The organism is Bacillus sp. PK6-16 (assembly GCF_056530295.1).
Map to the genome: position 1 here is coordinate 2,153,838 of NZ_CP096511.1, position 230,686 is coordinate 2,384,523.

The following is a 230,686-nucleotide window of genomic DNA, read 5'->3' on the forward strand; positions in this document are numbered from 1 at the left end:
TGGGTTACTTATTTATGGTACGGAGCATATTGCAGAGAGGAACGAGGTTTGGGAGGTAGATGAGTATGCGAGGGGGTATGTCTCAATTGGTGATGACGGTGGTGGTAATGTATTTTTAATGGCTCAACATGCAGAGGAAAAAGAGGTGGTAGTAATTGATTCTGGGGACATGAATCCAAGCCATGTTACTGTAATTACCGCTGATTTTAAAAAATGGGTGAATAGTGGTTGTGTAAGTGAAATAGAACAGAAAACAATACATAAGTCATCTGATATTTGTAATATAGTGTTAGTGAAAACTCCTAATGAAGGTTTGAAAGATTTAATAAGAATAAAGAGCGTATTAGGGCTTGAGATTTCCGCAATTGATTTGCTAAAGGGTTCAAAAAATTTTCCTTATATATTAGTAGAGAGATTTCCATACGGGAAGGCGAAAAAACTCATTGAAAAATTAGCAATTGATAGTACTATACTGAGTATAGAAACGACTGGAAAAAACAGTTAATGTTAGAGGGGAACTTTCATACGAATAGAGAAATCTATATGGATCCAAGGGAGTAAATAGGGAGAGTTAAAAATGATTATAAATGATGCAGTTTTTGGTGAGATTGAGTATACATATGGATGGGTTAAGGACATTACCGTTGAATTTTGTGGAAAAGAAGTTGAAATAGCATTGATAGTGAAAGGTGAAAAAGACGGTAAGTTTGATAAAGAACAATATACTGCTTATAATTCATTATTGCAAAATTGGGAACAACTGCAGCGAGGTTTTTTACAAGCGATTTTAGACTATTACAAGCAAGAGTGTCAACAATTAGGGTATGATATTGGATTTAATGAAAATTACCCGTATATCGAAACAATTGACCAATTACTTAGGAGGATCACTTTAGTTGGAATTGTAGTCCCATATGGAGATATTCATGAAGAGCGAGATATTGGGATAACTTTCGATTGTACGTGGGATACAGAGAATGGATTAGGAATACGTTTACTAAATGAAAAAGTAACTGAAGTGGGGTATCAAGACGTTGCTATTTAACTTTTAATCTAAGGAGCGAAAAAGTAGTATGAAAGAATTTGAGGAAAGGTTTAGTGAATTGCAAGTCGATATGATATCTATATGTATGGAATATGTTGAAAATAGAGCTGATAAAGTATATGTGTACGCTTCATGTGAAGAAGATATGATTTCTAGTAGTTTCTTTTATTTCATTAACAATAAGTATGTAGAGTGTCACAAGGTGAATGATGCATTGGAAAATGGGGAAAAAAGATATGATGTATCTCCAGAACGAATGTTTCAGGTTCTACAAATTATAAGTGAAGATATTGAAGGAATTGAAATGTTATGCAAAGAATACGAAAAAGATATGCCAACTGAGATGAAATTAATATACGATACTAAGAGTGGTAAGTTTAAAGCTGAATATGAGTATGATTTAATCCATACAAATGATGATATAAAAACGGCGGATGATTTTGCTAATGAGTGGTTTGAGGAAGTGAAAAATAATAACCTTTAAAAGGGGGACAGTAATAGTTATATCTTAGTTAAATAGATAATGAGTGGGAGTAGAAAATGGAGAAATCAGTATTAGAAAAAATAGAATTAATTAAGGATATTTTAAATAATGATCCATTTTGTTTGCTTATTGGTGAAATTATAGAGGTAGAAAAAAAGATTGATGAAAGATTAGAAGAAGGCCCTTTGAAAGATTATAATTTTATTATAAAAAAATATGAAATGTTGAACGGTGGAGTAATTACTATATATGGTCATCTAAAACGCGAAAGTATTCAATTTTATACGGAGGACATGCCAGGTGGCACTGATAAGTGGATTTGTATAGGGAAAATTGAAAGATATCCATTGTTTATTAATAAGATTAATGGAGAAGTTTCTTGTTTGTATGGAGATTTAATTAATCAAAATTTTATTATTGAGTCATATGGTGATTTTAATAATTTCTTACAACATTATTATGTAGGAAAAAGATATTGTGAATTAGGTAATAAGTTTGTTCAATTTGGAGGAATTAGTGAAACCGTAGAAAGTAAAGAGGATGATTGGTACCAGTTATTAGAAAGTAATAACTTATTATAATAGATTAATTAAACGTATTATGAACATAATGATGTGAAGATATGTGATAAATTATAATAACGATGTTGTAAAAAGGAGGAGAAGTTAATAGATTTTAATGGGGGAATTTCCGTTCTATATAAAATGCGTTTTCTAGAGAATGAAGGGGATAATATTGAAGTTTTTGAGAGTATTCTTAATGAATTAGCAAATAAAGGGACAAATGATATAATTCCTGATCTTTGTATAATTTTGAGGATCATATTGCTGAGCCATCAGCGGGTGACTACCTTGTTGAAACGATTTTTTATATTGCTGAACATTCCGGAGTAGAGGAAGGACTATGCAAATTAGCTATTATTATTCCTAAAATGTTATCTCATGCAGAATTCTAGGTGGAAAGAATTCATCGGACACTTTTACATTCAAAAGATTTAGTCGTATCGTATATGAATATTTTAGAAAATATAAATAGTTCAACAAAGCAAATAATTAAAGGAATTCTTCTCGAGATAAGAGAGGACAATCCAGATTTATATTTAGAAAAAGTAAATTTAATCTTAGAGAAATTGTGATAAGGGGATACTATGGAAAAGAACACATATTTAGTAGCATTTGACTTTAATCGAGAGAATACTTGTAAATAAAATAGAATTCAGCCTTTTTTCTAGTATAAGGGGGGATAGTTTGTGGGAAAAGATGAAATTGCAAACTTATTAGACAGTATGTTAGATAAAGAATTAGAGGATTTAGATTCCCCTTCAGATAATGATTGGAGGGAACTGGAGAAAAAATTTGGATGTCAATTTCCTAAAGAATTTAAATGCTTTATTGAACTAATGTCTGAATATGTATTTCCAGGGGATATTTTAAATGTTTCTCGTGGTAAGACGAACGGAAATGATACTATTGAATTTATTTATGATTATGAAATGAAAGAAGGTTTTTGGAAAAAAGAACTAATCCCTTTTTATAGTATAGGTAATGGGGATTACTTTTGCCTTCATTCAAAAGAGGGGCAGAGAACGGGAGTTTACTTTTATTTTCATGAAGAACATGGTGTAACTAAGGAAGCGGATAATTTTGAAGAATGGTTAAATCAATTACCAACCTATTTGAATTAATAGCAAAAGATAGATTTGTAAAGAGGTTATTTAATAAATTTATATAAAATAACTCTAAAGTTTGCGTGTAGGAATATGAAAATTTAGCTGAATTTGAATCTGCAAATAGCCTGGATATACTTCGTTAAAATATCAATCTAGATAAATAAAATGGTTAAAACTAGCTAGGGGAGCTTCGGAAAATATTTAACGGAGATGCCTAAAGCTTTACCAAAAATGGTTGAGAGTGCAAAAGAGTGGGCAATGCTACTAAACATAAGAATTTTAAATAATGATTTATATAGAAGTGAGTATGCTAAAGTACTTGTAGGAATGAATCATGATATACAACTAACGATAATTAATTTACTTAATGAAATTATTGCTGATAACCCTAAAAGATTTGAGAGGACTGCCAATGAGGTTCTTAGTCAATTACAAGGAGTTCATAAAAATAAATGAGAATTGTAGAATTTATTGTATTATAGATAAAACTGAGAACACCCTAGCGAAGAGCTAGGGTGTTTGTGTTATATAGTTTCATCATATGCTCCTGAATTAGGAGTAGGAGTAATCAATGAATCTTTTGTAGCGTTTCCTATAATAGAATGTAGATGTTTAACATTTAAATATAGGAAGAAAAACAATTAAGCTTTTATTTTATTTAAAATGGATACTCTATTAGTAGTGAATAATAAATAATTTTGTTTTACTGTCTTAATTAAAATACGATCAGTTGTACCATATGCTGTTCCAATTCGGATTGCGCTTTGTTCTTCAACACCAGCATATGTATTATCTTCCATTACCTCAGTGATTTCACATAATGGAATATGAATTTTAGAGAATTGCCATGAAATAATTAGTTCTTCTTTTGTTTTTTTAACATGAATACCTAACATGTTACCAGAACCTTTCTATAATAAAATTTTACTCTTGCTATTTTATTATACGAATTTATAGATAATATTTCTATTTTTTTACAGTTGGTATATAATTTCATTCTCATTATAACAAATTCTACAATAGAAAACAGAACGTATATTTGGTATAATCGAAATATACTATATGAAACGATGTACATGAGTTTGAGATTTATGAAAAAAGGTAAGTAATACATACGCTATAGGATTCAGTTCATGTTATACAAATCAATCGTTAGAAAGGAAAAGAAGTATGAATCAAATTTCATTCGAAGATTTATTTGAAGAAGAAAACAAACCAGAAAAGGTGGAGGTAGCTGAGACCCCTGTGCCTTTATCGCCCTTACAAAAGGATATTTTAGAATTAATTAATTCTGAAGAAATAAGTGCACTTGAGTTATGCGAACAATTAATACGAGCTGGTAAAATATCAGATGAGAGATTCACAACGAATAAGCCTAAAGCATATGGGCAAGTATGCTTACTATTAGAAGGTTTTGTTAAAGAAGGAAAGCTTATTTTTGTCAAAAGTGATGAGAAAAGAGATAGAGTATATAAATTGAATGAAGAAGATTCTAACGAATAAGATTCTAACGAATAAAATGTGTAAAGTATAGTAATGAAATAAGGAAGTCCTCATATTTGTGTTGAAAGATTATTTTCACATAAGCGTGGGGATTTTTTTTGAGGGAGGATGTATGAAAGATTGGGAGTATAATGAATTATTTCATGCAATTCGGGAGGCGTATGAAGAGTTATTAGATGAAGAGAGAGGGTATCGATATGCTATAGCAAAACTAGCGGATGAATTTGATAATTTAGGAAAGATTGAAGGTGTTATAGTTGATACTGCCATAGGAGAAATTGCAGTCGATCATCATATAGTTTTTGTTGGGCGTATTGAAGGTATAACAAAGAGGCTAAGTATGTTTAACCCTCAAGAGGCAGAAGGAGAATTGACAGTAGAGGAAATAAAAGATTTATTGGGAAGAATAAATAATGTAATAGAAGGATTGAAAAATGTAAAGGTTGCTTATAAATCTTCGATTGAATAGTTCATGTTTCTGCAAATCTAGGAGACATAGTTAGACAAGAGAAAAGAAATATAGGAGGTGATGTTGTGGAGGAGAAAAATATAAATAAAAAATAAGAAATGCTATTAAGCTTGGTGACATTAATGAAGTAAAACGTCTAATAGGTGATAATCCAAAATTTTATATTCGATGACACCATTTGGTACGTGGTTACATGTTGCAGCAAAGAAAGGACATATTGAAATTGTTCAGCATTTGATTAATAAAGGGAGAGATATGAATGCTAGAAATATTTGAAGCACCATATGGAACAGTCCTTTTTTGGGTATATGAAGATAATGTACATGTTGGTTTTTACGATTTAGTGAAAGACTGTATGACAGATATAAATAAGATTTTAAATGTAATTTATTAAGGTCTCTTATAACTGTTTTAGATGTGTAGTAATTAATTGAGGAAATTCAGAGGGATGGTGCGAGATGAATAAAGTAGAATGGAGATCACCAGATAAGCCTTTATTGCGAGAAAATGTAAAGAATGTGGAAAAAGAGTTGGGCATTCATTTTCCTTTAGATTATATAGAATGTGTAATGAAGAATAACGGAGCACATGTTAGCCCAGAAGTATTTGAAGTTGAGGGGAAGAGAAAAGTTTTTGGTACATTACTAACTTATGATATGGATGATGATGAAAATATTATTGAGGTATTCAATGACTACAATGGCACATTACCTAGTGCATTGGTGCCATTCGCATTTGATCCAGCAGGAAATTTAATCTGCTTTGATTATAAAAATCATAAAGAAGATCCCATTGTCGTCTTTTGGGAACATGAGGGGGCATGGGAAAAGGAAATATTGATGGAAAGTGAAGGGGTTACGGCTGAGGAAGCAGAGGAAGTAGCGAGAGAAAATGTATTTTTTGTAGCTAATAATTTTACGGAGCTTTTAAATAAGTTACATGATTAATAGTGGGAAAGGGATTTAAACTTATTTGGCTGTGATAAAGCAAATAAAAGGAGTAGTAAAATGAAACTGAATTATTTTACAATCGCAATGTATCCGACTGTAGCATTTAACGAGGAAGAGATATTGAATCGTCTTCTAGATGTATTTGAGTCAAACGAAAAATCCGCTCCTACTCATTGGGGAAACTGTGAAACGGTGCAGGTAGAATATAATCGCCAGGAAATCATAGGAAAAGTAATTTCGGAGCGTAGAGTGTCTGAAGTTCAACTCTATCATGATAAAATGACGGGTTATATTCACTTAAGAATATAACCCTATTTATTAGAACCAGTAGTATATAAGGAAATTATCCCACGGGTTATTTGCAAATATTAGACGAGGAATATTTGACGCTGTAAAAGAAAAAATATTTACTCTTATATCATTATTGATGTTGTCCTCAATTTTCCTCATGTAGCACTTGAAAATCAGTAACAAGTGAAACGATTTTTCCTGCTTCATCGATTCCCCAATAGGAAGGGTAAAATCCATCTCCATAACCTGAACGGAATATAATGATATTACTTCCTGTTTCCTTACACACCACGCAATTTCCCCAATCTTCATCATGTTCTGTTAGTATGTCATCTATAAGATCATCATACAAACTAGTAAATTCTTCTCCTAGTTCTTGTTGTAACCTGTCTTCTATTTCTTCTAACTTACCAATTGCTTCAACATCTGCAAAGCACCCTAAGCCTGTATCAACTGGGTAACCAAAAATATAACCGTCTTCCAGTTCACTTACATTTTGTCCTGGTTTTGTTGCCATCTTCCATCCTACCGCTTTTGACTCCGACAATTTCAATTCAGCACCAGCAATGACTCCATCTTCCTTATGCCACCAAGCAACAATTGGATATGTACCTGGCTGAATTGTTTGTTCGAAGTGATTTTCATTAAAAATAAGAGGATCACAAGCGACAATTTTACCTGAAGTAACTTTCAACTGTTCTAGTGCTTCGGAACGCAGAGCCTCACTATCCGGTTTAGATAATTCACGTAATAACTTTGACATAATGTTTCTCTCCCTTTCCTTTTAAAATATTTGTTGGTGCTGCCTCCCATATATTTTTATATGAGTTACATTTGTGTTCTGTGGTATTTCTAGCGCCTTTGTATGTTTCTATAACTTCAATATTATCGCTATGAACTTCTAAAAACTCTGCGGCATATCGTACCCGCGTTTTTCTAATAGTTCCGCAACATATTCTTCATGCGTTTTACGTTTTCGGATATATTGCCCCGTACAAGTGTAGATGGAACAAACATTTATTCATTGAAAAATATAACAAATGAATTTGACTTTAAAATTAGAACCAGTTTTGAGGATGTAAATAATAATCCACCCGTTGATTATATTATTTTAAGGGTAAAAATGCATTAATTAAAAATTCAATAAAAGAAGATCGAACTAGATAGTCTTTCTAGATTAATCTTCTTATTTTATATTCTCAAGGGATATTCCACTTCACTGCGACTCATTGCAATATGTCTACTTCTGTGACACATTACACAATTGGACAGAGATAATGAAGTAATATGAAAAATAAAATAAAGATTTAAATTTAATCCTATATATTTTTTATAAATTCTAAAAGTAAATCCCTTATTTTTGGTATGATTGACAGAGACTATTTAATTTCTTATGAATATTCTTGAAAAGGAAGTCATGCTGTATGAAATCAATAAATGTAAATGGGAATATATATTATATTGAATCTGTTCCTTTTGAAGATAAGAGTGAGCAGGATGAAGAAGGATACTACGAATATTTTTACAAAGGAGTCAATTTATCGTTTCACTCGGACAAAGAAATAATTAAAGCCCGAATTTATGACGACGAAGAAATAATATATTTCTTAAAAAATCCATTTCTTGCTTTTGGTAAAGATTTTGAAGCTATAAAAGTATATATAATTAAAGAATATGATGTAAATAAATTTAAAATTCCAGGTGAAAAAAAGCCTATATAGAATTATAGCTATAATTCTATATAGGCGTTACCATGACCAATTATAATAAAACAGGAAAACTCACAAAGTACTTATGCCTGTGGGCTATGAAAGGAATGTATTCGAAATTGAGTAAATCAAGTGAAATAAGTAGATTTGAAAATAGATTCTCAGAAAATGTGATTGAAATAGCAGCTGTCACAGGGGCATTAGGAATCGGTGCATCAAAAGGCGGTGACAACATTTTGTGGACTGCGTCAATTGATTTGATTGCGTGGAAAGACTTACATAACAATGAAACGATTAGAAAAGAAGACATACGACTGACATGGTTGGTTGATGATGCAATTAGTTATTTCGGATAAACGTGATGTGATTTGTTAGGAGGTGAAGTTGAATGAGAAATGACTTAACATGGCCAGTACCGGATGAGCCAGTTTCAGCAGAATATATAAACATTGTGGGAAAAGAGATAGGGTGTATATTTCCAAGTGACTATGTAGAATGTGCTACAAATAATAATGGTTCAGCTGTATTACCTTATAAATTTGAAATAGATACGATAACAAAGGTATTTGGAACTTTACTTTCTTATGATGTAGATAGTAGTGAATATATCGTTAAAGTATATAACCAGTATATTTCTACTCTGCCAAATGAATTGATTCCATTCGCATTTGACCCAGCAGGAAATTTAATCTGCTTTGATTATAAAAATCATAAAGAAGATCCAATTGTCGTCTTTTGGGAACATGAGGGGGCATGGGAAAAGGAAACATTGATGGAAAGTGAAGGGATTACGGCTGAGGAAGCAGAGGAAAGAGCAAGAGAAAATGTATACCATATTGCTAATAATTTTACGGAGTTTTTAAATAAGTTACATGATTAATAATATTATTCATATGAAATGGTTCGTATAAATGTAAGCAGCAATAAAAGGAGAGAGAATTATGGACTTAGAGCATTTAAAAAAAGATATTTGGTATGGAAAAGTTTCTAATCATACAATTGAAACTCTTAAGTCTAACTTAAGGGATAGTGCAACAGAGACAGAATCCTTTATTTTAATTAACGAATTGTTAAAGTTAGGTGATTTCTCCGTAAAGGGGTTACTAATTGAACTTATGAATAGTACTCGAAATGAGCTTGTTTTGCATTTATGCACTAGACTATTTTGTTCAGTAGCTACTCATGATGATTTATTAGAAACGAATAATTTGAAATTCCTTTCAAGTGCTTCAGAGGATGGAGTTCATAATTTTGTAGTAAGTGCTAGTGAAACTCTTTCATATCATGTAGTACAATATCTTTTAGCGTTACTAGAAGAGTGGGAAGATACCTTTGTTGAAAAAGCTATAAGAAATGAACTTTCATGGATGCTTGGAATTGAGGACGAGTATTATGAAGTATCGTTAGAAGAATTTAATGAAGCTTATTCTAGTTTTATCGAAAATAACGATACGCAAGAATACTATTATCGTAATAGACTATCTTTTCCTGGAGATTTGGCAAAGGAGTTAGTTTCGGAAGTTATGAGTTCTTTAAGAGATAGAACTACTTATAATGTTGTTACTATACCTTCCGTTTTATCAATTTGGTGTGGAATCAAATGTCCTATTCAATACGATACGATAATAAAAAATGAAAAAAATAGAGAGTTGATGTCATATATCGATGTTTTAACAAAGAAAGAATGGAAGATTGGTAAAAAGTATTTTTATGGATATGTAGTCGTATAAGAAAACGATATATGTGATGAATATAAAACCATTCTATCGCACTCTGTTAAGGAGTGATTTTTACTATAACGGAAAGATTTGATGGATGGTATGTTTTATGGAGGAAAATAAAAAAACAACTAGTAGCTCAGCTAAATGTAAACAGACATAAACACATCAAGAAGGTGAAAAAAATGATACTACCAGAGGATTTTCGAGAGAAATGGGATGTTAATAAAGATGGCCCACTCATTACATTTCCTGAAAAAGAATTAATAAACAAAAACTTTTCAGCTGAAGTGAAACGATTTTTGTCTATAGGAGGCTTGCCAGAAACACCGCCACCATATTTAGAATTTACTTCATCTCAGTCTTTCGTAAGGTCTATTATAAATGTATTTCATATGCCAGAAGAGTTTCGAAAATATTGGTATTTAGGAACAACAAGTTCTGGAGATCCAATTTGTATAATTGAAAAACAAGAAAAAATAGTATTTCTAAATAATAGTGATGCGTATAAAGAAGTGTTTATGAATTCTTCTATACAACAATTTGCAGCATGTTTATTAGTATATTCAAAAATGATTGATAAGGCAGTAGAGATAAATGGTGAGGATGCATTTATCGATAATAATATACCAGAGTGTACAATAAGTTGGTTGAAGGAAGAATTGAAAAAAATTGATGATAAGTGTATGGAAAAGGGTTCTTTTTGGTGTATGGAAATTGAGAGCTTATATGAATAATTGGAAGTGAAAATGAAAATGTATGGTGCATTGAAGAGGAGTATGGTGATAGTGAAGAATGCTATGAGTACATATTTTAAATTAAGAAAAGAATATTTTGATAGAGGTTTGAATTTCTTATTTAAAACACCGTATAACGAAAAAGTCAATTTCGTTATCTATCATGGGGAAATAGAGGAAGAAGAAATTTCATGGAAACCGGTTGAGAAATATATTAAAACTAATTTAACAATACTTGAGGAGCGGTTCGGAATTAAGTTTCATGATTCAGTTCATCACTATTTTAATTCATATTGGTTTACTGATTTGGATGGGTTTATCGGTGACCATTATATTAGTTTAGAGGCTGTATTGCCAAATATAGAGTTGGACTCTTTCAAAGAGAAGTTAGAAAGGTATGAAAAAAATCATCGTAAGCTAGATAAGATTCCTATAGGAGTAGAAGGAAATGGTTTACTAGTTGTTTTAAATAATGTAAGTGGCAAAGTCGAATTGGAGGATTTCGAACGTGGGTTGTTTATGGAGATTTCGAACAGTTTAAATGAGTTGATTTCTAGTTTGAGATTACAAAAATAGTAAAGTAAAGAATGTTTATATGAATTATAGACCGGCTAGATGGGGTGGGAAAGTGGAATATAGTGGAATGGCTTCAGTTTGGTTTGGAATTTCTAAATCACTCCAAAATCTTGAGGAGTATGTCGATATAGATTACACGATAGATGGTGATTCAGTTCATTCAAAGTTTGGGACGAGCTTTGAATTCGGTTATTATGATGAAGATAATATTGAAATTTGTTTTTATGAGAATAATAAAAGGGAAATTGAACATATTTTAAATGATTTTTCTTATAGTGAACGAATTATTCCTAAAATAAAAAAGCTAGTAAATGGAGATAGTTTAGCGAACGATATTAACTTTGCTATTGTTCTTTATGATTTTAAATATAATGAAGTGAAAAGAGAGGATATGTTTGATGGTTTAGAGGTTACATTTATTGGTTCTATGCCGTACAGGTAGTTTGCAGGGAGCTGCAAATTCATTTCATAAACACATGGATAAACCTTGTAAAGGAGGGATACAAATGCATGCTTTGCCAAATCGTTTAGAAGAAGTCTTGGAAGAAGATATATATAAACGGGAAGATAAAGGTCAGGTGAATGAAGTAATAAATAGGTTAGGTGTAGAAGTGTCTAATACATTTAGAGAGTTTTATTATCGATTTGCAGGACCTTTTTGGGACGAGCACGTTCCTTATGAATTACTTGATATTATAGATGAAGAGAATAATATTGAATATTACACAATTATTGCTCGAAAGGAACATGGATTTCCTAATAAGTATTTAGTTTTAACGGAAATGACAGCAAATGCTGCATTGGTCCTTGATAGTGTAACTGATAAAGTTTACTCAGTAAATTTTGAAGGTGGAGATGAATTACTTTTAAATGGAGAATTAAAGGAGAGTTGGCCAACGTTTTATATGTTTTTGAAAGAATATTTCAAATGTTAAGTGTTGATGGGAGTTAACAATAAGCAGGAACACCTTAGTAATAAGTGCGAGAGGAGTGACGGATAAATGACAATGAACGATTCAGTTTTTGGAGAGATTGAATATAATTATGCTTGGGGTAAGCGTATGCTTATAACTTTTATAGGCAATGTAACTGAGATTGATTTGATGATAGATGGTGAAGAAGATGAGATGTTTGATGAAGGGCAGTATGTAGCGTATCAATCATTAATAAAAAATTGGGAAGAGGTACAAACAAGTTTACTACAGTCTATATTAGACTATTACAAACAAAGGAGATGTGAATTGGGATATGATATTGGAGTGCAAGAAAATTATCCATTAGTTGAAACAACTGATCAAATACTAGAGATGATCGGTTTAGAGGGTATTGTTGTTCCGTATGCAGATATTACGGAAGGGCGAGAGGTTGGAATTACATTTAATTGTACGTGGGATATAGAAAATGGTGTAGGAGTTCGATTATTAAATGAAAAGGTAATGGAAGTAGGTTATCAGGATATTATTTTTTAATATAAGTTAAAAGTAAATGAGGGGATATATAACCTGAATGAAAAAGGTATCAATCTTTATCAGATTGACACCCTAATACGAATCTTTTTTAACACCTTACATACTTACGCTTAAAACCAAGTCTTCCTCTATCAAGTTCTTTCTGAATACTTTCAGAAGCATTTAACAAACTGCTTTTTTTATTATCACGTTTGACTTCAACTATACCAACTTCTTTTGCAATCTCGACTGCTTTTTCGTGTAGTGGTACATATGAAATTGCCACGGTGTTTAGGAAATTATTCATAGCGGATTTTGTTCGTTCTGGAGAATGATGAATTGTATCTTTCACCATTTCAAGCATATCGGAAATTTTACTTTCGGAAAACTCATTGTCTTTGCGGTTTCCTAAAAGCCAACAGTAGCAACTCCAGCCTGCAGACATTTTAAGCTCGTCCCCACTTGCAATCCATTTATCAGCAACATCTTGTGCGATATTTGACTCTGATAAAGTTACTGCCACCACATAATCGGATAGCATATAAAAATATGCCCCGTCTATCCAGCGATCAAAATCAGACTCACTCATAGCTTTTGGATCGGCAATAATACCTGCAAAGTACATAGCATCGTAGTTACCTGTGGCATAAAGCTCTTCAGCTAATTCTTGGTTTACTTTTATTTTTTTAGCGATTGGTTTCATAGCGCCTGTAGCTACGCCAAAAACTGGCTCATGGGCGCCGTTAGATATGTATATTTTTTTCGTTCGTTCCTTACCTAGAGCCTCAAGTTCTTGCATAACTGTTTTAAAATCCATAGCTGTGCACTTCCTTCCTTCATGTAAGAGCCTTTTTAAGTCTTTCATATTTCTTATTTTAATACTAATTGTATTTAAGAGGTATGTCTACTTTCTAAAGGCATCGAAACTTGGTTTGATTTTTAGATGAACTACATTACACTTTAGTGTAAATAAAGAGCTAATTAAAAGAATGGTATAATATAGAAAAAGTAAGTGATGAAAATCAAATAGGGGGTATTCAATTGGAAATAAAATTGAATCGATTATATAGAGAGATAGCGGAAACGGTTCATGCCATGATTCCAGAAGAATGGGAGAAATTTTATTTTTATGCACAAATATCAGAAGCTGGAGGGGGAACTTACTTTTTCTATAACAACTTCAGAAATAAACAAAATTATAAGTATAGTGTAGAAATTCCTTTTAAATACGAAGTTGATGAAGAGGAGTTTGAAAGGAAAGAAGATTTTTTATATAAATTGAGTAAGGAATTAAGAAATGTTTTCAAAGATAATCAGCAAGAGCTTTGGTACTCTTTTACAATGTCTCTGGAACATAGTGGGGAATTTAACATGCATTTCGATTATACAAATTGGTTCGATACAGAATATAGTTTTAGTGATCAGATGATTATTTGGAAACATAAATACTTAGGTGAAGTACCAATTGATGAAAATGATAAAGAGCTAATTCATAAGTATGACAATGAATTTCCGAATAATCCTATTTGACTGAAAGGAAAGAAGAAATGGTTTTTATAAAAATCATGAATTTTAAAGCGTAAGTTGAATGAGAATATATATTCATAATGGAGGACGCTATTAATGGAAGTACATGGAATGGTTTCAATATGGTTAGGTAATATGCAAACGCAAGATCAGTTGGATACATATATAGATGTTACGTATGATGAAGAAGGAGACGCTATACCAGCAAGTTTTTTTGTTGATTTTAATATTGATATGATTGATGTAGATGAGGATTTTATTGAAAAGGAAGTGTTAGAAGAAGCGAGTGATGACATTTCTATGTTATTAACGGGATGTTCATATGATGATAAAATACTTTCTCGAATTAAGGAAGTAGTTAAATTAAATAAATCCTATAATTCTATCGTTTTAATTTATAATTTTCAATATGACAATTCAGTAAGTAATTGTGAAGGTTTTAATTTTGTAACTGCTACAAGTTATCTATAGTTAGAAGTAAAGTACAGTAGAATAAAAATGATTTGTATAGTTTTTCCAATGAATATTTGGTATGATGGTGAATGGGAAAAATATACAAGTTGTTAGTTTTTCAAAAAAGGGGGATTGAATTGAAAAGAACACCTGAATTTGTATTAGGTTTAATTGGTGGCATTTTGGGAATTATTATTTCCATAATATTAATAGTTGTAGCGTTTAATATTATGGAAGGTGTTGATTACGAACTTTTAGCTTATTACTCTATTATTTTAACGGTTCAAATAGGATTGTTCATTTTATCGTGTTTAGTAAACAAGGTTAATAATAAAGTTTATGGAGTTTGTATGATTGTGATTCCTATAGTTATGTTGTTTATGTCATTATTCTTTTTACTTATTCCGACAATTTTACAAATTATATCTGGTTCATTTGCATTTAGGACATTAAAGTTAGAATCGAATGTAAGCTAAATATAATTATCAACGTCTGAATATTCGGTTTTTTAAACATTTTCGTTTGCAGTTCAAATTAACATAAAGTACAAAGTTGTACGCTTTAGGAGGAGAAATAGATGATTATTTGGTCTGGTTGGGGTTTTTTCGTCGCAATTATTGTAATTATTAATACTCTTTTGGGTAAGGCTATCTTTGGATCTATAACGGGGGACGCTACATATTTTCAAGACCATAGTTGGCCAATGGCGGTAATGTTTATTATATCAGGGGTTATGTCTTGGTATTTAGGTAAATATATTAATAAGCCAGATGGGAAAGTTTATATAGATGCCGAAACTGGTGAAAAAGTTATGTTTAATAAAAAGCACTCATTATTTTTTATAAAAATGGAATATTGGGGACCGATTCTAGGAGTTATTGCGATTGTAACTTTAATTACAAGATAAAAAAAGAGGATGGGTATAGCAAGAGTAATCTATTCAAGTAGAAGGGGAAATCAGTCATGAATGCAAAGAAACTACTAGGGGTAGCAGTTCCGGTCATGTTGTTATTTGGTTGTGGAGTTTCTGAGAAAACGAACACTTCTAAACAGGAGAAAACGGAAGAGTCTAAAGTAAAAGAATCGAAGTCTAATAGTAAGAAAGAAAAAGTTTCAAAGGAAGACTATCCTAATAAAGTGTATAAATTAGGGGTAGAGTTTGATAAGTTGTTTGCGGAGCATAACAATATTACAAGAGAGGTTTTTGACGGTAAGAAAAAGAAATCAGATATAGTAGATAGTGTGAAAGAATTAAATAAAGTGTTAGATAAATTTGAGTCGATAGATCCCCCTACAGAGTATGTAAATCAACAAAAGGATTTTGAAAAAGCAATTGGTTATTTTAGAGAGTCTTTTTCTTTAATAAATGAAGTATTCACCCGAAAAGAAAAAAGAGAAAAAGGCGATAAGACTGATAAAGAGTTAATGGAGAAATCCGAAAAGTTAGTGAAAGAAGGAGATATTTACTGGCTTAAGGCATTCAAAGATCTTGAAGGGGATATTAAAATCGGTGACGGTACAGTATCTGTGAAAGATTTGAAAGAGTTAGATAAGAAAGCTGGAATTAATACGGATAACGTTATGAAGAATGTGAAAGATGGTACGGAATTAATCGGTAATTGGGGATTCAAAGGAACAGACGGTTTCATTATGTCACTTATTCTAAAAGGTGATAAGACATTTGAAACGTATGGTAAAGGTGAGTATCCAAATAAAAAGAATTATATTGAAGGCACTTGGGAATATGATAAGGAAGCTTTTACAATCTATTTACATCTCAATAAACGTTTAGTAGACGGTGTAGAAGATACAATTCAAAAAAAGAAAATAGCATATAAAGTTCAAGATTATGATGGGGAAAACTTGCAATTATTTAATGAGACGTCATTTCATACAATTAGGTATGTGAAGCAAAGTTAAAGTTATGGAGGACTAGGTTTAAATGGCCTGGTCCTTCATTAAAGAGTGGGTATGTAAATAATATGTTATCTTTCGTTCTGTTTAATTAGTATCATGTTATTCTTTAATAGAGTAATAAATGGAGTTTTGCATTAAATATATGAGGTTGGTTACAAATGATAAAAAAATTTACTAGATTCGTATTAATAGTGGTTATCCCAATCAGTCTTATTACAGGTTGTGGGGCTGCTGAAAAAACTGAAGCACAAAAGCCGAAAGCGGTACAAACGGAGAAAAAGGACTATATGGATTACTCATATGGTAGCAAAGGTATATTAGTAAGTGGCAAAGCGAAAGAACGGCAACAATACGAGATTGGATATATGGATGATAATAAATTAATTGGGATTGATGAAAATATTGAAGACTGCATTATTTTAGATAATAAAGATGAAGCAGGTCTCATTTGGAAACAAATAGAGCGAGGATCTATTATTGAAGTGCAATACGGTAAGGATCGCAATGATATCGTAGGCGTGCAATTCGTAGGAGATCGTGAGTCATATGAAATTAGTGATAAGTTTGATCGGAATACGATAAATGAGATTGTTGAAAACGTTAAAGGGAATTTGTAATAGATGTATTTCGATAGTATAGGATCTCTTATTATGAAATTGTATGCCAGTTATTTGTCTAAGTCTAAATTGATTATTTTGACGGTATTTGTAATTAGTTGTAAAATAATGTTTGTTGATGAATTTTATAAAAAGTATGTTAGATGAAATTCATCTGTAGGGATGACATATAAATATTTACTTAATGGGTATAAAATATGGTAATTTAAATATATAAATAAAAAGAAAACATATTAGGAGTACATAGTAGATTCATATTTTTAAAAATTAATGTGACAATAAAGGGAGGTTGAGATACATACACGGTGGGAGTGTGTATGTATTTATTATAATAATGAATAAGACAATCAAACAACAAGTAATCGCACTATCAACAAGTCTAGTGATTTTAGGGAGCGTACCTTTATCAGCATCAGCAGAAGAGATCAACAAATCTCAAACTGATCAACTTAATATTGCCCAAGGAGAACACGGAACGAGCGGATTAAATTATTCTAATTTCAAGTTGGAAGTTCCTGATCATGTACAAATTAACGAAGCAGAAGTATCTGGAAATGAAAAAATGCTTTTAGAAGAATATAAGCATAAACATAATGAAACAGAAGAATTAAACAAAATGCAAGATGCTAAGAAGGGACAAGTAGCAGAAAAGGAAGCTATTTCAAACATTGAAAAGGCATTTGAATCTGTAGATGGTCGAAATGATGGATCTGATCGTCAAATGAAACCTGTTGCAAAGCCAAGAGGTATTCAATATAGTGCACAGAGTACGAAGAAATATGGAACACTTGCAGGAGTTCCATTTGTGGAGTGGATTGTTCCAGCAGGAAATCCTGATATTCGTCCTGCAAATCCGATGAAAGCACGTTACATTACAATCCATGAGACCGCAAATACAGCTGCTGGTGCTAATGCTGAAAATCATGCGAAATATTTATACAAGCAAGCAACTGAAGGCACTTTCCGAACAGCTTCATGGCATTTTACTGTAGATGATAAACAAATTTATCAACACTTACCAACAAACGAAAATGGTTGGCATGCAGGAGATGGAGATGGTTCAGGAAACAGGGAGTCTATCGGTATCGAGATTGCGGTTAACCAAGACGGTGATTACAATAAAGCGTTAGAAAATGCAAAACGACTTGCAGGTTATTTAATGAACAAAGAAGGAATTGGTGCAGATCATATTTACAAGCATCAACAATGGAGCGGGAAAAAATGTCCTGACATTTTAATTTCACGTGGTAATTGGGCTGGTTTCGTACAAGGAATTCAGTGGTATGCAAATATAAATGCGCAGATTGATACGCCTTTACAAGATAAAAATGACTCATTTAATCCAAATGAAAATAATCCAGCTGAACCTAGCATGGAACTAGTGGTAAATGGTAGTGGCATCAATGTACGTAGTGATGCGGGTATTGAACATCGTGTTGTACGTAAAGCTTCAAACGGAGATCGTTACAAAGTATTAGCCGTTAAAAATGGTTGGTATAAAGTAGGTAATGGAGAATGGATTTTCTATGACCCAAGTTGGATTAAAATTAACTACAATGTACCAAAGGAAGAAGTACAAAAGCCTAAGGAAGAAGTACAAAAACCAAAAGATGATATTACAGGTGGCTGGTTTGAAGGGCATATTCGTAAATTAAACAGTCTAGGTATTATGCAAGGCGAAGGCAATGGTGTATTTGCTCCATATCGAAATGTAACGAGAGCGGAGTTTGCGAAATTAATCTCGAATGCTCTTAAACTACCAGAGGGAAATAAGTCATTTGTAGATATTAATGAGGCACATCCATCACTTCATGACGGTATTAAACGTTGTGCAAGTGCAGGAATTATTAATGGTCGTGGTGAAGGGATTTTTGATCCTAACTCACCAATTACTCGTGAAGAAGTATCTATTATGATTGACAAAGCATTACGATATAAAGGAATTACAGGTGAGTTAGTAGCATTACCATTTACAGATAAGCATTTAATAACATACAAAGAATCGGTTCAACGATTATACAGTCTAAAGGTAGTTAATGGTATTGGAAATAATGAGTTTGATCCTCGAGGCACAGCAACTCGTGGTCAGGCGGCTGCCTTTATTGTGAAGATGTTAGATTCAATGCAAAAATAAAAGGAAACTTTAATCAGTGAGGGCCACTCGCATTGCAATCAAGCAGTTTATTCACCAAATTTTGAAATGAGAGTTTTACTGCCCGCAAATAGCAGAAGAAATTGTATGTAGAAGCTGACATTGGTAGAAGTAAAAAATAAGACGAATTTGAAAGGAGCTATCCAAAATAATAATTTGGAATAGCTCCTATTTAGTAGGAAGAACAATTGTATTTGATAGATTGTAATGTAGAATGCCCTTCCAAGCCCCTCATAAGCCCCTACCAAGTAATAAATCACTAAGAAAAAACAAAAACAAAAACAACTACAAGAACAAAACAAGCGCGAAAAAATGAAACCGGCGTTGTAGTAGTAAAAAAATTGTAATTCGAATGCCAAAACCATTCCCGCATGCCTATCTTTATAATGAAGGATTAAAATTTTCCTATTTACTAGCAAAGAGTGGAGGGAAACATATGGCAGTATACCGTAATGTGCAGGTGAACTTTTGGCAAGATGAATTCATATTAGATTTAACGCCAGAGGAGCGTTATTTTTACATATATTTGTTAACTGGTACGAAAACGAAGCAATGTGGTATTTACATATTAGCGAAGCGTGTGGCAGAGCTTGAAACAGGTTACAGTATGGAGACTGTTGAGAAGTTGCTAAACAGGTTTGTTGAGTATGGAAAGATTTTATATGATACGGAAACGAAAGAGGTATTCATAATAAATTGGTTACACTATAACCCTATTTCAAATACGAATGTGGAGAAGTGCGTATTACATGAGTTAAAGACTATAAAAAGTAATGAGTTCATACATATATTTTTACGTAAATGCCTTGAAGAAGAATACAAGATTCCATTATTATTGCAGCATTTTGGTATGCCAAAAGAAGAGGATAATAGTAGTTCACAAGTAGTTATTGAAGAGAAAGAAGAAGCGGAAGAGATAGAGGTGGAAACCATAGAAGAGGACGTTCCAAATAGTGAAGTTTATAAGTTTTATGAACAAAATATTAGTAGTTTATCCCCATATATTGTGAAGGAATTGAAGAATTGGATACAAAGACTTTCTGGAGAGGAAGTGTTAGAGGCACTTAAAATTGCGTTTGAAAATAATAAGAAAACGTTAGCTTATGTGAAGGGGATTTTGAGGAATTGGTGTAGCAAAAAGTTAAAGGATTTTAGTGGGGAGAAGTCTGTAATGGGAAGTTTAGAGAGAAGGAAATGTATGTTGAGTAGTGTATTTTAATTTACATTAATTTAATATAGAATGTACGTTCGTTTTTGTTGGTTTTATGCTATACTACCATTAAATAAGGGTATTTTTATAATAGATAAAAAGATGCGGGGGGTACAAAGTTTGACTACTAGTACATCTGAGTTGTTTCAATATATTAATATGACAGAAGAACAGAAACAATTATCACAACGATATTTACAGATAAAAGAAGAAGAGATTTTAAAAAATATTCAACTAACGACAATTCGTGATCAAAAAAGAAGTGATTTTGCGGAGAGATTTATAAACGATTTTAGGAAAGTGCATAAACAAGATCCGGATTTTTTTCGATTATTTTACCATATACTCGAGGAGCAATTATTAAATGTTCTTGTAGTCCGTTTTGCGCATGTCAGTTTTTCTAAAATGAAGATTTATTTAGAAAAAAGTGCACTTCCTTTGGACAAACTTGTAGCAATCGCATGTAAATATTTATCCAGTATTTCAAGTTATGTAAATGAAGCAGATGTTTTTCTTAGAGAGTTAACAAAAGAGAGTCCGAACTATATAGAGGGACAATTACATACTTTACCAACTAAGCAACAATTAACATTACTTCTCATAATGTTTGATGTAGATTATGAAAAGTTTCGTACATATAGTTTTTTATTGAATGAAAGGTTAGAAGAACATACAGAATTTATATTAAAACTGCTAGGGGAAAAGGAAAAGGTTGAAGCAGTTAAACGGTATTTAAAAGATGAAGATGATAGTGAAGTATTTATAGGTGGGAATTTACCGGAACATATTTGGCGGCTATTATTTTGTGTTCATAAATATTCGAATGTTGCGAGGCGATATATTGAAATATTGGCGAAGAAAAATGTTTGGGGTTTTATAAACTATGCAAAACGTTATATGTGTCACACTCTCGGTCAGTCTCAAAACTACAAAAAAACTGGTAGTGTAAATAGAGAAACATATGAAGAAATTCAAAGTTTTTGTACACAGTTTTGGATTTCTAAGGAAAGATTTTTTGCGCATCGTCTAAGGCAACATGATTTGAATAGTGAGGATTTTTGTAAGACGTATGAATATGAATTGCTATGCTTTATGTTGGAGGAAGATCCTGAATGTATTCAACATACTTTGCAATATGTAAGTAAAATGAATTATCTCATCATCGCACGAACGTTAGCTGAAAAAGGATATGAGCTAGATATAGGGAAAATGCGAGAAGAATTTTTTGTTGCTGCTTTGCAAATAAAATTGTCTACAGTGCGGGATACATATCGTGATTATTTACAAGGGAAATTGTCACTTGAGGATATGAAGCAAATACTTAAAAATCCGAAATATAGGAGTATGTATTGGGGTATGCCGGTGTTAGAGGTTGCGCTTCTTTGGGATATAGATGATGTAGCGAAGAGGGAAGCTGTACTTACACTACAGTTTGGAGATGATGATAGTGTTAATTTATACGAACTTCTTTACGAATGTTCTGTCAGAGGAGTAGAACCGAAACAAGTATTAGAAGATCTGCTTTCGTATGGGTTAAGTAAGGAAAAGCTTATCGCTTATGCAGTTGAAGAAGCTGCATGCTACAGTGAAGAGAGAAATAAGGCGAAGGAAGCGCTTGTTTGTGTAATTGTAAAAGAACAAGCGTACATCATTGAAAGATTTGATGAGTATTCTGCTGTGGCCAAAGCATATATTTTAGAAGAGTTAGCAAAGGATAACATGATTAAAATGCGTCCAATTTTAATTAAAAGCTTAGGAGATTCATCTAAAAAAATGCGTGAGTCTGTAGTTAAGCTGCTTTCAAAAGATGTGGAAGCTGCAGCAGATGTAGCAGTTGAACTTCATAATAAAAAGAAGATTGTTCGTGAAAATGTGATGAAAATACTAATAGAGTATAAGCTTGAAAAATATACGAAAATTGTACAGGAAGCTTTGCAAGAAAGTAAAAATGAATCTTTCGCAGGAAAATTCTCATTTTTATTCCAAACGGAGGAAGAAAAAATAGAAGAACTATGTGCACGTATTTTAACTGAACAAACAAGAAATTCACTTCTGCAATTGATTGGGGATGAGCCACAAATCCGTTTACGTGACTCTGATGAAACTGCTGATGCTGCAATTCCGTTAGCCTATTTACAACAGTATATTTCAGATGCTGTTATTGAGAAGAAAGAAACGGCAGAAGTAATTGGTAGAGCTTTAAATGAAGAGGACTTAAAAGAATGTGTGCAAACAATATATCAAATATGGATTTCTCAAGACGCAGATGTGAAGAAGCGTGGAATTCTTTCGTTATACGGAATGTATAGTGACGACAAAATGGTCGACATACTTATAAAGCAAATTGATGAATGGGTGCTTCAAATGAGAGGAAAGATAGCAGCGGATGCCGTTCGTGCTTTAGGTTTGTCTTCATCTAAGCTTGCACTTATGTCTATTCATGCAATAGCATTTAAATATAAACATAAGCAAGTACGTAATGCAGCAAAAGAAGCGCTAAGTCTTGCTGCGAAAACACGTGGTATAACAGAGGAAGAGCTGGAAGATCAATTGGTGCCGGACCTCGGCTTTACTATACAGGGTGAAAAGATAATTGATTTCGGGAATCGAAGTTTTACTGCCATTTTAACTACAGAGTCAAAAATTGAATTAGAGACAGAAGAAGGAAAACGTATGAAGTCACTTCCAAAGCCGAATGCAAAAGATGATGTAGAAAAGGCTGAAGAGGCTAAAAAAGAATTAGCCTCTTTAAAGAAGGAACTCCGAACTACTCTTTCCATGCAAAAACAACGATTAGAAGCGGCACTTTCGTTAAAGCGTTATTGGTCACATAATGCATGGAAATCTGTATTTATGGATAATCCAATTATGAAGCAATTTTCTATTTCACTCATTTGGGGTGAGTATAAGGAAGGGAAGTTGCTGAAGGCATTCCGTTATGCAGAAGGTGGCGTGTTCTGTACAATTGACGGGAAGAGTTATGAACTTTCATCTGGCACTGTTATTGGTTTCGTTCATCCGTTAGAATTGTCTGGGGCGGAGAAGGAATTATGGAAAGAGCAATTAGAAAGTGCGGGAATTGTTCAGCCGTTCCTACAAATTGAGCGTCCAGTGTTTGTAGTAGAAAAGAATGATGAGAGTGCTATTGAGAGATTTGGCGGTATTTTACTAAATGGTCGTTCGTTATTCGGTAAGATGACAAAGCTTGGATGGATCCGTGGGTCTGTTCAAGATGGCGGTGTGTATTATACATTTTACAAAGAAGATACTCGTACCGGATTAGGCGTGCAATTGTCATTTAGCGGAGCGCCCATTGGTTATGAAGATGAAGAAGATGTATGTGTATTTGACATTCAATTTTATAAAGCAGGTACAGTGAATCGTGGTTCATATGAATACGATGAGATTGATGATGAAAGACGCATTGTACCAAAAGAAGTAGATAAACGCTTCTTTAGTGAAATGTTATATGATGTCCAAGTAGCGACAGATTCAAATCTTGGGCATAATGAAAGTTGGCGTAGCGAACGATAAGAAAAACCCCCTTCATTGGTAGGAAAATGAAGGGGGTTTTTCAATGTCTTTAAAAGGTTCTTTCTCAAAAAGAAGCGAATAGTGTGAGAAAGGGGTGGTTATATGGAAGTCGTTATAAAGAAGAAACGAAAAAGGGGAAAAAGAATTTTTATTTGGGCTAGTAGTATCGTTCTTTTGTTAGTTATTTCCGCTGCGATTTTTTTGAACATATATACGCTGAAATCTATGCCAAAGATAGATGGAACGATAAAGCTAGAGGATTTACAACAAGCTGTTACGGTGAAGCGTGATAGTAAAGGTGTACCGCATATTAAATCGGAAAATGCACATGATTTATATTTTTCACAAGGATATGTGCAAGCGCAAGATCGTTTGTTTCAAATGGATTTAAGTAGAAGACAAGCGTCTGGTATGTTAAGTGAAGTTGTTGGGGAAGCAGCTGTTGATCGAGATAAATTGTTTCGAACACTCGGTTTACGGCGAGCTGCCGAAGCTTCAGTTAGTCAATATGATGGAGAAGCGAAATATGCCCTGCAGTCATTTGCTGATGGGGTGAACGCTTTTATACGTGAGGCGAAAGAGGAAAAGAAATTACCAGTTGAGTTTACTATATTAGGTTATGAACCTGCTGAGTGGTCAATTGTTGATACTTTAACGATCGGGAAGTATATGGCGTTTGACTTAGGAGGACATTGGCACGGACAGGCATTTCGATATTGGGCGCTGAAAAATCTTCCGAAAGAGCAAGCGAATGAGCTATTTCCTGCATATCCGAAAGATGCTCCTAGATTGCTAGCTGAACTGAAAAATACAAATGTGGACGTAGCACAAAGTTTTTCAAAAACGATAATTCCGCCGGAGTTTAACGGTAGTAATAACTGGGTTGTGAGCGGTGAGAAGAGTGCGTCAGGTAAGCCAATTTTAGCAGATGATCCTCATTTATCTCTTGCGACGCCTTCTATTTGGTATCAAACGAGACTTGAAATGAAAGGTTTAAATGTGAGTGGCGTTATTTTCGCTGGAGTACCAGGTGTTATATTAGGACACAATGACAAAATAGCGTGGGGTGTTACGAATACAGGGCCTGATGTGCAAGATTTATATATTGAGAAGAGAAATCCTAATAATGAAAATGAATTTCTGTATAACGATAAATGGGAAAAAGCTACCGTTGTAGACGAGTCTATTAAAGTAAAAGGCGGGAAGACAATTCCTTATAACGTTACGATTACGAGGCATGGACCAGTAATTTCAGAGTTTGCGTATAAGGGGAAGGAGAAAACGAAAACAGTATTCTCTTTAAAGTGGACAGCTTTAGAACCGTCAGCTGAGTTAAAAGCTGTATTAAATATGAACAAAGCAAAAGACTGGAATGAGTTTGAAATCGCTCTTCAAGATTTTCATACACCAACCCAAAACTTTGTGTTTGCATCAAACGACGGCACAATTGCTTATAAAGCGAATGGAAATATACCAGTGCGTAAAAAAGGTGATGGTAGCTTACCTGTTCCAGGATGGACAGATGAATATGAATGGGAAGGGTATATCCCGTTTGATCAACTTCCAAAAGTAATTAATCCAAAACAAGGGTTTATTTCAACTGCGAATAATAAAATTGTTGATGATGATTATCCGTATCATATTAGCAATACGTGGGCGCAGCCATATAGGCAAATGCGTATTCAAGAATTTTTGCAAGAGAAGGAAAAGTATACGGTGAAAGATTTAGAAGAGTTACAGATGGATCAAAAGAATTTATATGGGAAAGAGTTTACTCCTATATTTTTAAAAGAGTTAAATAAAGCATCTTTAAATGAGGTAGAGAAAGAAGGCGTAGACCAATTAACAAAGTGGAATTTTTACGATAGTAAAGATGAAGCGGCACCATTAATATTCCATTTGTTAATGAAAGAGATTTCAAATACGTTATTTTCAAAAGAAATACCGAAAGATGTAATGGAGTTATTTGAAGGGAAGTCACAAGTTGTTGATGAATTGATTCGAAAAGAAGTAGCGGGAGAAAATAGCGTTTGGTTTACGAAGTACGGAGGTTTCACAAAAGTTGTGCATACATCGTACGAGAATGTAATGAAGAAATTGCAGAAGGAATATGGACCCGATATTGGTGAGTGGAAGTGGGGCGATTACCATCAACTCGCTTTTACACATCCCATTTCGAAATCATCGAGTATGTTAGCATTACTCGCTTTTAATCGTGAGAAACCAGTTCCGATTGGTGGGAGCCAAGTTACCGTGCAAGCAGCGAGTTACGGCGAAAACGGCATTGTAAATCACGGGGCGTCTTGGAGATTCATTATTGATACGAAAGATATGTCAAACGGTTATCATATCGTAGGGCCAGGACAGTCGGGCCATTTTAGAAGCGATTGGTATCATGATCAAATAGATGATTGGGTAAATGGCACGTATCATACGACTACATTGAATACGGAGGGGATAGAGGGGAAGGTGCTAAATTTAGAACCGAAGTGATAGGGTGTTTTTGTTTGTGGAGGGAACTAGTAATACTCTTTTTGATAATGAAAGCTTATCATTTAGAACATAACCCAGTTCTTAAATAATTTTAACAGCCAGCCTACTATCATTTAATTTGATAGTAGGCTGTTTCCATCTTCGAAATACGCTGTAGCAACTTCTTCAGGATTACGATTATTTCCACATGCTGTAAGTGCTGTAACTAATAAAGTCATTACAACTATTAACATGATTATTCCAGTTTTGAGGGGAATTAGTTAACAAAGACTAGGTATTATTTGCAACAGAACTGTTCCTCTATCCCCCTTGTTTCATCATTTTTCTAGGCCAGCCAACTTGACAAATGTTTTTTTATCAAACTACAATGAAAATCATTATCAATAATATAGGGAGAATTCCTGTTTGAAGGTTTTCGGTGGGCTTGCATGTGAAAGAGCCTCTTGGTATGATGCGGGGTGTCAAATTACGAAATTGACCCCTAATTCATAATCAAGGAGGCTTCATATGGATTGTAATCAGAATGAAAAAATTAATCAAGTTACTGAAATGACTCTCGTGATTGGAATGGATATCGCAAAACGAACACACTACGCTAGTTTCATTGATGTCCGAGGACGTGCACTAAAGAAGGCATTTCCAGTTTTACAATCAAAGGAAGGCTTTGAAACTTTTTATCGAAGTGTTTTAGAAGCAATGGAAGAATACAAAAAAACAGATGTAATTGTGGGGATTGAGCCTACTGGACATTATTGGCTGAATCTTGCTTATTTCCTTACGGAGCGAGGGATTCCATTAGTCATGGTAAATCCGATGCATGTGAAGCGTTCCAAAGAGTTAGATGATAATTTACAGACGAAGCATGATGCAAAAGATGCTCTTGTGATTGCTCGTCTTGTGAAAGATGGTCGATTTAGTTATCCACGTATTTTAGCTGGTGTGGAGGCGGAACTTCGTGTAGGGACTACTTTGCGAAATCAGTTTGTAGAAGAACAAATTGCGATACGAAACAAGCTCATTCGCTGGTTAGATCGTTATTTTCCTGAGTTCTCAAAAGTATTTCCTACTTTCGGAAAAACGGCGATGGCAGCGCTAGAATGTACACCGTTACCTTGCGATGTTGTTGGAAAGACAGTAGAAGAGCTTTTACACGATTATCGACAAGTAGAAGGGATTACATCACCACAGAAGCATAAGGTGATGCGGTTAACTCAAATTGCGTTAGATTCGATTGGAGTAACAGAAGGATTAGAGATGGCCCGCGTAGAGATTGCCACATTAGTCCGTCGTTATCGTGAGATTGAGAATGAAATCAAAGAGCTCATGAGTCGCCTTACCAATTTAGCAAAAAACTCTGAGGAATATGAATGGCTATCTACTGTACCAGGTATGGGAGACGCAACGATTATCGAATTATTATCTGAAATTGGAAGTTTTTCATATTATCAGCACCCACGCCAATTAATCAAGCTTGCGGGGTTGACGTTGCGGGAACATTCTTCTGGTCAACATAGAGGACAAAAACGCATCTCTAAACGGGGAAGGAGGCACTTACGTGCACTTCTCTTCCGTGTTATGATGCCGATGGTCCGGTGTAATGAAGCGTTTCGCCAACTACATGTTTATTACACGACAAGGTCTAAAAACCCATTACGTAAAAAGCAATCTATCGTTGTATTGTGTGGGAAATTATTGAAAATATTACATGCACTTAGTACGAAACAAGTGGAATTTGATGCACAGCGGATGATGGCCGATATCCCAAGCCTCGAAGGGGCATTATAACGTTTACTTTCTTTTCATTCGATGACACGGAGTAGCTGACGTAGTTCCGTCCATTTGACCTTGAGTCCCTTAGGGAGTTTTGTTAGCCTCTGCCTTATGATTAGACCGAACGAAGGAATGTAGGCACATGATGCTCAGAGACATGGGAGGGTACGTCATCATAAGTTTGTAGAGCTCCACAGTGCATCACATACAGTTTATTCCCACCAGTTTTATCCAGTGGGAACAGCGTAGCGTATCTAAATTCTGTAAGTGTTTCACATATATATAAATTATTGTTAATCTAGCGTGTCGAAAAAAATTTTTGACACCCCAACAGCGGTTATAACCGTTGATATATAAGCATTTATAGAGGGAGGATACTTTGGTCAATAAATGAAAAACAATATAATTATAGGTTAATAACCAGATCTTGTTAAGTTGTATGTACTATTTTTAGTTTAGCGTTTCCCAGAATGTACACCAATTAATCTCGCGAATTACAAGAAAACTATTATTGAAATGAGGCGTGTATTGTGAAGTTAGACGTGAATGAGTTAGCAGAGTATCTTGCCAATACTCCTTTCCGAGTAGAAGGAGTATATCGTTATGCTAAAAATCCAGGTGTGCCTTTTGCTGAGTCTACAGATTCTTTCCCAGGATTTGTATTTCCAATTACAGGGAAGATGCAATTTCAATTTAATGGTACGCCGTATACTCTTTCCCCAGGAAAAGTTATACATGGGGGTGCAAAAATGACATTAGCCCATAAAATGCTTGGTGAAATAAACTGGGAATATATTCTTGTTTTATATCGGATAAGCAATTCAGAACGAGAAGACTCTGGCTTTACTCATCAGCATTTTGAATTATTAACAGGACAATCTCCTCGTCTTGTCGAATTACTTATGCGTCTTTGGGATGTATATAATCAGCGTGGAGGCATTTCGATGTTTCAGACCGAAATGCTGTTTCGCGAAGCGTTGAATGAAGCTTTATTAAGTGTTTTCAATAGAGAAAGCAATTATGAGTCGCATACTTTATTCGAACGAATATCTAGTTACGTTCGTAAATACTATTATAAAGATATTACAATTCATACACTTACAGAACAAAATAATGTTAATCGAAATCGTCTTTCTTACGTGTTTAGAAAGCATGCAGGTATGGGGGCAGCAGAATATTTATTGAACTATCGTATAAAGATGGCTCAAAAAATGTTATGTACAAGTGATGTGCCTGTACAACAAATTGCGCAGGCTGTTGGAATCGCAGACCCTTTTTATTTTAGTAGAGTTTTCAAGAAGCGAGTTGGCATTTCGCCTACTAAATATCGCGAGAAGTTCATCAATAATCCATACTAATGTCAACAGGGGTCCATTCTTATTTGAAAATCACTGTTCTATACTTATGGAGAGTTAAAGGAAACATTGGATTGAAAGTACTTTCATTGAAATCACTCCTTTGTACTATCTGAATGAAAAGTTCTGGCCGGAGCATTTTCTTTTTAAGCGTAATAACGACTTTTTTACTTATATTACTGTAATATAGTGGAATTTGAAAGTGAGGAGGGATTATTATCCATTACCAACCTATTAAACTAAATGACGAGTTATCTAAAATTAACGATTATTGGTATCCACAAGTGATTGGTGAAATGAATGACGATCAAATTCAGCTTTTTAAAGCTAATGGAGATTTTATATGGCATGAGCACTCTAATACGGATAAGCTATTTATTGTGCTTGAAGGGGAGATGTTCATCGATTTTCGTGATGGACAGGTGAAAATTTCTAAAGGCGAGATGTTTATTGTCCCGAGAGGCGTTGAGCATAAACCTTTCACTGAAAAGGAATCTCATATCATGTTGGTAGAGCCTAAAAGGGAAATGGATTGATAATTGTAAAAAGATAAAAAAGGAGCGGAAATCCGTTCCTTTTTTATTTATCTTACTATTTTTAGGAGCTTAGTATGAGTAAGATGTGAATAAAGGATGAATAGCATTTTTATCAATAAAAATTTATTGGATTTTTTGTGGAATATATATGAAACGTTGTATAAAATAATCAAGAAAGCCAAAAATTATAGGGGGAAAGTTGTGAAGAAAAATAAGAGTTTAATAAGTTTTTTAGGAGTGTTTATTATGTTGTTTTCTTTTTGTTTTCAAGGAAATGTACAGGCAGATGTAAATACTGTTCAATCTGGAAAAATCAAATCAGGAAACGTCACAGTATGGGAAGTTGGAAATGTAGCGAAAGTATTAGCGGATGTGGAGCGCTTAAATTTAAATACAGTAAATGTACCGATTCAAGTAGATATCCCAAATGTGACTTCTACTAACATGGTAATTAATCAAGCGCAAAAGCAACAAGCTATTATTTTAATTCAAGAATTATTAAAGCGTAATATTCAAGTTATAGTGGAACCGTTCCCGTATATTCAGCAGGGGAATGTTGGAGAGACAGAATGGGACCCAAGTAACATTAATGATTTCTTCTGGAATTGGAAGACGGTTATTCTGCAAGATATTTTTAATTCCATTACAAGTAAATACAATGTGTATGGACTAAAGATTGCTTCTAATTTCGTGAATATGGAGTATGCAGAAGGATACTGGAGCGATACAATTGATTTTGTTCGTAATCAGTATAAAGGAAATGTTTTGTATCAAATGAACTGGTGGTTAACAGCAAGCTGGGACCCTTCTTATGAAGCGAAGTTTAAAGAGAAAATCAATCGCCCGTATTTAAAAAAGGTGGATATTGTTAGCATAGACAGTTGGTTTGAAGTGTCAGGAAAAAGAAATCCAACATATGAAGAAGTGAAGCAAAGTTTATTTGCGACAACAGTATATAATCGTGGGCAAAATGTTGTTCAGCAATTGGAACAATTACATAATGCAACAGGAAAGCCAGTTTACTTCGGTGGATTTAACGTTCCAGCACGTGAACTTGGATTACAAAATCCATGGAATCCAGATGTTTCAAATGTGTTTTCGAAAGATGTACAATTAAATGGATGGCGTGCTTACCGAGATGTATTAGAACCGAAACCATATTTTAAAGGTTTTTCAATATGGTTTATTGGCTCTAATGATAGTACACATGCGTATCAAATACATAGTAAAGAAGCAGAGGCAGTTATTAGCGGGTGGTACCGAAAATAAATTTTATAAAATAGGTAAGTTTTAAAGTTTACTACATATATTTCTAGTGAAAGGCCTTTCACCATCTTATCACCTAGGGGGCAATCATAATGAAATTTTTGTCTTACCTTACAGTAATATTGGTGATTCTTGGCGGTTTGAATTGGTTATTGGTAGCGTTAGATTACAATGTAGTTGAGAAATGGTTTGGTTCTATGCCGGCGCTTGTGGACACTATTTATTGGCTCATTGGTCTTTCTGCTATTTATCAAATTTTTGATCGGTTCTTTACGAACGACTAGCTATTATTCTTTCATTATTAGAGTGTTAAGTACGATTATGTACTTAACACTTTTTTATATGTCCATAAAAAAGTCTGCACTTGCAAGCGATTCCATCGCGTCTTGCGCCCTAATAATAGAAAACAAATTGACCGTATATTATATTTTAGGTTATAATTCAGAAAGTTTAAAAATTAATAAAAATGAGAAATAGGGAGGTTATGAGGGTAATGGAGAGAGTCTATAATTTTTCAGCAGGACCATCAATACTCCCTTTGCCAGTTTTAGAGAAAGTGCAAAAGGAGCTTGTAAATTATAACGGGACAGGCATGTCAATTATGGAAATGAGTCATCGATCTTCTTATTTTCAAAGTATTATAGAGGAAGCGAGTAACTTACTTCGTGAATTAATGAGCATCCCTGATGAGTATGAAGTTTTATTTTTACAAGGCGGTGCGTCATTACAATTCTCTATGATACCGTTGAACTTAATGAATACGTATAAAAAAGCTGGATACGTACTAACTGGCTCATGGTCTAAAAAGGCATTGCAAGAAGCCGAAAAAGTTGGGGAAGTACAAGTGATTGCTTCTTCCGAGCAAGAGAAGTTTACTACGATTCCTAAACTGGACGGTTTATTAAGTGATGAAAAACTAGATTATGTACATATTACAACGAATAATACAATTGAGGGGACAAAATATGTGGACATTCCACATGTAGAAAAAGTGCCGCTCGTTGCGGATATGTCCTCAAATATTTTATCAGAGCGATATGATGTTTCGAAGTTTGGTCTTATATATGCGGGGGCGCAAAAGAATTTAGGACCTGCGGGCTTAACGATTGCTATTATAAAAAGAGATTTAATTGGGGGAGCAGATCGCTCTTGTCCGACAATGTTAAATTATGAAACTTACAGTAAAAATAACTCCTTATATAATACACCGCCGTCCTTTAGTATTTACGTAACGAAACTTGTACTAGAGTGGTTGAAAGAGCAAGGCGGAGTATCTGCGATTGAAGAACAAAATAGAATGAAATCTTCACTTCTTTATAATTTCTTAGATGAATCAAAATTGTTTACTTCACCAGTTGATCCTACGTATCGATCACTTATGAACATTCCGTTTACAACACCGTCAGAAGAGCTGAACAGTGAGTTTTTACAAAAAGCGAAAGAACGAGGACTTGTTACGTTAAAAGGGCATCGATCAGTCGGTGGTATGCGCGCTAGTATTTACAATGCGATGCCAGTACAAGGCGTACAGCAATTAGTAAATTATATGAAGGAATTTGAGCTTGAGAATAGATAGGGAGATGGGGATATGTTTCGTGTTCAAACGTTAAATCAAATTGCAGAAAAAGGTTTGCAAGTTTTTACTGAAGAACGTTATGAAGTAGGAGATAGAATCAATCATCCAGATGGAATTTTGCTTCGTAGCTACTCTTTACATCAAGAAGAGTTTTCAAAAGACTTAAAGGCGATTGCAAGAGCTGGCGCTGGTGTAAATAATATTCCTGTCGAGCGATGTACAGAAAAAGGAATTGTAGTATTTAACACGCCGGGGGCAAATGCAAACGCTGTAAAGGAACTCATTATTGCCAGTCTTATTATGTCTTCACGTAACATTATTAATGGTGTAAGTTGGACGAAAAACTTAGAGGGTGAAGAAGTACCACAGCTTGTTGAATCAGGAAAAAAACAATTTGTTGGATCAGAAATTGCAGGGAAACGTCTAGGTGTTATCGGACTTGGCGCAATCGGTGCTTTAGTTGCGAACGATGCGTTAGCGTTAGGGATGGATGTTATCGGATATGACCCTTACATTTCAGTTGAAACAGCTTGGCGTCTTTCTACACATGTGCAAAGAGCATTTAGCCTAGATGAAATTTTTGCAACATGTGATTATATTACACTGCATATTCCTCTTACGAATCAAACGAAGGGGATTATTGGGGAACACGCTGTAGAGAAGATGAAAAGAGGGATGCGTCTATTTAATTTCTCTAGAGGAGAACTTGTAGATGAAAAGGTTCTTCAAAAAGCATTAGAAGAAGATATTATTACACATTACGTAACGGACTTCCCGAATGAAAATGTAATAAAGATGAAAAATGTAACAGCGACGCCTCACCTTGGTGCATCTACGTCTGAATCAGAAGAAAATTGTGCAGTAATGGCAGCACGTCAATTACGTGAATATTTAGAGACAGGAAATATACGTAATTCAGTCAACTATCCAAATGTTGAGCTGCCGTATATCGGAAAGAAACGCATTACAATTATGCATCAAAACGTCCCGAATATGGTAGGGCAAATTACAGGATGCTTAGCGGAACATCATATTAATATTGCCGATATGATTAATCGTAGTAAACATTCTTGGGCATACACAATGATTGATATCGATAACGGAATTGATGATATAATAAAAGAGAATATTGTAGAAAATATAAGCAAAATTACAGGTGTTGTAGCCGTTCGAATGATTGTGTAAAGGAGAGAGGAATGTGGCAAAAATACGACCGTTTCGGGCCATTCGTCCAGTAGAGGAAAAAGCGGCACAAGTGGCAGCTTTACCGTATGACGTATTAAATAGTGAAGAGGCAAGGGAAGTTGTAAAAGGGAATCCATATTCTTTCTTGCATGTTGATAAAGCAGAAATTGATTTAGATCCTGAACTGTCACCGTATGATGATCGCGTGTATGAAAAAGCGGGAGACAATTTAAAGCAATTTATACGAGAAGAAGTGTTCATACAAGATGAAGAGCCAGCGCTATATATTTATGAACTGACGATGCAAGGAAGAACGCAGTCAGGCCTTGTCGTTTGTACATCTATTGATGAGTATGAAGATGATACAATTAAAAAACATGAAAGAACACGTCATGAAAAAGAGCTAGATCGTATTCGCCACGTAGATGTGTGTGACGCAAATACAGGTCCGATTTTTTTAACGTACCGTACAAAAGATGAAGTAAAGCATTTAATTAGAAGCTGGAAAGAAGAGCATGCGCCAATTTATACATTTACAGCAGAAGACGGTGTTAAGCATGTTGCGTGGAAGATTGCAGATGAAGATGTAATTACGACTTTAGTAAACGCATTTGAAGATATTCCTAATCTTTATATTGCAGATGGGCATCACCGTTCTGCATCAGCTGCAAAAGTAGGACTTATGCGAAGAGAACAATATCCAAATTACACAGGAGAAGAGGAATTTAATTTCTTCTTATCGGTTCTATTCCCTCATGATGAATTATCGATTTGGGACTATAACCGAGTTGTGAAAGATTTAAATGGCTTATCAGAGGAACAGTTTTTAAATCAAATTACGCAGTACTTTTATGTAGAAGAAGCACCTGTTTCTCCGTATAAACCAAATGAGCCCAAATCATTTGGTATGTATGTAAATGAGAAGTGGTATAAGCTCACAGTGAAAGAGGAAACGTTTGATGCGAATGATCTTGTTAGAGGTTTAGATGTATCTATCCTGCAAGATCATTTATTAAGCCAAGTGCTTGAAATACATGATCCGCGTTCTGATTCACGCATTGATTTTGTTGGCGGAATACGGGGGCTAGAAGAACTAGAACGCCTTGTGAACAGCGGCGAATACAAAGCAGCATTCGCATTATATCCGACATCTATGGAAGATTTATTAGCAATCGCAGATGCCGGAGAAGTCATGCCACCGAAATCAACGTGGTTTGAACCGAAACTGCGTAGTGGGTTGTTTGTCCATTCTTTAAAATAAATAGACTTCTTTAGTTAGAAAAACCGAAATGATTTTAGTTTCGGTTTTTCTTATTTTGGCTCAGTAAACGTTTAATGTTGATTTTAATGTTAAGATTGAAATATGTAACAACAGGTCGCTACAAAAAAATGGAGGAAATACGATGAAAATGCAGCTGCAAAAAAGTTTTTATGTTGAATTGAAAAATGCAATTCGTTGTCATTATAACGAACTTTTAACAAGATGCGGTGTTGACACAATATACGGGTACTCCATATTAACAGACGATTGTGTCAATAGCATTGGACCAGTGGCAAATAAAGAAAGACTAATCAAAGTTAATAAATCGGACCCTTTATACAATTATTATAGATACGGAGCTGTTGAGTGGAGCGAATGGGACGATTTTGGAATGTTTGATGAAGTGAACAAAATTATTAAGAAATATCATAATATCGTCGAAGATGACTTTAACATACGAGTACATACACTGTTGAAAGAAACGTTAAATGTGTTAATGGAACTTGAATCAGAAGGGTTGTTTGGAGATAGAGATGATAATCGATTTATTGTCATTTGTGTAACTGATTCATCGAACGAAATCATGATTGAATCAGCTCGATTGCTTAATACATTAAAGACATACGAAGAATATGCTTCAGAATTTGCATAAGAATGAACATAAGTAAAACTGCGCTCTATAAGAGGCGATTTTCATTTAATAGAAAGTCACCAATTAATAGTAACCATTCGTTGTGACGTAACCATTGAACAATTAGAACCTGATGAAAAAACGTCCAAAGATAATTAAAATGTTTATATGTATGAATCAACTTGGAAAAGAAGTAATGCAGGGGAGCTTTTCAGGCATTATTCTTTGATTGGTAGGAAAAGTAATGAATAAGTGGGCCCCCGCTGCCTCTCAGGCTTAGAGTTTTAATTTCCCTCATAACGAAAATTTGATGTATCGTTGAATACTGATAATAAGACGTTATGTAATATACTCTGTTCTTTTCTTAACTATTAGAAAATAGGTGATGGATAAACTCGTCAACAAAAAGGACATTCCTAGTATTACAAGAAATGTCCTTTCCACTAAATTATAAGGTATTTTGCTGAAATTCAAACTCTAAAATTAGTTTACTAGTTTGACCTGTAAACTGATAATTATAGGATCCTCTCAGGTTTTCTAAGTTACCGGTAGCTTTAATAATTGTTCCTGGGGAATCTAAATTTCCTTTATCAAATATTCCTTGCTCTATAGCTGTAAATGTCCCTTGTTGCCCCTTATAAATTCCTTCAAAGTGTAAAAAACCAGAAATTTTAGCAGTAGCCAAGTGACCATCATTTATATTTGAGTCCAAATAATATAATAAGTATTCAACAAAAGCTTTTCCTTGTAATTCCCCATCGATATCATATTCAACATGAGCAATATTAATAGGGAAATCTTTTTTATTATCATCGATTGGTTTTTCATCCCACTTACTTACTGTAAATGTTACCTCCATACACGTAAATCCCCCTTTATCATTAGATAAGTAATCTCCATATCATTTAAAAAGTACTAATTCACAGTCATATCTTATAGGAGTGTTTTTATTTATTTAAGCTCTGTCATATCGTTATCTTATCTCAGAATCACCTGCGCTTCCCCATGAAGGACTTACTGTCGCCACGATATCTTCTGCTTGTAACCTCTTTGGTTTTATTAACATGTTAACTCCGCTGCTACAGAATGTAATGGACTACGATTATACAAACTGTATTATTGAAAAACATGATGTATGACATTAGTTTCTTCATCATCAATTCGTTTACCTGCTGGGATTCAAGAATTCAGTCTTAGTGTTGAATATAGGAATAACCAATTTATATTTGAAAATTACAGTATGCAACATTGTATGAGAAAGACGGTTGATATTTTCTGCAATCTGTAACTGTAATGATTATAAGTTGGTCATATTCAATCCGAGAAATAAAATCATCATGAATGGAGAGGTTATAGCTTTTCCTGAACAAGAAAGCTATCGCCTTTAGGCATGGGAGGAAAGGGAGGTTTGATACGGATTGTCCCTAAAAATCGCAACGTTCGTGGTACTTTAAGTGTCCGAAGTATAGATAGATTCTTCGTTTTTTTTGATTTTTAGGGAATTATTCTTTAATTAGTAGATAGAGAGGTAAAATAAAAATACACCTAATTAATAGGTGTATTTTTTAGACTTGAAAACCACATATGTATTGGAGATTTCTCTTAGTTAGAATGTATCACAATAGAAATCATGTATATACATAATATTTGTTACATCGAATGGTTTCCTTGTAAGTATATGAAAATGGTAATCTAAATAGATTTTAATTTTGTTAACTTACCAACCTGTACTATGTTCAGAATTAGCAGGGGCGCCGCCAGTATTGCCATGAGATTCAACTTTCGGAGCAGGGAAATGTGTATGCCCTTCTTGTTTAGGAGCTCCACCAGTGTCGCCGATGTTTAAAGCAGGAGCGCCGCCAGTATCGTCACGGGAATCTAATTTTGGAGCAGGAGTATCACCAACATTTAAAGCAGGAGCGCCAGTATTACCATGCGCTTCTAACGTAGGAGCAAAGAAGTCAGCGTGACTCTCTTTTTTAAGAGCCATTCCTTCCCCATGAGTATTTGTATAAGAAGGAGCCCAAGTGTCGCCATGTGAATCTAATTTAGAGCTTAGATCAGCATGTGTCTCTAGTTTTGGAGCAGGAACATCGCCATGCTCTGCTTTTACAACGCCCCCATCCCCAATATTTACACCAAAAAGACCAAAGCTAAACACTGATAACCCTACAACAGCTGTACTAATTTTTCTTTTCAATCTATCTCTCTCCTTTTTATTGTTTTATTTCATTTTGTCTAAACGTGGTAGATAAAATGAAATGAATCGTAAAAAAATACAATTATATTACGATATACGAATAATTCTGTGTAATATTTTGTAAAACCTCCTTGAAATTTGAATTTTATGGAAATAAAATTCGACATGGTTCATTTTTCAACTAGTTGAATAGATTTTGATTGAGTTTTTATAAAGCTATTCATTAACCTTAGGACCGAAAGTAGATCTTAATTTCTTTATACCGTGGTCATAAGGTTATTTTAGCTTTGAATTAAATTAAAGCCCTCTTGCTTTATATTTAAAAAGTACAGTATGCATCATTGCATGAGAAAGAGGGTTGCTATTTTTTATATACTGTAACTATAATAGTTACAGGTTGGTCGTATCCAATCAAAAATAAAATCATCATGAATGGAGATGTTTCATAATGGGTATGAAAAAAATAATTTTAGCAGGTGCTTTAGGGATCGCAGCATTATCAGGAACAAATGTACCAGGATTAGAACTAACAAAAGCGAGTGCAGCTTCTATTGAATCGAATTTCTCGACGTTAGAAGGACGAGTAGTAGAAGTAGATAACGGTGTGATTGTTGTAAAATCTAAGCAATATGAGGAACCTGTTAGTGTGTATATTGATTCACTTTCAAACGTGAAAGTAGGAGATGAAGTAAAAGCTACTGGATCTATGATGCGTAATTTTACAGAATATATGGTTGCAACTGCAGTTGAAAATACAACAAACAAGTTAGGTATGCACATGAAAGAAGATGGCTCACCTAATTATGTAATTGGAGAAGTATCAAAAGTAGGAACGATGGAAGATGAGGGAGACAGTGCTACTAAATATGTTGTAGTTGAGTATCCATCGTTAAATGGGAAGAAAGATATTATTGATGTTTTCTTAACAAAGGGACAAGTATTTAATGTGGGTGAGAAAGTGAGAATTGATATGAAGTATGTAGGGTGGGGCGGAAGTTCTATTAACTGGAACACAGTTGACCATATTGAAAAAGTTCATGAAGCAAAGACGAACGTTGAAAATAATGATGATGTATGGATTTGGTCTTAATAAGGCGAGTATAAATCGTTATTTGCAATTTTCTCCAAACAATACATGTAAAAACTAAATGTATCATGCAGTACCCATCTAATTATCATTGTGTATGACAATTAGATGGGTACTTTTTTATTTGAAATTTGTGCAAGTCAATGTTCAGCATTTCTTTTTAAGAGTAAATTACGGGTGAAATCAAAACTTTATTTGCAGTACATAATAAATAATGTTGATTTTTTATCTTATATTAAAATAAAAACAAACCACTGTTCGATTTGAATATTCCACGATATAATAGTGAGAGTTTATGGCAGAATAAATATTTACATAAGAAGTGAGGTACTGTATGAAAAAAAGAACGACAGACATTATTTTTATTATTATCGGTGCATTTCTTTTTGCGTTAGGTGTCAATTTATTTGTTATTCCGAACGAGTTTGGTGAGGGCGGGGTAACAGGTATCACGATTATTACGTACTATTTATTTGAGTGGTCACCAGGTTTAGTTAACTTAATTTTAAATGCGATTTTGTTAATAGTCGGTTATAAATTTTTAAATAAGATTACAACGATTTATACGATTATCGCTGTAGTGACCAACTCGCTATTTCTTCATTTAACAGAAGGCTGGACGATTGCTTCTGATGAAATGCTCGTAAATGCCATTTTCGGTGGAATATTTATTGGGTGTGGTATTGGTCTAATCATTCGTGTTGGCGGAACAACTGCAGGTACTACGATTTTAGCAAGAATGACGCATAAGTATTTAGGCTGGAGTATTAGCTATGGTCTACTGTTCTTCGATTTAATCGTTGCGTTTTCATCTTATTTCATCATTGGTGCAGAAAAACTGATGCTGACAATTATTATGTTATATGTAGGAACGAAAGTAATGGAATTTGTAATTGAAGGTTTAAATCCGAAAAAGGCCATCACGATTATTTCTGATAAACCAGATGAAATTGCTGGGAAGGTGACGACTTTAATGGGTAGAGGGGTTACTGTGTATTCAGGTCATGGCTATTACACGAAAACTCCGAAGGAAATTCTTTATGTTGTTATTAATAAGCAAGAAGTAGTGAAGCTAAAGCGGATTGTTCAAACTACAGATCCAGCTGCGTTCATCGCTATACACGATGTTCGTGACGTGTTCGGAGAAGGATTTGTTGATATTTCGAAGGCTTAAAAATTGTTTTTGATTAAAATAAACTTAATACTAAAACGTGAGAATCTATTTTGAATCATCTGTTTTCAAAATAGATTCTTTTTCTTTTTCTTGCAAAAAATCCAATTGTTTCTTAATGTAGTGATGTAGAAGGATGAACGAGAGAGGGTTTAATGAAGATGATACATATTTTATTAGCTGATGACGATAAACATATTAGAGAGTTATTGCATTATCATTTACAAAAAGAGGGGTTTAAAGTTTTTGAGGCGGAAGATGGAAAGGTAGCGCAAGACGTATTAGAGAAGGAAAACATTCATCTTGCGATTGTAGACATTATGATGCCGTTTGTTGATGGTTATACGTTATGTGAAGAAATTCGGAAGTATCATGATATTCCTGTTATTTTATTAACTGCGAAAGACCAGTTAGTGGATAAAGAAAAAGGATTCATTTCTGGTACAGACGATTATATCGTAAAACCATTTGAGCCAGCTGAAGTCATTTTCCGTATGAAAGCTTTATTACGTCGTTATCAAATGCTGAGTGCAGATATTATTACGTTGCACGGAACGACAATTGATCGAAAAGGTGTAGAAGTAAAGTGTAACGGTCAAACAATTTTGCTTCCTTTAAAGGAATTTGAGCTATTATCACAACTTGCTAGTTATCCTGGAAGAACATTTTCAAGAGAAGAGTTAATTGAACTAGTATGGGGAATGGATTTTGAAGGGGATGAACGAACAGTTGATGTTCATGTGAAAAGGCTCCGAGATCGTTTCTCAAAACGAACGGATGATTTTCAAATTACGACAGTACGCGGACTCGGATATAAGTTGGAGCTGAAATAAAATGAAATCACTATATTCTAGATTTGTATTTATGACGGTCGGTATTATGCTACTTAGTAGTATTATCGGCTTTTTATTAACGAACGTATATTATCAAGTGAAGTTAAAACCGTATAATAGTGAAAAGATTTTAAAGTATGCGGAAGAAGTTAAGTCATTATATGAAAAGCAAAGTGAAGAAAATCAAGAGGCGTACTTACAATCTATTGCGAAGTTAGGGTATGAAATTTATATTGTAGATGATCAAAAGAATGGAAAGCGTATCGGCAATGCGTTTCGTAAGACGTCTATTAGCGATGCTACTGTTCATAAAGTATTGCAAGGGGAAACGTTTAATGGTGTTTCTACGTATCCAACGCGTCTCTTTATTACAGGTTTTTTCGATAATGAATTAATAAATAGTGTCGGTGTACCGGTAAAGCACGGTGATAAACAGTACGCTTTATTTATTCGTCCCGACATTCAGAACCAATTTGGCGAGATGCGAATTTTCTTAGCGGTATTACTTGGGTTTATCGTACTATTAAGCATTATCTTTATAGTGATTGCAGCAGGTTATATCGTTCGCCCAATCCGTAAATTTACGAAGGCTACGCAAAAAATTGCGAGTGGGGAATATGCAATTGAATTAGATGTAAAACGAAAAGATGAAATAGGAACGTTATCTACAAGCTTCCAAAAGATGACGAAGAGTATTAAAGAACTAGATGAAATGAGACAAGAATTTGTTTCGAACGTTTCACATGAATTCCAGTCGCCGCTTTCTTCCATACAAGGTTTTTCAAAAACGTTGCAAACAGAAAAGATGAGTGAGGAAGAAAGAAACCATTACTTACAAATTATTGAGGGGGAAAGTAAGCGAATGTCTAGTTTATGTAAACAGTTACTGACGCTCGCTTCATTAGATAAAGAAGAGAAAGTTTTACAAATAAAAGAATTCAATTTGCAGAAGCAAATTAAAGACGTCATTTTTATGCTCGAATGGAAATGGCGTGAGAAAGATATCGCTGTTGAGTTTGATGTGCCGGACATTACAATTAAAGGTGATGAAAACTTGCTTCATCAAGTGTGGAGTAATATTTTTACGAATAGTATTAAGTTTTCAAACGATGCTGGGACGATTGAGTTTTTCGTGGAAGAGTTAGAGTCTAGTGTCATTATCTCTATATCCGATAACGGAATCGGAATGGAAAAAGAAGAGATGGAACGTATTTTTGATCGTTTTTACAAAGTAGATACAGCAAGGGCAAGAAACGTAGAAGGTAGCGGTTTAGGATTGTCGATTGTGCAGAAGATTGTTGAACTGCATAACGGAACTGTTTCAGTTTATAGCACGAAAGGGGAAGGGACGACTGTTCGGGTGGAGCTTCCTAAATAGATAGAAGAGGCTGTTTGGGAACAGCCTCTTCTTTTTTGTCGCTAGTATACGTGTAAAATGAAAAAATATGAGTCATTTTAATTGCATAATCGGACGATTTTGTGGAGTGAGATTAGGAGGAAGTTTATTTAAAAATGTAGAATTTCTACAGAGTTATAAGAATTTTATTGAAACCTTAGCTATTTAGGGAGGAAATTATTTTGAAACGAATTGACTTGTTATTAAATAAACTAGATTCAACATTCGATAAAGAGAGTTGGTATGCACCGTTTAAACATGCTATAGAAGGACTTACAGCTGAACAGGCTATGTGGAAACCATCTAGTGAGGAAACGAATACCATTTGGGAGAACGTTAATCATCTCATTTATTACAAAGAGAGGCTTGCTGCCAACTTGGAAGGCCGTGAATGGACACATAACCTTGATGGAAATGAGACATTTTATCTTACTAAGCAATCTAATGATGATACGGAATGGAAGAAAGTCGTTGAACGTTCTGAAGATGCTCAACATAATTTAAGACAGGTATTAAGTGCAATTTCTGAAAGAGAGCTTGAACAAAATTCACTTGAAGGTAAATTACTGGACATCATGCTTCATGATGCTTATCATACAGGCCAAATTATTCAATTAAGGAAAATGCAGGGGGCATGGCCATCAAAGCGTTAACGGAACCTTTTAGTTGGTGCTATTGTTGAATAAATTTTAGATATTCAAACGACTTCATTGTTATATTTTTAGTGAAGTATTTTACATCCAAAATGAAATAATTATATTTTTAACCCCGTCCCCAATTTAGAACGGGGTTATGTTTGTTCTGTTATAAAGCCGCACCTTTCCCGCACTCTTCTTTAAACTGAAGCTCAAAAGTATCCGCTGTAATTTCATCAGCTTTTGGAAAAGCCCGTAATTTCGGATGAAGTAGCCATACGAGGGAAATGAATAAAATCCCGATGCTAGCAAGCGCGAAAATGAGTTGGCTACTATATACATTCGCAGTGTATCCGCCAATTAAAGAGCCGAGTGGCATAGCAATTGTGCCCATGCTTCGTGTGACTGAATTGATACGCCCAAGATATTGGTTTGGAATTACAATTTGACCAATAGTCGCAAATAATATGTTGGTCGCACCAATTGGTATCCAAGCTAAGCCGAATAAAAAAATGGATAACCATTGAAACGGTACAACTGTAGAGAGAAACCAAAAGAAAGCGCCAGTCGCAAAGCTAATAATGGAGACACGGCCAACATTATGTTTACCAACCCATGAACTGAATAGTGCTCCAATTAAACAACCGGCGGATATAGCGGCTAAAAAGAAACCATATAATTTTACACCGCCTAAAGAATCAGCGAAAGAAGGGAGTATTGCCATCGTCATACCGATTGAAAAATTAGCGACAACGGAACCGATTAAGAATACGCCCATTAAGGAACGGAAGACAATTGAAAAACCTTCTTTTAAATCAGAGAAATATTGTTTAGTTGAAAGTGATGTGCCCGTTTCGGTTTGCTTTGGTATTTTCAATGAAAAGAACAAAAGGGCAGTAATTGCGAATGTGAAAGAGTCAATTACATATAAAGTGATCGCGCCAAATAGTGCTACTAATATTCCAGAAAGCGTCGTACAAATTAAATCAATGCCTTGATATGCAAATGAGAAGAGTGAATTTCCTTTTAATAATTGTGTTTTATGCAGTAGAAGTGGTAAAGCTTTTGATTGTGCGGGATAGGCGAATTGTTCAATAAAGGCTACGATAGGCATGATGATGAGTAGTAGGTGGACTGTTAGTAGGTCGAAGTAGTGTGTAATAGGAATGATTAAAATAAGAATGCATTGCAGAACTTGTGTAATGACGAGGGTGTTTTTAATGGACCATCTATCAACGAATGGACCAGTAAGAAATTGTAATGCAGAAGGTAATAACGTAAGGGAACCAGCCAATCCAGAATAAAAAGGATTACCACTTAATTTGTATACGAGCCACATCGCGGCTACATAATACAAACTATCTCCTATGTTGGTGAAAATTCTTCCTAAAAATAATAAGAGGAAATTCCGGTTTTTTAATATGTCCACTTTATCTACTCCTTTATAATAAATTTATTCGGTAAAATAAATTTGACCGTTTATGTAAAAAAAATCGTATTACGATTTTTCTTCTTTTTTAATAAATTGCTGCATTGTTCTCTCAGCGATTTGAAGTGCAGTAGTAGAAATATAATAAGGTTTACTATTCGGATCTTTATCTGCACCTTTTGTAATTTCGTTTAATTCAGCCATTAATTCATAAAACTTTTTTACCCACACTTGAAATTGTTCTGGCGTAGCATCAAATTCCCAGCAGGATGAAACGTAATTCCACTTAGCTGGATCTTCACTTGCATTTCGTAATGTAAAAGCTTCTTCTGGTGCAGCGAGAATTTGGCTTTTCGTTCTTTCTATCATTTGTAAAAAGATTTGGCGACCTGATTCGCTTACTATCTCTAAATGAGGTAATAGATCTGTAGCAGGGGTGAAGCCTTTCGCGACAGATTGATAAAACTTTTGAATAATCCCATTCTTTTCCTCTGTATAAACGATCTCTATAAGACCATTCTTTTCTAATTCTTTTAAATGATAATGAATTTTCGCCCTTGAAATGCCGAATTTCTCAGATAGTAATTGTCCAGTATAAGGACGTTCGCATAGACGTATCATCATTTCGGCACGTAGTGGATCGCTTAATGCTTTTAGTTGGCTATAAGTAGTTAGTGTTAATACGGGCTTCAACATGATCAACTCCTTGAATTAAATTACTCGGTCAATATTATTTGACTGAATTGTATCAAGGATTCTATTTATTTTCAATACTTTCAGAAAATTCCTTTTTTTACTCTGTAATCTTCTGTTCATATTCCGTTCATATTTCTTTTTTATGATTAGTGCATAGAAAGAAAGAGGAAGGAGCGAGCGAAATGTTTTTAGCTCTGCGTGAATTAAAACAATCAAAATTACGATACGGATTAATCGGATTGATTATGGTGTTATTATCATTTTTAGTCCTTGTTATTTCAGGATTAGCAAATGGATTATCATATGATAATGCTTCATCGATTCAAAATATGGAGGCAAATAAGTTCGTTTTAGCAGATGATGCGGAAAATAAATTACTTCGTTCACAAATTAAGAAAGACGATGTAGATAACGTAGTAAATCAAGTAGGTGACAAAGAAGCCGTTCCGTTTCATGTGAAAGTTTCAACATATGAAAAGAAAGATAGTTCGAAAAAGGTTGATATCGCTATTTTCTCAAGTGAACGGGATTCATTTTTAGAACCGAACATTGTAAAAGGGGAGAAATTAGGTACAGCAAATAACGAAATGGTTGCTGACGAATCAATTAAAGAAAAAGGAATTGATATTGGAGATACAATTATTGATCCTGTTTCAAAGAAAGAATTTACAATCGTCGGATTTACGAAAGATCAAATGTTTAGCCATACACCAGTCGTTTATGTAAATGAAGACGTATGGGGATCTATTTCACAACCAAACCAAAAAGATTATAGTGCAATTGCACTTAACACAGATAAAGAAATTAAAAATGCTCACGTTATCGATAAAAAAGAAGTACTGCAAAGTATTCCAGGATTTAAAGAAGAGCAAGGAACATTAACGATGATCATTGCGTTCTTACTTGTGATCGCTGCGTTATTAATTGGTGTATTCTTCTATGTTATTACACTACAAAAAACACAGCAATTAGGTGTATTAAAAGCAATTGGTACAAAGAACTCATATTTAGCAAATAGTTTAGTCGTACAGGCGTTATTCTTATCAGTCGTTGCGATGGTAATTAGTATCGTTCTTGTACAAGGGTTAGAACAAATTTTACCAGCGGGTATGCCGTTCTTATTAACAACACCGATGATTGCACAATACGCAGCAATCTTTATCGTAATTAGTATTTTAGGAACACTTATTTCGTTATACCAAGTATTAAAAGTTGATGCATTAGAAGCAATTGGAGGCGGGATGTAATGACTTCATTATTGAAATTAGACAAAGTAAGTAAAGTGTACGGAGAAGGGAATACGGAAGTAACAGCCCTTCATCCGATGTCGCTTGATGTGAAAGCTGGAGAGTTTATCGGAATCGTCGGTCCTTCTGGATCAGGGAAAAGTACATTATTATCAATCGCGGGTGCACTATTATCACCGTCAAAAGGGGATATTTACATTCGTGAGCAAAATATTACGAAGCTATCAGAAAAGGAAATGACAGACATTCGTTTGAAAAAAATCGGCTTCATTTTCCAGTTTGCAAATCTTGTTCCATATTTAAATGTGAAAGAACAATTGCTTTATATTGCAAAGCTAAAAAAAGAAAGTAAACAAGAATCAGAAAAGCGTGCGGATCATTTATTAGCGGCATTTGGATTAGGAGAAAGAAAAAATCATTATCCAAATCAACTATCTGGTGGGGAAAAACAAAGGGTAGCAATTGCTCGTGCGTTCATGAACAACCCAGATTTAATATTAGCGGATGAGCCAACGGCAAGCTTAGACTCAAAACGCGCACGTGAAGTTGTTGAAATGATGAAACGTGAAGTGAAAGAGAGCCAAAAAGCAGCAATTATGATTACACATGATGAAAGAATGCTTGATGTATGTGATCGTATATTGACGCTTCGAGATGGACAGTTAATATAAAGAAAAAGGCCAACCGTATATGCGGTTGGCCTTTGTATCATTGTTTTTAATAAGTATAATGGCTTTATTTTGAGAATAACGTTTTAATTTTATTGCGTGTTATTAATAAAATCCCGCCTAATACAGATAGCATTCCTAGAGCCATATTGTTTGATTGCTCGCTACCAGCGTTAGGAAGTTCTTTAGCGTTATTGTTTTTAGTACTATTATCTGCTTGCGTTTGTTTAGACTGTGACACTTCATTAATCTTGTTATCAACATTTTGCTTCGTTGTATGTAACTCAGCTAATTTGTCGTCAATTTTTTTCTCAGTATGCTTAAAGTCGTTAATTTTAATATCTAAGTCTTGTTTTTTCTTTGTTAAATCGTCTGAAACAGTTTGTTTCGATTGTTTAATTTCGTTAATTTTATTTAGTAAATCTTCTCTAGCCTTTTGTAATTCAGCTAGTTTGTTTTTTACATCTTGTTTAGCTAGTTCTAAGTTAGCAGAAAGACTGTCTAAATTGCCTTTAATTTTCTTAAGTTCCTCTAACGTGTTACCAGTATTCGGCTTGTTTTCTTTTAGTTCAGCGAGTTTGTCTTCAGCAGTTTGTTTCGCTTTTTTTAACTCAGCTAATTTTTCATCTACTTGTTTTTTAACTTCCTTAAGTTCATTAACCTTTTGATCAATGTTCTCTTTATGTTGCTTCATTTCATTCACTTTTTCATCGACAGTTTGTTTATGTTCTTTAATCTCATTCACTTTGTTATCGATATTTTGCTTATGCTCTTTTACTTCAGCAACTTTATCTTCCACTTGTTTTTTATGCTCTTTAATTTCAGCGATTTTATCTTCGGCGATTTGTTTGTCTTGCTGAAGTTTTGCATCTAACTCTTGTTTATGTTGTTTAATCTCGTTAATTTTTTCATCAGCAACTTGTTTACGTTCATGTAGTTCATTCACCTTCGTATCAACATTTTCCTTAACCTTGTTAAGTTCATTCAATGTTTGATCCACGTTTTCTTTGTGTTGCTGCAATTTCGCATCTAACTCTTGTTTATGTTGCTTAATTTCAGCTAATCGATCTCCCGTACTTTGCTGAGGAGTAGCATCATTTACTTCCGCATGAGCAGGGTTCGCGCCAGCAATCATTGCTAAAGCTAGTGTAGACGCAGCGATTGTTTGTTTTGTTTTCATATTTTTGTACCTCTTTTCTTTCATATGCATGAACTGTTTTGTGTAAAAATGAGCATATAGAAGTAGATTATCTTATTATTATATACTATGTTAGGCGCTTAGAGGAAGGATTTGCATAATAATCTATGATTATGTAATTTTTATAATCTCTTATTTGGGGTAGGGGATAAACCTTTAGCTAGATGAACAATTTCTTCTATAGTAAAGCTTACATCTTTATTATTGCGAATAACAAACAAATAATCAGCCTCGTTTTCTACAGGATCTACCACATTATCGTGAAGTGATTCAGTTTGTTGTCGATCAAGTACTTCTTTGAAACTAGAATATCCACCTCTAAAAATATTCGTACTTCGCGTGCTTCGAGCCACTCTTTCATAAAGTACATCATCTGGAATGTCAAAATGAACTAATATGCGTACATATTCATTCTGTGGAAATAATTCGTTTAGTAAATAGAATCTTCCGTTTTTACTGCGATTGGAATTACAAATAATAAGGTGTAAATTTGTATGTTCTTTCGCATAATCAACAATGAATTTTGAAAGACTGTGCTTTAGTGTATTTGATCCTTCTGTCGGTTGTAATTTTTCATAATGCGTGTTAATAAATTCAGCTTGATTATCTTGATCCATAACGAAAGAGTGGGGTAACTCTTTTTCTAATGCTCTTGCAAATGTAGTTTTTCCACTGTGTGTTTTTCCAACTGTAATGATGACTAATCTTTTCATGACGCCCTCCATTTGTATTGTTATGAACTGGAATATTCGGTGTAGATCGAAATCTTCCTGCTAGAGATTACACAAATTATTGGAGCGTTAGTAGGCTGAAAACTTGACAAAAAAACTTATTTATGCTATAATTTACCAATGTAAAAATAAGGTGTATAATAGGGTTCTCCTGGCCAGGGGAACCCTATTTTTGTTGTGAAAATGAAGGAGAGTGTATGTGCGTGAAACAAGGTGAAGCAAGTGTAACGTCGTTAGTATCAGCTTTCAGCAGGGCATATCATAGTGAATTTGATAATCCGAAAATCTTTGATGATTATGTAGCTAAAGAGTTCATTTCGCCAAAAGAACGAATTAATATTGAAACGAATATGGTTCAAGGAATACATTTCTTCAATACAGACATTGCACAGCAGTTTCAAGATAATCCACAAGAAATATTAAAATGGATTACACAAGTGCAATTATCACCAACACCTTTAGCACGTGCTGCATATTGTGAAAGAGTATTACTACATGAAATTACATTAGGAGCGAAACAATACGTCATACTCGGTGCAGGCTTAGATACGTTCAGTTTTAGACACCGAGAATTGGAAAATAAAATAGAAATATTTGAAGTGGATCATCCTTCTACGCAGGTGTTTAAGAAGGAAAGAATAAAAGAAACAGAACTTGAAGTTCCAAAAAACCTTCATTTTGTTTCAATGGATTTTACGAAAGGATTTTCCTATGAACAGTTAAGCAATGAAGGATTTGAACATAAAAAGACTTTCTTTAGCCTTTTAGGTGTTACGTACTATTTAACGAAAGAGGAACTTGCTAGTTTATTAGAATGTTTATTCGAGATGGTTCCGGCAGGCAGTTCTATCGTTTTTGATTATCCCGATGAAAACTTGTTTACAGAAAAGGGACTGTCCAATCGAGTTGAAAATATGGTGAAAATGGCTGCGGTAGGCGGAGAACCGATGAAATCATGTTATTCTTATGCTGAAATGGAAGCACTGTTAGAGAAGGCGGGCTTACTCATTTATGAGCATTTATCACCAGAGGATATTGATGTATTATATTTTGAAGGACGAAACGATTATTTAGAAGCTTTTGAGACAGTGCATTATGTACATGCGGTGAAAAGGTAGGAAATTAGTAGGCATGGAGAGGAATCTCTGTGTCTTTTTTTATAAAAAAGGAAATGAGCTGTAGTGGTGGAAAATATAATTATAAATATATTATATATATAAATTAATGTCTTGTAGAAACTAAAGGAAAGGGGAAATAGAAGATGTTGAAATTACGAGGAAAATACAATGAAGCGAAAGTGTATACTTCGAATGTAGAAGAAACGGCAGCAGGTCAAATTATTGATCTTTGTAACCAAGAATTTGTAAAGGATAGCAAGATTCGTATTATGCCAGATACACATGCGGGCGCAGGTTGTACGATTGGGACAACAATGACGATTCAAGATAAAATTGTTCCTAATTTAGTCGGGGTTAACTAATCGGCTCAGACTTTAAACTACTCACTCAATTGACTGGAAACCCTAACGATAAAAGGCGAGGGCAATCAGCAGCCAGTGGTTATGGTGACATAATCGAATGGTTCAGAGACTTGTACCATGTTAGCAGACTAAGGTACAGAATTATTCCTCATCCATTTTGAATTGAAGAGGAATAATTAATACGGTGAGCCTACAGTAGAGACTGCATATCTCGATGACTGTAGAGAAGGTATAGTCCACTCTTTCAGGAAACTGAGAGGTAAGTACGATATTGGTTGTGGCATGGAAGTTGTGATGATTAATAAGAAAAAAGAGGAAATCAATTTCGATCACTTAGACGAAACGATACGTAAATTTGTCCCAAGTGGTTTTCGTATTCGAGATAAGGAACATCGATTTTCAAAAATGATTGATTTTGATAGTGTAAGAGCCCCGTTTACAGTGCAACGTGCTCAAAAAAGCATTGGTACACTTGGCGGGGGCAATCATTTTGTCGAACTGAATGAGGATGATAAAGGAAATGTATACATTGTCATTCATAGTGGTTCGCGTAATTTAGGGAAACAAGTAGCAGAGTATTATCAAAACTTTGCTTACGAGCAACTTATAAACGTTAAATCTATTAAAGAAGAAATGATTGAGCGTTTAACGAAAGAAGGTAGACAACAAGAAATACATGAAGCTTTACGTGGAATTAAGAAACCGGTGATTCGCAAAGAATTAGCTTATTTAGAAGGACAAGGATTTAAAGATTACATGAATGATATGAAAATTGCTCAAAAATATGCGGAGTTAAATCGTAAAGCAATGATTGATGAAATCGTCACTAAAATGGATTGGAAAGTAACAGATCAATTCACTACAATTCATAACTACATCGATATGGAAAATATGATTCTACGAAAAGGTGCTATTTCAGCCCAGAAAGATGAACGAGTAATCATTCCAATTAATATGAGAGACGGTTCAATCATTGCATTTGGTAAAGGGAATCCAGATTGGAACTTTTCTGGACCGCATGGGGCAGGACGTATTATGAGCCGTAAGAAGGCGAAAGAAGTACTTAACTTAGAGGATTTTCAAAATACAATGACAGAGGTTTGGACGACATCTGTTGCAGAAAGTACTTTAGATGAAGCACCAATGGTATATAAACCAATGGGTGAAATTATTGAGAATACAAAAGAAACAATTGATATTAAACATATTATTAAGCCACTTTACAATTTTAAGGCGAATTAAAAGAGGAGTAATGTTTATTAAAGAAAGAGAACTTGAAAAGATAGCATATTTTGTGGCGGTTATATAACAGAGATTAAAAAGACAACATATTAAACTAAGAGATTCATCATATTCATTTACATTTATGTAATGTAAATGGCTAGAAAGCTAGATTGGCGTGAATCGCTAATTGTGGAGTGCAAAAAACGACAAAATCTCTTAAAAAACACTTAACTTTTAACTCCATCTATCTTTACAATCCCTCCTTATAATGTGAATTGGACAAGCACCTAAGAGAAAGCAGAACATGTCAGTTTGTACATTCTATTATTAGGGGGAGAATTTGTATGAAAAAGACAGTTGCTTCGTTAGCAGTTATGGCGGCATTATTACCGACGTTTTCAGTGCATGCGGAAGGGAAAGAGCAAGCCCGAAAATCAGCTACAACTTTTAATGTTATTAGTGATATTCAAGGGGATTTAGGGGATTTTGATCATGTGCTAAAAGATATGAACAAAGTGACGCCACTTTCTAGAGCGCTTATTATGAATGGGGATATAACGCCGACTGGACAACAGTCACAATATGATGATGTAAAGCGTGTGTTAAATAAAAATAAGCATCCAGAAAATGTATGGTCTACTGTTGGGAATCATGAGTTTTATGCTGGTAAATGGACAGCGGATGGGAAACTCTCTCAAAGTACATGGCCAAATGGTGTAACTGAGGAAACTTTATTTAACCGCTATCTGAAATTTAGTGGACAAGAAAAGGTATATCATAAAAAAGAATTAGATGGTTATCCGCTTCTATTTTTAGGAACTGAAAAATATATGAAATACCATGATTCAAAAATGTGGGATGAAGTATATATGAGTGATGAGCAACTAGGTTGGTTAAAACAAAATTTAGAAGAGTACAGCCAAAAAGATAAAAATAAACCAATTTTCATTTTCTCTCATCACGTTTTACCCGATACTGTGTCTGGATCAAGACAATCACCATATTTACAAGACTATTTAAACGTTGATAAATTGTACGATATATTAAAAGACTATCCGCAGGTCGTTTTCTTTACGAGTCATACGCATTGGGATTTAAACTTACCGGACTGGGCTGGTAAAAAGAAAATTGCAGGCGGAGATAAAAAAGGATTTACTGTTGTAAATACGGGCGGGATTGAAACGGGCTGGATGTCGGCTGGACCAAATGGAGGAGAGAAGACTGCTCCTGATGGCTATTCATTTAAACAAGGGTTGCAAGTGAAAGCATATGGTAACGATGTAATTGTGACAGCTTACGATTACAAACGTGATAAGGATATAAAGAAGTTATTAATTAGTGATTCAAAAATTGCGCAGATGGCACCAAATGTAACGGCAGATGATAGTAAAAATATAATTGTCGGTGCAACTGAATATATGGAGTACACTATAGAAGGAACGAATGAGTGGCATACGTATAGTAAAGCAAATCCTCCGAAATTTGATGGAGATAAAGTCGTATACGTACGTCATAAAGGTGAAATGAATTTAGAGCCGGGATTAACGCAGTTACTTCGTTTTTCGGTAAATAAGTGATTGGAGGGAGTCTGCATTTGAATGTGTGGGCTCTTTTTTTGTTGATGAGAAAGGGGTTGCCTGTCTGTCGTTTTTTGTCGATAGATCGATATATTAAGAAAATCGTTGATATACTGCAAGTTACGATCGATATATTTGAAAAATCGTTGATATATTGTAAGTAATGAACGATATATTTAAAAAATCGTTGATATAAATTTCATGTACCGTAATTAAGTTAAAAGCATTAATACGGTTTTACTTATCAAAATGAAATTCTAATACATTTTTAACCGAGAAAGATGACTTCACCATTTTTACGTGTAATAATAGTAACGTTACATATATTGTGAAAGAAGTGCAAAAGGAGCGTTACAATGAATTTAGCTAAATTCCCGAGAAAAAAATATACAGAATCATATACACCAATTGAAAAGTTAAACAATTTTTCTGAATCACTTGGTGGTCCGACTATTTATTTTAAACGAGATGATTTACTCGGTTTAACAGCCGGTGGCAATAAGACGAGAAAGTTAGAATTTCTAGTTGCAGATGCACAGGAAAAGGGTGCAGATACATTAATTACAGCTGGTGGTATTCAGTCAAATCATTGCCGCCTGACACTTGCTGCTGCGGTAAAAGAAAAAATGAAATGTATTCTTGTATTAGAGGAAGGGCTTGAGCCAGAAGAGAAGAGAGACTTTAACGGAAACTATTTCTTATATCACTTATTAGGTGCTGAAAACGTCATTGTTGTACCGAACGGAGCAGACCTGATGGAAGAAATGCATAAAGTAGCAAAAGAAGTAAGTGAAAAAGGTAGTACACCATATGTAATTCCAGTTGGTGGATCAAACCCTACAGGCGCAATGGGATACGTTGCTTGTGCCCAAGAAATTATGGCGCAATCATTTGAGCAAGGAATTGATTTCAGTTCAGTTGTTTGTGTAAGTGGTAGCGGCGGTATGCATGCGGGTTTAATTACTGGTTTTTCTGGAACACAAAGCCATATTCCTGTAATCGGGATTAATGTAAGTAGAGGAAAAGCTGAGCAAGAAGAGAAAGTAGCAAAACTTGTAGATGAAACTTCAGTACATGTTGGTATTCCAAACTTTATCTCGCGCGACGCTGTTACGTGCTTTGATGAATATGTAGGACCAGGCTATGCGTTACCAACGCCGGAAATGGTAGAGGCAGTTCAGTTACTTGCGAAAACAGAAGGTATTTTACTTGATCCAGTGTATACAGGTAAGGCAGTAGCGGGATTAATCGACTTAATTAGAAAAGGTAAATTTAATAAGGAAGACAATATTTTATTCGTACATTCAGGTGGTTCACCAGCTTTATATGCGAATACTTCTTTATTTGCGTAAGTGTAAAAAGCATTGGGTATCCAATGCTTTTTTTGTTATATACTCGAATTATCGGGGAGTAGGAGGATGATATGAACTCAAATTTAAAAGGGATTATATATACGGTACTCGGCATTTCTATTCTATTGATCTTATTTGTAGGTTACGGAGTGTATTTGTATTTCACATCTTAAAAGAAAGATCATAATAGAAGTGAAGAACCATTTAGTAAGAAATATAGAGTGAGAAGTAAATCTAAATAAAACCAAAAAGGGATAAATAGGAAAATGTAGAATCTTTATATATAAGATGTTCTGAATTTTCAGATATAAGGTGGAGTGGAGGAAGAAAGATGATTCAATTTCCTATGGAAGATGCTGAACAATTTTTTAGATCCTATAGTATTGGTAGGTTTACAGTTAGTGAAGATGAAGGGAAATTAATTTTTAGTACAAACTTAAATGGTCATTCTAATTTATGGGCGATGGATTTACCCAATTTATCCCCTTATCCATTAACATATTGTAATCAATCAAGCAATTTTATTAAAATGGATTCTTTAAATCGATTTATTTTAGCTGGATTTGATAAAGATGGGGATGAAAATTATCATATTTATGCATTAAAGCCAGAGGGTGGTGGATTGCTTGAATTGATTCCAGCAGGAGAGACAGAAAAGGATTACTTTGTGCATTTAACAGAGGATGGGGAACGATTATACTATGTCACAAGTAAAGATAACCCAATGTTCTTAAACTCTCGTTGTTATAATATACGCACAAAAGAAGATACGCTGTTGTTAACTGGTGTGGAGACACCTACATATGTAGAGGCAGTAAGTCCGAATGAATCAAGTTACATTGTTTTAAAGTCATATAGTAATACGTATAATGTAGGATATGTAAAAAAGGGAGAAGAACTTATTTGTATAGTACCTTCCAGTGAGAAAGAACATACTATAGGGTCCATTTGTTATATTGATGAAAATACAGTAATTTTCGTTACAAATTATGAAGAAGAGTTTTCCTATGTAGCTTCTTTTGATTTAAATAAACAGGAATTCAAACCAATCTGTAAAATAGAGAAGGAAGATATATCCGATATAAAATGGCATGCTGAAACAAAAAATGGCTACATTGTTTCGTCGAAAGGTGTTACAGATAGGTTATATAAATTTGTATGGGATAAAAAAGAGTTAATTCTATTGAATTCTCCGGTAGATACGATAAGTCAAATTGAAATTACAAAATCGGAAAATTTATATTTGCTAGGTGAAAGTGCGACGAAAACAGCAAACATCTATTACAAGAAGAATAGAGATACAGAATGGGCAGCATTAACAAAAAACTATGTTATTGGTCTATCTGAATCTTCTTTTGTTGAACCGGATGTTATAACATATGCCTCTTTTGATGGGTTAAACATAGAAGCATTATTATTCCGGGCGAAAGGAGAAGTACAAAACGGATATACAATATTTTGGCCTCATGGTGGTCCACAAAGTGCTGAGACGAAAGGTTTCAGAGAATTATTTCAATATTTATTAAGGCAGGGATATAATATTTTTGCGCCAAACTTTAGAGGTAGTACAAGATATGGTTCAACGTTTACAAAAATGATTGAAGGTGATTGGGGAGAAGCACCACGTTTAGATTGTGTAGCAGGGATCGAATGGTTATTTGAACAGGGGATATCAACTCCTGATAAATTATTTGTTATGGGCGGTAGTTATGGAGGATATATGACCTTATTGCTTCACGGGCGTCATTCAGAGTATTTCCGTGCAGCCATTGACATTTTTGGACCTAGCAATTTATTTAGTTTTATCGAATCTATGCCTGAAAATTGGAAACCGCTCGCAGTTAATTTAATAGGTGATATTAATAATGATAAAGATAAGCTTATACAAGATTCACCAATTACTTACTTAAATCAAATGAATAAACCACTCCTTATCATCCAAGGGGCAAATGATCCACGAGTTGTAAAGGAAGAATCGGATCAAATTTTTCACGCGTTGCAAGAACAAGGAGTAGATGTAGAATACCTAGTATTAGACGATGAAGGGCATGGATTTTCAAAAAAAGAAAATGAAATATATGTATATCGTCGCATAACAGAATTTTTAGCAAAGCATAAGTAAAAGAAATGGCATTTTACGGGGGATGATCATATCGCTATCAGGCTAAAAATGCAGAGAAATGACAATGAAATTATTGAATAAATAAGAATGAAACAACTTAATCATTACGTAACAAAAACGCTATTATTTCCCTAGAATCATAGGAAAGGATAGCGTTTTTGTTGTGAACTTATTGATTTTGTATGAACTGGAATTGTTGTCTAAAGAGTTGCAACAGATTTTTTTATAAATTGAAAGACAAGGAGACGAACTTGGATGGAGTATTGGAAGCACACAATAAATATATTGAGGAGTACATGTTTGAAAACATTAAATCAATGGAGAATGAAATATTTTGTTGGAATGTCTGAGCTGCGGACCAATTCTATCACTTTAATTAACTAAAAGAAGAACTTCCCCATCCCGATTAGACTACTAATCATTCCTATTCCACCCATTGTGCCTTTTCCTGCTGTAAGTAAGTTTCCAAGCATTCCTAGCTGACCGCTACCTCCGTTATTTCCCCATCCCATTGGGGCCCACGGACTACCCCATCCTGGAGGGTTTCCAAAAACACCCGAGTTATTGGTATTGAAATGAAAAGACTTGGCTGGCGGCGATAGTAAAGCGGCAAGATGCCCTTGTGCGAACATCCCTGTATGATTGAATGGTTGGGCCCAGGGGAAGGAAGGTTTTTGAAAATTAAAACCTGCATGACCTGGTAGTGGAGTCCAATTAGTAGGGTGACCTTGTGGCATTATCCCTGCATAATTGATTGGCTGCTGCCCCCAAGAGAAGGGAGGGGGTTGGGGATTGAATCCCGTATAATTGGCTGATGAATCCCAACTAACTGGATAGACTCGGTAACTCCAATTCTCAGGAATCTTCAAATCATTCATTACCTCAGATTTAGTTATTTCGGGCTGTGAATACAAAGAAATTTGGTTAGTATATTGTTCCCCGTTTCCCTTTGAATTCAAATACCAATATTGGTGCATACGCTTATTCTCCTCACTTTAAAAATGTAATGTTAGACTTAGCCTATGTAATATTCCTTTTTATGGATGGTTACATAACTAGATCTACAAGCCTGTATTTAAAGGAATGGGTGTGTGGACTTGTTGATTTAAAGTTTCACTTTATTTTAGAAGGGTATTTTCAGTTGCTTCTTTTATATATTTCAGCCTAATTTAAATTCCGTTAATAAACGTTTTTATAAAGGTTTAATCAACAAAAAGATTTTAAAATGTTATGTTGGGCAAGTGGAATTGCTAAAAAGAGAATATCCATTCGAAGAGTTTGGCAAAATACTGCAAGGGTAATGTTTTCTTGTGCAAATATGTAAACGATTTAAACGAATCAATGAAATTTATAATGAAGGGGCAATTAAATATATGAGTGAAACATTACATAAAAGAAAACCACCATATGTAATGCTTGTAATTCTTTTTATTGGGGCATTTGTTTCATTTCTAAATAACTCGCTTTTAAATGTAGCCTTGCCATCAATAATGAAAGATTTAGACATTCAAGATTATTCAACGATCCAGTGGCTTTCTACAGGGTATATGCTTGTAAGTGGTATATTAATTCCGGCATCAGCATTTTTAATAACGCGTTTCTCGAATAGAAGCCTATTTATTACATCTATGTTGATTTTTATTCTTGGTACTGCCTTAGCGGCTGTAGCGCCGAATTTTGGTTTATTACTTACTGGTCGGATGGTTCAAGCGGCAGGCTCTTCAGTTATGGGGCCTTTGTTAATGAATATTATGCTAGTAAGCTTTCCAAGAGAAAAAAGGGGAACAGCAATGGGGATTTTTGGACTAGTTATGATTACAGCTCCAGCAATTGGACCGACACTATCAGGTTATATTGTAGAGTATTATGACTGGCGTTTGCTTTTTGAAATGATTTTACCGTTAGCAATCATTAGCTTACTGTTAGGGATTTGGAAATCTGAGAATGTCATGAAACAAAACAAAAATGCAAAACTTGATTATCTCTCATTACTATTATCTTCTGTCGGTTTTGGCGGTTTGTTATATGGATTCAGTTCTGCAAGCTCCGATGGCTGGACGAATAAAGTTGTCTTAACAGCCTTAATCATAGGCGCTATTGCCTTAATTGCTTTCATTATCCGTCAATTAAAAATGGATGAGCCGTTATTGGATTTACGTGTTTACAAGTACCCAATGTTTGCACTTGCGTCTGTAATTGCAATTGTCAACGCGGTGGCCATGTTTTCGGGTATGATTTTAACACCAGCTTATGTACAAAACGTCCGTGGTATTTCGCCGCTGAGCTCTGGGTTGATGATGCTTCCAGGTGCGGTAATAATGGGGATTATGTCACCAATTACAGGTAAACTATTTGATAAATATGGTCCTCGGATTCTTGGCATAGTAGGGCTTTCCATTACAGCTGTTTCAACTTATATGTTGGCAAGTCTGCAAATTGACTCTAGTCATACACATATTATTCTTATTTATACACTGCGGATGTTTGGGATGGCGATGGTGATGATGCCACTTATGACAAATGGTCTTAATCAATTGCCAACTCGCTTAAATCCGCACGGTACAGCTGTTAATAATACAGCTCAACAAGTGTCCGGTTCGATTGGTACTGCTATTCTTGTTACGATTATGAATTCTGTAACAAAAACAAAAGTTGAAAGTTTAATGTCTGATATAGATCCAACAACCTTCACAGAAACTACGAAGGCAATAGTAACTCAAAAGGCTTTATTATCTGGAATTCAGTATTCCTTCTATGTAGCGCTTGGCATGAATGTTGTTGCACTACTATTAGTTTTTTTCGTTAAACGTGTAGATACAAGTGCGGAAGCTGTCGAGAAGTTAAATCGGTAGAGAAGAATAAAACGCTAGATAAAGATTCCTATAAGTTTTTTTGCTGCTAAGGCGCCGGTATTTAAAGCTAGAAAAAACTAAAAGAAGCAGGGAAATAATTATATAGTAAAAGAGGACCTGATGTTCATATCAGGTCCTCTTTCATTAATAACAAGGTATACTTGCTTATCGTATTGGTTTAACTAAACTACTGATTTTTCGAATACTACAATCTTAAGCTCGTCACCTTCTTTATTTTGGAGTGTTTTAGAAGAAAATGAATTAAAATGATTGTTTTATAAACAAATACAAGAGATGAGATCCGTTTGCAATTTCTCATAAACATTATAATTTTAGATTATCTTTTAACACCAACATTAAAAGGGTCCAACTATATTTATTCGCTTCATTTTAATTTAGTATTTTTCTACAAGTTATAAATCTAATTGCCAAGCTTATACGTAATATCATAATCATGAATAGTTAGGGAAAAGATAAAATAAGGTAATCAATTACATATCTTTATTTCATGCTTTTTTGAAAGGGTGTTTTTAATGGAAAAAAAAGTATCTACTATTCCTCAGCCGAAAACATATGGACCGCTGGGTAATCTCCCATTAATCGATAAAGATAAACCGACCCTATCCTTTATCAAGATAGCGGAAGAGTATGGTCCCATTTTTCAAATTCAAACTTTAAGTGATACCATCATTGTCGTTTCTGGACATGAATTGGTAGCAGAAGTTTGTGACGAAACACGTTTCGATAAAAGTATAGAGGGTGCTTTAGCAAAAGTTCGTGCCTTTGCTGGAGACGGATTATTTACTAGCGAGACTCACGAGCCTAACTGGAAAAAAGCTCATAATATTTTGATGCCTACATTCAGCCAACGGGCAATGAAAGATTACCATGCCATGATGGTCGATATTGCTGTACAACTCGTTCAAAAATGGGCACGGCTTAATCCGAATGAAAACGTAGATGTTCCGGAGGATATGACTCGTCTTACGTTAGATACAATTGGTCTATGTGGTTTTAATTACCGATTCAATAGCTTTTATCGTGAGACCCCTCATCCTTTTATTACTAGCATGACCCGTGCTCTAGATGAGGCGATGCACCAATTACAGAGGCTGGATATAGAAGACAAACTCATGTGGAGAACGAAACGTCAATTTCAGCATGATATTCAATCTATGTTTTCTTTAGTAGATAATATTATTGCTGAACGTAAAAGTAGTGGAGATCAGGAAGAAAATGATTTACTTTCCCGTATGTTAAATGTGAAGGATCCGGAAACTGGTGAAAAATTAGATGATGAAAATATTCGTTTTCAAATTATTACCTTTTTAATAGCTGGACATGAGACAACAAGTGGATTGTTATCTTTTGCGATTTACTTTTTATTAAAGAATCCGGATAAGTTGAAAAAAGCCTATGAAGAAGTAGACCGTGTTTTGACAGATCCTACTCCAACATACGAACAAGTTATGAAACTGAAGTATATACGGATGATTTTAAATGAATCGCTACGTCTATGGCCTACCGCTCCAGCATTCAGTCTCTATGCAAAAGAAGATACAGTGATTGGTGGGAAATACCCAATTAAGAAAGGAGAAGATCGTATTTCTGTTCTTATTCCACAGCTACATAGGGATAAAGATGCATGGGGAGACAATGTGGAAGAATTCCAACCTGAACGATTTGAAGAGCTGGATAAGGTTCCTCATCATGCTTATAAGCCATTTGGAAATGGCCAGAGAGCATGTATCGGTATGCAATTTGCACTTCATGAAGCCACTCTTGTAATGGGAATGCTTCTTCAACATTTTGAATTAATCGATTATCAAAACTATCAGCTGGACGTAAAACAAACATTAACGCTAAAGCCCGGTGATTTTAAGATTAGGATTCTACCCCGAAAACAAACTATTAGCCATCCTACTGTTCTTGCACCTACAGAGGACAAGCTGAAAAACGATGAAATTAAGCAGCACGTCCAGAAGACACCTTCTATTATTGGGGCCGATAATCTTTCACTTCTTGTCCTGTATGGCTCGGATACAGGTGTAGCAGAAGGTATTGCAAGAGAATTAGCAGATACAGCTAGTTTAGAAGGAGTTCAAACGGAAGTGGTAGCTCTTAACGATCGAATTGGAAGTTTGCCAAAAGAAGGAGCGGTACTTATTGTGACTTCTTCTTATAATGGAAAACCGCCAAGTAATGCAGGGCAGTTTGTGCAATGGTTGGAGGAACTAAAACCAGATGAGCTAAAAGGGGTTCAATACGCAGTTTTTGGTTGTGGAGATCATAATTGGGCTAGTACCTACCAACGGATTCCAAGATACATTGATGAGCAGATGGCTCAAAAAGGAGCAACAAGATTTTCTAAACGCGGAGAAGCAGATGCAAGTGGTGATTTCGAGGAACAGCTCGAGCAATGGAAACAAAGCATGTGGTCTGATGCGATGAAGGCATTTGGATTGGAACTAAACAAAAATATGGAAAAAGAGCGCAGTACTTTGAGTCTGCAATTTGTTAGTCGTCTTGGAGGATCTCCTCTTGCACGAACATATGAAGCAGTGTATGCATCTATACTAGAAAATCGTGAACTCCAATCATCCAGCAGTGATAGAAGTACACGACATATCGAGGTATCCTTGCCAGAAGGTGCTACATATAAAGAAGGAGACCACCTTGGAGTGTTGCCAGTTAATAGCGAGAAAAATATCAACCGAATTTTAAAACGTTTTGGATTAAATGGGAAGGATCAAGTTATACTGAGTGCAAGTGGACGAAGTATAAATCACATACCTTTAGACAGTCCTGTTAGTTTATTGGACCTTCTTAGTTATAGTGTTGAAGTTCAAGAAGCAGCCACTCGAGCACAAATACGAGAAATGGTAACATTCACAGCATGTCCTCCTCATAAAAAAGAATTGGAAGCATTATTAGAAGAAGGAGTTTATCATGAACAAATATTAAAGAAACGGATTTCAATGTTGGACCTTCTTGAAAAGTATGAGGCTTGTGAAATCCGATTTGAACGCTTTTTAGAACTTCTCCCTGCGCTCAAACCGCGTTACTATTCTATTTCAAGCTCTCCACTCGTTGCACACAATCGTCTGAGCATTACGGTCGGTGTTGTTAATGCACCTGCATGGAGTGGGGAAGGGACATATGAAGGAGTCGCTTCTAATTACTTAGCTCAGCGTCATAATAAAGATGAGATTATTTGTTTCATTCGAACGCCACAATCAAACTTTGAATTACCTAAAGATCCAGAAACACCAATTATTATGGTTGGGCCAGGTACTGGAATTGCACCATTCCGTGGATTCTTGCAAGCGCGTCGTGTTCAAAAGCAAAAAGGTATGAACTTAGGACAAGCGCATCTATATTTTGGTTGTCGTCATCCTGAAAAAGATTATCTTTATCGTACAGAACTAGAAAATGATGAAAGAGATGGATTAATCTCTTTACACACAGCTTTTTCTCGTTTAGAGGGACATCCAAAAACATATGTACAGCATTTAATAAAACAAGATAGAATCAATTTAATTTCGTTATTAGATAATGGAGCTCATCTTTATATATGTGGTGATGGAAGTAAAATGGCTCCGGATGTAGAAGATACCCTTTGTCAAGCATATCAAGAAATTCATGAAGTCAGTGAACAAGAAGCAAGAAATTGGTTGGATCGTGTGCAAGATGAAGGGCGATATGGAAAAGATGTTTGGGCTGGTATATGAATGTTTCTTAATTAGATACATATTAACTAATGAACTTCTTTCGAATAAATTTCACTTTATTAGTATAGTGTATTTAGATGAATAGTGATTAACCAGATTATTTAGTATCTACTAAATAAAAAACAGGACCTGATATACATCTATCAGGTCCTGTTTCACATAGACATTATACATCGATATTTTCCACACATTATCAATGTTTGTAATGTAGTTAGCCTTTTGAGTCAGCTATAAAATCAGATATTATTTTTTCGATATCGAAAGGAGTAATCCCTTTATTCAAAGAGAAAATAGTTTCTGCTTCTTCGATGTCTTGAACGAGTTCACCTCTAGCTTCAATATGTAATCGGAACAAGTCATATAAATTCGGTTTAACTAAAGTAGTTAAAGCCTTTCCAACTAGTATCATACCTTTTTGATTAGCTTCGATGGTATTATCATAAGTTAGATCTCTTGTAAGAGACAAATCTGTCCAAATCAATTTTCGTTCCTTTAAGTCTAAAATAACTGGAATAGAGATTTGGGTGTCGGCAGTAATATCCACTTTATCTTGAACAGTAGAAGGTTCAAATATTTCACCTGAACCAGGATATTGACGAACCATCCAACCAGTAAAGCATTCTGGTAAATCTTTATATGGTTGGTCTGTGTAAGAAAGCAAAGTCATAACTACATAGCGTCCACCATATTTCAGCACAGACGGAATATCGAAATCAATGAATTCAGATGCCCCCTTTGGTGCAGAAGTAATATCTCCGCTATGGTAGGCTTTGAAATTTTTTGAACGTAAGTTCGTGAAGGATACATGTTCTTTGTATTGCCAATCTTCGTCGTACATTGCAGCAGACAAATCAATGTCAACACGTCCTGTATGTTGTCCATTCACATAGCCTTCTTTCCACCATAGGAAAAAACGAATCGTATCTCCTTCTGGCAAATCTACTTTACTTCCTCGAGATAATGTGCGAAGCGCTTTGCTGGCTGAACGTTGAGAGAAGGGAACTAAGTGATTTTTTAACTGTTCATCCAAAAATACTTTTCCGAGACTTGGAAGTTCTGCGAAGCGATTTTTTAAAGTATCTTCACACATTTTTACAATCATTAAACAAATATCCTCTGAGATAAATGGAAGTGTATTTTCAACACCTATAGCTTTTGCTACATTTCCCTTTGGAAAAAAGGTGCGAAATTCATTTTTATCATTTCGATGCTTAAAATGAGCCGTGAGTTGAAGTAATACAGGAGTAGAAACATTTCCTATTATACTTAGAAACTCTTCGAGAATATTGAAAACATCTGTTGATGTATCACTACATAAACGGATTAAATGATCCAAGCGTCTGGCAAATTCCCCCGGGCGAGTTTTTAAAAGATTTTTCGCTGTCATGATATCACGATTCAACAAAGCTGCTTCTATTTTTCCATTAAATGTTTCAACTTTAATGTTGTTGCGAAGAATCTCAAATGCTCGGTGGGTTTTTGGGAAACGAGTATGATATTCTGCTGGATGAAGAATTTCACCTAAACGAATCCAACGTTTTTTGTATCGAATCATATCTTCGGTAATGTTTCCGCATTGCTCTAACAATCCTAAAAGGAAGCGTCTTTCTACTCGGTTAAACTTCTTGAATCGAACGGAGGATGCTAAACTCACATCACCTTCAGATAAAGCAACTGCAAGGCGAAGAACATCAGTTGCTGTTTTAAAATACTTTGCAGCAGCATCGGCTGATATTTTTCTGTTTATTAATAAAACCCCAATTATAAAAGACATATTTTCCTTATGAGGAATTACATTAGGTAGAAAACATGAAACATCTTCAGTGTGTGTAATAGCCCATTCTACATCTGTCTTATCAGTTGAGGAAATAGAGCTGTTTGCACGAATCAATTGAGAAATCATTTGATTAAAATCTTCTTCACTTCCTAAGTCAATAACTTTCAAATCAACGCTATCTAAAAGAGGAAGTCGTTCTTCTACTTTTGATACAGGTAGGCACAACGTCACATAATGAATAACGGCATTGATGTATAAATCAGCGTCACTTAAATCCATCATTTGTTGCGGAAAGTTTGGATACATAGGAGTAAACTGAATATGTGCACCAACCATTTCTTTTAAATGTTTTACCAACTCTTTGTAAAACGATGTGAATGCATCAACCGAAAGTGTTTGCAACTCTTCTATTAAAGGCTCGGAAAAAGTAAATCCTAAACTTTCCAAGTTTTTTAAAACAGTGGCTAAATAAATGTTCGGTAGTTTATTTTCTTTTCTTTTTATAATTACTTTCAAACTTCTTCTTATGTAAATAGAATTTTTCATGAGAACGCCGATTATTCACTCCTTATAAAAGAGGGGAATAGTCCGACTGTCCTCCTTTCAGTGGTAGATTTTTATTTTTACATGCATAAACACACTAATTGTAGAGAAATGCACTGAGGGTATAAAGCTATTTTTTAGTGAAAAATTAGGGGTATAACATTTAGGTGTTAAGTGGTAATTTGTTAATTAAGAAAAGAAAACCTCTACATCAATGGTTGATAAACTAAAGTTTATTCAGGACCAAAGAAGAAAGAGGTTTTATAGTCTAATTATTTTCATAGGAAATTGACAACTCTAAAACAATTTGAAATTTCTACAAAGAAGGAAGAATTGTCATAGCCTATGTGTTTAGCAGGAAAGTAACATCCCTATTTCGCCAAAGAAGTTAGAAGGAAGGAACGTCATAGCCTGCTTTATTAGTATATTCTCTTGCGAAGAGCAATTCAAGTATACTGTCTGATTTTTTATATTTTTCTTAAAGGGGAATTGTCATGTTTATCCCGCATTGACGGGTAGCCCGATTGGTGAGGGGGATTAAAGTTTCACTTTATAAATAGGGAGATCATCACATGCCCTTTTTATAATACTATTAAGGGAGGATTTTTATTTTTGATATATTATACCATTTATTTAATGGTATAATATGGTATGTGTTCTATGGAATGGAGTTGAATGAGTATTATAAATACAAAAGGTGAAATTAAAAAAACAAAAAGAAAAGTATTACTAACTATACTTACTATGTTAGTAATTATAATTGGATTTGGATATTGGAAACTTTTTAGTTTGCAAGGCGTTCCAAAAGGGGAATTAATTCGAACAGTGGAATCTCCAGATGGAAAATATCTCATCAAGACTTATTTTCATAATGCAGGATCATTAAGTGCGGATGCTGTTAGGGGTGAATTAGTTAACCTTGATACAGATTCAGAGAAAAATATATATTGGAATTATCCAGATACCGATCCATATATTGAATGGGTAAATAAGAATATTGTTAGAATTGGAGATCAAACTTTAGATATTTCACAGAAAGAAACCTATGATTGGCGTGATGATGATAAGCACGTTAAAGAAATGCCTAAACAGTTTAGTAGATAAAACAAGAAAATTTAAATGTATTTAATCTTATTCGTTTAACTATAGATAGGATTATATGAGTGAAAAAGTCCATTTAGATCTTCTAAATGGACTTTTTTAGGTTTCTAGATACGACTACTGATAAAAATGGAACAAACTTGTTACTTAGGTTGTCTATTAATTATACGCATAAAACAGGAGTTCATGATAGTTCGCTCATTTTATCCCGCTATTTGCCCGTAAAAGTCCGACTGATGAGGGCTGATTAAAGTTTCACTTTATCCTTTACTGTATCTTGTAACTACATTTTGCCTTGCTGTAGAGAAACAAAAAACATTTTTCTTATTCAATAATTCCAATTTCTAGAGCCTTTTGAACAGCTTCTTCTTTGTTACGGACTCCTAGCTTTGTATAAGCTGTGGAAGCATAATTTCTGACCGTACCATTCGATAAATATAACCTTGATGCTATGGTAGTGTATCGAAGTCCCTTTGCTACTAGCTGCAATATTTCTATCTCCCTAGCTGTTAGCTCATAAGCGGTTGCTTTTGATTGTGGTGTCTCTTTTGGCGCATCAAACTTCTCAAATATTTTGTGAGACATTCCCTGATCAATCAGTGTCCCACCTTTGTGAATAAGTCGGATCGTATTAGCTAGCTCCAATGTTTCAATAGATTTGAGTAAAAAACCATCCGCACCGTTGCGAAGCGATTCCAACGCCTGTTCGGTATCCTGAAAAGTTGTAAAAATCAATATGCGGATATGTGGCCATTGTTGCTTAATCTTTTTGGTTGCTTCGACTCCATCCATGTGTTGCATATCTAAATCCATAAGTATAACATGAGGTTGAAGGCGCCCACACAAATCGATGGCTTCATTGCCATCCTCGGCCAAACCGACTACATTTAAATCTTCATATCTATCGAGTAGTGTCCTCAAACTTTCCCGAACAAACGGCTGGTCGTCTACAATTAACAAACGAATAAGTCCATCTTTTATTTCAGTTTGTCGCGGTATGGTACATGTAACAAGCATTCCTTCATCTGGCTTTGTATATACAGACAATTGACCTTGCAAATTCATTGCTCGTTCTTTCATCGTATTCATACCGAAGCCTTCTTGCCATTCTACATTTCCTTTTCCATTATCTTGAACTTCTAATCTCGTATATTGTTGTTCAAACTGCAATGAAACTATAATTTCAGTTCCCTGACCATGACGTACTGCATTCGTAAGGGACTCTTGTAAGCAACGAATGAACGCTATCTTCGTTTGCCGAGACAATTCATATTCCTCTCCGTATGTCCGAAAACTTACATTAACCAGAGCGTGCTCCTGAAATTCGGCTCCAAGATTTTGGAGAGATTGAATTAAGGAAGGCGATTGACACGGAGACTCCATTTGATGTAGGTAACCTCTCACGTCCTCGATGCTTTTACGTCCCATTTCAAGCAGAGAATCTAGCCTCTGTATACCCATTTCAGTAGCAAGTTCGGTGCGCAACGTTTCCATCCCCATAATAATAGAAGTATAAGCGTGACCAACTGTATCATGAAGCTCACTCGACAGTCTGTTTCGTTCTTCCGCCAGTGTAATGCGTTCAATCTGAGACATATATTGCTCAAGTACCGCGTTTTGTTTACGAATTGATTCATTTTGTTTATGATTGACGATTAATAAATGAAAAGCGAAGCCCATTACATATGCGAATCCATAATAGGTGACCATAATCCAATAGCTATTACTTGGCGCAACCGCATAGAAAATTCCAGTTGTTATAAAAACCGTTATTGGAGCTGTCCAATAATAGGACAAATGCTTACTATTCGCAGCAATTAGAAACACCGATATAAGAAATGTGTTGTAAGCTTCTGGAAATAATAAGGTTAAATATATACATAGTCCACCATATAGCAGTATTTCTGTGAACAAATAATATTTATAATTGAATAGTAAGGCTACCCATGGAACAGAGAAGGCAATAATTTCCCAAAGAATAATAATCCAAAGTGGTAATGTTAAACCATCCTGAAAATTTAATGTAGCTAGAATGATAGACACACTAGCAAGTAGGCGTACCCCTAACATAATCCAATCATACCAAAACCAATACTTAACCATATCTAACAAGTCCTTTACCCCCTAAATAGCCTACCATTTTACTTCCTATATAATAATTTAATCCTTCCTGCCTTATTATACTTTTTAATTTAAAACTACGATACTACTCACAGACTGCAAACTTCTATTGATTTAGTTGCCGAATCATACTACGTGTATAGCCCCCAATTTTCTTTGTCAAACCATCGACTATTCTAATACTTATGGCGGTAAATACTATACCCATAAACATTACAAAGAGTGACTTGGCAAAAGTATCTATTTGTATAAATATAATATTCATATCGATGTATCGATACAGTAGTGGTGCCAACAGGAACATAAGTGGCATTACATAAAAAATGATTGCACTAATGAGACTGAAAATGCCAATCACAAATTTCTGCATTAACCAATAGACAGCACACCAAGTGCGACGATCTGTAAGCGCTAATTTCACCTGAGCCCAGTTCGATGTATCCATTGTTATACTTCTATCGTAGGAGTCTGTTGAAATATCTGTATAAATTTTCGTCTGTATGCGCTCGAATTGGATAAAGGGTGTGGTAGTCTGTAGTACGCGCATAATTAATGGAATCCCAACAACAGTAAATGAAAGGGTTAAACTAAATAGCAGAGCTATTAGGTAAAAACAAAAATAAAACAATCCTGTGCCGAAAGTTAGCAATAAAAAATAACCATTATGGATGAATCTTGATTTCATAAAGTTCATCGCTCCTATCTGTGTAATAACCGAATCATACTGCTTTTTTTGTCATTCTCACTAGTGTAAAAGTGTCATATGACAGTTCTAAATGATGTTAAAAAGGGGAGAGCAGCTTACTTCTGGTTAAAAAAGATGCTTTTATCCCGCTATTTACTGGGCAGTAAGACTCCCACCTCAAAATTCAGCGTTAGGTGGGGGGGGGCGGGCTGCCGGTAAACGCACGATTGGTGAAGGCTAATAATCAGTGGGGGATGAACAAAAACCTGCTGATTAAAGTTTCACTTTATTACTCCTCCACAAAGCAATCCCGTTCTTACATCTGCAAGAACGGGATTGCTTTGTACTTTTATTTAATATGAGATGGACTTGTTTTTCGAATATGAAAAATAATATCAAATTGCTCAAGCAATGAAGTATCAAAATACACCGAACTGTTCGGGAGGATTTGTCCCCCTATACTTAGTAATGGTCTTTTTGCTTTAACCCATTTTTCTGCTTGTCCTTTAAGGTGACGGTTATCCAATAAAAACATTTTATATGGCACTTTTCCGAGAGTATAATTGAAACTTTTTACATCTTGTGGAATAGTGTCGGTTGTAATCTTACCTCCAGTGGAAGGATCATATTCGCTGTATAAGGTAAAATTCCCCTCCGTAGTTGTACTACCAATTGTGACATAATTATTGTCTAAACGTTCCTTCAAAAACTGCCCCGCAACATAAGGGTATAATTTCTCATCGATAATTCCTTTAGCTATATGAATATTGTGTGCCCATACCATCGTTTTACCACCAAATGTCTCTTGTGCCCACATTGCATGATCGGCCAAGTATTGTTCATGTAGTTTTATTATACTTGGATAGTCGTTAGGGAGTAGCATTGTGGTAAATTTCTCTATTGCACTTGCCGTTGCTTTCGCCCAGATGTACTCGGATGGAATTATTTCTGTGTTGGCTTGTTCATTCTCATCTTTTAGTAATCGGGCTACTCTCTCAGCGTTTGCTTTAAACTTCTCTTTCCTTTCAGGAGCAAGTTTCATATATTCCTGTATACTTCCAGTAAAAGAAGACAATTCTTTATAATTTTCTTCTACTTCTGCCAGCAAATCTGGTCGATGCAGCCTTACATAATCAATTACTTTATTAAAGCTACCTTGGTCCAACGCCTTTAAGTCGAGCCCAATAAATTGGATCTTTTTTTTATTGGATGGATCAGCATTATAATCTTTCATCCACTCAATCATGGCTATAATTTCATCAGTAGGATATAACAATTTTAAAAATTCCCTAGGGTTTCCTTTTCCTGTTTGGATATATTCATTTAGTTTTAAGCCGTTTCCCCAATCTTCTTCCATTGCAAAATTCGTAAAACCCATTTCAGTAACCAAATATTTCACAAGGCGAAACTTCATAGTAAAAATTTCAGAGCTTCCATGAGTATTCTCTCCTAATCCTACATATTGCGCGTTCCCAATCATTTTCTTAAGTGGTTTTAAATCTTCAAATGGTTTTGACGGCTCTATCGTTTTTAATGGGTTAGCCTGTGATTGTATTGATTTAACTATATTTTTTTGGACTGATTGACCTGAATTTTCGACTGCTACAGTTTGAGCGTTTCCTACTTCCGCGCATCCTGTGACTAATAAAGCTGTACTAACCATTGCAATCATTCTTTTCTTATTCATTTTTGCCCACCTCAATTGAATTATTTTTATAAACAAGATTGATTCATGTACTTGCACGAATCAATTGCCTTAATTTAATTGTTATTTATTCCATATCATATTTTCTAGTTACATATTGTCATAAGATTAATTGACACAAGTCATAGGTTAATCATTACACTTTTGTATTATCGGCTATGACAGTTTATAAATAATAATTAAATTGTTGAATCGCAAGTAAGACTAGATTATGAATTTGGGAGGGATTTTAAAGATGAATGATCTGTATGTCAAAATATTTTTATTCTAAGTTGTAGCTGTTGAAATGACAGGAAGTAAATTTGATAAACAAATGAATAAAGGGGAAGGGCGGATTACAATGTTATTACACGCAAAATCGTTCCACAATAAAGATAAAATCCATCGTGCTAAAATAGGACTTCAACTTTTTCTAAGTATCTTAACTATTACTTCTATTATCCTAAATGTACTAGTAATGATTACTAAAAGTATGCCGCTTATTGTGGTATATATGTTTACCCCGGCATTTTCTTCTATTTTGACTCGCATAATATTGAAAGAAGGGTTTAAAGATGTATCTTTTAGTCTCGGTAACTTAAAGATATGGAAGGGGATTGGTTTTGCTCTGCTAATACCTATGATTATTTGTGGAATTACTTATTCTATCGCCTGGTTGAGCGGAATTGCGAGGTTTCAGCCCCCGCAAGGTGGTATGCTAGAACCTATTTACAATATACTTGGATTTCAGTATCTACCGATACCATTAAGTTTCATTTTTATAGTAGTATTGAGCGGAGTTTTAGGTAGCTTGCTTAACTTAATTCCAGTTATGGGAGAAGAAATGGGTTGGCGAGGTTATATGCTTACAAGACTAATCGATGCAAAGTTTTCACGCCCAATCCTTATTAGCGGATTGATTTGGGCAACGTGGCATGTTCCAATTGTTATTGCTGGTCTATATGTAGAGGGAACATCGGCCCTACTTTCAGTACTTGGCATCTATTTTTGTATTGTGCCATTCAGTTATATTACAGCTTATTTACGACTTATCACAGGTAGCGTTTGGCCTTCGGTTATCATTCATACTACTTGGAATGCCATTATTCAAGGACCTTTCGCACGTGCAAGTACAGGAGATCAAACTGAGATTTGGATTGGAGAATCTGGTTTGATAACCGCTATTATTATCTTGGCTACTGCAATAATTATGTCTCGAATCGTAAATTTTACTAAATAGCATACGGATGTGTTTTAAATTCAATTAGTGTAATATGACGAAGCTGAAATAAGATGCTCCTAAAAATATTAGAAAAAATCTAGTTGAACGGACTCTTACTTAATCTTAGGCTGCTGGACATGTGGTGATATCCCATCGTCATCAAGCTAAGAAAATAAACTAGGTTGCCATAAAAAACATAATGTTTTCATTTAAAGGCTTGGAGATGAAATTTTATCATCTTCATCACGTTTGACCTTCAGGAAATAAAAAGTTAAACGATTATACAAATACTCTAACTGAAAAAACGATAGTCCTTCTATCAAAAATATAGAAGGACTATCGTTTATTTTTTTGACAAACTTAGGGGGTGATGTTCATAAAAATGGATAATATAATTCGTATTTTACGTAAAGAGAAAAAGTTTTCCAAAGAAGGTTTAGCTAATTTCCTTGGTGTAACGGTTGATTGAAATTTCACTTTATTACTTGTAAGTGACTGTTCAATGCATCGTACTATTAAAAAATCTAAATTTAATCATTAAATTGCGATAAAATGTGGTCGGAAATAATGAAATTTTAGGAAAAATAAGGTACACTAGTTTATGATTTTAGTTGAAAATCGTTTGACGTTAATGCATACGGGGGAAAGATTGATGAACAACAATACAACAAATGAATCAGTTGAAGAAATTGATCAAAAACGAGTAAGATCAAAAAAACGTTATACAAATTGGAAGTTTATCGCAGTGGGTATTGGTGTAATTGCACTTCTTATTGGGGGAATGAGTTATTATCAGGCAACTCACTTCAATTCGAATGTTACAATTAATGACACAAAAGTTGGTGGTCTGAGCGCTGATCAGGCAATACAGAAATTAAAGACATCTGGACTAGCAAACAAAGTCTATGTTGATCAACAACAAATTTTAGATGAAAAAGATACAAAAACGGAACTTACGGAAAAAGATTTGCCTCAAGTTAAGAAACTATTAAAAAAACAGTGGACATTTTTCTCTTCCTCAAAGGGAGAAAATTATTCATTGCTACCAGAGAAGGCAGATCAGTATCGTAGTGAAACGATGAAAAAGCTTGTAGAAGAAAAGCTCATCTCTATGAATGAGAAATTAAAAGCGCCTCAAGATGCTATGGCGAAGCTAGAACAAGGGAAAATTGTTATTTCGAAAAGTGTGGAAGGAAAACAGTATGATGTTACTAGTCTACTGAAAGATTATGATAAGCAAAAATATAAAAGCGAAATTCATCTGAAGTCTGCATACATAAAACCTATTAAAGAAGACGATCCGATTGTCAAAAAAGAGGAGAAAGCACTACAGAATCTTCTTGGGCAGTCTGTTGAGTATAAAGTGCAGGATGAAGTTTATCCTTTAAAAGCGAAAGATTTAATTCAAAATGCCTCTATGTCAAAGGATATGAAAGTTACAATTGATGCGAGTGACATTAAGAAGAAAATTACTGAAATTAATAATGCCAAATCAACATTAAATAAAGATTTCTCATTTAAAACTCATTCCGGTTCAGTCATATCAGTAAAAGGACAAGGCTACGGCTGGGCACTAGATGTTGAAAAAGAAACTAAACAAGTTCAACAAGCCTTTGAGAAAGGTGAAAAATCGCTTTCTGCTTCTAATATTCACGGAAATGGTTGGGAGAAGGAAGGTATCGGTTATAAAACAACATCGAATAATGGCATCGGAGACACGTATGCAGAAGTTTCAATTGCAGAGCAACAAATTTGGATTTACAAAGATGGAAAATTAGTTGTTACAACAAATGTAGTAACTGGTAAACATAGTACTGGTGAAGATACATCACCAGGTGTGTGGTACGTCCTATACAAACGAACACCATATACGCTAAGAGGAAGCGCAGTAGGGAAAGCTGATTATGCGGTTAAAGTAGATTACTGGGTTCCATTCACCAATAGCGGTCAAGGATTCCACGATGCCGGCTGGCGAAAAGACTGGGGAAATAATGCTTATTTAACAGGAGGATCAGGTGGATGTGTGAACCTTCTTCCTAATGTTGCAAAAACTGTATATGATAGTTTGAACACGTATGATCCAGTTATCGTGTACTAAAAAATAGCTACGTATCAAGAAATAAACAAAACAGGAAATCTTACCTGATGGTATATGAAAAAACACCTCTTGCATTCGCATACTAAGTGTGCAAATGTAATGGAGGTGTTTTTGTTTGAATACAAAAGTGTATTGTTAATAAGAAACAAAGTAGGAAGAGATTAAGAATAAGTATTCAAATAGTCAATAAAATTGACAATGAATATCATTTTCACTTAATATAGAATCGTTGCATTTAATTAGACATGAATTTTTTGTTAATATAATAGAGTTCTATTAAGTTGTCACATTTAAGAACTATCATTAAATCTTTTAAGAATTTAAACGTAGGAAAGGGTAATATAAAATGAACTGGAAAAAAGGCGGGTTATGGGTTATTATTTTTTTCGTTGTAAAAGGCACGATTTCTACACTTTTAATCGTTACAGGTGCTAAATATTTTGATTTATCATTTATGCAACTTATCTTATTAATTCTGACCTTATTAGTGATTTCTCTAATAAGTCGAAAATTGCTGTATAGACATAAACAAAATAAAAAGCAAAAAGAGCTAAATATATAATGAAGCCCCAGAGACCGTTGGATTTCTGGGGTTTTATTTCGATCGTTTTTTCCACATGTACATCAACTTAACGGAACAGATTGTCCAAAACGATAAAATCGATGATGTTTAAAATGCGTCAATTACTTTTATATAAGGGTTGAAGAGAGCTTTTGAATCAATCTTTATTCTGAAGCGACAGACGTGCATAAATTATGCTTGTTTTTCAATTGGTAGTTTAAATGTAAAAGTACTGCCTTCTCCTAATTTACTTTCAACCGTAATTTCTCCTCCATGTAGTTCGACAATCCATTTTACCATCGACAATCCTAAACCTGTGTTTCCGATGTTTGAAGATGTTCGTGCTGCGTCAACTCGATAGAAGCGGTCCCATATTTTAGTAATATGTTGCTCGCTGATGCCGATGCCATTATCGGAGACTTTACCTATTATGTTGGTTTCATCACGGAATAGTTGCATATGCACAGTTCCGCTCGCTTTACTATAAGCAATCGCATTCGTTAGTAAATTCATTAATAAACGCATCATCAATGTTTGATCTGCTTTAATAAATAGGTCTTCCTCTATATTAGTTGTTATTTCAACCGAAGCTTCTTGAACCATTAATGAAAGTTCTTCTACAACGATTTCCGTTAATTCACTCATATTGATACATTCAAATTGGAAAGTATTATGGTTTCCTTGGTCAGCTCTTGCTAATAATAAAAGTTGTGAGATTAGAGCTGACATTTTACGTGATTGCTTTAAAATTACTTCTAACGATTCTTCCATTTCTTTCGGGTTATTTCTCTGCGATAAAGCGTATTCGCATTGTGAAATAATAACAGATGTTGGTGTTCTTAATTCATGAGATGCGTCAGATGTAAATTGTTTTTCACTTTCGAATGATGTCTCCAATCGCTCAAACATTTTGTCAAAGGTTTGTGCTAAATGATACATTTCGTCTTTCGGTGAACCTTGTAAATGAATTCTCTTCGAAAGGTCTTTACCATCACCAATTTTACTGGCTGAATCACTCATTTGTTGCACAGGTCGAAACGCCCTTTGCGTAATAAAATATCCTCCGAATGCCGCAATAAGAATAAGTAATGGGAATGAGATGATTGTTACCACGATAAGCGTATTCATCGTTGAGGATAATTGGTTCATAGTCATTATTCCACGAACCCAGACTTGCTCATCGCCGCCTGCATTATGGAGAAAATCATATACTATCCATTCTTTATTGCCGTCTTTAATGGTTTGTATTTCATCGGATTTAAGGGATATCTTTTTATTAAAGCTTGTTGGACTATGTCCTACCAACAGCTCACCTTGTTTACTATAAATGCTTATATTTACTCCATCTTCTAAGGTTTCAAAATCATCGTCAATCTTTAACTGCCCATGCTTATATTCGATATCTTCCATGCTTTCTTTTACTGTGCTCTTCAATTGATCTTTCATATTAAAAAGTAAAACTTTATCTGAAGAAGTTAAAATAAAAGCTAACACGAGTGCCATAATAATTACAATTAGCCCCGTATACCACAGGGTCACTCTCATTTTTATTGATAGTCTTTTCATGGTTCTACTCGCAATACGTAACCAGTTCCGCGCACTGTATGAATTAACTTCGTTTCAAACTGGCTATCAATTTTTTTACGAAGATAGCGGACGTAAACATCAATAATATTCGAGCCGCCTTCATAGTCGTAATTCCACACATGTTGCTCAATTTTATCTCGTGTCAGCACAACTTCTTTATTACGAATCATATATTCTAAAATAGCAAATTCTTTACTGGAAAGAGTGATAACTTGGTCTCCTCGTGTTACTTTATGCATATTGCAATCTACCACTAGGTCAGCGATTTCAAACACATTAGATGTATTTCCTGTTTTTCTTCGCATTAACACTCGAATTCTTGCTAACAGTTCGTCAAAAGCAAACGGCTTTACTAAATAATCATCCGCACCTAAGTCGAGTCCTGTTACACGATCATCAATTGTATCTTTAGCTGTAAGAAGCAAGACCGGAGTTGTATTATTGTCCGCGCGTAATCTTTGTAATACTTGTAAACCATCTATTCCTGGAATCATAATGTCAAGTACAATCAAATCGTAGGTAGCCATGTTTATATAATCCAGGGCATCTTCTCCATTCCCACATGCATCGACACTATAATGCTCTGCATTTAATCGTTTTACCAATATATTTTGTAAGTCTTGTTCATCTTCGACAATAAGAACTCGCATTAACATTCTCCTTTTCTTCTTATTAATATGTATCACTATAATTCCAAAACATTAAAGAAAGATTAGAAACTAGTTAATTATATCATTTTATCCAGCATTAACGGGCAGTAAGACTCCTCCCTCAAAATTCGGCGAATGCGAGGGGGGGGAGTCGGGCTACTTGTAAAAGCCTTCACTTTATTTTTTTGTACATTAATCTTCCTTTAATGTTTGTTGAGTAATATAAAGGCAAGGATAAGGTGCACATGTAAAGGGAGGAAAACAGAATGGGAAAATGGATGCTGATTGGAGCAATGTCTTGTGTATTGTTAACAGCTTGTTCTACTCAAGCTGATAACAATACACAAGTACAACAATTGAAAGTGGAAAATGATAAATTACAAAAAGAAGTTGCTCAACTACAACAAGAACCAAGCAAAATAGGGCCTGCTACGAATGATACGAAGCAAACACAAGATTTCAAAAACGAAGTCACATCTATTGTAGAAAAGGCAAATAACACGAAACCAGTTGGAGCAAAAGAAGAAAACCTAAATACGTACTTAGCAGTAAAAAAAGAAATTGACCAACTGGATGACAGGATAGATCTATCTGATAATCAGCTAGAAGCAGATTATCACGCTGGAACGATAACTGTTGAACAATATCAAACGCAAGAAAGAGAACACGATATACTGGAAGATCAATTAGAACAAGCAGAAAATGCACTTGAAGCAAGATTTGGAATAGAGGATTAATCATTAAGGAGTGGATGGAAATGTTAAAACATAAAAAGAAAATAATGATAAGTGTAATTGCTATTTTAGTAAGTGGTATTGCTATTATTAGTGGATATTATGGCATGGGTTACAATTATGCAAAAAAGAATGAAAACTACACAGAGAAACAAGTTCGTGAAATTTCTTTAGCTCATACAAATGGAGAAATTATTAATGTGAAAAAAGAATTCGAATTAGAAGATGACAACTTAGCACAATCAAAATTTGAATATGAAGTGGAAATCAAGACACCTGATAATCTGTTAAATATTTTAAAAGTTAGTGCTAGGACAGGTACAATAGAAATCGATAATGAAGATTAAATAAATATCGCGTATTTGAAAAAACTCCGAACAAAATTTGTTAGGAGTTTTTTCATGTTTATACGTTACTATTTTGAAATGTGGAAAATCTTCATACTTCTACAATCTATATAAATGGCTCAAGCTTCACATCTTATGAATTCCTTGAAGCGCTAAACCTAAGCAAAATAATGAACTATCCTATAGAAGAAAGTTGAGGGAGCTAATCGCATATGTTTTATTGAAAGGATGTGATTGAATTATGGAACGGCCGAATTGGGGAATTGGAGGATTAGTATTCGTTGGCTGTATGTTTCTTGGTGGAGGAGTGGGATCTATGTTAGGTAATGCCCAAACTGGATGGCTAATAGGAATGGGCATTGGATTTCTTGGGATGGCTTTAACGAGACTGTTCAGAAAATAATGTAACTGAGATTCTTCTTCTGGTAAATAAGGAAATATGTAAGTAATTCATGGCATAAGAGTTCTATAAATTATAGTTAGAATCTTCTCTTTTGTATTTGTCTTTTCTAAATTTCTCCATACATAGATACGATTCTCAAGTCGGAGGATAGCACCTTAGGGTGTCTTTTTTATGCTTTTTAAAAATGTCTTACCATATAATAGCTGAGTTTTGCTTTCAGTCTCCGATGCCCATTAAACATAAAATGAAAATTCCGCACCATTTAAACTCTGATAACAATTCATACGATCAAGAATAATTGAGTTAATAGCTTTCGGTAGATTGTCATCATTTTTTTATAATACATTAGATTCATTACCGTTTCAGACCTATGTATTCATTCATAACCTAACAGTAAAAGGGGGGATGATTAAAGGTATGGCAGTTAATGAGGAATCAATTTGTCAACAGTTTGCAAGAATTATCGGTGGACAAGAAGGATTCGCCGGTGGGAAATGCGTGGCAACAATAAACAGGGATGAAATACGAGCAACAATCTTGGGAAAACGTTTTAGAGTAACAACTTCCTTTTCATTCGAATCACGAGACAATAAAACTGGACGGGCATTATGCCTAGGCCGAGTAGCACTCTTACAAAAAGAAGTCACTGAATTTGTGGCGACAATTATTAAACAAGGAATAATTGTTTCGTCTATACACAATGAGTGGTTATGTGATGATCCAAATTTGATTTACGTTAATATCGAAGACGTTGATGATCCACTAAATTTTGCAAGAAAAGTGAGAAGAGCATTGTGCAATTAACAAATTTTTTTAGTTAATGGATTGATTACGTTAAATAGAAGATTTCAGCGTGTTGAATGTTATAGTTGTAAAATAGATTTAAGTGGATGGGTTTATAAAATGAAAGAAGGCATTCCGTATTTGGAATGTCTTTTTTATGTTTTTGTTGCTCATGAGGGTGGTTAACTGATTATATGCTGTTTATCTTGCAATAGCAAGAACTGGACGAGGTATCTTTAAAGGTATTTGACTATTTGTAGATACCATATTTTATCAAATGTTATTAGCATATCATAAAACGACAGGGGAGAAATCGCCAGAGAAATACGTCAAATTAGTCATTCCTTCTATAATCTAAGGGGGCGATTTTGTTTTCGAAAAATAATAGGTAAATCATTTGACAATTAAAATAATCTACTTTATTATATGTGCTATAGCATATATATGATGAAACAAATACATTCATTGTGAATGATTGACTGGTATGCTATATCCTTTCATATCTTAATTTATAGAGGTGGTATATGAACTTACATGATTTAATAGGCTATCTTGTTCATCGTACTGATGTGAAAATGACCAATTATTTTACGAAGAAATTAAAGCCGTATGGAGTTACGCCAGAGCAGTGGGGGATTATTAGTGTTCTTTGTAGCCAAAGGAGCACTACTCAAAAAGAGTTGGCGGAAGCTATTGATAAAGATCAAACTACTGTTGTTAGAATGATACAGTCAATGGAGAGAAAAGGGATTGTAAAGAAGGCTTTGAATGACCAAGATAGGCGTTCACATAACCTTTTTTTAACTGAAAAAGGTGACGAGTTAAAGAAAACAATCTTGCCTGTAGTGAAAGACGCTCACCATTTCGTTACGAGTAATTTGAGCGAGGAAGAAATTAAAGTATTACAATCGTTATTAAACAAATTGTATGATACACACTATTAATATTTGTTCCTTATTGATGCTATGCTATTCATAAGGAACAAACTTTGTTTTAGGTATTATATATGCTACAGCATATAATTTCGTTTGGACGAATGGGAAGATAACTTTATTTTGTATCATATCTGATTCAGGTTCACTTTTTTGCCTAGTACCGGTCAAATTTCCGCATTATATATGCTATAGCATGTAATTTTCGGCCCTTTAATATGGAAAAGGGTAATGTAAATTGAAGTGACTTCCATACGGGTAATCTCAGGAAATAGGGTAAAGGTAGTGACTACTACCTGAATAATACTGAGTTTTTATCAAATAATAAGAAAGGTGTGATTACTATTTTAATTTTCATCAATATTGTAAAAGTAGTGTTGTTTCTGTTCTTTTTAATGACAGGAACGAAAATTATATCCGGGAAAATGGCAGATGAATTCAAACGATTTGGTTTACCTTCGTTTTTTAATTTCTTAACTGGAGCTTTTGAGATTGTAGGAGCGATTGGAATGTTGATAGGAATCTGGATTCCAGTAATAGCTTTATGGGCAGGATTGTTATTAGGCGGTACGATGCTTGCAGCTGCATTAACGCTAATTGTATTAGCGAGAGATCCCTTTAAGAAAGCGATACCTGCACTTGTTTTGTTTGTCCTTAGTTTAGGGATAAGTTTGTATCACATTTTTTAAAAATAACCGAAAACTATTAAACTTTCACTTTATGCGTTCAAGTTACTATCATTATGTGATTATTTTACAAATAGGGGGATTCTCAAATTAGTGCTTGAATAATAATAGCAATACGAATTTAGACATTACGATCATTCGGATCATAATCAGTAAAAGAATGGCAAGAATTTTATATTAAAAATAGGAGTGAGTGAAAATGGCATATTTATTACAAGTTGATTTTCCGTTTGAGGGTCCTTTTGGTGAAGAAATGGAAAAAGGATTTTGGGATTTAGCAAATAGTATTAACGAAGAAGAAGGATTCCACTGGAAAATATGGACTGAGAATGAAGAAACAAAAGAAGCTGGAGGCATTTATGTATTTGAAGAAAAACAAGATGCTGAAAAATACGCGGAAATGCACAAGAGTAGACTTGAAGCAGCTGGTGTAAAAGATATTAGAGTGAAAATTTTTAACATCAATGAAAAGTTAACGGAACTGAATCGTGGGTATATTAAATAATTTCGAAAGTCGGAGCAAGCGTAAAAGGAGGGGGATAATCCCCTTCTTTTTTTAATTCTTAAATTGATGGTGAGGGGGCTCGCATAAAAAATAAACCTAGTACTATCATGAGATATTTTTTATTTGAACGATCTACAAGACTTCCTGACCAAATATTAGTAAACAATGTTGATAAAGCCCTAATAATATATAAAACAGAGACAGCAATTGCCGATTCTGTTATGTTAAGAACGATTAGGTTTAGAGCAATAATGTAGATTTTCGTTTTACTTTTATCTCAGCAAGTATAACACCGCTTAGAATAAGTAATGCTCCGATATACCCTTTGAGTGACAATACTTCGTTCATGAACAGGTATGCAAATAGTGCAGAAAATACAGGTTCTAATGAAAAAATGAGTCCTGTATGTGTCGGTGTTGTGTATTTCTGTGCCATCGCCTGAATGATGTAGGCAAAAGCACTGCAGAATATACTTAATACCAGTACAGCGATCCAACTTTCTTTAGTGGATGGAAGTTGCGGTTCTTCGAAAATCAGGGCAGAGAGTACGCCAAACCCTCCTGCAAATCCTAACTGAAGAATTCCAAGCTGCAATGTATTGGCAACTTTAGCCGCCCTTCCGGTGACAATAATATGAAAAGCATAAAAGAGAGCAGCGAGTATACAGAGTAAATCTCCAGAATTAAGTGTTAATTGATTATTCAAAGTCAGTAAACCAATTCCAGTCATTGCAACAAGGGAACTAATGATTAGTCTGTAGCTCAGTCGATCCTTAAACAGAACGATAGATAATAAAGGGATAAAGATTACGGTCAAACTGGCTAGAAAACCAGCATTTGAAGCTGATGTCGTTTTTAAACCTAAGATGACTGAAGCAGATACAACGAAAAGTAAAAATCCTAGAATAAAGCCGTATTTTAAGGTGACAAAATGAATTGAACGAAATTGTTTAAAAAAAACAGCAGCACAAACCAAAAAAGCAATACCAAAGCGTAATGCAACAAGAGAAAATGAAGGGACAGTTTCCAATCCGATTTTCATAAAAAGGTAGGAAGTACCCCAGGTCATTGTAACAAGTAAGATCATAAGATTAGCCTTTATTGGTTTCATTTTTAGTTCTCCTTTAAAATTTTTATGTACTTAGTTTAAGTGTGATTCAAGTATTAGTAAAACGAATATATGTAATGTTATACTTGAACAAAATTCATACATGAGAAAGTAGGAGAATCGATGAGTCTGACTAAGTTAGAAATCTTTCTGAAGACGGTTGAAATGGGGAACTTATCAAGAGCGGCCGAAGCACTGAATGTGACTCAGTCAGGTGTCAGCCATGCGATTAGAAGTCTTGAATTGGAGTATGGATTTCAACTGTTATCCCGGAATAAAACAGGTGTTCGATTAACAGAAAATGGTGAGCGTGTTTTAACGCATGTTCGTGAAGTAGTAAATCATAATGAGCGATTGAAGCAAACTGTTGCAGAGATTAATGGGATAGTGGCAGGAACCTTGCGCATCGGAACCTTTACAAGCGTTTCTATTCACTGGTTGCCTGCAATCATTCATCGATTTCACTTGGAATATCCTCGAATTGAAATCAAATTAATGGAAGGTGATTATGGAATGATTGAAACGTGGATTCAACAAGGGGTGATTGACTTAGGTTTTATGTCACTACCGTCGTCTGGCCATCTAGAATCTATTCCACTAAGAAAAGATCGAATGCTATGTGTCCTTCCTAAAAATCACTCATTAAGTAAACAATCTATAATTCAGTACGATCAGCTCAAGAAAGAGCCTTTTATTATGCCTGCTTCTTCATGTGGTTACGATGTTAGGAAAGTATTACAAGCTGCTAGGGTTCATCTCGATATCCAATTTGAAACCGGTGATGATCATGCGATTGTCGCGATGGTGGAGAACGGGCTTGGAATCAGTGTCATGTCTGAACTTGCATTACAAGGACAATGCGAAAATGTTACGGTTGTGGAATTGGAAGACAAACCTAAACGATCGCTTGGGTTGTCACTTACTTCAATTAAACACGCATTACCAGCGACAAAACGTTTTATCGAACATACCCAAAAATGGCTGGATGGCGATTGAATATAGAGGCAAGCAAAAGAAAATTAACATTTTATGATATTTAGTCCATATAGGGGTAGCACCACATCACTATCAAGCTAAGAAAATACAACTACCCCCAGAACGAAATTTTGTGCTAACTTGTAACAAAAAAGCCCATTTTTTCGTTTTGAGGTATTTCAAAATATGAGTTGGATAGGCATGTACGGTGATCCCTACTTAATTATTAGAAAAATATTAGTTTTTAAATTGTATACATGCTGATCACGGTGATTTTTCGATGCACCCATCATAATGAATCTCTCCTTTTCTTCTTTTTATCGGTATTGGTAGGTAAAGAGGGGGCCAGGCACAAAAACAGGTTGTGGAGAAATTCTTCTTCACAACCTGAGATTAGGTTATATATCCAAATATGACCTGTTCTTTTAACTATTTAGTCTTTTATAATCTGTTATAGTCGATATAACTAGAGTCATAATAAATCCACTGACCTGTTCCAATTCTTAGCCAACCATTCTTTTCTTCATATACTGTAACTTTTTCGCCTTTACTTGTCTTTCTAACAATAGAATAGTTTGTACCTGATCCGCTTCGAACATTTACCCCAATACCATTAATTTGAGCCGTTCCAATTACCTTTTCAACACTACCATTTTCAATTACTTGTAGCATATTTAGAATGAATGTTGCTGTTTCACCACGAGTTGTTGTTCCTTTAGGGTCGTATTGATTGTCACCCTTACCTTTTACAATACCTAGACCATACAATCTTTGTACGTCTTCTTTATAGCTAATTTGGTCTTTGTCTGAGAATGGTAGGTTTACAACTGGTCCCCATATACCTTTATACTGTAAAGCCTTATTTACAATAATTGCTGATTCTTCTCTTGTAATAGGTGTGTTTGGGTCAAAATAACCATCACCTCTACCTAGAATAATACCTGCACTTGCAGCACGTTTAATACCATCTCGTAAAGTTGAGTTTGCATCGTTTAGGTCTTTAAATGAAGCATCTCCAGCTGGCAGGTTTAGAGATTTAGAGATTAATTGAGCAAATTCGGCTCTTGTTATCGCTCTATTAGGTGCGAAAACTCCGTTTCCTTCGCCTATCATAATACCCCTTCTATTTAACTCTCGTATAGCTTCTTCATACCAACCTCCAGTAATGTCATCTTTTGGTTGATAAAGATTATTATAATACCCACCAACACCATTTACGAATGCATCCCATTGTCCATTATTAATCATATTAGCAGGACAGATTTTACCACTCCATTTTTGGTGTTTTACAATGTTATTTAACGGTACACCAGTTTCTTTCATTAAATAAGCTACAAGTTTCTTAGCATTATCTACCGCTTTACTATAGTTACCGTCACTGTTAACTGCGATTTCAATTGCAATAGATTCTCTATTACCTGGACCATCACCGTCTCCTGCGTGCCATCCGTTCTCGTTTAATGGTAGGTGTTGATAAATCTCTTTATCGTCTACTGTAAAATGCCACGATGCAGCTCGGTCTGTGTTGCCTACTGCTTGGTTATATAGGTATTGGGCGTGGTTTCTAGCACCTGCTCCTACACTTGTATTATCAGTCTCATGAATTGTAATGTATTTTGGACTCATATAGTTTTGAGGACGAATATTATCGTTACCTGCTGGAACAATCCATTCAGTGAATGGAACACCATTTATTGTACTAGAGGTGCTAGGTGATATGGGAGACAGACTACGTTTTGTTCTGTTTGAATTGTTAGGAACAGTTAGTGTACCTGTTTCTTCATGAATACCTTCTGAACGTTGAAGACTATCTACTTTCTTATTGTCGACAGTACCTCCACCACGTCCGTCTACCTCTTCAAAACTAGCTTCAATACTTTTTAAAGCCTGTTCATCTGATGTTGTTTTACTTTGTTCCTGAACGTTTGTAGGTTGCTTATTGTTTACTAATTGTTGTTCCTCTGCAAACGATACTAATGGTGAAGATAATACCGTTAATCCTGCCGTGAATGCTACTACTTTTTTATTAAATTTAATGTTCATTTCTAATTTGGTATACCTCACTATTTTAATAGATATACCTTCCTCCTTGTACTTCTTTTAGTGTGAATGTTAGTTTAAATACTGGTAGTCTGAACCCTCAAAATAACAGATTGGTTTTACATTTCATATGTCAAACTGACATCTATAAGTCCTACTTGAAATGTTAGTACTTTAGAATTATAACACAGCACGGTTGCGATACTTCCAAGACTCTTGCAAGTGATCTCCTAATCTTAGATATACTGATAGTATGAATCTAAAAAAGGGCATGATTACATCGCTATCCAGCTAAGAATTTTCTAACACTCCAAACCGAGCTAACTTCTCATGGATAACTGTAGAATGAGCATTTTTATAGCTTTTTCGATTATTTTTTAGAAGATTTAGAGGTGGGAGTTGAAAATGGGTTTTATTTTAGTGTAAAATTACACTAAAATAAACATTTGTTACCTCGGAGGGAAGAAAGTGAATAAGGAGCTTATAATTGAACTCATTTCAACGAAAGCAAAGTTAATACGTACTGAAAAAGGGTATACACAAGATAAAATGGCTGAAGCTCTCGGCATTTCAAAAAAAACGCTTGTTCAAATTGAGAAAGGGAGAACAAATGCAGGTTGGACCAACACCGTTGCTATTTGTGCATTGTTTAGGGATAGTGAGGTTTTACAGTCTTCTCTTGGAGATGATCCATTAGTAGTAATCGAGACAATGGCCCACAATAGCACTAGCAAATTCAAAGAAAAAACATTGGGAGGAAAAGTGTGGTGGAAACAGATTCAAGAAAAAGGGAACTTTCGTTTACAACAAAATCTAATAAGTCAGCACTATCGTATTTTAGACAAATATGATTACCGTTGGTTTAATTCGTTCGATCTTGAAGAAGCTTTAGAACAACTTGATACACTAGCAACCGATTCAGACAATTAAATAACCCCTTAAAACTATAATGAGCGAAAATAAGTAGGAGGAAATTATATATGATCATCTTAAGTCTTCTTTGGATTCTCTATGTACCTTATCTTGTATTATGCGGTCTTGTCGGTGGGATCTATCTAATTATTACTGGTGTTAAATATCGCAAATTACTAGCCAGTGTAATGGGATTACTCAGCGTTTCTTTTGTCGTACTGCCTTATGTTTTTTGGGGTATGGGGGTTGATGGAGATAAATATCTTCCCATTCCAACCGAACTATATTGGATTCTATTTTCTTTAACTGGGCTAATAGCAGCATTCATTGGATTACGGTCAAAAATTAAAGGTATACGCTATATGGGATTTATTATTTTTACTAGTGGAATAGTAGGCGACCTTTTCTATTATTTAATGTCTGTACCTGATTCAATGTATATTAGATAGTTTTTTTCAAACTCAACGCATCTAATACTATATGGTGACTGAATCCAATTGGATAATACAACAAAGGTAGTGGATAAATCACTGTCTTTTTTACATAAACCATTTACCTATCAGATGGGTTGCACATAACCGTTGTATTTCATTAAGTACATAAAAGGTAGCATATAGATAGCTATCTGTAATTTCTACATTCTTCGACCAGTTTCCATCACGATACGTATTCTATTCTTTGTACAAACAATAGGTAGACTTTGCATTCTTGGATATGATTTGATCCATGGGGGTGAAAATATGCGAGAGAATCCGCTATGGATGCTATTTATTATCACTTCGGTCATGTAAGGGTATCTATCCATGAGCAGTAATGTGCAACATGAATATATGAAAAAGAATTCAAAAAAATCACTCTTTACAAGTTTTCTTATATTATTAGTGATTGTACTTGGTTTATCTTAACTTACATCGATTAGTCCAGAATCTAGTACAAGAGATGGGATATTACTAGGTATTATCGTGTTCATTTACGACTCATTCCTATTATATATGTCTATCAATTATGAATGAAACAATTTGCTGTTTTAGAAGAGGAATATTTCATAAGCATAATCTATACAAAGTAGGAACACCCCACTTGGACACTTAACTAAGTGGGGTGTTTTTTTTATGATTTTAACCAAGAAGATTCCTTCCTCAAGGAGCGTGAAGGGTCACAGCTCAGTGAGTAGGTGGGAGATGAGTTTCAGAAAATTCATTAAAGTATATATTCAGATAGAGAAAATAGTTGCACCTACTGTAGAACCAGGCTAGTCTCCGTTTTTAATTATATTTTGCAAAAGAACAAAAAATAGTAAATTAGAAAAATGACTTAATACTTGCTAAGATTGTAAGTACTCCTACAATAATAACAAATACATTGCTCATTTTACCTCTATATTTAGCTAATACCGGTACTTTACGGATCGCATACATTGGTAATAGACATAAGATAGCAGCAACTAATGGACCGCTTAGAGCGTCAATGAGCCCAAGAATACTTGGATTTGCATAAGCAACATACCAGCATGTTAATACGACAAAAGTAAGAATTACTGTCTTAACTGTTTTTTCTTCTATATCTTTTCCACGTGTTTTACCAAATTTGATAATCATATCACGCATTACTTCATATGATCCTATATAATGACCAAGGAAAGACTTTGTTATAGCCATAAAAGCAATAATAGGAGCTGCAATCGTAATTACTGGCGAATTAAGTTCATTAGCGAGATAGGATAGGATTGATAAGTTCTGCTCTTTTGCCACTTTTAAATCATCTGGAGTCAAACTCAGTGCGCTGCTCCAAACAAAGAACATAACAACAACGAACGTCATGATATAACAAACTTTTTGTATTTGAGCACATTTAGCATCAGTTGCTTCTATCCCATACGTAGATCTTTGTTTTATCACAAAAGACGAAATCATTGGAGAATGGTTAAATGAAAACACTATGATAGGTAGTATCATCCATATCGTTCCCAAATATCCTGTTCCGGTTGAAGCAGTAGAGACATCTGAAAAACTAAGCATTGATGTGTTCCACTGAGGAATTAGGGATATTGCGATAAATAGTAGAGAAGCTATGAAAGGGTATACTAGCAAGCTCATAATTTTTACAGTGATATCTTGACCAAAATTTAGTATAGCGATAAGACCCAGTACTAAGACAAGCGATAAAATGGCTCTTGAGGGCTCTTTCATATGTAATTGATGCACAATAAAACTACTTGCAGTATTTGTAAGTGCAACTGAATACATCAAGACAATTGTATAAATTGAGACGAAGTATACGATGTTAAAAATAATACTCGCCTTATTTCCGAAATACTCTCTTATTGTACCCGTAATTCCCTCATGGGCAGAATTGGAAGCATATATCATTTTAGCAAGCGCTCTATGTGAGTAATACATAACTGGATAGGCAAGTAATGTAATGAGTAATAATGATAATAAACCACCTGAACCTGCATTAATTGGTAAAAAGAGTACTCCTGCTCCAATTGCTGTCCCAAAAAGGCTCAATGCCCACGTAGTATCTTGCTTATGCCACTTTTTAGGATCCAAATATTTCTCGTTTGTAATCACAGTATTTTCAGATTGCAATTCTATTTTTTTAGCAGTATTCCCATTCATATAATAAATCCTCCTTGTATCCTATTCTTAAGTCTTAGGAATATAAGTCGTTCTGGAAAATGAATCTCCTACAAGTTCCTCAAATCGTGTATTCTTCTCTAATTGAATCTAAAATCCAATGTTTGTTAACGCTTTCAAAATCTGTTGATTGTAGATGGGTGTATTTAAGTGAATAAGGATTAAAAAATTGTAAGTATGTCCAGAATTCCTCTAAAACTATTGCTTTTAATTCGTAAGACATCTGTCTTCCATCCCTTTACATCGCTTCAATAACCTCGTCAACATTGTAGACATTGCTAAGGCATAGCTAATGCGATGTCTTTTGCTACTAAAGAATTTTTAATGAATTTTCTTTTTGATTACACACCTTTCTTTGAGTGATTTTTTCATCTTGTCCAATTTTAGAAAGTTGATATTTTCTAAGGTGCTAATAGGTTATCCCTAGACGTCCCTATTATAGCTTGTATATTTATAAGTTAAATATTTTTGTATTTTAAGAAAAAATGAACAAACAGAATTTTGAATAGGTAATAAATTCAACATTACATGTAGTATTTGTGTCTAATGTTTGAAACTGTATTAGTTAGAGGGAAATCAGCAGTAATACAGGGGTTCTTACATTTTCACATTGTTTATATTGGTAATCTCTTGTTGAGATACCTATATTTCTCTTTTTTGAAATATCTTATTTTTAGCGTGAAAGCTGTTGTAATAAATAATACATATAGATGATAGGAACTTATGTTAGGACATGTATAGGTGAGGTGTTGAATATTAAATAGTTAATTTGTATTTAAATTCATTTTTCGAAATAAATAAACTTTTATGTGAAGTCAAATTCCTATCAAATTAATACAACTAAATGTTATTAAAATAAAAAATAATCAATTATAAAAGTGATTTTGAACGTAAGGAATTTGTAAGGAAGAGGTAAGAAAAAAGAGATTTTCATTGTGTAAGATGAAAATGTAAAGAAGAGTGAGAGGAGAAAAAATACTATATATTTCTATAAAAAAACAAATCAATTAATAAGACTTGTTTGGAGGAAAAGAGACATTACAAAAGTTAACATACACCTCAAACAAAGGATAGACTATTTTTTAGGTCAGAAAGCCATGTGATTAGTTCCAAACAGCAAATAACCATTTATACAATATGAATAGGGGAGAGGAATATTTTGATGAAAAAGCATCGCCAAATTACATGTACAGGTTTAGCCCTTTTAATAACTGGAGGTTCCCTGTTTTATACAACTCCAACCTCAAGTGTAAAAGCGGAGTCCATTCAAAATGTATCTAGTTCGTTACAAACAAGCAACCAAAGAGATCGAAATTCCGTCAAAGAGGCCATGCAGGATACCTTGAAACTTGGATATCCAGGGATACTCGCTAAAACTTCCAAGGGTGGAAAAACATGGAGTTATGCGGCTGGTGTAGCGGATCTAAGTACCAAGAAACCAATGAAAACAGATTTTCGATTTCGAATTGGCAGCGTGACAAAGACGTTCACTGCAATAGTTGTACTTCAATTAGCAGGAGAAAACCGCTTGAATTTAGACGATTCTATTGAAAAATGGTTGCCTGGTGTCATTCAAGGAAATGGATATGATGATAAACAGATTACTATCCGCCAATTATTGAATCACACAAGTGGTATCGCTAATTACACAAGGTCAAAGGATTTTAATATGATGGATACAAAAAAATCTTATACTGCTGAAGGATTAGTAAAGATGGGAATATCCATGCCTCCAGATTTTGCCCCAGGAAAGAGCTGGTCGTATTCAAATACAGGATATGTATTACTAGGAATTCTTATTGAAAAAGTAACTGGGAACAGCTATGCGGAAGAGATTGAAAATCGAATTATTGAACCACTTGAATTAGCGAATACATTCTTACCTGGAAATTCAAGCGTCATTCCAGGAACCAAGCATGCCCGTGGATATATCCAATTAGACGGAGCAAGTGAGCCAAAAGATGTTACTTATTATAACCCAAGTATGGGGAGCTCGGCCGGAGATATGATTTCTACAGCTGATGATTTAAACAAATTCTTTTCTTATTTACTTGGGGGCAAGTTATTGAAAGAACAGCAACTAAAGCAAATGCTTACAACAGTACCTACAGGAGTAGATGAGCTTGGTGATTCCGGGCTTGGAATTTTCAAAATGAAGCTTTCAAACGGTGAATCGATATGGGGGCATGGAGGAACCATTCCTGGCTTTTTAACTTTTGCTGGAGGCACACTTGGAGGCAAGCATACATTGGCAGTCAATTTGAACAGCCTTAAAGCTGATACTCCTGATCCTTTTAAAAATATTTTACTTGCTGAATTTAGCAAGTAGTCTAAAAGTAAAAACGGGTAAAATTTATCATAGTTTCATAGTTACACAAATGAATGATGAAAACGATCAATTATTTAAGGAGGTAATTTCGTGATGAAAAATAAGCTAACTGGTGTGTTAGCCACTGCATTAGCGGTAACTATGATTCTACCAACAGGAGCGAAAGCACTTTCTGAAAGTAAGACTACTGTTGTGACTGGTGAAGAAGTAGTTAGTCAGGAACTGAAGAAGATTGCAGCAGAGAAGGCGGAGCTACTTACGAAGTCCCATGGGGCAGCTAGCGTGCAGTATGCACTAATTGATAATGGAAAACTTATTTTGTCGGGTCAGGCTGGCAAGAACGATATGGAAGGGGAAAAGCCGCTAACCAAAGATACTTTATACGGGATTGGTTCAGTTAGTAAAATGTATGCAACAGCGGCTGTAATGAAATTGGTCGATGAAGGAAAAGTCGATTTGGATGCTCCTGTTGTCCGCTATGTTCCTGATTTTAAGATGAAGGACGGTCGATACAAACGTATTACACCGCGTATGTTATTGAATCACTCCTCTGGATTGCAAGGTTCTACGTTAGGTAATGCATTTTTATTTAACGATAATGATACCTATGCCCATGATACCTTGTTACAGCAATTGTCAAATCAAAACTTGAAGGCGGACCCTGGTGCTTTCTCGGTATATTGTAACGATGGTTTTACGCTGGCCGAAATTTTGGTGGAAAGAGTTAGTAGTATGAGCTTTACTGAATTTCTACATCAAAACTTTACAGGGCCTTTAAAAATGAATCATACGAAAACGCCGCAGGACAAATGGAGGGATGAAAATCGGGCTGGACTATATTACCCGGCGTACCAAGGGCAACTTCCAATTGAATCGGTGAATGTTATTGGTACGGGAGGTATATCTTCCACGGCAGAAGATATGGTGCGATTCTCACAACTATTTATGGGACAGGGAAAAGGAATCCTCTCTGATAAGGTAGTTAAGGCAATGGAGCAAGAGGAATATAAAAAAGGAATGTGGCCGGGGGCTGGCGAGAATATTTTTAACTATGGTCTTGGCTGGGATAGTGTGAAACTATACCCATTCAGTGAATATGGGATCAAAGCTTTGGCTAAGGGCGGCGATACGGCATTGCAACATGCTATATTAGTCGTGCTTCCGGAACAGAAAATAGCAGCGGCTGTATTGACATCTGGTGGACGGAGCTCTACAAATCAGCTAATGGCAACTGAATTGCTGCTCGCTACGCTTAAAGAAAAAGGTACGATTAAGGAAATCAAGCCGAACAAATCCTTTGGTAAGCCGGTCAAAGTCAAAATGCCTCAAGGCGTAGCAAAGAAAGCTGGATTTTATGGTAATAGCGAAACTCATTTCAAGATTGAAATTACGAAGAACGGTGAGCTATTCTTACCATCTAATTCAGAAGAAAAATATGTATATACTGCTGATGGAAGCTTTATTAATGAGGGGGGTACTTCCAAGTTCAACTTCGTAACCGAGAAGAATGGAAGAACTTATTTGAAGGAGGGCGCATATAAATCTCATCCAGGTTTAGGGCAAAGTGTGATGACCCACTATTTAGCTGAGAAACTAGAAGATAACGTGCTTTCGAAGAAAACCGCTGCTGCATGGGCAAAGAGGGAAGGTGTCAAGTTTTATCGTGTAAACGAGAAATTTAGTTCTATTCAATATCTTGTTCAGTCGAAACATCTTAGTACTCAAATTACTCGCAAGGAAGGCCCAGCAGGCTATTGGGATGGCAGAAAAATTACAGGTCCGAACACCGCGGTGCATCAAATCCAAGTACCCGTGATGAATGGTCGTGATACGACGGAAACGCATTTCTATACAGAAGGCGGCAATGAATATATGGAGATGGCTGGATTGTTATACGTAAGTGAATCTAATGTAAAACCAATTGATGTAGACCGATCATCTAAAGTTACGTTGGATGCAAATGGGTATGCGAAATGGTTTACAATTCCACAAGCGGCAACAGACAAAAGGATGACCGTGACGCTGCCATCAAATGGTTCATTTGCGGTGTATGATGAGAAGGGAGTTTGCGTCAACTTCACCATTGTGAGTGGCAATAACAATGTGGAACTTCCCAAGAACGGAACAATCGTATTCGCTGGGGCACCGAAATCGGAATTTGCAATCTCGGTGAACTAGCTATAATTTAAGATGATCTTAAACAAAACCAGTACGGTACAGAAAAGATGTATTACTGGTTTTGTTTGTATTTATGCATTCTCAATGAAAAAACTTGAATAATATCACGCTCAAGCACTATAAAAACATCAAAACTAGAAAATTAGTATCTCTAGAAGATGTACAGTTTTTTGGGAGGTGAATAATTTTAACAGCGTAGAGAGATTAAATTTCTACTCTTTTTCTTCAATTAATAGAAATGTACATACACATTGTATTTTTATTCCATAACTTTTAAAATTTTGTTCACGATAGTTTGATATTGTAAAAAAAGAAAATATGTGGAATGACATCACTTTGTTTTTATACAGCTTTGTAATTAAACTATAGTATTGTATTTTTTCTTCAATATTGAAATTAGTAATAATAAAATGTATTATTGAAAAGCACAATTTATAATTCAAGTAATCAAGACTATACGCTCATAATAATTTGAACATTCAGAAATTATGATGTTGTCTAAAAACGAGGTGAGATTCATAGAAACAGTACATATTAAGTGGTATGGCATGTATAGTATAAATGACTTTTATAATAGGGAAGAAGCTTCTAAGAAGGGGATATTTGCAATCTCTAGAGTATATGCTAAGAATGTAACATTGCTCTATATAGGACAAACCAAAAGAAGCTTTATACAAAAGATAAGAGAACTTAATAAAGAGTGGACTTTTGATGAGAGCGAATTAAAGATTACATTAGGAATAATAGAATTTCCTAGTGGTGAAATTTACTCTGAAAAGAAGGTAAAAGAGATAAAATCTCTTTTGATTTTACGACATACCCCATTAGAAAACGAAACATCTTTATTATACTATAGAGGGAAATTTAACTTGAAAATTATAAATAAGGGAAGAAGAGGCTTAATTGTTAAAAAGCTTTCTACAGGAAATCTAATGTGGACGTAATTGGAATCACCTTTGAATAAAATTGAAGGTTTCTTAAGTGCAGAAGCTTATCAATTTTTAATGTATTAAACTATTTTGAATAACATATGTCAGATACTTGAAAAAACACAAATTATATTATGATATGAAATCCTGTATGGAAAGTGTAGTTTATTTCTATTGTTTAATAAAAATATTAAGAATTTTAGGGATAATACATAAAGAGTAGAGGAGAAAGTAAACACGGAGGTTTGAAGAATGGGACAAGTAAGCAGATTTCAAGAAAAACAACAGAATCGTCGTCAAAAGGCAATTTTTAATATTGCATTTACTTTGGTATTAGTGACAGTTGGTATAGTGACATACCAATTGTTTACCCCTTCTAATACATCAACGAAAGCAATTGCTCAAGAAAAGAAAGTAACAAAGATAGAAGAGAAGAAAACTGAAGATAAAGAAACAGCAAAGATAGAAGAAAAGAAAACTGAAGATAAAGAAACAGCAAAGATAGAAGAGAAGAAAACTGAAGATAAAGAAACAGCAAAGATAGAAGAGAAGAAAACCGAAGATAAAGAAACAGCAAAGATAGAAGAAAAGAAAACTGAAGATAAAGAAGCAGCACAGTTAGAAGGGAAACAAAAAGTAGAAAAATCGGTAAAAACGAACGGAAATGAAAATAAAGAGGAAGAAAAAACGGTATCTCAAGAAAAGGATCCTCAAACTAATCCTTCATGGAAGCCAATTGGTACAGAGCAAGGAGCGAAACCTGATATGAAATTTAAAGAAGGAACAGTAGATTGGAGTGAGATGAAAAAAGCAATCTCTTATGCTGTTGATGTTCCAGAGAGCCAATTGATTTTCGATTTTATTGGAAATAATGGTAATAATAAAGCCTACGGTAATGTACGAGATAAACAAAGTAATAAAAAATATAAGGTTAATATTGATTGGGTAGAGAATCAGGGGTGGAAACCAGCATCTGTACAAGTGATAAAATAAATAATAGAAATGTAATTATGTGCTTAAAAGTTTACTCTTGTAAAAACTCATAAAAGAGTTTGTTTCAATCAGGACTCTTTTGTTATGTTGACAGCATTAATTACTCAGACTCAATTGTGAGATCCTGATGCAGACAAAGTTTGAAGTTTATTAAAATCTACCTAATTTAGTGCTTCGAAAGGTTCAAAATTGCATTTTTAACGCACTAAATAATTAATGCTACCTTTTGAAATATGTTTGGTCTCATTTCATTAGAAACAATTCCGTCTATATAACTAAAAAATGTATTATAATATCTATTGAACATATGAATAGGATAACAATTATCTGCTGTTAGCAAGTTGCAGTATATCTAATGAAAAGATCACTTGTTTCTAAGACAAGTGATCTTTTTATATACATTTCCTTTGCTATTTTTGAAATTGAATAGATATTTCAATCTGTGTAATTACAATGGACTTGAATAAAATTAAAACTGCAACAAGGATAATACCGTCCATATTTGTAGTAAGAAATATATATAATATCTTAATGCAAGGTTGGCCTATACTCTATGAAGATATAAAAAGATTATAGGAAACATTGAGAAACGGGAATTATTTTTATTACAATATTTATGCATATTTAGGTCTAAATAGCTGGGTATTAGCTAAGAAACTTGAGATATTAGACTCCTATTAAGTTAAAAATGGCCTTAAGTGTACTTCCCATAAAGAAAATTATATAAATAAGCTGTCCATATGGGCAGCTTATTTACATAATTCTTGTTATTGGAAGTCGTTTTGAAATTCTATATGTTTACTTTTTTCTTGTTCTTACGAATAAACCACAACACCACAGTTAAAAATAATAAAAAGTTCAGTAAAAAGAGCGGTATTTTTTGAATAAAGAAAAATCCTTTCCAAAAATCTAACCTAGTACTATCAGGAGAATCTGTTGCCATCCCACCTATAAAAAAAGACAACGGAATAGTAAGTATATTGATCCCTAAACCGATCATTACGAATGATAGATTTTTACTCCAGATTTTTGGTAATACAGCCATAATAAATAAAACTAATGCAGTACCAATTATAAGAAACAGTACTCCAAAATAAAATGCAAAATATAAAATAATTCCCATAATCCCCCTCCAAGACTTTAATTGTACCATCAATAAGGGCAATTTTGGATGAATATGATATTCGTATATAGTTAACACAACGCCCCATTATCGGTAGCAAATAATTTCATAGAATCCTTGTATGTACAGGGGTTCTTGTTTTTTTTGTCTATGTATCTCTTATATAGGATTTTATAAATCATTGATGTAGCGGGGATATGAGGAATCCTCGCCTTTCTGTTTTTACATAAAATTTTGTATGAAAACAGTTGAGTTATAATGCTTTATGCTGAAAAATAAAAACTTTTCTTTGAATTTGAAAAAGAAGGTGTTACCTTGTCAAGTGTTGAAGAAAATTGAGATAGCAACTGTTGCTACAGCTAGTGTAGCGGATACAGAACACGAACTTCATCATATGAGAGTCATCCGAGATCGGTACTTGAGTTAATCGTCAGCTGAGGTCTTTGGAATTGAACTGACAGGTAACTTTAACAAAATAAGGAGTACAATTAAACAGCCTAAAATATGCAAGTTTTTATGCGAAACTGCTTGCGTATTTTGGCTATTTTTGCATTCGTAAAAGATACTGCTATAAGTAAACAGCATTTTTAAATTGCCAAATACCCCCATGAGATCAATGGTATAAGTACCCAAAAAAACGATAATAAAAACTGTATTCATCAGTTTCTACTCCTTATGTGGATCATAGAGTTATTATCCCGTTTATTGTGGGCTGACTAAAGTTTCACTTTATCTCTCCGTCTCAAAAAACTCAATCCACTCTCCATCAGGGCCAGCGAAGAATATGTAACGTGTTCCATCTGGTAATGTTTCGATTTCTTCTCCTAGTAAGAAGGTTACTGCGTGTTTCTTTAGTCTTTCGATTTCATCCTCTAATGAATTCACTTTAAAGCAAATGTGATGTACTTTTCCTTCTGCCGGAAGGGAAGAGTTGTAGCCTTCAATTAATTCGAGTATCGTTTCTTTCGATTCTTCCACACCTAAAAAAGCGAGTTTTAAGTCTGGGTTTGGGTGCCCCATGCGTTTAAGGAGCTGTAAGCCGACTACTTCTTCATAAAATGAGATAGATGCTTCTAAGTTTGCAACCATAAGTCCAACGTGTTCTATTCTTCTGACTGGCATGTAGATTCCTTCTTTCTGAAAATTATATACAATATATTATTGAAAATTAAGAAAATAAGCAAGATAAAAACCTTACAAATTTTAGCGTGTTATATGGTATAGTGAGAAAGTATGTTTGGGGAGAAGGAAGGAGATTATACGATGAATACACCTACTCAAACTCCTTCATTATCGGAAACGATGAAAGAGTGGCATTATGCATTAGCGTATGAAATTAAACATTGGAAAACGATAGGTGGTAGTAAAATTTCTATCATGAACAGTCGTTTTTTATATACAGATTATGAAAGTACAGTATACGTATTTCAGCTTATTTCGGAAGTAAGCTTACCTGAAGGTTCACCGATTCGAATTGAGTTCGATGGTGAGGAAGCGACAGGGGAAGTGTTATCTGTACATGGATTAGAAATAGAGCTGAAATTAAATGATTATATACAAGGTGAAATAAGAGAAGCGGTTTTATACAGTGAACCGTGGCAATTGTTAGAGCAACTGCAAGAGCGATTGAAAGAAGCACGTAAAGATAAGCTAAAACGTAATCGTATAAAGCGTCTTGTTGATGGGACGAGCAGTCCGAAACATATTGAGAAGATGAAAAATCCGAAAAATGAACTGGCATATCGCGCGTTTTACAATCCGACAACGTACGTATGGGGACCACCTGGAACAGGGAAGTCTTACAATTTATCACGTATTATTTCGGCTCATTATCAAAAAGAAAAATCGGTACTTGTGTTAGCTCATAGTAATGCGGCAGTAGACGTATTAATGAGTGAAGTAACGAAGCAAATTGAGAAGAAAAAGAAATGGACGCCTGGTGAAATTGTTCGTTACGGTTATAGTCAACATGAACATATACGAAATCATGAAACGTTACTTGCGTCGAAGTTAGTTGAAACGACGAACGGATCTTGGGGTGAGGAAAGACTCTATTTAGAAGAGACACGCCAAGAGCTTCGTGAAAAAATCTTATCGTATAAAGCAACATCTGCTGATAAGAAGCGTATGCAGGAGATTGAAAGTGATCTTCGAAAGCAAAAGGCTAAAATTAAAGAAGTAGAAAAAGAATATATTGAAAATGCGAAAGTAATCGGCGCAACTTTATCGAAATGTGCCATTGATTCACTTATTTATGAGCGTACATTTGATTTAGTTGTTGTAGATGAAGTAAGTATGGCATATGTTCCGCAAATTGCATTAGCTGCTTCACTTGGAAAACGTATCGTCGTTTGCGGTGACTTTTTACAGTTACCTCCAATTGCGATGGCAAATCATGAACTCGTTCGCAAATGGCTTGGGGAAGATATGTTTTACCATGCTGGGATTGTTGAGTCTGTTAATAAATCAGAAGCACATCCGAACCTATTTATGTTGCAGGAACAAAGACGTATGCATGCAGATATATCGAAGTTTACGAATTCGTTTATTTATAAAAATAGAGTATACGATCATCCGTCTGTTTCAGAGCGTAAAGAACTTGCGCAATTGCAGCCGTTCGCAAATGAAGCGAGTGTTTTATTTGATACGAGCCAAATGGGAGCTTTTTCGTTAAAAGATGCTGCTTCTGGTTCACGTTTTAACATTATGTCTGGTTTAGTAGCAATGCAAATTATGTTAATCGGATTGTTAGACGGTGTGCAATCCATTGGTGTTGTGACGCCTTACAGAGCGCAGTCACGCTTTTTATCGACGTGTATGAGAGAAATGTTGCAGAGAACGAAATATCAAAACATACCAGTTTTAGCGGCGACAGTTCATAAGTTCCAAGGTTCTGAAAGAGATATGATGATTTTTGATACGGTTGACAGTTATCCGCAAGAACGACCTGGCGTATTATTCTTTGATCACAAAAACCATCGCCTCGTCAATGTAGCAGTGACAAGGGCGAGAGGGAAGTTCATTCAATTATCAGATTGCCATTATATGCGTAAAAACCTTTCGAGAAAACAAGCGTTATCACAATTAACAGCTCATATAGAACGTCACGGAAATGTGTATGATCGCACGACATCAAGACAATTGTGGGAACGAAAAATATCGAAACGTTTACGCTGGTTTATGGAAATGAATCTTGAGGAAACGAAAGGGCTATTAAAAGATATTTTAGCAGCAAAACGAAAAATTATTATTTCACTTCCAAGTACAAAACAAGTGGATAAGCGAGTATGGCAAGCGTTAATGCGTACAAATGCGCAAATAACAGTGTATAGTGACGGACCAGTTCCACTGAAAAATGTAAAGTTACAAAGACAAAATAAAGCATTCCCGTTCCTAGTAATCGATGATGAAATCTTCTGGGCAGGCGCACCGCTTACATCTCAAATGATGTTTGAAGGTAGTACGGAATTTCCGTACGTATGTGCAAGACTGCAAGCACCTGAGACAATTGGTGTATTAAAAGGATTTTTAGATATTCGGTAAATTCGGATAGGAATTCCTTGACTTTTACTTGGAATGAACTTAGAATAAAAAATAATTTAATATAATTTTATGAAAATTCTTATCACGAGAGGTGGAGGGACTGGCCCTATGATACCTCGGCAGCGGATTCGTTATGAATACTGTGCCAATTCCAGCAAGGTAACTTGAAAGATAAGAAAGAAGCTCATTTTGACTGTATATACAGAAGCCTCTTTCTATCTTTTAGAAAGAGGCTTTTTTACGTGAAAATAAAAGGAGGAAGAAAAATGGGAGCGACAGGAGTAGCGTCACAAAGAAAAACAATTGAAGAGAGTATCGAAAGAAATAAGGAAAAGTACATAGAAACAAGTCATGATATTCATGCGAATCCGGAGATTGGAAACCAAGAGTTTTACGCATCAAGAACGTTAAGTTTATTACTAGGTAGTGCAGGGTTTCAGTTGCAGCACAATATAGCTGGACATAAAACGGGATTTATCGCGCGAAAAAGCTCTGGAAAACAAGGACCGGCAATTGCATTTTTAGCGGAGTACGACGCTTTACCAGGACTCGGTCATGCGTGTGGTCACAATTTAATCGGCACAATTAGTGTTGCAGCAGCAATCGCATTATCAGAAACACTTGAAGAAATTGGCGGAGAAGTTGTCGTGTTTGGTACGCCAGCAGAAGAAGGAGGGCCAAATGGTAGCGCGAAATCAAGTTATGTAAAGGCAGGTTTATTTAAAGACATTGATGCGGCGCTTATGATTCATCCGAGCGGAAAAACAGCGACAACGAGTCCTTCACTAGCAGTCGATCCACTTGATTTTCATTTTTACGGAAAAACAGCTCACGCTGCAGCTTCGCCAGAAGAAGGGATTAACGCATTAGATGCGATTATTCAGCTCTATAACGGTATTAATGCACTTCGCCAACAACTTCCGTCAGACGTGAGAATTCATGGCGTCATTACAGAAGGAGGAAAAGCACCTAACATTATTCCTGACTACGCTGCAGCAAGATTCTTCATCCGTGCAGCAACGCGAAAAAGATGTGCAGAAGTAACAGAAAAAGTAAAAAATATTGCTGAGGGAGCAGCGTTAGCAACAGGTGCAAAAGTAAAAATCCATCAATTCCAAAATGAAATCGATGAATTACTCGTAACAAAAACATATAACGATATTGTAGCGGAAGAACTAGAACTATTAGGTGAAGATGTAAATCGTAAAGAAAGAGTAGGAATCGGTTCAACCGACGCAGGAAACGTAAGTCAAGTCGTACCGACAATTCATCCGTACATTAAAATCGGACCAGATGATTTAATTGCACATACAAATGAATTTAGAGAAGCAGCACGTTCAGAACTTGGAGATAAAGCATTAATTACATCGGCAAAAGCATTAGCAAATACGGCGTATCGATTAATTACGGAAGAAGGGTTGTTAGAGAAGGTGAAGGAGGAGTTTAGAGAGGCGCAGAGGAATCAAGGGTAAGGGGATTAAGGTACTTTTTTCGAATAGCAATCTAAATAATAAGTAGAGATATAAAAAAGAACATTGAAAATCAATGTTCTTTTTTTATTACTAATCATTAATTTTGTTGGATTTTCTCATAAAGGAAAAGCTTTTACTGTTAGCGGAGGATAATACGTATCCTTTATTAGAATGACAATTTCTCCTCAAACTCACTCTTTAAAACAATTAAAGGAGATGACAAGCCAAATTGCATTAAAGAGTCTAAAAATGTAGCGAGAGAATCCATCGAATCGCTCATGACCTTCATCATATAATTAAATTCCCCACTAATTCGAAATAAATCTGTTACTTCAGGAGCTGCATTACAATACTGGATAAAATCAGAGCATTGGCTCGTTTTAAACATGATGAATGCTTGAATGTTTTTATTAATTTTTGCAGGCTCAAATTTCGTTCGATAAGCCGCTATAACTCCTTGATCTTCAAGCTTGTTAATACGTTCTTTTACAGCAGGCTGCGTCATGGATATAATTCGTCCTATTTCTGAAACAGAAATTCTCGCATTTTCATACAACAAGTTCATAATTTTATGATCGATTTCATCCAGTTTTACGGCGTTTTGCATTGTGTAGCCTCCTTATTTTTGTTTTATAAAGTAAATTACGAATTATAACTATAATATCATAAGCGAATGGACTAAATTACCTATAAATCTATATTTAAAATGATTGGTGTTTACATGAAAATATAAGTATAGGTTTTTATCAAACGGAAATTTAGGAAGGATGGAAAAAATGAAGAATCTTGATGGGAAAGTAGCGTTAGTAACAGGAGCGAGTCGAGGAATTGGTCGTGCGATTGCAATGAGATTGGCAAACGACGGTGCATTAGTTGCGATTCACTACGGTCGAAATAAGGCAGCTGCAGATGAAACGATTAGTGAGATTGAATCTAATGGAGGAAAAGCATTCTTAATTGAAGCTGAACTCAATTCAATTGATGGTGTCAAGAAGCTAGTAGAACAGTTAAAGCATGAATTACAAATAAAAGTTGGTACATCAGAGATTGATATTTTAGTAAACAATGCAGGGATAGGTACACAAGGAACGATTGAAAATACGACAGAAGAAGTTTTTGATGAAATTATGTCTGTAAATATGAAAGCACCATTCTTTTTAATCCAGCAAACATTACCGTTACTACGAGTAGAAGGGCGCGTTATTAACATTTCATCAGCGGAAGTAAGACTTGGTTTTACAGGGTCCATTGCATACGGTTTAAGTAAAGGTGCACTAAATACGATGACACTTCCTCTAGCTAAACATCTTGGAGAACGAGGTATAACAGTGAATACAATTATGCCTGGATATACGAAGACAGATATCAATGCGAAATTGCTAGATGATCCGGAAATACGAAATTTTGCTACGAATTCATCTGTGTTCGGGCGAATAGGGCAAGTTGAAGATATTGCAGATACAGTAGCATTCCTTGCTTCTTCTGATAGCCGCTGGGTAACAGGGCAGATTATAGATGTTTCTGGAGGGTTTTGTTTATAGGGGCACTACTTCATAACCAGTAATCTATAGAAAGGTAGGGATGATAAAGAAGTCTATTAAAACGTGATTTTTTCGCTAGGCAATTTGAATAAGGGGGCATTTCTTTTTCTTAAGTTAATGGACATGTATGGTGACCTCTATTAGTCGATAGTGAATGAACAATTTCGGGGGGCAGTTCAACTTTATTCAAAATAAGATTCTTTTGCAGTAAAATCAATGTTAGTGGAATTTTTTTTATCAAACTTTTTTAAAAATTAACATAAATACTTGCAATATTTAAATTAGTACTATATAGTTCTAATTATGACAAAGGTAAAATTAATGAATCAAAAACGTGTGATTGAAGTAGCTGCAACATTATTTTTAGAAAAAGGGTTTGCTTATACAAGTATGGATGAATTAGTACGTGTAAGCAAAGTTTCAAAGTCTAATGTGTATTATCATTTTTCTAATAAGGAACAATTATTAGAAGGAGTCGTTGATTATTGGATTGAAATGTATCAATCTGCAATTGATGACGTACTTTCTCAGAACCAATTTTTAGTTGAAGATCGTATCCAACTGTTTTTAAAGCAATTATCACAAGGAGTTCAGTCGAGAGAGTATAAGGGGAGCTGTCCATTTATTACTCTTTATATTCAAAGTCCTACACAGGCCACGCAAATAAAAGAAAAAATAGGTCTTTTTTTTACAGGATTACAAAAGAAAGTTTCTCTATTACTTAAACAAGGGGTAGAGAATGGAGAATTCAGAAATACGATTCATATTGATGAGGTTGCATCACTTTTTATTACAAATCTTGAAGGAGCGTTATTTATTTCAGAAACATTGAAGGATGCAACTGTAATTACGAAAACAGCAGATCATTTTTTAAAATTGCTTCGATAAAAGAAGCATTTTTTTTACATCGAATTAGTACTGAGTAGTACTAAAAGGGGGATTTTATATGAGAACAGTATTTTTAACTGGTGGAACAGGCTTTATTGGAAAGCAATTAGTAAAAGAATTAGCCAAAGAAGATGTTAAAATTCTTCTTTTAGTAAGGTCGAAAAGTAAAGCAATACGCCTTTTTCAAGAAAGAGGCATCTTAAAAAAGGAAGTTATGCACTTTATTGAAGGTGATTTGACGAAAATAGATTTAGGTCTAAGTGCTGAAGATAAGGAGAGGGTATTGAAAACGGATGTGATTATTCACGCAGGAGGCCCCATGGATATTCAAGCGACAAGTAAAGAGGCAGCTTCCGTATTTTTAAATGGCGCCAAACATATTAGTGAATTAGCTAAAAGCATTCATCAATTGAAGGGCTTGCAACAATTTATTCATGTTGTAGGTTATATGAGTCCCTTTGATGATAAAAATAGCAAGATTGCAATTGATGTGTTTCAAGAAGGAAACAATTATTTGAAAATAAAAAATCCATATGAGAGAACAAAATTTTTAGCAGATCTTTATATCCGTCAGCAGGCATCAGCAGTAGGTTATCCGCTTTCTGTAATTAATCCGCCAACTGTAGTCGGTAGTAGTAAAACAGGGAGTACAGAGCAGATAGCAGGATTAGGTTTGCTTGTGATGAGTATGCGAAGAGGGCTCATGCCAGTGATTCCTGGAGGTAAGGGATATAGGTTACCACTTATTTCAAACGATGAGCTTGCGAAGTTTATTGTGCAGGTTTTCAGATTGGAGCAACCGACTATTCAAACATATACACTTGTTGAAGACAAACAGCACGATCAAAACATTGCTGAATTATTAAGTATTATGTCGGAAAGTATGAATATGAGGGCACCAAAAATCTCTGTTCCAATGCCATTTATGAAAGCAATTATGAATAGTGGAGGAAGTAAAATAACAAAAATTCCTTCTGATGGACTGAATTTTATTACAAAACAAAAATTTTCAAATGTTTCAGCGAAAAAAATTATGGGAGGAGATTGGTTTAAGAAGACGAGTGTAATGAAATTTTTCCCTGCTGTAGTAGCTGATCTGGATTATCGAATGATGTATCAAAATGGCCAGCATAATCATATATTTAAACGAACATTATGTGATAACAATACCCTTTACCAATTACAAGGAGAGGGTAAACCATTTATTTTATTACATGGTTTATTGAGTGATGGAGAGGATTTATTTCCTTTAGCGCAAGAGCTTCATGAAAAAACTGGTCAACCTGTATGGATTTTGGATCTTCCAGGTTTGGGACGTTCTCCTTTTAAACGAGAGAAAAATCTTCTAGATATCTATTTGAATGTAGTGAAAAAGTTATTGGAGAAAGCTACTAATGGTGCGCATCTAATTGGCCATTCATTCTGTGCGTTTATTCTTCTGGAAGCATTGGCACAAGAGTACATAGATAAGAAGTATGCAATCACTTTACTTCAGCCACCTGTTGCTAAAAAAAATGCTAAATCGCTAAATGTTCCTCAATTTATGAACAAATGGACATTAAAACTGGCAACTACTAATTTGATAGAGCGTTATTTATTAAGTAATGGTTTGTTTGAAAGTATGGAGAGTATCCCTGAACATTATATTGAAAAAATAAGTAAAAGTTTTACTTCTCCTAGAATTTTAAATACAACGGTTCAGCTTAACAGTGTACTACTGAAAAACGATCAAGGTGATTTCAATGAAGTAACAAAGTATAATCTTCACATTATTTGGGGGGAGTATGACAGAGCCTATTCTGCTCCATCGCATCTTGGTAAGGTTGATTTTGTTCCATATGGCCATCATTTTCCCCTTAGCCATCCGAGTGAAACGGCAACATTAGTAATAAAAAATAGTAATACTAGCATATGAGATTGTGGGATAAATAAAAAGTGTGTAGTAAGATCGTTGTGTCTTTGAAATAAAATCGTACTGTTTGGGGTCCCGCGAACAAAACGCGAATTTTGCACGCTAAGCAAAAAAACAATAAGCTGTACACATGGACAGCTTATTTACATTATTCTCGTTATTGGAAGTTATTTTTAACTTTTCCTGATCCGAAAGAGTCAATCTTTGTTTTGTTCTTCTAATAGTTGAATAACCGTATCTAATTTTTGTTCAACTGAATCTTGCTTTTTGCGATTGTTAGTATGCCGAATTATACGTATAATTCCCCCGAACACTGCACCGATGATTACTAAAATAATAGCAACTCCCATGTAATAAATAGAGTTTTCTAAAGGCATTATTTAGAATCTCCTTTTTCCCTATTTTACCCTTTAAAAGGATTGATATATTGTTTGATTTTGGTTAATATAATACCCTGATTTTTATAAATTAATATATGTATTATCTTATAAAAAAACTCAGCAGGATTTATTCTGATGAGTTTTTTGTTTATATAATTTATCAATAATTATTCTTTTTTCTCCGGCTGATAGGAAAGAATAACGACACCTGAACTGGTCGTTCTTGTTTCGATCAGTTTTAAAGCCTTTGTATCGTTTCCGGTTTTAAAGAGATGCTTTCCGCTTCCCACGATAACAGGATTGACCATAAAATGATATTCATCAATGAGGTCGTGTTGCATCAATGTCTGTATAAGCTCACCACTACCATAAATTAAAAGGTTCTGACCGGGCTGTTCCTTCAGTTTCGATATTTCTTCTACAATATTCCCCTTGATAAGGTTTGCATTCCATTCGGTTTCTTCCAAAGTTGTTGAAGCAACAAATTTAGGCATGCTGTTCATCTTATCAGCAAAACCTTCTTCATCAGTCATAGAAGGCCAGGCAGCTGCAAAACCTTGATAGGTTACTCGCCCTAGTAGAAGAGCTTCACTTTCAAACAGTAAATCGGATTGAAACTTTGCTACTTCTTCATTGAAATATGGAGCAGTCCAAGCTGGTTCCTCCATGACACCATCTAGTGAGAGGTACATCGATACAATTATTTGTCCCATTTTGTTCTCCTTTAGTTTTAAATTGAGATTTTTACATATTGGTAACACAATTATTAATTCTTCAGTTAGAGAAATTCTCCTTTTTTAATAATTTCGACAAAATGTATTTATGTATGTTTCGGAATAACTCAATATATATTAATAACTTCGAAATATTATATAACAGATAATTTTTATGCATCATTGATTAGCATTGCTTATTGTGCTAACGAATCAGGATAGTGTGGCGACCGACTAAATAGTTGCTTATCTTCAATTATTAGAAGGGAAGTTCTATCATTTCGCGAATTAATTAGACATAGACGAGTGCTATAATTTTCTATATATACATAAAGAGGTGACTACGCATGAATCAAAGACCGTCAGAAGAAGAATACGCCGGGAGCTCCGGCGAATATATCCGTTTGGTGCCGGACGGTAACATCATCGACATTCTGCTCGCTCAGGAAAAGCGAATGACCGAGCTCCTGGCATCGTTGACCGAAAGCCAGGCCGCATATCGGTATGCGGAAGGAAAATGGACGCTGAAAGAAGTCGTGGGCCACATTGCAGACGCGGAACGCGTCATGACCTACCGCCTGCTCCGGTTTGCAAGAGGGGACCGGACGCCTCTGACCGGTTTCGATCAGGAATTGTTCATACCTCCTTTCGGAAGCTGGACAACCGCGCAATTGGCCGAAGACTACCGGGCCGTACGGCAATCAACGATCACATTGCTGCGCGGGCTACCGGCGGAGGCATGGCCCCGCAAGGGCACAGCCAACAACCTAAGCATTACGGCGCGCGCCCTCGCGTACGGCATCGCAGGACACGAAATTCATCATATGGGGGTCATCCGAAATCGGTATTTGAGTTAATCGCCGGCTGAGGCCATTGGAATGGAACTAACACCTCACATACAATCTTAGATACCGTTCTTATTGGGGCCCGTCCCACAACCATCAACTTAAGGATTTAAACTATTTTTGTAATTAAAAGCACGTTACTATTCTCTTATGTTAATGAGAATAGTAACGTGCTTTTTATGAATATGCACCAAAAACAAGAGTTATATCGATTTTTCTCATTTTGGGGTATTTGATTTTCTTAGATTGAGGGTGATGGGGCACTACTCTATAATGGTCAAATTAAAATTTAAAACAGTTATAGAGACTCCATTTCTCGGAAATATTGTAACTATTAAGTTGTAAAAAGAACCGTAGTTTTTCATTTTTGAAAAGGCAATGGTCCTTTTTAGTTGTAGCAAAGTTATGATGCGAGGAAGCTTTTTTGATTAATAAGTTGCATAATGAACTCACTAGCGTATATACTATAAATATCAAAAAAAGTTGATGAAGGGAAGTGAACTACAGTGATACAAGATTTTCAGTTATATGAGAAAAAATTCAAAGCGTTGGCGGATCAAAAGCGTTTAGAAATTATGTATGAACTTTGCCAGCGAGGGCAGACGTGTGTATGTGATTTAACAGAAGTTTTTGAAATGACGCAATCTAAGCTGTCCTATCATTTAAAGGTTTTATTAGACGCAGGTTTAATTGTAAAAGAAACCAAAGGTACGTGGAGTTATTATGATTTAAATGATGCGGAAGTAAATAATTTATTATCAGAAGAATTGTGCTGTATCTTTAGAAAAACAGGGAAAGGTAGCTGTTGTTAAAATTTTGCACTATTAATCAAAAAAACTTGATTAATGATATATAAAGAGGAGGAGTAAGGTATGAGGTATGTTCACGTCGGTATAAACGTTACGAATTTAGAGAAGTCTATTGAATTTTATGAAAAGGTATTTGGTGTATTACCAGTTAAAGTGAAATCAGATTATGCAAAATTTCTATTAGAGACGCCAGGACTTAATTTCACGCTGAACGTACGAGATGAAGTGAAGGGAAATCAGGTAAACCATTTTGGTTTTCAAGTGGATACAGCTAAAGAAATCACATTACATAAAGAAAGATTAGAAAAAGAAGGTTTCTTTGCGCGTGATGAGATGGACACGACTTGTTGCTATGCAGTACAAGATAAGTTTTGGGTAACGGATCCCGATGGTAATGAGTGGGAGTTCTTTTATACAAAAGCAGATAGTGATGTTCATAAAATAGAAGATCCATCTTGTTGTACGACTTCTACCGTAGTAGAAAAAAATTCTTGTTGTTAATAGGAGCTGGAAAATAAAATGAAACGTTTATCCTTTCTAGACCGATATTTAACACTATGGATCTTTCTAGCGATGGCTGTTGGGATTGGTTTAGGGTTTGTGTTTCCTAGTGTAGTAGACGGACTAAATACATTACAGGTTGGAACGACGTCTATTCCACTTGCTGTTGGTTTAATTGTAATGATGTATCCACCATTAGCGAAAGTTCGCTATGAGGAAATGGGCCGAGTATTTAAAGATGTAAAAGTGTTAGTTCTATCTTTAGTACAAAATTGGATTATTGGTCCGGTACTTATGTTTGTTTTAGCAATTATTTTTCTTCCTGATAAACCAGAATACATGGTTGGTCTCATTATGATTGGGTTAGCACGTTGTATTGCAATGGTCATTGTTTGGAACGATCTTGCCGATGGAGATAAAGAGTATGCGGCAGGTTTAGTTGCTTTTAATTCGGTATTCCAAATGCTCTTTTTCTCAGTTTATGCATACGTATTTGTAACTGTAATTCCAGAATGGTTAGGGATTGAAGTTGCTATTGTTGATATTACAATGATAGAAGTAGCAAAATCAGTATTTATCTATTTAGGAATTCCTTTTATAGCAGGTATGTTAACACGCTTTGTACTCGTTAAGTTAAAAGGAAGACAGTGGTATGAAAAGGTGTTTATACCGAAAATTAGTCCACTTACATTACTTGCATTGCTATTTACGATCATCATTATGTTCTCTTTAAAAGGGGAGATGATTGTTAGCGTGCCACTAGATGTAGTAAGAATAGCGATTCCGTTATTAATCTATTTTATTGTAATGTTTTTTGTTTCTTTCTTTATGGGAAGAAAAATTGGTGCAAACTATCCGGTAACAACAACGCTAGCATTTACAGCAGGTAGTAATAACTTTGAATTAGCGATTGCTGTAGCAGTTGGTGTGTTTGGTATTCATTCGGGCGCAGCATTCGCAGCTGTTATCGGACCGTTAGTGGAAGTGCCTGTAATGATTGCACTTGTAAACGTTGCTTTTTGGTTTAAACGTAAATATTTTAATGACCAACCAGTATAATTTAAAAACAAAGGCGGAAAACAACATGGAAAATAAAAAGACAATCTATTTCTTATGTACAGGAAATTCATGCAGAAGCCAAATGGCAGAAGCATGGGGCAAACAATATTTAGGAGATAAGTGGAATGTATATTCTGCAGGAATCGAAGCACACGGAGTGAATCCAAACGCAATTAAAGCAATGAACGAAGTAAATATCGACATAACAAATCAAACATCAGATATAATTGATGCAAACATTTTAAATAGTGCTGATTTAGTCGTTACGCTTTGTAGTCATGCGGATGCTGTATGCCCATCTACTCCGACGCATGTGAATCGTGTTCACTGGGGATTTGATGATCCAGCAGGAAAAGAGTGGTCTGAATTTCAACGTGTTCGAGATGAAATTGGAGAACGTATAAAGCGATTTTCTGAAACAGGGGAATAAATAAAGGAAAGAGTCAATCTTCTATTGTGTTGGAGATTGGCTCTTTTTTATTATGTATTTCATTTACTTATCGCATCGTTTTAAAACTACTCTTAGTAAAAATACAGAATATTACGTAAAAATGGTAAAGTTAGAATAGAACAGTTTAAAAAAGGGGTGTAACGTATGATCTGTGAACTAAGCAAGGATGATTTTTATACGTGTAATCGTTTAGTGAATGAACAAGGTCAATTAGAGGTACGTGCTGTAATTGCAGGAGTGAATCCTGGTCGTATATTTGTAGATAACGTGACTTCTCCTAATTCGGGACTCATTTGGTTAGGTAATAATGATGGCTTCTTCTTTATTGGAGATGCTGAAAATGAAGAGTTTAATAAAGAAGTGAATCGTTTTATTAATCATGTAATAGTACCTGAGGCGAGGAAAGTAGGATTAGATTGCTTTGAAGGAATCGGGAATCATTCGAAGTGGAATAAAACAATCGAAAGAATATTTCAGCATCGTAAATTAAAGAGTTGGAATCAAAGAGTGTATATGCTAGGAAAAGAGGATTATGAAAATCATCATGAGCCTAAATTTGAACAGAGATATACTGTATTGAAAATGAGTAAAGCTCTCTATGAAAATAATAATAATACATTTAAGAACATTGATTTTTTACAATCAAAAATTTTAGAGTTTTGGTCTTCACCGGATTCTTTTTTCAATGAGGGGATTGGCTATTGCATTGTTTATGATGATTTAATTGTGAGTGTTTGTTTTTCAGGGTTCGTCTTTGAAAATATACACTGTATAGATATTGAAACGATAGAAGGTCACCAAGGGAGAAAATTAGCTCAAAAGATAGCGCATAGTTTTGTGAAAGATTGTTTGGAGAATGATATTATTCCATATTGGGACTGTATGGAATTGAACAAGCCTTCTGTTGCAGTTGTAGAAAATGTAGGGTTTACAAATGTATTTAACTATGTGGGATATTATTTTTTATTTGAATAATCTAGGTATACTTTACAATTTACACTTTGAGATTGTCCAATCATTATATATATCTACAATTTAAAAAAGAAAGCATATGAGGTGTGCGAAAATGAAAATACAAATAGTATTGTTTGATGGTTTCGGAGAACTTGTCTCTTTCGCACCGTTTGAGGTACTGAAAAGAGCGATAGAAGAAGGGGCTCAATTTATAGTTGAATTCGTTTCGAGTGAACAAAAGCAGGAAGTTACTACCTCGTTTGGAGTTACAGTTAAACTACATGATTTTTTACGAATGGAGAATCGTCCAGATTTGTTAATTGTACCTGGTGGTGGCTGGAATCATAAAGCAGAGCATGGGGCACGAAAGCAAGCAGAGCTTGGAACTTTGACTAAAATGATTAGCGAGATGTACAATGCAGGAACAATCGTTGCTGGCGTGTGTACAGGGGGGATGCTGTTAGCAGCCTCTGGTATATTGAACGGTCGAAAGGCAACGATGCACTATTTGGCACAGGATGAAATGAGTGAATACGGGGCAGAGCTTCTTCATTACCGAATTGTAGATCAAGACGATGTTATCACTGCAAGAGGAGTCACTTCAGGAGTTGATTTAGGACTTTGGATCACGGAAAGATTCGCAAGTCCTAAAATTGCGGCTGCTGTTGAATACAGAATGGAATATGAGAGGCGAGGTGTTGTTTGGAAGTAATTTGACTTCTTTTTTATCCCGCATTAACGGACAGTAAGACTCCCACCACAAAATTCAGCGAATGGGAGGGAGGGCTGCCCGGAAAAAAACAATGGATATGTACTAATAATCAGTGGGGATGACAAAACTCCTACTGATTAAAGTTTCATTTTATAATTTTTCACCTTATTAAAAGTTGATTTGTTAGAAAGGATAATCATTTATTGCTATAATGAATGGATGCATGGCAGGAAATAGATAGAAAGATACTGCTAGTAATTTATACTTAAAATGTAGGGAGATTGAACAGAGTTATGGGGACAGAAAAAGAAATTAGTTCCGCTAAATTAATATGGAAGATGACGCGCCCGCATACGTTAACGGCGACGTTTTCTCCTGTAATTTTAGGAACAGTGGCATCACTTTATGTTGCCAAAATTGATTGGCTTTTATTTATTGCGATGATGCTTGCATGTTTAGCGCTGCAAATAGCAACGAACTTATTTAATGAGTACTATGATTTCAAACGTGGATTAGATACCGCTGAATCCGTTGGCATCGGTGGCGGAATTGTCCGTCATGGATTGAAGCCAAAAAATGTGTTAACAGTTGCGCTTTTATTATATGTCGTAGCAGCTTTTATTGGCATTTATATTTGTATGAATAGCAGCTGGTGGTTAGTCGTCATCGGTTTAATTGGAATGGCGGTTGGTTATTTATATACAGGCGGTCCATTACCAATTGCGTACACCCCGTTTGGAGAATTAGTTTCTGGATTGTTAATGGGAACATGTTTTGTACTCATTGCTTTCTTTATTCAAACGAATACTGTAACGATTGAAAGTGTATTGATTTCCATTCCAATTGGAATTTTAGTAGGTGCAATCAATATGTCGAATAACATCCGAGATATCGAAGAAGATATTAAAGGTGGAAGAAAGACATTAGTAATCCTCCTTGGGAGAGAAAAAGCTGTGGTCACACTAGCGGTAGCCTTTTTCATTGCGTATTTATGGATTGCCGTAATTGTATTAATGGGTTATATAAGCCCTTGGGCATTAGTTATGTTCCTAGGTTTGAGAAAGCCAATTTCTGCGATTCAAAGTTTCCAAAAAGGGGCAAAGGATCCTGGATATATGCGCATCGCAATGAAATCAACAGCGATGACAAATACGATTTTCGGCTTCTTGTTGTCAGCAGGATTATTAATTAGTTACTTGTTTTAAATGAAAAATATTGTTAAGTAACTTAACCCCAGTTTCTCAATTTTAATATAGAGAGATTGGGGTTTTTATTTTGACTAAGTTTAACGTTAAGAGTCGAAATGCAAATACCAATAAATTGCAACTTCATCATTTTCAATATCCAAACCTTTATAAACAAGAAAATCAAACCCACCAATTACAAATCCGCATTTTTCATAGAACTTACATGCTGCGACATTATTATTTTGCGTTTCAAGCATGATACCTGGCATATTGCCCTTTTTTGCCCACTGCTTTGCTTGATCAACTAATCTTTTACCAACTCCGAGTGTACGATATTTTTTATCTACCGTTATATCTTCTATGTAAGCATAGTGGTTCCAATTCTTTTTTAATACCATTAATCCAATGATTTGGTTATGTAACAGTGCTATGTAAATAACTTGATTAGGTTTATTTATATATTCATTGTAAGGCAGTTCTTCATTATCATCTTGATTTTGTAAATAACTTTTTTCATAACTCGGAACGTCTTCTACTGTATATTCTATGCGTCTATTTCCTTTGGAAAGAGAAAGAATTAACCGAGCATTCACTATAAAACTGTCATCAATCTCCGGGAGATTATCTAAATCATTTGTTTCTAACTCTCTAATTACAAGGTTCATCGGGGCACCTCCACATAATAATATTTCTTCTAGTTATTCATTTGGTTCAAATGAATTCCAATTACAAAATTATAATTGAATTTCAATAGTACGGCTATCTTTGTATTTTATCTTTATACCGGTATGCTATTATCTTGATATAAAAATATTGTTTAGAAAGAGTAGTATCTTTTATTTTGGATGTATATTCAGTTTTCAAATTTAACTGTAATAGAGAAACAAATATTTTTTTAAAGAGTGGATGCAATACGCTATTCTTTAACTAATTTCGACATTATCTGCATTTTATCTTCACCTTCCTCTATTAATCTATTTATTGTAAATATCAGCTGAAGTTAATGTTTAGCTGCATAAATAATGAAGATGAAAATGAGTAGGGAAAGGATCGAAACATAATGAAAGAATCACAAAATAAGAAAAAAATAAGTGTAGTAACGAAGGCAATACTATCTCTAGTAGTTGTTTTAGCAACGACCTTTTTCACTTTCTTTTTAATAGGGAAATGGAACTCTATCCCAGCAAAAGGAGTAGCTAATGAAAGTATTAGGCTAGCTAATACGCAACAACAAGAAAAGAAAGAGGACATATCACTGGAAAAACAGAAAAGACCTGATGGAAAACCAGTAGGAAAGGTTGTTTATTTAACATTTGATGACGGCCCTAGCGAATTAACTGGAAAATTTTTAGATGTACTAAAAGAGCAACATGTTGCTTCGACATTTTTTATGCAAGGTAGCAATTTACAGAATACCGCTTTTCAGGAAAATGTAAAACGAGCAGTAAAAGAAGGACATTATATTGGTGCACATAGTATGACACATAATAGTGATAAGCTATACAAAAAAGGACAATTTGTAACGGAGATGAAAGAAACGTTAGCTCTTATTCATAATATTACAGGTACAACTCCTAAACTAGTCCGTCCCCCATATGGATCTGCACCAGGATTAAAGGGGCAGGACATTCGTAACAAAATTGTAGAAGCAGGAATAAAAGTTTGGGATTGGACGATAGATTCAAATGATTGGAAATTAAAAGGTAACCCACAGCAAATTATAGAAAATGTAAAGCGTACAACAACAGAAGATGTGGAAGTAGTTCTAATGCATGAAAAACTACAGACATTACAAGCGCTTCCGGAAATTATTAAATTTTATAAGGAAAAAGGATATGAATTCGGGGTATACAATGAAGCGGATCATTTTCAACTAAACTTCCAGAAAGATCAACGTCTATAGTATAAACATAATTATTTTAAAAAGGTGTTTTCCATTACTAAATCAATAACTAAGCCAAAAGTCGATTTCTTATTTTATAAAGAAATCGGCTCTTTCGTTTATGTATTACGTTACAAGAGTTTTCTTATTTTCTCCGGAATGTCCTTTTTTGAAATCTATGCAACAGAGTCTTTATAGTAAGAGTATTTTGTCGGGGAATAATCAAAAAAACGTATATTACAATATAAAAAATTCATCTTAATACTAAAGGATACATGACAACGATTCCTATAAATTCTTCTCAATAATTGAAAATAAAATCAATCCAGATTATTATATTGTTATTGTAATTATAAATGTAATTACATTTTATTGAAGGAGGATACAAAGATGAAAAACTCAAAAGGCTCTATTGAATCAGAGATAAGCAAAGCAATTACTCACTGGGAAAAGGACTACCTAGGACGCGGGTCTATATCCGTTAAGACAGATATATTACGGGATATGATTATCGTAAATTTACAAGGTATTTTAACGCCAGCTGAATATACGGTTTGCGAAACAAAAGACGGTATGCTAACGATAAAGAAAAATCGTTCGGAGCTAGTTGAATCTGGAATTGAAGATTTGAAAGAGATTATACTAGAATTAACTGGAGAAAAAGTGAAAAGTTTTCATACGGATATAAGCTCCCGTACTGGTGAACGAGTAATGATTTTTAAATTGTTTCATAATCTTGAGGGAAAATTTTAAAAATTAAAACCATCGTAGGGTTAGTGGGAGATAATTAAGAAACCTAAAAGTTTTGCGCTTTATTTAAATTTATTAACATGATAATAATTAATAACTTGAAATTATTTACGTATACTGAATTTTAATTGGAATAACGCTCAAAAAAACTGATAAATAAATTGACAAACTGCTTAATATAGTTTATCTTATAATTGTTTTAAAAAATTAATAGATGCTTATTTTAACTGTTTGCTATAATTAAGGCTTTAGCATTTTTTTAATATGTAATATTGACTAAATGAAAAAGTTTCTTAATTGAAAGATAGCGCATAACATAAATTGATATATTGATTGCATAATCTAGGAGATCAGAGATATACTGTTATTTTTAATAGGAGTAATACATACATTACTATCCTCTATAAAATGGGAGCTCTTCAAAAAACTTTATTGAAGTTAGTTGAAGTGAAACCGACAATCTCCATAATTCAATGATGATATAAAATCATTGAATTATGGAAGTTGTCGGTTTTTTTTATGGGAAAAAACGATGTACTAAAAGAGTGAATGAAAATTGAAATTAAAAAAACTATCGTAATGAAAAGAAATTTTTATAGGCTATTTTCGCTTAGAAGGGAGTATTTAACATGTTAATTTCGCTGAGTTCATCAACACTGTTAACTTTATTTTTTATGGCGCTTAGTGCTTCTTGGCTAAGTGGATTATTATTTTTAAATGCAAGGATACCTTTACGTTTTGTTCATATCCATATTGGTATCGCTGCTTTACCTTCATTGGTTTCTTTACTCGCACTTGTTAATAACAATGGAGATAGAGTTGTGGGGCCTTGGCATCTAGATACTTTAGCTTGGTTAATGGCTTTCTTTGTTCTTACAATTGGTTTAATCATTCAGCGTTTCTCTGTACGTTATTTAATGGGAGATCGCTCATATCGAAAATACTTTGCACTTTTTACATGTACTACAGGTGTATCTTCGGTTGCATGGTTAAGTGATGATCTTCGCTTAATGCTCATTTGTTGGGGAGCAACGCTTATAGGATTGGTTCTACTTATAGGGCTAAATAAAGGGTGGAAAGTAGTTAGTGAAGCAACTAAAATCTCTGGCTACCTATTTACAATAAGTTGGATTGCCTTACTATCAGCTATCATTTGGCTGTTTCAAATAACTGGACAGTGGCAGTTAACATCAGTTTTAACGAATGAAAATGTAGTGCTACATGGAACATTGGAGAGAACAGGAATTAACTTATTAATTATATTAGCGGTGATGATTCCAGCAGCACAATGGCCTTTTCAAAGATGGTTAATTGAGTCTGCTGTTGCTCCAACTCCTGTTTCTGCTATTATGCATGCGGGTTTAGTAAATGCTGGCGGTATCATGTTAACTAGATTTTCACCTCTTTTTCATGATGATATTGCACAAATCATTTTACTAATTTTCTCTAGTATTTCTATCTTAATAGGTACAGGAATTAGTTTAGTCCAAGTTGATTATAAACGTCAGCTAGTAGGTTCAACTATTGCACAAATGGGATTTATGCTTATTCAATGTGCATTAGGCGCCTATTTAGCAGCTATTATTCATTTAATTTTACATGGTTTGTTTAAAGCTACACTATTTTTACAAGCTGGTTCTTCCGTGCAACGTTTTGGGGTAGTGAATCAGTCTAATGAAAAGATGTCCAATTTATGGATTATAGTTGGGCGTGTTTTAGGATTATTTATAGCAATTACTTTCTGGTTTATGACTTCTGGAGAGGGGTATCAACTAGTTAGTGCGTTAATCTTAGGCTGGTCACTATACTTTTCATGGAAACAGCTTGTTGTTTTTGGAGAGGGAAGAATGGGACGAATTGCTGGCGTAATTGTTTTGATTGGATTTTCTCTCATTTACTTTACCGTTCATAATTCTCTTTATAAATGGTTGCATACTGATATTTATCAAAGTGTTCAACCTTCAGCTCCAGCCGTTATCTTTGTTATATGTATTTTACTATTTAGTAGTGTTATTAGTACTTTCGTTACTCGTCATCAATCTTCTACTTTATTCGCTGTACTTTATCTTTGGTTAGTTCGAGTAGGTGAGGCGAGACGAAAGTCAGTAGAAAGTCACCCAAGCTATCTGAAACATTATGTATCAAAGGGAGGTAATTCGTGATGAGCATACCGTCAATATTAAAGAAAGATACAAACATTGATATGCAAGAAAATAATATAAATGATTTAGTTGCATCTGCTAGCCGAGTTATTGCGCCACTTTGGCCTATCTCTACGTTTGCAGCTCACCACCCTTGGATGGGACTTGAAAAGCAATCATTTGAACAAGTCGCAAATTGGTTAAAAGAAGCTCGTAATGTGGATATTTATCCTAGTGCCTCCATGATTCATTCGGCAAAAGCGAAAGGTGAGATTGAGGAATCATTTTTACAAATGAGTTTGTCTCGTTGGCTGGATTCACAATCTTTTCATATTCCGCGAGAGAAAGCAGAGCGATTTTGCCAAGCAGCTTTAAAGTTAGAAAAATTACCTTCTAGTCTATTATCATCGCCAGAAGTAAATAAATTGGCAGAAGAAATGAATTATATAAATACAGCAAGTATGCAAGCCTCTGTTATGCAGCCAATAAGTTCGCTTATAGAGAGTCAAAATAGTGAAAACCTATCTGATGTTCTTAATTATCATATCATTAAATGGTGTAAATTATATCTTGATGAATCCGGATCAAATTGGACGATGCCAAATCGAGAGAAAGGTTTTTATCGTGCATGGCAACACCTTATTACATTTGATCCAGCGCTCAGTAAAAATGAGCGTAAAATTTTAAAAGATTGGCCACAAGATGCCGAAGTAGCTTTAGCGAGAGCATTATTTGAACTAGGAATTTCTGAATCTAACATACAATCTTACCTTGAAGGGCACTTACTTTCTTTGCCTGGGTGGGCAGGAATGATACGATGGCGCTCACAACAATCAATTCAGGAACAGGAACTTCTCATAGAATATTTAGCAGTTCGAATTTCTATGGAGCTGGCTATTGTAAAACCCTATTTACCTTTAAAAAATCAAAAGGTTGAGAAAAAAGTTTCGATCGTCCCACTTATAGCTTCTTGGATTTATTGGGGGAATATTTCAACACGGGAATGGTTACAAATGCCTGCTGCTGAACAAAGTGAATTATTAGTATTCGCTTATCGTTTTGATGAAAATATTCGCAAGAAACTTTGGCTGGAAGCTTGGGAACAAACGCATGCAGAGCAATTAAGGGAGAAGATTGCTTCTACACAACGTGCAACCAATGATAAAAAGCGTGTATTAGCTCAATTAGCATTCTGTATTGATGTACGTTCAGAACCGTTTCGTCGCCACCTTGAAAAATTAGGTCCGTTTGAAACATTTGGAATAGCTGGTTTCTTTGGGTTACCAATTGCAACTAGTGAACTAGGTAGTAATAACAACCATCCTTCTTTGCCAGTTATACTCAAACCGAAACATCAAATAAAAGAGCTCACAAATGAAAATGAACTTAAATCTTATGAGCAACGTAAGAGGGTAGGCAGTTCGGTACGTTCTACTTTTAAAACGATGAAACAGAACGTAATGACAAGTATGGCGCTACCTGAGTTAAGTGGTCCTTTACTTGGTCTACAGATGGTGACAAGAAGCTTTGTCCCAAGAGGAGTTGGTGGTTTCATTCGTAAACTTCGTAAAACTATGTTACAAAAACCTGCTACAACATTCTCGCTTAATCATGTTCATGACACAAAGGGTGAGATACCTATCGGTTTTACAAAAGAAGAAAAAGTGAACTATGTGCGTCAAGCTTTAAAAATGGTGGGACTGACAGAAAAATTTGCTCCTTTGGTTGTAATGTGCGGACATAGTAGTCAAAGTACGAACAACCCTTATGCTGCAGCACTTGAGTGTGGTGCTTGTGGCGGAGCAGCAGGAGGATTCAATGCAAGAGTTTTTGCTACTTTATGTAATCTTCCAGAAGTGAGAGAGGCGTTGTTTGCTGAAGGTATTAAAATTCCTGAGGATACCATTTTTGCAGCAGCTGAACATAAAACAACAGTGGACGAATTGGAATGGATTTACGTCCCAGAACTTTCGGAAACTGCGCAAGAAGCATTTGATTGTATCGAATCGATTATGCCAAATGTGAGCCAACATGCAAATAGAGAGCGTTTAACGCAATTACCAAATTTTAAAACGAAAATAAAAAATGCGAGTAAAGAGGCACATCGATTTGCAGAAGATTGGAGTGAAATACGTCCAGAATGGGGATTAGCTCGTAATGCATCTTTTATTATCGGGCAACGAGAATTAACTCAGGATTGTGACTTAGAAGGTAGGGCTTTCCTTCATAATTATGATTGGAAACAGGATGAAAGTGGCGATATATTAGCTAACATTATTGCAGGACCAGGAACAGTAGCTCAGTGGATAAATCTACAATATTACGCTTCAACTGTAGCTCCTCATTATTATGGTAGTGGAAACAAAACAACCCAAACTGTAACCGCGGGTCTAGGTGTTATGCAGGGAAATGCAAGTGATTTGTTGCCAGGCTTACCTTGGCAATCCGTTATGCAGTCAGATAGTGAGACGTATCATTCACCACTTCGTTTACTAATTGTAATTCAAGCGCCTAGTCAATATATAGAACGTTTGCTAAATAATGATTTCACATTTCGAGAAAAAGTTCAAAATGGATGGGTTAGACTTGCAAGTGTTGATCCAAAGGGACGCTGGAAAAACTGGTAACAATCATGTAATGCATAATCAACTATTGTTACTAGCTTAAAAGTTTCATAAATACAATAATGAAGAAGGAGTGCTCCATATGAATTCAAAGAATAAAAAAGTTTTATTGTTAACAGACATTAAACATGAAATAGAGCCTATTATCCAACAAGTAACTAACATTCAACAAGAAAACATGTTGACTATACACAGCTACGATTCTGTAATTGTACATCCTTATGGAGATATAATGAGATCTATTATTATTGCTATTTATCAAGAAAATGTTGAAGAAATTTTTGTTGTAGGAATAGAGGATAAAGAAACTGATGTAGTTAATCTACAAATTCAACGTGATTCCATAAAAAATAACAGGGAACTAGACTATCTCTTTGAAAATTGCATGCCTGAATTTTCAAGTGGTAGCCTTGATGAATGGCTAAGTGGAAAAGAAAATGTTAGTGAAAATATTGAGAAGAGTATAGATATGATTTGTCATCATCCACTAGTACCGTCTGATGTTAAAGTTCATGGTTTCAAGATTGATAGAACAGGGGAAAAGAAACGGTTGTTAAAGTTTCTGTTAATAAAGTAGTGAAACAAATGCATTCTTATGTGTAAGTTATCGATAGATAAGCAACTGTTATTTGGTAGATACTATAATATGTTAAATATTTGGAGTTGTTTCCTTTAAAAAGAGTAAAAGAAATCTTCTATAAATGGAGATCTTTTGCTCTTTTTATAATAAAAATAAAAAATTATTTGACGTTTTTTCGAAAGAAATTTTTAAGACAAGGCTTTTAGGTTTATGAAAACCTTTATTCATGATAGCAAGATAATTTTGATAAGAAGTATATAGTAAGAATGATTTGGAGATACCGATGGGGATATAACTATTTTATTTAGGACGGTGCAATTAAAATGGATTTACAGAAAGGGAAATTATATTGGAACACGACTTTTTCTAATACACCTTCTTATCCTCGTTTGGACGAAGATATAAAATGTGACGTACTAATAATAGGAGCAGGAAGTTCGGGTGCTCAATCAGCATACTATTTGAGTGAATCAGATTTAAATATTGTTATCGTTGATAAAAGAAAGGTAGGACATGGAAGTAACCTTACAAATACAGCACTTATTCAATATTTAGGTGATAAGATGTTTTTTGAACTTGTAAATACATTTGGGGAAGAGTATGCAGTTAAGCATATGAAATTATGTGAACAAGCTATTAATGATATTGAATATGCTGATCAAAGCTTGCCTTATTGCTCTGACTTTAAACGACGGGACAGTTTATATTATGCAAGTTATGAAGAGGATATAAAGAAATTAGAAAAGGAATTGTATTATTTACATAAGCATGATTTTAAAGCGGCTTGGTTATCAGAAAAACAAATTGGACAGAGATATCCATTTAAAAAACGTGCAGCTATTTATACGTATAATGATGGTGAAATAAATCCTTATAAATTTACACATAGTTTATTAGAACAAGCCTCTAATAAAGGAGTTCACATTTATGAAGATACAGAGATTGTTGGCAAAAAGTTAGAGAAAGAATGTGCTATCTTTTATACAAAGGAAGGCAATTCTATTACTGCCAATAAAGTAATTGTGGCTGCAGGATATGAAGGATTGGAATTTAAAAAGGAAAAGAACGCTACACTGATTAGCTCATATGCAATTGTTACTAATCCTGTGGAAGATTTATCTTCTTGGTATAAACGCACTCTCATTTGGGAAACTGCGAGGCCATATATTTATATGAGAACTACTGTAGATAATAGGATTATTATAGGTGGATTAGATGAAGATACAAACATTGCTCAAGAAAGAGATTCAAAATTAATCCATAAAAAAGAGAAATTAGTGAATGAATTTAATAAGCTCTTTCCCAATATAACAGTTGAACCTGAATTTTATTTAAGTGCTTTTTATGGTGGTACTCATGATGGTTTACCTATAATTGGAATGTATGAAGAGTTTCCAAATTGTCACTTTATCTATGCGTATGGAGATAATGGATTAGTATATAGTATGGTACTTTCTAAAATTGTTCGAGATATAATTATTAACGGTTCAAGTCCAGATTTGCATTTATATTTACAAACTAGACCAAAACTAAATGAGTAAACTGCATGTATGCAAAATCAAGGTAGTAACGAGTTTATTTAGGGTTCCATTATAAAAAAACGTATTAGTTTAATGTGACCATTTGTTATGTTTATGAATGCTTAAATAAAGCATTCATAAACAATATTATTTATTAAATCCATTTATCTTACTAAGTTCTGTTATTTGTATAATCCATTCTTGTTTTAGGTAGGGTAGAGTTGCTTGGATATGATGATATTCCCATTCTTCCTCAATGATAGGGTAAAGATCAAATAAGTGTTTTTCTTCATCATTTGTTACACTTGCTTTAGGATTGTCAGTAAGTTTAAAATAAATGTCGCACCATCCGCTATAGTTTGTTAACATGAATAAAAAATTAGGACATGTGAATTCGATGAGGTATATTTCTTTCTCTAATTGAATATCTGATAGTAATTCTCTCGCAGTCTCATAAGTAGGCTTCTTTTGGTAACCATTGCATGAATGCCATGCCCAAATGGGTAAATCTATAATAAAGTCAATACCTTTCTGTTTCATGTGTCTTACAATGTATTTATATGCTGTGCAATCTTCTTTACTAACAAAAATAGGATCGGCTATAAGCTTACCTTCATTCAAAAGTGTATTTATGGCATTTTGGTTTTGAAAAGTCCATAGGATTGTTGAATCTATAGATGTATTTAAGTTTGATTGTTTATCAAATTGTTTTTTCATCTTTCTCTCCATTTTCTTTTTTATTTTATAAGAGTTTAAGATAAGTACAAAGTGCATTATATTTTTATCTTTATTAAGAGTTGGAAAAATCCATTAAAGAATAGAAGAGTTTGTTTGCAATTACAAAAAATGATTCTTATAATCATTTAAAAATAACAGAAGTATTTGTTCTAATAAAGAATGAATTGTGCTTTAAGAATTAGAAAGGATAGCCATGCAAAATAAAATTATTGTTATGTTTCAAAAAGATTTTCGTTTATATGATAACCCAGCGCTATTTGAGGCTGTTCAGTCTGGTGAGGTTCTTCCTGTATATATACAAGATGAAACTTTTTCAATAGGAAGTGCGGCAAAGTGGTGGTTGCACCATGCTGTAATAGATGTAAAGAAGCAACTTGAGGCATTGGGCTCTACTTTTATAATACGTAAAGGAAAGACACAAGAAGAAATACTTTCTCTCATAGAACAATTAAATATAACGGCTGTATATTGGAATATTTGTTATGATCCGGACAGATTACAATCTAATCAAAAAATGAAAATGATGTTAGAGGATAAAGGTATTATCTGTAAAGAATTTAATTCGCATTTATTATTAGAACCGTGGATTATTAAAAAGAAAGATAACACTGAATATAAGGTGTTTACGCCTTTTTACAATGTATTTCAAAAGCAGGTAATACCTAAACCTTTTAGCAGAGTGCAGAGTATAAAGTGGGGAAACTCTTTACCAGCAAGCTTATCTGTTTCAGAATTACAATTGTTGCCGACTATACCGTGGACATCTCATATGGAAGTAATATGGGATCCGACAGAAGAAGGGGCATATAAAACATTCAAGAAATTTTTCTCTAGTAAATTAGTCTCTTATAGTGAAGGAAGAGATTTTCCAGGTCAAAATGTCCATTCGATGTTGGCACCGTATCTTTCATTTGGTCAAATATCAGTAAAGCTAATGTTTCATTACTTAATAAATAAAAGTACCGAAAGACAATGTAGTCTTTTTGAAAAACAAGTTAATAGTTTTATACGTCAATTAATTTGGCGAGAGTTTTCTTATTATTTACTATACCATTATCCATTTACAGTATATAAACCTCTTAATAAGAGCTTTGAACATTTTCCGTGGAATAAGGAAGAGGAGTTATTAAGAGTATGGCAAAAGGGGAAAACGGGTTATCCGTTTATTGATGCGGGAATGCGAGAACTATGGCAAACAGGTTTTATGCATAACCGGGCAAGAATGGCTGTAGCCTCTTTTCTTGTAAAGCATTTGTTAATTCCGTGGCAAGAAGGAGCAAAATGGTTTATGGATACACTACTAGATGCTGATATTGCAAATAATACAATGGGATGGCAATGGGTTGCTGGAAGTGGAGCAGATGCATCACCGTACTTTCGTATTTTTAACCCCATCACACAAGGAGAAAAGTTTGATAAAAATGGAGAGTATATAAGAAGATGGGTACCAGAATTAAAAGATATCCCAAACAAATATATACATAAACCTTGGGAAGCACCTGAGCATATTTTACAAAAATCCAATATAAAACTTGGTGATACATATCCTTATCCGATTGTTGATCATAAGGCAGCACGAGAGAGAGCCCTTTGTGCATATAAAAGTATGAAAGAATTTGTATGAAATAGGTTAAACAATATGTATTTAGAATTTTAATATTAGAATTTTATCCATTACAAGGACATACTAATCATATAAAGTTTCTATAATCTTCTAGTAAAAAGGAGAATGTTTATGAAAAAATCTAGTATTATAGTATTTTTCCTAACATATGGTTTGTTTTATGTTTCTAGTGTTTTATTCCCTATTGATCGTACTTGGTATGATGCGTTAGAAAAGCCGTCTTGGACACCTCCTGGTATGACAATCGGAATGATATGGGCTGTATTATTTGGACTTATCGCATTATCAGTTGCAATTATTTACAACAACTATGGATTCAAGCCAAAAACATTTTGGTTTTTATTCCTTTTAAATTATATATTCAATCAAGCGTTCAGCTATTTTCAATTTAGCCAAAAGAATTTGTTTTTAGCAACAGTAGATTGTTTACTAGTCGCTATTACTACGTTACTTCTCATTATGTTTTCTTCCAATTTATCTAAAGTATCGGCATGGTTGCTAATACCATATTTTTTATGGTCTGCATTTGCTACATATTTATCTTGGACAATTTATAGTATAAATTAAAGACGTAAATGAAAACTTGAGCACAATAAAAATGCTCGAGTTTTTATGTTTATTAATGATAATCTGAAATATAGAATATATACATCTTAGGGAGGTCATCTTTTTGAAAAAATGGATAAAAATTGTTCTGTACTCTTTACTAGCTATTTTAATCGTCGGAAGTATTACTTTTTTAACTTGGTCTCAGTTTACTTATAAACCAACGAAAGAGGCTTTGTCTTTAGTAGATGATAAAAAAGATGAAGATTATATAGTTTTTGGAGAGAAAGATGCAAAAATAGGAGTTATTTTTTATCAAGGAGCTAAAGTAGAAGCCGAGGCTTATAGTTACTTAGGAGAAGCTCTTGCAAAAGATGGGCATTTTGTAGTAATGCCTAAGTTACCATTAAACTTAGCGATACTTGGAATAAATGAGGTAGATAGTGTAATTGAACAGTATCCTGAAGTTCAAAAATGGTATGTTGCGGGGCATTCAATGGGCGGAGCTATGATTTCTAGGTATGCCTTTCAACATGAAGAAAAGGTAGACGGGATTATTTTCTTAGGTTCGTATCCTGCAGATGACTTCTCTACTAAGTCGATTCCGATGTTATCAATTTACGGGGAAGTAGATGCTTTAGCAACTGTTGAAAAAATAGAGAACAATAAAAAGTTCATGTCAAAGAATACTACTATGCACATGATAAAAGGGGGAAACCATGCTCATTTTGGCATGTATGGTGAGCAAAAAGGTGATAATGCGAGTTTAATTACGGCAAAAGCACAACGAGATGAAACGGTAAAAGTAATTGAACAATGGTTATTGGAACAATGATAACGAATTTAATAAATCTACTGAAAGAATTTTCCCAACGGTAGATGGGAGAGAGAATAAAGAGCCAAATCGTATGAATTGGCTCTTTTATTTATTTGCTATCTCCAATTGTCCCCTTATTTTCTCCGGAATATCCTCTTTAGAAATAATATCGTAAGAATACACATATTTTCCTTTCACATGAATTTTCAAGTAAGTTTTTCTTATAAAATCATTAGGCGTGTTCGTTCCAACTTTATATTCTTTTTCATTGCTTAGTTCATCAACACCCTTTAGTGAGTACATAGCTCGGCCTTTATAATGATAATCTGGAATGCCATATCCCTTCGCAACGGCGTATACATTTTTTTCTTCAGCAATCGGATTAAATCTGTCTAAATCCCCGCGTAATATGAAAGGTAGTAAGTATATAGGAAGGCCTATTCCTAGTATGCAAAGTACAAATTTTTTCATGGTCGTTTCTCCTCTTGTTCATTTACAGGATTCAGTATAGAAAAAAATTCTTATGAATATAGAGGGAAATTTCTTAAGGTTTTCTTAATAAAGTTTAACCGTGTGAAAAAAACTAACTTGAGCATTAAGCTTACGGAATGAATAACCAAATAACTTGTTTTCTTTATTTTTTGATATTTCTTAAGAACCTATCAAGAAATAAGTGAGTTTTAGGATTTAGAATAAATGTATCTTACAGTAATAAGAGAATTATCTAAAAAAATTAGAGTGAGAACAATTAAAGAAAGCATCTAGTGGATTGCTTTTTTCTTTTGGAATAGAGAATCACATGGGTCAGTTACATGTAATACGGCACTGTGCTTCTATGTCACTGAAAAATCCAATGATAAAAAAAGAGGGGGAAGGCATTTTTTATTGAAGTTTGTTAATGATAGATTTTTAACTAGTTAGGGGGGGATCGTAAAATAGATTATTAATCTCTTTAATAATTTTTATTTTCCTTATAGTTGGCATATTGTATTAGAAATTTTTAATTTTGAAAGGAGAATCAATAATTATGGGTAAGAAAAGAAGAATAAGTAATAAGTTATTACTTGTCAGTGCAGTTTTTACAATAGCAATTCCCTCAGTCTCATATGCGGAGGAAGTAATTTCACCTGAAAATTTTACGAGTTCTTCAAGTTTGTATGAGGGACGGAATACGGAAGTATTGAAAACAAGCTTATATCCTTATACATATAACTATCCGTTTAACTACCAATTTAGTTCGAAATTAAAGGAAGCAAACACAACTATAAAAAAAGTAGACAATAGTGATGATGAAAATCCTATTATATCTACTACTCTTTCATTTATTCGCCATATGAATAGTGAAGATTATAAATCTGCATTTGATTTAACCTCAAGGTCATTACAGAAAATAATATCCGAAGAATGGCTGAAGAGCTATTGGGAGGGACTCCCAGTGCAATTACAAGCAGGTCCTTTTATAGAAATTGGAGAGGTTACACAAAAAGAGACAAATCCTGTTCATACAAATGTAGAGGTTCAATTAGTTTTTGAAAAAATGACTGTACCTTTACTAATTAAACTAGATCCATCTGGAAAAATAGACGATTTTCAACTCAGCATGTCGTTTAGTCCTGTTGCAGAGCGTCCATCATATAGTAAGCCTGAATCATTTGTTGATAAAGAAGTAGTAGTTGGAAGTGGTGCATTTCCATTACCAGGAACATTGTCGGTTCCAAAAGGAAAGGGTCCTTTTCCAGCGGTTATTCTTGTTCAAGGATCAGGAGCAACTGATCAGGATGAAACAGCTTTTGCGTTAAAACCATTTCGCGATTTAGCTGAAGGTCTTGCATCGAAGGGAATTGCTGTCCTTCGCTATAATAAAAGAACTTATGAACATGGGTTGAAAACACAATTCAGTCCCTTTTATACAGTTGATAAAGAGACAACAGATGATGCTCTTCTTGTAACTCAATTTCTTAAAAATGAGCCTCTAATAAATAAAAATCAAATTTATATTTTGGGTCATAGTCAAGGTGGAATGATGCTTCCGAAAATGATTGAAAAAGACCAAAATAAAAATATTGCTGGAGCAATTGTAATGGGAGGGCCAGCTCGTACGATCCAAGACGTTGTTTTAGATCAATTTGAGTACCTTTTCTCTATTGGAGCAATGAACCTGGATCAATATAAATTCTACAAATCGCAATTTGAATTATTAAATGATCCTAATTTCTCTGATCAGAATCCCCCAAAAGATTTTTACTTAGGATCAGCAGTATTTTGGGATTCTATACGGAAAATTAAAGCGGCAGAAATGTCAAAAGAACAAAAGACACCGCTTCTTATTATTCAAGGAGAAAGAGACTATCAAGTTCAATCAAAAATTGAAATTCCTCTTTGGAAAGAACAATTAAAAGAACGAGATAACGTAGATTATCGACTATATCCAAAGTTAAATCATTTCTTTACAGAGGGTGAAGGGGAAATAAGTAAGCCAAATGAATATTATAGTCCTGCTAATATCCCTGAGTATGTTATAAATGATATTGCTGCTTGGGTGCAAGGCAGATCGCAATTAAATTAGCAACCATATGTTTTAATAAAGACTTTCTTTCCGTAATCAAAATAGAAATATTTTGATTAGGTTATATGTTTTTTAAAAGCACTCTTTAAAAAGGAGTGCTTTTTTATTTTTCTATGATTTCTATAAAACAATGGGCTTACCTTCCAAACAAATCGTTATTTGGAGCGCTTTTATCAAAGCAAAGTTCTTGTGACATTTCTTTGATATTAAAAACATGAATAACCTATTGTGTAAAATTTTTTGAAAATTTAAGTTTAACATCTTTAAAATAGGTGTATTACATATTACATAACAACTAAATAAAAAAATAAAAAATCTAAAGGAGGAAAGATACGATGCATACGAATGAAAGAAAAACGGTAGTTTATGAATATCAAAATGAACAGGAAGTAGTTATGAAAGTAAAAGAGCTAGAATTGCAAGGGGTTCGCCACGATGACATTTATGTTTTAGCACATGAAAAACATATAACAAAAAGGATTGCGGATGATACAAACACAAATACGATTGGAGTAAAAGAACAAGGATTGGGAACAAGTATTATCAACTTTTTCTCCAAAAAAGGGGACGAACTTCGAAATCAAATGGAAGAAATGGGGTTGTCGAAGGAGGAAGCTAACTTATATGAAGAAAAACTAGATCAAGGGAAGATTTTACTTCTAGTAACAGCTGAAGTACCAATGGCGAATGATAGGCAGCCGCAAAACTATCATTCTCTGTAATAGATTGCAACATCTGATAAATAGGTAAGGGAATTATTTTAGGTTGTAGCATGGAAGAAAATAAAAATAGAAAAGGATGAGAAAAATGAAACATACAATATTTAAATATGCTGTGATTGGAATTACGACCGGAGTCATCGTCTCCCTATTAAAAAAAGAAAATCGGAAAGCTATACAAACAAAAGGAAAAAGCGTAAAAGAAAAACTACAAGAAGGAAACATAAAGGAAACATTGGAGAAGGTAACTGAGACAAGTAAACAATTTTCTGTAACTGCAGCTAATGTTGCAAAACAAACATTACCACAACTGCTTACAGCTACACCAGTTGTGATTTCTACCATTAAAGAATTAACAGAAAACGAAAATAACAAAAAGAAAACAGATGAAAAGGATTACGAAATAAATGAAAATAGTAAGAACTTAGACGGGGAAAAAACGAAAAATGAAAAGAAATATGTGAAAGAAGGGAAAGAAGAGAGTGCCTAGATGTAACTCTAAAAATAGAAAGTGAGGAAAAAAGTATGAAATCTCTGTATGCAATTGATGTAGGAATTGGCTTTACCAAAAGGGCATATCGCCAGGATGTAGATTCTGAGATGACGGTTAAGAGTGAAGCTTCCACACTAGCCCCTGTACCTAATCATGCTGAAAGTGAAGATTTAACAAAGGTAAGTTTTATAGACTTAGACTTTGCATACTACATGGGAAATGAAGCACATCAATCTGACGCTTCATTTCTTCCTCCATTTGACGAAGAAATAGAAAATTATTATGAAAGCGAACGATTTAAACAACAAATATTTGGTTGCATTGCAAAGGATTATAAAGAAAATGTCGTGTTACCTTTAGTTGTTACCGGGCTTCCCATCAGTTGTTTTGGTAGTCAGCATGAGCAATTACAACGTGCACTAAAAAAAGAAACTTCCGTGCAAATTGATGGGAAATTTATTCATATTACGGTGGAAAATGCTTTGATTCTTCAGCAACCGGTCGCTTTACATGCCTATTTCTTAAAAGAGGGAATCATTCAGGAACGAGATCGCATCTTAATTATTGATGGTGGATTTCGCACATTAGAAATGACAGATATGAAACAGAATCTCATTTTAAATCATTATGAGACGGAACTAGGATGTAGCAAGCCTTTGAAAAATATTAAGAATATCGTGCAGAATCATGAGGGTGAAAGTAATCAATTGCATATTAACGACATGCCAAACATATTAGAAAAAGGATATGAATGTCGAGAAGAAAATCATGAGACAAATCAGGTTCATACTTTGATTCAAAAAGAGTTGGATGCACACTTCCAAGACGTCATGCGTGTATTACAAGAACAATTTAAGTTAGAACAGTATAACACTATTATTTGGACAGGAGGAATAGTAGATCTCCACAAAAAACGAATTGAAAAAATGCAAAGTGAAATTTCTTCTTTCCGTATGGTAGACGCTTCGAAAGAGGCTGCACTCCATGGATACTATATTATTGGGAGTCAAGTATTTGACGACATCACCAATCAATCTGCATATGAATCCAAATTATAATAACGAATGAAATGGAGTTTGTTGAATAGACGTGCCAAATTATGTAGCTTCTTTTCCATATATAATAAATTCTTTATAAGAAAAGATAAAAAGTGCTTGTATAGAGGAAATGTTTAAAATTGAGAATGAAAATAACTAATATATAGGGGGTCTTTCTTTTAAAAGAATAAGGCCTCCTATGTCATTTATTTTGTAATTTAGATGATCTAAAAACTTTTCCTCCAAGACATGAATACCTACATACAAATGTCATATTACGGTTATGATTCGATTAAACATAAAACAATTTAGAAAGGAAGAATAATATGGAATGCATAAAAATGACGAAATGGAGTTGGTATCATGTGAAAACTAGTGAGCTTGAAAAACTTTCTTCTATAATCCCTCGTGATGTAACATCTTATTTCTCTCAATTTGTAAAGAAAATAAGTTCTCCTTGTGAAAATGGATTATATGTTTATACGTTATCACCAAGTCAAACTTGTGTATATGGTTCGTTTTTATATGATCAAGATAAAAAGGACGCCAAAATTCAAAAATTTCTTCATTATTTCGTAGCTCATGGAATACTTATAACAGTTCAGGAAAAAGAGGAAGAGGATTTCAAAAAATTAATACATAATTTCCCTATGGGTACAAAAAATTGTAATAGTTCCGCTGAAGGATTATGTGCTATCTTATCAATGTTTATATCTCATTATTTGCGAAAGGTTGACTACTTTGAAAACAATTTCAGAAATGTATTATGGGATTTTTATCATCATAATAACATAGCAGTTTTAGAAAGGATTTATCATATTCGTCATGAATTATTTATGAACACACACGTGTTTCGCTTAATACAAGAAGTGTTACAAGGCCTAAAAGAAGCTTGGTTAGAAAAACTAACAAACACCCTTTGTTATAAACAAACACACGTAAAATTAGAGCGTGGATTACAACTTGTTAAAGAGTACCAAGAAGAATTAGACACGATGATTCATTTACAAGAAGTTGTTTCTTCTCATCGTGGGAATGAAATTATGAAAGCTCTTACTGTATTAACTGCTGTGAGTACGCCTTTGACAGCCTTAGGAGCATTATGGGGTATGAATTTTAAATACATGCCTGAACTAGAATGGAAATATAGCTATTTAATCGCTCTCTTATTTATTATTTTCACAACAGCGGGTATGTATATGTATATGCGATTCAAAGGATGGACAGGTGACTTATTACGAGTAAAGAAAAAGAAATCTTTTTTTAAATCTAATTAATCCTGTTTATAAAAAATATGATAGATATATGGTTTGTAATATTTATTAATTGAGATAGCAACATATCCCCATCAAGTTAAAGTTTTGATGTCCTCGCAATGATAAAAATGGTGAATATTTATATGAAAGATTAGAGCTCTCCTTCCTGTAGGAGAGCTCTAATCTTTGTTTAAAAACTATATCATATACTCTGAAATTTGTCCGGATTCAATTTAGAATATGGCAAAAGAGAACTTGCGGATTAAAAACAAGCTCTCTTTAAAAGAAATAACGTAATTGAGATACTTATATAGTAACAATTGTTTTCTTCTAATTCCATATGTCATATGTTGAGAAATAAATTATAAATGGATTGATAAAGCTAAAATGAATGATTGACATAATATTTTGACGATAATATAATGAATCTCGAATTCAAGATAACTTGTAAAGGATTGGTAATTATGAGCGTGATTAACGATGAGAGCTTATCTTTAAAGTTATTTGTTATATTATCAAGGGCAGTACAGTCAATTACTAAGCGTATTGAAGAGGATATAAAAAGTTATGGACTTAATCCAACTGAATTTGCAGTGCTTGAGCTACTGTATAGTAAAGGCGATCAGCCTATACAAAAAATTGGAGACAAAATATTACTTGCAAGTAGTAGTATCACGTATGTAGTGGATAAGTTGGAAAAGAAGCGGTTCTTAATACGAAAACCATGTCCTAAAGACCGCCGTGTCACGTATGCGTCAATTACTTCAGAAGGTATTGAATTGATGGATATTATTTTTCCTCAGCATAAAGAGGCGATTCGGCAAATATTTGGTGGTTTGGACTATATTGAGAAAAAAATGATAATCGAAAAGTTGAAAAAATTAGGGTATTATGCACTCGAACTATAAATTTTTAGAAATATATCTCGAATTAGTAATGTCCTAATTAAATATAAATTAAATAAATAGGAGGAAAAATTAATAAATGGTAGTAAATTTATTATAATACAAAATGAATAAAACGTGTAATTTCAATTGGTATAGTATGAAATAAAGTTGTTATGTTAACGTATACATATCGTCCTTTAAATTATAAATCTTTCATAAAGCGGAGAGTGGGTATCAAGAATGGAATTACGTCATTTAGAGTATTTTATTCAAGTTTGTAATAATAATAGTTTCACTAAAGCTGCGGAAGTTCTAGGTATTTCACAGCCGACTTTAAGTCAACAAATACGAGTTTTAGAAGGTGAACTTGATACACCCTTGTTTCATCGAGTTGGAAGAGGTATCAAAATGACAGAAGCGGGTAAGCTGCTATTTGATAAAGGAAAATTTATCATGCAACAATTTGATGACGTTTATAATGAAATTTTTGAATTAAAGGGTGTAAAAAGAGGTGTGATTACTATAGGAGGTTTATTAGAGGATCTCACTTATTTAACACCTTATATTATGAAGTTTCAACAACATTATCCCAACATTGTAGTAAAGATTATAGAATCCGAAGTTGCTGTAAATCAAATCGTTGACAAAAATATTGATTTCGGGATTACACGTAGTGCTCAAATTCCAGACACATTAACAAACACCCTTTTGTATAGTGAAGAGCTCGTCCTTGTAATTCCAAAAAATCATCCTTTGAATGAAAAATCATTTGTTTCTTTTCGAGAATTAGTAGGGCTCAGTAGAGTAATGGTTTCATGTAGTTGTCGTGAATCTATTAAGATATATTGTGAGAGTTTAGGGTTATCTTTATCTGAAGCAAATATAGAAACAAAATCTTCTATTTCTCTATTGAGCCTTGTATACAATGGACATGGGGTTGCTATAATACCTCTTTCACTGGTTAACTTTGTTAATAATGATACTTTGAGCATAGTTCGTATTACTGATCCAACACCAAGTCAAGATATTAATCTTATTCACTTTGATGATAAATTTTTAAGTTTTGCAGCACGTATCTTTATGCAGAAGTTAAATGATTCTCAAAAAGTATCAGTGTAATAGAAATAATAATGATTTTAGTGTAACAATTGAAAAATTAAGATCTATATTAAAGTCAAAAGGCAGTGGATTTATATGTGTGGTGTAGTCGATCAAAAGGGGATACCATTGACTTTTAATTAAGGAAAAAAGGAAAGACTTTGCAAGGAGAGAAGGTTATCAAAAACAAGTTAAGTTAATCAATCAATTCTTTGGTCTTATCGCATAGTAACAGATTCCATAAGGGATATACACTGCTATTTTGAATCTACATATCCTTATTGTAGAAAGAAAACCACCGGCATTATACCGGTGGTTTTGATTTAGAAAGCAAAGCAAGTACAACCAATCCCCCATTTAGTTCCATCTTTTCCTATTACGGTATGAGTATGTTGATGGAGAGGGTTACTACAACTATGTAACTTGTTATCATGGGAATCGTGAGAAAGTATAGTGTTGGCTAGGTTAGCACCACCATACCCATAAACGCCCGTCGGTGACCAATCAGGTGATGCTGGCGGCAATTCAGGTGATAAGTTTTTAAATTCATTATTTCCATAAACAACCTGCCCACCCATAATGGTGAGCAATGATTCAAGGTCTTTGATTTCTTCTTCCGGCACAGTAAAGTAGTCAGCAGACAATACAGCAATATCAGCAAACTGACCGACTGCCAGGGTTCCTTTTTTACCTTCATCACCAGAGAACCACGCACTTCCTTTTGAATATAATTCCAGGGCTACTTTTCTATCAAGTCTATTTTTTTCATCGTATATGGAAAGCCCACCAATGGTTTTTCCAGCAACCATCCAGTAAAGAGCAACCCAAGGGTTATAGCTGGAAACCCTGGTTGCATCACTACCGGCGCCAACAGGTATACCAAGGTCTAACATACGATAAATCGGAGGAGTATGCTTTGCAGCTTCCTTTCCGTATAAGTCAACAAAGTATTCACCTTGAAAAGCCATGCGGTCTTGGATGGCAATACCGCCATATAAAGCCTTAACACGTTCCATACTACGATCTGAGATTGTTTCTGCATGATCAAACCACCAGCGTAGCCCATTAAAAGGAATTTCTCTGTTAACTTCCTCAAATACATTTAAGAAACGTGTGATTGACTCGTCATAAGTTGCATGTAAACGGAATGGCCAACGGTTTTCCACCAATAGAGAAATTACTTTCTTTAAGTCGGCTTCCATTACTGTAGCTAGTTCGGGCCGTGGCATTTGAAATTTTTCAAAATCAGCTGCAGAGAATACTAACATTTCTCCGGCACCATTCATTTTATACTTATCATTTCCTTGACCTGGAGAAACAATTTTTGTCCATGAAGCAAAGTCTTCATATTCATGATTAGGATTTTGCGTAAATAAATTATAAGCAATACGTAAAGTCAATTGTTCCTTCTCGGCTAAATGTTCAACAACTTTGTAGTCGTCAGGATAATTTTGGAAACCACCACCTGCATCAATGGCACTTGTAATACCTAATCTATTTAATTCACGCATAAAATGGCGAGTTGAGTTAATCTGGTCGTCAAGATTAAGTACTGGAGCTTTACCCAAACTTGAATAAAGAATAGAAGCGTTAGGGTTAGCAATTAAAAGGCCCGTTGGATTACCTCTTTTATCCCGCTGAATTAAACAGCCTGGAGGGTCTGGGGTATCTTTCGTGTATCCCAGTGCACGTAGCCCTGCACGATTTACAAGTGCTCTATCGTAAAGATGTAGCACAAAGACAGGCGTGTCTTCAGAAACAGCATTAATCTCTTCTAATGTTGGCATCCGTCTCTCTTTAAATTGAAATTCAGACCAACCTCCAACTACTCTTACCCACTGAGGAGCAGGTGTACGTCTTGCCTGTTCTTTAAGCATTTCTAGAGCAATAAAAAGTGATGGTACGCCTTCCCAACGTAATTCCATATTATAATGCAGACCACCACGAATAACGTGTATATGAGAGTCATTCAGGCCTGGAATAGCTCTCTTTCTTTTAAGGTCTATTTTTTTTGTTTTTTCCGTGGCACTATTAAGAAGCTCATCTCCACCTACTGCAGTGACTAAACCATCAGTTATGGCGATAGCAGATACCTCAGGCTGAGAAGGGTCAAGGGTAGTAATTTTTCCGTTGTATAAGACCATATCCGGTACATTCATATTCACACCTCGTCTACTTCCTATTATTTTGTAACCATGGATGAAATAATTTACCGAAAATCGGCATGACTACCCATGATAGCAAGGACACGATACATACAGAAACAAAAAAAGCTGACATAATAGGATTCATATGTTTTATAATAGGTCCTATCACTTTAGGAACTAACATGCTAAGAGGCCATACACCCAGAAGGGTAACGATAGACATTTTCCATTTTGGCGGTGGAACTGGCGTTTTCGGAGTAACAAACCAATAAGCCAAACTGCTTTCAGTTTTGTAAGTTGGATTAGCGGCTTGAAATTGCTCCGCCGTTTTTAACAAATCCCGGCGAACATCTGATTCTTGCCAAGCACGTAGATGCTCATACGTATCAAAGCGAAAAATAACAGTATACTCTCTGGATTCGTTACTTGGGACTATTAGATTTACACCTAAATGTCCTGGGAATTTAGTAGCCGCAGCCTCAATTTCATGTCTCCATGTTTCAAACTGTTTTTCTCTACCTTCTTGAATTTCCCATGTAACAATCGTTGTTACTGGATTGCCGGCATCCATCGTGTTCCCTGTATAAGTCTCTTCGACAGCTACTCCTTCTTGTTTCATATTTTCCTGCTTGGAAGCGCGCCATGCACCATAGTATATGCGTATTCTACACCTTGACCATAAGCACCAGTGTGTTCCTTTACAATCTCCATTACAGCATCATAAGTGTCTTTGTGTGCCCAGTCACGTTGGTATTCAAGTAAAACTTGAATTGCTGTTACTGGAATTGCACCAGCTTGTTCTACACGACGCATAGCAGCGTTATGTGCTGTCAAACTAGTACCACCTGAAGCATCATCAACTGCATATACCTCATAGCCAGCTTTAATTGCTTCAAGCACAGGGAATGCAAGGCAAACTTCAGTCCAAAGTGCTGCAAATATTAATTTCTTTCTACCGGTTGCTTTAACTGCCTCAACAAATTTCGGATCTTCCCAAGAGTTCATTGAACTACGTTCTATAATTTCATGGTTTGGGAATATATCAAGAATTTGTGGCCAAAAATAACCAGAAAAGCTGCGTGTTTCAACTGTAGTAAGAATAGTAGGTACGTTAAAAGTTTTTGCTGATTTAGCAAGTAGCATAACGTTATTAATCAATGTTTGTCTATCAATACTTGCAACTCCAAAAGTCATTTGAGGTTGAAAATCAATTAAAATTAAGGCACTGTTCTCCGGATTTAACAATTCTAAATTACTCATAATAAAACGCTCCTTTTTCAATTGTTTATTGAAAGTAATGTATCTTCTGTCAATTGAAGCTCTACTATACTTTTTAATTTAAATTTAGTGCTGATTTAATCAGCACTAAATTTATACTATCTACTTTAAAAAAGGTGATTTAAAGCTATTTACTTGAGATACATTTATCCCGCATTAACGGGCAGTAAGACCCCCACCTCAAAATTCAGCGGAAGCAAAGAAGTTAGGTGGGGGATCAACTGCCTGTAAAAGCCCGATTGGTTCAACTAATAATCAGTGGGGGATGAACAAAACCCCCACTGATTAAAGTTTCACTTTATGCATTTTGTTTACTAAGATCTCGCTGAGCTCCTCTATAGCTTCCAATTATATTTTGATAGCCTGGAAGATTGCTAGCAAGCAAATTGCCAAAACCTTCGACATCGTTGCGCCAATCGCGTTGTAATTCGCAAGCTACGCTAAACCAGTTCATAAGTTGCACGCCACTATGTGTCATACGTGTATTGGCAGCATCTGCAACTTGTTTACTGAAAGTTCCTGAAGCATCAGTAACAGCAAATACTTCATATCCAGCTTTTATAGCGGAAAGTGCCGGGAAAGCAACACAAACGTCCGTAACTACGCCTGCGATGATAAGTTGCTTTTTTCCAGTTTCTTCGATTGCTTTTACAAAATCATCATTATCCCATGCGTTAATTTGTCCAGGTCGAGCTATTTTTGGTGCATGAGGAAAGAGATCAACCAATTCTTGCATTAAAGGTCCATTAGGCCCGTTTTCAAAACTTGTTGTTAAAATAACTGGTAAATTAAAAAACTTAGCAGTATGAGCAAGAGCTAAAACATTGTTCTTGAATTCATCAACACCATAGTCACGTACTAGTCCGGACATAAGACCAGTTTGATGATCTACTAAAAGCACGACAGCATCATCTTTGTTAATACGAGAATAGAGATCAGTCATTATGTATTCCTCCTAAAAATTAAGTATTCGAAGAAAGTTTAAATAGTCGGATACTATCATAAGTTTCTTCGTTTATAACTAAGCTGACCAATAATATTGGTTATAGCAGCATTCACAGAACATGAAGTGCTATACAAATTTATAGTATTTGAAAACTGATTCGTTAATCAATTCTAAATTATCTATAATTCGTATAGGTCGTAACTATAGTTGTTTTCACTATAAAATAGATTGGTTTTACCTATACATCCTATAGATAGAACGATATTGATAGTCACCTATTTTTGTTATTACAATTGAATAGGAGTAATGTTCAGTAATTATTTTATGATGCAAAAGGTATTAGAGGGGGGATTGTTCCAAAAGGAGAAAATGAATGCATTGGAACAATAGAGTTTCATACTTAGAGTTCACAACATAAACGTGCATGAATAGGTTATGACATTCATCCAGATTATTGAATAAAAGGATGCATATTGGAATATTTTTAGGAGGTAGAAGCATGGCTAAAATTACTGTAGGAACCGAAAAGCAAGAACCAATTGAGATATATTATGAGGATCATGGCACAGGAAAACCAGTTGTACTCATTCATGGTTGGCCGTTAAGTGGTCGATCTTGGGAATACCAAGTTCCCGCTCTTGTTGAGGCTGGATACAGAGTTATAACATATGATCGTCGAGGATTTGGACAATCATCTCAGCCGTGGGAAGGGTATGAATATGATACCTTTACTTCTGATTTACATCAACTATTAGAACATTTAGAGCTTCAAAATGTCACACTTGTTGGTTTTTCTATGGGTGGAGGCGAAGTAGCCCGATATATTAGTACGTATGGAACAGATCGTATTGAAAAGGCTGTTTTTGCTGGGGCAGTACCTCCATATTTATACAAATCAGAGAATCATCCTGAAGGGGCATTAGATGATGCAACAATTGAAGCATTCAAAAGTGGTGTGATAAATGACCGCCTTGCATTTCTTGATGAATTTACTAAGGGATTTTTCGCGGCTGGTAATCGAACAGATTTAGTTAGTGAGCCATTCCGTTTATATAATTGGGATATTGCAGCCAGTGCATCACCTAAAGGAACACTTGATTGTATTACCGCCTTTAGTAAGACAGATTTTAGAAAAGACTTGGAGAAGTTTAATATACCTACTCTTATTATTCACGGTGATTCTGATGCAACTGTACCATATGAATATAGTGGGAAATTAACACATGAAGCAATTCCTAATTCTAAAGTGGCCTTAATAAAGGGTGGTCCACATGGGCTACATGCAACGCATGCTAAAGAATTTAATGAAGCACTCCTATTATTTTTAAATGACTGATTACAACTATATAATTGTTAATTGATAAATTATAAACAAGTAAAAAATAAAGCTTTATAAAAGATGCTCTTGGATAAATCCAGGAGCATCTTTTTAAATGGTGATATTGAGATGTTAGGTTGATAAATCTCCATTAATTTTGGATTGAATACTCTTCTTAACAGTTAAAATATATTGATTAGAGTTTTTTAGATTTCTTAGAAGTATTGTTATATTACTATCAAGATAATATTTTGAATAATCCTCAAAACAAAGAAATATACATTTTTCTGAGGAAGAAATATCTTGTCAGAAAACAATAAAATCTTATTAATTTTTATAATTGGTAGAATTTTTGTGGAAATAATTCTCTTAATATATTAAAATAACATCGTATTATGTCAGATTTTAATTAGGGGAGAGAAATTTTATGTTGAAAAAAATCATTCCAGTTGCTTTAGCATTAAGTACAGTTACTTTTACTAGTGTATTTGCTGCGCCTTCAATCCAAGCAAGTACAGAACAAAACCGCTACATAGATGTACAAATGCTCGGTATTAACGATTTTCATGGGCAACTAGACACTGTAAAAAAAATTAACAATAAAGATGCAGGGGGAATTGAGTACTTAGGGGCTTATTTACGTGATCGTGAAAAACAAAATCCGAATACATTAAAGGTACATGCTGGCGATGTTGTTGGAGCAAGTACTCCTGTTTCAGCATTATTACAAGACGAACCTACGATTGAATTTCTAAATGATTTGAAATTCGATGTTGGAACGATAGGAAATCATGAATTTGATGAAGGTGTTGAAGAAATGAACCGCCTTATTTATGGTGGATACCATGAGAAAACAGGTAATTTTAAAGGAGCAAAATTCCCATATGTTGCTGCAAATTTCTATAATAAATCCACCGGTCGTTTATTTTTACCACCATTCACTATAAAAAAGGTACAAGGAGTTCCTGTTGGATTTATCGGAGTCGTAACAACGGATGTTCCTAACCTTGTTATGCCTACTATGCTAAAGAATGTAGAAATTACAGATGAAGTTGAAGCTATTAACAAATCCGTAAAGCAATTAAAAAAACTAGGCGTTAAATCTATCGTTGTTCTTGCACATAACGGAGGTATAACAGATGGGAACGGCGTAACAAATGGTGATATTGTCCGATTAGCAAATGAGACTGATTCAGAAGTCGATGTTATTTTTGGTGGCCATAGCCACACCTATGTAAATGGAACTGTTAATAATAAACTTGTCGTACAAGCAAATTCATATGGTATGGCTTTTGCTGATGTTGATGTAAAGATTGATCGTAAAACACAAGATATTGTTGAGAAAAAAGCAGAAATTGTTACAACTTACCATGAAGGCATGGAGCCTGATAAAAAAATCAAGAAGAAGATGGAGAAATATCAAGCAAAAATCGCACCTCTTGTTAATGAAATTGTAGGTAAGTCTATTGCTCCACTAGATCGTAAACTCAATACGGCTGGTGAATCTACTCTCGGAAATTTAGTTGCTGATGCTCAGCGTGCAACAATGCAATCCCAAATTGCACTTATGAATCCTGGTGGTATTCGTAATGACTTAGATGCTGGTGATATTACATGGGGAGAGATATATGGTATTCAACCATTCGGAAATCAATTAATAAAAGTAAATTTAACAGGTCAAGACATTCGTGATATTTTAAATCAACAATGGCAAAAAGACATAACAAGAATGCTTCAAATTTCAGGGATCCAATACACTTGGGATGCGAACAAGCCTAATGGAGAAAAAGTAACAAGTATTCGCTTAACAAATGGAGAAGAAATTATTCCTTCTAAAACTTACAGCGTCGTTGCGAACGCATTTCTAGCTTCAGGTGGAGATGGATTTGTATCCTTTAAAAACGGTAAAGATGCTGAAACAGGACCAACTGATTTTGAAGCATTAGTAGATTATATAAAAAAATCAAAAGAACCAATTCAGTCTATTATTGATGGAAGAATTCAAAAGATAAATTAGTTTTTTATTAATCTCAAAAACAACTAGATTACCTGTGCGCTATACTCTTTAGTGTGCAGGTAATCTATTTTTTTGATTTGAAATAGTCTAACTGTGGCCAATGGGTATACCGTCTAGATGCAGAGTGCCGAAAAAATGAAGTGAACAAAAAATAACCCCTAAATTAACTCTATGATAAAGAGACTACAAACAATCAAAATTTGGAACTTCATATTAACCATATATTAACTACGTTAATAATACATACTGAAATTGAATACTTTAGATAACATCATCTATAACGAATATCTGTACATTATAATGTTATGCAATGAGGAATTTACAATACAATGAATTGAAGCTTATTTAGTTTTATATTCGTATAAGTGAATTAAGAATTTCTTAAGAACCTATTAAGAAATAAGTGAGTTTTAGGAACTAGAATAAATGTATCTTAACAGTAATAAGAAAATGAATGTTTTAAACGGAAATTGGCAGAGTATGTCAAAAAGCTATAAGTAAATATTTCAGGAGGTTTTTTATGAAAAAGAAAATAATTATTGCAATTGTTGCTTCTGCTATAACAATGACTCATTTTGTAGGAAATACTTATGCAGATTCGAAAACAGAGGTTTCTGTTACAGCTCCCTACAATACAAATCAAATAGCGAAATGGTTAGAAGCACATGCAAAGCCTTTAAAAACAACTAATCCAACTGCATCTCTTAATGATTTGAAACCACTTAAGAATATGGTAGGTTCAGCTTCAATTGTAGGTTTAGGTGAAGCTACGCATGGGGCTCATGAAGTTTTTACAATGAAACACCGCATTGTTAAGTATTTAGTATCTGAAAAGGGCTTTACCAATCTAGTTTTAGAAGAGGGATGGGACAGGGCCTTGGAACTTGATCGATATGTTCTTACTGGTAAGGGAAACCCAAGCCAACATCTAACACCTGTATTTAAGACGAAAGAAATGCTAGATTTACTTGATTGGATTCGGCAATATAATGCTAATCCAAAACATAAATCGAAAGTACGTGTCATCGGGATGGACATTCAATCAGTAAACGAAAATGTTTATAATAATATAATAGAATATATTAAAGCAAACAACTCAAAACTGTTGCCTAGAGTAGAAGAGAAGATAAAAGGGCTTATTTCTGTAACAAAGGATATGAATACTTTTGAAAGCCTTACGAAAGAAGAAAAAGAAAAGTATGTTTTAGATGCTAAACAAATTAGTGCTTTATTAGAGGAAAATAAAAGCTATTTAAATGGGAAATCTAAAGAGTTTGCATGGATAAAGCAAAATGCTCGTATTATTGAACAGTTTACTACAATGTTAGCGACACCTCCTGATAAACCAGCGGATTTTTATTTGAAACATGATATTGCAATGTATGAAAATGCGAAGTGGACTGAAGAACATTTAGGAAAAACCATTGTATGGGGACATAATGGACACGTTTCGAAAACAAATATGCTTTCTTTTATATACCCTAAAGTAGCAGGGCAGCATTTAGCAGAATATTACGGAAAACGGTACGTATCTATTGGAACGTCAGTTTATGAAGGACAATATAATGTCAAGAATAGCGATGGTGAATTTGGCCCCTATGGAACATTAAAATCGGATGATCCAAACAGTTATAACTACATTTTTGGACAGGTCAAAAAAGATCAATTTTTTATTGATTTACGTAAGGCGAATGGCGTGACAAAAACTTGGTTAAACGAACAACATCCAATTTTCGCTGGAATAACTACCGAAGGGCCTGATATGCCAAAAACTGTTGATATATCATTAGGTAAAGCATTTGATATACTTGTTCAAATTCAAAAAGTGAGTCCATCTCAAGTACATCAATAAATTTAGAATCATGTGCCTTAATGACAAATTTCATAGTGTTTCATATAACACAATGAAATTTGTTCTATATAGCAAGAAGAATAATCGCATTAGAAAAAATTAGCAGTTTAACCTGTTAAGAGTAAAACGAATCTTCAATATGTAAAGCGCAAAAACACTGAAGCGAAAAGCATCGGTGTTTTTTGCGCTTTCGGGCACAGATGCTACTTCAATCCTATTGTAGAAGTGATTTTGTATGTAAGGAATTTGTAAGGAATAGGTAAGAAAAAAGAGATTTTCATTGTGTAGGATAAAAATATAAGGAGGCATGAAGGGGGGGCAAGTACGGCCTACATATAAAACAAATAATCAGTAACAAGAGTGTTTTAAGGAAAAGAAGTAATTTCTATGGTTAATATGCATATGGAAAAAGAGTGATTTAGAGATTGTTAGGACACAATGGTGTTTGTGAAAATAATGATTAGTACGATAATTGCAAATTCAGTGTTGACTTTTATCATTGGGAGAGTTGATAGCTGTGTGGTTAGTATATGACATAGCTATTAACCATCAATACAATTTAAATAGAAGAGAGGAATTCTTTATGAAAACACGCAGTAAAATTACATGTGCAAGTCTAGCACTTTTAATAGCTGGAAGTTCCCTGTTATACATAACACCAACATTAATTGTAAAAGCAGAACCTACGCAAAATGTATCTAGTTCGTTACAAACAAGTACGCAAAGCGATCGTACTTCTGTTAAGAAAGCAATGCGAGATGAACTACAACTTGGATACCCGGGAATACTCGCTAAAATTTCTAAGGGGGGTAAAACTTGGAGTTATAGTGCTGGGGTAGCGGATTTGAAAACTAAGAAACCAATGAAAGCAGATTTTCGCTTTCGCATTGGCAGTGTGACGAAAACGTTCATTGCAACAGTTCTACTTCAATTATCTGGAGAGAACCGTTTGAATCTAGACGACTCCATTGAAAAATGGTTACCTGGTGTTATTCAAGGAAACGGATATGATGGTAACCAGATTACGATCCGGCAAATATTGAATCATACAAGTGGTATTGCTGACTATATAAATTCAAAAGACTTTGATATTACGGATATAAAAAAATCGTATACGGCTGAAGAATTTGTAAAGATGGGGATTTCACTTCCCCCAGACTTTGCCCCAGGAAAGGGTTGGTCTTATTCAAATACAGGATATGTAATACTAGGAATCCTTATTGAAAAAGTAACAGGAAACAGCTATGCGGAAGAGGTTGAAAATCGGATTATTGAACCGCTTGATTTGTCAAATACATTTCTACCTGGTAATTCAAGCGTGATTCCAGGCACCAAGCATGCCCGTGGCTATTTGCAACTAGACGGAGCGAGTGAGCTAAAAGATGTTACTTATATTAACCCAGGTAGCTCGGATGGAGATATGATTTCTACTGCTGACGACTTAAACAAATTCTTTTCTTGCTTACTAGGTGGCAAATTACTGAAGGAACAGCAGTTAAAACAAATGCTTACTACAGTTCCTACAAATAGAGAGGGAACCGGATATGGTCTTGGAATACTTGAAATTAAGCTTCCGAACGGTGTCTCGGTATGGGGACACAGGGGGGCCGTTCCAGGGTTTTCCACTTTTGCTGGTGGAACACTTGGAGGTAAACATACACTCGCTATCAATTCGAACAGTTTAAACATTAATAACCCGGAAGTTTTTAAAAACATTTTACTTGCTGAATTTAGCAAGTAGGAAAAACGGATAAATTTTGTCATTTGTAATTTCCATCGGAATGGATTACCGCTTGAAAGAGTATAGAGGGATTGAGTATCTAGAAACAATCAAGCCAATTATGAAGAATGGCTAAGTAAAAGGATTTGTTTGTACATTGGCCAATTAAGAGAGCAACAGATATAATGAGTGATTAGTATGTATCTAGTATTGCATTTGTATTGGTATCTTCACGGATTGTAAATTTGTATAAGGTGCGAAGTCTAATTTAAGACTTCGCACTTTTGCTGTTTAACAGCTTTTATTACGAAGCTATTAACAATAGAAAAAAGGAGAATGTAACTAGTTATGTGGATACTACTGTATGATTGGTGCAACAAATTGTGACTCTAACGTATTTGAAAGGCCTGATAAATTCAACGTTTATCGTCCTGACATTGATATTAAAAAGGCATTTAGTGGTACTGCAAGACATCTTGCTTTTGGATTAAGTATCTATAATTGTGTAGGAGCAGCATTTGCAAAATTAGAAATTGAAATAGATTCAACCATCAAAGATAATATTAGCAGGAAAAAATTGAGGGACATTAAGGATTTTGTGAAGAAGACTTCAAAAATGAAATAACATTGTAATAAGTTATATTTCTATTATTAATTGAAAGTTATTACCCTATAAATTCAGTCATTTATTATATAACTGAGTGCATAAAAAATGAACTGAAATCTAATAAACAACGTAAAAGCTAAAAGATTTTCGCTGTGAGAACATCTCAAAATATTAAATTGATGGTAACTTTGTTGTAGCTCTTTAAACATACCTATATTAAAACCCAAATATCTCAGCATTAAATTGAGATATTTGGGTTTTTCTAAAGGAATCAATTTTTTAAAAAATTTTTAGAAATTTAAACATAAAGTATTGTATACATGTAAGTATGATTAAAAATGAAAAGTTGTAAATGCTAAATTTAATTAAATACGCCTTACTCTCTTTAACATTGGCCTGAATGAATAGTTTATAGGAGATTACACTGGCTAAAGATGCGATAATTGTTCCAAGCCCTCCAATATTTACTCCTAGTAATAAAGCTTTCCAATCAGAAGTAAAGTTTGATAGAAGAATTGAAGTAGGAAAATTGCTAATCAATTGACTCAAAAATATGGAACTAAAGAAGACTGAAGTATCTCCTCTTAAATTAGCGCGAGCAAATGTCTCCAGTGCATCCGAATGTGAAATGTTTCCGATGAAAATAAAAAAACAGACAAAGGTTATTAGAAGAAAGTAATCGATCTTAAATAGTAAGTTTCTATCTAACGTAAATGCTGCCACCAATGTAACTATTAGCGCAATGTAATAATTAATGACACCAAAAATAGATGCAATGATAGTGATAAGTATTAAAATCCAGACGGTAGCTTTTTTTCGATTTTTCACGGTAATAACAGGTAGTTCTATTTTCAAATCTGTTTTTTGAAGTTTTTGAGTACATATAAATAACAAACTAATTCCAAGTACAGCTAAAAGCAGGATTGAACCTAAAAATGGGATGAGCTTAATTCCATAGTAAGAGTATAGGTATAAATTTTGTGGGTTTCCCATAGGCATCAAGCTACTACCGATGTTTGCCGCAATTGTTTGCAGGATGATTGTATCCATCATGTTCATTTGTGTTTTTTTACTAATGACAAGTGTTATTGGTACAAAAGTGAGAAGAGCGACATCATTTGTTACAAACATGGAGCAAATAAAGCATAACAAAATTAGAATAATAGATATTGACCTGCTGTTATTGCATTTATTTAAAATCGCAACAGCAAGTTTGTCTAATATCTTTAGCTGTTCCAAGGCCTTAATGGCCACCATTAGATTAAATAAGCTAATTAACACTTCAAAGTTAATATATTCGATCTTTGGCGAATGTATTAAGCAGCTTACAATTGCTAGTATCAGTGAAATGGTAAGCACTAAATCCTTTTTTAAAAATTCGAATTTCATAAGGAGTCTTTTTTTATTTTGAACGAATACTATTTCTTTCACAATACACCACCTGTAATCTATGTTAGTAAATATACGTTTTTTGGGATAACTCGATATTGCTAGAAAAGAGGATGTCATAAGGTCCTAAATAAGAGTTTTGTAATGTTTCATCCTTTCAACAAAATCCTTTTTTTCTTAGTGTCTTTCATGTTGTAAATATGTGCAATATAGACGAATCCAACTAGGGGGATTAATTGAGAAAACAAATGTTTTTTGTATGATACCATAAATAAATTAAATGCTTTATTTTTTTAATATTCTTATAATATTCTATTGATTCTTGATTTCAAATACTTTATATGAACTTCTAAAAGAGAAAAAGTATGCATGTTTTTATGAAGAAAATAGAGGCTTGTCAAAGGATAGGTAGAACAAAATCTGCGACGTTTGGATACTGTATAAAATTCACAAAATCTCACTGTTTTTTTAGATGAAAAATCTTAAAATATTTTTTTGTTTTTATAAAAATCTGTACTTTTTCGTAACATTCTGTACTTTTAATTATAAATTAAAGACAAGCTTCTCTTAGTTAAAGATTGAAAGCGCTTTATAGGTTTTTCGTGAAATTTTTACCTAGCCTATTTTTGAGATTAGTAGTAAGAAAGGAGATATTTCCATGTTCTTAAGAAAATTAACAAAAAACCAGTTAATCACTATTGATTATTATGATTTAAATATAAATCACCGGTAAACGAAACAAACATAATAGTACAACAACATTAGTGGATAAGAATATTAGTTTTGCAGAAGGGGATAGAGCATCGTGTGTATAAACGGAAAGTTTTTAGAAAATTCAGTTTTGAAGTTGCATGTTGCGATGTTTGTTTAAACAGGCCAATTCTATTCATATAGAAAATTTTTATTCTTGTTGTATTTGAATATGAATGAGGTATTTATGCCAAGGAATATAGGTGATTTTATATAGATTATGATAGATAAATTTTTGGTATGGAGTGATAATATGGAAAGATTTTTTGTAGAGTTAGTCGGATCAACAAATGATTTTTTATGGTCTAAATTGTTAATTATTATGCTTGTTATTTGCGGAATTTATTTTACATTTAAATTGAATTTTGTACAGTTTCGAATGTTAAAAGAGATGGTCCGTGTATTAATGGAGGGGAAAAGTGGTTCTAAAGATCAAATCTCTCCTTTTCAAGCGTTTTGTATTGGTATGGCAGCCCGCGTTGGAACAGGGAATATTACAGGAATTGCGATTGCAATTGCATTAGGTGGTCCTGGAGCTGTATTTTGGATGTGGATTATTTCTATTATTAGCTCGGCCTCCAGTTTTGTCGAAAGCACATTAGCACAGATATATAAAGTAAAAGATAAAACTGGTTTCCGCGGTGGTCCATCCTATTATATGGAAAAAGGGTTGAATAAACGTTGGATGGGAGTATTATTCTCTATTTTAATCACAATTACTTTTGGTCTTGTATTCAATTCAGTACAATCAAATACAGTTACAATTGCTTTTCAAAACTCATTTGGTACAGATCGTCTAACAGTTGGGATAATCATGGCCATTGCTTTCGCTGCGATTATTTTTGGTGGTGTACAACGTATTGCAAAAATGGCTGAATACAAGGTGGTATTTTTAGCGGTATTATACATTGGAGTTGCATTATTTGTTGTAGTTACCAACATATCAAAAATGCCGGAAGTTCTTTCTCTTATTGTTCAAAACGCATTTGGTTTTAAACAAATAGCAGGCGGTTCAATTGGTGCAGCACTTATGAATGGAGTTAAACGTGGTTTATTTTCAAATGAAGCTGGTATGGGAAGTGCACCAAACGTTGCCGCAACAGCAACAACAAGTCATCCGGTGAAACAAGGACTGATTCAAGCATTTGGTGTATTAACGGATACACTGATCATTTGTACTAGCACTGCCTTTATTATTTTGCTGTCTGATGCATATAAACAACCGGGGTTAAATGGTATTGCACTTACACAAGCAGCATTAAGTGAACACATAGGTCCTTGGGCATCGGGGTGTCTTGCTATCTTTGTTTTTTTATTTGGATTTGGTGCGTTAATTGGCAACTATTATTATGGTGAAACAAATATTCGCTTCTTACATACAAGTAAAGTGTGGTTAATGATATACAGAATAAGTGTGTTGGCTATGATTGTATTTGGTTCTGTTGCAAAGATTCAAATTGTATGGGATTTAGCGGACTTATTTATGGGCTTTATGGTTATTATTAATTTAATTGCTATTACCTTACTTTCAAAAGTAGCATTTGCGGCGTTACAAGATTATATAAACCAGAAAAAAGCTGGTAAAGATCCTATTTTTTATAAAGAAAACATTAAAGGGCTTGAAAATATTGAATGTTGGGATAGTTATGAGAAAACTTCAAAAAAGAAAAGTGTGTAATAAGAAGGATATTCAGACTGCAATATGTCTGAATATTTTTCTTGGTTCTAGTGCAAATATTATTGATTATAGTAAAGAAAAAATCATTCTATATAAAGTTAATAGTACGGGGGAATATGATTAAATGATAAAGGATTCTAGCGTTCAAGTTGAGGGTCAAGAAAAAGTTTGCTTAGATCAATGGGTAGCTCATTATCGAGCGTATGCAGCTAAGGGACGAAGCGCCAGTTATATTCCCGCTCTGGGGGAAATAAATGTATCGCAGTTAGGTATTTGTATAGTAAAGCCAGATGGAACAATGATAAAATCAGGAGATTGGGAGATCCCTTTCACATTACAAAGTATATCAAAAGTAATCGGTTTTATAGCCGCTTGTTTAAGTCGCGGTATTTCTTATGTATTAGAACGAGTTGACGTAGAGCCAACTGGAGATGCCTTTAATTCAATTATTCGTTTAGAGATACATAAACCAGGAAAACCTTTTAATCCTATGATTAATGCTGGAGCAATTACGATAGCTTCACTTTTGCCAGGGACATCGGTGCAAGAAAAATTAGAATCTCTATACGTATTAATTGAAAAAATGATAGAGAAGCGTCCCGCTATTAATGAAATAGTATTTCAATCAGAATGGGAAACGGCTCATCGTAATAGAGCATTAGCATACTATTTAAAGGAGAATGGTTTTCTAGAATCAGATGTGGAGGAGACACTAGAGGTTTACCTAAAACAATGTTCGATTGAAATAAATACAGAAGATATTGCCTTAATAGGGCTTATACTAGCACATGATGGATATCATCCTATTCGCAAAGAACAAGTGCTCCCTAAAGAAGTAGCTAGGTTAACAAAAGCTTTAATGCTAACTTGTGGAATGTACAATGCTTCTGGAAAATTTGCTGCTTTCATTGGATTACCAGCTAAGAGTGGGGTATCGGGCGGAATTATGACACTTGTTCCCTCAAAATCTAGGAAGGATTTATCGTTCCAAGATGGATGTGGTATTGGTATTTACGGACCAGCCATTGATGAATATGGGAATAGTTTACCAGGAATTATGTTGTTAGAACATATTGCAAAAGAATGGGATTTAAGTATATTTTAAAAAGGAGCACAGATATTTTGGTGTTAGAGCGAGTCCAAAAGTGTTCAGACCTTATATTGTGTCTGAACATTTTTGAGTTATAAAGTATCTTTCTAAAGTAGAAGGGTGTAATGAATACTCACAATCTAGAATGCTTTCGTTTATATCTTATTTATCAGTTTTTGAAAAAAATAGAGTAAGTATTGTATTAATGCAAATAGGTTTGTATACTGACTGTTAGGCGAAAGTGAGAAGTGATTATTTTGAATCTTAGTAATTTAGTAAAAAAAGACATCTATATTCTCGTTTTAATGATACTTACAGTACCCTTAGTAGGTGAAATAAAGTCATTTCCTTTAAATGAAACATTTAGAATGAGCTTTGGCGCACCAACATTTTTCTTTTTTTTGTTATTGTTTCGACGAATTCCAGCATTTTTACCGGGTTTTTTAACAGCGATAGTCGTGGTAGTATTTCGTATCTCAATGGATGTCATTATAAAGGGAAATATGGATTGGCTAGCCGCTTTTCATACTCACTATCCTAGTTTTTTCTTTTATTTTACTTATTCGTATCTCTTTCATTTAGCAAAAATCAAACGTTTTTATCATCAACCACTAATGATTGGTTTTATTGGTTGCATGATTGAAATACTGTCAGACTGTGTGGAATTAATGATTCAATATTTCGTATTAAAAACATCGATCACATCCGAGGCAATAAATGAGATCATTGTTATCGCATGTTCCCATAGTTTTATAGTTCTAAGCTTTTTCAATATGATGAAATTGTATGAAGCGCAATCAAGGGAGAGACATATAAAGAAACAAAATGAACATATGCTCATGCTTATCTCTAATTTATATGAAGATGCTGTTCATTTAAAGAAAACATTACAAGATGCTGAGAATATAACAAAAAAATCCTATGATTTATATAAAACCTTAGACTCTTTTGAGCACAAACAGATGGATTTTCAGTTTGAGGATTTAAGGCAACAGGCATTACAAATTGCTGGTGAGGTCCATGATGTTAAAAAGGATAACCAACGTATTTTTGCGGGACTTTCAAAATTAATTTCTGATGAAAGTTTTACAGATTATATGTCTGTGCATGAACTAGTAAATATCATTATACGGGCAAATACGAAATATGCACGGTTGCTAGAGAAAGACATCCAATTTGTGTATAAAATTGATGGTGTGCATCCTCATTATCATATTTACACAATCTTATCTATTATAAATAATATCGTTACAAACGCTGTAGAAGCTATCCAAGGTATGGGAACCATCACAATTGACATTAATAAAGACCACCATTTTGTTGAATTTCAAATAGGCGATAATGGTCCTGGTATTTCTTCAAAATATAAAGATTCAATTTTTGAGCCTGGGTTTACTTCTAAATATGATGATTTAGGCAACCCATCGACAGGTATCGGATTATCGTATGTTAAAGAAATGGTCGAACAACTTGAAGGTGATGTTACGCTTGAGGACAGAACCGAAGGAAAAGGATCAATTTTTATAATTAGATTAGGGATTGATCATATAATTTCGAAAGGGTGATTCTATGTATTTTTATATAGTAGATGATGAAAAAGCGGTTCGCTCAATGTTGGCTCAAATTATCGAGGATGAAGATCTTGGGGAGGTTATAGGAGAAGCTGAGGATGGTTTATCTTTAGAGCAACAAATGGTAATCCTTAAAAATATAGACATTTTATTTATCGATTTGTTAATGCCGAATCAAGATGGAATAAAAACAATTCGTCAAATAAAACCTTCGTTTAAAGGGAAAATCATCATGGTCTCTCAAGTAGAATCAAAAGAATTAATTGCTGAAGCTTATTCGCTTGGTGTTGAATACTATATTATTAAGCCAATTAACCGGATTGAAGTATTAACAGTTGTTCGGAAAGTCATTGAACGAATTCGTTTGGAAAAATCGATAAAAAACATTCAAGAATCGCTTAATATGGTACTAAAATTGGATAGTAATTTAAGTACGCAAGAAAAATACCGTAGTGAAAAACATTTAAATACTTTCAATCATTTTCAAAATTCCATTCATTTTCTTTTGTCTGAATTAGGAATAGCCAGTGAAAGTGGAAGTAAAGATTTAATGGATATGCTAGATTATTTATATAAATATGAACAAGATAACACGTTGGAACAAGGCTTTCCCTCACTAAAAGAGATTTTTATGAATTTGGCTCAAAAAAAACTTGGGGATTCAGCTGAAGATGCCGAATTAAAAAGGTTCATAGAAGCTTCCAAACAACGGATTCGGAGAGCAATTTATCAATCATTAAACCATTTAGCATCCCTTGGACTTACTGATTTTTTAAACCCGAAGTTCGAAAATTATGCTTCTAGATTTTTTGATTTTACTACCGTAAGGAGAAAGATGACAGAATTGAATAATGAACCAACATTACCTGCTCGTATTGATACGAAAAAATTTATTCAAGTTCTTTATTTTGAAGCAAAACGAATACACTTGGAGTTAAGATGATAAACTCTTGCTAAGTATTATTTTCAATTGATAGATTGATAATAATTTTTCTTTTTATTCTCCTTTATTTCATATTAGTTTTAAAATCAGAAAATTCCGTATCGATTCGGTAGAAGGGTATGAACTTAGAACAAAAGAATATGTATTTTTTATTTTTTTAAACATTAATATTCATTAAAAAAACGAGTATTTCCACAATAAAATATAAATACATAGTAAGTTGAGTTGAAAAAAGATGCTATCTTCTAGCATCTTTTTTTCTTTAAGAGGAAATATCATCGATCCTTATATTATTTGAAATTCAAATGCGGGCATATAAATAAGGGAAAAGGAGATAATATTTAACAAATTATAATTGGAAATGGTATTTTAGGTCAGAAATGCTTTTATACTAACTAGGTTATTGGTACGAAATAAGCATAATGTCTCGCTTTTCTGCTCTTTAATCTTATCGTTATTTTTTATTAAGTACATATCGTTTTTTAGAAATCTCAATCCTAGCAGAGTATATAAATTGGGTGATAAAAATGTGGAACATAATTACTTCTTATCTTCCGGATTGGAAAGTCTTTGTACAAGCTTTTATCTTGTTTTTAATTCCGTATACTATCTCAAGATTTTTTCATTGGGTTCGTATGTCAGAGAAAGAGTGGGAAGAATGAGTTGGTGGAAGTCAAGAGACAAACAAGTGAAAAAAAATAATATTCAAAGTAAAACGAAACAAGAGTATAAACCTTCTCAAAATACAATCGTTCATTTCACAAATGATTTTGCCTCTAACTTAGAACTTATAAAGCAACAAATCGGACATAATTCTGATGTTCGCTTTCGGAAGTTTAATATTGGGCGCACAGATATTCAGGCTGGGATCGTTTTTGTTGATGGTCTATCAGATAAAGAGATAATTGACAAACATATTATGAAATTACTAATGGATGATTTTTCTGATGAATATAAAAATGAATCTTCTTATGTGGAGGGGACTGTTTCAAAAGAATATATTAAAAATAAAGTTCTTACAATTAGTGAAGTAGCAGAAGTCCATTACATAAAAGATTTAATACCCAAAGTATTGATAGGTTCAACAGCTCTTTTAATTGATGGTTTAGCAGATGTGTTTATTCTTGGTACAACAAAAGCAAATAAACGAAACATTGAAGAACCAGTATCGGAGGCATTAGTCAGAGGGCCACGGGTCGGTTTTACTGAAGTATTAAGTGATAATACCTCACTTTTGCGACGACATTGTGCGGATGAGAGCTTATCATTAGTAAAGCTACCAGTAGGAGAACGTGCAAAGAAAGAGTTAGTCGTCGCATTTATTAAAGATCTTGCTAGTACAGAATTGGTGGATGAAATAAAAAACAGAATTCAGAAAATTGACATAGACAGTGTACTCGAATCTGGTTATATAGAGCAACTTATTGAAGATAATTATCTCAGTCCTTTTCCGCAGATTCAAAATACAGAACGACCTGATCGTGTTATTAGTGCTTTGATGGAAGGTCGAGTAGCTATTTTGTTAGATGGAACACCATTTGTTTTAATTGCTCCAGTTACATTTAGTATGCTGCTGCAATCACCAGAAGATTATTATGAAAGGTGGCTTCCTGGTACGCTTCTCCGCTTATTACGCTTCATGACAGCTTTTGTTTCATTATTTGCTCCAGCACTGTATATTTCTTTTATTTCATTTCATCCAGGATTAATTCCCACTAAGCTCGCTATTTCTATTATCGGATCGCGAGAAGGAGTTCCTTTTCCCGCTTTAATAGAAGCGTTAATTATGGAAGTAGCTATCGAAGTTTTGCGAGAAGCAGGTTTACGTCTGCCTAAACCGATTGGACCTGCAATGGGAATTGTGGGCGGTTTAATAATTGGTCAGGCTGCCGTAGAAGCAGGAATTGTTAGTCCAATAATGGTTATCGTTGTTGCGGTAACAGCTATTTCTTCTTTTACTATTCCGCAATATAGTGTGGGAATTACGTTACGCATTCTTCGTTTTATAGCTATGTTTTGTGCTGCGATATTTGGCTTGTATGGAGTTATTCTCTTCTTTCTTTTACTTTGCAGTCATTTAGTGAAACTGAAAAGTTTTGGCGTTCCTTATACCAGCCCTGCTGTTCCATATCGATTCAGTGACTGGAAAGATTTTATGGTTCGCATGCCATTAAAAATAATGAGACGTCGACCGAAAATAATGCATACCAAAAAAAATATCCGCAAAAGGTAGCTGATGACGAAAGGAAGTGGCCTTCAGTGATTACGAAACTTAAAGACCGAATAACAACTGCACAGGCAGTTGTTATTATTGTAAATTACATACTTGGGACAGGAATTCTCACTCTGCCCAGAGCATCTGTGGAAAAAGTGAAAACACCAGATGTATGGCTAAGTGTGATATTAGGTGGAATACTGGCAATGGTTTCAGGAGTAATTATGGTCAAATTAAGTCAGCAGTTTCCAGAAAAAACATTTTACCAATATAGTCAAGATATTGTAGGAAAATGGATAGGTAGATTACTTAGTTTTCTTATTATAGGGTATTTTCTTACAACTTCAGCATTTCAAATTCGTTCAATGGCAGAAGTAATAAGCTTTTTTTTGCTCGAAGGAACCCCCACATGGGCTATTGTTATGCCTTTTATGTGGATAGGTCTCTATTTGATTATGAGTGGTATTAATTCAATTGCACGGATGTTTGAAATAATATTTCCTATTACTGTTTTTATTTTTTTAATCATTTCCTTTATGAGCATCGGAATATTCGAGATAGATAATCTCCGTCCCGTATTAGGTTTGGGAATTAAACCGGTATTAGATGGGATAAAAACAACGTCTCTCGCATATACAGGTCCTGAAATTATGTTAATTCTTTTGGTATTTATGGAACAACGAAATAAAGCAGTAAAAGCTATTTTAGTTGGAATTTCTATTCCGTTAATCTTTTATGTAATAACTGTTGTAATGGTCATTGGTGCATTATCAATTGATGGAGTTGTAACAAGAACATGGCCGACAATTGACCTTATGCGCAGTTTTGAAATTTCTGGATTGATATTTGAACGTTTTGAATCTTTACTGCTTGTAATATGGATTATGCAAATATTTGCTACCTATACGATTAGTTATTATGCAGCTGCATTAGGATTAGCACAACTCTTTAAAAAGAGTATTCATCCTTTTATTTTTGCTTTAATTCCAATCATTTACATCATTGCTATGACTTCGAAAAATATAAATGACTTGCTTAAATTGGGGGATATGCTCGGTAATGCTGCTTTATTTTTATTTGGTTTACTACCACTGCTTCTTCTTATTATTACACGATTAAAAGGAGGAGTAGTGTGAAACATAAATTTAATTATATGCGGTTCTATTTGGCTTTGTTATGGACGCTTTTGCTTCTGTTTTTAACAGGATGTTGGAGCAGTAAAGAAGTAGAAGAGTTGAGCTTAACTGCAGGTATAGCACTAGATAAAGGGAAGGATTCAACAATTGAGAAAGAGGATGAGGAAGGAGGTTATCCTAAAAGAAATCTTATAACAGCTACTTATCAAATTGTTAGTTCGCAAGCACAAAGTAAAGGAAATGGACAACAAAAACGTTATATAAATGTTTCTGAGACCGGTGATTCCATTCATCAAATTGTTCGTGAGTTTTCATTGAAAAGAGAGAGCACAATGTTCAGCCCACATTTAAAAAACATTGTTATTAGTGATAGTCTTGTACGTACATACAGTTTAGAACAATTACTTGAACAGTATCTCCGTGACAATGAAGTTCGGCTTAGCTGTATGCTCTTAATTAGCAAGGGTCTAGCGAAGGAGGTACTGGAAACAAACAAAAAAGGAGAAATCCCAGCATTTCGTTTGTCTGGAATTGCAGATAATAGAAATAGAACAACAAGGATTTTACCTCCTGTATCGCTCGCTAAATTGGAAGGAAAGATGCGGTCAGGGTCCAGTTTTCTTTTGCAAAATGTAATCTCGATAAAAGGAGAAACAAAATTTGCAGGAGCTGCTGTAATCAAAGGAAAGACAAAAAAGTTGATGGGCTTTTTAAATGAACAGGAATTGGAAGGAGTAGTATGGATAAACGGAAAAAGGAATGGTGGTGTGGTAAAAACTTTTGATAAAGAATCAAAGAAACTCATTATATACGAAATAAAGTCAATAAAAAGCAAAATCATACCACATGTTAACGGAAATAATATTTCCTTTGATGTAAACATTGAATCAGAAGGGCGTTTGTCTGAAAATTGGATACAATCAGGAAAAGATTTTGAAAATGAATTTTTAAAAAGGGAAGAAAAAGCTATTGAAAAAGAAGTAAAGCACTTAGTACATCATGTTACAAAAAAAATACAAAAAGAATACCAAGTCGATATTGCGGGTTTTGGCAACCAATTAAGAATTAAACACCCGAGAACATGGGAGAAAGTCAAAAAAAATTGGGATCAAACATTTAGTAAGGTACCGATTAAATATCATATAAATGTAACTATACAAGATTATGGAGCGTCAAGTTTAAAACGGTGAGATACCTTAATTGAAATTATATTTGCATCAAAACAAAAAGTTACAAAAATTTTAATTTAAAAATTTTTGTAACTTTTTGTTTTTTTATGTCTTTCTTATTATAGATTAAAGAAATGATTTTATCCGGCTATTTGCCGGGCAGTAAGACCCCCACCTCAAAATTCAGCGAAAGCAAAGAAGTTATTAGAGGTATATGTAAGCTCTATATAGGAAGGAGAATTTTGAAATTCTATTGATAAACCAAGTAATTGTAATAGCCCTTATTTAGAATAATAATTTCAAAATCAATAAAATTTAGAGTAGAAGGAGCAAGAGCGAATTATTATGAATAAACAAATAGGATTCATCGGATGTGGAAACATGGGTATTGCTATGATAGGTGGGATGATAAAAAAAAATATAGTTTCTCCAGATCAAATAATTTGTTCAGATTTAAACGTCATTAATTTAAAAAATGCTAGTAATGAATATGGCATAACTATAACTACTAACAACAATGAAGTCGCTAACAGTGCTGACATTTTAATTTTATCAATCAAACCAGATTTATACTCATCGGTAATTAACCAAATAAAAGATCAAATAAAAAATGATGTAATCGTTGTAACTATTGCTGCAGGAAAAAGTATTAAGAGCACTGAGAATGAATTTGGTAGAAAGTTAAAAGTTGTTAGAGTAATGCCTAATACACCGGCACTTGTTGGAGAAGGAATGTCTGCGTTATGTTTTAATGAAATGGTTACAGAAAAAGATATAAAAGAGGTACTGAACATATTTAATATTTTCGGCCAGACGGAGGTCATAAATGAAAAGCTAATGGATGTTGTTACATCTATTAGTGGTTCTTCTCCAGCATATGTGTATATGTTTATAGAAGCCATGGCAGATGCTGCTGTACTTGGTGGTATGCCGAGAAAACAAGCTTATAAATTTGCGGCTCAGGCTGTATTAGGTTCTGCAAAAATGGTATTGGAAACAGGAATACATCCAGGTGAATTGAAGGATATGGTTTGTTCTCCAGGTGGAACGACGATAGAAGCTGTAGTAACGCTAGAAGAAAAAGGTTTAAGAACAGCTATCATTTCAGCTATGAAACGTTGTACGCAAAAATCTATGGAAATGTCTAGTTTAACTAGTAAGTGAGAAGCGAATTTATATAATATTTCAAATCTATTTAATGTAAAAGAAATATTATGAGGCTAGTTAATAACTAAGTAAATTTATATACAACACTAACGAGAAGAACAAACCTTATTTTAAAGGGGATACAGAAAATATGAGTAATTTACTAAAAAAGAAATCCGTTACACAATTGTTAGAGCATAATCAAAGCAAGACTTTAACGAAAACATTAGGGGCATTTGATTTAATTATGTTAGGGGTAGGCTCGATAGTTGGAACAGGTGTTCTTGTGTTAACTGGATTAGTAGCAGCAAGAAATGCTGGTCCAGCAGTTGTTTTTTCATTTATACTTGCAGCAATTATATGTGGATTTATAGCATTATGTTACGCGGAAATTGCTTCTACACTCCCGGCGTCTGGTAGTGTATATACGTACTCATATGCAACAATTGGTGAGTTTGTTGCTCATCTAGTAGGTTGGTCATTGCTGTTAATATATATCGTGGCAACAGCAGCTGTCGCTGCTGGATGGACAGGCTATTTCCACAATTTAATAAAGGGATTTGGATTAGAGATACCTAAAGCTCTAGTAACGATTCCTTCGCATGGTGGTATTGTGAATCTACCAGCAGTAATTATTACATTGATATTGGCATGGATGTTATCTCGTGGTACGAGGGAAAGTAAACGAATCAATAATATAATGGTATTGATTAAAATTGGAATGATTTTGTTGTTTATTACGGTTGGTATATTCTATGTAAAACCAATGAACTGGATACCAATTGCACCATACGGTTTAAGTGGAGTTTTTACGGGTGGAGCAGCTATTTTATTCGCTTTTACGGGTTTTGATATATTAGCAACTTCAGCAGAAGAAGTAAAAGATCCGAAACGTAATCTTCCGATCGGTATTATTGCATCATTAATCATATGTACAATTATTTATGTTATGGTATGCCTTGTTATGACAGGAATGGTTTCCTATAAAGAATTAAATGTTCCTGAGGCGATGGCTTATGTAATGGAAGTTGTAGGACAAGGAAAAGTCGCTGGTGCAATTGCTGCAGGTGCTGTAATTGGCCTTATGGCTGTTATTTTTTCCAATATGTATGCGGCAACACGAGTATTCTTTGCAATGAGTCGTGATGGATTGTTACCGAAATCATTTGCGAAAGTTAATAAGAAAACTGGAGCACCGACTTTTATAACTGGATTGGCAGGAATAGGGAGCTCTATAATAGCTGGGTTTATTGATTTGAAAGAATTAGTTAATTTAGTTAATATCGGTAGTTTGGTGACGTTTGCGTTAGTTTGTCTATCAGTTATTATCCTTCGTAAATCACACCCAAATTTAAAACGTGGATTTATGGTACCTTTTGTACCTGTATTACCATGCGTTGCAATTGTATGCTGTGTGTTTTTAATGCTAAATTTACCGTTAAGGACATGGGTGTACTTTAGTATTTGGATTACTATTGGGGTAGTAGTATATTTCCTTTATTCGATAAAACACAGTAATTTAAATGAGGAAACGATCTCGAAATTACATGATAAAATTGCGAGATAATAACGATCGAAAATTTTATTAATAATCATATTGATAGTTGAGTAACATAGAAACAGTTTTTTGACATTTAGCAAGAGATAAAATAAGAGATGCTAGGGCAGCTAAGTACTTTTTTAGAAACCTTGCTTGTTTTTTACGATTTAACACTGCTAAGGAGAGAGAAGTATGAGTGAATTGCATTTTATGAGTATAGAAGAATTGGATAATAAATTAAAAAAATCTGACAGTGGTATTTATTTCATTAAAGATTATAATGACAATATTATTTATGTAGGCAAGGCTTTTAGTATAAAAAGTAGAGTATTAGCTCATTTTAATAGTTATTCCAATATTGAGGAATATGTACATTTATTTAATAAAGTAGCGTATCTCATTGAAGATAGTTTGTTAAAACGCTCATTGTTACAAGTTACTTACATGATTAAATATAAACCAGTATTAAACAAAGAAGTACAAAAAGAATTCCCAGAGTTGTATACTCAATACATTAAGCAGACAAATAAAAAATCTATGTTGTTAGAAATTGATGAAGCTAAAGAAAAAAGGGATGAGTTAAAGAATAAATTAGTAAAATTAGTGGGTGGAAAAACTATGTTTTATGACATAATTTCTCTGTTAAATAATGGATATAACTATCATGTCCTCGCAAAAGTATTGAGCATAGAACTTCAAACTTTAATTATAATAAAAGAACACCGAAATAAATTCCCGATACCACATAATTATAAGAGGACAATAAAACATCAAGATATAATGTATGCTTTATCTGGAAAAAAGAATTTAAGTACTTAAAGGTTAAACACTTAACTTTAAAATAGTAAATTCGTTGCTTTTGTAGCTTTTATTGTTATATTGAAATGCAATGTACATTTGTGTTTCAAATTTAATTGGTGAAATAAGGGGAGGGAAAGGGTTCCTATAAAAATACTGGAATAAATTAGGTTATTCATGCGTAAATAGCATAATTAGGTACATGTTATTTATAAATATTCAAAGATACGAAAGTAATACAAATGAAATTCTTATTTCTGCTACTACAAGTACTATTGAGCAAATGAAGTATGAAAGTGCTTTTGAACTAGGGGTCACACTGGGACCTGATACATCACATCATCTGCAAATGGTTCGGATCGGTGGAGAGATTACAAAACGCTTAGTTTGAATGGCTGAAAAACAGTTAACAGGTCAATACAGACTACACTAAGAAAATAATCCGTATATATATGGATTGTTTTTCCTTTAATTTACAAAAAAATAAATTTCGAAATTGAAAAAACCTCTCAGATTCCTTTGTAATAAACTTTTTTATTTGTGTTAATGACATAGGTATCAAAAGATAATCAACCCGATACGAACGATGTATGAGCCTTTAAAAGAGTTTTGGTGTTATTTGCAATTTTAATTTCATAATACTTAAGCCGATATAATAAAATGTTTTATGTCTAAATTGATATAAAGTAATAATTATTAAATGATATTTCTTTTTTATAGAATAAGTAAAAACTGATATTGTAGTAATTACTGTTTTGAGGTCAATTTACTGTGCACCTTAATTAGTGAAGTTTTTTTGTTGATTAAAAACTATTGTATTTGGAAATTAATAATAAGTTTATCCCGCTATTTGCCGGGCAGTAAGACTCCACCTCAAAATTCAGCGGAAGCAAAGAAGTTAGGTGGGGGGCGGGCTGCCCGTAAAAGCCCGATTGGTATGGGCTAATAATCAGTGGGGGATGAACAAAACCCCCACTGATTAAAGTTTCACTTTATGTGATGCGGTAATAAAACTAGCTAGTTTGCTATTTTTAGTATTTGTAAAGTCTATATATTTTTTCCTCTTTTGTGGAAAGTAAAACTAATGTTACGACCAGTAATATAGTGTCATTTTTTGAATATTCCATTCGTTTTTTATTTTTAGTTGATGAAAAGACCTTTCTCTCAATTAAATGTTTAATTGAATCCTTGAATTTCCTCTACCTTGTATTTTTCAAAGCATAGTGCTTCAAAAATAGCCGTATCGCTTTCATCTGTTTCCAATTTCACAACTTCTTTATTATCTTTTTCTAAAATTTGGAGCAAAATAGTTTTTCAGTTTCACATGTAAATTAGCAGTATTTATTTTTTGAATTCAATTTGTAGAAAGGATTGAATTGGAACTTTGACTGTTATTTCTTGCGGTGGTACAGTATCTCCTGTTACTTTCGCTTTATTTTAAATCTTTTTCCAGCGTGGTCCTCGCATTGACTACCACTGTATTTTGTAGTACTTCACTATTTTCTCAAGTTCAATAATTATATTTTGTAGAATTAAGAAAAGAACTTAGTGTATTTCCTTTACGTATCTACTCTGATATTTAGATGCTAACTACAATTAAATAATATATGATTTTTATAAAAAAGATATAGTAATATTTTGTTGTGAATTGTACTAATTTGATATTTTATAGTATTATTTGTCGTGAATTATATATAACAGAATATATTTTATGGATCTATAAAGGAGAATGTAATGAATACTTCTATCGATATACAACACTTGTGTGATCTTGCACATAAAGCATTTAATGCCCCTGTACATATTTTATCTGCAGACAGAAAAATTTTATATCATTCTACATCTGATAATGTTTGTAGTCCTTTTTATTCTTCAAAAGAAGAACATCTTACTGATATTTATCAAGAAAACGATCCCTTTAACTTGCCACTTTTCCGAAGTAACAACTATCTTGAAAATTTTGTTCTAATTCATATAGAAAATCATGATGATATTAAAGGGACTATTATAATCGGTCCTACTATACATTCAAAAGATTCAGATGATATGATCATAAAATTTCAGAAAGAATTTAAATCAAATGATAACATTCAAGAAAGACTTGCCTATTATCAGTGTTTATCTGAGATTAAAAAAACTACATTAATTGATATGGGAATTTTATTACATTACATGATTTTCAATGAAAAGTTAGATGTAGATATTGTCTTGGAAAAAAATAAAGTACTAGAGGAAGTTCCTAATAAAATTGTGAAACCGGATTTATATATTTTAAAACGCCGACAAAACAAACCTAAAACGCACAATATGGCATTAGTAAATGATTTCTTTTCGACTATTAAAGAAGGAAATAAAAAAAAGTTAATACAGTATATGTATGCGGTTTCGCAAGAAGATGTTGAACTTATGCTAATAGAGGATCCGCTCAGGAATCAAAAAAACCTTGGAATTATTGCGATTACCTTAGCCACTCGATATGCAATAGAAGGAAACCTGCCACCAGATATTGCTTTTGCCCATAGTATTTTATATATACAAACCCTAGAACAATTAGATAATGTAGAATCTGTAAAGCGATTATCAGGGGACGCTTTACGTACCTTTGCAGATCGTGTGAAAGAATACAATGCAAAAAAGTATTCTTACGCGGTTACTACATGTATAAAACATATTAATAAAAATGTTTACGATGGAATATCTCTGAATGAACTTGCTAATCATTTAGAAATTACGCCTACTTATCTGTCTAAACTATTTAAAAAAGAAATGGGAATTACTTTAAGTGAATATATTCAAAGGGAACGAGTGGAAGAAGCAAAGAAATTATTAACCCTCACTACTTATTCGTTATCAGATATCTGTGCTTGGCTTAACTTTAATGACCAAAGTTATTTTATAAGAGTTTTCAAAAAAATCACTAGCATGACTCCTAGGCAGTACCGTGAAAAATATACAATAATATAAGCTTGTTATTTGCTGTCTCCAATGTAAAGACTTAAACATGGGTGTAAGTATCCCAAAAAATGAAAATTCACTAACCATTATTTTGCTAAAGAAAAAAAAGACAGAAGGCTGCAAAGTGTTCCAAGGAAGCTTTGCAGCTTTTTTGTAATTTAAAACCTATGTTTATAACGATGATAAGTTTATAGACTAATATCTTCATACTGAATATTTGTTAATAATGATATTAGGATGTTTTGTGAAAAAATCAACAATATAACATATATTACTAAATATATCTACATTTTATGCAATTATACATAACTAAATAAAGGTAAAAAAGTATAAAAAGACCTATTATATTATTCTATAAGTATTTTTTCTAAAATAAAATTTCTCGGTTGAGCTAAAATAGTTATTTTTAACCGTATACACATTAATTTGTAATCATTACAATTACAGAAATGAAATTTACGGATAACTATATTTATATAATTTTTTTCGGTTCATATTTTTATTTAACAGTAAATTATCGATCGTAATCGACAAAATTTTTCTATTTACGCATTAAAAATTTAATGTTTTAATGAACAACATAACTGGTATGACCAGACAGAAAGGATAAGGTTACGCTAATAGGAATTATAGTGAAGTTGTAAGTAACATTATGTTGAAAATATTTTTCGAATAGTCTATTTATTTACAAGAGGTCAAGAATCAAGTTTGTAATAAACGTGTTCTAAGTTTCTGCATAACAAAAGTGAAGTTATTCCGCAATAAAAGTATAAGCGATGTACAGTATAATTTCACCTTTTGTAGTCTAGTAAGGAGCTTGCTGATAAAACTAAGAGTAATATTATTAAATTTAAATTAAACAATGTTATGACAAGATTAACTGTAAGCATTGGTTTATTGATTCTCGCAGTTCTGTAAGTTAAACCGCAATTCTAGGGAAGAATTACTCATTTACTATTCATAGGGTGCTTGATTCAAATATAATTAATAAATTTTTGTTATTTATATTTGAAAAAATAAAGTATCGAAGTGAGAAGTAAGTAAAATCCTTACATCCTATTAGAAGTAAAAAATAACGATATTATCCTATCTGAAAGATTTCTCCTTCTTAATCAGTTTACAAAGAGAGAGGTCGTACAAGTTATATGAATTAAGTTATAAAAACAATGGTAAAGGAGTGTACGGAATGAAAACTAAAATAATTACAGGATTATTAGTCACATCCATTGTAACTGGAGGAAATATTCCTATCAATACTCTCGCAACACCAACCGTTCAAGCGGAAACTCAACAGGAAGGCATGGATATTTCCTCTTCATTACGAAAATTAGGTGCGCAATCTAAATTAATCCAAACGTATATTGATCAATCTTTAATGAGTCCTAATGTACAGTTAGAGGAAGTCACAGCTTTAAATACAAATCAATTCCTAATCAAACAAGATATGAAGGAATGGTCATCGGAACTCTATCCACAGTTAATTCTATTAAATTCAAAAAGTAAAGGATTTGTAACAAAATTTAATAGCTATTACCCGACATTAAAATCGTTTGTAGACAATAAAGAAGATAGAGAAGGGTTTTCGGATAGACTTGAAGTACTTCAAGAAATGGCTATGACGAATCAAGAAAATACGCAACGGCAAATCAATGAATTAACAGATCTTAAATTACAGCTTGATAAAAAATTAAAAGATTTTGATACTGATGTGGCAACTGCTCAAGGCATACTAAGTACAGATGGAACAGGAAAAATAGACCAGTTAAAAAATGAAATATTAAATACCAAAAAAGCAATTCAAAATGATTTACAGCAAATTGCATTAATACCAGGGGCTTTAAATGAACAGGGATTTGCTATATTCAAAGAAGTTTATAGTCTTTCAAAAGAAATTATTGAACCAGCTGCTCAAGCAGGGGTGGCAGCGTATAACAAAGGAAAAGAAATTAACAACTCTATTCTAGAAGCTGAGAAAAAAGCAGTGCAAGAAGCAACAGAGCAAGGTAAAACTGCTCTAGAGATTGAATCAGCAAAGAAAGCAGCTCGTGAAGCAATTGAGAAAAGCAAACAAGGTGAAATAGCAGCCGCAGCCGCAGCAAAAACACAAGAGTATGACCTGATGAAGGTCATTGATACCGAAAAGATTAAGAAAACATTTGGCGTTTTTGCTGAAGTAAATAAATTAACAGCAGAGCAGCGAGCATATTTAGATGATTTAGAGAAACAAAATCAAAAAATATATGATTTAACAACGAAATTATCAATAGCTGATTTACAAAAATCAATGCTTCTTCTTACACAAAATGATTTGCATACGTTTGCAAATCAAATAGATGTAGAACTTGATCTACTAAAGCGCTATAAAGAAGATTTAAATCTAATAAAAAATAGCATTACAAAATTATCTACTAATGTTGATACAACTAGCGAGCAGTCTCAAAAAGATACATTAAGACAATTAAAAAATGTAATAAGTTACCTTGAAGAGCAAGTATATAAATTTTGATATTACGTTTTTTGGAAATCTATAAAGAGTATAAGCATTTAGCGAAAGAAGGAGAATAGTCATGAAAAAATTTCCATTCAAAGTACTAACTTTAGCTACATTAGCAACTGTTATAACTGCTACTACCGGTAACACTATTCATGCATTTGCACAAGAAACGACCGCTCAAGAACAAAAAGTAGGCAATTATGCATTAGGCCCCGAAGGACTGAAGAAAGCATTAGCTGAAACAGGGTCTCATATTCTAGTAATGGATTTATACGCAAAAACAATGATTAAGCAACCAAATGTAAATTTATCTAATATCGATTTAGGCTCAGAGGGGGGAGAGTTGCTCAAAAATATTCACCTTAATCAAGAGCTATCACGAATCAATGCGAATTACTGGTTAGATACAGCGAAGCCACAGATTCAAAAAACTGCTCGTAATATTGTAAATTACGATGAACAATTTCAAAATTATTACGACACATTAGTAGAAACTGTACAAAAGAAAGATAAGGCAGGTCTAAAAGAGGGTATAAATGATTTAATTACTACAATCAATACAAATTCAAACGAAGTTACAGATGTGATTAAGATGCTACAAGACTTCAAAGGGAAACTATATCAAAATTCTACAGATTTTAAAAATAATGTTGGTGGTCCAGATGGGAAAGGTGGATTAACTGCAATATTAGCAGGTCAACAGGCAACGATTCCACAACTTCAAGCTGAAATTGAGCAACTTCGTTCTACTCAGAAAAAACATTTTGATGATGTATTAGCATGGTCAATTGGTGGTGGATTGGGAGCAGCTATTTTAGTTATTGCAGCTATTGGAGGAGCGGTAGTTATTGTTGTAACTGGCGGTACAGCAACACCGGCTGTTGTTGGTGGACTCTCGGCTCTTGGCGCAGCTGGTATTGGTTTAGGAACAGCGGCTGGTGTCACAGCATCTAAGCATATGGACTCCTATAATGAAATTTCTAACAAAATCGGAGAATTAAGTATGAAAGCAGATCGTGCTAATCAAGCAGTTCTTTCGCTTACTAACGCGAAAGAAACATTGGCATATTTATATCAGACTGTAGATCAAGCGATATTGTCTCTAACAAATATTCAAAAGCAATGGAATACAATGGGCGCAAATTATACAGATTTACTGGATAATATCGATTCTATGCAAGACCACAAATTCTCTTTAATACCAGATGATTTAAAAGCCGCTAAAGAAAGTTGGAATGATATTCATAAAGATGCAGAATTCATTTCAAAAGATATTGCTTTTAAACAGGAGTAGAACTGAAATATAAAACCTAAATTGGAGGAAAATGAAATGATAAAAAAAATCCCTTACAAATTACTCGCTGTATCGACGCTATTAACTATTACAACCGCAAATGTAGTTTCACCAGTAACAACTTTTGCAAGTGAAATTGAACAAACGAATAATGGAGATACGGCTCTTTCTGCAAATGAAGCGAGAATGAAAGAGACCTTGCAAAAGGCTGGATTATTTGCAAAATCTATGAATGCCTATTCTTATATGTTAATTAAGAATCCTGATGTGAATTTTGAGGGAATTACCATTAATGGATATGTAGATTTACCTGGTAGAATCGTACAAGATCAAAAGAATGCAAGGGCACATGCTGTTACTTGGGATACGAAAGTAAAAAAACAGCTTTTAGATACATTGAATGGTATTGTTGAATACGATACAACATTTGACAATTATTATGAAACAATGGTAGAAGCGATTAATACAGGGGATGGAGAAACTTTAAAAGAAGGGATTACAGATTTGCGAGGTGAAATTCAACAAAATCAAAAGTATGCACAACAACTAATAGAAGAATTAACTAAATTAAGAGACTCTATTGGACATGATGTTAGAGCTTTTGGAAGTAATAAAGAGCTCTTGCAGTCAATTTTAAAAAATCAAGGTGCAGATGTTGATGCCGATCAAAAGCGTCTAGAAGAAGTATTAGGATCAGTAAACTATTATAAACAATTAGAATCTGATGGGTTTAATGTAATGAAGGGTGCTATTTTGGGTCTACCAATAATTGGCGGTATTATAGTGGGAGTAGCAAGGGATAATTTAGGTAAGTTAGAGCCTTTATTAGCAGAATTACGTCAGACCGTGGATTATAAAGTAACCTTAAATCGTGTAGTTGGAGTTGCTTACAGTAATATTAATGAAATGCACAAGGCGCTTGATGATGCTATTAACGCTCTTACTTATATGTCCACGCAGTGGCATGACTTAGATTCTCAATATTCGGGAGTACTTGGACATATTAAGACCGCATCTCAAAAAGCTGAACAAAATAGATTTAAATTCTTAAAGAATAATTTGGATGCGGCTAAAGACAGTTGGAAAACATTACGAACAGATGCTGTTACATTAAAAGAAGGAATAAAGGAATTAAAAGTGGAAACTGTTACTCCACAAAAATAGGGAAATATTAATTCTGCGTAAAGTGAACTAAAACATAGAAAGTCTATGATTACACTGTTAAACAGAAAAGTGATAATTAATAAATCCTTATATAACAGAAAGGCGGAGTCTCATTAAAGACTTCGCCTTTCAATTATATATAAGTATGATTCGAATAAAAAATAACCTTGTAGTTTAATTGCTTTTTTAAAATTTGCAACAGAATCGGTTAATTTGAAGCAGATTATATACATTTTCTTTAATACTTTATGATTTGAAGGCTGCTAAAGAAAGTTCAAACGATACTGATAAAAGATGTAGAACTCATTTTGAAAGACATCGCTTTTTAATAAGATTAGAACTTGAAACCATACCTTATATAGGAGGAATACGAAATGATGAAAAAAATCCCTAATAAACTACTCGCTGTATCAGCGTTTATAACTATAACAACTACTTATGCAGTCATACCAATAGAAACTTATGCAATTGAAATTGAACAAACGAACATTGAAAATATATCTCTTTCAGCAAATGAAGAACAGATGAAAAAAGCTTTGCAAGATGCTGGTTTATTTGCAAAAGCTATGAATGAATACTCTTATTTGCTAATTAATAATCCAGATGTGAGTTTTGAAGGAATAACTATTAATGGAAATGCAGATTTACCTAGTAAAATTGTACAAGATCAAAAGAATGCAAGAGCACATGCTGTTACATGGAATACACAAGTAAAAAAACAACTTTTTGATACATTGACAGGCATTATAGAATACGATACAAAATTTGAAAATCATTATGAAACATTAGTAGAGGCGATCAATACTGGAAATGGAGATACTTTAAAAAAAGGGATTAAAGATCTACAGGGAGGAATTCAACAAAATCAAAAGTCTGCAAAAGCATTAATAGAAGAATTAATTCAATTAAAAAATGCTATTGGAGAAGATGTTAGAACATTTGGAAGTCATAAAGAGACATTGCAATCGATTTTAAAAAACCAAGGTGCTGATGTGGAGGCGGACCAAAAGCGTCTAGAGGACCTTTTAGGACAAGTAAAATATCAGAAAGACATAGAATCTAAGGGGTTAGACATGGTGAAAATCCCCTTTATTCCAACCTTGATTGCTGGTGGCATAATGATAGGTGATGCAAGAGGTAAGTTAGGTTGGCTAGAACCTGAATTAGCAAAATTGCGTCAGACTGTAGATTATAAAATAACATTGAATCGTGTAGTTGGAGTTGCATTTCATAATATTAGTGATATGCATAGTATGCTTGATAGTGCTATCACTGCTCTTACTTATATGTCTACGCAATGGGAGGATTTAGATTCTCAATATTCGGGTGTACTGGGACATATTGATAAAGCTGATCAAAAAGCTGATCAAAATAAATATAAATTCTTACCCCCTAGCTTGAATGCAGCGAAAAACAGTTGGAAAACATTAAAAACAGATGTTGTCACTTTACAAGAAGGGATAAAAATCGCAGAGAAAAAAGAACAGGATTTTTTGAATCAGCTTCGTCCATCAAACGTTTTCTACTTTTATAAAAAAATTCATAACGCATACACTTTTGAAATAAAGACTGGAACAAATGCGCCAAATGCGTCTTATAAAGTTATGAATTTAACGAAAAACACTGTTCATAATATGTGGAGTGGAGGGGCTAATACTAACATGTGGGCTGATTGGCTTTCATTCAATCCAAATGATGAATTTGCGGTAGTAGCAGTAGTGGATGGTAAAGAATATGTTGTGTATAAAGACAAAGTACAAAATATAATGAACTGAATCTGAAAGTAACGAAGTAATTGGAGCTGGAGAATAAACTAGACACCAAGTTAATCGAAAAATCCCCTTATATCCTAGAATATTTTGCTCAAGAAAAAGAATTTGTTCAGCGAAAAAAGTAAATATTGAATCAAGGAGTTAGTTGTATTATGTGTATGGTTTTACCGAAAGGTTTCAAGTACATTACCCATACAATTATGTAGTTATCCTGAAGCATCTACAGGTGTTCTTATCGACCTTGAAGAACTACTTAGCTTCCTAAGTGGAGTGATTTTATGCAAAATTAAGTGAACGTTTTTGTACATAGATTAGTTGACATTCATATAGATTTTTTCCATTTTCAAAGATAGTTTTGTTTTTTATGTTATTTTTCAAAAATTACTGCTGAAATTTCTATATTCATGACTCAGCATATAATCATTGTTTGATGAAATGACATACCACGTCCCTTAGAGTTTTATACGTATTACGATAACTTAAAGAAAAAAGATAATAGTAGTCAACGGTTACTATTATCTTTTTTGAACTATTTTTCATTAAAATATCCCATCTGCTGTGTTCCTTATTTACTTTTCCAGATTTTATCCTAGTTTAAAATTTATGCATTTGAACTGTTTATACAATTTGTAGGATTTTTAGCTTTTTTGTCGAATACACTTAATGCAAGGAGGGACATTACATGATTATTAAAGATTATTTCATCAACCTTTCTATTTTTTCTTTATTAGTTAGCGCAGCAATATTTATTCAAGTGTTTACAATTAATTCTAGTCGATATTTCGAAAAGCTCTATGGAGGGATTATTGCAGTTACGTTAATGTTCTTTTCTTTTCCATACATGGGATTTTCCTACGATCTTCGAGTTGTTCCTCTTATTCTATCTTTTATTTACTTTGGTCGTATTGCGGGTTGGATTACGCTAATTAGCATAATATTAATGCGTATTTTTTACATTGGAGAGTATTGGGAACCTCCTGTGATTGCTTATTTATGTATGGGGATTCTATTTTCTACTTTTAAAATTTATGTAAAAAAACTACATCCTTTTAAAAGTGCATCTTTATATTTTTCTGTTTTTATTGGAATAAAGTGGTTAGTTGGCGTATTATTTAATACTACATTACTTTACACAGGAGGCCTATTATATATAGCGTTAGGACTTTTAATTGGGCTATTTCTTATGGAAGCCTACCAGAGATTGTATTATTTAACACAGGACTTATCTAAAATGAATCGAGAATTAAAAAAATCGAAGCAAGAACTTGCAGATACCGTACATGAGCTTCAAGGAGGAATTTTTAAATTTAAAAAAGTGGATAAGCACTTTATACACACTTTATGTGATGGACAGTTTTATTATCAAAACGGATTTTATTCTGAACAGGTGGTAGGAAAAAGCTTACGTACTATTGATGCTTCTATTGTTCCTCCACATTTAGTTCCACAATTGATGAAGTACTATCTTCAGGCATGGGAAGGAAAAGAAATTATATTTGAATTACCTTGGCCAAATGATAAAACTATTATTCTTATTGCGCTTAGGCCGATTAAACGAAATGGACAAGTTATTGAAGTTGTTGGTTCTACAGTTGATATAACCGAAAGGAAAAAGGTAGAATCAGAATTAAGCGCTACCAAAGAATTATTGGAATCATTTATAAAGCACAATCTAGATGCTATTACCATTTCTGATCGAGAAGGGCATATTTTACAAGCCAATAAAGCTTATGAAAAGATATTTGGGTGGTCATCACAAGAAATCATAGGTAAGAGATTACCTTGTGTACCAGATTTTTTAATGGAAGAATCACTCGAAAATATTCAGAAAATTCTAACAGGAGAATCGGTGGTTACTAGATTAGAAACTGTTAGACAACGGAGCGATGGGAGTCTTCTTGATATCAGTCTGACAGTTTCTCCTATACTAGATGTAAGAGGAAATGTGATAGCTTTATCAGCAATATGTAGAGACATCTCTGAAAGAAAACAAGCAGAAAGAGAACGACATCGATTACACCAGCAATTAAGAGATAGTGAAATGAAGTACCGTGCACTAATTGAACAAGCAACTGATGCGGTATATGTAGTAGAGCTGAATGAAGATAATGCTCCAAGTCGATTTATTGAGGTAAACCCTGTTGGGTGTAGAAGATTTGGATATAGTAGAGAAGAGTTGCTCTCATTATCATTTTCAAATATAGTACCACAAAATTCTCAAATAATCGTAAGGTTATTAGAAAAAATTAAAAAGGGACAAACTTCCTTCACTTTGCAAGATGAGTATGTTTTTCCAACAGGAAAAGTAATAACAACTGAGTTTAGTGTTCGTGTTTTTAACTTAAATGGTAAAAAAGTTTTTCTAAGTATTTCTCGTGATATCACTGAACGGCTAAAAACAGAAGAATTATTACGAAAATCTGAAAAACTTGCTGTTGTAGGACAATTAGCGACTGTAATGGCTCATGAGATTAATAATCCATTAACTGCAATGAAAGGGTTCATGCAATTACTAAAATCAACGGAAAATGAGAATAATCAGGGTTATATTAATATAGTATCATCAGAGATTGAGCGTATAGAGAGCATAACAACTGAATTTATGGCGGTAGCCAAACCACAGGTAGTAAAAATGCAACCTAATAACATTAGTGTGCTAATGGATCAAGTTTTAATGCTACTACAACCTCAAGCAATGATGCATAATATAAAATTTAGAATCGATCTTAACCCTGGTATTCCATTGATTTCATGTGAAGGAAATCAATTAAAACAAGTATTTGTTAATATATTAAAAAATGCAATTGAATCTATGCCGATGGGAGGGGAAATTCTGATTCAAATAAATATACTTGATAATAATCAAGTAAGCATTCGTTTTATCGATCAAGGGTGTGGGATTCCAAAAGAACGTATACCATACCTCGGAGAACCTTTTTATAGTATTAAAGAAGAGGGGATTGGCTTAGGATTAATGATCTGTTATAAAATCATTGAAACACATCAGGGAAAGATATTTATTAAGAGTGAAATGAATAAGGGGACTACAGTTGAAGTCACTCTCCCTATTTGTACACTTCAAAATTAAGATATTCTCTTACTGAAATTTTTTAAGAAACCATACAGAATGTAATGCCAATGTTACTTAATGAAATAATAAAGAGAAGAACACTGGTAAATGTACCCTATAGAATAGACACTTGAAAAAGCCTGTTATAAAAACATCCTTTCTTTAGAACCAAAAGAAAGGATGTTTTTAATATTGTAATTTTTCTTGGAGACATTTCAAATTTTTACTTTTAATACATTTTTTAACTAATTTTGGTTAAGTTAGTTAAAAAGGCATTGTTTTTAAGGAGCATATTGACATATAAATATCCCTCATTTTTAAAATAGAAATTTCTAAAAACTATATATAGGTTCTTTTTGAAAGGAAGGGTATTATCAATTGAAACCACATGAAAAAGTACCTGTTAACTCTATAAAATCTTTGCAGGAATTAATGCAATTACTAAAAAAATCTAAAGATTTTATAACGTTGGAGATCGCTTCAAACAAATCCTCTATAGTCATTTCATATTTTAGAACCTTAATCGATGTAAATATATTTCATGAAGAGGTTTTAACTTATATAAAAGAGAAGAGCTTCGATTCATTACAAGATATTCGGTCTGTCTTACCCTTTGAAAATTCAAAAATAACAAATCAAATGGAAGATATTCAGGATAGTATTTTAAACGGCTATATACTTATTCAGTTCGATACAGATAAATTAAATGGCTTGTTAATCAATGTGGCAAAGAAAGAAAAAAGAGATATTACAAAAGCTGAAATTGAATACAATATCGTGGGTCCACAAATCGCGTTTGTTGAAGATTTAGATGTAAACTTAAATTTAGTACGTAGAAAGCTTCCAACACCTTATTTACAAATGAAGGAATTGAAAGTAGGCTCTCTATCTAACACAACCGTTGCGATTGTATATATTGAGGGAATTGTAAATGATCAAAATCTACAAGAAATTATAAAAAGGGTGAGTCTAATAAAAACAGACCACGTTTTGGATAGCACGTATTTGATGCAGTTAATTGCAGACAACCCGAATTCTATATTTCCTCAATTTTTGAATACAGAACGACCAGACCGTGTAGCAGCTGTATTGGCAGAAGGGAAAATTGCACTTTTTGTAGATGGCTCACCTTATGCAATCACTCTTCCAACAACATTAATTGACTTTTTTTCTACGACAGAAGATTACACCATGCCTTGGATTATTGCCTCTTTTTTTCGTCTATTAAGGCTTTTTGCTTTTATGTTTTCTGTCTTAACGACTCCATTATATGTTGCAATCTTAACATATCATTACGAGCTTATTCCAAAAGAACTTCTTGAAACGTTAATCATATCGAGAAGTAAAGTACCTTTTCCTCCATTAATTGAAGCGCTTTTTTTAGAAATAACGATTGAATTACTGAGAGAAGCGGGGGCACGTTTACCAACTAAAGTGGGTCTAACTGTCGGTATAGTAGGTGGTATTGTAATTGGACAGGCATCTGTAGAGGCAAGTCTTACAAGTAATGTACTTATTATTATTGTTGCACTTTCAGCGCTTAGCTCATTTACAGCACCAATATATCGAATTGGTAATACAATTCGAGTAATTCGTTTTCCTTTTATAATATCTGCACACCTGTTGGGTTTATTAGGAATTGTTTTAACAAGCTCTTTGCTTTTAGCACGTTTATTACGTACAGAATCATTAAGACGTCCTTATTTGTTTCCTTTTTATCCTACACGCCCTACAGATTGGAAAGATAGCATTATCCGTTTGCCGATCTCAGCGATGTTTCGACGTCCTATTTTTTCAAGATCTAAACAGCGTTTTCGTTTTAATCCAGAAGAGGTAGAGAAAAATAAAATTAAATCACGAAATGATTTTGATGATTGAAATTAACAGGGAGGAGCATTATGAAACAGATCCCAATTGAGTATCAAGTCTCTCCATATATGGTGTTTTTTTTAATTATTACTATACAGATGGGGGTTGGTATGCTTGGTTTTGAAAGGATTAGTGCAAAATTAGTTGGAAATGATGCGTGGATTAGCACGCTGCTTTTTGGAATATCTGTTAATCTTATGATTTGGATTATATATCAGATTTTAAATCAGGGTAATGGAGATATCATTGCAATCAATCAAGACGTACTTGGAAAATGGATTGGTGGATTGTTCAACTTCATTTTTTTATCTTATATTGTATTGTTAGGTGCAACAACACTACATACCTATATCGAAGTAGTACATGTTTGGATGTTTCCTTCCATTTCATCTTGGATTATAGCAGGGGCTTTTTTGGGGCTATGTTATTACATTGTGACTGGAGGATTTCGTGTAGTTGCTGGAATCGGCTTCTTTGGAATCGTTATCCCAAGCATTCTAATCTTCACATTTTTTTATCCTTTGCAGTATGCAGATTTTCAGAATTTATTTCCAATTGCACAGCATTCATTCCTAGAAATCATGAAAGGAATGAAAGGAAATATGTTTAGTTTTTTTGGATTTGAAATGTTATTGTTGTACTACCCATTTATTAAAAAGGCAAGAACCTCTCAAAAATATGCGCACTATGCAAATTTAGTAACGACTATTGTCTACACATACCTTATGATTTTAACTCTTGCGTTTTTTAGTGAAAAACAACTAGCGAGCGCGATATGGGCATATTTAAGCATGATTAAAATTATACAATTTCCCTTTATAGAGCGGTTTGAATACATTATTGTTTCTGTTTGGGCTTTTTTTATATTACCTAACGTTTCCTTTACATTATGGGGAGTAAGTCGTGGTATAAAAGAGGCACTGGGAATAAAGCAAAAATATGTTTTGCCAGTTATCATCCTGTTCATCTTTGTTTTATCATTTTTCTTGAATAACCGTAATAAAATTAACTTATTAAATACTTGGACAGGTCAAATTGGCTTTGTATATATATATGTATACCTACCTATATTATGGCTAATTCAAACCGCCAAAATAAAGTTAAGGAGATAAACATGAAGCGATGGATACTTTTCCTTATAGTAAGTGTCTTCTTAATAGGTTGTGCTAAAACGAAAATTGTGGATGACATTGACTTAGTTCAAGTTGCGGCATATGATACCGAAGCAAAAGGTAAGCTAAAAGGAACCTTTGCGATTTCAGCTTATAAAGGAGGCGGGGAAGGTGAAACGAAAATCTATTCAGCATCAGGCCAGACTGGTAGAGAAGTTCTTGCAAGAGCATCCGAAAAGTCTTCTGGACCTCTAGAGTTGGGGCAATTGCGTGTTATTATATTTAATGAAAAAATAATTGAAAAGGGAATGCAGGAAATTTTAGAGACTTTGAATCGAAATCCTAGTGTAGGAAATGCAATTTATTTAGCAATTACAAATGTAAAAGGGGAATCATTATTAAAGGGGAACTATTCTAAAGAAAAAGAAATTGCTTCCTATCTATCCTCTTTACTGGAGCAAAATATGGATAATGGAACGCAGCCAAAAACAAATTTTTTTATGTTTTTAAACCAACTTAATGATGATGCGAGAGATTCATATTTACCGATAATATCTAAAAAAGGTAATGTGTTGGAGTTAGATGGAATAGCACTTTTTAAAAGATGTAAAATGGTTGATAAAGTAAACCCTAAAGATTTATTTGTATTTAAATTGTTGACAGATAATTTTAAACAAGGTACATACCAATTCAAACTACCTGGTTCCTCAAATACTTACGCCACGATAGAGAATATAAAAGCTAGAACAAAATATAAGATGGAGGGGAATAGTAAGCATCCATTCGTAAATGCTCATATTCAAGTTAAAGCTGAAATTCAAGAATTTACAAAAACAAAAAATCTAGATAATCCTAAAGAAATAAAAAAATTAGAAAAAATTATGGAAAAAGAAATAGAAAAAAAAGCAACTACATTGATAAAGAGATTTATTAAAAAAGACACAGATCCTATAGGACTTAGAAAGCTTGGTAGAACTCACGTAAGAAAATGGAACAGTCAAGAATGGGAAGAATCCTATAAACATTTACGTTTTCGTGTAACAGCTGATGTAAAAGTAACCCAATCTGGTGTTACAGAATAAATAAATCAAATAAGATATAGGAAATTTTAATAAAAAATATAGTCTCGCAGGAGATTAGGGAGAAGAGAAACGATTAACAAAGCATTTCATAAACATTAAGATGCTTTGTTAATCGTTTTTATACCTATAGCTTTATCACTTACAGTAATCATAATTATAATAAAAGAACACCGAAACAAATTCCCGATACCACATAATTATAAGAGGACAATTAAGCATCAAGATATAATGTATGCTTTATCTGGAAAAAAGAATTTAAGTACGTCAAGGTTAAGCACTTAACTTTAAAGTAGTAAATTTGTTGCTTGTAGCAATTCAACTAGAATGTGCCCCCCGAAATTTAGAAAGATCGGTTTATTAAGTAGCCTCTAGGGAATGAGCCTAGTACAATACTGGATTCATTTCCTTTTATTTTTCCTTGATTCTTTCATGATTATAGTATTTTATATACTTTGCTAATTCTTGTTTAAATTCTGTTATACTTTCAAATTCTTTCGATACAGAAATAGACATACAAAAACGCCATTCTTTCTTATAAATCTACAGAAAGAATGGCGTATTCTTCAAAAGTGAGTTCCTTTATTGAAAAGTTTTAGTTCTATATGAAAGATAAAAGGGCAAGCAACGCTAAAATAGCGAGAAATCCTTGTTTCATGATAATTGATTTATTGGATGTGAAACCTCCGAAAATAGCTGCTACCACTATACAAATGATGAAAAATAATTGAATCATATAACCAATGGGATTGTTTCCAAGTATAAGTCCCCGAATGAGGCCAGCTGCTAAGAATTCATTATATAAACCGTTTGCAAATTAATTGTCTAAGTATTTCTAAGTTTAAAGAGTACAGTGTCTTCGTTTTTTATTGAATCAACTTTTACATGTTGGTTCAATATTTTCTATTCTCTTGGAACTTAGTTCTCGTTTACTTCTCACAAAAGCAATAAAATCTATTATCTCTTCTGTTGACAGTGCTTCTCCATCTATTAAAAGTGTTGGATCTGGATCGTTTAGGAGTCTTGTAATATCAATTACATCTTTGTTTTGATGTGAATGTTCAATTCGGCCTAATATATAATCTACAGATGTATCAAATAAATCGGCTATTTTTGATAAAGATTGTAATGAAGGTAATCTATAACCATTTTCATACCCGGCATAGGTGCTTTTCGCAATCCCAAGTCGATCTGCTGTCTCTTGTAAGGACCATTTTTGATTTTTTCTTAATTTAGATAAACGTTCCAGCATTCGTCTCATACCCCATCTAATTTTATTAAATTAATTATAACATAGAAAAAGAATCAAGAATAGAAAAAAAGTACGCGTATTGAATACAAAATCTTGATTAATTCAAATTAAGTTCTATAATGATAAATATAAATACGCATTACGCGAACGCTATATCGTTGTTTATTTTATGGAGGGGTTGTGTATGAAGAAAATTTTATTACTTGCAACTGGTGGGACAATTGCATCTGTGGAGGGGAATGAGGGGCTTGTTCCAGGATTGTCCGCTGAGGAATTATTGAATTATTTTTCGAAGTCTTCTCGAAACTTAGAAATAGATTGCAAAATCTTAATGAATATTGATAGTACCAATATGCAACCTGAGCACTGGAAAGAAATAGCTAATGCTGTTTTTAATCACTATGATGACTATGACGGGTTTGTGATTACACATGGAACGGATACGTTAGCTTATACATCTTCTGCGTTATCTTATATGCTGCAAGGTTTAAGAAAACCAGTTGTTTTAACAGGTTCACAAGTACCTATTAGTTTTAAAAAGACAGACGCAAAGAAAAATGTAGCTGATGCTCTTAGGTTTGCCTGTGAGGATGTTGGCGGTGTGTTTATTGTTTTTGATAGTAGGGTGATTATTGGGACGAGAGCAGTTAAAATGCGAACAAAAAGTTATGATGCATTTGAAAGTGTGAATTATCCATATGTTGCTGAGGTAAATGAAGATGAAGTGAAATATCATTGGAAGCCGACTTCCTCACATAGTGAACTTTCAATAAATACTAATTTATGTACGGATGTTTTTCTTATGAAATTGTATCCAGGTACAAAGCCTGAGGTATTTGATTGTTTAAAAGATTTGTATAAAGGGATTATTATTGAAAGTTTTGGAAACGGTGGATTACCTTTTGAAGGAAGGAACTTGCTTTCGAAAATTCAAGAGTTGACTGAAATGGGAATTGCTGTAGTGATTACTACTCAATGCCTGGAAGAAGGAGAAGACATACTTCTCTATGAAGTAGGACGGAAAGTGGCGCAACATCAAGTAATATTGTCTGGAGATATGAATACGGAAGCCATCATAGCAAAATTGATGTGGGCGCTTGGGAAAACTAATAAATTAGAAGAGATTAAAAAAATTATTGAAGAGCCTTTAGCCTACGATTTAACAATAGAATCTGATAAGGATTGGTAATGACTTCATATGATTTATTTAGGTTTTACATTTAATATGGGGGAGAAATTAAAATGGCAATGACAAACAAGAACGTGCGAGTGGAGAATGATTTTTTGGGAGGAAAGGAATTACCTATTGAGGCATATTACGGAATTCAGACTTTACGCGCTGTTGAAAATTTCCCGATTACAGGGTATAAAATTCATGAAAGTTTAATTAGAGCGTTCGCAATTGTAAAAAAAGCAGCAGCGCTTGCGAATACAGATGTAGGAAGATTGGAATTGAACAAGGGCGGCGCAATCGCAGAAGCTGCTCAAGAAATTCTTGATGGAAAATGGCATGATCATTTCATCGTAGATCCAATCCAAGGCGGAGCGGGTACTTCAATGAACATGAATGCAAATGAAGTCATTGCCAATCGTGCGCTTGAATTATTAGGGATGGAAAAGGGAGACTATCATTATATTAGTCCAAATAGTCATGTAAACATGGCGCAATCAACAAACGATGCATTCCCAACGGCGATTCATATCGCAACGTTAAATGCATTAGAAGGCTTATTACAAACGATGGGTTATATGCATGATGTATTTGAATTAAAAGCAGAACAGTTTGACCATGTTATTAAAATGGGTCGTACACATTTACAAGATGCGGTGCCAATCCGTCTTGGACAAGAATTTAAAGCATACTCTCGCGTACTTGAACGTGATATGAAACGAATTCAACAATCGCGTCAACATTTATATGAAGTAAATATGGGGGCAACTGCAGTTGGTACAGGCTTAAATGCAGATCCAGAATATATTGAAGCAGTTGTAAAACATTTAGCTGCAATTAGTGAATTACCGCTTGTTGGTGCAGAAGATTTAGTAGATGCGACACAAAATACGGATGCTTATACTGAAGTATCTGCAGCGCTTAAAGTATGTATGATGAATATGTCTAAAATTGCAAATGACCTTCGCTTAATGGCATCAGGTCCACGTGTTGGTTTAGCAGAAATTATGTTACCAGCTCGTCAACCAGGTTCATCTATTATGCCAGGGAAAGTAAACCCTGTTATGCCAGAGGTAATTAATCAAATTGCGTTCCAAGTAATAGGTAATGATCATACAATTTGCCTTGCTTCAGAAGCAGGACAATTAGAATTAAACGTGATGGAACCAGTACTTGTTTTCAACTTACTGCAATCGATTAGCATTATGAATAACGGTTTCCGTGCCTTTACAGATAATTGCTTAAAAGGAATTGAAGCGAATGAAGATCGCTTAAAAGAGTATGTTGAGAAAAGTGTAGGAATTATTACAGCCGTGAACCCTCATATCGGTTATGAAGCAGCAGCTCGCGTTGCGAAAGAAGCAATCGCGACAGGGCAATCCGTTCGAGAACTTTGTGTGAAAAATGGTGTATTGTCACAAGAAGACTTAGAGTTAATTCTAGATCCATTCGAAATGACACATCCAGGGATTGCAGGAGCAACTCTTTTAAAGAAAAATTAAAAGAAGAGGGGGGGACAAGTCCCTCCTCTTTGTTTACAATATAGGGATTTTATACGTGAATAGAGGTAGGGAGATTATAAGTAAGTAACAGTGGCGTTTAATAGTTCATAGAAACAAAATTAAGAGGAGCAGCAATATAATCAACATCACTTTTAAATAAAGAGGATTTATTAAAACATCTTATCATGTTAACAACAAGTTTACATGAATCTTTATAAATAACTATGACCAACCATGAATCAATAGTTGGCCATAATGATCTTAAAGATCCATATCTTTTAATCCGGGACTATGCTCATTTGGCATTTCAGGAAGTTCTGGTACAGGAAAACCTTTTGGCGGGTCCGTTACTGCTAATGTTCCTTTGTTTCTACTTGGTGATTCACCTTGGAATATTTCTCCCATTCTTGTTGAATCTAAGCTAAAATTAAATTGTGCGTTATGGAATCCCATGTCTACATACTTTCTGCACTCTGGGTATTTATTAATATCATAGTTCGGCACAGGGAAGAGTTTCCCCCATTCAACACCCAATGTCTCTAAAGCCTTTGCGAAAGCATTTTGATGTGCATTATCACGTACAATTAAAAATGCAAGTGTTTCTCTAAAAGTTTGATTGGAACTCATTTCATAAATTCTAGTTTTTTGAAGTACACCTGTAGATTCAAGTACAACGTTATCTAATAAATCGCTAATTAAATTCCCATGGCTATATACCCAAGATCCATTCCATGGGTTGCCAGCTGCATCAACGGGCAATGAACTTTGAGCACCTACAATAAAGTGATGAGGATTGGCATGTTTAACCGCTTCATCAAGTGGTGCTGTGTCAACACCTGCATTTCCTGGTGTAGGTTCACCAGATCCAGTTAATAGTTGATTAATTGTATGTTGTACAAGTTCTACATGGCTTATTTCTTCTAAAAAAACACCTCGAAGTAAATCACGATATTGCTTCTCTTTTCCTCTAAAATTTGAGCTTTGGAAGAAGTATTGCATCATTGTACGCATTTCGCCATAATGCCCACCTAATATTTCTTGTAAAACTTTTGCGGCAGCTGGATCTGGCTTGTCCGGCTTGATAATATTAATCAGTTCTTCTTTATAATAAAACATGAAGTACACCTCTTTTAAGTTAGTTAACATTGTTATCGTGTCCGCTATTTGGTTACTTAATACTTTAATTCATGTTTTTACCAATTATTTATTACCTCAAAATGCAAAGTTTTTGAAAATAACTATTTTAGATGTGAGATGAAAATAGGGGATAGATACTTAGCATTTAATAAAAAAAGATAAGATTACGAAATGTAATCTTATCTTTTCATTAAGAATAATGAATTGTAGCTTCAAGGCTTCAGAATGACTTTTATACAATCATCTTCACGATTATTAAAAATTTGATAACCGTAGCTCGCTTCTTCAAGGGGGATTTTGTGTGTAATAATTTCTTTTGGATCAAATTCTTTATTTGTTATTTTTTCAAATAGTTCCGGCATAAAATGAATGACAGGTGCTTGTCCCATTTTAAGATTAATATTTCTAACCCAAAATGCCCCGAGTGGAAATGCATTATAATTGCCACCATAAACGCCAGTCATTTGAACCGTTCCATATTTCCTTACGGCTTTCGTAGCGATTTGAATAGGGCCGAGAGTTCCGCCTTGTAGTTTCAATTTTTGTTCCAGAAATTCTAGAGGCGATTTTTTTCCATCCATTCCCACGCAATCAATGACTACATCGGCACCGCCATGTGTAATTTCCTTTAAATGTTCTCCCATATCTGGAAATTTTGTAAACTCAAATACCTCAACATTGTTAATCTTTTTTGCATAATTCATCCGATAATCTAAGTAATCCACTGCAATTACACGTTTAGCACCTTGCATCCAAGCGAATTTTTGTGTCATTAATCCAACAGGTCCACAACCAAGGACGATAACAGTATCACCTGGCTTAACGCCTGCGTTTATTACACTCCAATAGGCTGTTGGTAAAACATCTGATAGAAATAGTAGGGATTCATCTTCAAGTTCGCATGATTCTGGTATAACAAATGGAGTAAAATTACCAAATGGAACTTTTAAATATTCTGCTTGTCCTCCTGGATGATTACCAAATTTCTCTGTATAACCAAAGTATCCACCAGAATCGTAATGAGGGTTTGAGTTATCACATTGACTTTCCATTTCATGTTGGCAATAGAAACAATGTCCACAAGAAACGTTGAAGGGGATGACAACACGATCGCCTTTTTTCACTTTAGTGACATCTGGCCCGACTTCTTCAACGATTCCCATTGGTTCATGGCCGATAATGTATCCTTGAGGTAAGGGCATGTTGCCTTGATATAGATGTAAATCAGAACCGCAAATAGCGGTTGAAGTAATTTTTACAATAATATCATCTTTTTTCTCTAATTTTGCATCATCCACTTGTTTAACCTGTACTTGGTTTGGTCCTTGATAGGTTACAGCTTTCATCTCATATCTCCTTTTGAATTATGTCTCAAAACATAATTTTATTTAATCTCTTGGTGAAATAGAAATCTTTCTTTTATTTACTGAAGGGAATTAGAAAGTATACATAGTGTTGTTATGAAAGTATGTTATATCAGTTATTCTTTCTTATATGTTTTGCCCTACTTTAAGAAAAAAATCAATTTTTATTCATAATCTAATTTCCATAAAAAGGATAATTATTATTTCATAATTTGTAGCATATTAAAAACATCGGAGGTGAAACAATATGGGAAAAAATAATAGTGGAAGTCGTAATGAAGTATTAGTTCGAGGCGCTGAACAAGCTCTTGATCAAATGAAATATGAAATTGCACAAGAGTTTGGTGTACAACTTGGTGCAGATACAACAGCTCGTGCAAACGGATCTGTTGGTGGTGAAATTACAAAACGTTTAGTAGCAATGGCAGAACAACAACTTGGTGGTAGAGCTAACCGCTAAGTAAATTAGCTTAAAATATAGCAAATATGTAAATCAATTTCTTTTGTGTATTCATAAAAATAAAAAACCTTATATTAAACAGATTCTCACTCAAAGATTATTGATAATCTTCTTTCATAATCTTTGAGTATTTAATTTGTAAACTACTTTCCTAAACAATAAACACGCAGTGTTGGAAAGGTGTTTTCCATGCATAGTAGAAAATCTTTTGCAGGAAAAAGCATACTTAAAAATTTGATTTCAATATTGAAATCAATATTTATTATGATATTTTCGAAAGGTAGGAATTTAAAAATGGGTATATTAAGTGGAAATCCTCAAAATGAACCTTTACATTACGGAGAAGTATTTGACATTTGGAGTTATCTTCTTGCTGCACAGGGTGCAATTGCAAGCCATCAAGTATTTATGAATCACACAGGTGACGAAGATTTGAAGAAGTTTTTAGAAGGCTTAATTGAAAATGATATGAATTCGGAGATAGAAGAATTAAAGGCACTTTTAAAAGTTAATGGGGTCGCTTTACCGCCAGCGCCTCCAGAACGTCCAGTTGCATCTATTGAAGACATTCCTCCGGGAGCGCGTATTAATGATGTTGAAATTGCTGCAGCTGTTTCTACAGGATTAGCAGCTGGACTTGTGACATGTAGTCAAGTAATGGGAAAATGTCTTCGAGAAGATGTAGGTATGCTATTCGGACAATTTCATATGAAAAAAGCGCAGGCAGGTGTAACTCTGCTACGTTTAAGTAAGAAAAAGGGATGGGTAGTTCCACCTCCATTACATGTAAGAAATTCTGACCAAGCGTAATAAATAAAAATAAAAATAAAAAAGTGGCGTTGGCCACTTTTTTATTTTTTAGGTGTATCCTCAAGCTTGGACTTATTTATTGTGGAAGAATCCATATATTCATCTGATATCTCCATAGCGTATTTATCATGGTGAATATGATTATGTTCTCTTAATTCATTGTCATTACGCAGTACTAACTTCTGCATATAAATATGGAAGAAAACTTCTATTCCGCCAATAATTAAAGCAGCTAAAAATGAAGTAAATCCAATATTATGAGTAGCATCTAAATTAGTAAACAAGGATGTTAATAACCAAATTCCAAAGAAGCTTAAACCGAAATCTGCCATTGTAGCAATCGCATTTCCGTATTTAGGTAAAATGAAGAGATCTCCGATTAAATAGGCAGTTCCAGTAAGGAAAAGAGAAATTAATAATACTCTAGGAATTGAAATACCTTGAAAGATACTGAGCATGATTAGCAATACTGCAGTTATCGCTGTGTATTTAATTAATAAGGCAACAATATGTTTCATTATTTTCCTCCATTGTTTAAATGTATATGGAATACAATATTTCATTAAAAACGGATTATGCTTTTATATAGCGTAACCCGTTTTAATCACCCTTTAATGGTAAGAAGTACAACCTGGGTAAGAAGCAGGCTTATACTATGGATAGTATTTGCGGAATATCGAGCTTTATTCATAAAGGGTAGTTCCATTCTTATAATAGAGATGTTGCCTAAGTACAGTGTTTTTTCATATTAAACTTAATATTCTTTGTTGTTTTGATTTTGCATTATACTTTGATTCATTAATATAAAAATAAACAAAGTATTTCCGCGTTTAATGCATCTTTTTATCTATATATTTTCCGTAATCAGGTACAGCAATTTTATCAAATTCTTGAACGAGTGTTTTGAGGCTTGTTGATAGCAATTCACCCGACATCGGTATCCCATGTCCAGTAACAGCGGTTAGAGGCTTTAACTTTTCTAGCTTAATAACTGACTCTTTAGCGGCTTTCCAGTTTGTTGTTAAATAGCGAGGCGGACCGCTTATTTCTTGTTCTTGAGTTATTACTTTATATAGATACTCCTGTTTCACTGTAACAAAAGCGTCCCCAGCAATTAAAGTTCGGTCTTTTTCTCGGAATAATGAAATATGCCCTGGAGTATGTCCTGGTGTATGAGTCCATCTAAACTCTGGCATATGGGGAACAGTTCCATCGATAGGTAGCGCTTTTACGTTATTTCCTAAGTCAATTGGTTCGTTTGGGAACAGAGGAGACATTTTCGCTACCATACCACCTTCAACTGTAGGGTCTGGTTCTGGATAGCTTTGTTGTCCGGTCAGGAACGGTAGCTCCATTTGATGTGCATAGACGGGAACATCCCAATGCTTGATGAGTTCAATTATCCCCCCAACATGATCAAAATGACCGTGAGTTAAAATAATTGCTTTTGGGCGACTATTGGTACCAAATCGATCCTCAGCGATAGAGATAATTTCATTTGCACATTTAGGCATTCCAGCATCAACTAAAACAAAATCATTGGTATGCGGATTTCCAACAAAGCATATATTGACAATTTGAATCGTGTAACAAAATAAATCAGGCAATACTTCGATGCCGTGACCACTTTCAATTGAAGTTGCTGGAATAAACTTGTAATCACTTCCATAATTCATTTCATTGTCCAATTTTTCTCCCCCTTAATATATTTTAATACGACATTATAGTTCCCTAATCTTGAAAATTCATTTTGGCGAATTTGAGAAAAGAATTAATGTGGGATTAAAAACAATAATTTAGTCCTAGAATTAAGAGGGATTCATATCAATTTATATAAAGTGCAAACAAAAAATATTGCTTTTAAAGTCACAGATTCTACTATTTTTGAGGCGAATTTATGGCTTAATAAAAGATTTATAAAGATATTCCAATATGGATTTATATAAAAAAGACATAACAAAGGTCGATAGAAATCCATTATGTCTAATGATTGCTTTTCATAATCAAAGAATGTTTAAGTTTGGTGATGTAATTGAAGTGAATTAGAGGGGAAATAGAAGTGATAATCTCTTCCTAACTTAATTATATCATGTAATTTACGTTCGAAATAGACTGTTTCTTCTCATTTACTACTGTTACAATCAAGAACACATGAATAGTAAGGAGAGGTGCCAAATGAGTTCTTTCGTTCTCGATTTTCAGGAAATAGAAAAAACGCAGCTTTTTCTCGTTGGTGGAAAAGGATTGAATTTAGGGGAGTTATCCAATATTCAAGGGATACAAGTGCCAGAAGGATTTTGTGTTACAACGGTAGGGTATGAACAGGCCATCGGAAAAAATGGAGCATTTCAAACTTTGTTGAATCAATTAACAATGTTAAAAATTGAGGAACGAGATCGAATTGGTGAAATTAGTAAGCAGATTAGAGAAGTCATTATGGCGGTGGAAATTCCAGTTGATGTAGTGGAATCAGTAGCTCATTATCTCTCGCACTTTGGCGATAAACATGCGTATGCAGTGCGGTCTAGTGCTACTGCTGAAGATTTACCGTATGCCTCGTTTGCTGGTCAACAAGATACGTATTTAAATATTATTGGAAAAGAAAACATTTTGCAGCATATAAAAAAATGCTGGGCTTCTTTATATACAGATCGAGCAGTTATATACCGAATGCAAAACGGTTTTGATCATAATCAAGTTTCTATATGTGTTGTCGTTCAAAAAATGGTTTTCCCTGAAGCTTCAGGGATTTTATTTACTGCGGATCCAATTACTTCGAATAGGAAGGTGTTATCAATCGATGCCAGCTTTGGACTTGGCGAGGCGCTAGTATCTGGATTGGTTTCTGCCGATAATTATAAGGTAAAAGAAGACGAAATCGTCGAAAAGGTCATCGCAACGAAAAAATTAGCCATCTATGGACGAAAAGAAGGCGGAACAGAGAGAAAGAAAATTGCTCCTAATCAGCAAAAAATTCAAACACTTACTGAACAACAGATTTTACAACTAGCACGCATCGGAAGACAAATCGAAGCTTATTTTGGTTGTCCGCAAGATATTGAATGGTGCTTAGTTGATGATACAATTTATATAGTCCAAAGCAGACCGATTACGACTTTATATCCAATTCCAGAAGTAAATGATGGGAAAAATCACGTGTATATATCAGTTGGTCACCAACAAATGATGACCGATGCGATGAAACCATTAGGTTTATCTTTTTTCCTGTTAACGACTAGTGCACCTATGTGTAAAGCTGGAGGCAGGCTATTTGTTGATGCTACGCAAAGACTAGCTTCACCTGCTAGTAGAGATTACTTAATAAACACTTTAGGTAAATCGGATCCGCTCATACGAGATGCATTAACGACTGTAATTGAGCGAAAGAATTTTATTGAATTGTTATCGGATGATGAAAAAGAAAAGGATCTTAGTAAAAAAGTGCCACCTGCAAGTTCGCAACCACAACCTGAAAACGATCCGGAAATCGTTACGAATTTAATAAAGAATAGTGAATCATCAATAGAAGAGTTAAAACGAAACATGCAAACGAAATCAGGCGTAGATGTACTTGATTTTATTTTAGAAGACATTCAGCAATTAAAGAAAGTATTATTTAACTCGCAAAGTATAGCTATCATTATGGCAGGTATGAATGCTTCATCATGGATTAATGAAAAGATGGAACAATGGTTAGGGGAAAAGAATGCAGCAGATGTACTTTCACAATCTGTACAACATAATATTACATCAGAAATGGGGCTAGCGTTATTGGATGTGGCAGATGTGATTCGGCCGTATCCAGAAGTCATTACGTATTTACAGCATGTAGAAGATGACAGCTTTTTAGATGAATTAATTCCGTTTAAAGGCGGGGAAAAAGTTCGGGATGCAATCGGGGCGTTTCTAAGCAAATATGGAATGAGATGCAGCGGAGAAATCGACATTACGAAAACGCGCTGGAGTGAACAGCCAGCTACAATTATACCGATGATTTTGAATCATATAAGGGACTTTGAATATGGTGCTAGTAAACGGAAGTTTGAAGAAGGGCTGCAGGAAGCTTTGAAAAAAGAAGAAGAGCTGTTAGAGCGATTGCAGCACTTGCCGGATGGGGAACAAAAAGTAGAAGAGACGAAGAGAATGATTTGTAACCTCCGCAATTTCATCGGTTATCGTGAATATCCGAAATACGGCATGATTCATCGTTATTTCATATATAAGCAGGCATTACTGAAAGAAGCAGAGAAACTTGTGCAAAATAATGTTCTGGATGAAATAGAAGATATATACTATCTAACTTTTGAAGAACTTTACGAAGTCGTCCGCACAAATAAACTAGATTATAAGATTATTCATAAACAAAAAAATGCGTACAAATTATATGAAAAACTAACACCCCCGCGTGTTATCACGTCTGATGGAGAAATCATTACAGGTAAGTACAAACGCGAAAATCTCCCAGCTGAAGCTATTGTAGGTTTGCCTGTTTCTTCTGGAGTGGTTGAGGGGAGAGCACGCGTTATTTTAAATATGGAAGACGCGAATTTGGAAGAGGGAGATATATTAGTTACGGCATTTACTGATCCTGGCTGGACACCTTTGTTTGTTTCTATAAAAGGGTTAGTCACTGAAGTCGGCGGGCTTATGACGCACGGAGCAGTAATCGCACGTGAGTATGGCCTACCAGCAGTTGTTGGAGTAGAGAACGCTACGAAACTAATAAAAGACGGGCAACGAATTCGGGTACATGGAACAGAAGGATATATTGAAGTGTTGTAGTTGTATTTTAGATAAATAAAGAAATCGTCCACTAAATATAGTGGACGATTTCTTTATGATTTTAATAGTTTTATCAACTTTCATCAATATTTTCTGGAATATTGATGAATCAGAATGTATGTTCATCTAAAATAAAGGATTTTTTCAAAAATATTACAAATTCAGACGATATATTGATTATTATCTGAATTTTCTGTAATATATAAACGTTGTATCGTATTTAATATTGGGGAGGAATGGGGATGAAGAAAAAGCCTTTTAAAGTGCTGTCTACGCTTGCGGCGGCAGCTGTGCTTAGTTGCACGTTTGGGTATGGGGGTCAATCTGTTTATGCGGCAACATCGTCTAATGGGGAAACTTTAAGTCCGATTGATGAAAATTTAATTCAAGAGGAGCGTTTAGCAGATGCGCTCAAGAAACGCGGTGTAATTAGTGAATCTACGTCGAAAGAAGACACATTAAAAGCTGTTGAAAAATACGTAGAGAAGAAAAAAGGAGAAAATGCGGGAAAAGAACCAGCAGCGGGGGATAGTGTTACGAGAGAAGCTGCTGACTTTTTGAAAAAAGTTAAAGATGCAAAAGCAGGTGAGAAAGAAAAAGCAGATCAACCTGCTAGTGGTCCAGTAGCGGGACAAGAGCCGGTTAAAGGGGGATTAAACGGCCAAGTACCAACTACTTCAGCGAAGCAAAAACAATATAACGGTGATGTTCGTAAAGATAAAGTTCTCGTATTGCTAGTAGAGTTTGCGGACTTTAAGCATAACAATATTGATCAAGTACCAGGTTATATGTATTCAAATGATTTTAATCCAGAACATTATCAAAAAATGTTATTTGGTAATGAGCCATTTACACTCTTTGATGGTTCAAAAGTACCAACATTTAAACAATATTATGAAGAGCAATCTGGTGGTAGTTATACAGTAGATGGCACAGTAACAAAGTGGTTGACAGTTCCTGGTAATGCGGCAGATTATGGCGCAGATGCAGGAGATGGCGGTCATGATAATATGGGACCAAAAGGACCTCGTGATTTTGTAAAAGAGGCATTAAATGCGGCTGTAGAAAGTGGTATTGATTTATCTGAATTTGACGAATACGATCAATATGACAATAATGGTGATGGCAATAAAAATGAACCAGATGGTCTGATTGATCACTTAATGGTCATTCACGCTGGAGTTGGGCAAGATGGGGGCGGTGGTAGACTAGGTGATGATGCAATTTGGTCACATCGTTGGCACCTTGGAACACCATATCCAATTGAAGGAACAAAAGCAAAAGTTGATAACTGGGGCGGTAAGATGGCAGCATACGACTACACAATTGAGCCAGAAGACGGAGCGGTTGGTGTATTCGCACATGAATTTGGTCATGATTTAGGTCTTCCAGATGAGTATGATACGAAGTACACAGGAGCAGGTGAGCCAATTAACTCCTGGTCTGTTATGAGTGGCGGTAGCTGGGCTGGTAAAATTGCAGGAACAACGCCACCGAGTTTCTCTCCGCAAAACAAAGAGTTCTTTCAAAAGAACATGGGTGGAAACTGGGCCAATATTGTAGAGGTTGACTATAATAAATTAAATAGTGGTATTGGCTATGCGACGTATTTAGATCAAAGTGTAACGAAATCAAATCGTCCTGGTCTGATTCGTGTTAACTTACCAGATAAAGAGGTAAAAGGTATTCAGCCTGCATTCGGTAAGAAGTACTACTATAGCACAAAAGGTGATAACCTTCATACAACATTAGAAACGCCAGTGTTTGATTTAACAAATGCAACAAATGCGAGGTTTGATTATAAATCAATGTATGAAATTGAAACGGATTATGACTTCCTTGAAGTACATGCAGTGAAAGAAGATGGTACGAAAACGTTAGTGGATCGAATTGGTGAAAAAAATGTGAAAAATGGTCTAGACACAACAGATGGTAAATGGGTAGATAAGTCTTATGACTTAAGCAAATTCAAAGGTCAAAAAGTAAAATTAGTATTCGAATACATTACAGATGGTGGTTTAGCGCCGACCGGTTTTACTTTTGATAATGCTACATTAACTGTAGATGGAAATGTTGTGTTCTCTGATGATGCAGAAGGCGAAACGAAATTTAAATTAAATGGTTTTGTTGTAGCAGACGGTTTTGATAAGAAGAAGCATAACTACTATTTAGAGTGGAGAAACTATGCTGGTGCTGATCAAGCGTTAAAATATAGCAGTGGTGTACCGTATAATACAGGTCTGCTAGTATGGTATGCAGACTCTAGTTTTACAGATAATTGGGTTGGTTTACATCCAGGTGAAGGTTTCTTAGGAGTTGTTGACTCTCACCCAGAGGCAATTGTTGGAACACTAAACGGCAAACCAACTGTTAAAAATAGTACACGATTCCAAATCGCAGATGCTGCGTTCTCCCTTAACCAAACGCCAGCATGGAAAGTGGTATCTCCAACACGTGGAACATATGATTACAAAGGATTACCAGGTGTAACGAAGTTTGATGACTCTAAATTGTATATAAATGATTTAATCCCAGATGCAGGACGTAAATTACCGAAATTTGGATTGAAATTTGAAGTAGTTGGACAAGCAGATGATAATTCTGCAGGTGCAGTTCGTTTATATCGTTAATAATGTAGAAGCTGTTGAAGGGGAGTCCTTTCAATAGCTTTTTTTACAGAAACATAAATTTCAAGTTATTAATAAAATAATAGAAATTACTAAGCAAGCGGGCTTATTTCTTTAAGCCAGCAGCATAAAAAGGTCCATGAACTGCGATTGTTGATAAAAAGCGAGCAATCTCCTCAGGTGTTTCTTTTTGTCCATTATTTAACCATTGTTGGATGACACCTATATGTGCAGATGCCATATAAGAAGTTAAATATTCGCTTGGAACAAGTAAATTCTCCTTATTAATGAGAGGACCATTCGTATCTTCAAATAATGTTTTCCACATAAAGTCTTTCAGTTTTGTTTGGAAAGATAAATCTCCTTTCGGACTTAGTACAGCTCTCATAAAATCACTATTTTCATTTAGAAATTCAAGAATAGAAGTGATAAGTATAAATGGCATTGTTGGAGAAGGATTTGATCCAAGGTCAGCAATAACTTCCGGGAATTTCTGTTTAGCAATGCTAGAAAACTCGTACATAATGTCTTCTTGGCATTTTGTCATTAAATCAAATTTATCTTGATAGTGCGCATAGAAAGTACCGCGATTAATGTTTGCTTTCGTTGTAATATCTTTCACTGTAATGGCGTCAAAACCTTTTTCTTCAATTAGCTCCACCAATGCATTTCGTATGGCAGTTTTCGTACGAACAACACGCAAATCTAAATTATTATCGCGCAAAGCATATCCCTCCTTAATTTTACTCAACACATTTGGAAAATGTGTCTTATAACCAACACATTCACGATTTTTGATTATTGTATAAGGTTCAACTCGAACATATAATTCAAAATATAAATAAACAACACGTTGTTGGTTATTATAGATCAAATTAAGGGAGGAGAAAAGAAAATGTTTAAAAATAAACTTTTATTTTTATCACCAGTTATTGCACTACTTGTTGTTTTTATTTTTTCATTAACGCTATTTCCAACTGTTCAACCGCAGCCGAAAAACTTGCCAATTGCAATTGTAAATGAGGATCAAGGTGTAGAAATTCCAAATCAACCGAAAATGAATATGGGGCAAACGATCGTTGATAACATGAAAAAAACAGCGAAATCAGAGGAAGAACCCGCAGTGAAGTGGGTAGAATTAAAAAATAAAGAAGCCGTTCAAAAGGGATTAAACAATAAAAAGTATTACGCGGCATTAGTCATCCCGAAAGAATTTAGCGCAAAAAAAGCGTCGTTACGAACACCACAGCCATCTTCACCTGAGATAGAAATATATATTAATCAAGGAATGAATACGGCTGCATCAACTATGGCAGGGCAAATATTACAGGCGATTGTTGATAATATGAACAATACTGTTCGTACACAAATATTAGAAGGGTTGAAAGCAAAAGGAGCTACTGTAACAACAGATCAAGCTGAGAAATTAGTAACACCTATTGTAAAGAACGTGAAAAATGTGAATGAGGTCGGCAAAAATAGTGCGAACGGTAACTCACCAATATCATTATTCCAGCCGTTATGGATTGCAAGTTTAGCTAGTGCAGCGATTATTTTTATTGCGATTAGTAAAATGCCAGTAAGCTCAAGAAAAGAAAACTTTCTGTTAAAAGTAAAACAAATCGTAACAGGAGCTATTGCGACACTTGTAATTGGGTTTGGTCTTACATGGATTGCAGATGGGATGGTAGGGTTAAATATTTCGAACTTCACGGATACAGCTCTATTCTTATCCATTACTTCTTTTAGTTTCTTCTTAATGATATCTGCAGTACTATCATTAGTTGGGCTAAAAGGAATCGGTTTATTCGCTTTATTACTATTCTTCGGGGCACCGTTATTATCATTAGCACCTGAGATGTTGTCTCCGTTTTATCAAGACTGGGTTTACTCATGGTTACCAATGAAATTTATGATTGAAGGCCTAAGAGAAATCTTCTTCTTCGGAAAAGGGTTAAGCTGGAATACACCTGTTACTGTACTCGTTTGGATTGGTATAGTAAGTATGGTTACTATATTAGCAACTGCACTCAAACGTAGTGTAGTAAAAGGGCATAAAACAGAATTGAACGCTTAAAAACAAGCCGTTTCACTAATTAGTGAAACGGCTTGTTTGTGATTTTTTCTCAATGTAAATGCCTGATTGTTGAAAAGTGTAGTGTTTAGAATTAAGGCGAAATCTTTAAAGATCGCGTACGTTCCAAACAATCTCACCACGTTTATCATCCCACGTACTGTGATGCCGCTTAAATCCTATCTTTTCTAGTACCCGGAGGGAAGCGATATTCCAAGCACCTACAGTCGACCAAAGTCTTTGGCGCCCAGTAGCAATCGCCGCGTCCAGTACAACAGATGCGGCCTCAGTCGCATAACCTTTACCATGAGCGCTGCGGAACAACTCGTATGCAATCTCCGGCTCTTCAAGTGTGGAACGACCGATAATTAAGCCACAGTACCCAATGAAATCGCCTTCGTCTCTCCTTCGAATAGTGAGAAGGGAAATACCATTTTCGTCTGCCTTCTTGCGCATCTCAATAAGCCGGTTACGAACGGAATCAACGGCTGGAATGTCCACGCCACGTTCGCCAATTAATTTGCTCAGCCAAACGGAATCGGATTCCTCCCACATACTAAGCTCAAGTCTTTCGGTTTTCAGCTGGAAGGCCATAGTTTTAAATAAAGATGGCATAGTGGTACCTCCTAGTTATATGACTGGATTCATAATAGCTTCGCATCTCAACACCACATCTGGTTGGAAACCTGATTCATTCGCGAATTTATAGCAACAGCGTACAAAAAAATAGTGATATTTTATCCGCTATTTGCCGTGTAGTAAAATCCCCACTGATTATAGTTTCACTTTATGAATAAGCAATTCCTTTACAAAATAGACCCTTTTCTCAAACTTTTCTTTCAATCTAAAGCCGTCCCGTTATATACACAGGCTCCTACTATTTCTAAATGCATAAAATGTTAAGCGAAAGTATGGGGGGATATGATGTATAATTCGAATTATTATGATTGGTATAGGCAGAATGATAAGTTAATTAGTGATATTGAAAAAGCTATAAATGGAGAGTATAGCGCTATAAGCTGCTATGCAAAATTAGCGAATATGGCTCCAAATCAAGTAGAACAAAAACAAATTCTTGAAATTCGTAATGATGAAATAAAGCATTTCCACAACTTTGTACAAATTTATACGAACTTAACTGGTAGGCAGCCAAAACCACAAATTACTGAAGACTGCCCAAATACGTATTTACAAGGATTAGAGTTCGCTATACAAGATGAACAAAAAACAGTAGATTTTTATTTGGAAATTTCAGATGAGACATCGGATGTACATTTGAAAGAGTTGTTACGGAGAATAGCTGCGGATGAACAAAATCATGCAGTATGGTTTTTATATTACTTCGTGAAGTCGAAGTGAACATTAAGAATGAACGACTGATGTGGTGCATATATTAAAAAATATTTTAAAACGTAGTGCAACAATTGAATGGAATATTTAAATGTAAGCAGAAGGAAACCGTTTCGCTAGTAGTGGAGCGGTTTTTTTATGATGTACTTATGTATCGACAAAATATAGTAATTACATTTCATATATAATGTATGAAACGAAAATGAATAAGTTAGGAGCAAGCATATGAAAAGAGGGATTTTTGTAGATATTCCAAATGAATACAGCAATGTACTTTGGAAAGTATTAAAGCCAATTGATATTACTGTATTTGATTGGCAAGTCATGGGAAGGGAGGAAGCTTATATAATAATAGGGAATGAATTAGGTCCAGAATTATTTTCAGAAGATAACGAGATCATGGAAGGATCAGAATTAAAAAAGCTAATAAAAGATAACATATATTATCTTTTATTTTTAGATCTAAAAGCATGTCCAAAAGGAGAGGTAATAGGAGAAATTGCAACATTTGAAGAATTTAAGGAGAGTAAGTGTGAAGTAGTCGTATTAGTAGCGGATGGCGAGTATATACAAATTTATGCGAAAAACCAAGAAGAGATTGAAATGATGTATGAAAACGCAGTGAATCAAGGATTTTATGTAGAATATATTACAGATGAAAATGATGGAAGGACTCGTTTGTCAGTATGGTAGCAATTTGAAAGGGGAAAGGCAATATGGAGAGAAATATAAGTAAAGAACATGCAATTCGAATTGCTACTGAAAATGAAAGTGATAGTATTATCCTTTTATTAAAAGAGGTAGCACAATGGCTACAATATAAAGAAGTGGATCAGTGGCAGTATCTTTTAGGAGAGGAAGCTACGGCTGAAATACTAGAATGTATAAGAGAGAAATATACATATGTTGTTCTGAAAGAAGATGAAATAGTTGGTACGGTTACAGTTTCTCCTAAACAAAATGAATGGGATGAACATATTTTTGGTAAAGAGGAAGTTTCTAATTCATTATATATTCATAGATTTGCGGTGAAACGGAAGTATAAGGGAAATGGAATAGGAGAATGGATTTTACGGTGGGTAGAAGAGAATGTGCAATGTGATAAAGAATATTTGAAGTTAGATTGCGTGGGGCATAATCGTACGTTGAATGATTTTTATAAGAAAAATAGTTTTGAATATGTTGGAAGTACGGATGGGCTTAGTAAGTTTCAAAAGAAAAGGAGAATGTGAATGCATCCAATTAACGTAAGTTTAGTTGAAAAGTTAATACAGGAACAGTTTCCTGAATGGGCCCATTTAGAAGTGAAACCTGTAAAGTTTAGTGGGCATGATAATAGGACGTTTCACTTAGGGGATGAGATGAGTGTAAGATTGCCAAGTGATGTGGCATATGCACCGCAAGTAGAGAAAGAAAATAGTTGGCTTCCTATATTAAATAAGGGGCTTTCTTTACCGATTTCTACCCCACTTGCGAAAGGAAATCCGTCTGAAGCGTATCCATTGCCTTGGTCTATTAATAAGTGGATAGAGGGAGAAACAGTTACGAAACAAAACGTTCGGGATTTAAATGAATTTGCGGCGGACTTAGGATCTTTTTTAGTAGAATTGCAATCTATTAATGCGAGTAACGGACCTTTAGCTGGAACACATAATTTTTACCGAGGCGGACTTATATCTGTATATGATGAAGAGGCGAGAGTTGCTATTGAAAATAATAAGGATGTTTTTGACGAGGCATTATTAAAACACCTTTGGAATGTAGCACTTAGTTCAACATGGGATCGTAAGCCAGTTTGGGTTCATGGAGATGTAGCGCCAGGGAATTTACTCGTTAAAGATGGAAAGCTTTGTGCTGTAATTGATTTTGGTATTTTAGGTGTAGGAGATCCTGCTTGTGATGCAGCGATGGCGTGGACGTTTTTTGATGAAAATAGTAGAAATGTATTTAAAGAAGTATTACGCATGGATGAAGAAACGTGGAATAGAGCGAGAGGATGGGCACTTTGGAAGGCGTTAATTACATATGATGCGAATAGGGATAGTAATGAAAAAGTAGCAGAAGAATCGTATCGTTTCATTCAAGTGATTGTGGATGATTATGAGAGGTAATAGAACAGCCTATTTTAAAATAGGCTTTTTCATATGATTAAATAGTAGAAATGGAAAGAAGGAATCTAATATAATTATACAGAATATTTAGATAATAGGAGGTGTCGAATTTTGAGTGAAATTGAATTAAAGAGTAATGTAATTAAGACAGGGCGAGAGAAGGGGATTATTCTTCGGTTTATACTTGCTAGTCTCGTTGGAGTGTTTATGTTTTTCGTTCCTGTTACGATAAACGGTGCATCGTCTATTATGATTGATCATATCGTATCGTGGATTAGGGCTTTGGTTCCTGGCATAGTACCTTATTATGCATTATTTGTTATGGCAATTGGTGCGATTTATCCATTTTATACGAAGAAATGGAATGCATCTATCGTAGACATTTGTTTTTCTATTTTAAAAGTAGTTGGCGTTGTTTTTGGCATATTATATTGTTTAAAAGTAGGACCAGCTTGGTTCTTTGCGCCAGATGTTGGGCCGTTTTTATATGAGAAGCTAGTCATATCAGTAAGTTTGCTCGTTCCAATTGGCTCGGCGTTTTTAGCGTTATTAGTCGGATATGGATTGCTTGAATTTATCGGTACATTTTGTCGTCCGATTATGAGGCCATTATGGAATACGCCGGGGAGATCGGCAATCGATGCAGTTGCGTCCTTCGTTGGAAGTTATTCGCTTGCTCTCCTTATTACGAATCGCGTGTATAAAGAAGGAAAGTATACGACAAAAGAAGCGGCGATTATCGCTACAGGATTTTCTACAGTATCCGCTACATTTATGATCATCATCGCAAAAACATTAGATATTATGCATTTATGGAATGTTTATTTTTGGACTACACTTGTTGTAACATTCATCGTGACTGCTATCACTGTAAGAATCCCACCCCTTAGTAGAAAACCAGATACATATGTAACAGAAGAAGGGTTCCCAGAGCCTGTTTATAAAGAGAAAATGTTGGAACGTGCTTGGGAAGATGCGTTAGAAGTATCAAAGTCTGCACCGAGCATTATGAAAAATATTGCAGTGAATTTAAAAGACGGATTTATTATGACAATGGGAATTTTACCATCCATTATGTCAGTAGGATTAATTGGTATCGTCTTAGCGAAGTTCACGCCAATATTTGATTGGATCAGTTATATTTTCTATCCGTTTACATGGCTATTACAATTACCGGAAGCAGACTTAGCTGCTAAAGCGGCATCCGTTGGTATTGCAGAAATGTTTTTACCGTCATTATTAGTTGTAAGTGCGCCACTTGTGACAAAGTTTGTCATTGCAGTTGTTTCCGTATCATCTATTTTGTTTTTCTCCGCTTCCATTCCTTGTATATTATCAACAGATATTCCGTTAAAAGTATCTGAACTCACTATTTTATATGTGCAGAGAACGATTTTAACGTTGCTTATTATTACGCCGATTGCTTATTTGTTGCTTTGAAGTTTTAATAAGATAAAGTTAAACAAAAGAAGCCGTCTGTAAAAAGGGGGCTTCTTTTGTTTAAAAGCGGGATATTCTTATTTATTTTTCGTATATGACGTAACGCTTCTTAAGAAGATTCCTAGTCCCGCAAAAAAGAATCCTAAGCATAATAAGCTGCCTGGCGTTCCCCAAGTAATTTGATCTAGCATTTTTTATCCCCTCCCGTTTATCATTATATAGAATTTATTGGGAATTATCAAAAAATTCTTTTTTTAATGGTTACTGATGAGTCTTCCTACCTTATACGAGAAGAATATATTTGAAAAGAATTCTTTTCTTTATATTTTTTTATTCTTATAATACGTTTTTGATTCTTATGATATAGTAACAACAAAGGGGGCTTAAAAATGGAAATTATTCACGAAAGAGCAAAGTTGCGGTTAATGGATAATACTGATGTCGAAACTTTGTTTTCGATTGTAGAAGGAAATCGGGATATTTGGGCGTATTTAATCTCTAAAATGGATAGTGTGCAAGATATGCAACAATACGTTCAAAAAGCGATAAAGGGTTACGGAAGAGGTACTCAAATACCTTTCATAGTCGTAGATCAACAGTCGAATAAGATTGTAGGAAGTACACGTTTATATAATATTTCAGTAGAAGATAAGACAGTTGAGTTAGGGCAAACGTGGTATCATCCGAGTGTGCAACGTACGAGTATAAATACAGAGTGTAAGTATATGCTTCTTCAGTATGCTTTTGAAAAGTTGCATATGCTGAGAGTGCAAATTAAGACGGATGCAAGAAATGAAAGAGCACAACGAGCAATTGAAAGGTTAGGCGCAGTAAAAGAGGGTGTGCTTCGAAATGAAAGAAAATTACCGAATGGTTATGTGAGAGATGCGGTGGTGTACAGTATTATCTCGAGTGAATGGCCAGGCGTAAAAGAACAATTGTTAGAAAAATTAGAGTTGTATAAAGAAAAGTTATAATTCGTGTTTTGAAAGGTATATTGTTCGTGAGACATGAAAAATATACCTTTTTTCTTACAAAATGCTACTTTATTTTAATTCCTTTTGTTTCATCGTTCCCTTCTGAGAAAAAATTCGTTACAATGTAGTTGTATGGTAATAAACTTATGAATTTAAAAAATGTAATGAAAACCGCAAATGAAAATGAATTGATAATCCTCAATTTTAAATGAAAACCCTTTTATACATAAATAACAAGTAAAGTTCCTTCTTTTAAATAAACTCAAACAAAACGATTTGATATAAATGTTTTTTATAGAAGTATGGATGATGTACGGAGGCAATTACAAATGAAAGAAAATAAGAAGAGTAAGAAAAGACGAATCTTTCAAGTATTTTTACTAATGATTTGTTCTGCTATTTTATATGTAAGTTATGCAGCTTACGATATTTGGAGTTATCGTTTTAAAGCAAATGATGACGTGAAAACAGATGCTGGTATCGTACTAGGAGCAGCTTCATGGAACGGAAAACCATCTCCTGTATTTAAAGAAAGAATTAATCATGCGATTTCTTTATATAAGAACGGAAATATTAAAAAGATTATTTTTACAGGTGGTACAAAGTTCGAGGCAGAACTTGAGGAAGCACGTACTGCAAGAGTATATGCAATGAAACAAGGTGTAAAAGAGGAAGATATTTTAATTGAAACTAAATCCCTTTTCACTGAAGAAAATTTAAAAAATGCGAAGCAAGTTGGAATAGAGAACGGCATACAAACATACACGATTGTAAGTGATCCACTTCATATGAAACGCGCAATGAGAATCGCAAAACATATTAATATTGAAGCGTATGCTTCACCAACGCCGACATCAGCATATAAAACGTTAGATACAGAAATACCATTCTTCTTTAAAGAATTATTCTCGTATATTGGATATGTAACCTCTTTGCCGTTAAAAGCATTGAAGGGGGACTAATAAGAAAAGAACCTATCTTTAAATAGGAACTTTTCTTATTAGTCAAAACCATTGTATTTTTATCGGAATAGTGAAACAATAGAGAGGTAGCTTCATATAATCATAATGACAAAATGAACGGTTTATGAATCGAGCATAAAGGAGATTATAGTATGGCACTCTCATTTGTTGAAACAGAAGAACAGTCTTTAATTATTGAGAAAATAAATAAATTGATTCCGAAGTTCATGGAAAGGGAGCATCAGTTAAGTGAATTAGGATCATTTCCGTATGAAAATATAAATGATTTGAAAGATATCGGATATACGAAATTAACGTTACCGAAGGAATTTGGTGGTAGTGCTATTTCTTTATATGACTTCGTTTTATTTCAAGAGAAAATCGCGGAAGGCTGTGGAGCTACTGCATTATCGATTGGCTGGCATCTTGGCATTGTGAAGGAGCTAGCGGAAAATCGCTCTTGGAATGATGAGATGTTCAAATGGTTTTGCGAAGAAGTACGTAATGGTGCGCTCTTTAACAGGGCAGCAACAGAACCGAAAACAGGGAGTCCGACGCGTGGCGGCAAACCAGAAACAATAGCGGTTCAACAAGGCGAGAAGTGGGTTATAAATGGAAGGAAAACTTTTACAACGATGGCGCCAGTACTTGATTATTTTATTATTTCAGCAAGTATGGAAGGCCGTGAAGAAGTTGGTGAGTTTGTTATTCCAAGAAATACACTCGGTGTATCTATTGAAGAAACGTGGGATAGCGTTGCAATGCGAGGGACTGCTAGCCACGATCTTGTTTTACAAAATGTAGAGATAGACAACCGCTTTTTTACGGATGTAAAAGGCGGGAAAGTGAAACAAAAGGGTATTGGCTGGTTGCTACATATACCAGCATGTTATTTAGGAATTGCACAATCAGCAAGAAATTATGCAGTTCAGTTTGCGGGATCATACAAACCAAATAGTTTAAATCATTCTATTAGTTTATTACCGAATGTTAGAAGATTAGTTGGAGAATTAGAACTCGAGCTTATGCAAGCTCGCGTCTTTTTATATCAAATTGCGAAAAAGTACGATGAGGCAGAAGATAAACTGTCACTGCAAGCAGAATTAGCGGCAGTGAAATACGCCGTAACAAATGCGGCGATATCTATAGTGGATAAATCGATGCGCATCGTAGGAGCAAAAAGTTTATCAGAAAAAAATCCGCTCCATCGTTACTATTTAAACGTCAGAGCAGGATTACACAATCCACCGATGGATGATGCAACATTATCTATGCTTGCGGATGCGGCGTTTCGGTCGTGATTTTTGAAGTTTACATTTTATTGTTTATGGATATTATAGTTGTTTTGAAAGCACGGGTTTGATTAGTAATCAAACCCGTGCTTTTTATGTGTATGAAGTACTTAATGGAGATGTAGGTTTTTAATATAAATGATTATCATGGTGTTGTGATTGTTTCTTGTTGAAAAATTCTTATTGTAATGCCAGTTTGGAGGCTGTATAAACATTTTTCGTATTTAATCCCAAATTAAAGGTCTTTCCAAGTTAACCATTCGCAAATATTGTAAAAATTGACCCGCATGGACCGCATCATGATAGGCAATTCGTAATAGCATATCACCTAAATATCGTTGATAGCCAACATCGCTTCGATCAATAAGTCTTGAATCTAGCTCGGCTATGCTTATTGATTGAACATATTCTATGAAGTCAGTAAAGTGTGATTGTGCCAATTCAATTTCTTTTTTTACACAAGTAATTGGCTCGTCATCATACGGGGTACGTATGTCGTTTATTGAGCCGTTGTTTTTTATAATCATATGATAGTAAAAAGTTGAGCTCCATACGTGACGAATCATTTCACCAAAGGACATAGCCTCAGGATCAGGCTTCCAATTAAGAAAATTATCGGGAAGAGAATTCCATAATTTTTCTGAGCGCCTTCTCGTTTCTTTTAAATTTAATATACTAAGATCAATTGCATTCATAATACATTCTCCTTTACTATTAAACTTAAAATAATTGTATCAATTTAATAGTTAGGGTATCATCGAAATATGAATGTATATCCGAATATCTCATATATAGCTAAACTAATTGCTGAACCTACAAGAGCAATCATCTTAGATTGTCTAATGAATAATCAGGCACTACCTGCTAGTGAATTGGCTTATATGGCAAAAGTGTCACATCCAACAATTAGTTCGCATCTTTCTAAATTAGTAGAAGGGAATTTACTTACAGTTGAACAACATGGTAGACATCGTTACTATCGACTTGCTAATCAAGAAGTTGCCGAAGTGCTTGAAAAGTTAGGGACAATTGCACCAACAGTTCAAGTTCGCTCTTTAAAACAATCAACCCAACTAAAACAAATTCGTTATGCTCGAACTTGTTATGATCATCTTGCAGGCAAACTCGGTGTAGAGATAACTGAAAAATTACTAGATAGGCAATTTATAATTTTAGAGGGTGGAGAATACATTGTAACGGAACAAGGTAAGAAATGGTTTCTGAATTTTGGAATAAATGTTGATGAGGCAGATACAAAAAGGAGGGTATTTGCAAAACCTTGCCTTGATTGGAGTGAACGGCGTTACCATATTTCTGGTTGGTTAGGGTCTGCAATTGCAAAACTGTTTTTTGAACAGGGATGGATTACGAAAACGGATAAGAACCGAGCTGTCCATCTTACAAAGAAAGGTGTAAAGTTATTGGAAGATCAATTAGGCATTGATATGAAAACTGAGGAAAGAAAAGTTTGAAATTAGAAAAGTCCGTCAAAATGACGGTTTTTTTCATTATGGTAGGAGTGTACATGAATAATAGGATGTCCCAAATAATTATTGCCAATAAAAAAATCTTTCTTTTCATTCTTCTTTTTTAAGTTTTAAAGGAGAAAGCTAGGCTTCTTATTTTTACTAATGTTATAATAAGAAAAAAGCACGAAAAGAGGTCATCTCATGCTAGAGGTTATTGCAACATGTTTAGAAGATGTAAAACGAATTGAAAGTGCTGGCGGGAAGCGGATTGAATTAATTTCATCTTATACAGAAGGTGGTTTAACACCGAGTTATGCTTTTATAAAAAAAGCGGTAGAAGTGGTAAGTATACCAATTCATGTTATGATTCGTCCGCATGCGAAGTCTTTTACATATACGGAAGAAGAAATTGAAATGATGAAAGAAGATATTATAGTTGCACAGAAGTTAGGAGCAGCTGGGGTAGTATTAGGCGTATTAAACGAACGAAATGAAGTGGATGAAGAGAAATTAGCGGATTTACTATCTGTTGTAGATGGAATAAATGTAACGTACCACCGTGCGATAGATGATATAAAAAATCCAGTAGAAGCGATGAGCACTTTAAAGAAGTTTCATAAAGTGACTCACGTTTTAACTTCAGGTGGACAAGGAAATATAGTAGAGAATATTCCGGTGCTTACAGAAATGCAAAAGGTAAGTGATGGTCAAATTCAGCTTGTAGCTGGAGCTGGCGTGACGAAAGAAAATATAAAGCGATTGCTAGATGAAACTGGAATCACGCAGGCGCATGTCGGTACAGCGGTAAGAGAAGGAAAATCATGTTTTTCTGAAATAGATCCTAATTTAGTACAAGAATTAGTTGAAATAATAAAATAAGTGCTTAAGAAAGAGGAGAAACGATGAAGGAAAATACGAAGAAAGAATTATTCTCTTGGGCTAAAACGATAGGTTTTACCCTTGTATTAATTGCTATTATTCGCGGTGTTTTATTTACACCTTCTTTAGTACAAGGTGAATCAATGATGCCCACTTTAAAAAATAACGAAAGAGTTCTCGTGAATAAGATTGGTTATAGTATAAGTGGATTAGATCGCTTTGATATTATCGTCTTCCACGGGAAAGAAGGATACGATTTAGTAAAACGAGTAATTGGTTTGCCAGGCGATACAGTTGAGTATAAAAATGATGTTTTATATGTAAACGGAAAAGCGATGGAAGAACCATATTTAAAACAGTTTAAAGAAAAAGCAGTAGGCCGTGTATTAACTCCAGACTTTACGTTAGAACAAATCACTGGGAAAATGAAAGTGCCAGAAGGCCAAGTATTTGTTTTAGGGGATAATCGTGAAGTTTCTAAGGATGGTCGCATGTTTGGCTTTATTTCAGAAGATGAAATTGTCGGAAAAGGACAAGCTGTTTTCTGGCCGTTGGAACAAGTAAGAGCGTTATAAAGTGTGGTGAAGTATGGGAGAGATATTCTTCCATACTTTTTTATTTGCTTAAAATCTATTGATTGAATTGAAAGAATATTTTATAATTTTAAATTATATGTTTGTTTCGAAAAACGGAATTTAAGTTCCGTAATTCGGAACGAAAGGGAGATAGAATGAGTATAAATAAAACGGCAGTTAAGACAATGGATATTTTAGAGTTGTTTTATGAGCATGAAGAGCTAAGTTTAACTGAGATGGTTCAGCTTACAAATATGCCGAAAACATCTGTTTATCGTTTAATTGGTTCGTTGGAAGAGATGGAGTTTTTACAAAAAAACGAAAAGGGGAAATATCGTTTAGGGGTCGTATTTTTACGGTTCGGTCAACTTGTTTCACACCGATTATCAGTAAGAAATATAGCAATTCCTTATATGAAAGAACTTAGTGATAGTTTAGGACAGGCAGTTAATTTAATAATTCAGGATGGAAATGACGCAATTTATGTTGAAAAAATGGAAGGTGTTCAGCCGGTACGCGTGTATACGGCGGTTGGAAGAAGAGCACCGCTTTATGCTGGCGCATGTCCAAGAATTTTACTATCGTATTTCTCTGAGGAAGAGAAACGGAGATACATAGAGGAAGTGGATTTAAAACAGTTTGCAGATGGAACAATCGTGGATAAGAAACAATTGTTAGAAGTGTTGCAAATGGCAAAAAAGGAAGGCTACACCATTAGTTATTCTGAGTTAGAAAATCATACAGCCGCGATAGCAGCACCCATTTTCGCGAGCGATGGAACGGTTGTAGCAGGCATTAGTATTTCGGGATTAGCAATTGAGTACAACGAAAGTAACATTTCATATTTTATTGCGAAGGTGAAAGAAACAGCGCATCGCATTTCGAAAGAACTCGGCTTTTTGGCATAGAAAGAGGGAGTAGGATGAAATTTTCTGCGTTAGGGGATCAAGCAATTATTGTTACATTTGGTGAAGAAATTAAGAGGGATATATATGAGAAAGTACAGCGGTTATTTCAAGCACTGCAGCAACATCCGTTTGCAGGAATGATAGAGTGCGTTCCGTCGTTTACTTCATTAGCTGTTTACTACAATGTATACGAAGTATGGAAGCGAAATGAGAGAAGTGAAAGGTCACATGATTACGTTCGCCAGTATATAAAGGAGCTGTGTGATTCTTATAAAGAAGAAGTAAAACAGGATGTGAAACATATCTCTATACCCGTTTGTTACGGGGGAGAATATGGACCAGATTTAGAAGAAGTCGCGCATTATCACGGTTTACAAGTAGAAGATGTGATTCGAATACATAGTGAAACTACATATTTTGTATATATGCTAGGTTTTACACCAGGGTTCCCGTATTTAGGAGGACTTTCAAAAGAATTAGAAACACCTAGAAAAGAAACACCACGGTTACAAATCTCTCCTGGTTCGGTAGGTATTGGCGGAAATCAAACAGGTATATATCCGCTTGAAACACCAGGAGGATGGAATATTATCGGCCGAACTCCTATTTCATTATTTAATCCGGAAGAAGAAATACCAACATATATTCAAAGTGGTATGTATTTACGATTTATTCCAATAACGAAGGAAGAGTACGTATCGCTTGAGGGGGCTAAAAAATGGATGTAGAGGTTTTGCATGCGGGAATGTTTACAACAGTCCAAGATTTAGGGCGATCTCATTATCAACAATACGGTGTGCCAGTTGGCGGGGGGATGGATCAAAGTGCACTTCGGATGATCAATATGTTAGTTGGTAATGAAGAGAATGAAGCGGGACTCGAAATGACGATTATGGGACCTAAATTGTTAATAAAGAAAACGACTTTACTTGCGATTGGCGGAGCAGATATGGAACCGTTATTGAATGGAGAACGTATCCCCTTATGGCGTCCAATTTTAGCGGAAGAAGGTAGTATGCTTTGTTTTGGAAAAGTGAAAAGTGGTTGCAGAGCGTATGTGACCTTTGCGGGTGGAATACATATTGAGCGTACAATGGGAAGTAAAAGTACGTACATACGTGCTGCGATTGGTGGTATAGAAGGAAGAATGCTGAAAAAGGGTGACTACTTCCAAATTGGTGCACAACCAGAAATGGCGAATCGTTTCATTCAAGACTTACAAAAAGATGAGCGTATAAAAACGAAATGGGCAATTAGCAACAGCATACTACCAAAGTATAAGAAACATCCTAAGCTTCGTGTCATAGCTGACTTTGAATACGATCAATTTACAGAAAAAAGTAGAAAGGCATTTTTTACGAAAGAGTATAAGGTATCTAATTATGCTGATCGTATGGGCTATAGGGTTGAGGGAGAAGTATTAAATAGGATGGAAGAAAAAGAGATTTTATCGAGTCCAGTTACATATGGGACCATTCAAGTTCCTAATGGTGGACAGCCGATTATATTAATGGCAGATAGGCAAACGACAGGTGGCTATCCGAGAATGGGAAATATCATTTCAGTAGATTTACCTCTTCTTGCCCAGCTAAAGCCGGGGGACTATGTTTCTTTTGAGAAAATTACGCTTGAAGAAGCGGAACAATTGTACATAGAACAAGAAGTAAATAGGAATCTATTAAAGAAATTCATTGCTTTACGAAGCTGAAATTAGGAGGGAAATAATGTGAAGACAATCGATTTAAACTGTGATTCAGGAGAAAGTTTTGGCGCTTATAAAATGGGGAATGATGATGAAATTCTTCCATTCGTATCCTCTATAAATGTTGCTTGTGGTTTTCATGCAGGTGATCCGTCTGTTATGCGGCAAACGATTGAAAAGGCAATGCAACATAACGTAGCAATAGGGGCACACCCCGGATTTCCAGATTTAATTGGATTCGGTAGAAGGAACATGAATGTTTCAGCAAGTGAAGTATACGATTATGTTTTATATCAAATTGGTGCATTAGACGGTTTTGTAAAAGTGGCTGGCGGGAAGATGCATCATGTGAAACCGCACGGAGCTCTATATAATATGGCGGCAACTAATCCGGAAATTGCAGATGCAATTGCAAAGGCAATTTATCATATAAATCCAAGTCTATTACTTTACGGATTAGCAAATAGCGAGGCGTTTATACAGGCTGCGGTAAAATACAATATAACTCTCGTACAAGAAGCTTTTGCAGATCGTACGTATAAGCAAGATGGAACATTAACGAGTCGTACGGAAGAAAATGCGCTTATAAAAAATGAAGAAGAAGCGATAAAGCAAGTGCTTCAAATGGTGAAAGAAGGCTATGTAAGTGCGGTGAACGGAGAGAAAGTAGCAGTTCAAGCGCAAACGATTTGTTTACACGGTGATGGAGAAAAAGCATTACAATTTGCGAAAAGAATATACAGAACATTCGAACATGATGGTATTTCTATTTGTGCACCGAAATAAAAAAATGTGGGGAAGTGTTGGAATTGGTGAAATTAATCGGGATATTACTAGTTGCAGTGGGCTTTTTATTTAGATTAAATACACTGTTAGTCGTTATGGTTGCAGGTATTGTTACTGGTATGGTTTCAGGATTAAGCTTTTATGATGTAATCAGCATGTTCGGTAAATTTTTCATAGAAAATAGATATATGTCTATGCCTATCATACTAACTTTACCGGTAATCGGAATTTTAGAGCGTTACGGTTTGAAAGAAAGAGCAGAAGCACTTATAACGAAATCAAAAGGTGCAACAACTGGAAGAGTATTAATGTCATATTTTACGATAAGAGAATCATCAGCAGCACTAGGGCTTAATATTGGTGGTCATGCACAAACGGTAAGACCACTCGTTGCACCGATGGCAGAAGGGGCCGCGCAAGGTAAATACGGTAAACTTCCTGAAAAATTAAGAGAAAAGATTAAAGCAAACGCAGCAGCTGCTGAAAATACAGCTTGGTTTTTCGGAGAAGATATTTTCATCGCAACTGGAGCTATTTTATTAATGAAAGGATTCTTCGATTCAGTAGGTATGCATGTCGGAGTATGGGATATGGCACTTTGGGGCATTCCGACAGCAATATCTGCACTTATTGTAAGCTGGATTAGATTTAGAAGGTTTGATAAATATATAGAGAAAACAATGAAGGCAGAAGGAAAAGAAGAGAAGGAGGCAATTTAATATGAACATCATCACAATGGATACAATCTATTATGTATTAGGGATAATCGTTGCTTTTATCGCTGTTCGTATCGCATTCGATCGTGAACATCCAAACAGATTCGGTTCTAGTTTATTTTGGGCATTGTTTGCAGTTACATTTTTATTTGGAAATGTAATTCCTTCGTTTTACGTTGGCTGTATCGTGCTCGCTATGGTCGTTTTAGCCTCGCTAAATAAAGTAACAAAATCAGAGGAAAAAGAAGTTCCAGTACAAGAACGTATGAAACATGCTGAGAAATTAAAAAATAAAATTTTTATGCCTGCACTATTAATTCCTATTTTTACAATTATCGGTACGTTGACCTTAGGGAAAATTAAATGGGGAAATGTCTCTCTTGTTGATCCAGATAAAGTAACATTAGTTGCACTAGCGTTTGGTGCATTACTTGCATTTGTTGCAGCGATGCGTATTACAAAATCAAAAATAACAACACCTGTACAAGAAGGAAGCAGACTATTACAAGCTGTTGGCTGGGCTGTAATTTTACCACAAATGTTAGCAGCACTTGGCGGTATATTCGCGAAGTCTGGCGTTGGACAAGTTGTTTCAGACTTAGTCGGACAAGCGCTACCGACAGAGTATCCGTTCGTTGCCGTTATGGCGTACTGTTTAGGCATGATGCTATTTACAGTCGTAATGGGAAATGCATTCGCAGCGTTTGCTGTTATTACTGGCGGAATTGGATTACCTTTAATAGTTCAAATGCACGGCGGAAACCCAGCAATTATGGCAGCGCTCGGTATGTTTGCTGGATATTGCGGAACGCTGCTTACACCAATGGCAGCAAACTTTAATATCGTACCTGCGATGCTTTTAGAGCTAAAGGATAAAAATGCGGTTATTAAAGCGCAAGTACCAATTGCTCTTTCAATTTTTATCATAAATATGTTTATTATGTATGGCCTAGTATATCGTTTCTAATTAGGAGGATAAAACTATGAGAACAGTATTATTAACAGGGTTTGATCCGTTCGGCGGAGAAAATATCAATCCAGCTTGGGAAGTAGCAAAAGGTTTGCATGAAAAAACAATTGGAGAATACAAGATAATAAGCAAACAAGTACCAACTGTATTTCATAAATCAATAAGCGTATTAAAAGAGTATATAGAAGAACTAGCGCCGGAAATTATTATATGCATTGGACAAGCTGGGGGCAGACCAGATATTACGATAGAACGTATCGCAATTAATATTGATGATGCAAGAATCGCTGACAATGAAGGGAATCAGCCGGTAGATGTACCGGTTGTAGAAGAAGGAGCGATTGCGTATTGGTCTACACTTCCGATGAAAGCAATCGTAAAAAAACTTCGCGAAGAGGGTATACCGTCATCTGTTTCACAGACGGCAGGCACATTCGTTTGTAATCACTTATTCTATGGACTTATGCATGAACTAGAGAAACATGATAAGAAAATAAAAGGTGGATTCATTCATATTCCGTTTTTACCAGAACAAGCGAGTAACTATCCAGGGCAACCGAGTATGTCACTTTCTACTATTCGTAAGGGGATAGAATTGGCAATCGAAGTAACGACGACAGTTAAAGTAGATATTGTAGAGGTTGGGGGCGCAACGCATTAAGTAAAATGAATTGTACAACACCTCTTGTAAACAACTGGTATAATAAGAATAGGAAAATACATAGAGGTGATTTTTGTGCAACAATTTGAAGAAGTACGTTCAATTTTAGAAAAAGCGAAGAAAATTACAGTATTAACAGGCGCTGGTGCAAGTACGGAAAGTGGTATTCCAGATTTTCGTTCAGCAAATGGATTGTATGCTGATGCGAATGTGGAGATGTACTTATCAAGAGGGTACTATAACCGAAGTCCGAAAGAATTTTGGAAGCATTATAAAGAAATCTTTCAAATTAATACGTTCCATCAATATAAACCAAATCGTGGCCATCGCTTTTTAGCTGAGCTAGAAGAACAAGGGAAAGATATTACGATTTTAACGCAAAATATTGACGGTTTACATCAATTAGGTGGCAGTAAGCATGTCATTGATTTACATGGAACACTTCAAACAGCACATTGTCCAAAATGTAAATCAGGCTATGATTTACAGTATATGATTGATCATGAAGTACCGCGTTGTGAGAAGTGTAATTTCATTTTAAATCCAGACGTTGTTTTATACGGAGATACACTGCCTCAATATCAAAATGCGATGAAACGTTTATATGAAACAGATGTACTTCTCGTTATGGGAACGTCGTTAAAAGTACAACCTGTCGCTTCATTCCCACAAATCGCAAAGAGGGAAATCGGGGCAACGACAATTTTAGTAAATGAAGAGTTAACAGGACAAGAATATAACTTTGATTTTGTTTTTCAAAATAAGATTGGTGAGTTTGTTGAAGGGTTATCTTCAATAAAATAAATTATCGAAAAAACTGAGGTATCCACCTCAGTTTTTTATTTGGGTAATTGCTGTATTAAGCAACATGAAAACAGGTCGATAATGTAGTAACCACATCTCTATAATTTATAAAAAAGGTTTTAGTCGGCAAAATAGCAGAATAGGAAGAAATGTTTTCTTTAGCAAATACACAATCGTCATAAAGTAAGCTAATATGTAGCTGTTGTAAAGGATTTATTTCGTTTTGCTTTAAGTATAAAACTAAGTCATTATAAAGTTGTTCACTATAATTACTTACGGAATATTCTATTGAAAGCTGACCTGCTATGCTAGTCCACCATACTTTAAAACTACATATTAATTCTTTAAATGATTCCTCATCACATAAATTAGCGTCAACAAGCTTCTTATAAAATATATGATTCTCCTCGTGAAAAATTTGTAAATCATATCTGTCGTTAGCGGTTTGTTTACGAAGAGTCAGCCATAATTCTTTGAAATTTGTTTTAAAGTCAGGGGAGAAATGTAATGTTTTTGTTATGTAAGGAAAACGAAAATTTTCTTTTTTTCCTTTTTGATTGAGATAAATATTTTGAATGTAGATCATAAAGTTTAAACAATGTGGTGTATTAGTATGTATGATAAACGAATCTGTCATTTTCGTTCTCTCCTTAAGAAATGTCTTTTATGAATTTATTTCTTTAGTATACAAAGAAATGTAAACTAATGGTATAAAAATCAATTTGCCCATTTTTCTTTTAGAATAATATTCATGTTATTGTGCATTAAGGGAATGGTAATAAATAGGGTATAAAAACAAAAAACTGAAAATTAAATCTTTTATTTCTTTTATAATTAATATAAAATTCTATATATATCATATAAATAAATTTGATACATAATGATTTTGCGTAGAAATGTTAATAGAATGAAGCGAGGGAGCGAAATGAGACAGAAAAAGGAGCAGAAAAAACAATCGAAAAAGAAAAAGACTCATATTCCATTTCGGTTAAATGTACTATTTTTTATTGTCTTTCTTTTATTTTCAGCTATTATAATTCAATTAGGTAAAGTACAAATCATTGATGGAGAAACGTATAGAAATGAAGTAAATAAAAAGGAAGATGTAACGGTAAGCACTCCCGTTCCTAGAGGGAAAATGTTTGATCGGCAAGGTCATGTTATTGTAAATAATAAACCATTACGAACCGTTACATATACGAAAATGAGAGGAGTAGACTCGAAAGAAGTTTTACAAGTAGCAAAAGATTTAGCCAAGCTAATTGAAATGTCGCAAGAGGACATGGATAAGTTAACAGAGACAGATAAGAAAGATTTTTGGATGCAGTTAAATGAAAAACGGGCAGCGGCGAAAGTAACGAAAGAAGAGGAGAGTAAATTTAGAAAGCAAGAAATAGAAGGAAAAGAGTTAGATAAAAAAGTAGAAGAACTGCGCCGGGAAAGAATTACACAAGAAGAATTGAATGAGCTTTCAAAGGAAGATATAGAAGTATTAGTAATTAAAAGCAAAATGAATGCGGGATATAAAATGACGCCGCAAATCGTTAAAAAAGATGTAAGTCAAAATGAATATGCTGTCGTTAGTGAAAGGTTGGCAAGCTTACCAGGGGTAGATACGACAGTAGATTGGGAACGTGAATACCCAAATGATAAAATACTGCGCTCTATACTAGGTAGCGTTTCTAATGAAAATGAAGGGTTGCCAAGAGAACAATTAGATTATTATTTAGTTCGTGATTATAATCGAAACGACCGTATTGGTAAAAGTTACATCGAAAAACAATACGAAGATGCACTACATGGAACGAAAGAACAGTCTAAAAATATTATGGATAAAGCAGGGAAGATTGTTCGAACAGAAAAAGTGACTGAAGGAAAAAGTGGAAATAACTTGATGTTAACAGTCGATATGGATTTACAGAAAAGAGTAGAGGGAAGCCTTGAAAAGAATTTACGAGCCTTTCATGCTGCAGAGCCGATGATGGATCGTGCGTTCGTAGTAATGATGAATCCGAAAAACGGTCAAATTTTATCAATGGCAGGAAAGAAAATTGTAAATAAAGATGGCGGTATGCAAATAGAAGATTATGCATTAGGAACGATGACAAGTTCTTATGAGTTAGGGTCAACTGTAAAAGGGGCTACTTTATTAACTGGATATCAAACAGAAGCGATTAAGCCGTATACACATTTCTTTGATGCGCCAATGTATTTTAAAGGAAGTTCTAAGCCGAAGAAATCGTGGAAAGAATTTGGGGATATTGATGATTTAAGAGCTTTGCAAGTGTCATCGAACGTTTATATGTTTAATACGGCTTTAAAAATGGCAGGCATTAATTATGTCCCAAACAATCCATTAGACATTAAACAAGAAACATTTAATAAAATGCGCTACTATTTTAGACAATTTGGCCTAGGTGTGTCGACTGGTATTGACCTGCCAAATGAATCAATTGGTCAAGTAGGTAGAACTGATAACATACCTGGATTTTTACTTGATTACGCGATTGGACAGTATGATACATATACGCCGCTTCAGCTTGCACAATATATTTCCACAATTGCAAATGGCGGTTACCGAATGAAACCACAAATTGTACAAGAAGTTAGAGAGCAACCGAATAGACCAGAGGATGTAGGAAAAGTCGTTCGGTCGATTGAACCAGTTGTATTAAATAGAGTGGATATGGACACTTCGTACATTAATCATGTAAAAGAAGGATTTAGAAGAGTTTTTCAAGAAGCTGACGGAACAGGTACCGGAACGTTTAAAGGTCTACCATATAAACCAGCGGGAAAAACAGGAACAGCTGAGACAGTATATGGTGGAGAAAGTGATATTGGAAGAGATGAGAACAACAACCGAAAAAAATGTTATAATTTAACTCTTGCCGGTTATGCACCATATGATGCTGATCCGGAAGTAGCTTTTTCAGTTGTTGTACCATGGGTGAATGATGATAAATCAGGAATTAATTCTGCGATTGGTAAAGAGATTTTGGATGCGTATTTTGAATTAAAAACAAATAGATCAAATACAAATTCAATTCCAGTAGAACAACCGAACAAGGCACAGTAAAAATAGTATCACTGCATGGAAACATATTGTGCAGTGATATATTTTTTGAGTTAAAAAGCGCTTTATAAGGTGGGAATGGATATGAAAAAGGAGATTAAGAGAGGCTGGGGAAAGTACATACTATTTATATTGGTGATAGTCATAGGCTACCATTCTTTTACTTTATGTAAGGTGGAAGGGGAATCGATGCAGCCGACTTTATATGAAGAAGACTACGTATTTGTAAATAAAGCGGTAGTACGTCTTTCTAATTTACAACACGGAGAAATTGTCATTATAAAAGAAGAGGATGAATCGAAATATTATGTGAAACGTGTAATAGGGCTTCCTGGTGATGTAATTAACATAACGAACGGAAAGGTATATGTGAACGATAAAAAGCAAGAAGAACCATATACGAACAAAGATTTATTTAACAACACACAAGTGTTTTATAACTTTCAAAAGACAAAAATTCCGCCAAATAAGTTATTTGTAATGGGAGATAACCGCGAAGTAAGTAGAGATAGTCGCAATGGCTTAGGATATATTGAAGAAGATAACATAATTGGCAAGGTGGAATTTGTATATTATCCATTTTCAAAAATGAAAATGATAGAATAAGTGGGGGGATGGGCAAAACCCCACTTATTAAAGTTTCACTTTATTTTCTTTAAAAAACCTTTTGGATTAAATGATATGAAAAATTTATGTTTAGACTCGTCGATTATGAAGTTATTATTTTTAGTTAAAAACTCATCCACAGCTTCCATCGGGCCAGGACCCCAATCGGGAAGAAGCGGATTTCCATTAATGGAGGTATCTTCTACAATTATATAACTGCCAGTAGTGACGATAGATTTATATAGTAAGAGTTCTTTGGATACATGTTCTTTACTATGATCAGAATCTAAAATAACTAAAATCACATCATCAGGTTTGCGCATGCTTACTATTGTTTGGATGGCCTGCACAGAAACAGAAGATGCTGTTAAATACGTAATCCGATTATGTGATGGCCGATTTGGCTGCGGAGTTATATCGATAGTAAGTACGTGACCTTTTCCAATTAAATCTAACATAGAAGCTAAATACAGTGCACTACCACCGTGAAAAGTCCCGCATTCAATAATTAAATCGGGCTTTAATTCATAAATGATTTCTTGATACAAAAAGAGATCAGAGGGAAGTTTACAGATTGGAACTCCAAACCAATGTGTATCTTTTAACCACACAAGGCTATCGTAATATTGTTTTAGAAATTCATTGCTTATAGTATCGATTTTAAATTCTCCTTTCTAAAAAGGCTTCTCTCGTTTGACGTAAAGTGTTTACGCATGAAAGTTGTACTATATATTATGTAGTAAGGAATTGTAAGGCGAGTGTTTTTACTTGAAAATAAGCCAAATAACTCATGTGGAAAATGAAAGGAAATAATCGTATGTACAAATACACAATTTGCTTTATTAGAAAAAGTGATAAAATATTGCTATTAAATAGAAATAAAAAGCCGAATATGGGGATGTGGAATGGTGTTGGAGGAAAAATAGAAGAGAATGAAACGCCATACGAAGGAATAATTAGAGAAACATTTGAGGAAACGGGTATAGAACTTTCAAGTGTAACGTATAAAGGGACTGTTGGTTTTAAAGGTAAAGATGAGCCCCAGGCTAGTGAAGGAATGTATGTGTTCGTTGCTGATCTGCCAGATGGCATGCAGATGAATACACCATTTCGTACGGCTGAAGGATTATTAGAATGGAAAGAAATTGATTGGATATTAGATGGTGATAATAGAGGTGTAGTTAGCAATTTACCAAAATACTTACCGACAGTATTAACAGAAGAAAATAAGTTAAAACATATATTCACGTACGATAACCGGAATATTATTAATTACACAACTGCATGTTTGACAGAAGATGATGCGAACAAGCGATATGAAAAACAACTTGTTTCTCAATAGAAGAGGATAGTGAAAAATCACGTTTTTACTCTCATTATATATGCGAGGTGATTATATGCTTCAGAAATACAATTCATTGGTCATAATTGTAATATGTATGATATAACTTTTCTTATGGTGAAAGAGTAGAGAACATGCGTAAACGGAACAAAAAAGAGGTGGCTTTGCCACCTCCTTTCCGTTAGTCACGAATCGCCTTAATGATAAATCGATGTTGCTTCACATCAAAATATCCTTTTTGCAAGATGATTTCATGTATACGATATAGTTCCTTATAATACCTTTCGACAGTAAAATCAGGAATTTGCCACGGAATCGCTTTTAAATAATAGACAATAGCGCCAATATCATAAAAGCGTTGGAAAGGGAATTCTTCTTTTGCATCTAAGATAGTAAATCCATTTTCCTCTAACTCACTACATGCCGCTTCAAGCGACCAACTTGCAAATTCGCTATTTAGTGGTGAGCCGAACTGCTCATTCAGTACCGCGCAATCAAGACCACCAACTTGTTGTGTAAGAAAAACGCCATGTGGAGAAAGAATTCGTTTTATCTCAGAGGCAGCATAGGATTCATGTTGATTTATAATGAAATCAAACTGCCCATCTTGAAATGGTAATACAGTATCATTAATCACTTCGACGACTGTAACTCCTAAAGGCTCTAATTTCTTCCGAGCAATTGGCACATTTGGAGCATAACCCTCAGTCGCATAAATAGTTGACGGGAAAGGTTGTAACATAGATAAAAACTCTCCGCCGCCAGTACCCATATCGAGCATTGACTTTGCACGTTGCATAAGCAGGAAAGCAATGCTGCCGTATGACCACGATAAAGGCTCGCTCTTCATTCGACCCGTTTCTGAAATGGAAGAAAAATCCCAGCCACTAAAATTTGTATTGGCGCTTTCTAATAAAGTTAAAAATAATGGATCACGTTTCATAATTATGTCCTCCTATTTTTTAATGAATGATATGATGAGAAAGGAGAACGGGAGGACCTCTTATGAAAGAGAAGCGGTTTTACGTTTCATGTTCGAATAGATTCATATACATTCGCTCCTTATGAGAATAATAATTTATATATTCGGGATAATCGAGTGGGAATCCTTTGAGGGTATAAAAGAAGGCAGTTGTTTAATGAAAAAATAAATTGAGTTATCTAATTTTATAGTGTAATTGTTCATCCATACGCATAAAAAAATTATTCTCTCCATAAAATAGTAAAATTATATTGGAGGTTGAATTATGGAAAAATTCAGTGTATTTTCAATAACATTGATGACTTTTGGAATGTTATTATTTGGATTAAATAGAATAATAGATAGCTATTCTGAGCCTATTATCCTATTAGGGTATATTTCTTTTTTAATTGGAGTGGTTCTGAGTATTATAGCGATTGCTAGACGTGAAGATGGAAGATTAAAATTCATATCACTTATCTCTTTCTTTGTTCTCCTGTTTTTCATTACTTGGTTTGAGTCGTTTCAGGTACTACGAATTATTACTTGGCTAAAAAATATCTATTAAAATTTAAATTGTTGGTAAAAATGGGAAACCTTAAATTTAGGTTTCTTTTTATTATATTCGATTATCAATATTAAAACTTATTAGAGCCATTAATAAAAGAAATAGATATATAAACCGAGTGTAAAAATATTTTAATTCTTTGAAAACATTCAGCGATTTAGTATTCTTTATATATGGAATATTTTGTTTATGCGAAAAGAGGGCAAGGTGCTATATGAAAAGAATGAAAAATGTAATGTTAGTATTTTTATGTTTCTTATATTTCTTATGTTTAAGTGGGTGTAATTATAAAGATGACGATCAGGTGAAAAAATATGTGAAAAAAAAGCACGGAATTGATGTGATTGTAACACATTGGGGTGCTATAAACGAAGGGAATATGGGGCATACATATCATACTGTTCAAGCAAAAAATAACAAAAATATTCAATTTAGAGTAGAGGTAGATGGATTCTTATATTCAAGAATAAAAGGTGATGAATATCAATACGGAAAAAAAACATATGAGGAATATAAGAAATTTAAACCAATGCTAGAAGAAATTAAAAAATTAGGTTACGTGGAACCTGAAAATAAAAATGTTTTTCAATATATAGTGGATGATGATATAGAGGAGAAACCAACGGATACGTTATTATTAACTTTAAAAACGAGTGACAAGATTGATTACAGTCAATTTGAATCAAAAGAATTAGATCGTTTATATGCTCTAATCCAATTCATTCAGAAGAGTAATAGAAAGATAACAACACTTGAAATTGAGGATTATAATGGTGAATCTATAGGCTTGCCTTTTCAAAATGTGCAAAAAGCTATAACGAAAGAAGAACTGCTTTTAACAATGAAAAACACAGTAAGCGGTTATTGGACATATTTGGTTCAAACTGAAACAAAAGTAGGCGTAAGGTTAAATGAAATTCAAAATGATCGTTTTGAAATTGAGGATATTACTTGTCCACACCCGAAAGACGGCAATTGTCTAGAGTATGAATTGACATTAGTTTTCAATGACAGTGAGATAAAATATAGAAATGATCCATATGTAATAGATGATTTGAGAAAGGTAGTCACTATTCTTAAAGAAGAACTATATAATAAGGAATTTAACATATATTTAAGGAACAAGGATGGAACAAGTTATTCACTCTGGCTATCATCCGAAAAAATTAAGGAAAGTAATAACATAGAAGAGTTAGTAAAATAATGATATAAAGAAGAAATTTAAAGTACTTTTTATGTTTGTTATTTCTGTATTCAAAAGGAAAACCGCTTATGCTTCATTTTTGAAGCATAAGCGGTTTTGTTTAAAATACTTAAAAAGAAAAATTTTTTGGTAAAGTACCACTTTTTATTACTGTTCTTAGTCCTTGTTTTATAATCCAAGGATTAATAGGATGCTGTTTATCACGTAATTGCTGTAACCATTGAAAAACGAGTTCTTTATCTTCTTTCGTAATATCGTTAATATGATTGGCTACAGATTTTTGAACATATTTAGAAGGGTCATTCATTAATGGTTCAAGAAGTTGTAAATTGTACTTAAAATCACCTTTTAGAGCTCCTATTTTTTTAGCCCAAGGAAGCCTTGGTCTTGTACCTTCAGAAACTAATCTTCTAATGTGGCTGTTTTCGTCATGAATCCACTGTTGCAATATGTCTAGTGTATCTTCATGATATGTTTGAAGAAAAGGCCGAATGGCATATTCAGCAGTATTCCTTTTCGTTATTTCATACATTGCATTGAACGAGATTTTAAAATCGTTAAGCCCATATTTTTCAACGTATTTTGCAAGAGGCATATACATATATCCATTTGTAAATGTGCCTACTTCTGTTGTATTTTCTGGTCCTAATGTCTTCAGTAATATATGTATTGCGGCATTAAAATCTTTTTGTAAAGCATTGTGTAATTCATCTGCAATTACTTCAATACGCTGTTTTAACTCTAAATTTTCAACTTTACAAGCTACAGAATCTACAAAGATGTTTTTAGAGAAATAAGGATCGTGTTTACAAATAGAATCAGCTATTTTTTCTGCTAATTCTTCATTAAATAAAAATTTTAACGGAACATATTTACCCATTTTTTCACCTCGGTGGTCAAATGAAAACAATTTTTATTTTTTAATCGACAATCCATAAACCAAAGTCTCACTCGGAGTCGTAATACTAAAACCTGTCGTCTTATAATCAAGTTTCACCGTATCACCAGTGTAGTCTTTCGTGAATGAATCCATTTGTACGATAAGCTCTGCATCTTCATATACAACATCATCTGCGTTATATGTATCCCAAATTAAATCGACATCAACGAAAATACTACAAGAGTTCGTCATTGTTCCTCTAATGCGAACGATCTTTTTATCTTCAAGTTCTAATCTATGTATAGCTGCTTTTGCTTCATCAGTAATGCGAATGTTCATTGTATCCCAACCTTTATTTATATTTCCTTTATTATTGCAAAAACAGGAGCAATAGGGAAGTAAAGAGGTTTGCAACAAAAAACGAGCAAACAAATTTGTTTGCTCGTTTCACTTTATTTTAGTTCACATTTATCAAGTGGAATCACTTTTGTTTTTTTCGTAAATTTATAACCTAACCATAGTACTAAGAAGAGTGGTAAACCGATGTAAGAAACGAGTACACCGTTCCAGTCGATTGACTCACCCATAAATGCCCCGTAGTTTTGTCCTAAAATTACGATGATACAAAGTGTAAATGCAAAGATTGGACCGAAGGGGAACCATTTTGCTCTATATGGTAAGTCATTTAAATCTTTTCCTTGTGCGATATACGCTTTACGGAAACGGTAATGACTAATTGCAATGCCGACCCAAGCGATAAAGCCAGACATTCCTGATGCATTTAATAACCAAATGTATACAACACCGTCACCGAATAAAGAAGCAATGAAAGCAATACTACCGACAATCGATGTTACGATTAATGCGTTAACAGGTACACCGCGGCTATCTAATTTACCAAGAAACTTTGGTGCCTTCCCTTGGCGAGCTAAATCCCAAAGCATACGAGTTGATGCATACATACCAGAGTTACCAGCAGATAGTACTGCCGTTAAAATAACAGCGTTCATAACAGAAGCAGCAAAGGCAACGCCCGCTTTTTCGAAAATAAGTGTAAATGGACTTACTGTTACATCACTTGCAGCAAGACTTTCAGTTGTATAAGGAATTAATAAACCGATAACGAGAATCGCAAGGATATAGAATAAAAGAATACGCCAAAAGATTGAACGAATTGCTTTTGGGATATTACGTTCTGGATCAGATGTTTCACCAGCAGCTACTCCTAATAGTTCAGTACCTTGGAATGAGAAACCAGCTGCCATAAACACACCGATAATTGCCATGATACCGCCGTTAAATGGTGCATCTGCAACAGTGAAGTTTTTGAAGCCAACCGTTTCGCCGCCCATAATTCCAAAAATCATCATGAAACCAACAATTAAAAAGATAATAATCGTAACTACTTTAATAAGTGCGAACCAATATTCAGATTCACCAAACCCTTTAACAGATAAGTAGTTTAAAAGGAAAATAATAGCTAAACATAATCCGCTCCAAATAAGAGAAGGGGTATCTGGGAACCAAAATTTCATAATTAATGTTACAGCAGCTAGTTCAGCAGCAATCGTAATTGCCCAGTTATACCAATAGTTCCATCCAAGTGCAAAGCCAAGTGATGGATCAACAAATTTTGTTGCGTACGTACTAAAAGATCCAGTAACAGGCATGTAAGCTGCGAGTTCAGCTAAGCTTGTCATTAAAAAGTAAACCATAATTCCAATTGCGGCGTATGCAATTAATGCACCACCAGGTCCAGCTGAATGGATGACACCACCGCTGGCAAGAAATAGTCCGGTACCAATTGTACCGCCGAGAGAAATCATCGTAAGGTGACGAGATTTTAATCCGCGTTTTAATTCACCTTGTCCTTGTGTAGTTTGCGTTTTAGAGGTAGATTGATTTGTTGCGCTATTCATGTTCAACACTCCTTTTCTTGTAGGTTAGGAAGGAGCGGGGGAGAAAAATACAAAAAACCGCCAAAGGAATTTGGCGGAACGTTTCACAAATAACCACCCCATCATACCCTTCCGTTAAGATAGCACCCCACGTTTACACGGTAATTTTGTAAACGTGACAGTTCTGTTCCTTTCGGAGACAGCCCCAGCTCATATTTCCAGAGAAGAAATATAAACTTCGGCAACTTTTCCTTTCAAACGGAGTCGGTGACATTCTCTGTGTCTCGTCCGTCGTACTCTTAAAAGTCGCAACCTCTACCTCATCGGATTGATGAGGATTTGATATATTGCTAAGATTTTTAATATATGGCAATTGTAATGACTTTCTGAATATATTGCAAGATATTTTGTTAGGAAAAGTCAAAAAATATCGGTTATTGTATAGGAAACGCTTGCAAAACTCCACCCGAACCTACTATTATGTAGCAATAAGCAAAGAAAAAATTGTTATACAAATGTTTCGCAAAAAATATTGAAAAACCCTCTAAATTAAAAGAAAATTCAGAAAATATAATTCGACATTCATAATAAAGTCATATTATTTGTTATAATTAGAGTAACGTTTAAGCAAAAAGGGGAAATCAAAATGAAATTAGAAACAGAAAGGCTCTATATAGTGCCGTGTACAGAAGAGAGGATTCAAGTCGCTAACGAGCAAGGATACAATAGCGGCCCGCATATTGTAGGGCATGTAAAGAATGTAAAACAAGATGCAACTTTATTACCATGGGGGGCGTGGTATGTTCTTCGAAAAGAAGATGATAGCGTTTTAGGTGATATTGGGTTTAAAGGGAAACCAAACGAGGATCAAACAGTAGAAATTGGCTATGGATTCATTGAGAAATATTGGAATCAGGGCTATGCAACAGAAGCTGTAAAAGAACTAATCGATTGGGCTTTCAAAACAGGTGAGGTAGAAACAATAATTGCAGAGACACTTCTAGATAATTATAGTTCGATGCGTGTTTTAGAAAAGTTACATATGAAGAGAGTAAATGCTACAGAAATGATGATTAATTGGAAAATAGAAAAATAAAAAATACCGCTCTAAATTGAGCGGTATTTTTTATAGTTATGGTAGCATTTGCTTCTGATCATTCGGATACTCAGCCGTTGACGTATTAGGACGATTGGAATGATTACGAACAGCAATGAAAATAGAAATAATAACGACAAGACCAACTGCAACGTAAGAAAGTGAAATAATAGTTGGATCCACTTTAAATGTAGTAAGCAGTGTACGAATGTTTGTAAAGATAATAAGACCACCAACTAATACGCCAAGTAAATGAGAAGGAACGATGCGAACTAGCCATGCCGCGATTGGTGCCGCTACGATACCACCGAGCATGAGAGAAAATACCCAAACCCAGCTTACTTGTTCCCAGCCAAGTGAGATGAAGAAGCCGATTGTTGCAGCGAGTGAAACAGGAAATTCACTCGTATCTACAGATCCAATAACTTTTCTAGCTTCATTTCCTCTTGCTAGAAGAACAGGTGTCGTAATCGGCCCCCAACCACCGCCACCAGTTGAATCAACGAATCCAGCGAATAAACCAAGCGGCACAAGTTGTTTTGCAGACATACGCTTATTTGAAGTGACAATTTGTTTTTGAATGATGAATCGTAATAAAATATAAACCCCTAAAGTAAATAAAAATACGGAAATGTACGGTTTGATTACATCTCCAGGCAAATTACTTAAAAAACATGCCCCAACAAATGCGCCGATTGCCCCAGGTAATGTAAGCCTGGAAACTGTATATTTATCAACGTTTCCAAATTTGATATGAGATGCGCCAGAAGCTGCAGTTGTAACGACTTCAGCTAAATGAACCGATGCGGAAGCTACAGCCGGTGCAATACCAAACATTAATAATAGTGAAGTAGACGTTACCCCATACGCCATTCCGAGTGCTCCATCGATCAGTTGAGCGAAAAATCCAATAATAGCAAAGACAATTAATTTCTGCATAAATAATCCCCCTGTAATAATAAATGAAAAAGACACTTTTCCCGTATGAGAAAAGTGCCTTTGGTTTTTCCAATCAGCAATAATTAAATTTGTTTCATTATAATACATATTAATCGTATAAATCAACTAGGTTTTAAAGTTTTTGAATTGAATGAAATAAAAATAAAATATACAATAAAAGGATGGAGAGAAAGGGGAGAAAGACATGTTACGATTTGATCATCTTGTTCACGCAGTTCATGGTACACCGGAGGAAGCGGCAAAACAAATGCAGGAACTTGGATTTCATACTGTATTAGGCGGAGAGCATACGAATTGGGGTACTTGGAATAGTTTAAGTTATTTTGATTTATCATATATAGAATTTTTAGCAGTTCAACATGAAGAAAAAGCGAAAGAAGCAGAAAATCCATTAGTACAAGAAACAGTGGTGAAACTACAAAATGGAGAAGGAATGCTACAAATCGCGATCCGAACAGATGCAATTGAGGAGCTAGCAGTTAACTTTAATAAGTACGGCTTACATACGATAGGGCCATTTGAAGGGAAACGCATGAGAAAAGATGGCCGGCTTTTAGAATGGAAAATGTTATTTGTTAGGCAAGAAGAGAACGGACCGAAATTACCTTTCTTTATACAGTGGAATGAAACGGACGAAGAAAGAAGAAACGATTTACGTAACAGTAGGACGATCACTGAACATAAAAACAAAGTGCAACAAATTGAAACGATTCATTACGCAGTAAAAAACGTTCGAGAAACAGTACGGAAATGGAAAAAAGTAATGGGACTATCTACAAGTTCAGTTGTGAAAAATGAAAAATGGAATGCTGAGAGTCAAAGTGTAGTGTTTGGAAATATTCATGTGCAGTTTTGTGAACCGATTGGAGAAGGGCTAGTACTAGAACATTTGAATAAGAATGGCGAATATCCATTTGCAGTAGAGTTTAAAGGTGGAAATAAACGAGAGCATGAAGTGCTAGGTAGTTTGTACATATATTAATAGAGGTGAACGTTGTGGAAGAAATGCTTAGGGAGATAGAGAGAATACTAGAATGGCCTCGTATGTTAAAAGCGACTGTTATTTCAAAAGGCTTTTCATTCGATGAGAAATATAAAATTGAATTAGAGAGTGGGGCCTCGTATTTTATTAAAGTATGCGATTCATCATATTTTGAACGGAAGCAGGAAGAATATGAATATATGCAGCAGCTAGATTCTTTACATATTCCTATGCCAAAATTAATTCATTTTATTAGTCTTACTAAATTCAATAAATGTGTACAAGTTTTTGAATGGATTGATGGATTAGATGGTGAAGATATATTAAGAACGTTGTCTACAGAAGAGCAGTATAGGGCTGGAAAAAAGGCTGGAGAAGTACTAAAAAAGATTCATTTAGTTGAAAAAGAAGATAAAAGTAATTCATGGGAAATGTCTATATGGAGTAAATATGAGAGATACTTAGAAGCGTTGAAAGAATATGAAGTAGACTTTTTTCGTTTAAATACAGTGATAGATTTTGTAGGAAATCATAAAGATTTATTAAAAAATCGTCCCATCGTATTTTTACATGACGATTTTCATCCGGCTAATATAATGATTGACCAAAATGAGTTTCGGGCTGTCATAGATTTTGCTAGATTCGATATTGGTGATCCTATTCATGATTTTTATAAAGTAGCACTATTTACAACGAATATAAGCAAACCATTTGCGGTTGGACAAGTTCACGGTTATTGCGGAGGCGAACCATCGCTTCATTTTTGGAAACTCTATACATTGTACGCCGCGATGACATTCCCAGCGGATATCGTTTGGACGAATCGAAGTACGCCGCATTTAGTAGATGATATGAAGGAAAGATTAAATGGAATTTTAGAAGATCATAATGATTTTTCATCCTATATTCCAAAATGGTATCAATCAAGCGAATGTAATAAATAAAGGAGTAATTTATATGGATAAAATAGCAGTAATTTCAGATATTCACGGTAATATTCAAGCATTAGAATCCGTGTTGAATGATATTAAATTAAGAGGAATCGAGCGCATTATTTGTCTTGGAGATTTAGTAGGAAAAGGACCTCATTCCAGTGAAGCAATTGAAATCATTCGTAAAGAATGTGAAGTAGTCGTAATGGGAAACTGGGATGATTTTATTACAAAGCCGACTGAATTTGAAGCATTAAAATGGCATCAAAAACAATTATCGGAAGAACAAAATGATTATTTAAGAAGTTTACCATTTTCAATCGAATTTTTTATGAGTGGAAAACTCATTCGTATGTTTCACGCTTCACCGAGAAGTTTATATGAAAGAATTCAACCACACGCTTCAAGAGAAGAACGTATTAGTATGTTCGAAAATAGTGATCTGACAGAAAATATAGAAGGAGAAAGAAAACCAGATGTCGTTTGTTACGGCGATGTTCACCAAGCGTTCGTTCAAAATTTCAGAGGGAAAACGTTATGTAATGCCGGTAGCGTAGGAAACCCACTTGAAATAACGCAAGCTTCCTATTTAATATTTGAAGGAACATATAATGAAAAAGAAGCGGCGAGCTTTTCTATTCAACTTGTACGAGTACCGTATGATATTGAATTAGCTATCAGATTAGCAGAAGAACTCGAAATGCCAGAAATTGAAGAGTATAAGCAAGAGTTACGGACGGCCTTATATCGGGGGTTTAAGGGGAAGTAAGCTAATAATATATCAACGATTTTTCAAATATATCTATCATAACTTAAAATATATCAACGATTTTTTCGATATATCAACGATTCGATAAAGGATATCGATTTACCGACAAATAGTGACATGGATTGTTACTTATAATTATATTATGTAAACTAATTATAAAGGGAGATATCATGAACCGAAAACAACGAATCAAAGAAATTGCAGGTCATATTGTAAAGCTAAACTTAACCTATCCAACAAGAGTTGGAGTAAGTGGTATTACAGCATCAGGAAAAACAACATTTGCAAACGAATTAGCGGAAGAAATAAAAAAACGAGGATTACCAGTAACACGCGCAAGCATTGATGATTTTCATAATCCAAGAGTGATTCGCTATGCAAAAGGAAAAGAATCTGCAAGAGGGTATTATGAAGATGCACACGATTATACAGCTTTCAAAGAAAGATTATTAATGCCTTTAGGACCTAACGGGAATTTACAGTATGAAACGATTTCTCATAACTTAATAACGGATATGTCTGTACATAATGAGCCGCTATTGGCCACGCAAAATATGATATTAATAGTAGATGGAACGTTTCTATTGAAAAAAGACGTTGCGTATTTATTTGATTACAAAATCTTTGTAGATACAAATTTTGAGATTGCGAGAAAACGTGGTACGAAGCGGGAAACTGAAGCTTTTGGAAGTTATGAAGAAGCAGAGAAGATGTTTTTGAACAGATATCATGCGGCCTGTAAGTTGTATATAGATGAGCATAATCCAAAAGAGTGTGCGAATGTTATATTTAAGAATAGTGATTTAGGAAATCCAGAAGTTATATTTCATGAAAGAGCGTAATACATAATCAGAAATATATGTATAGCCTTTTGTTTATTGTTATAATTAAATTAATTTTATGAAGCAAAT

General features: G+C 34.3%; 208 protein-coding genes, 9 pseudogenes and 2 riboswitches (1 of these 219 running past the window's edge). Of the genes and pseudogenes, 165 read left to right on the forward strand and 52 right to left on the reverse strand.

The annotated features are described in order from the left end of the window. The 7 genes and pseudogenes from M1D66_RS11110 to M1D66_RS11140 all read left to right on the forward strand — a co-directional run. A protein-coding gene (locus tag M1D66_RS11110; RefSeq protein WP_000609232.1) for an SMI1/KNR4 family protein crosses the window boundary here: on the forward strand, positions 1-505 show its 3' portion. 149 nt of this gene lie to the left of the window's left edge; 505 of the gene's 654 nt are visible here — the last part of the coding sequence; the start codon falls outside the window, past its left edge; its stop codon occupies positions 503-505. Positions 506-577: 72 nt separating this feature from the next. Beyond that, on the forward strand, positions 578-1,045 hold the full coding sequence (locus M1D66_RS11115) for a DUF2004 domain-containing protein (RefSeq protein WP_000586119.1): 468 nt from the start codon (positions 578-580) through the stop codon (positions 1,043-1,045). A 28-nt stretch (positions 1,046-1,073) separates the two neighbouring features. Next, entirely contained in the window at positions 1,074-1,529 is a 456-nt protein-coding gene (locus M1D66_RS11120; protein WP_000657447.1) for an immunity protein YezG family protein, read from the forward strand. A 56-nt stretch (positions 1,530-1,585) separates the two neighbouring features. Beyond that, positions 1,586-2,110, forward strand: a complete 525-nt coding sequence (locus tag M1D66_RS11125) for a hypothetical protein (RefSeq protein ID WP_000415783.1) — start codon at positions 1,586-1,588, stop codon at positions 2,108-2,110. 87 nt (positions 2,111-2,197) lie between these two features. Continuing rightward, a pseudogene (locus tag M1D66_RS11130) lies at positions 2,198-2,664 on the forward strand (Imm30 family immunity protein). A gap of 114 nt (positions 2,665-2,778) precedes the next feature. Continuing rightward, positions 2,779-3,213 (forward strand): SMI1/KNR4 family protein, encoded by a 435-nt coding sequence (locus M1D66_RS11135; protein ID WP_000513838.1) that lies wholly within the window; start codon positions 2,779-2,781, stop codon positions 3,211-3,213. A gap of 177 nt (positions 3,214-3,390) precedes the next feature. Further along, a pseudogene (locus M1D66_RS11140) lies at positions 3,391-3,654 on the forward strand (Imm30 family immunity protein); the annotation flags it as partial. 185 nt (positions 3,655-3,839) lie between these two features. On the opposite strand, the gene M1D66_RS11145 reads toward M1D66_RS11140, so the two are convergent. Continuing rightward, on the reverse strand, positions 3,840-4,094 hold the full coding sequence (locus M1D66_RS11145) for a SunI/YnzG family protein (protein ID WP_000900626.1): 255 nt from the start codon (positions 4,092-4,094) through the stop codon (positions 3,840-3,842). 274 nt (positions 4,095-4,368) lie between these two features. Here M1D66_RS11145 and M1D66_RS11150 point away from each other — a divergent pair, with 274 nt between their 5' ends. From M1D66_RS11150 to M1D66_RS11175, 6 genes and pseudogenes are all read left to right on the forward strand, one after another. Continuing rightward, positions 4,369-4,701 carry a DUF3895 domain-containing protein gene (locus M1D66_RS11150; RefSeq protein ID WP_001071920.1) on the forward strand — a complete coding sequence of 111 codons (333 nt, stop codon included), beginning with the start codon at positions 4,369-4,371 and terminating at the stop codon, positions 4,699-4,701. A gap of 112 nt (positions 4,702-4,813) precedes the next feature. Further along, complete coding sequence (locus tag M1D66_RS11155) at positions 4,814-5,170, forward strand: Imm3 family immunity protein (protein WP_000656084.1); 357 nt, start codon at positions 4,814-4,816, stop codon at positions 5,168-5,170. 65 nt (positions 5,171-5,235) lie between these two features. Next, a pseudogene (locus tag M1D66_RS11160) lies at positions 5,236-5,437 on the forward strand (ankyrin repeat domain-containing protein); the annotation flags it as partial. Further along, positions 5,430-5,564: a hypothetical protein gene (locus M1D66_RS11165; protein WP_002024463.1), complete on the forward strand. Its 135-nt coding sequence runs from the start codon at positions 5,430-5,432 to the stop codon at positions 5,562-5,564. The pseudogene M1D66_RS11160 and the gene M1D66_RS11165, both read left to right, overlap by 8 nt. Before the next feature lie 64 nt (positions 5,565-5,628). Next, positions 5,629-6,117, forward strand: a complete 489-nt coding sequence (locus M1D66_RS11170; RefSeq protein WP_001044975.1) for an SMI1/KNR4 family protein — start codon at positions 5,629-5,631, stop codon at positions 6,115-6,117. Between the two features lie 60 nt (positions 6,118-6,177). Beyond that, entirely contained in the window at positions 6,178-6,429 is a 252-nt protein-coding gene (locus M1D66_RS11175) for a hypothetical protein (RefSeq protein WP_242555125.1), read from the forward strand. A 127-nt stretch (positions 6,430-6,556) separates the two neighbouring features. Here the strand turns inward: M1D66_RS11175 and M1D66_RS11180 are convergent, their stop codons facing one another. After that, a complete protein-coding gene (locus M1D66_RS11180) occupies positions 6,557-7,174 on the reverse strand; it encodes a DUF4241 domain-containing protein (RefSeq protein ID WP_000040612.1) in 618 nt (205 codons plus the stop codon). Positions 7,175-7,835: 661 nt separating this feature from the next. Here M1D66_RS11180 and M1D66_RS11185 point away from each other — a divergent pair. The 9 genes and pseudogenes from M1D66_RS11185 (at position 7,836) to M1D66_RS11225 (ending at position 12,620) form a co-directional block, all read left to right on the forward strand. After that, positions 7,836-8,132, forward strand: coding sequence for a hypothetical protein (locus M1D66_RS11185; RefSeq protein WP_002024464.1), 297 nt, complete (start codon positions 7,836-7,838; stop codon positions 8,130-8,132). An 86-nt stretch (positions 8,133-8,218) separates the two neighbouring features. Further along, positions 8,219-8,458 (forward strand): annotated as a pseudogene (locus tag M1D66_RS11190) (DUF7021 domain-containing protein); the annotation flags it as partial. Positions 8,459-8,508: 50 nt separating this feature from the next. Then, the gene (locus M1D66_RS11195) at positions 8,509-9,000 is read left to right on the forward strand and encodes an SMI1/KNR4 family protein (RefSeq protein ID WP_001243251.1); all 492 of its coding nucleotides are present in this window, start codon (positions 8,509-8,511) and stop codon (positions 8,998-9,000) included. Positions 9,001-9,061: 61 nt separating this feature from the next. Continuing rightward, positions 9,062-9,850 carry an Imm47 family immunity protein gene (imm47, locus tag M1D66_RS11200; RefSeq protein ID WP_242555126.1) on the forward strand — a complete coding sequence of 263 codons (789 nt, stop codon included), beginning with the start codon at positions 9,062-9,064 and terminating at the stop codon, positions 9,848-9,850. Positions 9,851-10,023: 173 nt separating this feature from the next. Then, positions 10,024-10,575: an SUKH-4 family immunity protein gene (locus M1D66_RS11205; protein WP_000602767.1), complete on the forward strand. Its 552-nt coding sequence runs from the start codon at positions 10,024-10,026 to the stop codon at positions 10,573-10,575. 63 nt (positions 10,576-10,638) lie between these two features. Continuing rightward, positions 10,639-11,151: a SecY-interacting protein Syd gene (locus M1D66_RS11210; RefSeq protein ID WP_153595442.1), complete on the forward strand. Its 513-nt coding sequence runs from the start codon at positions 10,639-10,641 to the stop codon at positions 11,149-11,151. A gap of 19 nt (positions 11,152-11,170) precedes the next feature. Beyond that, positions 11,171-11,593, forward strand: coding sequence for an immunity 22 family protein (locus M1D66_RS11215; protein ID WP_002024467.1), 423 nt, complete (start codon positions 11,171-11,173; stop codon positions 11,591-11,593). A 64-nt stretch (positions 11,594-11,657) separates the two neighbouring features. Then, positions 11,658-12,086 carry an SMI1/KNR4 family protein gene (locus M1D66_RS11220; protein WP_000543093.1) on the forward strand — a complete coding sequence of 143 codons (429 nt, stop codon included), beginning with the start codon at positions 11,658-11,660 and terminating at the stop codon, positions 12,084-12,086. Between the two features lie 66 nt (positions 12,087-12,152). Then, positions 12,153-12,620 (forward strand): DUF6985 domain-containing protein, encoded by a 468-nt coding sequence (locus M1D66_RS11225; RefSeq protein WP_000178425.1) that lies wholly within the window; start codon positions 12,153-12,155, stop codon positions 12,618-12,620. An 88-nt stretch (positions 12,621-12,708) separates the two neighbouring features. Here M1D66_RS11225 and M1D66_RS11230 read toward each other — a convergent pair whose 3' ends face one another. Next, positions 12,709-13,416 (reverse strand): DNA alkylation repair protein, encoded by a 708-nt coding sequence (locus M1D66_RS11230; RefSeq protein WP_137073718.1) that lies wholly within the window; start codon positions 13,414-13,416, stop codon positions 12,709-12,711. A 224-nt stretch (positions 13,417-13,640) separates the two neighbouring features. Here M1D66_RS11230 and M1D66_RS11235 point away from each other — a divergent pair, with 224 nt between their 5' ends. The 19 genes from M1D66_RS11235 (at position 13,641) to M1D66_RS11325 (ending at position 36,103) form a co-directional block, all read left to right on the forward strand. Continuing rightward, the gene (locus tag M1D66_RS11235; protein WP_242555127.1) at positions 13,641-14,129 is read left to right on the forward strand and encodes an antitoxin YezG family protein; all 489 of its coding nucleotides are present in this window, start codon (positions 13,641-13,643) and stop codon (positions 14,127-14,129) included. Positions 14,130-14,222: 93 nt separating this feature from the next. Continuing rightward, positions 14,223-14,597, forward strand: coding sequence for an immunity 22 family protein (locus tag M1D66_RS11240; protein ID WP_242555128.1), 375 nt, complete (start codon positions 14,223-14,225; stop codon positions 14,595-14,597). A gap of 119 nt (positions 14,598-14,716) precedes the next feature. Then, positions 14,717-15,055 carry a DUF4064 domain-containing protein gene (locus tag M1D66_RS11245; RefSeq protein ID WP_000831724.1) on the forward strand — a complete coding sequence of 113 codons (339 nt, stop codon included), beginning with the start codon at positions 14,717-14,719 and terminating at the stop codon, positions 15,053-15,055. A gap of 101 nt (positions 15,056-15,156) precedes the next feature. Beyond that, positions 15,157-15,486 (forward strand): hypothetical protein, encoded by a 330-nt coding sequence (locus M1D66_RS11250; protein WP_242555129.1) that lies wholly within the window; start codon positions 15,157-15,159, stop codon positions 15,484-15,486. 56 nt (positions 15,487-15,542) lie between these two features. Further along, positions 15,543-16,499, forward strand: coding sequence for a DUF3994 domain-containing protein (locus tag M1D66_RS11255; RefSeq protein WP_078384798.1), 957 nt, complete (start codon positions 15,543-15,545; stop codon positions 16,497-16,499). Between the two features lie 155 nt (positions 16,500-16,654). Then, positions 16,655-17,113 carry a hypothetical protein gene (locus tag M1D66_RS11260; protein ID WP_000591625.1) on the forward strand — a complete coding sequence of 153 codons (459 nt, stop codon included), beginning with the start codon at positions 16,655-16,657 and terminating at the stop codon, positions 17,111-17,113. Positions 17,114-17,447: 334 nt separating this feature from the next. Beyond that, complete coding sequence (locus tag M1D66_RS11265; RefSeq protein ID WP_012593286.1) at positions 17,448-19,247, forward strand: S-layer homology domain-containing protein; 1,800 nt, start codon at positions 17,448-17,450, stop codon at positions 19,245-19,247. A gap of 454 nt (positions 19,248-19,701) precedes the next feature. Then, the gene (locus tag M1D66_RS11270) at positions 19,702-20,484 is read left to right on the forward strand and encodes a DnaD domain-containing protein (RefSeq protein ID WP_242555130.1); all 783 of its coding nucleotides are present in this window, start codon (positions 19,702-19,704) and stop codon (positions 20,482-20,484) included. A gap of 111 nt (positions 20,485-20,595) precedes the next feature. After that, complete coding sequence (locus M1D66_RS11275; RefSeq protein ID WP_242555131.1) at positions 20,596-24,009, forward strand: DUF4132 domain-containing protein; 3,414 nt, start codon at positions 20,596-20,598, stop codon at positions 24,007-24,009. A gap of 102 nt (positions 24,010-24,111) precedes the next feature. After that, positions 24,112-26,502, forward strand: a complete 2,391-nt coding sequence (locus M1D66_RS11280) for a penicillin acylase family protein (protein ID WP_242555132.1) — start codon at positions 24,112-24,114, stop codon at positions 26,500-26,502. A 507-nt stretch (positions 26,503-27,009) separates the two neighbouring features. After that, on the forward strand, positions 27,010-28,287 hold the full coding sequence (locus M1D66_RS11285) for an IS110 family RNA-guided transposase (protein WP_242555133.1): 1,278 nt from the start codon (positions 27,010-27,012) through the stop codon (positions 28,285-28,287). Between the two features lie 515 nt (positions 28,288-28,802). After that, positions 28,803-29,630: a helix-turn-helix transcriptional regulator gene (locus M1D66_RS11290; protein WP_242555134.1), complete on the forward strand. Its 828-nt coding sequence runs from the start codon at positions 28,803-28,805 to the stop codon at positions 29,628-29,630. Positions 29,631-29,923: 293 nt separating this feature from the next. Further along, positions 29,924-30,163, forward strand: a complete 240-nt coding sequence (locus M1D66_RS11295) for a cupin domain-containing protein (protein ID WP_242555135.1) — start codon at positions 29,924-29,926, stop codon at positions 30,161-30,163. 201 nt (positions 30,164-30,364) lie between these two features. Next, on the forward strand, positions 30,365-31,432 hold the full coding sequence (locus tag M1D66_RS11300) for a glycoside hydrolase family 113 (protein WP_242555136.1): 1,068 nt from the start codon (positions 30,365-30,367) through the stop codon (positions 31,430-31,432). A gap of 89 nt (positions 31,433-31,521) precedes the next feature. Continuing rightward, positions 31,522-31,713 (forward strand): DUF378 domain-containing protein, encoded by a 192-nt coding sequence (locus M1D66_RS11305; protein WP_000670805.1) that lies wholly within the window; start codon positions 31,522-31,524, stop codon positions 31,711-31,713. Between the two features lie 209 nt (positions 31,714-31,922). Next, a complete protein-coding gene (gene serC / locus M1D66_RS11310; RefSeq protein ID WP_000442943.1) occupies positions 31,923-33,005 on the forward strand; it encodes a 3-phosphoserine/phosphohydroxythreonine transaminase in 1,083 nt (360 codons plus the stop codon). A gap of 12 nt (positions 33,006-33,017) precedes the next feature. Next, complete coding sequence (locus M1D66_RS11315) at positions 33,018-34,190, forward strand: 3-phosphoglycerate dehydrogenase family protein (RefSeq protein WP_000490228.1); 1,173 nt, start codon at positions 33,018-33,020, stop codon at positions 34,188-34,190. A 13-nt stretch (positions 34,191-34,203) separates the two neighbouring features. Continuing rightward, the gene (locus M1D66_RS11320) at positions 34,204-35,451 is read left to right on the forward strand and encodes a DUF1015 domain-containing protein (protein ID WP_001063070.1); all 1,248 of its coding nucleotides are present in this window, start codon (positions 34,204-34,206) and stop codon (positions 35,449-35,451) included. Between the two features lie 142 nt (positions 35,452-35,593). Beyond that, positions 35,594-36,103, forward strand: a complete 510-nt coding sequence (locus tag M1D66_RS11325; RefSeq protein ID WP_000783832.1) for a DUF4303 domain-containing protein — start codon at positions 35,594-35,596, stop codon at positions 36,101-36,103. A 427-nt stretch (positions 36,104-36,530) separates the two neighbouring features. Here the strand turns inward: M1D66_RS11325 and M1D66_RS11330 are convergent, their stop codons facing one another. Together M1D66_RS11330 and M1D66_RS11335 are read right to left on the reverse strand one after the other, a co-directional pair. Further along, the gene (locus tag M1D66_RS11330) at positions 36,531-36,941 is read right to left on the reverse strand and encodes a DUF3224 domain-containing protein (RefSeq protein ID WP_000454094.1); all 411 of its coding nucleotides are present in this window, start codon (positions 36,939-36,941) and stop codon (positions 36,531-36,533) included. 858 nt (positions 36,942-37,799) lie between these two features. Further along, entirely contained in the window at positions 37,800-38,282 is a 483-nt protein-coding gene (locus M1D66_RS11335; protein ID WP_000823364.1) for a hypothetical protein, read from the reverse strand. A 448-nt stretch (positions 38,283-38,730) separates the two neighbouring features. Between M1D66_RS11335 and M1D66_RS11340 the strand changes: the two genes are divergently transcribed. The 5 genes from M1D66_RS11340 (at position 38,731) to M1D66_RS11360 (ending at position 43,422) form a co-directional block, all read left to right on the forward strand. Continuing rightward, positions 38,731-39,372: a hypothetical protein gene (locus tag M1D66_RS11340; protein WP_149149792.1), complete on the forward strand. Its 642-nt coding sequence runs from the start codon at positions 38,731-38,733 to the stop codon at positions 39,370-39,372. Between the two features lie 331 nt (positions 39,373-39,703). Next, positions 39,704-40,543 carry a YitT family protein gene (locus M1D66_RS11345; protein ID WP_000747497.1) on the forward strand — a complete coding sequence of 280 codons (840 nt, stop codon included), beginning with the start codon at positions 39,704-39,706 and terminating at the stop codon, positions 40,541-40,543. Positions 40,544-40,695: 152 nt separating this feature from the next. Next, the gene (locus M1D66_RS11350) at positions 40,696-41,373 is read left to right on the forward strand and encodes a response regulator transcription factor (RefSeq protein ID WP_000781961.1); all 678 of its coding nucleotides are present in this window, start codon (positions 40,696-40,698) and stop codon (positions 41,371-41,373) included. Between the two features lies 1 nt (position 41,374). Then, a complete protein-coding gene (locus M1D66_RS11355; RefSeq protein WP_242555137.1) occupies positions 41,375-42,751 on the forward strand; it encodes a sensor histidine kinase in 1,377 nt (458 codons plus the stop codon). 200 nt (positions 42,752-42,951) lie between these two features. Further along, positions 42,952-43,422, forward strand: a complete 471-nt coding sequence (locus tag M1D66_RS11360; protein WP_242555138.1) for a DinB family protein — start codon at positions 42,952-42,954, stop codon at positions 43,420-43,422. A 151-nt stretch (positions 43,423-43,573) separates the two neighbouring features. On the opposite strand, the gene M1D66_RS11365 is transcribed toward M1D66_RS11360, so the two are convergent. Both M1D66_RS11365 and M1D66_RS11370 read right to left on the reverse strand, forming a co-directional pair. Beyond that, a complete protein-coding gene (locus M1D66_RS11365) occupies positions 43,574-44,833 on the reverse strand; it encodes an MFS transporter (RefSeq protein WP_086385043.1) in 1,260 nt (419 codons plus the stop codon). Positions 44,834-44,902: 69 nt separating this feature from the next. Next, the gene (locus M1D66_RS11370; RefSeq protein ID WP_000805790.1) at positions 44,903-45,526 is read right to left on the reverse strand and encodes an ArsR/SmtB family transcription factor; all 624 of its coding nucleotides are present in this window, start codon (positions 45,524-45,526) and stop codon (positions 44,903-44,905) included. A 185-nt stretch (positions 45,527-45,711) separates the two neighbouring features. Between M1D66_RS11370 and M1D66_RS11375 the strand changes: the two genes are divergently transcribed. After that, on the forward strand, positions 45,712-46,776 hold the full coding sequence (locus tag M1D66_RS11375; RefSeq protein WP_000477742.1) for an ABC transporter permease: 1,065 nt from the start codon (positions 45,712-45,714) through the stop codon (positions 46,774-46,776). Next, positions 46,776-47,447: an ABC transporter ATP-binding protein gene (locus M1D66_RS11380; protein WP_000202606.1), complete on the forward strand. Its 672-nt coding sequence runs from the start codon at positions 46,776-46,778 to the stop codon at positions 47,445-47,447. Before M1D66_RS11375 ends, M1D66_RS11380 begins: the two co-directional genes overlap by 1 nt. A gap of 64 nt (positions 47,448-47,511) precedes the next feature. Here M1D66_RS11380 and M1D66_RS11385 read toward each other — a convergent pair whose 3' ends face one another. Together M1D66_RS11385 and M1D66_RS11390 are read right to left on the reverse strand one after the other, a co-directional pair. After that, positions 47,512-48,624, reverse strand: a complete 1,113-nt coding sequence (locus tag M1D66_RS11385) for an LPXTG cell wall anchor domain-containing protein (protein WP_000851000.1) — start codon at positions 48,622-48,624, stop codon at positions 47,512-47,514. 140 nt (positions 48,625-48,764) lie between these two features. Further along, positions 48,765-49,355 (reverse strand): ATP-binding protein, encoded by a 591-nt coding sequence (locus tag M1D66_RS11390; RefSeq protein ID WP_000826991.1) that lies wholly within the window; start codon positions 49,353-49,355, stop codon positions 48,765-48,767. A gap of 215 nt (positions 49,356-49,570) precedes the next feature. On the opposite strand from M1D66_RS11390, the gene M1D66_RS11395 reads away from it, so the two are divergent. The 6 genes from M1D66_RS11395 (at position 49,571) to M1D66_RS11420 (ending at position 57,128) form a co-directional block, all read left to right on the forward strand. Next, on the forward strand, positions 49,571-50,491 hold the full coding sequence (locus tag M1D66_RS11395; protein ID WP_242283548.1) for a class I SAM-dependent methyltransferase: 921 nt from the start codon (positions 49,571-49,573) through the stop codon (positions 50,489-50,491). 143 nt (positions 50,492-50,634) lie between these two features. Next, positions 50,635-50,853 (forward strand): RtcB family protein, encoded by a 219-nt coding sequence (locus tag M1D66_RS11400; RefSeq protein WP_012593282.1) that lies wholly within the window; start codon positions 50,635-50,637, stop codon positions 50,851-50,853. Positions 50,854-51,135: 282 nt separating this feature from the next. After that, the gene (locus M1D66_RS11405; RefSeq protein ID WP_242555139.1) at positions 51,136-52,095 is read left to right on the forward strand and encodes an RtcB family protein; all 960 of its coding nucleotides are present in this window, start codon (positions 51,136-51,138) and stop codon (positions 52,093-52,095) included. 326 nt (positions 52,096-52,421) lie between these two features. Beyond that, entirely contained in the window at positions 52,422-53,654 is a 1,233-nt protein-coding gene (locus tag M1D66_RS11410; RefSeq protein WP_046392887.1) for a DUF4073 domain-containing protein, read from the forward strand. A gap of 356 nt (positions 53,655-54,010) precedes the next feature. Further along, on the forward strand, positions 54,011-55,006 hold the full coding sequence (cuyA, locus tag M1D66_RS11415) for a D-cysteate sulfo-lyase (protein ID WP_153595417.1): 996 nt from the start codon (positions 54,011-54,013) through the stop codon (positions 55,004-55,006). A gap of 331 nt (positions 55,007-55,337) precedes the next feature. After that, entirely contained in the window at positions 55,338-57,128 is a 1,791-nt protein-coding gene (locus M1D66_RS11420) for a S9 family peptidase (RefSeq protein ID WP_044307403.1), read from the forward strand. A gap of 380 nt (positions 57,129-57,508) precedes the next feature. Here M1D66_RS11420 and M1D66_RS11425 read toward each other — a convergent pair whose 3' ends face one another. Further along, positions 57,509-58,105, reverse strand: a complete 597-nt coding sequence (locus tag M1D66_RS11425; RefSeq protein ID WP_000554427.1) for a hypothetical protein — start codon at positions 58,103-58,105, stop codon at positions 57,509-57,511. Positions 58,106-58,501: 396 nt separating this feature from the next. Here M1D66_RS11425 and M1D66_RS11430 point away from each other — a divergent pair, with 396 nt between their 5' ends. Next, positions 58,502-59,980 (forward strand): DHA2 family efflux MFS transporter permease subunit, encoded by a 1,479-nt coding sequence (locus M1D66_RS11430; protein WP_000005123.1) that lies wholly within the window; start codon positions 58,502-58,504, stop codon positions 59,978-59,980. A 533-nt stretch (positions 59,981-60,513) separates the two neighbouring features. Then, positions 60,514-63,711 (forward strand): bifunctional P-450/NADPH--P450 reductase, encoded by a 3,198-nt coding sequence (cypD, locus tag M1D66_RS11435; protein WP_242555140.1) that lies wholly within the window; start codon positions 60,514-60,516, stop codon positions 63,709-63,711. Between the two features lie 211 nt (positions 63,712-63,922). Here the strand turns inward: cypD and M1D66_RS11440 are convergent, their stop codons facing one another. Continuing rightward, positions 63,923-66,034 (reverse strand): TerD family protein, encoded by a 2,112-nt coding sequence (locus tag M1D66_RS11440; protein WP_242555141.1) that lies wholly within the window; start codon positions 66,032-66,034, stop codon positions 63,923-63,925. A gap of 672 nt (positions 66,035-66,706) precedes the next feature. Here M1D66_RS11440 and M1D66_RS11445 point away from each other — a divergent pair. Next, the gene (locus M1D66_RS11445; protein WP_016122830.1) at positions 66,707-67,135 is read left to right on the forward strand and encodes a DUF5412 domain-containing protein; all 429 of its coding nucleotides are present in this window, start codon (positions 66,707-66,709) and stop codon (positions 67,133-67,135) included. 321 nt (positions 67,136-67,456) lie between these two features. On the opposite strand, the gene M1D66_RS11450 is transcribed toward M1D66_RS11445, so the two are convergent. The 3 genes from M1D66_RS11450 to M1D66_RS11460 form a co-directional block, all read right to left on the reverse strand. Beyond that, positions 67,457-69,244 carry a response regulator gene (locus tag M1D66_RS11450; protein WP_242555142.1) on the reverse strand — a complete coding sequence of 596 codons (1,788 nt, stop codon included), beginning with the start codon at positions 69,242-69,244 and terminating at the stop codon, positions 67,457-67,459. Between the two features lie 115 nt (positions 69,245-69,359). Beyond that, positions 69,360-69,938, reverse strand: coding sequence for a sensor domain-containing protein (locus tag M1D66_RS11455; RefSeq protein WP_242555143.1), 579 nt, complete (start codon positions 69,936-69,938; stop codon positions 69,360-69,362). 349 nt (positions 69,939-70,287) lie between these two features. Further along, a complete protein-coding gene (locus tag M1D66_RS11460) occupies positions 70,288-71,625 on the reverse strand; it encodes an erythromycin esterase family protein (protein ID WP_001036230.1) in 1,338 nt (445 codons plus the stop codon). 358 nt (positions 71,626-71,983) lie between these two features. Here M1D66_RS11460 and M1D66_RS11465 point away from each other — a divergent pair, with 358 nt between their 5' ends. The 3 genes from M1D66_RS11465 (at position 71,984) to M1D66_RS11475 (ending at position 75,504) form a co-directional block, all read left to right on the forward strand. After that, the gene (locus M1D66_RS11465; RefSeq protein WP_242555196.1) at positions 71,984-72,862 is read left to right on the forward strand and encodes a CPBP family glutamic-type intramembrane protease; all 879 of its coding nucleotides are present in this window, start codon (positions 71,984-71,986) and stop codon (positions 72,860-72,862) included. A gap of 634 nt (positions 72,863-73,496) precedes the next feature. Beyond that, positions 73,497-74,942: a L,D-transpeptidase family protein gene (locus M1D66_RS11470; protein ID WP_479831927.1), complete on the forward strand. Its 1,446-nt coding sequence runs from the start codon at positions 73,497-73,499 to the stop codon at positions 74,940-74,942. Positions 74,943-75,288: 346 nt separating this feature from the next. Continuing rightward, positions 75,289-75,504, forward strand: coding sequence for a hypothetical protein (locus tag M1D66_RS11475; protein ID WP_001104104.1), 216 nt, complete (start codon positions 75,289-75,291; stop codon positions 75,502-75,504). A 192-nt stretch (positions 75,505-75,696) separates the two neighbouring features. Here M1D66_RS11475 and M1D66_RS11480 read toward each other — a convergent pair whose 3' ends face one another. Together M1D66_RS11480 and M1D66_RS11485 are read right to left on the reverse strand one after the other, a co-directional pair. Continuing rightward, positions 75,697-77,070 (reverse strand): sensor histidine kinase, encoded by a 1,374-nt coding sequence (locus M1D66_RS11480; RefSeq protein ID WP_041183991.1) that lies wholly within the window; start codon positions 77,068-77,070, stop codon positions 75,697-75,699. Beyond that, positions 77,067-77,741: a response regulator transcription factor gene (locus tag M1D66_RS11485; RefSeq protein ID WP_001264525.1), complete on the reverse strand. Its 675-nt coding sequence runs from the start codon at positions 77,739-77,741 to the stop codon at positions 77,067-77,069. Before M1D66_RS11485 ends, M1D66_RS11480 begins: the two co-directional genes overlap by 4 nt. Positions 77,742-78,007: 266 nt before the next feature. Here M1D66_RS11485 and M1D66_RS11490 point away from each other — a divergent pair, with 266 nt between their 5' ends. From M1D66_RS11490 to M1D66_RS11520, 7 genes are all read left to right on the forward strand, one after another. Next, the gene (locus M1D66_RS11490; RefSeq protein WP_153595421.1) at positions 78,008-78,478 is read left to right on the forward strand and encodes a hypothetical protein; all 471 of its coding nucleotides are present in this window, start codon (positions 78,008-78,010) and stop codon (positions 78,476-78,478) included. A gap of 20 nt (positions 78,479-78,498) precedes the next feature. Next, entirely contained in the window at positions 78,499-78,822 is a 324-nt protein-coding gene (locus M1D66_RS11495; RefSeq protein ID WP_000912138.1) for a PepSY domain-containing protein, read from the forward strand. Between the two features lie 241 nt (positions 78,823-79,063). Beyond that, positions 79,064-79,225, forward strand: a complete 162-nt coding sequence (locus M1D66_RS11500; protein ID WP_000441009.1) for a hypothetical protein — start codon at positions 79,064-79,066, stop codon at positions 79,223-79,225. A 417-nt stretch (positions 79,226-79,642) separates the two neighbouring features. Continuing rightward, on the forward strand, positions 79,643-80,029 hold the full coding sequence (locus M1D66_RS11505) for a DUF1259 domain-containing protein (protein ID WP_002204749.1): 387 nt from the start codon (positions 79,643-79,645) through the stop codon (positions 80,027-80,029). Between the two features lie 503 nt (positions 80,030-80,532). Next, entirely contained in the window at positions 80,533-80,952 is a 420-nt protein-coding gene (locus tag M1D66_RS11510) for a MarR family winged helix-turn-helix transcriptional regulator (RefSeq protein WP_001048563.1), read from the forward strand. 326 nt (positions 80,953-81,278) lie between these two features. After that, positions 81,279-81,629, forward strand: coding sequence for a DoxX family protein (locus M1D66_RS11515; RefSeq protein WP_049108525.1), 351 nt, complete (start codon positions 81,279-81,281; stop codon positions 81,627-81,629). A 196-nt stretch (positions 81,630-81,825) separates the two neighbouring features. Continuing rightward, positions 81,826-82,131, forward strand: a complete 306-nt coding sequence (locus tag M1D66_RS11520) for a monooxygenase (RefSeq protein WP_000323767.1) — start codon at positions 81,826-81,828, stop codon at positions 82,129-82,131. An 88-nt stretch (positions 82,132-82,219) separates the two neighbouring features. On the opposite strand, the pseudogene M1D66_RS11525 reads toward M1D66_RS11520, so the two are convergent. Together M1D66_RS11525 and M1D66_RS11530 are read right to left on the reverse strand one after the other, a co-directional pair. Next, positions 82,220-82,390, reverse strand: a pseudogene (locus M1D66_RS11525) (MFS transporter); the annotation flags it as partial. Further along, positions 82,372-83,241: a DMT family transporter gene (locus tag M1D66_RS11530; protein ID WP_000802594.1), complete on the reverse strand. Its 870-nt coding sequence runs from the start codon at positions 83,239-83,241 to the stop codon at positions 82,372-82,374. The pseudogene M1D66_RS11525 and the gene M1D66_RS11530, both read right to left, overlap by 19 nt. A 120-nt stretch (positions 83,242-83,361) precedes the next feature. Here M1D66_RS11530 and M1D66_RS11535 point away from each other — a divergent pair, with 120 nt between their 5' ends. Next, positions 83,362-84,234 carry a LysR family transcriptional regulator gene (locus M1D66_RS11535; protein ID WP_078993906.1) on the forward strand — a complete coding sequence of 291 codons (873 nt, stop codon included), beginning with the start codon at positions 83,362-83,364 and terminating at the stop codon, positions 84,232-84,234. A gap of 420 nt (positions 84,235-84,654) precedes the next feature. Here M1D66_RS11535 and M1D66_RS11540 read toward each other — a convergent pair whose 3' ends face one another. Beyond that, a complete protein-coding gene (locus M1D66_RS11540; RefSeq protein WP_086385057.1) occupies positions 84,655-86,256 on the reverse strand; it encodes an S-layer homology domain-containing protein in 1,602 nt (533 codons plus the stop codon). Between the two features lie 465 nt (positions 86,257-86,721). Between M1D66_RS11540 and M1D66_RS11545 the strand changes: the two genes are divergently transcribed. Together M1D66_RS11545 and M1D66_RS11550 are read left to right on the forward strand one after the other, a co-directional pair. Further along, a complete protein-coding gene (locus M1D66_RS11545; RefSeq protein ID WP_006925703.1) occupies positions 86,722-87,183 on the forward strand; it encodes a helix-turn-helix transcriptional regulator in 462 nt (153 codons plus the stop codon). Between the two features lie 50 nt (positions 87,184-87,233). Next, positions 87,234-87,614: a hypothetical protein gene (locus M1D66_RS11550; RefSeq protein ID WP_000584985.1), complete on the forward strand. Its 381-nt coding sequence runs from the start codon at positions 87,234-87,236 to the stop codon at positions 87,612-87,614. Between the two features lie 852 nt (positions 87,615-88,466). On the opposite strand, the gene M1D66_RS11555 is transcribed toward M1D66_RS11550, so the two are convergent. Next, entirely contained in the window at positions 88,467-89,786 is a 1,320-nt protein-coding gene (locus M1D66_RS11555) for an aromatic amino acid transport family protein (protein ID WP_001014150.1), read from the reverse strand. Positions 89,787-90,966: 1,180 nt separating this feature from the next. Here M1D66_RS11555 and M1D66_RS11560 point away from each other — a divergent pair. From M1D66_RS11560 to M1D66_RS11575, 4 genes are all read left to right on the forward strand, one after another. Next, complete coding sequence (locus M1D66_RS11560; protein WP_086385021.1) at positions 90,967-92,133, forward strand: serine hydrolase domain-containing protein; 1,167 nt, start codon at positions 90,967-90,969, stop codon at positions 92,131-92,133. A gap of 93 nt (positions 92,134-92,226) precedes the next feature. Then, entirely contained in the window at positions 92,227-94,311 is a 2,085-nt protein-coding gene (locus M1D66_RS11565) for a serine hydrolase domain-containing protein (RefSeq protein WP_242555198.1), read from the forward strand. Positions 94,312-94,820: 509 nt separating this feature from the next. Further along, positions 94,821-95,255 (forward strand): hypothetical protein, encoded by a 435-nt coding sequence (locus M1D66_RS11570; protein WP_041184036.1) that lies wholly within the window; start codon positions 94,821-94,823, stop codon positions 95,253-95,255. Positions 95,256-95,492: 237 nt separating this feature from the next. Continuing rightward, a complete protein-coding gene (locus tag M1D66_RS11575; RefSeq protein ID WP_086385019.1) occupies positions 95,493-96,233 on the forward strand; it encodes a YrrS family protein in 741 nt (246 codons plus the stop codon). 790 nt (positions 96,234-97,023) lie between these two features. Here M1D66_RS11575 and M1D66_RS11580 read toward each other — a convergent pair. The 3 genes from M1D66_RS11580 to M1D66_RS11590 form a co-directional block, all read right to left on the reverse strand. Next, the gene (locus M1D66_RS11580) at positions 97,024-97,356 is read right to left on the reverse strand and encodes a hypothetical protein (protein ID WP_242555144.1); all 333 of its coding nucleotides are present in this window, start codon (positions 97,354-97,356) and stop codon (positions 97,024-97,026) included. Between the two features lie 423 nt (positions 97,357-97,779). Continuing rightward, positions 97,780-98,016, reverse strand: a complete 237-nt coding sequence (locus M1D66_RS11585; RefSeq protein ID WP_001098753.1) for a hypothetical protein — start codon at positions 98,014-98,016, stop codon at positions 97,780-97,782. Between the two features lie 69 nt (positions 98,017-98,085). Continuing rightward, complete coding sequence (locus tag M1D66_RS11590; protein ID WP_001145270.1) at positions 98,086-98,478, reverse strand: VOC family protein; 393 nt, start codon at positions 98,476-98,478, stop codon at positions 98,086-98,088. Positions 98,479-98,589: 111 nt separating this feature from the next. On the opposite strand from M1D66_RS11590, the gene M1D66_RS11595 reads away from it, so the two are divergent. Both M1D66_RS11595 and M1D66_RS11600 read left to right on the forward strand, forming a co-directional pair. Continuing rightward, positions 98,590-100,899: an AAA domain-containing protein gene (locus M1D66_RS11595; RefSeq protein WP_242555145.1), complete on the forward strand. Its 2,310-nt coding sequence runs from the start codon at positions 98,590-98,592 to the stop codon at positions 100,897-100,899. Between the two features lie 76 nt (positions 100,900-100,975). Continuing rightward, positions 100,976-101,077: riboswitch (SAM riboswitch) on the forward strand. Between the two features lie 88 nt (positions 101,078-101,165). After that, the gene (locus M1D66_RS11600; protein ID WP_000501358.1) at positions 101,166-102,371 is read left to right on the forward strand and encodes a M20 family metallopeptidase; all 1,206 of its coding nucleotides are present in this window, start codon (positions 101,166-101,168) and stop codon (positions 102,369-102,371) included. A gap of 166 nt (positions 102,372-102,537) precedes the next feature. On the opposite strand, the gene M1D66_RS11605 is transcribed toward M1D66_RS11600, so the two are convergent. Beyond that, positions 102,538-102,978 (reverse strand): Lrp/AsnC family transcriptional regulator, encoded by a 441-nt coding sequence (locus M1D66_RS11605; protein WP_001178564.1) that lies wholly within the window; start codon positions 102,976-102,978, stop codon positions 102,538-102,540. Positions 102,979-103,147: 169 nt separating this feature from the next. On the opposite strand from M1D66_RS11605, the gene M1D66_RS11610 reads away from it, so the two are divergent. The 3 genes from M1D66_RS11610 to M1D66_RS11620 all read left to right on the forward strand — a co-directional run bounded on the left by M1D66_RS11610 (position 103,148) and on the right by M1D66_RS11620 (position 106,715). Then, positions 103,148-103,912, forward strand: coding sequence for an SDR family oxidoreductase (locus M1D66_RS11610; RefSeq protein ID WP_000792662.1), 765 nt, complete (start codon positions 103,148-103,150; stop codon positions 103,910-103,912). 321 nt (positions 103,913-104,233) lie between these two features. Further along, positions 104,234-104,800, forward strand: coding sequence for a TetR/AcrR family transcriptional regulator (locus M1D66_RS11615; RefSeq protein ID WP_001072302.1), 567 nt, complete (start codon positions 104,234-104,236; stop codon positions 104,798-104,800). 58 nt (positions 104,801-104,858) lie between these two features. Continuing rightward, positions 104,859-106,715, forward strand: a complete 1,857-nt coding sequence (locus M1D66_RS11620) for an alpha/beta fold hydrolase (RefSeq protein ID WP_242555146.1) — start codon at positions 104,859-104,861, stop codon at positions 106,713-106,715. Between the two features lie 194 nt (positions 106,716-106,909). Here M1D66_RS11620 and M1D66_RS11625 read toward each other — a convergent pair whose 3' ends face one another. Further along, positions 106,910-107,089: a DUF4083 family protein gene (locus M1D66_RS11625; protein ID WP_001127750.1), complete on the reverse strand. Its 180-nt coding sequence runs from the start codon at positions 107,087-107,089 to the stop codon at positions 106,910-106,912. A 170-nt stretch (positions 107,090-107,259) separates the two neighbouring features. Beyond that, the gene (locus M1D66_RS11630) at positions 107,260-107,805 is read right to left on the reverse strand and encodes a dihydrofolate reductase family protein (protein WP_000529754.1); all 546 of its coding nucleotides are present in this window, start codon (positions 107,803-107,805) and stop codon (positions 107,260-107,262) included. 347 nt (positions 107,806-108,152) lie between these two features. Here M1D66_RS11630 and M1D66_RS11635 point away from each other — a divergent pair, with 347 nt between their 5' ends. From M1D66_RS11635 to menA, 8 genes are all read left to right on the forward strand, one after another. Beyond that, on the forward strand, positions 108,153-108,662 hold the full coding sequence (locus M1D66_RS11635; protein ID WP_001076321.1) for a DinB family protein: 510 nt from the start codon (positions 108,153-108,155) through the stop codon (positions 108,660-108,662). Positions 108,663-109,156: 494 nt separating this feature from the next. Further along, positions 109,157-109,462 carry an arsenical resistance operon transcriptional regulator ArsR gene (arsR, locus tag M1D66_RS11640; protein WP_012593272.1) on the forward strand — a complete coding sequence of 102 codons (306 nt, stop codon included), beginning with the start codon at positions 109,157-109,159 and terminating at the stop codon, positions 109,460-109,462. A 60-nt stretch (positions 109,463-109,522) separates the two neighbouring features. Further along, the gene (locus M1D66_RS11645) at positions 109,523-109,960 is read left to right on the forward strand and encodes an ArsI/CadI family heavy metal resistance metalloenzyme (RefSeq protein ID WP_001271001.1); all 438 of its coding nucleotides are present in this window, start codon (positions 109,523-109,525) and stop codon (positions 109,958-109,960) included. An 18-nt stretch (positions 109,961-109,978) separates the two neighbouring features. Then, the gene (gene arsB, locus M1D66_RS11650; protein ID WP_153595429.1) at positions 109,979-111,019 is read left to right on the forward strand and encodes an ACR3 family arsenite efflux transporter; all 1,041 of its coding nucleotides are present in this window, start codon (positions 109,979-109,981) and stop codon (positions 111,017-111,019) included. Positions 111,020-111,044: 25 nt separating this feature from the next. Further along, complete coding sequence (arsC, locus tag M1D66_RS11655) at positions 111,045-111,449, forward strand: arsenate reductase (thioredoxin) (protein ID WP_149214817.1); 405 nt, start codon at positions 111,045-111,047, stop codon at positions 111,447-111,449. Between the two features lie 165 nt (positions 111,450-111,614). Further along, entirely contained in the window at positions 111,615-112,445 is an 831-nt protein-coding gene (locus M1D66_RS11660) for a GNAT family N-acetyltransferase (protein ID WP_153595430.1), read from the forward strand. A 91-nt stretch (positions 112,446-112,536) separates the two neighbouring features. After that, complete coding sequence (locus M1D66_RS11665) at positions 112,537-113,136, forward strand: DJ-1/PfpI family protein (RefSeq protein WP_017673637.1); 600 nt, start codon at positions 112,537-112,539, stop codon at positions 113,134-113,136. Between the two features lie 293 nt (positions 113,137-113,429). Beyond that, entirely contained in the window at positions 113,430-114,341 is a 912-nt protein-coding gene (gene menA, locus M1D66_RS11670) for a 1,4-dihydroxy-2-naphthoate polyprenyltransferase (protein WP_000536369.1), read from the forward strand. Positions 114,342-114,427: 86 nt separating this feature from the next. Here menA and satA read toward each other — a convergent pair whose 3' ends face one another. Further along, positions 114,428-114,988 (reverse strand): streptothricin N-acetyltransferase SatA, encoded by a 561-nt coding sequence (gene satA, locus M1D66_RS11675; RefSeq protein ID WP_086385013.1) that lies wholly within the window; start codon positions 114,986-114,988, stop codon positions 114,428-114,430. Positions 114,989-115,383: 395 nt separating this feature from the next. On the opposite strand from satA, the gene M1D66_RS11680 reads away from it, so the two are divergent. From M1D66_RS11680 to M1D66_RS11705, 6 genes and pseudogenes are all read left to right on the forward strand, one after another. Beyond that, a complete protein-coding gene (locus M1D66_RS11680; protein ID WP_086385012.1) occupies positions 115,384-116,226 on the forward strand; it encodes a polysaccharide deacetylase family protein in 843 nt (280 codons plus the stop codon). Between the two features lie 369 nt (positions 116,227-116,595). Further along, positions 116,596-116,958, forward strand: coding sequence for a Na-translocating system protein MpsC family protein (locus M1D66_RS11685; protein WP_000798163.1), 363 nt, complete (start codon positions 116,596-116,598; stop codon positions 116,956-116,958). A gap of 626 nt (positions 116,959-117,584) precedes the next feature. After that, positions 117,585-119,117 carry an NADH dehydrogenase subunit 5 gene (locus M1D66_RS11690; protein WP_000908939.1) on the forward strand — a complete coding sequence of 511 codons (1,533 nt, stop codon included), beginning with the start codon at positions 117,585-117,587 and terminating at the stop codon, positions 119,115-119,117. Then, a complete protein-coding gene (locus M1D66_RS11695) occupies positions 119,117-121,723 on the forward strand; it encodes a DUF2309 domain-containing protein (protein WP_242555147.1) in 2,607 nt (868 codons plus the stop codon). Before M1D66_RS11690 ends, M1D66_RS11695 begins: the two co-directional genes overlap by 1 nt. A gap of 79 nt (positions 121,724-121,802) precedes the next feature. After that, positions 121,803-122,323, forward strand: a pseudogene (locus tag M1D66_RS11700) (carbonic anhydrase). A gap of 300 nt (positions 122,324-122,623) precedes the next feature. Then, positions 122,624-123,841: an NAD(P)/FAD-dependent oxidoreductase gene (locus M1D66_RS11705; protein ID WP_153595434.1), complete on the forward strand. Its 1,218-nt coding sequence runs from the start codon at positions 122,624-122,626 to the stop codon at positions 123,839-123,841. Between the two features lie 126 nt (positions 123,842-123,967). Here M1D66_RS11705 and M1D66_RS11710 read toward each other — a convergent pair whose 3' ends face one another. Next, on the reverse strand, positions 123,968-124,537 hold the full coding sequence (locus tag M1D66_RS11710; protein WP_242555148.1) for a DUF3841 domain-containing protein: 570 nt from the start codon (positions 124,535-124,537) through the stop codon (positions 123,968-123,970). Positions 124,538-124,751: 214 nt separating this feature from the next. Here M1D66_RS11710 and M1D66_RS11715 point away from each other — a divergent pair, with 214 nt between their 5' ends. From M1D66_RS11715 to M1D66_RS11725, 3 genes are all read left to right on the forward strand, one after another. Continuing rightward, positions 124,752-126,182: a cryptochrome/photolyase family protein gene (locus M1D66_RS11715; protein ID WP_153595435.1), complete on the forward strand. Its 1,431-nt coding sequence runs from the start codon at positions 124,752-124,754 to the stop codon at positions 126,180-126,182. Positions 126,183-126,293: 111 nt separating this feature from the next. After that, positions 126,294-126,749 (forward strand): TspO/MBR family protein, encoded by a 456-nt coding sequence (locus M1D66_RS11720; protein ID WP_000749726.1) that lies wholly within the window; start codon positions 126,294-126,296, stop codon positions 126,747-126,749. A gap of 103 nt (positions 126,750-126,852) precedes the next feature. Next, positions 126,853-127,563 (forward strand): alpha/beta hydrolase, encoded by a 711-nt coding sequence (locus tag M1D66_RS11725; protein ID WP_016122797.1) that lies wholly within the window; start codon positions 126,853-126,855, stop codon positions 127,561-127,563. Positions 127,564-127,650: 87 nt separating this feature from the next. Here the strand turns inward: M1D66_RS11725 and M1D66_RS11730 are convergent, their stop codons facing one another. Beyond that, on the reverse strand, positions 127,651-128,016 hold the full coding sequence (locus tag M1D66_RS11730) for a YxeA family protein (RefSeq protein WP_000714948.1): 366 nt from the start codon (positions 128,014-128,016) through the stop codon (positions 127,651-127,653). 556 nt (positions 128,017-128,572) lie between these two features. Here M1D66_RS11730 and M1D66_RS11735 point away from each other — a divergent pair. The 7 genes from M1D66_RS11735 (at position 128,573) to M1D66_RS11765 (ending at position 135,622) form a co-directional block, all read left to right on the forward strand. Next, complete coding sequence (locus tag M1D66_RS11735; protein ID WP_153595436.1) at positions 128,573-130,111, forward strand: alpha/beta hydrolase; 1,539 nt, start codon at positions 128,573-128,575, stop codon at positions 130,109-130,111. Between the two features lie 335 nt (positions 130,112-130,446). Beyond that, positions 130,447-130,833, forward strand: a complete 387-nt coding sequence (locus M1D66_RS11740; RefSeq protein ID WP_000557321.1) for a YflT domain-containing protein — start codon at positions 130,447-130,449, stop codon at positions 130,831-130,833. A gap of 85 nt (positions 130,834-130,918) precedes the next feature. Beyond that, complete coding sequence (locus M1D66_RS11745; protein WP_375363627.1) at positions 130,919-131,320, forward strand: peptidase U61; 402 nt, start codon at positions 130,919-130,921, stop codon at positions 131,318-131,320. A 35-nt stretch (positions 131,321-131,355) separates the two neighbouring features. Continuing rightward, on the forward strand, positions 131,356-132,381 hold the full coding sequence (locus tag M1D66_RS11750) for a ParM/StbA family protein (RefSeq protein WP_086389137.1): 1,026 nt from the start codon (positions 131,356-131,358) through the stop codon (positions 132,379-132,381). Between the two features lie 305 nt (positions 132,382-132,686). Further along, positions 132,687-133,637: a magnesium transporter CorA family protein gene (locus M1D66_RS11755; protein WP_086385004.1), complete on the forward strand. Its 951-nt coding sequence runs from the start codon at positions 132,687-132,689 to the stop codon at positions 133,635-133,637. A 443-nt stretch (positions 133,638-134,080) separates the two neighbouring features. Continuing rightward, the gene (locus M1D66_RS11760; protein ID WP_000111426.1) at positions 134,081-134,524 is read left to right on the forward strand and encodes a MarR family winged helix-turn-helix transcriptional regulator; all 444 of its coding nucleotides are present in this window, start codon (positions 134,081-134,083) and stop codon (positions 134,522-134,524) included. A 219-nt stretch (positions 134,525-134,743) separates the two neighbouring features. Continuing rightward, a complete protein-coding gene (locus tag M1D66_RS11765) occupies positions 134,744-135,622 on the forward strand; it encodes a LysR family transcriptional regulator (RefSeq protein WP_000423188.1) in 879 nt (292 codons plus the stop codon). A 302-nt stretch (positions 135,623-135,924) separates the two neighbouring features. Here the strand turns inward: M1D66_RS11765 and M1D66_RS11770 are convergent, their stop codons facing one another. From M1D66_RS11770 to ycaC, 4 genes are all read right to left on the reverse strand, one after another. Next, positions 135,925-137,760 (reverse strand): amidohydrolase, encoded by a 1,836-nt coding sequence (locus M1D66_RS11770; RefSeq protein WP_242555149.1) that lies wholly within the window; start codon positions 137,758-137,760, stop codon positions 135,925-135,927. A gap of 13 nt (positions 137,761-137,773) precedes the next feature. Beyond that, positions 137,774-138,367 (reverse strand): antibiotic biosynthesis monooxygenase, encoded by a 594-nt coding sequence (locus tag M1D66_RS11775; RefSeq protein ID WP_086385002.1) that lies wholly within the window; start codon positions 138,365-138,367, stop codon positions 137,774-137,776. Continuing rightward, on the reverse strand, positions 138,364-139,008 hold the full coding sequence (locus tag M1D66_RS11780) for a hydrolase (RefSeq protein WP_000067162.1): 645 nt from the start codon (positions 139,006-139,008) through the stop codon (positions 138,364-138,366). The genes M1D66_RS11775 and M1D66_RS11780 overlap by 4 nt, the downstream gene beginning before the upstream one ends. A gap of 316 nt (positions 139,009-139,324) precedes the next feature. Continuing rightward, positions 139,325-139,969, reverse strand: coding sequence for an isochorismate family cysteine hydrolase YcaC (gene ycaC, locus M1D66_RS11785; RefSeq protein ID WP_086385001.1), 645 nt, complete (start codon positions 139,967-139,969; stop codon positions 139,325-139,327). A 502-nt stretch (positions 139,970-140,471) separates the two neighbouring features. On the opposite strand from ycaC, the gene M1D66_RS11790 reads away from it, so the two are divergent. The 5 genes from M1D66_RS11790 (at position 140,472) to M1D66_RS11810 (ending at position 147,504) form a co-directional block, all read left to right on the forward strand. Continuing rightward, positions 140,472-141,308: a bromoperoxidase gene (locus M1D66_RS11790; protein WP_086385000.1), complete on the forward strand. Its 837-nt coding sequence runs from the start codon at positions 140,472-140,474 to the stop codon at positions 141,306-141,308. 409 nt (positions 141,309-141,717) lie between these two features. Continuing rightward, positions 141,718-143,307, forward strand: coding sequence for a bifunctional metallophosphatase/5'-nucleotidase (locus M1D66_RS11795; RefSeq protein WP_086384999.1), 1,590 nt, complete (start codon positions 141,718-141,720; stop codon positions 143,305-143,307). A gap of 520 nt (positions 143,308-143,827) precedes the next feature. After that, positions 143,828-145,159 (forward strand): erythromycin esterase family protein, encoded by a 1,332-nt coding sequence (locus M1D66_RS11800; RefSeq protein WP_242555150.1) that lies wholly within the window; start codon positions 143,828-143,830, stop codon positions 145,157-145,159. A gap of 583 nt (positions 145,160-145,742) precedes the next feature. Beyond that, the gene (locus M1D66_RS11805) at positions 145,743-146,900 is read left to right on the forward strand and encodes a serine hydrolase domain-containing protein (protein ID WP_086384997.1); all 1,158 of its coding nucleotides are present in this window, start codon (positions 145,743-145,745) and stop codon (positions 146,898-146,900) included. A gap of 343 nt (positions 146,901-147,243) precedes the next feature. After that, on the forward strand, positions 147,244-147,504 hold the full coding sequence (locus M1D66_RS11810) for a cytochrome P450 (protein WP_012593266.1): 261 nt from the start codon (positions 147,244-147,246) through the stop codon (positions 147,502-147,504). A gap of 261 nt (positions 147,505-147,765) precedes the next feature. Here M1D66_RS11810 and M1D66_RS11815 read toward each other — a convergent pair whose 3' ends face one another. Further along, complete coding sequence (locus tag M1D66_RS11815; RefSeq protein WP_000659280.1) at positions 147,766-148,917, reverse strand: anion transporter; 1,152 nt, start codon at positions 148,915-148,917, stop codon at positions 147,766-147,768. A gap of 961 nt (positions 148,918-149,878) precedes the next feature. Between M1D66_RS11815 and M1D66_RS11820 the strand changes: the two genes are divergently transcribed. The 11 genes from M1D66_RS11820 to M1D66_RS11870 all read left to right on the forward strand — a co-directional run bounded on the left by M1D66_RS11820 (position 149,879) and on the right by M1D66_RS11870 (position 163,302). Beyond that, positions 149,879-151,303 (forward strand): alanine/glycine:cation symporter family protein, encoded by a 1,425-nt coding sequence (locus M1D66_RS11820; RefSeq protein WP_000439283.1) that lies wholly within the window; start codon positions 149,879-149,881, stop codon positions 151,301-151,303. A gap of 124 nt (positions 151,304-151,427) precedes the next feature. Further along, the gene (glsA, locus tag M1D66_RS11825) at positions 151,428-152,408 is read left to right on the forward strand and encodes a glutaminase GlsA (protein WP_000588648.1); all 981 of its coding nucleotides are present in this window, start codon (positions 151,428-151,430) and stop codon (positions 152,406-152,408) included. 233 nt (positions 152,409-152,641) lie between these two features. Further along, positions 152,642-153,958 carry a sensor histidine kinase gene (locus M1D66_RS11830; protein WP_000584790.1) on the forward strand — a complete coding sequence of 439 codons (1,317 nt, stop codon included), beginning with the start codon at positions 152,642-152,644 and terminating at the stop codon, positions 153,956-153,958. A gap of 4 nt (positions 153,959-153,962) precedes the next feature. Further along, positions 153,963-154,907, forward strand: a complete 945-nt coding sequence (locus M1D66_RS11835) for a response regulator (RefSeq protein WP_000274085.1) — start codon at positions 153,963-153,965, stop codon at positions 154,905-154,907. Between the two features lie 658 nt (positions 154,908-155,565). Continuing rightward, positions 155,566-157,140: a spore germination protein gene (locus M1D66_RS11840; protein WP_140335651.1), complete on the forward strand. Its 1,575-nt coding sequence runs from the start codon at positions 155,566-155,568 to the stop codon at positions 157,138-157,140. Between the two features lie 26 nt (positions 157,141-157,166). Continuing rightward, a complete protein-coding gene (locus M1D66_RS11845) occupies positions 157,167-158,258 on the forward strand; it encodes a spore germination protein (RefSeq protein ID WP_048538264.1) in 1,092 nt (363 codons plus the stop codon). Next, positions 158,255-159,448: a Ger(x)C family spore germination protein gene (locus tag M1D66_RS11850; protein ID WP_086384995.1), complete on the forward strand. Its 1,194-nt coding sequence runs from the start codon at positions 158,255-158,257 to the stop codon at positions 159,446-159,448. Before M1D66_RS11845 ends, M1D66_RS11850 begins: the two co-directional genes overlap by 4 nt. 324 nt (positions 159,449-159,772) lie before the next feature. Continuing rightward, positions 159,773-160,591, forward strand: coding sequence for a pyrroline-5-carboxylate reductase (gene proC / locus M1D66_RS11855; RefSeq protein ID WP_001041290.1), 819 nt, complete (start codon positions 159,773-159,775; stop codon positions 160,589-160,591). Between the two features lie 133 nt (positions 160,592-160,724). Further along, complete coding sequence (locus tag M1D66_RS11860; protein ID WP_000067450.1) at positions 160,725-162,140, forward strand: amino acid permease; 1,416 nt, start codon at positions 160,725-160,727, stop codon at positions 162,138-162,140. A gap of 165 nt (positions 162,141-162,305) precedes the next feature. Then, the gene (locus M1D66_RS11865; protein WP_001292161.1) at positions 162,306-162,932 is read left to right on the forward strand and encodes a GIY-YIG nuclease family protein; all 627 of its coding nucleotides are present in this window, start codon (positions 162,306-162,308) and stop codon (positions 162,930-162,932) included. A 181-nt stretch (positions 162,933-163,113) separates the two neighbouring features. Further along, complete coding sequence (locus M1D66_RS11870) at positions 163,114-163,302, forward strand: alpha/beta-type small acid-soluble spore protein (protein WP_000897406.1); 189 nt, start codon at positions 163,114-163,116, stop codon at positions 163,300-163,302. Positions 163,303-164,087: 785 nt separating this feature from the next. Here the strand turns inward: M1D66_RS11870 and M1D66_RS11875 are convergent. Further along, a complete protein-coding gene (locus M1D66_RS11875) occupies positions 164,088-164,216 on the reverse strand; it encodes a hypothetical protein (RefSeq protein ID WP_000939298.1) in 129 nt (42 codons plus the stop codon). A gap of 429 nt (positions 164,217-164,645) precedes the next feature. On the opposite strand from M1D66_RS11875, the gene M1D66_RS11880 reads away from it, so the two are divergent. The 10 genes and pseudogenes from M1D66_RS11880 (at position 164,646) to M1D66_RS11925 (ending at position 179,723) form a co-directional block, all read left to right on the forward strand. Beyond that, positions 164,646-165,875: a helix-turn-helix domain-containing protein gene (locus tag M1D66_RS11880; RefSeq protein ID WP_086384993.1), complete on the forward strand. Its 1,230-nt coding sequence runs from the start codon at positions 164,646-164,648 to the stop codon at positions 165,873-165,875. Positions 165,876-167,052: 1,177 nt separating this feature from the next. Continuing rightward, positions 167,053-168,372, forward strand: coding sequence for a hemolytic enterotoxin HBL lytic component L2 (hblC, locus tag M1D66_RS11885; protein WP_086384992.1), 1,320 nt, complete (start codon positions 167,053-167,055; stop codon positions 168,370-168,372). Positions 168,373-168,433: 61 nt separating this feature from the next. Continuing rightward, positions 168,434-169,654 carry a hemolytic enterotoxin HBL lytic component L1 gene (gene hblD, locus M1D66_RS11890; RefSeq protein ID WP_000714440.1) on the forward strand — a complete coding sequence of 407 codons (1,221 nt, stop codon included), beginning with the start codon at positions 168,434-168,436 and terminating at the stop codon, positions 169,652-169,654. Positions 169,655-169,690: 36 nt separating this feature from the next. Further along, the gene (gene hblA, locus M1D66_RS11895; protein ID WP_086384991.1) at positions 169,691-170,818 is read left to right on the forward strand and encodes a hemolysin BL binding component B; all 1,128 of its coding nucleotides are present in this window, start codon (positions 169,691-169,693) and stop codon (positions 170,816-170,818) included. 374 nt (positions 170,819-171,192) lie between these two features. Next, the gene (hblB, locus tag M1D66_RS11900; protein ID WP_086384990.1) at positions 171,193-172,593 is read left to right on the forward strand and encodes a hemolysin BL regulatory component HblB; all 1,401 of its coding nucleotides are present in this window, start codon (positions 171,193-171,195) and stop codon (positions 172,591-172,593) included. 20 nt (positions 172,594-172,613) lie between these two features. Beyond that, positions 172,614-172,842: pseudogene (locus M1D66_RS11905) on the forward strand (hypothetical protein); the annotation flags it as partial. A 430-nt stretch (positions 172,843-173,272) separates the two neighbouring features. Continuing rightward, the gene (locus tag M1D66_RS11910) at positions 173,273-175,678 is read left to right on the forward strand and encodes a PAS domain S-box protein (protein ID WP_086384989.1); all 2,406 of its coding nucleotides are present in this window, start codon (positions 173,273-173,275) and stop codon (positions 175,676-175,678) included. A gap of 360 nt (positions 175,679-176,038) precedes the next feature. Next, entirely contained in the window at positions 176,039-177,538 is a 1,500-nt protein-coding gene (locus tag M1D66_RS11915) for a spore germination protein (protein WP_086384988.1), read from the forward strand. 20 nt (positions 177,539-177,558) lie between these two features. Continuing rightward, positions 177,559-178,641, forward strand: coding sequence for a GerAB/ArcD/ProY family transporter (locus tag M1D66_RS11920; RefSeq protein ID WP_000809697.1), 1,083 nt, complete (start codon positions 177,559-177,561; stop codon positions 178,639-178,641). A gap of 2 nt (positions 178,642-178,643) precedes the next feature. Then, positions 178,644-179,723 carry a Ger(x)C family spore germination protein gene (locus tag M1D66_RS11925; protein WP_049108380.1) on the forward strand — a complete coding sequence of 360 codons (1,080 nt, stop codon included), beginning with the start codon at positions 178,644-178,646 and terminating at the stop codon, positions 179,721-179,723. 408 nt (positions 179,724-180,131) lie between these two features. On the opposite strand, the pseudogene M1D66_RS11930 reads toward M1D66_RS11925, so the two are convergent. From M1D66_RS11930 to ansR, 3 genes and pseudogenes are all read right to left on the reverse strand, one after another. After that, positions 180,132-180,218 (reverse strand): annotated as a pseudogene (locus M1D66_RS11930) (IS3 family transposase); the annotation flags it as partial. A 103-nt stretch (positions 180,219-180,321) separates the two neighbouring features. After that, positions 180,322-180,537: pseudogene (locus M1D66_RS11935) on the reverse strand (DUF1304 domain-containing protein); the annotation flags it as partial. Positions 180,538-180,594: 57 nt separating this feature from the next. Beyond that, positions 180,595-180,972 carry an HTH-type transcriptional regulator AnsR gene (gene ansR / locus M1D66_RS11940; RefSeq protein ID WP_000893569.1) on the reverse strand — a complete coding sequence of 126 codons (378 nt, stop codon included), beginning with the start codon at positions 180,970-180,972 and terminating at the stop codon, positions 180,595-180,597. 184 nt (positions 180,973-181,156) lie between these two features. Between ansR and ansA the strand changes: the two genes are divergently transcribed. Both ansA and aspA read left to right on the forward strand, forming a co-directional pair. Beyond that, a complete protein-coding gene (gene ansA / locus M1D66_RS11945; protein WP_086384987.1) occupies positions 181,157-182,161 on the forward strand; it encodes an asparaginase in 1,005 nt (334 codons plus the stop codon). A gap of 53 nt (positions 182,162-182,214) precedes the next feature. Beyond that, entirely contained in the window at positions 182,215-183,645 is a 1,431-nt protein-coding gene (aspA, locus tag M1D66_RS11950) for an aspartate ammonia-lyase (RefSeq protein WP_001251924.1), read from the forward strand. 261 nt (positions 183,646-183,906) lie between these two features. On the opposite strand, the gene M1D66_RS11955 is transcribed toward aspA, so the two are convergent. Then, a complete protein-coding gene (locus tag M1D66_RS11955) occupies positions 183,907-184,761 on the reverse strand; it encodes a manganese catalase family protein (protein ID WP_153595729.1) in 855 nt (284 codons plus the stop codon). Between the two features lie 233 nt (positions 184,762-184,994). Next, positions 184,995-186,128 (reverse strand): zinc-dependent alcohol dehydrogenase, encoded by a 1,134-nt coding sequence (locus M1D66_RS11960; RefSeq protein ID WP_000649085.1) that lies wholly within the window; start codon positions 186,126-186,128, stop codon positions 184,995-184,997. Positions 186,129-186,393: 265 nt separating this feature from the next. Between M1D66_RS11960 and sasP the strand changes: the two genes are divergently transcribed. Further along, on the forward strand, positions 186,394-186,606 hold the full coding sequence (gene sasP, locus M1D66_RS11965) for a small acid-soluble spore protein, SasP family (protein ID WP_086384916.1): 213 nt from the start codon (positions 186,394-186,396) through the stop codon (positions 186,604-186,606). Positions 186,607-186,900: 294 nt separating this feature from the next. Further along, complete coding sequence (locus tag M1D66_RS11970) at positions 186,901-187,416, forward strand: DUF3231 family protein (protein ID WP_000512122.1); 516 nt, start codon at positions 186,901-186,903, stop codon at positions 187,414-187,416. A gap of 41 nt (positions 187,417-187,457) precedes the next feature. On the opposite strand, the gene M1D66_RS11975 is transcribed toward M1D66_RS11970, so the two are convergent. Together M1D66_RS11975 and M1D66_RS11980 are read right to left on the reverse strand one after the other, a co-directional pair. Continuing rightward, the gene (locus tag M1D66_RS11975) at positions 187,458-187,934 is read right to left on the reverse strand and encodes a YndM family protein (protein WP_242555151.1); all 477 of its coding nucleotides are present in this window, start codon (positions 187,932-187,934) and stop codon (positions 187,458-187,460) included. 312 nt (positions 187,935-188,246) lie between these two features. Beyond that, the gene (locus tag M1D66_RS11980) at positions 188,247-189,104 is read right to left on the reverse strand and encodes an MBL fold metallo-hydrolase (protein WP_242555152.1); all 858 of its coding nucleotides are present in this window, start codon (positions 189,102-189,104) and stop codon (positions 188,247-188,249) included. 487 nt (positions 189,105-189,591) lie between these two features. On the opposite strand from M1D66_RS11980, the gene ppsA reads away from it, so the two are divergent. Next, positions 189,592-192,198 (forward strand): phosphoenolpyruvate synthase, encoded by a 2,607-nt coding sequence (gene ppsA / locus M1D66_RS11985; protein ID WP_242555153.1) that lies wholly within the window; start codon positions 189,592-189,594, stop codon positions 192,196-192,198. A gap of 242 nt (positions 192,199-192,440) precedes the next feature. Beyond that, positions 192,441-194,828, forward strand: coding sequence for an immune inhibitor A domain-containing protein (locus tag M1D66_RS11990; protein WP_000728995.1), 2,388 nt, complete (start codon positions 192,441-192,443; stop codon positions 194,826-194,828). Between the two features lie 103 nt (positions 194,829-194,931). Here M1D66_RS11990 and M1D66_RS11995 read toward each other — a convergent pair whose 3' ends face one another. Further along, positions 194,932-195,549 (reverse strand): TetR/AcrR family transcriptional regulator, encoded by a 618-nt coding sequence (locus M1D66_RS11995; protein WP_001205505.1) that lies wholly within the window; start codon positions 195,547-195,549, stop codon positions 194,932-194,934. Positions 195,550-195,720: 171 nt separating this feature from the next. On the opposite strand from M1D66_RS11995, the gene M1D66_RS12000 reads away from it, so the two are divergent. Beyond that, a complete protein-coding gene (locus M1D66_RS12000; RefSeq protein ID WP_086384925.1) occupies positions 195,721-196,902 on the forward strand; it encodes a YhgE/Pip domain-containing protein in 1,182 nt (393 codons plus the stop codon). Between the two features lie 105 nt (positions 196,903-197,007). On the opposite strand, the gene M1D66_RS12005 is transcribed toward M1D66_RS12000, so the two are convergent. Then, a complete protein-coding gene (locus tag M1D66_RS12005; protein WP_001139524.1) occupies positions 197,008-197,514 on the reverse strand; it encodes a GNAT family N-acetyltransferase in 507 nt (168 codons plus the stop codon). Between the two features lie 309 nt (positions 197,515-197,823). Here M1D66_RS12005 and M1D66_RS12010 point away from each other — a divergent pair, with 309 nt between their 5' ends. From M1D66_RS12010 to M1D66_RS12045, 8 genes are all read left to right on the forward strand, one after another. Next, positions 197,824-198,258 carry a ferritin-like domain-containing protein gene (locus tag M1D66_RS12010; RefSeq protein ID WP_000282831.1) on the forward strand — a complete coding sequence of 145 codons (435 nt, stop codon included), beginning with the start codon at positions 197,824-197,826 and terminating at the stop codon, positions 198,256-198,258. A gap of 216 nt (positions 198,259-198,474) precedes the next feature. Continuing rightward, a complete protein-coding gene (locus M1D66_RS12015; protein ID WP_000820156.1) occupies positions 198,475-198,942 on the forward strand; it encodes a DUF2691 family protein in 468 nt (155 codons plus the stop codon). A 23-nt stretch (positions 198,943-198,965) separates the two neighbouring features. Then, positions 198,966-199,481 carry a GNAT family N-acetyltransferase gene (locus tag M1D66_RS12020; RefSeq protein WP_000440744.1) on the forward strand — a complete coding sequence of 172 codons (516 nt, stop codon included), beginning with the start codon at positions 198,966-198,968 and terminating at the stop codon, positions 199,479-199,481. After that, positions 199,482-200,360, forward strand: a complete 879-nt coding sequence (locus M1D66_RS12025) for an aminoglycoside phosphotransferase family protein (protein WP_086384926.1) — start codon at positions 199,482-199,484, stop codon at positions 200,358-200,360. It abuts the gene before it with no gap. A gap of 111 nt (positions 200,361-200,471) precedes the next feature. Then, positions 200,472-201,800 (forward strand): YjiH family protein, encoded by a 1,329-nt coding sequence (locus M1D66_RS12030; RefSeq protein ID WP_242555154.1) that lies wholly within the window; start codon positions 200,472-200,474, stop codon positions 201,798-201,800. Between the two features lie 389 nt (positions 201,801-202,189). Then, positions 202,190-202,777: a GNAT family N-acetyltransferase gene (locus M1D66_RS12035; protein WP_000402587.1), complete on the forward strand. Its 588-nt coding sequence runs from the start codon at positions 202,190-202,192 to the stop codon at positions 202,775-202,777. Positions 202,778-203,106: 329 nt separating this feature from the next. After that, positions 203,107-203,739 carry a YdcF family protein gene (locus M1D66_RS12040; RefSeq protein WP_000662215.1) on the forward strand — a complete coding sequence of 211 codons (633 nt, stop codon included), beginning with the start codon at positions 203,107-203,109 and terminating at the stop codon, positions 203,737-203,739. A gap of 152 nt (positions 203,740-203,891) precedes the next feature. Continuing rightward, the gene (locus tag M1D66_RS12045) at positions 203,892-205,040 is read left to right on the forward strand and encodes an acyl-CoA dehydrogenase family protein (RefSeq protein WP_001218366.1); all 1,149 of its coding nucleotides are present in this window, start codon (positions 203,892-203,894) and stop codon (positions 205,038-205,040) included. Between the two features lie 215 nt (positions 205,041-205,255). Here the strand turns inward: M1D66_RS12045 and M1D66_RS12050 are convergent, their stop codons facing one another. After that, positions 205,256-205,726 (reverse strand): DinB family protein, encoded by a 471-nt coding sequence (locus tag M1D66_RS12050; protein WP_000991272.1) that lies wholly within the window; start codon positions 205,724-205,726, stop codon positions 205,256-205,258. 69 nt (positions 205,727-205,795) lie between these two features. Between M1D66_RS12050 and M1D66_RS12055 the strand changes: the two genes are divergently transcribed. The 11 genes from M1D66_RS12055 (at position 205,796) to M1D66_RS12105 (ending at position 214,501) form a co-directional block, all read left to right on the forward strand. Next, complete coding sequence (locus M1D66_RS12055) at positions 205,796-206,503, forward strand: ArsR/SmtB family transcription factor (protein WP_001103816.1); 708 nt, start codon at positions 205,796-205,798, stop codon at positions 206,501-206,503. Positions 206,504-206,701: 198 nt separating this feature from the next. Continuing rightward, on the forward strand, positions 206,702-207,379 hold the full coding sequence (locus tag M1D66_RS12060) for a copper homeostasis protein CutC (protein ID WP_000895119.1): 678 nt from the start codon (positions 206,702-206,704) through the stop codon (positions 207,377-207,379). Between the two features lie 23 nt (positions 207,380-207,402). Continuing rightward, on the forward strand, positions 207,403-207,954 hold the full coding sequence (gene lepB / locus M1D66_RS12065; RefSeq protein WP_000662500.1) for a signal peptidase I: 552 nt from the start codon (positions 207,403-207,405) through the stop codon (positions 207,952-207,954). Between the two features lie 155 nt (positions 207,955-208,109). After that, positions 208,110-208,862, forward strand: coding sequence for an IclR family transcriptional regulator (locus tag M1D66_RS12070; protein ID WP_000026363.1), 753 nt, complete (start codon positions 208,110-208,112; stop codon positions 208,860-208,862). Between the two features lie 14 nt (positions 208,863-208,876). After that, positions 208,877-209,590: a 5-oxoprolinase subunit PxpB gene (pxpB, locus tag M1D66_RS12075; protein ID WP_000672284.1), complete on the forward strand. Its 714-nt coding sequence runs from the start codon at positions 208,877-208,879 to the stop codon at positions 209,588-209,590. Then, positions 209,581-210,570, forward strand: a complete 990-nt coding sequence (locus M1D66_RS12080) for a 5-oxoprolinase subunit C family protein (RefSeq protein WP_000382239.1) — start codon at positions 209,581-209,583, stop codon at positions 210,568-210,570. Before pxpB ends, M1D66_RS12080 begins: the two co-directional genes overlap by 10 nt. 18 nt (positions 210,571-210,588) lie before the next feature. Continuing rightward, entirely contained in the window at positions 210,589-211,350 is a 762-nt protein-coding gene (gene pxpA / locus M1D66_RS12085) for a 5-oxoprolinase subunit PxpA (RefSeq protein ID WP_000848282.1), read from the forward strand. Positions 211,351-211,373: 23 nt separating this feature from the next. Then, positions 211,374-212,069, forward strand: a complete 696-nt coding sequence (locus M1D66_RS12090) for a DUF969 domain-containing protein (RefSeq protein ID WP_000239809.1) — start codon at positions 211,374-211,376, stop codon at positions 212,067-212,069. Between the two features lies 1 nt (position 212,070). Beyond that, complete coding sequence (locus tag M1D66_RS12095; RefSeq protein WP_242555155.1) at positions 212,071-213,033, forward strand: DUF979 domain-containing protein; 963 nt, start codon at positions 212,071-212,073, stop codon at positions 213,031-213,033. Positions 213,034-213,049: 16 nt separating this feature from the next. Beyond that, complete coding sequence (gene pcp / locus M1D66_RS12100; protein ID WP_242555156.1) at positions 213,050-213,697, forward strand: pyroglutamyl-peptidase I; 648 nt, start codon at positions 213,050-213,052, stop codon at positions 213,695-213,697. A 75-nt stretch (positions 213,698-213,772) separates the two neighbouring features. Continuing rightward, positions 213,773-214,501: an NAD-dependent protein deacylase gene (locus tag M1D66_RS12105; protein ID WP_001183804.1), complete on the forward strand. Its 729-nt coding sequence runs from the start codon at positions 213,773-213,775 to the stop codon at positions 214,499-214,501. Between the two features lie 55 nt (positions 214,502-214,556). On the opposite strand, the gene M1D66_RS12110 is transcribed toward M1D66_RS12105, so the two are convergent. After that, positions 214,557-215,138: a hypothetical protein gene (locus M1D66_RS12110; protein WP_242555157.1), complete on the reverse strand. Its 582-nt coding sequence runs from the start codon at positions 215,136-215,138 to the stop codon at positions 214,557-214,559. A 288-nt stretch (positions 215,139-215,426) separates the two neighbouring features. Here M1D66_RS12110 and M1D66_RS12115 point away from each other — a divergent pair, with 288 nt between their 5' ends. Together M1D66_RS12115 and lepB (M1D66_RS12120) are read left to right on the forward strand one after the other, a co-directional pair. Then, positions 215,427-217,580 (forward strand): peptidoglycan D,D-transpeptidase FtsI family protein, encoded by a 2,154-nt coding sequence (locus M1D66_RS12115; RefSeq protein WP_242555158.1) that lies wholly within the window; start codon positions 215,427-215,429, stop codon positions 217,578-217,580. 81 nt (positions 217,581-217,661) lie between these two features. Next, complete coding sequence (gene lepB, locus M1D66_RS12120) at positions 217,662-218,183, forward strand: signal peptidase I (RefSeq protein ID WP_002094069.1); 522 nt, start codon at positions 217,662-217,664, stop codon at positions 218,181-218,183. Between the two features lie 35 nt (positions 218,184-218,218). On the opposite strand, the gene M1D66_RS12125 is transcribed toward lepB (M1D66_RS12120), so the two are convergent. Continuing rightward, positions 218,219-218,842, reverse strand: coding sequence for a cephalosporin hydroxylase family protein (locus M1D66_RS12125; protein WP_268258618.1), 624 nt, complete (start codon positions 218,840-218,842; stop codon positions 218,219-218,221). Positions 218,843-218,982: 140 nt separating this feature from the next. Between M1D66_RS12125 and M1D66_RS12130 the strand changes: the two genes are divergently transcribed. Then, positions 218,983-219,525 carry an NUDIX hydrolase gene (locus tag M1D66_RS12130; protein WP_006926046.1) on the forward strand — a complete coding sequence of 181 codons (543 nt, stop codon included), beginning with the start codon at positions 218,983-218,985 and terminating at the stop codon, positions 219,523-219,525. Between the two features lie 181 nt (positions 219,526-219,706). On the opposite strand, the gene M1D66_RS12135 is transcribed toward M1D66_RS12130, so the two are convergent. After that, positions 219,707-220,468: a class I SAM-dependent methyltransferase gene (locus tag M1D66_RS12135; RefSeq protein WP_242555159.1), complete on the reverse strand. Its 762-nt coding sequence runs from the start codon at positions 220,466-220,468 to the stop codon at positions 219,707-219,709. Positions 220,469-220,772: 304 nt separating this feature from the next. On the opposite strand from M1D66_RS12135, the gene M1D66_RS12140 reads away from it, so the two are divergent. Both M1D66_RS12140 and M1D66_RS12145 read left to right on the forward strand, forming a co-directional pair. After that, positions 220,773-221,054, forward strand: coding sequence for a hypothetical protein (locus M1D66_RS12140; RefSeq protein WP_000410607.1), 282 nt, complete (start codon positions 220,773-220,775; stop codon positions 221,052-221,054). A gap of 214 nt (positions 221,055-221,268) precedes the next feature. Continuing rightward, positions 221,269-222,258: a hypothetical protein gene (locus M1D66_RS12145; protein WP_242555160.1), complete on the forward strand. Its 990-nt coding sequence runs from the start codon at positions 221,269-221,271 to the stop codon at positions 222,256-222,258. Between the two features lie 109 nt (positions 222,259-222,367). Here the strand turns inward: M1D66_RS12145 and M1D66_RS12150 are convergent, their stop codons facing one another. The 3 genes from M1D66_RS12150 to M1D66_RS12160 form a co-directional block, all read right to left on the reverse strand. Further along, on the reverse strand, positions 222,368-223,138 hold the full coding sequence (locus M1D66_RS12150; protein WP_242555161.1) for a DNA alkylation repair protein: 771 nt from the start codon (positions 223,136-223,138) through the stop codon (positions 222,368-222,370). Between the two features lie 33 nt (positions 223,139-223,171). Continuing rightward, the gene (locus tag M1D66_RS12155; RefSeq protein WP_001026167.1) at positions 223,172-223,477 is read right to left on the reverse strand and encodes an iron-sulfur cluster biosynthesis family protein; all 306 of its coding nucleotides are present in this window, start codon (positions 223,475-223,477) and stop codon (positions 223,172-223,174) included. A 113-nt stretch (positions 223,478-223,590) separates the two neighbouring features. Then, positions 223,591-225,057, reverse strand: a complete 1,467-nt coding sequence (locus M1D66_RS12160; RefSeq protein WP_001083386.1) for an amino acid permease — start codon at positions 225,055-225,057, stop codon at positions 223,591-223,593. Positions 225,058-225,169: 112 nt separating this feature from the next. Continuing rightward, positions 225,170-225,362: riboswitch (Lysine riboswitch) on the reverse strand. Positions 225,363-225,682: 320 nt separating this feature from the next. Here M1D66_RS12160 and M1D66_RS12165 point away from each other — a divergent pair. Next, positions 225,683-226,132 (forward strand): GNAT family N-acetyltransferase, encoded by a 450-nt coding sequence (locus M1D66_RS12165; protein WP_000764607.1) that lies wholly within the window; start codon positions 225,683-225,685, stop codon positions 226,130-226,132. Between the two features lie 36 nt (positions 226,133-226,168). On the opposite strand, the gene M1D66_RS12170 is transcribed toward M1D66_RS12165, so the two are convergent. Further along, complete coding sequence (locus M1D66_RS12170) at positions 226,169-227,179, reverse strand: sulfite exporter TauE/SafE family protein (protein ID WP_002024365.1); 1,011 nt, start codon at positions 227,177-227,179, stop codon at positions 226,169-226,171. Between the two features lie 97 nt (positions 227,180-227,276). Here M1D66_RS12170 and M1D66_RS12175 point away from each other — a divergent pair, with 97 nt between their 5' ends. The 4 genes from M1D66_RS12175 to M1D66_RS12190 all read left to right on the forward strand — a co-directional run bounded on the left by M1D66_RS12175 (position 227,277) and on the right by M1D66_RS12190 (position 230,617). Beyond that, on the forward strand, positions 227,277-228,074 hold the full coding sequence (locus M1D66_RS12175) for a VOC family protein (protein ID WP_006926038.1): 798 nt from the start codon (positions 227,277-227,279) through the stop codon (positions 228,072-228,074). 14 nt (positions 228,075-228,088) lie between these two features. Next, entirely contained in the window at positions 228,089-229,018 is a 930-nt protein-coding gene (locus M1D66_RS12180; protein ID WP_006926036.1) for an aminoglycoside phosphotransferase family protein, read from the forward strand. Positions 229,019-229,031: 13 nt separating this feature from the next. Then, positions 229,032-229,775 (forward strand): metallophosphoesterase family protein, encoded by a 744-nt coding sequence (locus M1D66_RS12185; protein WP_000357656.1) that lies wholly within the window; start codon positions 229,032-229,034, stop codon positions 229,773-229,775. 170 nt (positions 229,776-229,945) lie between these two features. Further along, entirely contained in the window at positions 229,946-230,617 is a 672-nt protein-coding gene (locus M1D66_RS12190) for a nucleoside/nucleotide kinase family protein (protein ID WP_006926034.1), read from the forward strand. Positions 230,618-230,686: the final 69 nt, after the last annotated feature.

Excerpts from the sequence above, each read along its gene's own strand:
- M1D66_RS11115 (WP_000586119.1), top strand. The coding sequence starts at position 578 with ATGATTATAAATGATGCAGTTTTTGGTGAGATTGAGTATACATATGGA.
- M1D66_RS11120 (WP_000657447.1), top strand. The coding sequence starts at position 1,074 with ATGAAAGAATTTGAGGAAAGGTTTAGTGAATTGCAAGTCGATATGATA.
- M1D66_RS11125 (WP_000415783.1), top strand. The coding sequence starts at position 1,586 with ATGGAGAAATCAGTATTAGAAAAAATAGAATTAATTAAGGATATTTTA.
- M1D66_RS11145 (WP_000900626.1), bottom strand. The coding sequence starts at position 4,094 with ATGTTAGGTATTCATGTTAAAAAAACAAAAGAAGAACTAATTATTTCA.
- M1D66_RS11150 (WP_001071920.1), top strand. The coding sequence starts at position 4,369 with ATGAATCAAATTTCATTCGAAGATTTATTTGAAGAAGAAAACAAACCA.
- M1D66_RS11155 (WP_000656084.1), top strand. The coding sequence starts at position 4,814 with ATGAAAGATTGGGAGTATAATGAATTATTTCATGCAATTCGGGAGGCG.
- M1D66_RS11165 (WP_002024463.1), top strand. The coding sequence starts at position 5,430 with ATGCTAGAAATATTTGAAGCACCATATGGAACAGTCCTTTTTTGGGTA.
- M1D66_RS11170 (WP_001044975.1), top strand. The coding sequence starts at position 5,629 with ATGAATAAAGTAGAATGGAGATCACCAGATAAGCCTTTATTGCGAGAA.
- M1D66_RS11175 (WP_242555125.1), top strand. The coding sequence starts at position 6,178 with ATGAAACTGAATTATTTTACAATCGCAATGTATCCGACTGTAGCATTT.
- M1D66_RS11180 (WP_000040612.1), bottom strand. The coding sequence starts at position 7,174 with ATGTCAAAGTTATTACGTGAATTATCTAAACCGGATAGTGAGGCTCTG.
- M1D66_RS11185 (WP_002024464.1), top strand. The coding sequence starts at position 7,836 with ATGAAATCAATAAATGTAAATGGGAATATATATTATATTGAATCTGTT.
- M1D66_RS11195 (WP_001243251.1), top strand. The coding sequence starts at position 8,509 with ATGAGAAATGACTTAACATGGCCAGTACCGGATGAGCCAGTTTCAGCA.
- imm47 (WP_242555126.1), top strand. The coding sequence starts at position 9,062 with ATGGACTTAGAGCATTTAAAAAAAGATATTTGGTATGGAAAAGTTTCT.
- M1D66_RS11205 (WP_000602767.1), top strand. The coding sequence starts at position 10,024 with ATGATACTACCAGAGGATTTTCGAGAGAAATGGGATGTTAATAAAGAT.
- M1D66_RS11210 (WP_153595442.1), top strand. The coding sequence starts at position 10,639 with ATGAGTACATATTTTAAATTAAGAAAAGAATATTTTGATAGAGGTTTG.
- M1D66_RS11215 (WP_002024467.1), top strand. The coding sequence starts at position 11,171 with ATGAATTATAGACCGGCTAGATGGGGTGGGAAAGTGGAATATAGTGGA.
- M1D66_RS11220 (WP_000543093.1), top strand. The coding sequence starts at position 11,658 with ATGCATGCTTTGCCAAATCGTTTAGAAGAAGTCTTGGAAGAAGATATA.
- M1D66_RS11225 (WP_000178425.1), top strand. The coding sequence starts at position 12,153 with ATGACAATGAACGATTCAGTTTTTGGAGAGATTGAATATAATTATGCT.
- M1D66_RS11230 (WP_137073718.1), bottom strand. The coding sequence starts at position 13,416 with ATGGATTTTAAAACAGTTATGCAAGAACTTGAGGCTCTAGGTAAGGAA.
- M1D66_RS11240 (WP_242555128.1), top strand. The coding sequence starts at position 14,223 with ATGGAAGTACATGGAATGGTTTCAATATGGTTAGGTAATATGCAAACG.
- M1D66_RS11250 (WP_242555129.1), top strand. The coding sequence starts at position 15,157 with ATGATTATTTGGTCTGGTTGGGGTTTTTTCGTCGCAATTATTGTAATT.
- M1D66_RS11255 (WP_078384798.1), top strand. The coding sequence starts at position 15,543 with ATGAATGCAAAGAAACTACTAGGGGTAGCAGTTCCGGTCATGTTGTTA.
- M1D66_RS11260 (WP_000591625.1), top strand. The coding sequence starts at position 16,655 with ATGATAAAAAAATTTACTAGATTCGTATTAATAGTGGTTATCCCAATC.
- M1D66_RS11265 (WP_012593286.1), top strand. The coding sequence starts at position 17,448 with ATGAATAAGACAATCAAACAACAAGTAATCGCACTATCAACAAGTCTA.
- M1D66_RS11270 (WP_242555130.1), top strand. The coding sequence starts at position 19,702 with ATGGCAGTATACCGTAATGTGCAGGTGAACTTTTGGCAAGATGAATTC.
- M1D66_RS11280 (WP_242555132.1), top strand. The coding sequence starts at position 24,112 with ATGGAAGTCGTTATAAAGAAGAAACGAAAAAGGGGAAAAAGAATTTTT.
- M1D66_RS11285 (WP_242555133.1), top strand. The coding sequence starts at position 27,010 with ATGGATTGTAATCAGAATGAAAAAATTAATCAAGTTACTGAAATGACT.
- M1D66_RS11295 (WP_242555135.1), top strand. The coding sequence starts at position 29,924 with ATGAATGACGATCAAATTCAGCTTTTTAAAGCTAATGGAGATTTTATA.
- M1D66_RS11305 (WP_000670805.1), top strand. The coding sequence starts at position 31,522 with ATGAAATTTTTGTCTTACCTTACAGTAATATTGGTGATTCTTGGCGGT.
- serC (WP_000442943.1), top strand. The coding sequence starts at position 31,923 with ATGGAGAGAGTCTATAATTTTTCAGCAGGACCATCAATACTCCCTTTG.
- M1D66_RS11315 (WP_000490228.1), top strand. The coding sequence starts at position 33,018 with ATGTTTCGTGTTCAAACGTTAAATCAAATTGCAGAAAAAGGTTTGCAA.
- M1D66_RS11325 (WP_000783832.1), top strand. The coding sequence starts at position 35,594 with ATGAAAATGCAGCTGCAAAAAAGTTTTTATGTTGAATTGAAAAATGCA.
- M1D66_RS11330 (WP_000454094.1), bottom strand. The coding sequence starts at position 36,941 with ATGGAGGTAACATTTACAGTAAGTAAGTGGGATGAAAAACCAATCGAT.
- M1D66_RS11340 (WP_149149792.1), top strand. The coding sequence starts at position 38,731 with ATGGGTATGAAAAAAATAATTTTAGCAGGTGCTTTAGGGATCGCAGCA.
- M1D66_RS11345 (WP_000747497.1), top strand. The coding sequence starts at position 39,704 with ATGAAAAAAAGAACGACAGACATTATTTTTATTATTATCGGTGCATTT.
- M1D66_RS11350 (WP_000781961.1), top strand. The coding sequence starts at position 40,696 with ATGAAGATGATACATATTTTATTAGCTGATGACGATAAACATATTAGA.
- M1D66_RS11355 (WP_242555137.1), top strand. The coding sequence starts at position 41,375 with ATGAAATCACTATATTCTAGATTTGTATTTATGACGGTCGGTATTATG.
- M1D66_RS11375 (WP_000477742.1), top strand. The coding sequence starts at position 45,712 with ATGTTTTTAGCTCTGCGTGAATTAAAACAATCAAAATTACGATACGGA.
- M1D66_RS11380 (WP_000202606.1), top strand. The coding sequence starts at position 46,776 with ATGACTTCATTATTGAAATTAGACAAAGTAAGTAAAGTGTACGGAGAA.
- M1D66_RS11385 (WP_000851000.1), bottom strand. The coding sequence starts at position 48,624 with ATGAAAACAAAACAAACAATCGCTGCGTCTACACTAGCTTTAGCAATG.
- M1D66_RS11390 (WP_000826991.1), bottom strand. The coding sequence starts at position 49,355 with ATGAAAAGATTAGTCATCATTACAGTTGGAAAAACACACAGTGGAAAA.
- M1D66_RS11395 (WP_242283548.1), top strand. The coding sequence starts at position 49,571 with ATGTGCGTGAAACAAGGTGAAGCAAGTGTAACGTCGTTAGTATCAGCT.
- M1D66_RS11400 (WP_012593282.1), top strand. The coding sequence starts at position 50,635 with ATGTTGAAATTACGAGGAAAATACAATGAAGCGAAAGTGTATACTTCG.
- M1D66_RS11405 (WP_242555139.1), top strand. The coding sequence starts at position 51,136 with ATGGAAGTTGTGATGATTAATAAGAAAAAAGAGGAAATCAATTTCGAT.
- M1D66_RS11410 (WP_046392887.1), top strand. The coding sequence starts at position 52,422 with ATGAAAAAGACAGTTGCTTCGTTAGCAGTTATGGCGGCATTATTACCG.
- cuyA (WP_153595417.1), top strand. The coding sequence starts at position 54,011 with ATGAATTTAGCTAAATTCCCGAGAAAAAAATATACAGAATCATATACA.
- M1D66_RS11420 (WP_044307403.1), top strand. The coding sequence starts at position 55,338 with ATGATTCAATTTCCTATGGAAGATGCTGAACAATTTTTTAGATCCTAT.
- M1D66_RS11425 (WP_000554427.1), bottom strand. The coding sequence starts at position 58,105 with ATGCACCAATATTGGTATTTGAATTCAAAGGGAAACGGGGAACAATAT.
- M1D66_RS11430 (WP_000005123.1), top strand. The coding sequence starts at position 58,502 with ATGAGTGAAACATTACATAAAAGAAAACCACCATATGTAATGCTTGTA.
- cypD (WP_242555140.1), top strand. The coding sequence starts at position 60,514 with ATGGAAAAAAAAGTATCTACTATTCCTCAGCCGAAAACATATGGACCG.
- M1D66_RS11440 (WP_242555141.1), bottom strand. The coding sequence starts at position 66,034 with ATGAAAAATTCTATTTACATAAGAAGAAGTTTGAAAGTAATTATAAAA.
- M1D66_RS11445 (WP_016122830.1), top strand. The coding sequence starts at position 66,707 with ATGAGTATTATAAATACAAAAGGTGAAATTAAAAAAACAAAAAGAAAA.
- M1D66_RS11455 (WP_242555143.1), bottom strand. The coding sequence starts at position 69,938 with ATGAAATCAAGATTCATCCATAATGGTTATTTTTTATTGCTAACTTTC.
- M1D66_RS11460 (WP_001036230.1), bottom strand. The coding sequence starts at position 71,625 with ATGAATAAGAAAAGAATGATTGCAATGGTTAGTACAGCTTTATTAGTC.
- M1D66_RS11465 (WP_242555196.1), top strand. The coding sequence starts at position 71,984 with ATGTTATTACACGCAAAATCGTTCCACAATAAAGATAAAATCCATCGT.
- M1D66_RS11470 (WP_479831927.1), top strand. The coding sequence starts at position 73,497 with ATGAACAACAATACAACAAATGAATCAGTTGAAGAAATTGATCAAAAA.
- M1D66_RS11475 (WP_001104104.1), top strand. The coding sequence starts at position 75,289 with ATGAACTGGAAAAAAGGCGGGTTATGGGTTATTATTTTTTTCGTTGTA.
- M1D66_RS11480 (WP_041183991.1), bottom strand. The coding sequence starts at position 77,070 with ATGAAAAGACTATCAATAAAAATGAGAGTGACCCTGTGGTATACGGGG.
- M1D66_RS11485 (WP_001264525.1), bottom strand. The coding sequence starts at position 77,741 with ATGCGAGTTCTTATTGTCGAAGATGAACAAGACTTACAAAATATATTG.
- M1D66_RS11490 (WP_153595421.1), top strand. The coding sequence starts at position 78,008 with ATGGGAAAATGGATGCTGATTGGAGCAATGTCTTGTGTATTGTTAACA.
- M1D66_RS11495 (WP_000912138.1), top strand. The coding sequence starts at position 78,499 with ATGTTAAAACATAAAAAGAAAATAATGATAAGTGTAATTGCTATTTTA.
- M1D66_RS11500 (WP_000441009.1), top strand. The coding sequence starts at position 79,064 with ATGGAACGGCCGAATTGGGGAATTGGAGGATTAGTATTCGTTGGCTGT.
- M1D66_RS11505 (WP_002204749.1), top strand. The coding sequence starts at position 79,643 with ATGGCAGTTAATGAGGAATCAATTTGTCAACAGTTTGCAAGAATTATC.
- M1D66_RS11510 (WP_001048563.1), top strand. The coding sequence starts at position 80,533 with ATGAACTTACATGATTTAATAGGCTATCTTGTTCATCGTACTGATGTG.
- M1D66_RS11520 (WP_000323767.1), top strand. The coding sequence starts at position 81,826 with ATGGCATATTTATTACAAGTTGATTTTCCGTTTGAGGGTCCTTTTGGT.
- M1D66_RS11530 (WP_000802594.1), bottom strand. The coding sequence starts at position 83,241 with ATGAAACCAATAAAGGCTAATCTTATGATCTTACTTGTTACAATGACC.
- M1D66_RS11535 (WP_078993906.1), top strand. The coding sequence starts at position 83,362 with ATGAGTCTGACTAAGTTAGAAATCTTTCTGAAGACGGTTGAAATGGGG.
- M1D66_RS11540 (WP_086385057.1), bottom strand. The coding sequence starts at position 86,256 with ATGAACATTAAATTTAATAAAAAAGTAGTAGCATTCACGGCAGGATTA.
- M1D66_RS11550 (WP_000584985.1), top strand. The coding sequence starts at position 87,234 with ATGATCATCTTAAGTCTTCTTTGGATTCTCTATGTACCTTATCTTGTA.
- M1D66_RS11555 (WP_001014150.1), bottom strand. The coding sequence starts at position 89,786 with ATGAATGGGAATACTGCTAAAAAAATAGAATTGCAATCTGAAAATACT.
- M1D66_RS11560 (WP_086385021.1), top strand. The coding sequence starts at position 90,967 with ATGAAAAAGCATCGCCAAATTACATGTACAGGTTTAGCCCTTTTAATA.
- M1D66_RS11565 (WP_242555198.1), top strand. The coding sequence starts at position 92,227 with ATGAAAAATAAGCTAACTGGTGTGTTAGCCACTGCATTAGCGGTAACT.
- M1D66_RS11575 (WP_086385019.1), top strand. The coding sequence starts at position 95,493 with ATGGGACAAGTAAGCAGATTTCAAGAAAAACAACAGAATCGTCGTCAA.
- M1D66_RS11580 (WP_242555144.1), bottom strand. The coding sequence starts at position 97,356 with ATGGGAATTATTTTATATTTTGCATTTTATTTTGGAGTACTGTTTCTT.
- M1D66_RS11585 (WP_001098753.1), bottom strand. The coding sequence starts at position 98,016 with ATGAATACAGTTTTTATTATCGTTTTTTTGGGTACTTATACCATTGAT.
- M1D66_RS11590 (WP_001145270.1), bottom strand. The coding sequence starts at position 98,478 with ATGCCAGTCAGAAGAATAGAACACGTTGGACTTATGGTTGCAAACTTA.
- M1D66_RS11595 (WP_242555145.1), top strand. The coding sequence starts at position 98,590 with ATGTTTGGGGAGAAGGAAGGAGATTATACGATGAATACACCTACTCAA.
- M1D66_RS11600 (WP_000501358.1), top strand. The coding sequence starts at position 101,166 with ATGGGAGCGACAGGAGTAGCGTCACAAAGAAAAACAATTGAAGAGAGT.
- M1D66_RS11605 (WP_001178564.1), bottom strand. The coding sequence starts at position 102,978 with ATGCAAAACGCCGTAAAACTGGATGAAATCGATCATAAAATTATGAAC.
- M1D66_RS11610 (WP_000792662.1), top strand. The coding sequence starts at position 103,148 with ATGAAGAATCTTGATGGGAAAGTAGCGTTAGTAACAGGAGCGAGTCGA.
- M1D66_RS11615 (WP_001072302.1), top strand. The coding sequence starts at position 104,234 with ATGAATCAAAAACGTGTGATTGAAGTAGCTGCAACATTATTTTTAGAA.
- M1D66_RS11620 (WP_242555146.1), top strand. The coding sequence starts at position 104,859 with ATGAGAACAGTATTTTTAACTGGTGGAACAGGCTTTATTGGAAAGCAA.
- M1D66_RS11625 (WP_001127750.1), bottom strand. The coding sequence starts at position 107,089 with ATGCCTTTAGAAAACTCTATTTATTACATGGGAGTTGCTATTATTTTA.
- M1D66_RS11630 (WP_000529754.1), bottom strand. The coding sequence starts at position 107,805 with ATGGGACAAATAATTGTATCGATGTACCTCTCACTAGATGGTGTCATG.
- M1D66_RS11635 (WP_001076321.1), top strand. The coding sequence starts at position 108,153 with ATGAATCAAAGACCGTCAGAAGAAGAATACGCCGGGAGCTCCGGCGAA.
- M1D66_RS11645 (WP_001271001.1), top strand. The coding sequence starts at position 109,523 with ATGAGGTATGTTCACGTCGGTATAAACGTTACGAATTTAGAGAAGTCT.
- arsB (WP_153595429.1), top strand. The coding sequence starts at position 109,979 with ATGAAACGTTTATCCTTTCTAGACCGATATTTAACACTATGGATCTTT.
- arsC (WP_149214817.1), top strand. The coding sequence starts at position 111,045 with ATGGAAAATAAAAAGACAATCTATTTCTTATGTACAGGAAATTCATGC.
- M1D66_RS11660 (WP_153595430.1), top strand. The coding sequence starts at position 111,615 with ATGATCTGTGAACTAAGCAAGGATGATTTTTATACGTGTAATCGTTTA.
- M1D66_RS11665 (WP_017673637.1), top strand. The coding sequence starts at position 112,537 with ATGAAAATACAAATAGTATTGTTTGATGGTTTCGGAGAACTTGTCTCT.
- menA (WP_000536369.1), top strand. The coding sequence starts at position 113,430 with ATGGGGACAGAAAAAGAAATTAGTTCCGCTAAATTAATATGGAAGATG.
- satA (WP_086385013.1), bottom strand. The coding sequence starts at position 114,988 with ATGAACCTTGTAATTAGAGAGTTAGAAACAAATGATTTAGATAATCTC.
- M1D66_RS11680 (WP_086385012.1), top strand. The coding sequence starts at position 115,384 with ATGAAAGAATCACAAAATAAGAAAAAAATAAGTGTAGTAACGAAGGCA.
- M1D66_RS11685 (WP_000798163.1), top strand. The coding sequence starts at position 116,596 with ATGAAAAACTCAAAAGGCTCTATTGAATCAGAGATAAGCAAAGCAATT.
- M1D66_RS11690 (WP_000908939.1), top strand. The coding sequence starts at position 117,585 with ATGTTAATTTCGCTGAGTTCATCAACACTGTTAACTTTATTTTTTATG.
- M1D66_RS11695 (WP_242555147.1), top strand. The coding sequence starts at position 119,117 with ATGAGCATACCGTCAATATTAAAGAAAGATACAAACATTGATATGCAA.
- M1D66_RS11705 (WP_153595434.1), top strand. The coding sequence starts at position 122,624 with ATGGATTTACAGAAAGGGAAATTATATTGGAACACGACTTTTTCTAAT.
- M1D66_RS11710 (WP_242555148.1), bottom strand. The coding sequence starts at position 124,537 with ATGAAAAAACAATTTGATAAACAATCAAACTTAAATACATCTATAGAT.
- M1D66_RS11715 (WP_153595435.1), top strand. The coding sequence starts at position 124,752 with ATGCAAAATAAAATTATTGTTATGTTTCAAAAAGATTTTCGTTTATAT.
- M1D66_RS11720 (WP_000749726.1), top strand. The coding sequence starts at position 126,294 with ATGAAAAAATCTAGTATTATAGTATTTTTCCTAACATATGGTTTGTTT.
- M1D66_RS11730 (WP_000714948.1), bottom strand. The coding sequence starts at position 128,016 with ATGAAAAAATTTGTACTTTGCATACTAGGAATAGGCCTTCCTATATAC.
- M1D66_RS11735 (WP_153595436.1), top strand. The coding sequence starts at position 128,573 with ATGGGTAAGAAAAGAAGAATAAGTAATAAGTTATTACTTGTCAGTGCA.
- M1D66_RS11740 (WP_000557321.1), top strand. The coding sequence starts at position 130,447 with ATGCATACGAATGAAAGAAAAACGGTAGTTTATGAATATCAAAATGAA.
- M1D66_RS11745 (WP_375363627.1), top strand. The coding sequence starts at position 130,919 with ATGAAACATACAATATTTAAATATGCTGTGATTGGAATTACGACCGGA.
- M1D66_RS11750 (WP_086389137.1), top strand. The coding sequence starts at position 131,356 with ATGAAATCTCTGTATGCAATTGATGTAGGAATTGGCTTTACCAAAAGG.
- M1D66_RS11755 (WP_086385004.1), top strand. The coding sequence starts at position 132,687 with ATGGAATGCATAAAAATGACGAAATGGAGTTGGTATCATGTGAAAACT.
- M1D66_RS11760 (WP_000111426.1), top strand. The coding sequence starts at position 134,081 with ATGAGCGTGATTAACGATGAGAGCTTATCTTTAAAGTTATTTGTTATA.
- M1D66_RS11765 (WP_000423188.1), top strand. The coding sequence starts at position 134,744 with ATGGAATTACGTCATTTAGAGTATTTTATTCAAGTTTGTAATAATAAT.
- M1D66_RS11770 (WP_242555149.1), bottom strand. The coding sequence starts at position 137,760 with ATGAATGTACCGGATATGGTCTTATACAACGGAAAAATTACTACCCTT.
- M1D66_RS11775 (WP_086385002.1), bottom strand. The coding sequence starts at position 138,367 with ATGAAACAAGAAGGAGTAGCTGTCGAAGAGACTTATACAGGGAACACG.
- M1D66_RS11780 (WP_000067162.1), bottom strand. The coding sequence starts at position 139,008 with ATGAGTAATTTAGAATTGTTAAATCCGGAGAACAGTGCCTTAATTTTA.
- ycaC (WP_086385001.1), bottom strand. The coding sequence starts at position 139,969 with ATGACTGATCTCTATTCTCGTATTAACAAAGATGATGCTGTCGTGCTT.
- M1D66_RS11790 (WP_086385000.1), top strand. The coding sequence starts at position 140,472 with ATGGCTAAAATTACTGTAGGAACCGAAAAGCAAGAACCAATTGAGATA.
- M1D66_RS11795 (WP_086384999.1), top strand. The coding sequence starts at position 141,718 with ATGTTGAAAAAAATCATTCCAGTTGCTTTAGCATTAAGTACAGTTACT.
- M1D66_RS11800 (WP_242555150.1), top strand. The coding sequence starts at position 143,828 with ATGAAAAAGAAAATAATTATTGCAATTGTTGCTTCTGCTATAACAATG.
- M1D66_RS11805 (WP_086384997.1), top strand. The coding sequence starts at position 145,743 with ATGAAAACACGCAGTAAAATTACATGTGCAAGTCTAGCACTTTTAATA.
- M1D66_RS11810 (WP_012593266.1), top strand. The coding sequence starts at position 147,244 with ATGATTGGTGCAACAAATTGTGACTCTAACGTATTTGAAAGGCCTGAT.
- M1D66_RS11820 (WP_000439283.1), top strand. The coding sequence starts at position 149,879 with ATGGAAAGATTTTTTGTAGAGTTAGTCGGATCAACAAATGATTTTTTA.
- glsA (WP_000588648.1), top strand. The coding sequence starts at position 151,428 with ATGATAAAGGATTCTAGCGTTCAAGTTGAGGGTCAAGAAAAAGTTTGC.
- M1D66_RS11835 (WP_000274085.1), top strand. The coding sequence starts at position 153,963 with ATGTATTTTTATATAGTAGATGATGAAAAAGCGGTTCGCTCAATGTTG.
- M1D66_RS11840 (WP_140335651.1), top strand. The coding sequence starts at position 155,566 with ATGAGTTGGTGGAAGTCAAGAGACAAACAAGTGAAAAAAAATAATATT.
- proC (WP_001041290.1), top strand. The coding sequence starts at position 159,773 with ATGAATAAACAAATAGGATTCATCGGATGTGGAAACATGGGTATTGCT.
- M1D66_RS11860 (WP_000067450.1), top strand. The coding sequence starts at position 160,725 with ATGAGTAATTTACTAAAAAAGAAATCCGTTACACAATTGTTAGAGCAT.
- M1D66_RS11865 (WP_001292161.1), top strand. The coding sequence starts at position 162,306 with ATGAGTGAATTGCATTTTATGAGTATAGAAGAATTGGATAATAAATTA.
- M1D66_RS11870 (WP_000897406.1), top strand. The coding sequence starts at position 163,114 with ATGTTATTTATAAATATTCAAAGATACGAAAGTAATACAAATGAAATT.
- M1D66_RS11880 (WP_086384993.1), top strand. The coding sequence starts at position 164,646 with ATGAATACTTCTATCGATATACAACACTTGTGTGATCTTGCACATAAA.
- hblC (WP_086384992.1), top strand. The coding sequence starts at position 167,053 with ATGAAAACTAAAATAATTACAGGATTATTAGTCACATCCATTGTAACT.
- hblD (WP_000714440.1), top strand. The coding sequence starts at position 168,434 with ATGAAAAAATTTCCATTCAAAGTACTAACTTTAGCTACATTAGCAACT.
- hblA (WP_086384991.1), top strand. The coding sequence starts at position 169,691 with ATGATAAAAAAAATCCCTTACAAATTACTCGCTGTATCGACGCTATTA.
- hblB (WP_086384990.1), top strand. The coding sequence starts at position 171,193 with ATGATGAAAAAAATCCCTAATAAACTACTCGCTGTATCAGCGTTTATA.
- M1D66_RS11910 (WP_086384989.1), top strand. The coding sequence starts at position 173,273 with ATGATTATTAAAGATTATTTCATCAACCTTTCTATTTTTTCTTTATTA.
- M1D66_RS11920 (WP_000809697.1), top strand. The coding sequence starts at position 177,559 with ATGAAACAGATCCCAATTGAGTATCAAGTCTCTCCATATATGGTGTTT.
- M1D66_RS11925 (WP_049108380.1), top strand. The coding sequence starts at position 178,644 with ATGAAGCGATGGATACTTTTCCTTATAGTAAGTGTCTTCTTAATAGGT.
- ansR (WP_000893569.1), bottom strand. The coding sequence starts at position 180,972 with ATGCTGGAACGTTTATCTAAATTAAGAAAAAATCAAAAATGGTCCTTA.
- ansA (WP_086384987.1), top strand. The coding sequence starts at position 181,157 with ATGAAGAAAATTTTATTACTTGCAACTGGTGGGACAATTGCATCTGTG.
- aspA (WP_001251924.1), top strand. The coding sequence starts at position 182,215 with ATGGCAATGACAAACAAGAACGTGCGAGTGGAGAATGATTTTTTGGGA.
- M1D66_RS11955 (WP_153595729.1), bottom strand. The coding sequence starts at position 184,761 with ATGTTTTATTATAAAGAAGAACTGATTAATATTATCAAGCCGGACAAG.
- M1D66_RS11960 (WP_000649085.1), bottom strand. The coding sequence starts at position 186,128 with ATGAAAGCTGTAACCTATCAAGGACCAAACCAAGTACAGGTTAAACAA.
- sasP (WP_086384916.1), top strand. The coding sequence starts at position 186,394 with ATGGGAAAAAATAATAGTGGAAGTCGTAATGAAGTATTAGTTCGAGGC.
- M1D66_RS11970 (WP_000512122.1), top strand. The coding sequence starts at position 186,901 with ATGGGTATATTAAGTGGAAATCCTCAAAATGAACCTTTACATTACGGA.
- M1D66_RS11975 (WP_242555151.1), bottom strand. The coding sequence starts at position 187,934 with ATGAAACATATTGTTGCCTTATTAATTAAATACACAGCGATAACTGCA.
- ppsA (WP_242555153.1), top strand. The coding sequence starts at position 189,592 with ATGAGTTCTTTCGTTCTCGATTTTCAGGAAATAGAAAAAACGCAGCTT.
- M1D66_RS11990 (WP_000728995.1), top strand. The coding sequence starts at position 192,441 with ATGAAGAAAAAGCCTTTTAAAGTGCTGTCTACGCTTGCGGCGGCAGCT.
- M1D66_RS12000 (WP_086384925.1), top strand. The coding sequence starts at position 195,721 with ATGTTTAAAAATAAACTTTTATTTTTATCACCAGTTATTGCACTACTT.
- M1D66_RS12005 (WP_001139524.1), bottom strand. The coding sequence starts at position 197,514 with ATGCCATCTTTATTTAAAACTATGGCCTTCCAGCTGAAAACCGAAAGA.
- M1D66_RS12010 (WP_000282831.1), top strand. The coding sequence starts at position 197,824 with ATGTATAATTCGAATTATTATGATTGGTATAGGCAGAATGATAAGTTA.
- M1D66_RS12015 (WP_000820156.1), top strand. The coding sequence starts at position 198,475 with ATGAAAAGAGGGATTTTTGTAGATATTCCAAATGAATACAGCAATGTA.
- M1D66_RS12020 (WP_000440744.1), top strand. The coding sequence starts at position 198,966 with ATGGAGAGAAATATAAGTAAAGAACATGCAATTCGAATTGCTACTGAA.
- M1D66_RS12025 (WP_086384926.1), top strand. The coding sequence starts at position 199,482 with ATGCATCCAATTAACGTAAGTTTAGTTGAAAAGTTAATACAGGAACAG.
- M1D66_RS12035 (WP_000402587.1), top strand. The coding sequence starts at position 202,190 with ATGGAAATTATTCACGAAAGAGCAAAGTTGCGGTTAATGGATAATACT.
- M1D66_RS12040 (WP_000662215.1), top strand. The coding sequence starts at position 203,107 with ATGAAAGAAAATAAGAAGAGTAAGAAAAGACGAATCTTTCAAGTATTT.
- M1D66_RS12045 (WP_001218366.1), top strand. The coding sequence starts at position 203,892 with ATGGCACTCTCATTTGTTGAAACAGAAGAACAGTCTTTAATTATTGAG.
- M1D66_RS12050 (WP_000991272.1), bottom strand. The coding sequence starts at position 205,726 with ATGAATGCAATTGATCTTAGTATATTAAATTTAAAAGAAACGAGAAGG.
- M1D66_RS12055 (WP_001103816.1), top strand. The coding sequence starts at position 205,796 with ATGAATGTATATCCGAATATCTCATATATAGCTAAACTAATTGCTGAA.
- M1D66_RS12060 (WP_000895119.1), top strand. The coding sequence starts at position 206,702 with ATGCTAGAGGTTATTGCAACATGTTTAGAAGATGTAAAACGAATTGAA.
- lepB (WP_000662500.1), top strand. The coding sequence starts at position 207,403 with ATGAAGGAAAATACGAAGAAAGAATTATTCTCTTGGGCTAAAACGATA.
- M1D66_RS12070 (WP_000026363.1), top strand. The coding sequence starts at position 208,110 with ATGAGTATAAATAAAACGGCAGTTAAGACAATGGATATTTTAGAGTTG.
- pxpB (WP_000672284.1), top strand. The coding sequence starts at position 208,877 with ATGAAATTTTCTGCGTTAGGGGATCAAGCAATTATTGTTACATTTGGT.
- M1D66_RS12080 (WP_000382239.1), top strand. The coding sequence starts at position 209,581 with ATGGATGTAGAGGTTTTGCATGCGGGAATGTTTACAACAGTCCAAGAT.
- M1D66_RS12095 (WP_242555155.1), top strand. The coding sequence starts at position 212,071 with ATGAACATCATCACAATGGATACAATCTATTATGTATTAGGGATAATC.
- pcp (WP_242555156.1), top strand. The coding sequence starts at position 213,050 with ATGAGAACAGTATTATTAACAGGGTTTGATCCGTTCGGCGGAGAAAAT.
- M1D66_RS12110 (WP_242555157.1), bottom strand. The coding sequence starts at position 215,138 with ATGACAGATTCGTTTATCATACATACTAATACACCACATTGTTTAAAC.
- M1D66_RS12115 (WP_242555158.1), top strand. The coding sequence starts at position 215,427 with ATGAGACAGAAAAAGGAGCAGAAAAAACAATCGAAAAAGAAAAAGACT.
- lepB (WP_002094069.1), top strand. The coding sequence starts at position 217,662 with ATGAAAAAGGAGATTAAGAGAGGCTGGGGAAAGTACATACTATTTATA.
- M1D66_RS12130 (WP_006926046.1), top strand. The coding sequence starts at position 218,983 with ATGAAAGGAAATAATCGTATGTACAAATACACAATTTGCTTTATTAGA.
- M1D66_RS12135 (WP_242555159.1), bottom strand. The coding sequence starts at position 220,468 with ATGAAACGTGATCCATTATTTTTAACTTTATTAGAAAGCGCCAATACA.
- M1D66_RS12140 (WP_000410607.1), top strand. The coding sequence starts at position 220,773 with ATGGAAAAATTCAGTGTATTTTCAATAACATTGATGACTTTTGGAATG.
- M1D66_RS12145 (WP_242555160.1), top strand. The coding sequence starts at position 221,269 with ATGAAAAGAATGAAAAATGTAATGTTAGTATTTTTATGTTTCTTATAT.
- M1D66_RS12150 (WP_242555161.1), bottom strand. The coding sequence starts at position 223,138 with ATGGGTAAATATGTTCCGTTAAAATTTTTATTTAATGAAGAATTAGCA.
- M1D66_RS12155 (WP_001026167.1), bottom strand. The coding sequence starts at position 223,477 with ATGAACATTCGCATTACTGATGAAGCAAAAGCAGCTATACATAGATTA.
- M1D66_RS12160 (WP_001083386.1), bottom strand. The coding sequence starts at position 225,057 with ATGAATAGCGCAACAAATCAATCTACCTCTAAAACGCAAACTACACAA.
- M1D66_RS12165 (WP_000764607.1), top strand. The coding sequence starts at position 225,683 with ATGAAATTAGAAACAGAAAGGCTCTATATAGTGCCGTGTACAGAAGAG.
- M1D66_RS12170 (WP_002024365.1), bottom strand. The coding sequence starts at position 227,179 with ATGTATTATAATGAAACAAATTTAATTATTGCTGATTGGAAAAACCAA.
- M1D66_RS12175 (WP_006926038.1), top strand. The coding sequence starts at position 227,277 with ATGTTACGATTTGATCATCTTGTTCACGCAGTTCATGGTACACCGGAG.
- M1D66_RS12185 (WP_000357656.1), top strand. The coding sequence starts at position 229,032 with ATGGATAAAATAGCAGTAATTTCAGATATTCACGGTAATATTCAAGCA.
- M1D66_RS12190 (WP_006926034.1), top strand. The coding sequence starts at position 229,946 with ATGAACCGAAAACAACGAATCAAAGAAATTGCAGGTCATATTGTAAAG.